Source organism: Pantoea ananatis LMG 2665, assembly GCF_000710035.2.
Classification (GTDB): Bacteria; Pseudomonadota; Gammaproteobacteria; order Enterobacterales; family Enterobacteriaceae; genus Pantoea; species Pantoea ananatis.
Genome location: NZ_JMJJ01000010.1, coordinates 115,343 through 346,028 on the forward strand (window position 1 = coordinate 115,343; position 230,686 = coordinate 346,028).

Annotated in this window: 199 protein-coding genes, 3 tRNA genes and 3 pseudogenes (2 of these 205 cut by a window edge); 111 read left to right on the plus strand and 94 right to left on the minus strand. The window is 55.1% G+C overall.

Annotated features, from left to right (window positions below):
• The 3 genes from murQ to EL29_RS19545 all read left to right on the plus strand — a co-directional run.
• Positions 1 to 513, plus strand: the 3' portion of a protein-coding gene (murQ, locus tag EL29_RS19535) for an N-acetylmuramic acid 6-phosphate etherase (protein WP_028715931.1). 399 nt of this gene lie to the left of the window's left edge; only the last 513 of its 912 coding nucleotides appear in the window; its start codon lies beyond the left edge, outside the window; it ends in the stop codon at positions 511 to 513.
• Positions 513 to 1,946 carry a PTS N-acetylmuramic acid transporter subunit IIBC gene (gene murP / locus EL29_RS19540; RefSeq protein WP_028715932.1) on the plus strand — a complete coding sequence of 478 codons (1,434 nt, stop codon included), beginning with the start codon at positions 513 to 515 and terminating at the stop codon, positions 1,944 to 1,946. The genes murQ and murP overlap by 1 nt, the downstream gene beginning before the upstream one ends.
• Positions 1,947 to 2,268: 322 nt before the next feature.
• A complete protein-coding gene (locus tag EL29_RS19545) occupies positions 2,269 to 3,813 on the plus strand; it encodes a methyl-accepting chemotaxis protein (RefSeq protein ID WP_028715933.1) in 1,545 nt (514 codons plus the stop codon).
• Here the strand turns inward: EL29_RS19545 and EL29_RS19550 are convergent.
• Positions 3,810 to 4,775, minus strand: a complete 966-nt coding sequence (locus tag EL29_RS19550) for an AraC family transcriptional regulator (protein WP_014595080.1) — start codon at positions 4,773 to 4,775, stop codon at positions 3,810 to 3,812. The two genes, EL29_RS19545 and EL29_RS19550, sit on opposite strands and share 4 nt — an antisense overlap.
• A gap of 104 nt (positions 4,776 to 4,879) precedes the next feature.
• Between EL29_RS19550 and EL29_RS19555 the strand changes: the two genes are divergently transcribed.
• Both EL29_RS19555 and EL29_RS19560 read left to right on the plus strand, forming a co-directional pair.
• Positions 4,880 to 6,067, plus strand: coding sequence for an MFS transporter (locus EL29_RS19555; RefSeq protein ID WP_013024197.1), 1,188 nt, complete (start codon positions 4,880 to 4,882; stop codon positions 6,065 to 6,067).
• Positions 6,068 to 6,281: 214 nt separating this feature from the next.
• Positions 6,282 to 6,491 (plus strand): YdgH/BhsA/McbA family protein, encoded by a 210-nt coding sequence (locus EL29_RS19560; RefSeq protein ID WP_014606922.1) that lies wholly within the window; start codon positions 6,282 to 6,284, stop codon positions 6,489 to 6,491.
• 541 nt (positions 6,492 to 7,032) lie between these two features.
• On the opposite strand, the gene sbmA is transcribed toward EL29_RS19560, so the two are convergent.
• A complete protein-coding gene (gene sbmA, locus EL29_RS19565; RefSeq protein ID WP_014595081.1) occupies positions 7,033 to 8,280 on the minus strand; it encodes a peptide antibiotic transporter SbmA in 1,248 nt (415 codons plus the stop codon).
• 273 nt (positions 8,281 to 8,553) lie between these two features.
• Between sbmA and EL29_RS19570 the strand changes: the two genes are divergently transcribed.
• The 3 genes from EL29_RS19570 to EL29_RS19580 are packed head-to-tail and all read left to right on the plus strand — an operon-like array spanning position 8,554 to position 12,388.
• Positions 8,554 to 9,279, plus strand: a complete 726-nt coding sequence (locus tag EL29_RS19570; protein WP_013024200.1) for a gluconate 2-dehydrogenase subunit 3 family protein — start codon at positions 8,554 to 8,556, stop codon at positions 9,277 to 9,279.
• 2 nt (positions 9,280 to 9,281) lie between these two features.
• Positions 9,282 to 11,066, plus strand: coding sequence for a GMC family oxidoreductase (locus tag EL29_RS19575; RefSeq protein ID WP_028715935.1), 1,785 nt, complete (start codon positions 9,282 to 9,284; stop codon positions 11,064 to 11,066).
• 11 nt (positions 11,067 to 11,077) lie between these two features.
• Positions 11,078 to 12,388 carry a c-type cytochrome gene (locus EL29_RS19580; protein WP_028715936.1) on the plus strand — a complete coding sequence of 437 codons (1,311 nt, stop codon included), beginning with the start codon at positions 11,078 to 11,080 and terminating at the stop codon, positions 12,386 to 12,388.
• A 43-nt stretch (positions 12,389 to 12,431) separates the two neighbouring features.
• On the opposite strand, the gene EL29_RS19585 is transcribed toward EL29_RS19580, so the two are convergent.
• A complete protein-coding gene (locus EL29_RS19585) occupies positions 12,432 to 13,841 on the minus strand; it encodes an MFS transporter (RefSeq protein ID WP_013024203.1) in 1,410 nt (469 codons plus the stop codon).
• Positions 13,842 to 14,196: 355 nt separating this feature from the next.
• Complete coding sequence (locus EL29_RS19590) at positions 14,197 to 15,741, minus strand: methyl-accepting chemotaxis protein (protein WP_019105647.1); 1,545 nt, start codon at positions 15,739 to 15,741, stop codon at positions 14,197 to 14,199.
• A gap of 571 nt (positions 15,742 to 16,312) precedes the next feature.
• Here EL29_RS19590 and yjdN point away from each other — a divergent pair.
• Positions 16,313 to 16,750 (plus strand): VOC family metalloprotein YjdN, encoded by a 438-nt coding sequence (yjdN, locus tag EL29_RS19595; RefSeq protein WP_013024205.1) that lies wholly within the window; start codon positions 16,313 to 16,315, stop codon positions 16,748 to 16,750.
• 86 nt (positions 16,751 to 16,836) lie between these two features.
• On the opposite strand, the gene tsx is transcribed toward yjdN, so the two are convergent.
• The 3 genes from tsx to EL29_RS19610 form a co-directional block, all read right to left on the minus strand.
• On the minus strand, positions 16,837 to 17,703 hold the full coding sequence (tsx, locus tag EL29_RS19600; RefSeq protein ID WP_014595086.1) for a nucleoside-specific channel-forming protein Tsx: 867 nt from the start codon (positions 17,701 to 17,703) through the stop codon (positions 16,837 to 16,839).
• A 274-nt stretch (positions 17,704 to 17,977) separates the two neighbouring features.
• Positions 17,978 to 19,327 carry a sensor histidine kinase gene (locus tag EL29_RS19605; protein ID WP_026020989.1) on the minus strand — a complete coding sequence of 450 codons (1,350 nt, stop codon included), beginning with the start codon at positions 19,325 to 19,327 and terminating at the stop codon, positions 17,978 to 17,980.
• On the minus strand, positions 19,324 to 19,983 hold the full coding sequence (locus EL29_RS19610; protein ID WP_014595088.1) for a response regulator: 660 nt from the start codon (positions 19,981 to 19,983) through the stop codon (positions 19,324 to 19,326). The genes EL29_RS19605 and EL29_RS19610 overlap by 4 nt, the downstream gene beginning before the upstream one ends.
• Before the next feature lie 224 nt (positions 19,984 to 20,207).
• Here EL29_RS19610 and EL29_RS19615 point away from each other — a divergent pair, with 224 nt between their 5' ends.
• The 3 genes from EL29_RS19615 (at position 20,208) to EL29_RS19625 (ending at position 22,991) form a co-directional block, all read left to right on the plus strand.
• Positions 20,208 to 20,576 (plus strand): helix-turn-helix domain-containing protein, encoded by a 369-nt coding sequence (locus EL29_RS19615; protein ID WP_014606915.1) that lies wholly within the window; start codon positions 20,208 to 20,210, stop codon positions 20,574 to 20,576.
• A gap of 185 nt (positions 20,577 to 20,761) precedes the next feature.
• Positions 20,762 to 21,658: a LysR family transcriptional regulator gene (locus EL29_RS19620; RefSeq protein ID WP_015701240.1), complete on the plus strand. Its 897-nt coding sequence runs from the start codon at positions 20,762 to 20,764 to the stop codon at positions 21,656 to 21,658.
• Between the two features lie 109 nt (positions 21,659 to 21,767).
• A complete protein-coding gene (locus EL29_RS19625) occupies positions 21,768 to 22,991 on the plus strand; it encodes an MFS transporter (protein ID WP_028715937.1) in 1,224 nt (407 codons plus the stop codon).
• Positions 22,992 to 23,039: 48 nt separating this feature from the next.
• On the opposite strand, the gene EL29_RS19630 is transcribed toward EL29_RS19625, so the two are convergent.
• The 3 genes from EL29_RS19630 to EL29_RS19640 form a co-directional block, all read right to left on the minus strand.
• The gene (locus tag EL29_RS19630) at positions 23,040 to 25,430 is read right to left on the minus strand and encodes a glucose/quinate/shikimate family membrane-bound PQQ-dependent dehydrogenase (RefSeq protein ID WP_014606912.1); all 2,391 of its coding nucleotides are present in this window, start codon (positions 25,428 to 25,430) and stop codon (positions 23,040 to 23,042) included.
• Positions 25,431 to 25,696: 266 nt separating this feature from the next.
• Positions 25,697 to 26,302: a hypothetical protein gene (locus tag EL29_RS19635; protein WP_028715938.1), complete on the minus strand. Its 606-nt coding sequence runs from the start codon at positions 26,300 to 26,302 to the stop codon at positions 25,697 to 25,699.
• Positions 26,303 to 26,861: 559 nt separating this feature from the next.
• A complete protein-coding gene (locus tag EL29_RS19640) occupies positions 26,862 to 28,022 on the minus strand; it encodes a Gfo/Idh/MocA family protein (protein WP_014595093.1) in 1,161 nt (386 codons plus the stop codon).
• Positions 28,023 to 28,296: 274 nt separating this feature from the next.
• On the opposite strand from EL29_RS19640, the gene EL29_RS19645 reads away from it, so the two are divergent.
• Together EL29_RS19645 and EL29_RS19650 are read left to right on the plus strand one after the other, a co-directional pair.
• Positions 28,297 to 29,172 (plus strand): glucosamine kinase nucleotide-binding domain-containing protein, encoded by an 876-nt coding sequence (locus EL29_RS19645; RefSeq protein ID WP_029571474.1) that lies wholly within the window; start codon positions 28,297 to 28,299, stop codon positions 29,170 to 29,172.
• The gene (locus tag EL29_RS19650) at positions 29,169 to 30,287 is read left to right on the plus strand and encodes an ROK family transcriptional regulator (RefSeq protein WP_013024216.1); all 1,119 of its coding nucleotides are present in this window, start codon (positions 29,169 to 29,171) and stop codon (positions 30,285 to 30,287) included. The genes EL29_RS19645 and EL29_RS19650 overlap by 4 nt, the downstream gene beginning before the upstream one ends.
• Positions 30,288 to 30,309: 22 nt before the next feature.
• Here EL29_RS19650 and EL29_RS19655 read toward each other — a convergent pair whose 3' ends face one another.
• Both EL29_RS19655 and EL29_RS19660 read right to left on the minus strand, forming a co-directional pair.
• A complete protein-coding gene (locus tag EL29_RS19655; RefSeq protein ID WP_014606908.1) occupies positions 30,310 to 31,401 on the minus strand; it encodes an ABC transporter ATP-binding protein in 1,092 nt (363 codons plus the stop codon).
• A gap of 12 nt (positions 31,402 to 31,413) precedes the next feature.
• Positions 31,414 to 32,013, minus strand: coding sequence for a GNAT family N-acetyltransferase (locus EL29_RS19660; RefSeq protein WP_028715939.1), 600 nt, complete (start codon positions 32,011 to 32,013; stop codon positions 31,414 to 31,416).
• 526 nt (positions 32,014 to 32,539) lie between these two features.
• Between EL29_RS19660 and EL29_RS19665 the strand changes: the two genes are divergently transcribed.
• The 4 genes from EL29_RS19665 to EL29_RS19680 all read left to right on the plus strand — a co-directional run bounded on the left by EL29_RS19665 (position 32,540) and on the right by EL29_RS19680 (position 36,991).
• Positions 32,540 to 33,871 (plus strand): extracellular solute-binding protein, encoded by a 1,332-nt coding sequence (locus EL29_RS19665; protein WP_033766291.1) that lies wholly within the window; start codon positions 32,540 to 32,542, stop codon positions 33,869 to 33,871.
• A gap of 63 nt (positions 33,872 to 33,934) precedes the next feature.
• Complete coding sequence (locus EL29_RS19670) at positions 33,935 to 34,807, plus strand: carbohydrate ABC transporter permease (protein WP_013024220.1); 873 nt, start codon at positions 33,935 to 33,937, stop codon at positions 34,805 to 34,807.
• Positions 34,807 to 35,622 (plus strand): carbohydrate ABC transporter permease, encoded by an 816-nt coding sequence (locus EL29_RS19675; RefSeq protein WP_014595099.1) that lies wholly within the window; start codon positions 34,807 to 34,809, stop codon positions 35,620 to 35,622. The genes EL29_RS19670 and EL29_RS19675 overlap by 1 nt, the downstream gene beginning before the upstream one ends.
• A 37-nt stretch (positions 35,623 to 35,659) precedes the next feature.
• The gene (locus tag EL29_RS19680) at positions 35,660 to 36,991 is read left to right on the plus strand and encodes a glycoside hydrolase family 28 protein (RefSeq protein WP_028715941.1); all 1,332 of its coding nucleotides are present in this window, start codon (positions 35,660 to 35,662) and stop codon (positions 36,989 to 36,991) included.
• Position 36,992: 1 nt separating this feature from the next.
• Here the strand turns inward: EL29_RS19680 and EL29_RS19685 are convergent, their stop codons facing one another.
• Entirely contained in the window at positions 36,993 to 38,063 is a 1,071-nt protein-coding gene (locus EL29_RS19685) for a tartrate dehydrogenase (protein ID WP_014606905.1), read from the minus strand.
• Positions 38,064 to 38,198: 135 nt separating this feature from the next.
• On the opposite strand from EL29_RS19685, the gene EL29_RS19690 reads away from it, so the two are divergent.
• The gene (locus EL29_RS19690) at positions 38,199 to 39,131 is read left to right on the plus strand and encodes a LysR family transcriptional regulator (protein ID WP_028715942.1); all 933 of its coding nucleotides are present in this window, start codon (positions 38,199 to 38,201) and stop codon (positions 39,129 to 39,131) included.
• 154 nt (positions 39,132 to 39,285) lie between these two features.
• Positions 39,286 to 40,722, plus strand: a complete 1,437-nt coding sequence (locus EL29_RS19695; RefSeq protein WP_013024227.1) for a methyl-accepting chemotaxis protein — start codon at positions 39,286 to 39,288, stop codon at positions 40,720 to 40,722.
• A 158-nt stretch (positions 40,723 to 40,880) separates the two neighbouring features.
• On the opposite strand, the gene EL29_RS19700 is transcribed toward EL29_RS19695, so the two are convergent.
• Entirely contained in the window at positions 40,881 to 41,171 is a 291-nt protein-coding gene (locus EL29_RS19700; RefSeq protein ID WP_013024228.1) for a DUF1330 domain-containing protein, read from the minus strand.
• 11 nt (positions 41,172 to 41,182) lie between these two features.
• On the minus strand, positions 41,183 to 42,046 hold the full coding sequence (gene yghU, locus EL29_RS19705; protein ID WP_013024229.1) for a glutathione-dependent disulfide-bond oxidoreductase: 864 nt from the start codon (positions 42,044 to 42,046) through the stop codon (positions 41,183 to 41,185).
• A 228-nt stretch (positions 42,047 to 42,274) separates the two neighbouring features.
• Between yghU and cscK the strand changes: the two genes are divergently transcribed.
• The 7 genes from cscK (at position 42,275) to EL29_RS19740 (ending at position 53,737) form a co-directional block, all read left to right on the plus strand.
• On the plus strand, positions 42,275 to 43,192 hold the full coding sequence (gene cscK, locus EL29_RS19710; RefSeq protein WP_013024230.1) for a fructokinase: 918 nt from the start codon (positions 42,275 to 42,277) through the stop codon (positions 43,190 to 43,192).
• A 504-nt stretch (positions 43,193 to 43,696) separates the two neighbouring features.
• Entirely contained in the window at positions 43,697 to 46,783 is a 3,087-nt protein-coding gene (locus EL29_RS19715) for a beta-galactosidase (RefSeq protein WP_029571475.1), read from the plus strand.
• A gap of 49 nt (positions 46,784 to 46,832) precedes the next feature.
• Positions 46,833 to 48,077 carry an MFS transporter gene (locus tag EL29_RS19720; RefSeq protein WP_028715944.1) on the plus strand — a complete coding sequence of 415 codons (1,245 nt, stop codon included), beginning with the start codon at positions 46,833 to 46,835 and terminating at the stop codon, positions 48,075 to 48,077.
• A 250-nt stretch (positions 48,078 to 48,327) separates the two neighbouring features.
• Positions 48,328 to 49,845 carry a carbohydrate porin gene (locus EL29_RS19725; protein WP_013024233.1) on the plus strand — a complete coding sequence of 506 codons (1,518 nt, stop codon included), beginning with the start codon at positions 48,328 to 48,330 and terminating at the stop codon, positions 49,843 to 49,845.
• 66 nt (positions 49,846 to 49,911) lie between these two features.
• Positions 49,912 to 51,282 (plus strand): sucrose-specific PTS transporter subunit IIBC, encoded by a 1,371-nt coding sequence (locus tag EL29_RS19730; RefSeq protein WP_013024234.1) that lies wholly within the window; start codon positions 49,912 to 49,914, stop codon positions 51,280 to 51,282.
• Positions 51,282 to 52,691, plus strand: a complete 1,410-nt coding sequence (locus EL29_RS19735; RefSeq protein ID WP_028715945.1) for a sucrose-6-phosphate hydrolase — start codon at positions 51,282 to 51,284, stop codon at positions 52,689 to 52,691. The genes EL29_RS19730 and EL29_RS19735 overlap by 1 nt, the downstream gene beginning before the upstream one ends.
• Before the next feature lie 29 nt (positions 52,692 to 52,720).
• A complete protein-coding gene (locus EL29_RS19740; RefSeq protein ID WP_028715946.1) occupies positions 52,721 to 53,737 on the plus strand; it encodes a substrate-binding domain-containing protein in 1,017 nt (338 codons plus the stop codon).
• A 6-nt stretch (positions 53,738 to 53,743) separates the two neighbouring features.
• On the opposite strand, the gene dsbG is transcribed toward EL29_RS19740, so the two are convergent.
• The 5 genes from dsbG to EL29_RS19765 are packed head-to-tail and all read right to left on the minus strand — an operon-like array spanning position 53,744 to position 57,514.
• Positions 53,744 to 54,496, minus strand: coding sequence for a thiol:disulfide interchange protein DsbG (gene dsbG / locus EL29_RS19745; protein ID WP_013024237.1), 753 nt, complete (start codon positions 54,494 to 54,496; stop codon positions 53,744 to 53,746).
• 13 nt (positions 54,497 to 54,509) lie between these two features.
• Entirely contained in the window at positions 54,510 to 54,944 is a 435-nt protein-coding gene (locus EL29_RS19750; RefSeq protein WP_013024238.1) for a DUF6691 family protein, read from the minus strand.
• A 15-nt stretch (positions 54,945 to 54,959) separates the two neighbouring features.
• The gene (locus EL29_RS19755) at positions 54,960 to 55,385 is read right to left on the minus strand and encodes a YeeE/YedE family protein (RefSeq protein WP_013024239.1); all 426 of its coding nucleotides are present in this window, start codon (positions 55,383 to 55,385) and stop codon (positions 54,960 to 54,962) included.
• A gap of 36 nt (positions 55,386 to 55,421) precedes the next feature.
• Positions 55,422 to 56,705: a bifunctional sulfur transferase/dioxygenase Blh gene (gene blh, locus EL29_RS19760; protein WP_028715947.1), complete on the minus strand. Its 1,284-nt coding sequence runs from the start codon at positions 56,703 to 56,705 to the stop codon at positions 55,422 to 55,424.
• A 17-nt stretch (positions 56,706 to 56,722) separates the two neighbouring features.
• Positions 56,723 to 57,514, minus strand: coding sequence for a sulfite exporter TauE/SafE family protein (locus EL29_RS19765; protein ID WP_028715948.1), 792 nt, complete (start codon positions 57,512 to 57,514; stop codon positions 56,723 to 56,725).
• A gap of 185 nt (positions 57,515 to 57,699) precedes the next feature.
• On the opposite strand from EL29_RS19765, the gene EL29_RS19770 reads away from it, so the two are divergent.
• Positions 57,700 to 58,935, plus strand: a complete 1,236-nt coding sequence (locus EL29_RS19770; protein ID WP_028715949.1) for an NAD(P)/FAD-dependent oxidoreductase — start codon at positions 57,700 to 57,702, stop codon at positions 58,933 to 58,935.
• 10 nt (positions 58,936 to 58,945) lie between these two features.
• On the opposite strand, the gene EL29_RS19775 is transcribed toward EL29_RS19770, so the two are convergent.
• Both EL29_RS19775 and EL29_RS19780 read right to left on the minus strand, forming a co-directional pair.
• Positions 58,946 to 59,266 carry a DsrE family protein gene (locus tag EL29_RS19775; RefSeq protein WP_014606892.1) on the minus strand — a complete coding sequence of 107 codons (321 nt, stop codon included), beginning with the start codon at positions 59,264 to 59,266 and terminating at the stop codon, positions 58,946 to 58,948.
• 205 nt (positions 59,267 to 59,471) lie between these two features.
• Positions 59,472 to 59,981, minus strand: coding sequence for a phenolic acid decarboxylase (locus tag EL29_RS19780; RefSeq protein ID WP_014606891.1), 510 nt, complete (start codon positions 59,979 to 59,981; stop codon positions 59,472 to 59,474).
• A gap of 98 nt (positions 59,982 to 60,079) precedes the next feature.
• On the opposite strand from EL29_RS19780, the gene EL29_RS19785 reads away from it, so the two are divergent.
• Positions 60,080 to 60,949: a LysR family transcriptional regulator gene (locus tag EL29_RS19785; RefSeq protein WP_019105635.1), complete on the plus strand. Its 870-nt coding sequence runs from the start codon at positions 60,080 to 60,082 to the stop codon at positions 60,947 to 60,949.
• A 35-nt stretch (positions 60,950 to 60,984) separates the two neighbouring features.
• Here the strand turns inward: EL29_RS19785 and EL29_RS19790 are convergent, their stop codons facing one another.
• The 3 genes from EL29_RS19790 to EL29_RS19800 are packed head-to-tail and all read right to left on the minus strand — an operon-like array spanning position 60,985 to position 63,571.
• Entirely contained in the window at positions 60,985 to 61,416 is a 432-nt protein-coding gene (locus tag EL29_RS19790; RefSeq protein ID WP_014606890.1) for a GFA family protein, read from the minus strand.
• A gap of 37 nt (positions 61,417 to 61,453) precedes the next feature.
• Positions 61,454 to 62,344 (minus strand): siderophore-interacting protein, encoded by an 891-nt coding sequence (locus tag EL29_RS19795; RefSeq protein WP_014606889.1) that lies wholly within the window; start codon positions 62,342 to 62,344, stop codon positions 61,454 to 61,456.
• 15 nt (positions 62,345 to 62,359) lie between these two features.
• Complete coding sequence (locus EL29_RS19800) at positions 62,360 to 63,571, minus strand: MFS transporter (protein WP_028715950.1); 1,212 nt, start codon at positions 63,569 to 63,571, stop codon at positions 62,360 to 62,362.
• Positions 63,572 to 63,703: 132 nt separating this feature from the next.
• Between EL29_RS19800 and iucA the strand changes: the two genes are divergently transcribed.
• From iucA to EL29_RS19830, 6 genes and pseudogenes are all read left to right on the plus strand, one after another.
• Positions 63,704 to 65,428, plus strand: coding sequence for an aerobactin synthase IucA (gene iucA / locus EL29_RS19805; RefSeq protein ID WP_028715951.1), 1,725 nt, complete (start codon positions 63,704 to 63,706; stop codon positions 65,426 to 65,428).
• On the plus strand, positions 65,429 to 66,376 hold the full coding sequence (gene iucB, locus EL29_RS19810; protein ID WP_022622148.1) for a GNAT family N-acetyltransferase: 948 nt from the start codon (positions 65,429 to 65,431) through the stop codon (positions 66,374 to 66,376).
• A pseudogene (iucC, locus tag EL29_RS19815) lies at positions 66,376 to 68,106 on the plus strand (aerobactin synthase IucC). Before iucB ends, iucC begins: the two are co-directional and overlap by 1 nt.
• Positions 68,107 to 68,109: 3 nt before the next feature.
• Complete coding sequence (gene iucD, locus EL29_RS19820) at positions 68,110 to 69,444, plus strand: NADPH-dependent L-lysine N(6)-monooxygenase (RefSeq protein ID WP_013024253.1); 1,335 nt, start codon at positions 68,110 to 68,112, stop codon at positions 69,442 to 69,444.
• A gap of 27 nt (positions 69,445 to 69,471) precedes the next feature.
• Complete coding sequence (locus EL29_RS19825) at positions 69,472 to 71,667, plus strand: TonB-dependent siderophore receptor (protein ID WP_014595119.1); 2,196 nt, start codon at positions 69,472 to 69,474, stop codon at positions 71,665 to 71,667.
• Between the two features lie 209 nt (positions 71,668 to 71,876).
• Complete coding sequence (locus EL29_RS19830) at positions 71,877 to 73,538, plus strand: methyl-accepting chemotaxis protein (protein ID WP_028715952.1); 1,662 nt, start codon at positions 71,877 to 71,879, stop codon at positions 73,536 to 73,538.
• A 43-nt stretch (positions 73,539 to 73,581) separates the two neighbouring features.
• Here the strand turns inward: EL29_RS19830 and EL29_RS19835 are convergent, their stop codons facing one another.
• The 13 genes from EL29_RS19835 to EL29_RS19895 all read right to left on the minus strand — a co-directional run bounded on the left by EL29_RS19835 (position 73,582) and on the right by EL29_RS19895 (position 86,791).
• Entirely contained in the window at positions 73,582 to 74,655 is a 1,074-nt protein-coding gene (locus EL29_RS19835) for an acyltransferase family protein (RefSeq protein WP_014606882.1), read from the minus strand.
• Between the two features lie 264 nt (positions 74,656 to 74,919).
• Complete coding sequence (locus EL29_RS19840; RefSeq protein WP_028715953.1) at positions 74,920 to 75,438, minus strand: YagU family protein; 519 nt, start codon at positions 75,436 to 75,438, stop codon at positions 74,920 to 74,922.
• Positions 75,439 to 75,476: 38 nt separating this feature from the next.
• On the minus strand, positions 75,477 to 76,175 hold the full coding sequence (gene araD, locus EL29_RS19845; RefSeq protein ID WP_028715954.1) for an L-ribulose-5-phosphate 4-epimerase: 699 nt from the start codon (positions 76,173 to 76,175) through the stop codon (positions 75,477 to 75,479).
• Positions 76,172 to 77,032: an L-ribulose-5-phosphate 3-epimerase gene (locus tag EL29_RS19850; protein ID WP_014595123.1), complete on the minus strand. Its 861-nt coding sequence runs from the start codon at positions 77,030 to 77,032 to the stop codon at positions 76,172 to 76,174. The genes araD and EL29_RS19850 overlap by 4 nt, the downstream gene beginning before the upstream one ends.
• Entirely contained in the window at positions 77,029 to 77,685 is a 657-nt protein-coding gene (gene ulaD, locus EL29_RS19855) for a 3-keto-L-gulonate-6-phosphate decarboxylase UlaD (RefSeq protein WP_013024260.1), read from the minus strand. Before ulaD ends, EL29_RS19850 begins: the two co-directional genes overlap by 4 nt.
• Positions 77,682 to 79,163, minus strand: a complete 1,482-nt coding sequence (locus EL29_RS19860) for an FGGY-family carbohydrate kinase (RefSeq protein ID WP_013024261.1) — start codon at positions 79,161 to 79,163, stop codon at positions 77,682 to 77,684. The genes ulaD and EL29_RS19860 overlap by 4 nt, the downstream gene beginning before the upstream one ends.
• Positions 79,160 to 80,455, minus strand: coding sequence for an MFS transporter (locus EL29_RS19865; RefSeq protein ID WP_028715955.1), 1,296 nt, complete (start codon positions 80,453 to 80,455; stop codon positions 79,160 to 79,162). Before EL29_RS19865 ends, EL29_RS19860 begins: the two co-directional genes overlap by 4 nt.
• 15 nt (positions 80,456 to 80,470) lie before the next feature.
• Entirely contained in the window at positions 80,471 to 80,938 is a 468-nt protein-coding gene (locus EL29_RS19870; protein ID WP_028715956.1) for a NanQ anomerase/TabA/YiaL family protein, read from the minus strand.
• A gap of 10 nt (positions 80,939 to 80,948) precedes the next feature.
• The gene (gene yiaK / locus EL29_RS19875; RefSeq protein ID WP_014595128.1) at positions 80,949 to 81,947 is read right to left on the minus strand and encodes a 3-dehydro-L-gulonate 2-dehydrogenase; all 999 of its coding nucleotides are present in this window, start codon (positions 81,945 to 81,947) and stop codon (positions 80,949 to 80,951) included.
• Positions 81,948 to 82,199: 252 nt separating this feature from the next.
• The gene (locus EL29_RS19880) at positions 82,200 to 83,030 is read right to left on the minus strand and encodes an SMP-30/gluconolactonase/LRE family protein (RefSeq protein ID WP_014595129.1); all 831 of its coding nucleotides are present in this window, start codon (positions 83,028 to 83,030) and stop codon (positions 82,200 to 82,202) included.
• Positions 83,031 to 83,044: 14 nt separating this feature from the next.
• Positions 83,045 to 84,145 carry an ABC transporter substrate-binding protein gene (locus EL29_RS19885; RefSeq protein ID WP_013024267.1) on the minus strand — a complete coding sequence of 367 codons (1,101 nt, stop codon included), beginning with the start codon at positions 84,143 to 84,145 and terminating at the stop codon, positions 83,045 to 83,047.
• Entirely contained in the window at positions 84,142 to 85,242 is a 1,101-nt protein-coding gene (locus EL29_RS19890; protein WP_028715957.1) for an ABC transporter permease, read from the minus strand. Before EL29_RS19890 ends, EL29_RS19885 begins: the two co-directional genes overlap by 4 nt.
• 22 nt (positions 85,243 to 85,264) lie before the next feature.
• Entirely contained in the window at positions 85,265 to 86,791 is a 1,527-nt protein-coding gene (locus EL29_RS19895) for a sugar ABC transporter ATP-binding protein (RefSeq protein WP_028715958.1), read from the minus strand.
• A gap of 318 nt (positions 86,792 to 87,109) precedes the next feature.
• On the opposite strand from EL29_RS19895, the gene EL29_RS19900 reads away from it, so the two are divergent.
• A complete protein-coding gene (locus EL29_RS19900; protein ID WP_014595130.1) occupies positions 87,110 to 87,922 on the plus strand; it encodes an IclR family transcriptional regulator in 813 nt (270 codons plus the stop codon).
• Between the two features lie 39 nt (positions 87,923 to 87,961).
• On the opposite strand, the gene EL29_RS19905 is transcribed toward EL29_RS19900, so the two are convergent.
• From EL29_RS19905 to EL29_RS19925, 5 genes are all read right to left on the minus strand, one after another.
• Positions 87,962 to 88,483, minus strand: a complete 522-nt coding sequence (locus EL29_RS19905) for a GNAT family N-acetyltransferase (protein ID WP_024471391.1) — start codon at positions 88,481 to 88,483, stop codon at positions 87,962 to 87,964.
• Positions 88,484 to 88,660: 177 nt separating this feature from the next.
• Positions 88,661 to 89,200: a P-loop NTPase family protein gene (locus EL29_RS19910; protein ID WP_013024272.1), complete on the minus strand. Its 540-nt coding sequence runs from the start codon at positions 89,198 to 89,200 to the stop codon at positions 88,661 to 88,663.
• 77 nt (positions 89,201 to 89,277) lie between these two features.
• Complete coding sequence (locus tag EL29_RS19915) at positions 89,278 to 89,589, minus strand: cupin domain-containing protein (protein WP_014606875.1); 312 nt, start codon at positions 89,587 to 89,589, stop codon at positions 89,278 to 89,280.
• Between the two features lie 212 nt (positions 89,590 to 89,801).
• On the minus strand, positions 89,802 to 91,142 hold the full coding sequence (locus EL29_RS19920; protein WP_013024274.1) for a carbohydrate porin: 1,341 nt from the start codon (positions 91,140 to 91,142) through the stop codon (positions 89,802 to 89,804).
• Positions 91,143 to 91,349: 207 nt separating this feature from the next.
• Positions 91,350 to 92,312, minus strand: a complete 963-nt coding sequence (locus EL29_RS19925; RefSeq protein ID WP_013024275.1) for an aldo/keto reductase — start codon at positions 92,310 to 92,312, stop codon at positions 91,350 to 91,352.
• Positions 92,313 to 92,700: 388 nt separating this feature from the next.
• Here EL29_RS19925 and EL29_RS19930 point away from each other — a divergent pair, with 388 nt between their 5' ends.
• A complete protein-coding gene (locus EL29_RS19930; protein ID WP_228225441.1) occupies positions 92,701 to 93,834 on the plus strand; it encodes an endo-1,4-beta-xylanase in 1,134 nt (377 codons plus the stop codon).
• Here EL29_RS19930 and EL29_RS19935 read toward each other — a convergent pair.
• Entirely contained in the window at positions 93,817 to 94,821 is a 1,005-nt protein-coding gene (locus EL29_RS19935; protein WP_013024277.1) for a GlxA family transcriptional regulator, read from the minus strand. The two genes, EL29_RS19930 and EL29_RS19935, sit on opposite strands and share 18 nt — an antisense overlap.
• A gap of 119 nt (positions 94,822 to 94,940) precedes the next feature.
• Here EL29_RS19935 and EL29_RS19940 point away from each other — a divergent pair, with 119 nt between their 5' ends.
• Genes EL29_RS19940 through EL29_RS19950 form a run of 3 tightly spaced genes read left to right on the plus strand, consistent with a single transcriptional unit; the run spans position 94,941 to position 96,713 of the window.
• Positions 94,941 to 95,720, plus strand: a complete 780-nt coding sequence (locus EL29_RS19940; protein ID WP_028715959.1) for an alpha/beta fold hydrolase — start codon at positions 94,941 to 94,943, stop codon at positions 95,718 to 95,720.
• Positions 95,721 to 95,744: 24 nt separating this feature from the next.
• A complete protein-coding gene (locus EL29_RS19945) occupies positions 95,745 to 96,371 on the plus strand; it encodes an FMN-dependent NADH-azoreductase (RefSeq protein WP_013024279.1) in 627 nt (208 codons plus the stop codon).
• Positions 96,372 to 96,389: 18 nt separating this feature from the next.
• Positions 96,390 to 96,713, plus strand: a complete 324-nt coding sequence (locus EL29_RS19950; protein WP_013024280.1) for a YciI family protein — start codon at positions 96,390 to 96,392, stop codon at positions 96,711 to 96,713.
• A 43-nt stretch (positions 96,714 to 96,756) separates the two neighbouring features.
• On the opposite strand, the gene EL29_RS19955 is transcribed toward EL29_RS19950, so the two are convergent.
• Together EL29_RS19955 and cspE are read right to left on the minus strand one after the other, a co-directional pair.
• Positions 96,757 to 98,427, minus strand: a complete 1,671-nt coding sequence (locus EL29_RS19955) for a methyl-accepting chemotaxis protein (protein WP_029571476.1) — start codon at positions 98,425 to 98,427, stop codon at positions 96,757 to 96,759.
• 562 nt (positions 98,428 to 98,989) lie between these two features.
• The gene (gene cspE / locus EL29_RS19960; RefSeq protein WP_014606872.1) at positions 98,990 to 99,202 is read right to left on the minus strand and encodes a transcription antiterminator/RNA stability regulator CspE; all 213 of its coding nucleotides are present in this window, start codon (positions 99,200 to 99,202) and stop codon (positions 98,990 to 98,992) included.
• A gap of 433 nt (positions 99,203 to 99,635) precedes the next feature.
• Here cspE and feoA point away from each other — a divergent pair, with 433 nt between their 5' ends.
• From feoA to EL29_RS20000, 8 genes and pseudogenes are all read left to right on the plus strand, one after another.
• The gene (gene feoA / locus EL29_RS19965) at positions 99,636 to 99,860 is read left to right on the plus strand and encodes a ferrous iron transporter A (protein WP_013024283.1); all 225 of its coding nucleotides are present in this window, start codon (positions 99,636 to 99,638) and stop codon (positions 99,858 to 99,860) included.
• Positions 99,860 to 102,181 carry a Fe(2+) transporter permease subunit FeoB gene (gene feoB / locus EL29_RS19970; protein ID WP_028715960.1) on the plus strand — a complete coding sequence of 774 codons (2,322 nt, stop codon included), beginning with the start codon at positions 99,860 to 99,862 and terminating at the stop codon, positions 102,179 to 102,181. Before feoA ends, feoB begins: the two co-directional genes overlap by 1 nt.
• Before the next feature lie 862 nt (positions 102,182 to 103,043).
• Positions 103,044 to 104,042, plus strand: coding sequence for a glycosyltransferase family 2 protein (locus EL29_RS19975; protein WP_015701205.1), 999 nt, complete (start codon positions 103,044 to 103,046; stop codon positions 104,040 to 104,042).
• The gene (locus tag EL29_RS19980; RefSeq protein WP_028715961.1) at positions 104,039 to 105,343 is read left to right on the plus strand and encodes an oligosaccharide flippase family protein; all 1,305 of its coding nucleotides are present in this window, start codon (positions 104,039 to 104,041) and stop codon (positions 105,341 to 105,343) included. Before EL29_RS19975 ends, EL29_RS19980 begins: the two co-directional genes overlap by 4 nt.
• 402 nt (positions 105,344 to 105,745) lie before the next feature.
• The gene (locus EL29_RS19985) at positions 105,746 to 106,741 is read left to right on the plus strand and encodes a glycosyltransferase family 2 protein (RefSeq protein ID WP_014595139.1); all 996 of its coding nucleotides are present in this window, start codon (positions 105,746 to 105,748) and stop codon (positions 106,739 to 106,741) included.
• A gap of 589 nt (positions 106,742 to 107,330) precedes the next feature.
• Positions 107,331 to 107,542 (plus strand): annotated as a pseudogene (locus tag EL29_RS19990) (transposase); the annotation flags it as partial.
• A 768-nt stretch (positions 107,543 to 108,310) separates the two neighbouring features.
• Positions 108,311 to 109,165 carry a hypothetical protein gene (locus EL29_RS19995; RefSeq protein WP_019105620.1) on the plus strand — a complete coding sequence of 285 codons (855 nt, stop codon included), beginning with the start codon at positions 108,311 to 108,313 and terminating at the stop codon, positions 109,163 to 109,165.
• Between the two features lie 59 nt (positions 109,166 to 109,224).
• Positions 109,225 to 109,644 carry a hypothetical protein gene (locus EL29_RS20000; RefSeq protein WP_019105619.1) on the plus strand — a complete coding sequence of 140 codons (420 nt, stop codon included), beginning with the start codon at positions 109,225 to 109,227 and terminating at the stop codon, positions 109,642 to 109,644.
• A 927-nt stretch (positions 109,645 to 110,571) separates the two neighbouring features.
• Here the strand turns inward: EL29_RS20000 and EL29_RS20005 are convergent.
• From EL29_RS20005 to aspA, 6 genes are all read right to left on the minus strand, one after another.
• Positions 110,572 to 110,647, minus strand: a tRNA-Phe gene (locus tag EL29_RS20005).
• 106 nt (positions 110,648 to 110,753) lie between these two features.
• Positions 110,754 to 111,332, minus strand: a complete 579-nt coding sequence (gene dicD, locus EL29_RS20010; RefSeq protein ID WP_014606765.1) for a division control transcriptional repressor DicD — start codon at positions 111,330 to 111,332, stop codon at positions 110,754 to 110,756.
• A gap of 64 nt (positions 111,333 to 111,396) precedes the next feature.
• Complete coding sequence (locus tag EL29_RS20015; protein ID WP_013024295.1) at positions 111,397 to 113,091, minus strand: protein-disulfide reductase DsbD; 1,695 nt, start codon at positions 113,089 to 113,091, stop codon at positions 111,397 to 111,399.
• On the minus strand, positions 113,067 to 113,390 hold the full coding sequence (gene cutA / locus EL29_RS20020) for a divalent cation tolerance protein CutA (protein WP_024472201.1): 324 nt from the start codon (positions 113,388 to 113,390) through the stop codon (positions 113,067 to 113,069). Before cutA ends, EL29_RS20015 begins: the two co-directional genes overlap by 25 nt.
• 48 nt (positions 113,391 to 113,438) lie before the next feature.
• On the minus strand, positions 113,439 to 114,740 hold the full coding sequence (locus EL29_RS20025) for an anaerobic C4-dicarboxylate transporter (RefSeq protein ID WP_014606763.1): 1,302 nt from the start codon (positions 114,738 to 114,740) through the stop codon (positions 113,439 to 113,441).
• Positions 114,741 to 114,854: 114 nt separating this feature from the next.
• A complete protein-coding gene (gene aspA, locus EL29_RS20030) occupies positions 114,855 to 116,291 on the minus strand; it encodes an aspartate ammonia-lyase (RefSeq protein ID WP_015701111.1) in 1,437 nt (478 codons plus the stop codon).
• A 322-nt stretch (positions 116,292 to 116,613) separates the two neighbouring features.
• Between aspA and EL29_RS20035 the strand changes: the two genes are divergently transcribed.
• The 4 genes from EL29_RS20035 (at position 116,614) to EL29_RS20050 (ending at position 119,842) form a co-directional block, all read left to right on the plus strand.
• The gene (locus EL29_RS20035) at positions 116,614 to 117,075 is read left to right on the plus strand and encodes an FxsA family protein (RefSeq protein WP_013024299.1); all 462 of its coding nucleotides are present in this window, start codon (positions 116,614 to 116,616) and stop codon (positions 117,073 to 117,075) included.
• Between the two features lie 232 nt (positions 117,076 to 117,307).
• The gene (locus EL29_RS20040; protein ID WP_014606761.1) at positions 117,308 to 117,601 is read left to right on the plus strand and encodes a co-chaperone GroES; all 294 of its coding nucleotides are present in this window, start codon (positions 117,308 to 117,310) and stop codon (positions 117,599 to 117,601) included.
• 48 nt (positions 117,602 to 117,649) lie between these two features.
• On the plus strand, positions 117,650 to 119,299 hold the full coding sequence (gene groL / locus EL29_RS20045; protein WP_013024301.1) for a chaperonin GroEL: 1,650 nt from the start codon (positions 117,650 to 117,652) through the stop codon (positions 119,297 to 119,299).
• 192 nt (positions 119,300 to 119,491) lie between these two features.
• Positions 119,492 to 119,842, plus strand: a complete 351-nt coding sequence (locus tag EL29_RS20050; protein ID WP_014606760.1) for a DUF4156 domain-containing protein — start codon at positions 119,492 to 119,494, stop codon at positions 119,840 to 119,842.
• A gap of 161 nt (positions 119,843 to 120,003) precedes the next feature.
• Here EL29_RS20050 and epmB read toward each other — a convergent pair whose 3' ends face one another.
• Positions 120,004 to 121,032 (minus strand): EF-P beta-lysylation protein EpmB, encoded by a 1,029-nt coding sequence (gene epmB, locus EL29_RS20055; RefSeq protein WP_013024303.1) that lies wholly within the window; start codon positions 121,030 to 121,032, stop codon positions 120,004 to 120,006.
• A gap of 40 nt (positions 121,033 to 121,072) precedes the next feature.
• Between epmB and efp the strand changes: the two genes are divergently transcribed.
• The 3 genes from efp to EL29_RS20070 all read left to right on the plus strand — a co-directional run bounded on the left by efp (position 121,073) and on the right by EL29_RS20070 (position 122,058).
• Positions 121,073 to 121,639 (plus strand): elongation factor P, encoded by a 567-nt coding sequence (gene efp / locus EL29_RS20060; protein WP_013024304.1) that lies wholly within the window; start codon positions 121,073 to 121,075, stop codon positions 121,637 to 121,639.
• 48 nt (positions 121,640 to 121,687) lie between these two features.
• A complete protein-coding gene (locus EL29_RS20065; protein WP_024472200.1) occupies positions 121,688 to 121,819 on the plus strand; it encodes an entericidin A/B family lipoprotein in 132 nt (43 codons plus the stop codon).
• A 104-nt stretch (positions 121,820 to 121,923) separates the two neighbouring features.
• Positions 121,924 to 122,058: an entericidin A/B family lipoprotein gene (locus EL29_RS20070; protein WP_014606758.1), complete on the plus strand. Its 135-nt coding sequence runs from the start codon at positions 121,924 to 121,926 to the stop codon at positions 122,056 to 122,058.
• A 40-nt stretch (positions 122,059 to 122,098) separates the two neighbouring features.
• Here the strand turns inward: EL29_RS20070 and EL29_RS20075 are convergent, their stop codons facing one another.
• Positions 122,099 to 122,623: a lipocalin family protein gene (locus tag EL29_RS20075; RefSeq protein WP_014595147.1), complete on the minus strand. Its 525-nt coding sequence runs from the start codon at positions 122,621 to 122,623 to the stop codon at positions 122,099 to 122,101.
• Positions 122,624 to 122,757: 134 nt separating this feature from the next.
• Between EL29_RS20075 and epmA the strand changes: the two genes are divergently transcribed.
• Positions 122,758 to 123,735, plus strand: a complete 978-nt coding sequence (gene epmA / locus EL29_RS20080) for an elongation factor P--(R)-beta-lysine ligase (protein WP_014595148.1) — start codon at positions 122,758 to 122,760, stop codon at positions 123,733 to 123,735.
• 84 nt (positions 123,736 to 123,819) lie between these two features.
• On the opposite strand, the gene degS is transcribed toward epmA, so the two are convergent.
• The 3 genes from degS to zapG all read right to left on the minus strand — a co-directional run bounded on the left by degS (position 123,820) and on the right by zapG (position 126,864).
• Entirely contained in the window at positions 123,820 to 124,881 is a 1,062-nt protein-coding gene (gene degS, locus EL29_RS20085) for an outer membrane-stress sensor serine endopeptidase DegS (protein ID WP_013024309.1), read from the minus strand.
• A gap of 89 nt (positions 124,882 to 124,970) precedes the next feature.
• Entirely contained in the window at positions 124,971 to 126,353 is a 1,383-nt protein-coding gene (gene degQ / locus EL29_RS20090; protein WP_014595149.1) for a serine endoprotease DegQ, read from the minus strand.
• Positions 126,354 to 126,462: 109 nt separating this feature from the next.
• Positions 126,463 to 126,864: a Z-ring associated protein ZapG gene (gene zapG, locus EL29_RS20095; RefSeq protein WP_006121720.1), complete on the minus strand. Its 402-nt coding sequence runs from the start codon at positions 126,862 to 126,864 to the stop codon at positions 126,463 to 126,465.
• A gap of 177 nt (positions 126,865 to 127,041) precedes the next feature.
• On the opposite strand from zapG, the gene zapE reads away from it, so the two are divergent.
• From zapE to sspB, 5 genes are all read left to right on the plus strand, one after another.
• Positions 127,042 to 128,169, plus strand: coding sequence for a cell division protein ZapE (gene zapE / locus EL29_RS20100; protein WP_014595150.1), 1,128 nt, complete (start codon positions 127,042 to 127,044; stop codon positions 128,167 to 128,169).
• A gap of 225 nt (positions 128,170 to 128,394) precedes the next feature.
• The gene (gene rplM, locus EL29_RS20105; protein ID WP_006121722.1) at positions 128,395 to 128,823 is read left to right on the plus strand and encodes a 50S ribosomal protein L13; all 429 of its coding nucleotides are present in this window, start codon (positions 128,395 to 128,397) and stop codon (positions 128,821 to 128,823) included.
• A gap of 15 nt (positions 128,824 to 128,838) precedes the next feature.
• Complete coding sequence (gene rpsI, locus EL29_RS20110; protein WP_006121723.1) at positions 128,839 to 129,231, plus strand: 30S ribosomal protein S9; 393 nt, start codon at positions 128,839 to 128,841, stop codon at positions 129,229 to 129,231.
• 316 nt (positions 129,232 to 129,547) lie between these two features.
• Positions 129,548 to 130,189: a stringent starvation protein SspA gene (gene sspA / locus EL29_RS20115; protein ID WP_013024313.1), complete on the plus strand. Its 642-nt coding sequence runs from the start codon at positions 129,548 to 129,550 to the stop codon at positions 130,187 to 130,189.
• Between the two features lie 3 nt (positions 130,190 to 130,192).
• Entirely contained in the window at positions 130,193 to 130,678 is a 486-nt protein-coding gene (gene sspB / locus EL29_RS20120; protein WP_013024314.1) for a ClpXP protease specificity-enhancing factor, read from the plus strand.
• A 113-nt stretch (positions 130,679 to 130,791) separates the two neighbouring features.
• On the opposite strand, the gene EL29_RS20125 is transcribed toward sspB, so the two are convergent.
• Both EL29_RS20125 and EL29_RS20130 read right to left on the minus strand, forming a co-directional pair.
• Positions 130,792 to 132,549 carry a sulfite reductase subunit alpha gene (locus tag EL29_RS20125; protein WP_013024315.1) on the minus strand — a complete coding sequence of 586 codons (1,758 nt, stop codon included), beginning with the start codon at positions 132,547 to 132,549 and terminating at the stop codon, positions 130,792 to 130,794.
• A gap of 177 nt (positions 132,550 to 132,726) precedes the next feature.
• Positions 132,727 to 138,258: a glutamate synthase-related protein gene (locus EL29_RS20130; protein ID WP_014606757.1), complete on the minus strand. Its 5,532-nt coding sequence runs from the start codon at positions 138,256 to 138,258 to the stop codon at positions 132,727 to 132,729.
• 890 nt (positions 138,259 to 139,148) lie between these two features.
• Between EL29_RS20130 and arcB the strand changes: the two are divergent.
• Positions 139,149 to 141,568: pseudogene (gene arcB / locus EL29_RS20135) on the plus strand (aerobic respiration two-component sensor histidine kinase ArcB).
• A gap of 796 nt (positions 141,569 to 142,364) precedes the next feature.
• On the plus strand, positions 142,365 to 143,084 hold the full coding sequence (mtgA, locus tag EL29_RS20140; RefSeq protein ID WP_013024318.1) for a monofunctional biosynthetic peptidoglycan transglycosylase: 720 nt from the start codon (positions 142,365 to 142,367) through the stop codon (positions 143,082 to 143,084).
• 2 nt (positions 143,085 to 143,086) lie between these two features.
• Here mtgA and npr read toward each other — a convergent pair whose 3' ends face one another.
• From npr to EL29_RS20195, 11 genes are all read right to left on the minus strand, one after another.
• Positions 143,087 to 143,359: a PTS phosphocarrier protein NPr gene (npr, locus tag EL29_RS20145; RefSeq protein WP_013024319.1), complete on the minus strand. Its 273-nt coding sequence runs from the start codon at positions 143,357 to 143,359 to the stop codon at positions 143,087 to 143,089.
• Complete coding sequence (rapZ, locus tag EL29_RS20150) at positions 143,356 to 144,210, minus strand: RNase adapter RapZ (RefSeq protein ID WP_013024320.1); 855 nt, start codon at positions 144,208 to 144,210, stop codon at positions 143,356 to 143,358. Before rapZ ends, npr begins: the two co-directional genes overlap by 4 nt.
• 49 nt (positions 144,211 to 144,259) lie before the next feature.
• Positions 144,260 to 144,739 (minus strand): PTS IIA-like nitrogen regulatory protein PtsN, encoded by a 480-nt coding sequence (gene ptsN / locus EL29_RS20155; protein WP_013024321.1) that lies wholly within the window; start codon positions 144,737 to 144,739, stop codon positions 144,260 to 144,262.
• A 152-nt stretch (positions 144,740 to 144,891) separates the two neighbouring features.
• Positions 144,892 to 145,179 (minus strand): ribosome hibernation promoting factor, encoded by a 288-nt coding sequence (hpf, locus tag EL29_RS20160; protein WP_013024322.1) that lies wholly within the window; start codon positions 145,177 to 145,179, stop codon positions 144,892 to 144,894.
• A 21-nt stretch (positions 145,180 to 145,200) separates the two neighbouring features.
• Entirely contained in the window at positions 145,201 to 146,637 is a 1,437-nt protein-coding gene (rpoN, locus tag EL29_RS20165) for an RNA polymerase factor sigma-54 (protein WP_013024323.1), read from the minus strand.
• 48 nt (positions 146,638 to 146,685) lie between these two features.
• Entirely contained in the window at positions 146,686 to 147,411 is a 726-nt protein-coding gene (gene lptB, locus EL29_RS20170; protein WP_028715963.1) for an LPS export ABC transporter ATP-binding protein, read from the minus strand.
• 5 nt (positions 147,412 to 147,416) lie between these two features.
• Positions 147,417 to 147,971, minus strand: coding sequence for a lipopolysaccharide ABC transporter substrate-binding protein LptA (lptA, locus tag EL29_RS20175; protein WP_019106702.1), 555 nt, complete (start codon positions 147,969 to 147,971; stop codon positions 147,417 to 147,419).
• On the minus strand, positions 147,940 to 148,521 hold the full coding sequence (gene lptC, locus EL29_RS20180; protein WP_019106703.1) for an LPS export ABC transporter periplasmic protein LptC: 582 nt from the start codon (positions 148,519 to 148,521) through the stop codon (positions 147,940 to 147,942). Before lptC ends, lptA begins: the two co-directional genes overlap by 32 nt.
• Entirely contained in the window at positions 148,518 to 149,084 is a 567-nt protein-coding gene (gene kdsC, locus EL29_RS20185) for a 3-deoxy-manno-octulosonate-8-phosphatase KdsC (RefSeq protein ID WP_013024327.1), read from the minus strand. The genes lptC and kdsC overlap by 4 nt, the downstream gene beginning before the upstream one ends.
• A 13-nt stretch (positions 149,085 to 149,097) precedes the next feature.
• Positions 149,098 to 150,084, minus strand: coding sequence for an arabinose-5-phosphate isomerase KdsD (kdsD, locus tag EL29_RS20190; RefSeq protein WP_013024328.1), 987 nt, complete (start codon positions 150,082 to 150,084; stop codon positions 149,098 to 149,100).
• Between the two features lie 16 nt (positions 150,085 to 150,100).
• Positions 150,101 to 151,081 carry a calcium/sodium antiporter gene (locus tag EL29_RS20195; protein WP_013024329.1) on the minus strand — a complete coding sequence of 327 codons (981 nt, stop codon included), beginning with the start codon at positions 151,079 to 151,081 and terminating at the stop codon, positions 150,101 to 150,103.
• A gap of 212 nt (positions 151,082 to 151,293) precedes the next feature.
• Here EL29_RS20195 and mlaF point away from each other — a divergent pair, with 212 nt between their 5' ends.
• From mlaF to murA, 7 genes are all read left to right on the plus strand, one after another.
• Positions 151,294 to 152,109, plus strand: a complete 816-nt coding sequence (mlaF, locus tag EL29_RS20200) for a phospholipid ABC transporter ATP-binding protein MlaF (protein WP_014595153.1) — start codon at positions 151,294 to 151,296, stop codon at positions 152,107 to 152,109.
• A 4-nt stretch (positions 152,110 to 152,113) separates the two neighbouring features.
• The gene (gene mlaE / locus EL29_RS20205; protein WP_013024331.1) at positions 152,114 to 152,896 is read left to right on the plus strand and encodes a lipid asymmetry maintenance ABC transporter permease subunit MlaE; all 783 of its coding nucleotides are present in this window, start codon (positions 152,114 to 152,116) and stop codon (positions 152,894 to 152,896) included.
• Positions 152,897 to 152,900: 4 nt separating this feature from the next.
• Positions 152,901 to 153,455 carry an outer membrane lipid asymmetry maintenance protein MlaD gene (mlaD, locus tag EL29_RS20210; protein WP_014595154.1) on the plus strand — a complete coding sequence of 185 codons (555 nt, stop codon included), beginning with the start codon at positions 152,901 to 152,903 and terminating at the stop codon, positions 153,453 to 153,455.
• Positions 153,456 to 153,471: 16 nt separating this feature from the next.
• Positions 153,472 to 154,104, plus strand: a complete 633-nt coding sequence (mlaC, locus tag EL29_RS20215; protein ID WP_024472197.1) for a phospholipid-binding protein MlaC — start codon at positions 153,472 to 153,474, stop codon at positions 154,102 to 154,104.
• Entirely contained in the window at positions 154,104 to 154,400 is a 297-nt protein-coding gene (gene mlaB, locus EL29_RS20220; protein WP_013024334.1) for a lipid asymmetry maintenance protein MlaB, read from the plus strand. Before mlaC ends, mlaB begins: the two co-directional genes overlap by 1 nt.
• 122 nt (positions 154,401 to 154,522) lie before the next feature.
• Positions 154,523 to 154,780, plus strand: coding sequence for a BolA family iron metabolism protein IbaG (gene ibaG, locus EL29_RS20225; RefSeq protein WP_010251880.1), 258 nt, complete (start codon positions 154,523 to 154,525; stop codon positions 154,778 to 154,780).
• A 64-nt stretch (positions 154,781 to 154,844) separates the two neighbouring features.
• A complete protein-coding gene (gene murA, locus EL29_RS20230; protein ID WP_014595155.1) occupies positions 154,845 to 156,104 on the plus strand; it encodes a UDP-N-acetylglucosamine 1-carboxyvinyltransferase in 1,260 nt (419 codons plus the stop codon).
• Positions 156,105 to 156,178: 74 nt separating this feature from the next.
• Here murA and EL29_RS20235 read toward each other — a convergent pair whose 3' ends face one another.
• A complete protein-coding gene (locus EL29_RS20235) occupies positions 156,179 to 156,460 on the minus strand; it encodes a helix-turn-helix domain-containing protein (protein ID WP_013024337.1) in 282 nt (93 codons plus the stop codon).
• A gap of 233 nt (positions 156,461 to 156,693) precedes the next feature.
• Entirely contained in the window at positions 156,694 to 157,665 is a 972-nt protein-coding gene (gene ispB / locus EL29_RS20240; protein ID WP_013024338.1) for an octaprenyl diphosphate synthase, read from the minus strand.
• Between the two features lie 255 nt (positions 157,666 to 157,920).
• Here ispB and rplU point away from each other — a divergent pair, with 255 nt between their 5' ends.
• The 3 genes from rplU to cgtA all read left to right on the plus strand — a co-directional run bounded on the left by rplU (position 157,921) and on the right by cgtA (position 159,919).
• Positions 157,921 to 158,232, plus strand: coding sequence for a 50S ribosomal protein L21 (rplU, locus tag EL29_RS20245; protein ID WP_013024339.1), 312 nt, complete (start codon positions 157,921 to 157,923; stop codon positions 158,230 to 158,232).
• A 15-nt stretch (positions 158,233 to 158,247) separates the two neighbouring features.
• The gene (gene rpmA / locus EL29_RS20250; protein WP_009092448.1) at positions 158,248 to 158,505 is read left to right on the plus strand and encodes a 50S ribosomal protein L27; all 258 of its coding nucleotides are present in this window, start codon (positions 158,248 to 158,250) and stop codon (positions 158,503 to 158,505) included.
• A 241-nt stretch (positions 158,506 to 158,746) separates the two neighbouring features.
• Complete coding sequence (gene cgtA / locus EL29_RS20255; RefSeq protein WP_013024341.1) at positions 158,747 to 159,919, plus strand: Obg family GTPase CgtA; 1,173 nt, start codon at positions 158,747 to 158,749, stop codon at positions 159,917 to 159,919.
• A gap of 47 nt (positions 159,920 to 159,966) precedes the next feature.
• Here cgtA and EL29_RS20260 read toward each other — a convergent pair whose 3' ends face one another.
• Both EL29_RS20260 and dacB read right to left on the minus strand, forming a co-directional pair.
• Positions 159,967 to 160,392 carry a hotdog fold thioesterase gene (locus tag EL29_RS20260; RefSeq protein ID WP_015701100.1) on the minus strand — a complete coding sequence of 142 codons (426 nt, stop codon included), beginning with the start codon at positions 160,390 to 160,392 and terminating at the stop codon, positions 159,967 to 159,969.
• Positions 160,393 to 160,868: 476 nt separating this feature from the next.
• On the minus strand, positions 160,869 to 162,302 hold the full coding sequence (gene dacB / locus EL29_RS20265) for a serine-type D-Ala-D-Ala carboxypeptidase (protein WP_014595158.1): 1,434 nt from the start codon (positions 162,300 to 162,302) through the stop codon (positions 160,869 to 160,871).
• 246 nt (positions 162,303 to 162,548) lie between these two features.
• Between dacB and greA the strand changes: the two genes are divergently transcribed.
• Entirely contained in the window at positions 162,549 to 163,025 is a 477-nt protein-coding gene (gene greA, locus EL29_RS20270) for a transcription elongation factor GreA (RefSeq protein WP_006121754.1), read from the plus strand.
• 106 nt (positions 163,026 to 163,131) lie between these two features.
• On the opposite strand, the gene yhbY is transcribed toward greA, so the two are convergent.
• Positions 163,132 to 163,425 (minus strand): ribosome assembly RNA-binding protein YhbY, encoded by a 294-nt coding sequence (yhbY, locus tag EL29_RS20275; RefSeq protein WP_013024345.1) that lies wholly within the window; start codon positions 163,423 to 163,425, stop codon positions 163,132 to 163,134.
• 126 nt (positions 163,426 to 163,551) lie between these two features.
• Here yhbY and rlmE point away from each other — a divergent pair, with 126 nt between their 5' ends.
• The 17 genes from rlmE (at position 163,552) to EL29_RS20360 (ending at position 181,522) form a co-directional block, all read left to right on the plus strand.
• On the plus strand, positions 163,552 to 164,181 hold the full coding sequence (gene rlmE, locus EL29_RS20280) for a 23S rRNA (uridine(2552)-2'-O)-methyltransferase RlmE (RefSeq protein ID WP_014595159.1): 630 nt from the start codon (positions 163,552 to 163,554) through the stop codon (positions 164,179 to 164,181).
• A 113-nt stretch (positions 164,182 to 164,294) separates the two neighbouring features.
• Positions 164,295 to 166,226: an ATP-dependent zinc metalloprotease FtsH gene (gene ftsH, locus EL29_RS20285; RefSeq protein ID WP_015701098.1), complete on the plus strand. Its 1,932-nt coding sequence runs from the start codon at positions 164,295 to 164,297 to the stop codon at positions 166,224 to 166,226.
• 80 nt (positions 166,227 to 166,306) lie between these two features.
• Positions 166,307 to 167,140 (plus strand): dihydropteroate synthase, encoded by an 834-nt coding sequence (gene folP, locus EL29_RS20290; RefSeq protein ID WP_014595161.1) that lies wholly within the window; start codon positions 166,307 to 166,309, stop codon positions 167,138 to 167,140.
• A 6-nt stretch (positions 167,141 to 167,146) separates the two neighbouring features.
• Positions 167,147 to 168,481 (plus strand): phosphoglucosamine mutase, encoded by a 1,335-nt coding sequence (gene glmM, locus EL29_RS20295; protein WP_013024349.1) that lies wholly within the window; start codon positions 167,147 to 167,149, stop codon positions 168,479 to 168,481.
• Positions 168,482 to 168,699: 218 nt separating this feature from the next.
• Entirely contained in the window at positions 168,700 to 169,035 is a 336-nt protein-coding gene (gene secG, locus EL29_RS20300) for a preprotein translocase subunit SecG (protein WP_014606749.1), read from the plus strand.
• A 56-nt stretch (positions 169,036 to 169,091) separates the two neighbouring features.
• A tRNA-Leu gene (locus tag EL29_RS20305) sits at positions 169,092 to 169,178 on the plus strand.
• 59 nt (positions 169,179 to 169,237) lie between these two features.
• A tRNA-Met gene (locus tag EL29_RS20310) sits at positions 169,238 to 169,314 on the plus strand.
• A gap of 211 nt (positions 169,315 to 169,525) precedes the next feature.
• Complete coding sequence (gene rimP, locus EL29_RS20315) at positions 169,526 to 169,978, plus strand: ribosome maturation factor RimP (protein WP_006121761.1); 453 nt, start codon at positions 169,526 to 169,528, stop codon at positions 169,976 to 169,978.
• A 24-nt stretch (positions 169,979 to 170,002) separates the two neighbouring features.
• Positions 170,003 to 171,490, plus strand: coding sequence for a transcription termination factor NusA (nusA, locus tag EL29_RS20320; RefSeq protein WP_014595162.1), 1,488 nt, complete (start codon positions 170,003 to 170,005; stop codon positions 171,488 to 171,490).
• Between the two features lie 17 nt (positions 171,491 to 171,507).
• Positions 171,508 to 174,192: a translation initiation factor IF-2 gene (gene infB, locus EL29_RS20325; protein ID WP_013024353.1), complete on the plus strand. Its 2,685-nt coding sequence runs from the start codon at positions 171,508 to 171,510 to the stop codon at positions 174,190 to 174,192.
• Positions 174,193 to 174,257: 65 nt separating this feature from the next.
• Positions 174,258 to 174,665 (plus strand): 30S ribosome-binding factor RbfA, encoded by a 408-nt coding sequence (gene rbfA, locus EL29_RS20330; protein WP_014606748.1) that lies wholly within the window; start codon positions 174,258 to 174,260, stop codon positions 174,663 to 174,665.
• Positions 174,665 to 175,609 (plus strand): tRNA pseudouridine(55) synthase TruB, encoded by a 945-nt coding sequence (truB, locus tag EL29_RS20335; protein ID WP_028715965.1) that lies wholly within the window; start codon positions 174,665 to 174,667, stop codon positions 175,607 to 175,609. The genes rbfA and truB overlap by 1 nt, the downstream gene beginning before the upstream one ends.
• Positions 175,610 to 175,732: 123 nt before the next feature.
• Positions 175,733 to 176,002, plus strand: a complete 270-nt coding sequence (gene rpsO / locus EL29_RS20340; RefSeq protein WP_006121766.1) for a 30S ribosomal protein S15 — start codon at positions 175,733 to 175,735, stop codon at positions 176,000 to 176,002.
• Positions 176,003 to 176,308: 306 nt separating this feature from the next.
• Entirely contained in the window at positions 176,309 to 178,438 is a 2,130-nt protein-coding gene (pnp, locus tag EL29_RS20345; RefSeq protein WP_014606747.1) for a polyribonucleotide nucleotidyltransferase, read from the plus strand.
• Positions 178,439 to 178,567: 129 nt separating this feature from the next.
• Positions 178,568 to 179,452 carry a protease adaptor lipoprotein NlpI gene (nlpI, locus tag EL29_RS20350; RefSeq protein ID WP_013024357.1) on the plus strand — a complete coding sequence of 295 codons (885 nt, stop codon included), beginning with the start codon at positions 178,568 to 178,570 and terminating at the stop codon, positions 179,450 to 179,452.
• Between the two features lie 110 nt (positions 179,453 to 179,562).
• Positions 179,563 to 179,637 (plus strand): protein YrbN, encoded by a 75-nt coding sequence (gene yrbN, locus EL29_RS23470; RefSeq protein WP_226374622.1) that lies wholly within the window; start codon positions 179,563 to 179,565, stop codon positions 179,635 to 179,637.
• Entirely contained in the window at positions 179,630 to 181,522 is a 1,893-nt protein-coding gene (locus tag EL29_RS20360) for a DEAD/DEAH family ATP-dependent RNA helicase (RefSeq protein WP_029571477.1), read from the plus strand. Before yrbN ends, EL29_RS20360 begins: the two co-directional genes overlap by 8 nt.
• Positions 181,523 to 181,613: 91 nt before the next feature.
• On the opposite strand, the gene EL29_RS20365 is transcribed toward EL29_RS20360, so the two are convergent.
• The 3 genes from EL29_RS20365 to ubiU all read right to left on the minus strand — a co-directional run bounded on the left by EL29_RS20365 (position 181,614) and on the right by ubiU (position 184,626).
• Positions 181,614 to 182,624 carry a luciferase-like monooxygenase gene (locus EL29_RS20365; protein WP_013024359.1) on the minus strand — a complete coding sequence of 337 codons (1,011 nt, stop codon included), beginning with the start codon at positions 182,622 to 182,624 and terminating at the stop codon, positions 181,614 to 181,616.
• 112 nt (positions 182,625 to 182,736) lie between these two features.
• Positions 182,737 to 183,621: a U32 family peptidase gene (locus EL29_RS20370; RefSeq protein WP_028715966.1), complete on the minus strand. Its 885-nt coding sequence runs from the start codon at positions 183,619 to 183,621 to the stop codon at positions 182,737 to 182,739.
• Positions 183,622 to 183,630: 9 nt separating this feature from the next.
• Positions 183,631 to 184,626, minus strand: a complete 996-nt coding sequence (ubiU, locus tag EL29_RS20375) for a ubiquinone anaerobic biosynthesis protein UbiU (protein ID WP_014595166.1) — start codon at positions 184,624 to 184,626, stop codon at positions 183,631 to 183,633.
• Between the two features lie 205 nt (positions 184,627 to 184,831).
• Here ubiU and ubiT point away from each other — a divergent pair, with 205 nt between their 5' ends.
• The gene (gene ubiT / locus EL29_RS20380; protein WP_033766292.1) at positions 184,832 to 185,356 is read left to right on the plus strand and encodes a ubiquinone anaerobic biosynthesis accessory factor UbiT; all 525 of its coding nucleotides are present in this window, start codon (positions 184,832 to 184,834) and stop codon (positions 185,354 to 185,356) included.
• The gene (locus EL29_RS20385) at positions 185,350 to 185,856 is read left to right on the plus strand and encodes a GNAT family N-acetyltransferase (RefSeq protein ID WP_013024363.1); all 507 of its coding nucleotides are present in this window, start codon (positions 185,350 to 185,352) and stop codon (positions 185,854 to 185,856) included. Before ubiT ends, EL29_RS20385 begins: the two co-directional genes overlap by 7 nt.
• Here the strand turns inward: EL29_RS20385 and EL29_RS20390 are convergent.
• Positions 185,840 to 186,127 carry a GIY-YIG nuclease family protein gene (locus EL29_RS20390; RefSeq protein ID WP_013024364.1) on the minus strand — a complete coding sequence of 96 codons (288 nt, stop codon included), beginning with the start codon at positions 186,125 to 186,127 and terminating at the stop codon, positions 185,840 to 185,842. The two genes, EL29_RS20385 and EL29_RS20390, sit on opposite strands and share 17 nt — an antisense overlap.
• An 82-nt stretch (positions 186,128 to 186,209) precedes the next feature.
• Between EL29_RS20390 and EL29_RS20395 the strand changes: the two genes are divergently transcribed.
• Entirely contained in the window at positions 186,210 to 186,638 is a 429-nt protein-coding gene (locus EL29_RS20395) for a YhbP family protein (RefSeq protein WP_014606741.1), read from the plus strand.
• A 39-nt stretch (positions 186,639 to 186,677) separates the two neighbouring features.
• Here the strand turns inward: EL29_RS20395 and EL29_RS20400 are convergent, their stop codons facing one another.
• A complete protein-coding gene (locus EL29_RS20400) occupies positions 186,678 to 187,199 on the minus strand; it encodes a type 1 glutamine amidotransferase domain-containing protein (protein ID WP_028715968.1) in 522 nt (173 codons plus the stop codon).
• A gap of 146 nt (positions 187,200 to 187,345) precedes the next feature.
• On the opposite strand from EL29_RS20400, the gene EL29_RS20405 reads away from it, so the two are divergent.
• Positions 187,346 to 187,981, plus strand: coding sequence for an NAD(P)H-binding protein (locus EL29_RS20405; protein WP_015701089.1), 636 nt, complete (start codon positions 187,346 to 187,348; stop codon positions 187,979 to 187,981).
• Here EL29_RS20405 and nrdG read toward each other — a convergent pair.
• Positions 187,973 to 188,440: an anaerobic ribonucleoside-triphosphate reductase-activating protein gene (gene nrdG, locus EL29_RS20410; RefSeq protein WP_028715969.1), complete on the minus strand. Its 468-nt coding sequence runs from the start codon at positions 188,438 to 188,440 to the stop codon at positions 187,973 to 187,975. The genes EL29_RS20405 and nrdG overlap by 9 nt on opposite strands.
• Positions 188,437 to 190,575: an anaerobic ribonucleoside-triphosphate reductase gene (gene nrdD / locus EL29_RS20415; RefSeq protein WP_014606738.1), complete on the minus strand. Its 2,139-nt coding sequence runs from the start codon at positions 190,573 to 190,575 to the stop codon at positions 188,437 to 188,439. Before nrdD ends, nrdG begins: the two co-directional genes overlap by 4 nt.
• 247 nt (positions 190,576 to 190,822) lie before the next feature.
• On the opposite strand from nrdD, the gene EL29_RS20420 reads away from it, so the two are divergent.
• Entirely contained in the window at positions 190,823 to 193,198 is a 2,376-nt protein-coding gene (locus EL29_RS20420; RefSeq protein ID WP_028715970.1) for a beta-N-acetylhexosaminidase, read from the plus strand.
• 362 nt (positions 193,199 to 193,560) lie between these two features.
• Here EL29_RS20420 and galR read toward each other — a convergent pair whose 3' ends face one another.
• Positions 193,561 to 194,571 carry an HTH-type transcriptional regulator GalR gene (gene galR / locus EL29_RS20425; protein ID WP_013024371.1) on the minus strand — a complete coding sequence of 337 codons (1,011 nt, stop codon included), beginning with the start codon at positions 194,569 to 194,571 and terminating at the stop codon, positions 193,561 to 193,563.
• Positions 194,572 to 194,758: 187 nt separating this feature from the next.
• Here galR and EL29_RS20430 point away from each other — a divergent pair, with 187 nt between their 5' ends.
• The 9 genes from EL29_RS20430 to EL29_RS20470 all read left to right on the plus strand — a co-directional run bounded on the left by EL29_RS20430 (position 194,759) and on the right by EL29_RS20470 (position 213,766).
• Positions 194,759 to 197,032: a molybdopterin guanine dinucleotide-containing S/N-oxide reductase gene (locus tag EL29_RS20430; RefSeq protein WP_028715972.1), complete on the plus strand. Its 2,274-nt coding sequence runs from the start codon at positions 194,759 to 194,761 to the stop codon at positions 197,030 to 197,032.
• A gap of 276 nt (positions 197,033 to 197,308) precedes the next feature.
• Entirely contained in the window at positions 197,309 to 199,048 is a 1,740-nt protein-coding gene (locus EL29_RS20435) for a penicillin-binding transpeptidase domain-containing protein (protein ID WP_014595174.1), read from the plus strand.
• Between the two features lie 405 nt (positions 199,049 to 199,453).
• Positions 199,454 to 200,677 (plus strand): MdtA/MuxA family multidrug efflux RND transporter periplasmic adaptor subunit, encoded by a 1,224-nt coding sequence (locus EL29_RS20440; protein ID WP_014606735.1) that lies wholly within the window; start codon positions 199,454 to 199,456, stop codon positions 200,675 to 200,677.
• A complete protein-coding gene (locus EL29_RS20445; protein ID WP_028715973.1) occupies positions 200,674 to 203,877 on the plus strand; it encodes an efflux RND transporter permease subunit in 3,204 nt (1,067 codons plus the stop codon). Before EL29_RS20440 ends, EL29_RS20445 begins: the two co-directional genes overlap by 4 nt.
• Complete coding sequence (locus tag EL29_RS20450) at positions 203,874 to 206,975, plus strand: efflux RND transporter permease subunit (protein ID WP_028715974.1); 3,102 nt, start codon at positions 203,874 to 203,876, stop codon at positions 206,973 to 206,975. The genes EL29_RS20445 and EL29_RS20450 overlap by 4 nt, the downstream gene beginning before the upstream one ends.
• Positions 206,976 to 206,978: 3 nt before the next feature.
• On the plus strand, positions 206,979 to 208,364 hold the full coding sequence (locus tag EL29_RS20455) for an efflux transporter outer membrane subunit (RefSeq protein ID WP_015701085.1): 1,386 nt from the start codon (positions 206,979 to 206,981) through the stop codon (positions 208,362 to 208,364).
• Between the two features lie 96 nt (positions 208,365 to 208,460).
• Positions 208,461 to 210,611 carry a bifunctional acyl-ACP--phospholipid O-acyltransferase/long-chain-fatty-acid--ACP ligase gene (gene aas, locus EL29_RS20460; protein ID WP_028715975.1) on the plus strand — a complete coding sequence of 717 codons (2,151 nt, stop codon included), beginning with the start codon at positions 208,461 to 208,463 and terminating at the stop codon, positions 210,609 to 210,611.
• A complete protein-coding gene (gene lplT / locus EL29_RS20465; protein WP_013024379.1) occupies positions 210,608 to 211,801 on the plus strand; it encodes a lysophospholipid transporter LplT in 1,194 nt (397 codons plus the stop codon). Before aas ends, lplT begins: the two co-directional genes overlap by 4 nt.
• A gap of 315 nt (positions 211,802 to 212,116) precedes the next feature.
• Positions 212,117 to 213,766, plus strand: coding sequence for a methyl-accepting chemotaxis protein (locus tag EL29_RS20470; RefSeq protein ID WP_019106715.1), 1,650 nt, complete (start codon positions 212,117 to 212,119; stop codon positions 213,764 to 213,766).
• 88 nt (positions 213,767 to 213,854) lie between these two features.
• On the opposite strand, the gene ridA is transcribed toward EL29_RS20470, so the two are convergent.
• From ridA to argF, 4 genes are all read right to left on the minus strand, one after another.
• Entirely contained in the window at positions 213,855 to 214,241 is a 387-nt protein-coding gene (ridA, locus tag EL29_RS20475; RefSeq protein WP_014606727.1) for a 2-iminobutanoate/2-iminopropanoate deaminase, read from the minus strand.
• Positions 214,242 to 214,323: 82 nt separating this feature from the next.
• A complete protein-coding gene (gene pyrI, locus EL29_RS20480; protein WP_013024382.1) occupies positions 214,324 to 214,788 on the minus strand; it encodes an aspartate carbamoyltransferase regulatory subunit in 465 nt (154 codons plus the stop codon).
• A gap of 11 nt (positions 214,789 to 214,799) precedes the next feature.
• Positions 214,800 to 215,735, minus strand: a complete 936-nt coding sequence (pyrB, locus tag EL29_RS20485) for an aspartate carbamoyltransferase (protein WP_013024383.1) — start codon at positions 215,733 to 215,735, stop codon at positions 214,800 to 214,802.
• A gap of 245 nt (positions 215,736 to 215,980) precedes the next feature.
• On the minus strand, positions 215,981 to 216,988 hold the full coding sequence (argF, locus tag EL29_RS20490) for an ornithine carbamoyltransferase (RefSeq protein ID WP_019106716.1): 1,008 nt from the start codon (positions 216,986 to 216,988) through the stop codon (positions 215,981 to 215,983).
• Between the two features lie 163 nt (positions 216,989 to 217,151).
• Between argF and rraB the strand changes: the two genes are divergently transcribed.
• Together rraB and miaE are read left to right on the plus strand one after the other, a co-directional pair.
• Entirely contained in the window at positions 217,152 to 217,574 is a 423-nt protein-coding gene (gene rraB, locus EL29_RS20495; RefSeq protein WP_028715976.1) for a ribonuclease E inhibitor RraB, read from the plus strand.
• A gap of 56 nt (positions 217,575 to 217,630) precedes the next feature.
• Positions 217,631 to 218,392 (plus strand): tRNA isopentenyl-2-thiomethyl-A-37 hydroxylase MiaE, encoded by a 762-nt coding sequence (miaE, locus tag EL29_RS20500; protein ID WP_028715977.1) that lies wholly within the window; start codon positions 217,631 to 217,633, stop codon positions 218,390 to 218,392.
• A gap of 5 nt (positions 218,393 to 218,397) precedes the next feature.
• Here the strand turns inward: miaE and EL29_RS20505 are convergent, their stop codons facing one another.
• On the minus strand, positions 218,398 to 218,934 hold the full coding sequence (locus EL29_RS20505; protein WP_033766275.1) for a GNAT family N-acetyltransferase: 537 nt from the start codon (positions 218,932 to 218,934) through the stop codon (positions 218,398 to 218,400).
• Between the two features lie 50 nt (positions 218,935 to 218,984).
• Between EL29_RS20505 and EL29_RS20510 the strand changes: the two genes are divergently transcribed.
• On the plus strand, positions 218,985 to 220,205 hold the full coding sequence (locus EL29_RS20510; protein ID WP_028715979.1) for a hypothetical protein: 1,221 nt from the start codon (positions 218,985 to 218,987) through the stop codon (positions 220,203 to 220,205).
• 48 nt (positions 220,206 to 220,253) lie between these two features.
• Here the strand turns inward: EL29_RS20510 and EL29_RS20515 are convergent, their stop codons facing one another.
• The 3 genes from EL29_RS20515 to pepA all read right to left on the minus strand — a co-directional run bounded on the left by EL29_RS20515 (position 220,254) and on the right by pepA (position 225,154).
• Positions 220,254 to 223,109 (minus strand): valine--tRNA ligase, encoded by a 2,856-nt coding sequence (locus EL29_RS20515; RefSeq protein ID WP_028715980.1) that lies wholly within the window; start codon positions 223,107 to 223,109, stop codon positions 220,254 to 220,256.
• Positions 223,110 to 223,114: 5 nt separating this feature from the next.
• Positions 223,115 to 223,573: a DNA polymerase III subunit chi gene (locus EL29_RS20520; protein ID WP_013024391.1), complete on the minus strand. Its 459-nt coding sequence runs from the start codon at positions 223,571 to 223,573 to the stop codon at positions 223,115 to 223,117.
• A 69-nt stretch (positions 223,574 to 223,642) separates the two neighbouring features.
• Positions 223,643 to 225,154 (minus strand): leucyl aminopeptidase, encoded by a 1,512-nt coding sequence (pepA, locus tag EL29_RS20525; RefSeq protein ID WP_013024392.1) that lies wholly within the window; start codon positions 225,152 to 225,154, stop codon positions 223,643 to 223,645.
• Positions 225,155 to 225,421: 267 nt separating this feature from the next.
• Between pepA and lptF the strand changes: the two genes are divergently transcribed.
• On the plus strand, positions 225,422 to 226,522 hold the full coding sequence (gene lptF, locus EL29_RS20530; protein ID WP_013024393.1) for an LPS export ABC transporter permease LptF: 1,101 nt from the start codon (positions 225,422 to 225,424) through the stop codon (positions 226,520 to 226,522).
• Entirely contained in the window at positions 226,522 to 227,598 is a 1,077-nt protein-coding gene (gene lptG / locus EL29_RS20535) for an LPS export ABC transporter permease LptG (RefSeq protein ID WP_014595186.1), read from the plus strand. The genes lptF and lptG overlap by 1 nt, the downstream gene beginning before the upstream one ends.
• Positions 227,599 to 227,727: 129 nt before the next feature.
• Here the strand turns inward: lptG and EL29_RS20540 are convergent, their stop codons facing one another.
• On the minus strand, positions 227,728 to 228,357 hold the full coding sequence (locus EL29_RS20540) for an NADPH-dependent F420 reductase (protein ID WP_019106719.1): 630 nt from the start codon (positions 228,355 to 228,357) through the stop codon (positions 227,728 to 227,730).
• A 103-nt stretch (positions 228,358 to 228,460) separates the two neighbouring features.
• On the opposite strand from EL29_RS20540, the gene EL29_RS20545 reads away from it, so the two are divergent.
• On the plus strand, positions 228,461 to 229,369 hold the full coding sequence (locus tag EL29_RS20545) for a LysR family transcriptional regulator (RefSeq protein ID WP_028715981.1): 909 nt from the start codon (positions 228,461 to 228,463) through the stop codon (positions 229,367 to 229,369).
• Positions 229,370 to 229,378: 9 nt separating this feature from the next.
• On the opposite strand, the gene EL29_RS20550 is transcribed toward EL29_RS20545, so the two are convergent.
• A complete protein-coding gene (locus EL29_RS20550) occupies positions 229,379 to 230,014 on the minus strand; it encodes a Vat family streptogramin A O-acetyltransferase (protein WP_028715982.1) in 636 nt (211 codons plus the stop codon).
• A gap of 120 nt (positions 230,015 to 230,134) precedes the next feature.
• Positions 230,135 to 230,686, minus strand: the 3' portion of a protein-coding gene (locus EL29_RS20555; RefSeq protein WP_019106721.1) for a M20 family metallopeptidase. 564 nt of this gene lie beyond the right edge of the window; the window shows 552 of its 1,116 coding nt (coding positions 565–1,116); its start codon lies beyond the right edge, outside the window; it ends in the stop codon at positions 230,135 to 230,137.

Sequence of the window (230,686 nt, forward strand, 5' to 3'; positions counted from 1 at the left end):
CACGACGTGCTGGTCGGCATCGCTGCCAGCGGACGGACGCCCTACGTATTGGGCGCGCTGGATTATGCCCGGCAGTGCGGTGCCTCCACGATAGCGCTGACCTGTAATCCACACAGCAAAATGTCTCAGGTCGCCGATATCGCCCTGACGCCAGTAGTGGGGCCTGAAGTGGTGACGGGATCATCACGCATGAAAGCCGGAACCGCACAGAAGCTGGTGCTGAATATGCTCACCACCGGAGCGATGATTCGTAGCGGTAAGGTTTACGGCAACCTGATGGTGGATGTTGAAGCCACTAACCAAAAGCTGGTGCAGCGGCAGGTTAACATTGTTATGCAGGCCACTGACTGTGATGAAGCCAGCGCCCGCTCGGCGCTGTCAGCCTGTGGCGGACACTGTAAAACCGCCATCCTCATGGTGTTGGCAGGATTAAATGCCGATGAGGCGATCGCGCTGCTCGCTAAGCACCAGGGCTTTATCCGCAAAGCATTACAGGATTCGGGAGCGCGCTAATGGCAAAAATGACCGATGCACTTCTGCACGATATCGTGCAGGCGGCGGGCGGCGCGGCGAATATCGTCGTATGCGGCAACTGTATGACGCGTTTACGACTGACGCTGAGACACAATCAGGCCGATATTGCCCGGCTGAAACGCCTGCCTGGCGTGCTGGGCGTCATCGACAGCGATGATCAGTTGCAGATAGTGCTCGGTCCTGGTAAGGCACAGACGGCGGCAGAACGGATGCAGGCCATCTTGGCGCAGGCGCAGGGCGATGCCGCGGTATTGCACCAGGTAGCGGCAGAACAGAAACAGCAGATAAAAGCCAGGCAGACTGGCGCGCTGCAGCAGTTCCTGGCACGCTTCGCCACCATTTTTACGCCGCTCATTCCGGGTTTTATTGCCGCAGGTTTACTGCTGGGGTTTGCCACCCTGATTGAGCAAAGCCTGCACCTGAGCACGCCTGGCGGTCATCCGGGCTGGCTGATTCAGGGCGTGGCCTATATGAAAGTGTTCGGCAAAGGGCTGTTTACCTTCCTCAGCATTCTGATTGGCTACAACGCGCAAAAAGCCTTCGGCGGCACGGGCGTAAACGGGGCCATCATCGCCTCGCTGTTTATTCTGGGCTACGTGCCGGATGCCAAAGTCGGCTATTACAGCGGTATGGACAGCTTTTTTGGTCTGGCTATCGATCCGCGCGGTAATATCATCGGGGTGCTGCTGGCGGCCATGTTTGGTGGCTGGCTGGAAAGGCAGCTGCGCACGATCATTCCAGACAATCTGGATATGATTCTCACCTCGCTGCTGACCTTATTGATCACGGGCGCGCTGACATACCTGCTGATTATGCCGGTCGGCGGCGAGCTGTTTAAGGGCATGTCATGGCTCTTTATCCACCTTAATAACAACCCGTTTGGCTGTGCGCTACTGGCCGGACTGTTCCTGATCGCCGTCATGTTTGGCATTCATCAGGGATTTATCCCGGTCTATTTTGCCCTGATGGAAACCCAGGGATTTAACTCACTGTTTCCGATTCTCGCCATGGCGGGTGCCGGTCAGGTCGGTGCCTCGCTGGCGCTCTGGTGCAAAGCGGAAAAGGGCGCGCTGCTGCGTGCCCAGATAAAAGGCGCTATCGTGCCAGGGTTACTGGGCGTGGGGGAACCGCTTATCTACGGAGTAACGCTGCCGCGCCTCAAACCTTTTATTACCGCCTGCTGTGGCGGTGCGGTCGGCGGGTTCTTTATTGGCTTAGTGGCATGGCTGGGGCTGCCGGTAGGCATGAATACCGTATTTGGTCCGTCTGGACTGGTCACGCTGCCGCTGATGACGTCGCATCAGGGGATTTTTGCCGGCATGGCTGTCTATCTGGGGGGATTGATCGTCGCCTGGGTTAGCGGCTTTTTACTGACGTGGTGGTTCGGCACCCGCAATGTCGACCTGCGCTGAATTGATAAATAAAACACGAAGAAAGCCTGTTAAGCAGGTCTGTAAAAAAATAAGGATGGGGAATCTGTTGCATCAAAACGTCCCTAACACTGTCTCGGGCTTACCAGTCTGCGTACTCAACCCGCTACGTTCGCAATGAATGATCGCGGTATAAATACCAAAAGCCGCCCTAAAGCGGCTTTTTAAATGCAACAAATTTGCGCGTAGCACTAAAGAGTCATTACGCAAGTGCCGAAAACATAAAAAAAGGTAATCTTTACCTTTTAACACTCACTCATTAACACTTCTGGTGTAAGTCTGACTGGTACGAGCAAGGACTCCTATGCGCAATAACCAACCTGTTTCCCAGCGTGAATATGTCTATGACGATCATGCCACACTGATGTCAACGACCGACCTGAATAGCTATATCACCTATGCCAACGACGCCTTTATTGAGGCCAGTGGTTTTACCTCTGATGAGGTAAAAGGGCAGCCGCACAATATGGTGCGCCATCCGGATATGCCACCAGAAGCCTTTGCAGATATGTGGGCCACCTTAAAACAGGGTGAACCCTGGACCGCGCTGGTTAAAAACCGGCGTAAAAACGGAGACCATTACTGGGTGCGGGCGAATGCCATTCCGGTGGTGCGTGACGGCAAGGTCCAGGGCTATATGTCCGTACGCACTAAGCCCTCAGCGCAGGAGGTTAAACAGTGTGAAGCGCTGTATCGCGATTTCCGCGAAGGACGCGCAAGGGGCCGCCAGTTTCACAAAGGGCTGATTATACGCAGCGGCTGGCGTCGTCTTGGATCGATATTAAAAACGTTGCCGCTCCGCTGGCGCATTCGCACTGCGTTACTGGCTGTCTTGCCGCTGTCGGTTGCGGGCGTCTGGGCATTGGGCATTGCGCCACTGGCGCTGGCGGGCTTTACGGCCGGTATGGCCTGCCTGCTGTTGCTGGCCAGCCTGTGGCTCGAACAGCAGATCTCGCGTCCCATCGAGCGCATGTGCAGACAGGCGCTGCGTGTGGCAACCGGTGCCAGCCATCAGGTTGAGCAGATGGATCGCATCGACGAGGTAGGACTGACGCTACGCGCCATTGGACAGCTGGGGCTGATGTTCCGCTGGTTAGTCGATGATGTCAGTGGCCAGGCCATTAATGTGCTGAGTGCCAGTGATGCGATTGCCCGTAGCAATAATGAACTGAGTCGTCGCACCGAGCAGGCGGCGGCCAACGTACAGCAAACGGCCGCGACCATGAACGAAATGACTGCAACGGTAAAAAGTAATACGCAGACCGCACAGGAAGTGAGTTCGCTCTCTGTTAACACCAGTGAAGCGGCAAGCAAGGGCGGCGAGGTCATGAAGGAGATGATGGGAATGATGGCAGAAATCGCTGACAGCTCACAGCGCATTGCCAGTATCACCAGCGTTATCGACAGCATTGCCTTCCAGACCAACATCCTGGCGCTGAACGCGGCGGTAGAGGCGGCCAGAGCGGGTGAACAGGGGAAAGGGTTCGCTGTGGTGGCCGGTGAGGTGCGGAGCCTGGCACAGCGCAGCGCAAAAGCCGCCAGCGAGATTAAAGCGCTGGTTGAAACCAGCGCCAGCCGGGTCAATTCGGGTAACGAGCATGCGGGTGCCGCAGGCCATACCATGCAGGACATTGTGCAGCAGGTCCAGAACGTGACGTCACTGATCGGCCAAATCAGCGCCGCGACAGCAGAACAGTCCACCGCGTTGAGTGAAGTGAGCACGGCGGTGGAAGATCTGGACGATATTACCCATCAAAACGCCGCCCGCGTTCAGGAAAGCGCAGAAGCCTCAGGGCGCATGACGCATCAGGCTAACCGGCTGGTTGAAGCGATCAGCGTGTTTCGCTAAGACGCGACCGCCTGCGTGCCTGTATAGCCGGCACGCAGTGCACCGGGTGACTGGCCGATTATTCTTTTAAAGGCCCGGCTAAAAGCGGCCAGTGAACCATAGCCCAAATCGAAAGCGACCGTTTCCAGCGCCTCACCATGGTCGGCGATGCGTTTAACCGCCAGTCGCATGCGCAATTCGGTCAGGTAGCGCAGCGGCGTCATACCGGTGGCATGAAGAAAGCGTTCGGCAAATACCGAGCGTGAGCTACCGGCTTCGCGCGCTAAACGTTCTACCGTCCAGTTCTCGCCCGGAGAACGGTGCATGGCGGCAATGGCCTCACTCAGGCGCGGATCGCGCATCGCTTGCACCAGCCCGCTACTTTGCCCACAGCCATTTTCTACCCAGCCACGCACCACCAGGGCCGCAACCACATCCGCCAGACGCGAAAGAATCCCGGCGTGACCCGCGTGTCGGGTACGTGATTCACGCTCCATCGCCTCCAGCATTGGGCGAATCTCCGGGTAGTGTGACAGCAGCGTACTGACCAGCATGACGTCCGGCATCGTGTTGATCAGCGGCTGCATGCCGCCCAGTTCAAATGCCATGCTGGCGCTGAATAACAGGACGCTGTGGTCATCTTCACAGGCATCAGCCGGTGCCGTAATGGCACAGATACTGTCACAGATCGGTTTGCTCGCCATCGCGTCAATGCACTGACAGTCGGCATCCTCACTGGAGAGCAGGCTGTGCGGCTTACCGTGAGGGATCAGCAGGGCATCGCCACTGTTCAGCGTGAAAAGCGCGCCGGATGCGCCACGCACCAGCAGCGTACCGCGCCCGACAAAATGAAACTGGGCCCGTCCCGGAGAATCATTAAAGCGCAGGCCAAAAGGGGCGCTGACGGCAATGCGCTGGTAGTTAACGCCATACAGGCGCATGCCCATTAGCAACTCACTGGTCAACTCATCGTAACGGCTCATCACAGAAATCCAGACGAATTATCAAAAATGACGGTGTAACCATCATAGATCGTCTTGCTCATCCCCTCTATGCTCAGCACTACTTTTTTTTCCGGAGAAGCAACATGAGTCTCAACACTGAAGTGGCTGATGAGGTTTCCATACCCACTCAGCCAGCGTGGGGCGCCGTCTTTGCGATGTCGTTTGGCGTATTTAGCCTGATTACCGCCGAGTTTTTACCTATTAGTTTGCTGACGCCGATAGCGCGCAGCCTGAACGTTTCGGAAGGTCTGGCGGGACAGACAGTGACCGTCACGGCCCTGATTGCGCTTCTCACCAGTCTGACGGTAGGCAGCCTGGTCCGACGCATCGATCGCCGGGTGGTGATGCTGGCCTTCTCATTACTGCTCATCGTTTCCGCATTGATGGTGGCACTGGCCGCCAATCTGACCGTCATTTTGCTGGCGCGCGTCCTGCTGGGGGTGGCCATTGGTGGCTTCTGGACGTTGTCTACCGCTATTACCATGCGGCTGGTGCCCGCCGATCAGGTCCCTCGCGCACTCTCCATCGTGTTTAGTGGTATCTCACTGGCGACCATTATTGCGACCCCGCTGGGCAGTTATCTGGGCGGGCTGGTAGGCTGGCGAGCGATCTTCCTGTTTACGGCGGGCCTGGGCGCGACTTCCCTGCTCTGGCAGTTTTTCACCCTTCCCGCCATGCCTGCCGAAGGCAACGCGCGCAGCGGCGGTGTGCTGGCGTTGTTACGGATAAATGTCATGCGCTGGGGAATGCTGGCGGTGATCATGATGTTTACTGCCCACTTTGCTTTTTTCACCTATCTGCGACCGTTTCTGGAAAGCGTGGCGCGGCTTGACCTCAGCCAGCTGTCTCTGGTGCTGCTGGCATTTGGCATCGCTAACTTTGTGGGTACGTATCTGGCCGGTTATCTGGTGACACGTAGCGTATCACTGACGCTGAGCGGAATGGCCCTGCTGATGGGCGCGACGGCCCTGATGCTGGTGAGTTTTGGCCATACTGGCTGGCTGGTTGCAGGCGGTGTCGCGATCTGGGGCCTGGCGTTTGGTTCGATGCCGACGGGCTGGTCTACGTGGATTTCACGTGCGGTGCCAGACGATGCTGAATCGGGCGGTGGGTTACTGGTGGCAACCATTCAGTTGGCGATTACGGTGGGCGCGGCGGCGGGAGGCTGGATGTTTGACTTACGCGGTGCAGGCGGCGTTTTCCTTGCCAGTAGCGCGCTGATGCTGGTGGCGGCAGTAACGATCTTTTCCCGCGTCAGGCATCACGGTTAATGAGACTCATGGCAGCGATATATGCTGCCTTTTTATTGCGGTCTGGTTTTTTAACCTTTTGTGTTTTAACAGGGCTAAACGTGCTTTTCAATTTCAGTTTTATTGAACAACTTAAGCAAAACCCTCTGCTTTTTTCTGATCAATATTCGGCCTATTATGTTTTCACACAAGGCAAAACGCCTTAAATAAACTGAAAATGACCGAGGAAATTATCATGAAAACTATCAAAACTTTTGCTGCTGTTATCGCCCTTGCCGTTCTTCCTGTTGCAGGCTTCGCGCAAACTGTGACAGCGACCGGTTCTACTCTGGACAGCACCGAAGCGAAAATTGCTGCGCAGGCGCAAGAAGCTGGTGCTTCCTATAAAATCACCGAAGCTAACACCAATAACGGCGTGCACATGACCGCTGAACTGCTGAAATAATGCTTGAAGTTGTGTGCTGACAGGACGCCTAAGGGCGTCCTGGCGGCGTTTGTGGATGCCCGCCGTTTCATCTTTTCCCTTCCAGGTTCCCCATCAGACTCCTTTGTTATTCGCCACTAAGCCTGTCAGCTGTGCAGACGCTTGCCTGATTTTTGGGCGCGATAACGTGCAGGCTTCTCCGCTGCGGCCGCGATTTCACGCGAAAGACGATTTGCTGCCATTAATAGCCAGGTGCAAGACAGGCTGGCCTCGGACGATCCCTGATGCAGCAAGACGGTAAGACCACGTAAGCCTGGTCGGACGACAGCCGATGGCAAAGTCCATCACGGGCTAAGGGAAGCAGAGCCTGGGCAGAAGGGGAAGACGTAAACCGCATCAGTAACCGGTTTACCGGTCTGCTGCGCTCAGCAAGTCGCCAGGTTCTGCTTGTCAGTCTGGATTGCGTGAAGCGCGGCCAACAATCCTGGCAGGCACCGACTCATGACTCTGGATTCGCGATAATTTGCCTGCGGCATGAGGCTGCCGCAGGCGAAGAGCCTGGTTATGACACGTCTTCAGAGGCGTCACGCATCATCTCACCGTGCGGCACGTCATCCAGAATCTGCTCAAAGCTGCGCAGACGTTTATAGATAGACATCAGCTCAACCAGCGTCGACCATGAGGTGATCAGGTACTGGAACGAGCTGCGGACCTGATCGAAAACGTTGGTTATCTGGTTAAGCAAACCCAGCGTTATCGTTCCGGCGACAATGGACGGGAACAACAGAAACAGTCCAAAGACGTTATCGACCTGAAGATAAAGAATGCGGCTGATGTTGAAGTAGAGATAGTGAAAATACAGACGGAAATAGTTAACCCGCACGTTGTTGAACAGCACTTTTACCGTGGGTGGTGTGGCACGGTCGGCGTTGTCTTCGCCGTAAACCAGCTCTTTACGATAAGCAGCTTCAACCCGTTGATTACGAAATTCGAGACCGGGGAGCTTAATCCCGACCAGCGCCAGCAGACCGGTACCGAACAGCGACCAGAGAACCGCAGCAATCACCAGCGCGTAAGGGAGATTCCCCAGAATCGGAATGTTTTCGACATGATGTGACAGGGCGATCAACACCGGCAGAAACGCCACCAGGGTCATAATGGCCTGGATAAAGTTCACGCCCCAGCTTTCCAGCGTTGTGGCAAAACGCATGGTATCTTCCTGCACACGCTGAGCCGCGCCTTCAACGTGGCGTAAGCGCTGCCAGTGGTGCATATAATAATTGTTCATTGCGGTACGCCAGCGGAATACCCAATGGCTGATGAAAAAAGCATTCATCACGCCAATAACGACCGCAATTAAGGCAATGCCCAAAAAGGCCATCACCTGAGCATAAAATTCGTTGATTTGAACCGAGCCGGCTTTCGTCAGCGCTTTTTGGATCAAATCATAAAAAGGGCCATACCAGGCGTTTACGGCAACGCCAACCTGCACACCAAACCAGGTGACAAAAATAATCAGTGCCGAACCCCATACCGACCAGCGTTGCCACGGATGGTTGTCAGTTAGTCGCCAGGCTATCGCGAAAATTGCCACCATCAGCCAGTAATAGGCATAAAACCACAACTCACCCGGCGCAATAAACCGCATTACCGTCGTGGGCAAGGGCTGCTTGATGGCGGCCTGAAAAGCAGGCCAAAAATGGGCCGGTAAATCGCTGGCAAAGCCAAACCAGCCAAAAATCGCCAGTAAACTCCAAAGGGCGGCCGAGCTGAAAAACAGTCCCGGTCGCGGGAAGAAAGACTTAAACATAGGTACTCCGCTGTTGTGTAATCGCTTTTATAACGTTTAAACGGCTATCTGTCTGTAGCCTGTTGTTTCTGAACATGACATCGACAAAATATATGTTAATGAAATTGTGCTTTTTTGTTTCCTTAAACTAAATGTTTATTGGCAATGGTGTTACACTTATATTCACTGTTACCGGTAACAGTTCGTTGTACCCGAAATCCGCAGATAAAAACCACTACAACGCACTCACTTCTCTTTTTCGTACCGCAGTTGATGCGGTGATGAGGCAATGTCATGTCAGACCAGAAAAAGGGTCATTCACGCAGGGATTTTTTGCTGAAGACCATCACCCTGGCGCCCGCAGTGGCGGTAGGCAGTAGCGCACTTGGTGCATTTTCTGCGCCCGTTCAGGCGGCAGCGCCCGCCGCACCCCAGTCTGCCCGAGATTATCAGCCTACCTGGTTTACCGCCGAGGAATTTGCCTTTATCAAGGCGGCCGTTGCGCGCCTGATTCCTGCTGATGAACGCGGCCCCGGCGCGCTGGAAGCAGGCGTGCCTGAGTTTATCGATCGTCAGATGAATACGCCTTACGCCACCGGAGCGAACTGGTATATGCAGGGGCCTTTCAATCCCGACGTCCCTAAAGAAATGGGCTATCAGCTGCCGCTGGTGCCGCAACAGATCTACCGTCTCGGTCTGGCTGATGCCGATCATTACAGTCAGCAGCAGCACGGTAAGGTGTTTGCCCAACTCGACGCCGGGCAGCAGGACGCATTATTACAGGACATGGAGAGCGGCAAAGCCGGTTTCCGTCAGCTGCCCGCCAACGTGTTTTTCTCATACTTACTGCAGAACACCCGCGAAGGCTTCTTTAGCGATCCCATCCACGGCGGCAATCAGGGCATGGTGGGCTGGAAGCTCATCAACTTCCCTGGCGCACGCGCCGACTTTATGGACTGGGTAGAGCGCGGTGAACGCTATCCGTTCCCGTCAGTGTCGATTCGTGGAGAGAGAAGCTGAGCATGGCAAATGAATTAAAGAAAGTGGATGCCGTGATTGTCGGCTTTGGCTGGGCGGGCGCCATTATGGCCAAAGAGCTGACCGAAGCAGGTCTGAACGTGCTGGCGCTGGAGCGCGGTCCACATCGTGATACCTATCCGGATGGTTCTTACCCGCAGTCGATTGATGAGCTGACCTACAACGTTCGCAAAAAGCTGTTTCAGGACCTGTCTAAGAGCACCGTCACCATTCGGCACGACGCCTCACAAACGGCCGTGCCTTACCGCCAACTGGCGGCCTTCCTGCCCGGTACCGGTACCGGCGGCGCCGGGCTGCACTGGTCGGGTGTCCATTTCCGGGTTGATCCCGTAGAGCTGAAGCTGCGTAGCCACTATGAGGCGCGCTACGGCAAAAACTTTATTCCTGAAGGCATGACCATTCAGGACTTTGGCGTGGACTACCAGGAGCTGGAGCCGTTTTTTGATAAAGCTGAAAAGGTGTTTGGCACCTCCGGTAGTGCCTGGAGTATTCAGGGCAAGGTCGTCGGCAAAGACAAAGGCGGTAACCCCTTTGCGCCCGATCGCTCTGACAACTTTCCACTGCCCGCGCAAAAGCGTACCTGGTCGGCTCAGCTGTTTGCCCAGGCCGCCGAGTCCGTAGGTTATCACCCTTACGATCTGCCGTCGGCGAACACCTCTGGTCCCTATACCAATACTTACGGCGCCCAGATGGGGCCGTGCAACTTCTGCGGCTACTGCAGCGGCTACGCCTGTTATATGTATTCCAAGGCATCGCCGAATGTGAATATTTTGCCTGCGCTGCGTCAGGAGCCAAAGTTTGAGCTGCGTAACAATTCTTACGTGCTGCGCGTCAACCTCACGGGTGATAAGCAGCGTGCGACCGGTGTCACCTATGTCGATGCGCAGGGCCGTGAGCAGGTGCAACCGGCGGATCTGGTCATTCTGTCTGCCTTTCAGTTCCATAACGTCCATTTGATGCTGTTGTCCGGCATTGGTAAACCTTACAACCCGATCACCAACGAAGGTACGGTAGGGCGCAACTTCGCCTATCAAAACCTGTCGACGTTGAAAGCGCTGTTCGATAAAAACACCACCACCAATCCCTTCATCGGTGCTGGCGGTGAAGGCGTCGCCGTGGATGATTTCAATGCCGACAATTTCGATCATGGTCCGCACGGCTTTGTTGGCGGGTCGCCGTTCTGGGTGAACCAGGCGGGCACCAAACCGATCTCGGGGCTCCCCACGCCGACCGGCACGCCAAACTGGGGCAGTCAGTGGAAAGCCGCCGTGGCGGACACCTACACGCACCACCTTTCCATGGATGCTCACGGTGCGCACCAGTCTTACCGCGCTAACTATCTGGACCTGGACCCGAACTACAAAGATGCCTACGGCCAGCCGTTGCTGCGCATGACGTTCGACTGGCAGGACAACGACATCAAAATGGCGCAGTTCATGGTGGGGAAAATGCATAAAATCGCCGAAGCCATGAATCCTAAAATGATCATTGGCGGGGCGAAGAAGCCTGGTACGCATTTTGACACGACCGTGTATCAGACAACCCACATCAGCGGCGGCGCGATTATGGGTGAAGATCCCAATACCAGTGCGGTGAACCGTTATCTGCAAAGCTGGGATGTGCCGAATGTCTTCGTTCCCGGCGCTTCAGCGTTTCCGCAGGGGCTGGGATATAACCCCACCGGCATGGTCGCCGCACTGACCTACTGGTCGGCGAAAGCGATTCGGGAACAGTACCTGAAGAACCCGGGTCCCCTGGTGCAGGCATAAGGAAGATGGTGATGAAAAACGGTATTTTAGCCCTGGTGTTGGGCAGCCTCGCCTTCGGCGCCCTGGCGGATGACAGCACGGCGGATCGGGTCAAACGCGGTGAATATCTGGCGCGCGCGGGCGACTGTGTAGCCTGCCACAGTAGTGAAGGCGGCAAGCCCTTTGCAGGGGGATTGCCGATGGCCACGCCGATTGGCACGATCTACTCCACCAATATCACGCCGGATAAATCGACCGGTATTGGTGACTACAGCTACGACGACTTTCAGAAAGCCGTGCGGCACGGTATCGCGAAAAACGGCGATACGCTCTATCCCGCTATGCCTTATCCGTCTTATGCCGTGGTCAGCGATGAAGACATGCAGGCGCTGTATGCCTACTTCATGCACGGAGTTGCCCCGGTCAGTCAGGCCAACAAAGAGAGTGATATTCCCTGGCCCCTGTCAATGCGCTGGCCGCTGGCGATCTGGCGCAACCTGTTTGCACCGGATGTAAAGGCGTTCCAGCCTGCAGAGCAGGAGGATGCGACGCTGGCGCGCGGCCGTTACCTGGTAGAAGGTCTGGGCCACTGCGGTGCCTGCCATACGCCGCGTAGTTTTACCCTGCAGGAAAAGGCGTTAACCAATGCCGGGGGAACGGATTATCTGGCGGGCAGCAGTGCGCCGGTTGACGGCTGGACCGCAAGCAATCTGCGCGGAGATAACCGCGATGGCCTGGGCCGCTGGAGTGAAGATGACCTGCGCCAGTTCCTGCGCTATGGGCGTAACGACCACACGGCGGCATTTGGCGGCATGGTGGACGTTGTCGACCACAGCCTGCAGCACCTGACGGATGAAGACATCACGGCCATCGCCCGCTATCTGAAGTCGCTGGGTGCCAAAGATCCGCATCAGGTGGCGTTTAGCGTGGATGACGCGACGGCCAAAGCCTTATGGAAGGGCGACGACAGTCAGACGGGCGCCGCGACCTATGTGGACAGCTGCGCAGCCTGCCATAAAACCGATGGCAGCGGCTATAAACGCTTCTATCCTGCGCTGCGGGGCAATCCTGTGGTGATGGCAGACGATCCGACCTCGCTGATTCACATCGTGCTGGTTGGTGGCGAACTGCGTGGAGTAAAAGGCGCGCCTTCAACCATCACTATGCCGGCATTTGGCTGGCGTCTGAACGATCAGCAGGTCGCGGACGTGGTGAACTTTATTCGTCGCAGCTGGGGCAACAATGCGGCGGATAACGTGACGGCGAAGCAGGTGGCTGCCCTGCGTGAAGAGTTCAAAGATCGTCAGGGCAATGCAGATATTAAGGTGTTAGAAGGGAAGTAAACCTCAGTGTTTCAGCCTTCCCCGCAGGGGGAAGGCTAAATGTTCAGATGTGTTCCAGCCTGATACCGCGCGTCTTAGGCCCGAAAACGCCCACCGACAGCATCACCATCAGCATACTCAGCACGATAAACGCGATAACGCCATGCGTGCCGGCGTACTGTAAAATCACACCGATCAAAAGACTGCTGAATGCGGTTGATAACCGGCTGAACGAGTAGCAGAAACCCACTGCCCGTGCGCGGATGTGCGTGGGGAAAATCTCGGTCTGATAGGCATGATAGCTGCAGGTCAGCCAGGCATTCGAGAAGGTGATCAGGAAACCGCAAATAATCAGCAGTACCGGGTTGGTTTGCAGGGCAAACAGCGTACCGAATACCACCGTCATGAGCGAAGAGAGAACGATTTGCCATTTGTTTTCGAGCTGGCTGGTAAAACTGCCACAAATCAGCGATCCAATCGGGTAGGCAAGCGTGATAAAAAACGCATACAGCAGGCTGTGGGTGATCGACGTTCCCTGACCGGACAGCAATGCCGGCAGCCAGTTACCAAAACCATAAAAACCAATCGCCTGAAAGAAGTTCATGACCACCAACATAAGCGTGCGCTTGCGATAGCGGGCTGACCAGATCTCCCGAAAGCGGCTCTTCTCCGGTTTCTTGTCTGAGACGGACGGCTTCGTCAACGGCAGGCCCGGGGCGATGCCGCACCGTTTTTCCATTTTCGCCATCACCTGATGGGCCTCATCGACGCGCCCCTGCTGCACCAGCCAGCGAGCGGACTCTGGCAGGTTTTTGCGCACAAACCAGATCACCAGTGAACAGACCGCACCGGCAATCACCACCCAGCGCCAGCCTTCCAGCCCAAGGATATTTTGCGGCATCAGCCACCACGACATGAGCGCGACGGCAGGCACCGACAGGAACTGGATAAAAAATGAAAAGGCAAAAGCCCGGTTACGCAGGTGAGTGGGCACCCATTCACTCAAATAAGTATCAATGGTGACCAATTCTACGCCCAGCCCAATCCCCACCAGAAAGCGGCACAGGATCACCATCTCCGCGCTGTGCTGAAAAGCCATGAGCAGTGAAAATACGCCGTACCAGGCCAGGGCACAGATAAAGGTCAGTCGACGACCAAAGCGGTCGGCAAGGGGCGTGAGCAGGCTGGCGCCAACAAACAGCCCCAGGAAGGTAGCGGAAGCAAACGCAGCCTGATCGGTAATGCCCAGTATCCCGGCACTGCCCGCGTGAAAGATACCGGCCGCCAGCAAGCCAGTGCTGATATACCCGGTTTCAAACAGATCGTAAAGCTCAAAGAACCCGCCCAGCGCCAGCAGCGAGATAAAGCGCCATAAACCGACAGAAGAAGGTAGCGCATCAATGCGCTCAGCTAAGCTGGTGTTGGCCGACGATGCCGCCGTCGGTGCTATCCCTGTGATGAAGGCTGGTGTCATGTAAGGTGAACCTCATGTCAGGATGATTGCCATTCCCGCTACAGGCCGTGATGTGTTTTGAAAGCGTTGCCCATTCGCGAGCCGTGAAGCAGCAGAATAATCAATTACCTGATTCTTGCCGACAGGAATAGTGATGAATTTTTAGCAACGCATATTGCAGTATTGACTGGGACGGTTTTTAGGGCAGAACGGCAGGCGGCCGAGGTAAAGGCACAAGAGCCGGTCAGGGCACAAAGGCGCGGTCAGCCGTCACCACGATTGGCGGGCCGGTAAAGGCCAGGCACTCACAGGCTGACGCCGCGCCGCACAGAGTCTGTTTCCCGCTCAGGCCTGATCACCCGAGCGGGAATCCGTTTTAGACGCCAGACAGGCGGAAAGCAGAAACGGAGTGGGTCAGGTGCTGAGCCTGCTCTTCCAGCGAAGCAGCCGCGGCGGCCGACTCCTGGACCAGCGCGGCGTTTTGCTGCGTCACACCATCCATCTCAGTGACCGCCTTTTCAATCTGGCTGATACCGTGATGCTGCTCATCGGACGCGGTTGAAATGTGGTCCATCAGCTCGTTCACCCGGCTCACCGAGGAAATAATCGCATTCATCGCCTCGCCCGTGCGGCTGACCTGATCAGAACCCACGCGAATCGTCGCGACCGATTCGGCAATCAGCCCTTCAATTTCTTTCGCCGCCACGGCGCTGCGTTGCGCGAGATTACGCACTTCACCGGCGACAACGGCAAAACCCCGGCCTTGCTCACCGGCGCGCGCCGCTTCGACGGCGGCGTTCAGCGCCAGAATATTGGTTTGAAAAGCAATGCTGTTAATAACGCTGGTAATATCCTCGATCTTCTTCGAACTTTCATTAATTTTGGCCATTGAAACGATAACCTGCTGAGAAACCTTCTCGCCGGTTTCTGCGTTCTGTACCGCTTCGTTAGCCAGACGGCAGGCTTCAAACACGTTGTCCGTGTTCTGTTTAACGGTTGCCCCTAACTGCTCCATGCTGGCCGCCGTTTCCGTTAGCGCCGCAGCTTGCTGCTCGGTACGGGACGCCAGATCGATATTACCGCTGGCAATTTCCTGTGAAGCACAGGACACCGCGTGGGTTGAGTGGCGCACCCGGATAATAATGTCCGTCAGAGACGTCCGCATTTGCTCCATCGAGCTCATCAGTTGCTGAATTTCGCTCTTCGAGCCGATTTTGACCGGCACCGGGTGATCGAGCACGCCTGCCGCAATCTCGCTGCAGTGCGCTTTTGCGTTATTGAGCGGCGATAAGATATAGCGTCTGACAAAGATCAGTATCGCAATGATGATGGCCAGGAATAACAAGCCAAACACGATGAGCAGCGTGATCCCGGATGAAAAGTTGCCCTGGGCGTCAGTATTCAGTTTCTTCGCATAAGCCTCGTGTTGGGCCAGCACCTGATCCAGCACGATTTCATACTGCCGGTCGAGGCGGACTACGTTGGCAATTTGATTTTTAAAGCGCTGCTGATCGCGGGCTTCGGCCGCTTCAATCAAGGGTTGAATTCCCCGATCGCGATAAGCCAGATAGGCCTGACGATAGCGGTCTGCATCGGCCTCTTCACCCGGAATGCGTGGCGCACTCAGATAAGCCTGAAAGGCAGCATCGGCTTTAGCCGCGACGCTTTTCACGCTGTCCAGAGAATAGCCGCCCTGCGGGCCGTCGTTCTCAATTTCTTTCATGTATTCCATCAGCCGGACGCGTAACGTTCGGCTGTGGTTGATAGGATCGATAACTGATAACACTACGCGGATTTCTTTATTAACCGCATTTAACGACGCGTTGCTCCGGGCCAGTAACCAGATGCTGACCGATATGCTGATAAGAAAAAGAATTAACAGGAACGACAAAACCAGTAGTGAAGATTTTTTTAACGACATTACGCAGTCCTGAATAGGGGATTATGGACTGATATATCGGCATCAGGAGGGTAAATATTTAGTGGGAACGTGCTGAAATTAATAAACAATAAGGTGGGTAAAAGATGAGCGAAATAATGAACCAGATGATTCAATATTATTACCTGATGATCTTTTCTGCCGGTTCGGTTATTTCGCCCTTTACGTTAGATAACCTGAGTTTTAGGGCCAGACAGATTTAACAAAGCCCGAACGATCGGCGCGTGCACAGGATGACTGCTGGCGATAAACAGCACGGCGCAAGAGGTGATGTATCGTAACGCGTTATAAACTGGCCTTTTATTTCATCATTCGACGGTCATGCTTTGTTATTATTGCCATGACAATAATATCTGACAGGAAATCACGCTTTTATTGTTGTCAGGTCTGGTCCTGTTTTATTTGTAAAATCAACAGAGAAAAGGCTGACCTACGTCAGGTAAATAATCCGAATGATGAATCTTTATCCGGTTATCGTCGTCAACCCTGACCTGTCGTCTACACTTATTACATCGTTATAAGGAAGTCTCTACTCACCGGTATCGAGGTAATAATGCAAGTATGTCCCTATTTGTTTCTCTATGGTCGCTGTGAAGAAGCGATAGAATTCTATTTGCAGGCAACGGGTGGAAAACTGCTGCAAAAAATGACGTTTGGCGATATGCCGGAGCAGGGTGAACAGGTGGGCGATCGGTCCGCTCCGCCGTTGCCCCCTGAGAAAATTATGCATGCGCACCTCCGCATTGGTCAGGGTGAGCTGATGATGAGTGATGGCAATCCCCATCAGCCTCCGGCCTCAGAACACGCGGGCTATGCCGTGAGTCTGGCAACCAATGATGCAGAGCAGGGTAAGGCATGGTTTGAAAAGCTGTCTGCAGGCGGGAAAGTCACTACGCCATGGCAGGAGACGTTCTGGTCTAACGGCTTCGCCATGTTTATCGATAAATTCAATATTCCATGGCGCATCAACGTGGTAAAACCCGACGCGTAATACGCTGCAGTCTGTAAAGACGCGAGGCCTTCCCCATGGGAAGGCCTCAACGTTTGCCGCCACCTCTTTTCGCGGTGCGACAGCAATCAGAAGTTATAGCCAGCGACCAGGTAGTAACCCCAGCCTGTGGACTTGATTTCAGACGCGCTTTCACCAAATCCTAACTCCTGACCCGCTCCCCACTGACCGCCGTTATGAAAATAACGGGCGACGGCCGAGAAGTGCCAGTGATCGTAACCCAGCGACAGGATATGGCTGGAGGCGATTGAATTGCTGGTGCGAATCGGGCCACTCTTTTCGCGTAAGTCTGAACCCCAGTCGAAGTTGGTAAAGCCTACGTAGCCAAGGTTACCGCCCCAAAGAGTGGTGATTGGCACAAAATATTTCACTTTGAAGCGATAGCCATCCCAGCTGTTTTCATTCGCTGCACCGTAGTTTTCCCACTGGTATTTGGCATAGACGTTAAGCGACAGACCGATATCGCTGTGCGTATCGATGTCGGTGCCCAGGCCCATATACCAGGTATTCTGACGGTTGGCGCTGTTGCGGCCCATATCGTAGATATAGTTGTTCGCGAAGTACCACTCTTTAAACGGACCAAAGGCCAGGCTGGTGCCGGTCAGTTTATCAATGGAGAAACGCGGCTCAATTTCCATGAACAGCGGCGAACCGTGGTCGAAAATGCCGTTAGCATTGCTGTTGCCCACGCCAAAGAAGTTCGGCAGATCAACGTAGCCGTAAAAATCAAACCAGTCTTTTTTCGCAAACGCTTCATATTCCAGATAGACGTCATTATTGAACTGCGGTCCGAAGCGAGTATGGTAACTGCCCACCACGTTTACGCTCTGATGCCACCAGTCGGAAACGTACTGGGGAGCATTGTCAGCAGCCTGCACTGCACCGTTTAAGGAACCTGCCAGCAGGGCGCCTGCCATTAACGTTTTAAATTTCATTATATTTTGACCACTGGTTTTTATGCGCAAGACAATCGTTTGCGCGCTGTTTGGAAATCAATCCCAAAGGTTGGGCAGTAATGTACTCAGGCCGCCTGTTTTAGTTAGCGTAGCGTGCCTGTAACAGAGAGATAGAAAATAGCTTTTGGTCACATTTGTCAAAATGTGTTGCATAACAATTCATCAATATTGTGATGTTTGTCACAATATTGTCTCAGGCGAACGGAACCAGGCAACCGTTTACGTTGTCTGGTTCCGAATCAAACAGCGAGGATCAGGGAAAAGTGACGCGGACCTGAAAACCGCAACGCACACCGTGCGGATTCAGGCAATTGGACAGGGCAACGCGGATATGATGTTTGTGTGCCACGCTTCGTACAATAGACAAGCCTAACCCGCTCCCCTGGGCTTTAACATCCGGGGCGCGGGCAAAGCGATCAAACGCGCGTTCAATAAACGACTCCGGCATGCCAGGGCCGTTATCGACGATATCTACCACGGTTTGCCCGTCAACACGGTGCAGCAGGACATCCACCAGGCTGCCTTCAGGCGTATGAAGCATGGCATTGCCAATCAGGTTATCAAACAGGCTTCGCAGCTCCGATCGTCCGGCCTGCAACTGGTAGTGCGTGGTGCCGCTAAAGCCAATGTCGATACCGCGTTTATCTGCCACCACCATGAGCTGCTCAATGCTCTCTTTCAGCACATCTTCCAGCGCGATAGTTTCGAGGCTGGCGACAACCGACTGATCTTCCCAGCGTGACATATTCAGCAATTGGGTCACCAGATGGCGGGTGCGGGTCACGCCCGATTCCAGTTGTGCAAACTGACGACTGGCCTCGCCAGGCTGAATATGCTGCCGCAGGTTCTCCAACTGCAACGTAACCGCCGTGACCGGCGTCCGCAATTCGTGCGCGGCATCTTCCATAAACTGGCGCTGTGAAGACCAGGCCGCACGAAGTTTATCCAGCAGCGAATTATAGGCGGCGACCAGCGGCTGAATTTCATCAGGCAGGCTTCCCGGTGAAACGCTGTGTGGGTGATGGGCATCCTGCGCGGCAATCTCCCGGGAGGCAACGCGCAAATCCCGGGTGATTTTGCGCACGACCAGCCAGATAACCAGTAATGACAGCGGCATCATTAAAATCAGCGGAATAATCGCCGACAGCGCCCGCCTCACCATCATTTCTTTCATGTAGCTGAGATTGAGCATCACCTGAATGGTCTTTATCTCGCTGCCGGGCTGGCCGGAGCGGGTATAAATTCGCCATTCGCAGTCGTGGCAGCCGCCGATCTGCACATCTTTGTAGCCGTTTTCGGCCTGTAACGGCGCGTGCAACTCAGGCCAGGAGCTGGAGCGTAGCTGACCTTTGGCATCCCATAGCTGAATGACGAAGGCGCTTTTGATCTTGTGCGCTGGCGCAATCAGCGGCATCAGCGGAGGGATTTCGCGATTCACTGACCAGGCATCGGCCAGCTTGGCGAGCTGCTCATCCTTGATGACGCCCACCATTTCACCGTAGCAGCTAAAGAAATACCAGGCCACGCCGCCAATCATCAGCAAATGAATGACCAGTAACGTACTGAGTAATTTATTCCGTAACGATCGCATAAAGATTTTCATATTGCCGGTACTCGCCAACCCAGTCCGCGCACGTTGCGGATCACATCATTATCCAGCTTGCGCCGCATGCCGTGGATTAATACGTCTACTGCATTGCTGCTGACTTCTTCGCCCCAGCCATAGATGCGGTTCTCTAACTGCTCGCGTGACAGGATGGCACCGGGCCGCTCCAGCAGCGCATAGAGCAGGGCATATTCCCGGGCGGTTAACTGTTCACGTTGCCCTTTGTACAGGACTTCGCGCGTCAGCATATCCAGTTGAACATCCCCGCTGCCCAGCACCGAATCGGCGGAACCGTGATGGCGCCGGGTAATCGCACGCATGCGGGCCATCACCTCCTGAAGATCAAAAGGCTTAAGCAGGTAGTCATCCGCACCATAATCCAGGCCCTGTACGCGCTGAGCGACCGTATCGCGGGCGGTAAGGATCAAGACCGGTGTGGCATCCCCGCGCCCGCGTGCCCGTCTCAGCACCTGCAATCCGTCGTCCCGGGGTAAGCCAAGATCAAGCAGGACGCAGCTGTAGCCGCCTTCGCTCCAGGCGTTTTGCGCATACACGCCATCGCGTACCCAGTCAACTGACCAGCCTGCCGCTTCCAGCGCCTGCTGCAAATTCGCGCCGATCATTTCATCATCTTCGACCAACAAAACGCGCATGGATGATGCCCTCCCGAAAAATGGCAACAGTGTAGCGCTGGATTATTAGCGCAGAATTATTGGGGCGCTCAGCCTGCTAAAAGGCCGGGGCGCGCCGGATGCCTGTACCTAAAGAGGCGATTTTACCGCTTTGCTAATTCTGCGCTAATTTTTCGCTAATTAAGGGATAAATTTAACGCGCTACAGTGTGTTCCCTGCACATCTGCTTTAACCAGGAGAACACCATGAATCAGCGCGAGTTTATTCGTAGTTTGCTGGAATGGATAGAAAGCAATTTAGGACACGATCTGCATCTGGACGAAGTTGCTCGCCGCGCGGGCTATTCCCGTTGGCACCTGCAACGGTTATTTCGCCAGCATACCGGCTTCTCACTGGCCGAGTATATCCGTCAGCGCCGTCTGACCGAGTCGGCCCTGACGCTGCTTAACAGCAACGAAGCGATTTTACAGGTGGCAATGAGCTATGGGTTTGATACCCAACAGGCCTACACACGAACGTTTAAAAACTATTTTATGGTCACGCCGGGTCAACTGCGCCGTCAGCGCCGGGTAGAGCCAGATCGTTTATTATTCCCTTATGCCATGGCAAGTTAGTCTCTGTATGGACATTCCCATCCGCGAACTTGTGGGAATGTCCATGCATCGCCAGGGCTGCCTCGCGTCCTTTTTCCTGCTCCCACGCTGTCCGCTTTCCTTCCGTTGCTTTATTCTGACTGCCTGAGGCACGGCGTCGTGGCTGTGCAATAACCTTCAGCAGGCCGATTTGTCCCAGGAATCCGATGACTAACAGCGATAACCTGATCGCCATGATGTTGTTTGCGCGCGTGGTGGAACTCAAAAGCTTTACGGAAGCCGCACGCGTACTCGGCGTGTCAAAGTCCCACATCAGCCGGGAAATTGCCGGGCTGGAACAGCGGCTGGGCATTCGGCTGCTCCAGCGTACGACTCGCCGGATGACGCTGACGGAACTCGGCCAGGCTTACTATCCCTTTTGCGTGCGTATGCTGGACGAAATGCACCGGGCCGAAGATTTTGTGCAGCAGGCTCACCAAAATCCTGCCGGTAATGTCCGCTTACAGGCGCCCGTCACCTATGGCTGCCAGTGCATCGTGCCGCTGCTGAATCGGTTTCTGCGCGGTCATCTGCACATCAATGTCGATCTCAGCCTTACGGATAACAACGATGAGACCCTTGGCGACGGGGTAGACATCGCGATAGTTATCCGTGCTCATGCGCCCCGCCAGGGCAACTTTCGTGTTTTGAGCGACATCCACTGGGGCCTGTACGCCGCGCCTGACTACCTGGCGCAGCATCCTGCCATTTCGCATCCGCGCCTGTTACCCCGCCATGATCTCTTGATGTTTCACGGTCCGGCGCACACGGCGGCACTGCCTTTTCGTCGCGATAAGCTGCGTCTGGCGGTAGACGTGCGTAGCCGCTTTCGGGCCAATAACAGTATGGCGCTGCTGAACGCTGCACTGGCGGGCAACGGCATCGCCTATCTGCCTTCCTATATGGTGCAGGAGGCGCTGACGCAGGGGCAAATTGTCCAGGTGCTGCCGGAGTGGCAGATGGATCGCTCACAGAGCTACCTGCTGAGGCATCAGGACATCGCATCGGCCTCTCCCATCAACCTGCTGTGCGATACGCTGATCGACCAACTGGGCGCGCACTGATTGTTGCAGTACAGCAACAAAACAGGCCAGTCAGCAAATATCGCGCGCCGACTGTTGTTGTCTCGTCACCATTGTTAGCCTGAGTCCCTAAACACGATGGGGATATCGCATGGAAATCACGTCTGAGGCACCTGTATTCCACCACTGGAAACGTAACTTATGGGTTTGCGTCTTTGGCTCGTTTACGACCCTGGTCGCCATGACCTTGCTGCTGCCTTTTTTACCCTTGTATGTTCAACAGCTGGGCGTACAGCACCCGGCGGCCATTGCGCGCTGGTCCGGCGTGGCCTATGGCGCAACCTTTCTCAGCGCCGCGTTAACCGCGCCGCTGTGGGGCAGGCTGGGCGATCGCTACGGCCGTAAGCTGATGTTGATCCGGGCGAGCCTGGGAATGGCCCTTGCCATGGCACTGATCGGCATGGCAACCGCTGTGTGGCAACTGGTGGCGCTGCGTTTACTGGCGGGATTACTCGGGGGCTATTCTTCCGGCTCCACCATTCTGATTGCTGCGCAAACCCCTAAAGCGCATACCGGATGGGCGTTAGGCGTGCTGGCATCCGGCATGATGGCCGGTAATGTTATAGGCCCCATACTGGGCGGTGTACTCCCGCCGCTGATCGGCATTCGGGCTACGTTCTGGCTGACGGGGGCGGTCATTTTTGTGGCATTCCTGGCGACCACCTTTTTGCTGAAGGAGCCAGCCGTGGCGCGTAAGAAGGTGCAGAGCGTTTGTCCTCAGCCGGGCGAGGCTGCTGCTCCCTTTGACCGGGCGATAGTCAGGCTGATGTGGTTAACGGCCATGCTGCTGGTGTTTGCCAATATGTCGATAGAGCCTGTCATCACGCTGTATATCGGCCAGTTTTTACATCAGGAGCATGCCATCACCCTGATGTCCGGCCTGGTGATGGCCGCAGCCGCGCTGGGCAGTATTCTTTCAGCACCCTTTGTCGGCAAGCTGGCCGACCGCGTGGGGCACTGGCGGGTCCTGAACGCTGGCCTGTTTGGCTGCGCGCTGTTACTGATCCCTCAGGCTTTTATTACCGATGCCTGGCAGCTGCTGCCGTTACGTTTCCTGATGGGCATGTCGCTGGGCGGTCTGATGCCCTGCATTACCGCCATTATCCGTCACCACGTTCCCGCCGTGCAGGTGGGGCGCATGCTCGGCTATTCGACGTCGGCGCAGTATATCGGCCAGGTCAGTGGTCCCCTTTTTGGTGGGGTGATTGGTGGCGCGTGGGGAATGCGGCCAGTATTTCTGGCCACCTGCATGGTCATGGGGCTGTGCGCCTGGTTAAGCTGGCGCTCCCCACGCACAAAAGCGCAGGGCAGATAGCAGGCATAAAAAAAGGCGGACCGGAGTCCGCCTCTGTTCAGGTGTTAATTACTTCTGGTCGGGCAGCGCATAGGCAATCACGTAATCGCCCAGCTTGGTGCCGAATGAACCATGGCCACCGGCAGCAATCACAACGTATTGCTTGCCGTTAACTTCATAGGTCATTGGCGTTGCCTGACCACCGGCTGGCAGGCGCGCCTGCCACAAGAGTTCACCGGTGTCGGTGCTGTAAGCGCGCAGGTAGTTATCAGCCGTTGCGCCAATAAAGAACACTTTGCCTGCGGTGGCAACCGGTCCGCCCAGCATTGGCATACCCATTTTAAAGGGCAGCGGTACAGGTGAGCTGTCACGAACGGTACCAATACGTTGTTTCCACACCACTTCGTTGGTTTTCAGGTCAACAGCAGAAACATAACCCCATGCAGGTTGTTTACACGGCAGACCAAAAGGTGACAGGAACGGATTCAGTTCAACGCCATACGGCACGCCGTACTGCGGCTGAATACCGGTTTCAGTACCTGAACCGCCCGTTGCGCCTTTTGGTGGCTCTTCCGGATTACCCGGACCGCGTGGGATCAGCTTAGACACGAACGGCAGCGCCATTGGGTTAGCAATCGCAATCTGACGATGCGGATCAACGGAAATGCCGCCCCATTCAAACATGCCCAGGTTGCCCGGGAAGACCAGGGTGCCCTGCTCAGAAGGTGGCGTGAACGGACCTTCGTAGCGCAGACGTTTGAAAATCACGCGGCACACCAGTTGGTCATACATCGTCGCGCCCCACATGTCCTTATCCGTCAGGTTCTGTTTCGGACGGAAGGTCAGTTCAGAGTAAGGCTGTGTAGCTGAGACATGGTCGCCCTTAGCTGCGCCCTGCGGAACAGGGGTTTCCGGGGCCGGAACCACAGTTTTACCTGTGCGGCGATCCAGAACAAAGATGTTCCCGGTTTTGGCAGGGGCATAGATAACCGGCACGGTATTACCGTCTTTATCGGTAATATCCGCCAGCGTCGGCTGCGAAGGCAGGTCCATATCCCACAGATCGTGATGCACAGTCTGATATGACCACACCAGCTTACCGGTCGTCGCGTTCAGCGCCAGCACGCTGCTGGCATAACGTTCCTGCTCAGGTGTGCGGTTGCCGCCCCAGATATCCGGCGTGGTCACCCCCATTGGCAGGTAAACGATATCCAGCTTCGGATCGTAAACCGCAGGTGCCCACGAGTTAGGCGAGTTCATGGTGAACGTGTGTTCATCCGCCGGAATCGCGTTAGGATCTTTCGCGCCCGGATCGAACACCCACAACAGTTTACCGGTGTTCACATCAAAGCCACGGATGGCGCCTGAAGGTTCACGGGTTGAAAAGTTATCGGTTACCGCGCCAGCCATCACAATGGTAGTGTCAGTAATCACCGGTGGCGAGGTTGGCTCATACATGCCTGGCGTTGTGACCGGCTGCTTGTGCTGCAGATCCAGCTCACCGTTGTTACCAAAGGCCGGGCAGCGTTCACCGGTTTCCGCATCCAGCGCGAACAAACGCCCGTCATTGACTGGCAGGTAGATACGACGCGAGCACAGCGCAGGCTGGGTATTGGACGCATCCTTCGCTGCAGGGAATTCGTGGTATGACACACCACGACAGGTCACGTGCTGGAAGGTTGGGTTGGTTTTCAGGCCGGGATCAAACTTCCACTTTTGCTTGCCGGTGGCCGCATCCAGAGCAAATAAAATCTGATGTGGCGTGCAAAGATACAGCGTGTCGCGAATCTTGATTGGCGTCACTTCATCGGTAATTTCGCCCGGATCGCTTGGGCGTTTCATATCACCGGTCTGGAATTGCCAGGCAACCTGCAGTTCTTTCACATTGTCGTGGTTGATCTGCTTGAGCGGCGAGAAGCGCGTCCCTTGCTGATCGCGCGCATAGGCCGGCCAGTCGCCATCAGCAATATTGCTCAACGGCTGTGCCTGAGGCGCATTATCCGCTGTTGCCGGTAATGCACCGTTAACCACTTGCGGATCATTAAAGACGGAATAGGTTAACACCGCTGCACTGGCAACCAGCGCTACGCCCATGGCACCCAGTGCGCCTTTACCCGGCTGGTATAAGCCGCGATAGACAAAGGGCAACACCAGCCAGACGCCAAAGATCACCAGTACGTCGGTACGCGGTGCCAGTGCCCAGAAGTCGGTGCCGACTTCCCAAACGCCCCAGGCCAGCGTAGCCAGCAGTAAGAGCGCATACACAACCAGGGCAGCGCTGTTACGTCGCCACAGCAGGAAAGCGGTAAGCAGCATGGCTGCACCGCCGATGATGTAGTACCAGGAACCACCGATCGTGGCCAGCCAGATACCACCAATTAACATGAACGCACCCGTTAGCACGGCGAACAGCACCGTTAAAAAACGGACCACGCTAAAGGATGAGGAGTTTTTCCCCATAATGTTGACCTCATTTCGTTGCCAGAAAACTCAGGAAAACAATCAGATAGATTGTTGTCAGTCATAAAGTACAAAAGATGAAAGGCATTCTTATTTCGCTCTTCCCTGAAGCGTGATGATCCATATCTGTTAAATGTTATAGCAAAATTGGTATGAGTTTTGATTTTTTTGGCTTAAAGCTCTTAACAACGCATCTAAGGCAATACTTTAGAGGGTGTTAATGGGGCTTGCCGATATGATTCAATAGTGCCAGGAGATAAGAAAGGTTAAAGCGTAAAGGGAATGAGATCGCCAGACGCGCGTTGTAATTGCCAGCCGCTAATGTTAAGTGCCGCGAGTTGCTCTGCTGATAACGTCGGTTCGTAACCGCGCACGATAATCTCGGCGCCTTTCCCTTTTAATGACTCAAGAAAAAAAGGAAATGTAAATTTCCGATAGTTGTCATTAAAGAATGAATAACTTAAGACAATGGCGGAAAAAGGAAAGGATTCGACTAAATGCCAGTCTGCGCCAGGCGGTGCAAAATCAAAAAGCCAGAAACGATACGCGTTAATTAATTCCAGTAATTTTTCCTGATGGGTCCTGAGGTTGCGATAATTAATACCAATACGCACCCGCGCATCCTGTAGGTGTAAATAACGTTCGGGATGCTGAATCCATTCTTTTAACTGTGCATCACACAGGGGGATAATGATTAATGCTTCTTCAGTTGCAAGATGGTTGTGCAATGAAATAATGTTGTCATCGTTAAGTATCCTTTTCGTCGGTTGTGTGCAGTCCGAATTCGGGAGGTGGTAACAAATACCGGCCACCTGACTCGTGACGTGATGAATAGGCTCAGTAATATAAGGGTTATATCCGCTATTTTTCATTATCTCATCGAAACTATTTAACGTTTGCTGTGAATTTTATTTTTTGCATAACGAGAGGGAAGTACGGCGATTAATATACGCGATTCTCCTGGCAACACACGTTTTTTATATATTAATCAGCACTTTTTTGTTATCCGTTATTTAAATTTATATGCACTCTAATGATAACGTTAAATGGTCTTTTCTGGCGTGACTACTCGTCGAAAGCGTTAATTCACCCTGCACGTTGTTTTGTAAAACGCGTAATAAACGTCATCTGATTATCAGCAGAAAGTGTCGTTCTGATGTCACAACGGCCGCTTCGTTTACTGCTTTATCTTATCCTGAGTTAAGTTATCAGCAGAGCAGGCGGTTTTTTTTAATAATCATCCGCACAGGTCAATCCTCATGGAAAACGCAGGCGGAAACGCCTGATGCCGCGCGACGCTTGCCCGCAGGGCAGGAGAAGTACAGGTGTGGAGGAATAAAAAAACCGGCCTGAGGCCGGTTTAAGTAGGGTACCAGTCGTCGAGCTATGTTTAACCTGATGGGCTCGGGGGAGTGAGCTATCAGGAGGGAACTAGTGCGTTCCCGTTTTTCCCAGGTTGGCGTCAAAACGTGTCCAGCTTTCGGTCAGATCGATGACGCTGCGGGTTTTGCGCGCTTCATCAATCTTAATGGCCGTCAGGCCGGCTTCCAGTGCGTCAACAACAGAAACTTTTAGCGGCGTTCCCTGCTTGACGTGCTTAACGATCTCTTCCGCCATTAAGGCATCGGCACCGTAATGACCGTCATAGGCGTTGCCGCTGTAGGCGGTTTCCACTTCTTTTTCGCCGGTGCGTGCGTTGTGCACGCGAAAATAGTTACGGACAAAATCGCCTTCAGCCATGCCGTCAGTGCCTATCACGCAGAACCGGCGGAATTCGTCCGGGACGTTGAGGTTAGCGTGAAAAGACAGCGTTGCGCCGCTGGCGTACTCAATCAGGGCGGTCTGGTAATCGACAATATCGGCATCGCTGCTAAACACCGCGTCGGTACTCGACCAGCCGCTGGGCTTAGTGTGATAAATCTCAGACTGCTCGGTGATCGCACCTTGTGGTGCATGCTGAGGCGTGAACGACTTGCGTCCGCCAAAGCTGGCTACCCGAAGGGGGCGCTCCTGCATTAATCCCTGGTAGAGATCGATGTCGTGACAGCATTTTTCCAGAATATAAGGACCGGCATACTTTTCGAGCCTGCGCCAGTCGCGCTGGAAGAACGCGCCATGATAAGGCTTGATATGTTCTGTCGCTTCAATAGAGGTGATTTCACCCAGGCGACGATCGTCACGTGCTGCCAGCAGATCGTGATAGAGCGGCGAGTAACGCAGCACCAGCCCTACCAGAATACGGTCTTCGCCATACTGCTGAACCAGTTTTGCCATCGCCATCGTTTGTTCTTCGTTAATCACGACAGGCTTTTCAGTAAACACAGTATAGCCTGCTGCCAGCGCCTGTGTGACATGCTCAAGATGCATAAAGTTAGGCGAGCCCACCAGCAGCAAATCAAAACCACCCTGTTGCAGCAGCGCCTCAACGGAATCGAACGCCTTGCCGGGATCGATGCCGAAACTGTGCAGATTCGGCAAACCGGCCGGTGCTGGATCGTAATAACCTACCAGCGAAAATTCGGTATCAGCCTTGTGAAACTCTTTAACGACATGAGAAAGACGAAAGCCGAGACCAATAATGCCTACTTTCATGGTAAACCCCTGATCCTGAATTCTGACAACGGTGAGTACGCCGCTGACGGGACGCAATGATGGAAAGACTGGCTACCAACTTATTACGACAGAAAAACTAATGTCAATAACGCGTTGTGTGATTTGCATACGTATTTTTAGGTATTTTATTGATTTTAAATAATAAATAGTTATTGTTTTTTGCCTATATTTATTTGTTATTGCGATTTAAGTTTTTTTCACCTATCGTTCGCAGATTACAGAATCGAGATGCGTTTACGGCGGGAGGAAGCGCGTGCAATCACACTATCTCCTTGGTATTGATGGCGGCGGTACGCAGTGTCGTGCGCGGTTGACCGACGCGAATGGCAACGTGCTGGCTCAGGCGGTGGGCGGCCCTGCCAACGTCTGGTCACAGTTTGATGCGGCTCTGAACTGCGTTGAGCAGCTCATGGCAGCCGTGCTGTCTCAGGCAGGGCTGACGCCAAAGGCGCTGGCGCAGACCTCGCTGGTGGCAGGATTAGCCGGTGCGAATGTGGCCTCGGTTAAGGCGCGCCTGACGCAATGGCAGCCTGCCTGCGCGACCGTGCAGGTGGTCAGCGATGTTGAGATTGCCTGCACCGGCGCCCATGCGGCGGCACCCGGTGCGGTTTTTATTATTGGCACCGGTAGCCAGGGCGCAGCCTGGGATGGCGAGCGGTTTACGCTGCTGGGCGGCTGGGGATTCGCGCTGTCCGATCACGGCTCCGGCGCTGAGCTGGGGCGACGCGCGCTGCGGCTGGCATTACTGGCCCATGAAGCCATCGTTGACAGCACAGACTTTACCCACGGCCTGATGGCACAGTTTAACCACAGCCCGGAAACCATGTTGATGTGGACGCGAGAAGCTATGCCCGCCGACTGGGCGCGCGTGGTGCCTGATATTTTTGCCGCCGCGCACGCGGACGATCGTCATGCCGTGGATCTCCTGCAGCAGACTGCAAGCGATATTGGCTTAATGGTCAGCCGTCTCTCTACCATCAGTCAGGGATGCGTCGCCCTCATGGGCGGGCTGGCCACACCGATTCAGCCCTGGCTGAGCGCGGAGAGTCAGGCCCGGCTGGTCGCTGCACAACACGATGCTCTGGACGGGGCATTAATGATGGCCCGGGCAAATCTGAGGACGCTATGATTGCTCCAAACGTTACCGCGCGCATTCTTAGACTGATCGTGGAACATGCGCCTGTCAGCCAGTCTGACCTCAAGGTCCGAAGCGGACTCAGCATGTCTACCGTCTCCCAGGCGACCAACCGACTGCTGGCGCAGGGCATCGTGCAGGAACTGGGGCTGCGCCGCGTATCAATGGGGCGGCCTAAAACCTTGCTGGGGCTGAATCCCGATCGCGCCAGCGTCATTGGCATTCAGCTTAACGCCGAACGTAACCTGATCGTAATGACCGACCTCAGCGGCAATCTGCTGGGGGAACAGCAGATGCCTTCCGGCGCCATCACGCCACGACAGCTGGGCGATGCGCTGGCTAAATTTCTACGCGGCGTGGAAGAAAAACAGGTTGGCGCGATTGGCCTGGCCTTATCCGGTTTAGTCGATGCCGAAAACGGCTACTGTATTCGTTCGAAAGTGCTCGACTGGGAGAATGTCCCTATCGCGCAGATGCTGGAAACACGCTTTTCCCTGCCGGTATTTATCGAAAACGATGCCAATGCGATGGCGATGGCCACCCTGGTGTTTGGCCAACTGGGCAACGCGCAGTCAGCGGTTATTGCGACTTACGGTAAAGGCATTGGCGCAGGCATTATTCTTAACCGCCGGCTGTATCGCGGGCGACATGGCAAAGCGGGCGAGATCGGTAACGGCCTGGTCGGCGATGGCTCGCTGCGTCTGCTCGAGGATGTGGCCTCGTCCCGGGCAATCCTGCAACGTGTCCAGCAGGATGAAGCGGGCGGTCCGCTAACGTTGCAGGCGCTCGATCAGCGGCCCACGGCCGAGGTGCTGAGCGCACTGGAAGAGGCGGGACGTGAACTGGGGATTTCCCTGGCCAATCTGTCGGTGGCGTACGATCCTGACGTCGTGTTCCTGGCGATGGAACCGCACATGGCTTCACGTATTCTGCTGGACCACATTACCCAGAGTTTTCAGGCCTATCGTCTGAAGCTGACGCCACAGATGACACCGCTGCAGTTTCTGACAGAATCAAACCGCATGTGGGCGCTGGGCGCGGCAGGCTTTGCCGTGAATATGCTGCTCGATCTGCTGGCTGCCCAGGCGGATGAAGAACCCGTGACCTGACGGCGCCGCAGCGCCATCCTGTTTAACGCAGACGCTGCCCCTGCTCATCAAACAGCAGGCAGTGGTCTGCCGATAAACCCAGCCTGACCTCCACGCCTAAATCACGCCGTTGCGCCTCGCGCGCCTCAACAACCAGCATCTGTTCAATGCCTAAATCAAGGTAAAGATAATTGGTGTGGCCGAGCATTTCGGCAAAGGAGAGCGTGCCGCTGAACTGACGTTCGGCTGGCGTTTCCGCGGCGGGCTGCATGTGCTCGGGACGAATGCCCAGGGTGACGCGCTGGCCCTCGCGGCAGGGCGCCGCAATCTTTAGCACCAGCTGCGTTATCTTCAAATCCGGCACGCGTAACTGCACCTCACCCTGACCCGTGGCGGTGACTTCGGCTTGGAGGAAATTCATCTTCGGCGAGCCGATAAAACCGGCCACAAACAGGTTGTCTGGGTCGCTGTATAACGCTAACGGCGCGCCAACCTGTTCAATCCGTCCTTTGCGCAGCACCACGATACGATCGGCAAGCGTCATCGCCTCTGACTGATCGTGGGTCACATAAATCATGGTGTTGCCCAGCGAGGCGTGCAGGCGGGCAATCTCGATGCGCATTTGCAGACGCAGCTCGGCATCCAGGTTGGAGAGCGGCTCATCAAACAGGAAGATGCGCGGATGGCGAATAATGGCGCGGCCAATGGCCACGCGCTGACGCTGGCCCCCGGAAAGCGCCCGTGGCAGGCGATCCAGCAGTTCGGTCAGGTGCAAGCGCGCGGCGGTTTGTTCAATTGCCTGGGCTATCTCGGCTTTCGGCTTTTTCATCACCTCAAGCGGATAGGCCAGATTACCGCGCACCGTCATGTTGGGATAAAGCGCATAAGACTGAAACACCATGGCGATGCCGCGTTCGGTTGCGGGCTGACGGGTCATGTCTTTATCGTCAATCAGCAATGTGCCGTCAGTAATTTCTTCCAGCCCGGCGATCATCCGTAGCAGGGTAGATTTACCGCAGCCGGATGGCCCAACGAACACCACAAATTCGCCGCTGTTTACTCTGAGATCGACGCCGTGAATCACATCGATATGGTCATAGGACTTCTTAACGTTCTGTAAGCGCAGGCTGGTCATAAACTCTCTCACTTAAAGTAACTGGCCCATATATATGGCGTTGCTGCGCAGGATGTGGCTGAATCCCATGCGTTCATAGAACGCGCACACCTGTTCATTTTGCAGGCTGACGCCAAGGTGAACGCCTTTCACACCGGCCTGGCGTAGCGCAGCCAGTTCCTGTGCAATCATTCTGCGGCCCCAGCCGCCTTGCTGCACCGGCGGCAGCAGATTGATATGTAAATGCGCGGGCCACTGTGTCACCAGCTGCGCATCGGCACGTTCAGGCTGACGGATGCTGTCGAGAATTTTGCTGTCATAGGGGGCGCTGGCCGTGCGGTCACGGTATTTTTCCTGAAGCTGAGGCCACCAGTGCTGCTCAAGCTGCGCTTCAAAGGCACGGGTATCGGGCGTAGCGACAACATAGCCCATCACTTCGCCTTCCAGGTCCAGCACAAAGGCAAAATCCGGTGCAAAGCGGGCGTAGGGCACCGCAAAGCGCTGTCCGGGATACTCGGGATCGGAATAGTGGTTACGGGCATCCTTACCGGCATTGGCGGTTTCCAGACAGATGCGGTAAAGCGCTGAATAGTCCGACTCGGTGGCCGGACGAATGACACCTTGATTCGCCATCGTCATCTCTCACAGGTCAGTAGTTGAACAACCTCACGGTAATGAAAGCTGACTTAGTTTTCAAGATGGAATAATTGCCCCACTATCCTGAACTCGCCTCCGCTCGGATCTTATTAGCTGACCAGGCCAGTCCCTGTGGGCTTCTGTCGCAGGCGGTGAACCGGCTGGCGGCAATCGTCAGAGGAAATAAAAAGTTAAAAATGTGAGCGTCATATGATTTTCATATTTTTTATCAGCAAGTTATTACGCCATTTTGAGGCTGGTTTATCGTGCTGGCCGGCGGCGAACGGACACCGATAACGCGCCAGATTTGTACGGATTTCTCTCCGCTTATGCTGAGCGTTGCCCTGTCAGCGTGTTTTTTTGCGCAGGCTCACAACCTGGCAATTCCCACGGTGGGATGTTTGACTTTATTTTTTTATTAAAGTAACTATGAGTGAGAAGGTGATTTATGCGGCGACAGTCTGCGGGATTGCAGACCCTGTGAAGAAAGGATGCCCATCCTGTATTGGAGAAAGTGAGCATGATGTCTGATTCCTCAGTTCGTTCGTTCCGTTTTCGCACTTCGGTTCGTAGCCTGTTGGCGGCGGGCTTGCTGATGGGCAGCGTTGCGCATGCCGACAGCACCGTTACCCTGAATGAATGGGATATCTACAGTTATCCTCAGCAAACGGCGGCCGTCGATGAAGGTATTAAAGACTTTTCCCAGCAAAACCCCGGTATCGTTATCAACCGGTCCGTGCACTCCTTTGAAGACACGCGCATTCCTCTTAAGTTGGCCCTGACCGCAGGTGAAGGTCCGCAGATTGCCCAGGTGAATCAGGGCGGCGGCGATATGGGATCGCTGGTCAAAGACAAACTGCTGCTGCCGCTGGATAGCTATGCGGCCGAATACGGCTGGACCCAAAAATTCCCGGACTCCATTCTCAAGCGTAACCGCTGGTCTGACAGCGGCCAGTTTGGCAGCGGCAAGCTGTACGGCGTGGCCAGCCTCGGTGAAATGGTTGGCCTCTATTACAACAAGGCGCTGCTGGATAAGGCCGGTATTGCGGTACCGAAAACCCTGAGCGAGCTTGACGCCGCAATGGCAAAACTCAAGCAGCAGGGCACGCCGCCAATGATGCTGGGTTTATTAGACGGCAACATGGGGCAGCAGTTACTCAGTACGCTGTGGGAAGCGCAAATTGAAAGCAGCGACCGCAAAAAACTGGATGATTTGATTTACGACGTGGGCGGCACGTTCAAAGATGACAAGCTGAAAAAAGCGGCCACCATGATGAAAGGCTGGGCGGACAAAGGTTATCTGTTCCCGGGCTATCAGGGCATTGGTCATGATGATGCCGCCACGTTATTCCAGAACGGTCAGTCTGCGTTCCTGGTGAGCGGAACCTGGTATCTGGGCCAGTTTAAAGACAACAAAGATATTCACTTCGCCGGTATGCCAGCCGGTGACGGCGTGAAGCAGCCGTTGATGGTCGGCGGAACCGATTTGGCCTTCTCGATGACCAGCATGGCGAAAACCAAAGCCCAGCAGGATGCCGCCGCCAAATTTATTAACTATATGGTGTCGGACAGCATGGCAAACCGCTGGCTGAACGTTGGCTTCCTGCCGGCCAGTACCAATAAAGACGCAAAAATCCCGGCGGATAATCCGCTGTTAGGCGAAGCCTGGCAGGTGTGGCTGAACCTGAATGCCTACGACGGTCTGGGCCATTATGTCGACTGGGCAACCCCGACCATGAACGCCGAACTGAATCAAAACGTTCAGCTGCTGCTGGCGGGCCGACAGACGGCTGAGCAGATGGTGATTAACTTCGATAACAACTATCAGCGTTACATGAAAACCCTGAAACACTAAGCCGGTTGCCCGGCAGCGAACCTGCCGGGCCTGAATGTCGCTCTGACTACGACGAGTACGGTTATGTTGAATCAAAGCAGTTGGCGTAATTTTCTCTATCTTCTTCCCGCAGTCCTGGTTTATGGCCTGTTTCTGCTGTTACCGCTGCTCGCGTCGTTGGGAATCAGCTTTACCGAGTGGGATGGCACCTCGCGGCCAGTTTTCGCGGGCATCAGTAACTACCTGCGTATGTTCAGCGATCCGGTCTTCTGGATTGCCCTTGGCAATAACGCCATTCTGATGCTGTTTTATACTCTCCTGCCGATTGGCGTGGGGCTGCTGCTGTGCAGCTTTCTGTATGAAACCCGAAACAACACCGAGCGCAGCGTACTGCGCATCCTGTTCTTTCTGCCTTATATCATGCCGATGGCGGTTCTCGGCGTAGTGTGGCGCTGGCTGTACAACCCGGCCTTTGGCCCCATCGATCAGGTCCTGCGCGCCATCGGATTGCCGCAGTTGGCGATGTCCTGGCTCGGGGATTTTACCTGGGCTCTGCCGGCCGTCGGCATGGTCGCCACCTGGTACTTTTTTGGTTTCTGTCTGGTGCTGTTTATGGCGGGACTGCAGAGAATGGATCCGTCCCTGCTTGAAGCGGCGGACCTGGATGGCTCCTCGCGCCGCCAGAAGTTTATGCGCATTACGCTGCCGGGACTGCGTCCGGAGCTGCGCATCGCGCTGTTGCTGACGGTCATCGCCAGTCTGAAGGCGTTCGATTTGGTGTACGTAATGACGCAGGGCGGCCCTGGCACCTCCACCATGGTGACCAATATCTTTATGTACAAGCAGGGCTTTGATCTGCATTACTTCGGCTATGCCTCATCGGTTGCCGTATTCAGTATGGTCATTGTGTTAGGGCTTAACTACCTGATCCATCTGGCATTGAAGGAACGTTACTGATGAAAAGCACACCGATCATTTCTCGTGCGCTGATCTGGATTGTGGCGCTGATGACCATCATGCCGTTTTTAATGGCGTTGATGACCTCGTTTAAAACGCAGATGGAGCTGTTTCAGGGCGTGTTTCATTTACCCGCCTCACTGAATGTCAAAAACTACATCACCGCCTGGCAGCAGGGACACTTTAACGTTTACTTTATGAACTCGGTGCTGGTGGTGTTTCCGGTGGTGCTGAGCAGTATTTTACTGGGTATTCTGGCCGGATTTGGCTTTGCCTTACTGAAAATTCCGGGCAAGAAAGTGGTGGCGGCCATGCTGGCGCTGGGCATGGTGCTGCCGAGTGAAGCCTTTATTATTCCGCTCTATCATGAACTGCACTGGATGGGGCTGACCAACACCTATCTGGCCCTGATTCTGCCGCAGGTTGCGCTGTCGCTGCCGTTTACTACCCTGATGATTGCCAGCGCTTTCCAGCAGGTGCCTAAAGAGTTAGTCGAGGCGGCGGTGATGGATGGCGCGCCTCGCATTAAAATCCTGTGGGGGATTTTAGTTCCGGCCATCTGGCCCACGATCTCCACGCTGGCCCTGCTGTTGTTTATCTGGACGTGGAACGAATTCCTTATTCCGTTGATTTTGGTCAACAAAGATGAGCTGCGAACCTTGCCCATTGGCATGATGTTTTTCCAGAATAAGAACACCATTGATATCCCGGTGCTGATGGCTGGCGCGATGATCGTTATCATGCCGCTTATCGTGGTTTTCCTGTTTTTCCAGCGCAAGTTTATCAGCGGCGTAACGGAAGGTGCGGTGAAGTAAGCGCACCGGTTCATCTCTCATTCACTAAGGCCGGACGATGCATCTTTCCCTTGGCGATTTTCATCCCGTCGCAGACGGCGAAACCCCTGATACACGCATCCTGCAACAGGCGATTGACCAGATTGCGGCGGCGGGCGGCGGGCGACTTACGCTGCCGCCGGGGCGTTATCGCAGCGGCTGCCTGAACCTTCCTTCCGATTTTGAGCTGCACCTTGAAGCCGGCGCAGTGCTGGTTGCCAGCCGACAACTGGCGGACTACCAACAGTGGAAAGCGCTGAGCTGTGCCGAGAAATCGCATAACGTCCTGCTGTATGCGCTGGGGCAGCGTAACCTGACAATTACTGGTCAGGGCCATATTGAGGGAGACGCCGAAGCGTGGTTTGCGGCGGAGCCTGACGAACAGGGCTACCGGGTCCCAAAAGCAGACAGGCCACGCATGATCGTGTTTGAGGATTGCGAGCAGGTCAGGTTGCAGGACATCAGCCTGATCCGCGCACCGATGTGGACGGTGCACCTTGTCAGCTGCCGCCATGTGCATATCGAACGTCTGACCATTGATAACGCCATGACGCTGCCCAACACCGACGCACTGGACATTGACAGCTGCGAGGCGGTTTTTATCAGCAACAGCTATTTCAGCGCGGCAGATGATGCGATTTGCATCAAAACCACCTTCAAGCCCGCTGGCCTGCGTCGTCCGGCGCGACGAATCGCGGTGAGCAACTGCCTGCTGCGCAGCGACAGCTGCGCCTTGAAGATCGGCACTGAAACCTGGGACGATATTGAAGACATTACTGTTTCAGGCTGCACCCTGTTTGATTCCAACCGCGGCATCGGCATTGTGTCACGGGATGGTGGGGCGATACGGCGCGTCCTCTTCAGCACGATCGCCTTTAGCTGCCATCATGTTGCCGCCTGCCACTGGGGCAAAGCCGATCCCATTTTTATCTCCGTACGGACCCGTGATCCGGCGGTGCTGCCGGGGATCGTGGAGCAAGTCCAGTTCAGTCAGCTCAGCGGTGTGGCAGAGGGCGCGATCAACCTGCATGCTGCCCAGCCAGGCTGGATCCGTGATATTTCACTCAATCAACTCCATCTGCGGCAAACTGTCGCGCAGGGCGTGCAGGGGCAGTACGATGTGCGGCCGCCCTGTAATCCCGATTCCCCCACCGGGATGGGGCTGGATAATGCTTACCGGCTGGATAAAACCACTGGCGAGGCTTACGGCGTTGAGCGCTATCCCGGTGGGCTGCCGGGACTGTTTGCGCGCGGCGTTGAGAACCTGCAATTGAACAACCTGACGATTCAGCGGCCTGAGCCGCTGCCGTCAGGCTGGCATCCGGACAGCGTTGTACTGCTGGCAGACTAAGTTACAGCGCCGCCGCGATAGCGGCACCCAACTGCTGCGTATCCGCGCTGCCGCCCAGGTCGCGGGTTAAATGTTCACCGGCGGCCAGGGTACGCTCAATGGCGTTCAGCACGGCATCACCGGCTTCCTTGTAGCCGAGATGCTCCAGCATCATGGCACCACACCAAATCTGGCCGATCGGGTTGGCGATATTTTTACCGGCGATATCGGGCGCCGAGCCGTGCACCGGTTCAAACAAGCTGGGGAATTTGCCTTCCGGATTGATATTGGCAGACGGCGCGATGCCAATGGTGCCGGTGCAGGCAGGGCCGAGATCCGACAGGATATCGCCAAACAAATTGCTGGCAACCACCACATCAAACCAGTCGGGATGCAACACAAAATTGGCGGTAAGAATATCAATATGATATTTATCCACCTTGATCTCGGGATAGTGCTCACCCATCGCCTGAACGCGGTTATCCCAGTAGGGCATGGTAATCGCGATACCGTTTGATTTAGTGGCAGAGGTCAGGTGTTTTTTGGGCCGACGCTGGGCCAGTTCGAAGGCAAACTTCAGAATGCGATCGACGCCCACGCGGGTCATGACCGTTTCCTGAATGACCACCTCCCGCTCGGTGCCGGGGAACATGGTGCCGCCCACGCTGGAATACTCGCCTTCGGTGTTTTCCCGCACCACGTAGAAATCGATATCGCCCGGCTTACGGTTGGCTAACGGTGCTTTCACGCCGGGCATCAGGCGTACCGGACGCAGGTTCACGTACTGATCAAACTCACGGCGAAACTGCAACAGCGATCCCCAGAGCGAAACATGATCCGGCACCACATCAGGCCAGCCAACCGCGCCAAAATAAATCGCATCGAACGTTTTAAGCTCAGCAAACCAGTCGTCCGGCAGCATTTTGCCATGCTGTTGCCAGTATTCTGCGCTGGCATAATCGAACCACTCCCAGCGCAATGGAATGTTGAACTTCTCTGCCGCCACGTTCATCACGCGCACGCCTTCTGGCATCACTTCTTTGCCAATGCCGTCGCCGGGAATCACGGCAATACGATGGATCTTCTCTGTCACTGGGCACCTCTGAGGTTGGTAGGGTGAGTCGGTCAGGTTTCCGTATGCTGTCTTGGTGCAGCTTGATTTATCACCGGGCGTTAGCGCAGTATAACTCTCCACCTGAGGTAAACAATTGGCCTTAAAGTTAATCCCATGTTGAATCAAAGTAGAGAATCTCGGACGTCAAGTGACGATCTGGCGTTTTTCCTGCGCGTGGCGTCATTGGGCAGCCTGACGTCGGCCGCGCGGGCGCTGGGGCTTTCTCTGGCGGCCGTCAGCAAACGCCTGAGCCTGCTGGAGCAGCGGCTGGGGGTTCAGTTGCTGCGCCGCACCACGCGCAAGCTGGAACTGACGCCCGAAGGTCGTCGATACCTGGAAGGGGCTCGCCCGTTGCTGGAGCAGTTGGTGGCGCTGGAAGACGCGGTGAGCGGGGAAACGGCCGAGCTGCGCGGCACGCTGAATATTAATGCCTCGTTTGGTTTTGGCCGCCGCCATATCGCGCCCTGCGTGTCTGCCTTTGCTGCCCTGCATCCTCATCTGGCGCTTTCCCTGCAGCTCAGCAGTCAGCCGCTGAATTTTCTTGATGCCCATGTGGACATCGACATTCGCGTCGGCGAACCGCCAGACTCACGGCTGGTCGCCCGGAAACTGGTGCACAACCCGCGTGTACTTTGCTGCTCGCCCGCCTACGCCGCCAAACACGGGTTGCCGGACAGCATCCGGGCGCTGGCGCAGCATAACTGCATTTTACTGAGGCAGCATGACAGCGATTTCGCCCTGTGGCGTTTTGTCGGCGATGCGGAGAGCCTGAGTCAGAAAGTCCGCGGGAACCTGGTCACGAACGATGGCGAGGTGGCGATGCGCATGGCGCTGGATGGTCATGGCATCCTGCTGCGCTCCTGGTGGGATGCAAAACACAGCATTGCAGCCGGGGAGCTGCGGCATGTGTTGCCCGAATGGCGGTCACCGGACGGCGATATCTTCGCAGTCTGGCAGGCGCAGCGACAGCAGCCCTCGCGCCTCATGGCGTTTGTGACCTTTCTACAGGAAAGGCTTCAAAGCGATAGCGCGTTAACTCATCTGTGATGTCCCACGCAACTTTTCTGTAAATCATTATCACTATTAAAGTATTTTCCGGCAGCGTCGATACCGATCTTATGTGTCTGCGCCCGTTGCGTAGATCGACTGTGAGCACGCCTCTGGTCTGAGGCGCGGTTTAACCTCTGGTGGATGCCTGGCGATGAATACAGATTTAACACGCTCCGGGGATGGCGTTTCCCCTCAACGTATTGCAAAACAGGCAGACAGGCTGATTGTCATGCTGTGTTGGATCATGGTGGTGATTTCAGCCATCGTCGGAAGCCTGTACCAGTCAACCTGGCTGGCGATAACGGTCGGCACCGGGCTGGCACTGGTCGCCACGCTGGTGGGATGGCTGGCAAACGGCACGTTATTTTCGCGCTTATGGCTGGCCTTCACGCTCATCGGCTTTGCGGGTTTGCTGATTCAACTGGGCCAGGGCGAAACCGAGTTCCACTTTTCGGTGTTTGTCTTGCTGTCGGTATTGCTGGTCTATCGCGACAGCCGACCCTTGCTGGTGGCCGCCGCGACAGGCGCCGTTCATCATCTCCTGTTTAACTATCTGCAGGAACACGATCTGTTTGGCATCGTGGTCTTTCACCATCCCGGTCTGGATATGGTGCTTTTCCACGCGCTGTTTGTGGTGGTACAGACCGCGATGCTGGTGCTTATCGCCCGGCAGATGGCCGCCGATCTCCGCGCTTCAAGTGAGGTCGCGCAACTGGCTGCCCGCATCAACCGTGAACCAGGTTGCCTGACGCTGTCGGTGGAAAATCAACAGAGTGAAACGCCATTCGCCAAAACCTTTAGCCAGACGCTGAGCACGATGCGCGGTACGTTGAACCAGGTCAGCCACGGCGTCGCTGAACTGCTGCAGGAGGCCGACAGCATGCTGTCGCGTAACGCCGCCCTGTCGCAGCGCACCGATGAACAGGCTCAGGCGCTGGAGGTGGCGACCACCGCGATGTCACAAATCAGCGTTGCCGCCAGTCAGGCGAAGGATAAGGCGCAAACGGCCTGCGATCTGGCTCATGAAACCCGCCAGGTAGCGAATAAAGGTCAACAGAATATTCAGCGGGCGATGGCCTCCATGGCGCAGATTAACGTGGAGTCTGGCCGGGTTAAAACCATTCTTGAACTGATTGACGGCATTGCTTTCCAGACGACGATTTTGTCCCTGAATGCCTCAGTAGAAGCCGCCCGCGCGGGTCAGGAAGGCCGGGGTTTTGCCGTGGTGGCCAACGAAGTGCGCAGCCTGGCATTGCGGTGTGAAAATGCCGCCCGTGAGATTCGCCAGCTCATGGATGTGTCCAGTTCCAGCGCCGAGCAGGGCACCGCGCAGGTTGATCAGGCCGCCCAGACCATGCAGGCGATTCACGTCAGTATCGACAGCCTGTCACAGCTGGTGAACGAGCTGTCGGAGATGAGCGTGCAGCAAAATCAGAGCATCGAACAGATTCAGCACAGCATTAACAGTATTGATGACAGCGTGAATCATAACGTCAAACACGTGACCGAAACGCTACAGGTGGCGCAGCACCAGCGTCAGCAGGCCAGCACGCTACAACAGGCTATCTCACTGTTTCGTTTTAGCTAGGCGAGGCAGGCAGAATCCGTTATGAGGCGGTTCTGGCGGAGAAAACACGGGCGTTATTGCCCGGGTCGCGAGGATACCGTATCAGCGGCGTCGATGGGCGCGAGTGCCCCGCAGGCCAGATGGACTGCGGGGCAATGGCGGGCATGCCCGCAAAGCGATTAATCGACGCCTTTTACCAACAATACGCGATAAGTCGCGCCCTTCAGGCGGTGCTGTTTCGCCTCCTGATATTCCGGGCTGTCATACCAGGCATGGGCGGCGTCGGTGCTCGGAAATTCAATAATCACCACACCTTCCGCCTCGGGGCCTTCCAGGGTTTCCAGATCGCCGTAAAAGGCTAATGGCTTGATGGGATGGTTGCCATGGGCTTTGCCGGCTTTATCGGCGTAAGTCACCATTTCATCCTGATCCAGGGTGTTGTCACGAATAAATACGACGTAAGCGCTCAACGTTTTTCTCCTCAGGCTTGCTTGTCTTGGGTTTGCGTATCAAAGTCCGATGCGTCATGGCGCTCGCGCAGCTGATCGGCGGGTTCGCCCATCACACGGTTCACCTTGCGGCCGCGCATAACGGCCGGACGCAGGGCGATCTCTTCGGCCCAGCGCACCACATTTTTGTAGGACTGAAGATCGAGGAATTCTGCCGCATTGTACTGGTTATACAGCACCATGCTGCCGTACCACGGCCAGGTGGCGATATCGGCGATGGTGTAATCGTCACCCGCCAGATAACGGTTATCGGCAAGCTGACGGTCCAGCACGTCAAACTGACGTTTGGCTTCCAGTGAGAAGCGGTTGATGGCGTATTCAATCTTTTCTGGCGCGTAATGATAGAAGTGACCAAAGCCGCCGCCAAGGTAAGGGGCAGAGCCTTGCAGCCAGAACAGCCAGTTCAGCGTTTCGGTGCGTTTGGCCGGATCTTTCGGCAGGAAATAACCGTATTTTTCCGCCAGATAGAGCAGGATGTTACCGGATTCAAATACGCGAATCGGTGGTGTGGCTGAATGATCGCACAGTGCCGGGATTTTGGAGTTGGGGTTGATCTCAACAAAACCGCTGCTGAACTGATCGCCTTCACCAATATTGATTAACCAGGCATCGTACTCTGCATCGTTCACGTTCAGCGCCAGCAACTCTTCCAGCAGAATAGTGACTTTCTGGCCGTTAGGCGTGCCCAGAGAGTAAAGCTGCAGCGGATGCTTACCAACCGGCAGGGCTTTTTCATGGGTTGGGCCAGCGGTAGGGCGGTTAGTTTTGGCACCATTACCTTTCGCTTCCGGGTCCCACTTCCAGACTTTAGCGGGCTGATAGTGTTGTTCAGACATGATGAGGTTCGCCTTTTTGTGTTTGGAGTTTTCACGAGTGTAGCAGTTGCCAGCGCGCTGGTTTAACCCTGGTGGCGGTGACTTTGTATCGCTTTACTACAGCGCTCAAGACAGCTTTACCGCCAGTGCGAAGAGATTTTCCCCACACAAATCACATTTATGACGCCTGAGCAATGCTAAGCTAAAACGGTTTAGTAAAATTTAGCTTTATCTGCGTAGGAGAGAGGTATGTCAGCACGAGTCTGGTGTCTGGGTGATGCCGTGGTGGACCTGCTTCCGGACGGGCCGGGGCATTTAATACAGTGTGCAGGCGGGGCGCCCGCCAATGTGGCGGTGGGCATTGCCCGCTTACAGGGCCGCAGCGGGTTTATTGGCCGGGTTGGGGACGATCCTTTTGGTCACTTTATGCAGCACACGCTGGCGACTGAACAGGTTGATACCCGCTATATGACGCTGGACAGCGCCCAGCGCACCTCAACGGTGGTGGTGGCGCTGGATCAGGAAGGTGAGCGGACTTTTACCTTTATGGTGCGCCCCAGTGCAGATCTGTTTCTGGAACAAGGCGATCTCCCCAGGTTTGAGCAAGGTGAATGGCTTCACTGCTGCTCAATTGCCCTGGCGGCAGAACCTTCGCGCTCCACCACCTTTTCTGCCATGCAGCAGATCAGCGATGCCGGTGGCTTTGTGAGCTTTGATCCCAATATTCGTCACGATCTGTGGCACGACGATGCCCAACTGCGGGACTGTGTGAACCGGGCGTTACAGCTGGCCGATGTGGTCAAGCTGTCTGAGGAAGAGCTGGCTTTTCTGACTCCGGGGGCGCAACACGCTGACAGCATGCAGGCGCTGGCGGAACGCTTTGCGATTAGCCTGCTGATGGTCACCCAGGGCAAGGCCGGAGTGAAAGTCTGGCATCAGGGTAAACATTATCACTATCCCACGCTGCCTGTGGTGAGCGTGGACACCACCGGCGCAGGGGATGCGTTTGTCGCCGGGCTGCTATGGGGGCTGGCGGAAAAGGGGATGCCCGCTAATGAGGCCGAGCTGGCGGCACGACTCAGCAGCGCACAGCAGTGTGGGGCGCTGGCGACGACGGCAAAAGGGGCGATGACCGCGTTGCCTTATCGCCACCAAATTGAAGGATAATATCCCGATAACGCCACGACGCACTGACCGGCAACCCTCGCCTGTGTCCGGTCAGTCAGCGGGTGCAGCGCCGAACGGGGTCGGCCGCTCATCCAGCGGGCCTGTCATCACTAAAGGGGACAGCGCCCGTTACCTCAGATCGGGCAGAGCGATCAGCCCCTGTCCACGCTGATGACCCGGCCGCTCAGGGTGAACCGCCTGCCGGCATAAAGCGTGGTCGGGCTTTGTCTGTCACCGCAACGCAAGCTTTACTGTTGCCCCATCATGCCGAGCCTTTTCGCGCATTGATCTGTTCCCGCGGCCATCTGCCCGTTGTCAGCGCTCCCCGTTCGCGCATCCTGACCGGGGCCGGCAAGACAGCGACCCCGCTCATAAATCTCACTGCCGATCCCGCTTTGCTGTGAGGCAGTTCACTCATTCGCCCTTCGTTGCTTTACATCCCCATTCCGGCCTCGTAATGTCATCTCAATGTGAGCGGATAACAATTTTATGCAGGAGACTGCCATGACCCTGGACAGAGATTCATTAGCGGCCGTACTCGCCCGGCGCGACTGGGAAAACCCCGGCGTCAGCGAACATAACCGGCTGGAAGCCCATCCGCCGTTTTACAGCTGGCGCAGCGCTGAGGCGGCCCATAACAACGCGCCATCGGCGCAGCGAAAAAGCCTGAGCGGCGAATGGACGTTTGCCTTTTTCCCTGCGCCCGAGGCGGTGCCGGATAGCTGGCGCACCCAGGATTTGCAGGCGGCAGCGACGATTACCGTGCCGTCAGTCTGGCAAATGCAGGGCTATGATGTTCCGATTTACACCAATGTTACCTATCCCATTCCGGTTGATCCCCCGCGCGTTCCGGCTGAAAATCCTACGGGATGTTATTCGCTCACATTTAATGTGGATGCAGACTGGCTGCAACATGGACAAACCCGAATTATTTTTGACGGCGTGAATTCAGCCTTCTATCTCTGGTGCAACGGACGCTGGGTGGGCTACGGGCAGGACAGCCGCTTGCCGTCTGAATTTGATCTGAGCGAATTTCTGCGCGAAGGTGAAAATCGCCTGGCGGTGATGGTGTTGCGCTGGAGCGATGGCAGCTATCTGGAAGATCAGGATATGTGGCGCATGAGTGGTATTTTCCGCGATGTTTCCCTGCTGCATAAGCCTGCCAGCCATCTTCGCGATCTGCGCATTCGTACGCATTTCAATGACGATTTCAGTCGTGCGCGGCTGGAAGCTGAGGTGCGGGTTGCCGGAGCACTGGATGACGATTTACGGGTCAGCGTGCAGCTCTTCGCGGGTGACACGCTAACCGGAGAAGCGACGTCGCCCTTGGGCAGCGCGATTATTGACGAGCGCGGCGCGTGGAGCGATCGGACAACGCTATGCATCAACGTTGCTAACCCTGCGCTGTGGAGTGCGGAAACGCCGCATCTCTACCGGGCGGTTGTGCAGTTACACCGGACGGACGGTACGCTGATTGAGGCGGAGGCCTGCGACGTGGGATTCCGGCACGTCAGCATCGAAAATGGCCTGCTGCTGCTCAACGGTCAGCCACTGCTCATCCGCGGCACCAACCGCCACGAGCATCATCCTGAACGCGGTCAGGTGATGGATCGTGACACTATGGTGCAGGATATTTTGCTGATGAAGCAGAATAACTTCAACGCGGTGCGCTGCTCCCATTACCCTAACGATCCCCTGTGGTATAGCCTGTGTGACCACTACGGCTTGTACGTCGTGGATGAAGCCAACATCGAAACGCACGGCATGGTGCCGATGAATCGCCTGAGCGACGATCCCGTCTGGCTTCCCGCCATGAGCCAGCGCGTCACGCGCATGGTGCAGCGCGATCGTAATCACCCCTGCATTATTATCTGGTCACTGGGTAACGAATCGGGCCACGGTGCTAACCATGATGCGCTCTACCGCTGGCTGAAAAGTGAAGATCCTTCCCGCCCGGTCCAGTACGAAGGTGGCGGGGCCAATACCGCAGCGACCGATATTATCTGTCCGATGTATGCGCGGGTCGATGAGGATCAACCTTTCCCGGCCGTGCCGAAATGGTCCATTAAAAAATGGCTGTCTATTCCAGGCGAGCAGCGTCCGCTTATTCTCTGTGAATATGCTCATGCCATGGGAAACAGCCTTGGTGGCTACGCAAAATACTGGCAGGCATTTCGTCAGTATCCTCGCCTGCAGGGCGGTTTTGTCTGGGACTGGGTCGATCAGTCGCTCATAAAATATGACGATAACGGCGAACCCTGGGCTGCCTACGGTGGCGACTTTGGTGATACGCCTAATGATCGCCAGTTCTGCATGAACGGGCTGGTCTTTGCCGACCGGACGCCCCATCCCTCGCTCTACGAAGCCCGCCATGCGCAGCAGTTCTTCCAGTTCAGGCTGCTACCGGGCAGCGAGCGCACGCTGGAAGTGACCAGCGAATACCTGTTCCGCCACAGTGATAATGAAATCCTGCACTGGTCGGTGGCTCAGGATGGCAACCTGCTGGCCGCCGGTGAAGTCACGCTGGATATCGCGCCACAGGGCCGCCAGCAGATCGCACTCCCGGAGGTGCCGCTGCCTCAATCTTCAGGCCAGCTCTGGCTGACGGTGCGGGTGGAACAGCCTCAGCCGACGGCCTGGTCAGAAGCCGGTCATATCAGCGCCTGGCAGCAGTGGCCACTGGAGGCGATCCTGAATGTGGCCCTGCCGCCTCAGGCGGCGAGTGCGCCACAGCTCAGCCGCGGCGAAGACACCTTCAGCGTGGCGGTGAACAACCAGCGCTGGGCATTCAGCCGTCAGCAGGGCGTGCTCACGCAGTACTGGATCGACGATCAGCCGCAGCTCCTGTCGCCGCTGCGCGATCAGTTTACCCGTGCGCCGCTGGATAACGATATCGGCGTCAGCGAAGTCACGCGCATCGACCCTAATGCCTGGGTCGAGCGCTGGAAAGCGGCGGGGCACTATCAGTCTGAGGTCACTACCCTGCAGTGCACCGCCGAAGCGCTCTCCGACGCCGTCGTGATCAACACCGTCCATGCCTGGCAGTTCCAAGGCAAAACGCTGTTTATTAGCCGTAAAGTGTACCGTATTGATGGATTTGGCGAGATGGCGGTGACGGTCAACGTGGAGATTGCGAGCGGCACGCCTTATCCGGCACGCATCGGTATGAGCTGTCAGCTCACCCAGATCGTCGAGCGAGTGAACTGGTTAGGCCTGGGGCCGCATGAAAATTACCCGGATCGCCTGACCTCTGCCTGCTTCGACCGCTGGGATTTACCGCTGAGTGAAATGTACACTCCGTATGTTTTCCCCACTGAAAACGGCCTGCGCTGCGGCACGCGTGAACTCAACTATGGTGCGCACCAGTGGCGTGGCGATTTCCAGTTCAACATCAGTCGCTACAGCCAGACACAGCTGATGGAAACCTGCCATCGCCACCTGTTACGGCCTGAGGCGGGCACGTGGCTCAATATTGATGGCTTCCACATGGGCGTCGGCGGTGACGATTCCTGGAGCCCGTCGGTATCACCGGAATTCCTGCTCAGTGCAGGACGTTACAGCTACCAGTTTATCTGGGGGCAACAAAAATAATGAGCGGGCAGGCTCGCGCCTGCCTGACTCTCGCGTAAGGACGTCCAATATGTACTATTTAAAAAACACGAATTTTTGGCTGTTTGGTTTTTTCTTCTTCTTTTACTTTTTCATCATGGGTGCCTATTTCCCGTTCTTCCCCATCTGGTTGCATGATATTAACCATATCAGCAAAGGGGATACCGGCATTATTTTTGCCAGTATTTCGTTGTTTTCTCTGCTGTTTCAGCCGCTGTTTGGCCTGTTGTCCGATAAGCTCGGCCTGCGCAAACACCTGCTGTGGGTTATCACCGGTATGCTGGTGATGTTCGCACCTTTCTTTATTTACGTTTTTGGGCCGCTATTACAGGTGAATATTCTGGCGGGCTCGATTGTTGGCGGTATTTACCTGGGTTTTATCTACAACGCCGGGGCACCCGCGATTGAAGCGTACATTGAGAAAGTCAGCCGCCGCAGCAATTTTGAATTTGGCCGGGCGCGCATGTTTGGCTGTGTAGGATGGGCCTTGTGCGCCTCCATCGTCGGGATCATGTTCACCATCAATAACCAGTTTGTGTTCTGGCTGGGGTCGGGCTGTGCCGTGATTCTGGCGCTGCTGCTGTTCTTCTCCCGTACCAGCACATCGTCATCCGCGACGGTTGCGCAGGCGGTGGGAGCGAATCACTCGGCGTTCAGCCTGAAGCTGGCGCTGGAGTTGTTCAGGCAGCCAAAACTGTGGTTTTTATCCCTGTATGTCGTCGGCGTGTCCTGTACCTATGACGTGTTCGACCAGCAGTTTGCTAACTTCTTTACCTCATTCTTTGCCACAGGCGAACAGGGTACGCGGGTATTTGGCTATGTAACCACCCTGGGTGAATTACTGAACGCGTCCATCATGTTTTTTGCTCCGCTGATCGTTAACCGCATTGGCGGCAAGAACGCCCTGCTGCTGGCAGGCATGATCATGTCCGTGCGTATTATCGGTTCCTCCTTTGCCACCACGGCAGTGGAAGTGGTGATTCTTAAAACGCTGCACATGTTTGAAATCCCTTTCCTGATTGTCGGCTGCTTTAAATACATCACCAGCCAGTTTGAAGTGCGCTTCTCCGCCACCATTTATCTGGTGTGCTTCTGCTTCTTCAAACAGTTAGCGATGATATTCATGTCAGTTCTGGCGGGTAACATGTATGAAAGTATTGGCTTCCATGGCGCCTATCTGGTGCTGGGCTCTATTGCGATGGCCTTTACGTTGATCTCCGTTTTCACCCTGAGCGGGCCGGGACCGCTGACGCTGTTACGTCGTCATGCTGCCTGATCCCTTCCTCAAGACAACCGGACAGGCGTCATGACGCATCCGGTTGTCTGCTTGCCGACCGCGTTTTTTTCATCATGTCATTCCTCTTTTTCGCCTCGTCGCCGCTTCGTTTTGCGAACTGTCTCACATTCATAAAATCGGTTTAGCAAATTACTTTGCCTGAAAATACATCGATGAATATCATCCGAAAACTAAACCGGTTTAGCAAAAGACAGCATCACTACCCTTACCTTTTCTGGGATGTAAAACGATGAATAAAAAGGCACTTGCCATAACCGTTGGGCTGCTACTGAGCGCGGGGCCGGTTCTGGCAGCAGAACCAAGCATGAGCAGTATTGAAGCACGGCTGGCGGCACTGGAGCAGCGGTTACAGGCCGCGGAGCAGCGGGCGAATGCGGCAGAGAATCGCGCAGAAGCCGCAGAAAAACAGGCGCAGCAGCTTGCCCGCGCACAGCAGAAAAGCCAGGCCACCGCGACGCAGGTTGAACAGCGCACGGCGAAGCTGGAGCAGAAAGCGAGCAGTGAAGACGGCTTCGAATTTCACGGCTATGCCCGTTCCGGGCTACTGATGAACAGCTCGGCGACCAAAACTCAGGGCGGCCCGACCGTGACGCCTGCCGGGGAAACCGGCGGGCATGTCGGCCGCTTAGGTAACGAACCTGATACCTATGTAGAGCTGAATCTGGAACATAAACAAACGCTGGAAAACGGCGCAACGACCCGCTTCAAGGCGATGCTGGCCGACGGCCAGCGCACCTATAACGACTGGACGGCATCCAGCAGCGACCTCAATCTGCGTCAGGCTTTTGTCGAGCTGGGCCAGCTCCCGACCTTTACCGGCGCGTTCAAAGACACGACCGTCTGGGCGGGTAAACGCTTTGACCGGGATAATTTCGATATCCACTGGATCGACTCCGATGTGGTATTTCTCGCCGGTACCGGAGCAGGTATTTACGACATGAAGTGGAGCGATCAGGCTCACAGCAATCTGTCGCTTTACGGACGAACCTTTGGCGATATCGAGAACAACGACAACACCGCACAGAACTATATTCTCACGGCTAACAACTTCTACGGCCCATTCCAACTGATGCTGAGCGGCATGCGGGCGAAAGATAACGACGACCGGCTGGATGTGAACGGCCTGAAGGTGAAGGGCGATGCCGCGAACACCGGGTTACATGCGCTGGTGGGGCTGCATAACGACAGCTTCTATGGCCTGCGCGAGGGTTCAGCGAAAACGGCCGTGCTGTACGGTCACGGCTTAGGTGCAGAGGTAAAAGCTATCGGTTCAGACGGGGCACTGTTACCGGATGCCGATACCTGGCGGCTGGCCAGCTACGGGATTACCCCGCTGGGCGGCGGCTGGCATATCGCCCCAGCGGTGCTGGCGCAAAGCAGTAAGGATCGTTACGTCAAGGGCGACAGCTATCAGTGGGCCACCGCCAACATGCGCCTGATTCAGGGGCTGACCGAGAACTTTGAAATGCAGTACGAAGCTACCTATCAGTATATGGATCTGCGACCAGAGGGCTTTAATCAGCGCAGTGCGGTCAACGGTAATTTCTACAAACTGACCGTTGCGCCTACGCTGAAGGCCAGCAACGTGGGTGAATTCCTCAAACGTCCGGAAATTCGCCTTTTTGCCACCTGGATGGACTGGGACCACCGACTGGATAACTACGCGCGCGGCGATGCCTTTGGCAGCAGCGGCTTTGAAGCGGGCGGTGAGTGGAACTTCGGCGTACAAATGGAAACCTGGTTCTGATCAGTCGGCCCTGCGGGGCTGTTTCAGCCGGGCCGACACTATCACACGATAAAACAGAGGTTTTTTATGGATTTCGTACAAATCTCCCGTGCATTACTGCCGTTGCTGGGGGGCAAAGAGAATATTGCCAGCGCGGCGCACTGCGCGACCCGGCTCAGGCTGGTGCTGGTCGATGACGCCAAAGCGGATACCAGCGCGATCGGAAAAATCGACGGGGTAAAAGGCTGTTTCCGTAATGCCGGACAGCTGCAGGTGATTTTTGGCACCGGGGTGGTCAACAAAGTCTACGCCGCCTTTGTCGCCGAAGCCGGGATCAGTGAATCGAGTAAATCTGAAGCCGCCGATATCGCGGCCCGCAAGCTCAATCCTTTCCAGCGCATCGCCCGTTTGCTCTCGAATATTTTCGTGCCAATTATTCCGGCCATTGTCGCGTCCGGCCTGCTCATGGGCCTGCTGGGCATGGTCAAAACTTATGGCTGGGTGAACCCGGAAAATGCCCTGTATATCATGCTGGATATGTGCAGTTCGGCGGCGTTTATTATTCTGCCGATCCTGATCGGCTTTACGGCAGCACGTGAGTTTGGCGGTAACCCGTTTTTGGGGGCTACGCTGGGCGGCATCCTGACCCATCCGGCGCTGACCAATGCCTGGGGCGTGGCGTCCGGGTTCCACACCATGAACTTCTTTGGGATTGAAGTCGCGATGATCGGCTACCAGGGCACGGTGTTTCCGGTGTTGCTGGCCGTGTGGTTTATGAGCCTGCTGGAAAAACAGTTACGGCGCATCATCCCTGACGCGCTCGACCTGATTCTGACGCCGTTCCTGACCGTAATTATTTCTGGCTTTGTGGCGCTGCTGATTATTGGTCCGGCGGGGCGTGCCTTGGGTGACGGCATCTCCTTCGTGCTCAGCACGTTGATTGCTCATGCTGGCTGGCTGGCCGGATTACTGTTTGGCGGGTTGTACTCCGTTATCGTGATTACTGGCGTGCATCACAGTTTCCACGCCATTGAAGCGGGCTTGCTGGGTAATCCTTCAATCGGCGTCAATTTCCTGTTGCCGATTTGGGCGATGGCCAACGTGGCGCAGGGCGGTGCCTGTCTGGCGGTGTGGTTTAAAACCAAGGATCCTAAAATCAAAGCCATTACCTTGCCTTCAGCCTTTTCGGCCCTGCTGGGCATTACCGAAGCCGCCATCTTTGGTATCAACCTGCGCTTTATGAAGCCGTTTATTGCCGGACTGATCGGTGGTGCCATCGGCGGTGCCTGGGTGGTTTCCGTTAAGGTCTATATGACCGCAGTGGGGCTGACTGGCTTACCCGGCATGGCCATTGTTCAGGCCAGTTCGCTGCTGAATTATATTATTGGTATGGTGATCGCCTTTAGTGTCGCCTTTGTCATCGCTTTCCTGCTCAAGTACAAAACGGATTCTGAATAATGGCCCTGAAAAACCTGCTCCCCGCCATGCTTAAGGCGGTAATGAAAGGCCAGCCCAGGGCGCGGGAGGACAGCCACTATCCGGGCTGGCACCTGGCGCCAGTTACCGGGCTGCTTAACGATCCCAATGGCTTTATCCACTTCAACGGACAGTACCATCTGTTCTATCAGTGGAATGCCCTGGCCTGCGAGCACAAGCACAAATGCTGGGGCCACTGGCGTTCAGCGGATTTACTGCACTGGGAACACGAACCGGTCGCGCTGTTGCCCGATGAAGAGTATGACCGCAGCGGATGCTATTCCGGCAGTGCGGTGGACAACAATGGCGAGCTAACCCTGTGTTACACGGGGAATGTTAAATTTGAGGACGGCTCACGTACCGCCTGGCAGTGCCTGGCCGTGCAGAACGGTGAGGGCGGATTCGACAAGCTGGGGCCGGTTATCCCGCTGCCTGAAGGCTACACCGGTCATGTCCGTGACCCCAAAGTCTGGCGGCATGGCGGGTACTGGTACATGGTGCTGGGCGCGCAGGACGCGCAGTTACAGGGCAAAGTCCTGTTACTGCGCGCCAGCGATCTGCGCCACTGGGAGAACCTGGGCGAAATAGCGGGAAGTGGCCTGGGCGGATTAGGCGCGGCGGGCTATATGTGGGAATGCCCTGACATGTTTACCCTGGGAGCCTCGACGTTTCTGATCTGCTGCCCGCAGGGCATTCCCCGGGAAGAGAAGCGCTATCTGAATACCCATCCCTGCGCATGGCTCAGCGGTACGCTCGACTATGAGAACGCGCATTACTCGCACGGTGCCTTTAATGAACTGGATGCCGGCTTTGAGTTTTATGCCCCGCAAACCACGTTAACCCAGGACGGGCGCAGGCTGCTGGTGGGCTGGATGGGCGTGCCGGACGGCGAAGAAATGCGCCAGCCCACCGTGGCGTTTGGCTGGATTCATCAGATGACCTGTATACGTGAGCTGACCGAGCGGGACGGGCGGCTTTATCAGCAGCCGGTGGCCGAGCTGCAGGCGCTGCGGCTGGACGAGCAACGCTATCGCGGGCCTGCGGATGGCGCACCGGAGATGGCGGCCCGACGTCTTGAGCTGGTGCTGACGTCCGGCGGCGATATCACGCTGGACTTTGCCGATACGCTTCGGCTGAGCTGGCATCAGGAGACGCTTTGTCTGGCACGCCGCAGTCTGGAAAACGGCGAATGGCTTTATCGTCACTGGTGCGGCAGCGCGCGCAAACTGCATATTCTGTGCGATCACTCCAGCGTCGAGATTTTTATCAATGACGGCGAAGGCGTGATGAGTAGCCGCTACTTCCCGCAGCATCCTGCCCGTTTACGCCTGAGCGGCAGCGCAGAAGTCACTGCCTGCTACTGGTCGTTACGATCCTGCATGGTAGAATAAGCCCTTGTTTCCTTAAACGAAGCACCGACGTGAAAAAAACAAAGCGCGTGACCATCAGTGATATCGCTACGCTGGCCGGGGTGTCAAAAGCCACGGCCAGCCTGGTGCTCAACGGGCGCGGTAAAGAGCTGCGCGTGGCAGAAGAGACGCGCGAACGCGTGATGTCTCTTGCGCAACAGCACCACTATCTGCCCAGTATCCATGCCCGTCTGCTGCGCGAAAACCGCAGCCATACGTTAGGGCTGGTGGTGCCGGAGATCACCAACTACGGTTTCGCCGTTTTCTCTCACGCGCTAGAGAACCTTTGCCGTGAAGCCGGGCTACAGCTGCTGATCTCCTGTACCGATGAAAATGCCAGCCAGGAAACGCTGGTGGTTAACAACCTGGTCTCGCGTCAGGTTGATGGCCTGATCGTCGCCTCAAGTCAGCAGAGCGACAGCGACTATCTGAAGCTGAGTGAACAGCTGCCGGTCGTGCTGTTTGACCGCCACGTGAATAACAGCAGTTTGCCGCTGGTGATCACCGATTCGATTACGCCGACCGCCGAGCTGGTAGAGCGCCTGGCGCGTGCTCATCCCGATGAGGTCTATTTCCTGGGCGGGCAGCCACGACTGTCGCCGACCAAAGATCGTCTGGCCGGCTTTATGCAGGGGCTGGAGCGGGCGGGGGTAAGTCCCCGGCCGGAATGGATTATTCAGGGCAACTACCATCCCAGCAGCGGCTATGAAATGTTTGCGGCCCTGTGTGCCCGTCTTGGCAGGCCACCTAAGGCGCTGTTTACCGCCGCCTGCGGTTTGCTGGAAGGGGTGCTGCGCTATATGAGCCAGCACCATCTGCTGGAGAGTGATATTCACATAGCCAGTTTCGACGATCACTACCTGTATGATTCGCTGTCACTGCATATCGATACCGTAGAACAGAACGTACCGCGCCTGGCGCAGGAGTGCTTTTCCGTGATTAGCCAAATGATCCAGGGGCATGAACCGGCGGACAGACAGATTATCTTGCCCGCCAGGCTGCGCTACCGTTCATCTCTGGCGCGTTAACGCCGCTTACCGACAGGCGGCCAGATCGGCCATCTGCTGTTTATCAGGCAGGCCAACAATCTGTTGCAGCTTTTGTTCATGATTCAGGTAGTAGATAGCGGGCGTGCCGTTGGCCCCTAACGCCTGCATCTGCGCCTGGTTATGCTGAATCTGATCAAACAGCGCGCGCGGCGTGCTGTCCGGGAAGGCCGGCTTATTTTTACCCTGCGAGCGTTCGAAATCCTGCCAGGCTTGAGCAGGATCGGCCGCCGCGAGAATGGCAGACGCGTAGCGTCCGCTCTCGGGCTTAAGAATGCCGACAAGCTGGGTTTTGATGCTGAGCGAGTTATTTTGTACCAGCGGCTGCACCTGCTGCCAGAAGGTCCGGCAGTAGGGGCAGAACGGATCGGCAAAGACCACGACCTGACAGCGGGCTTCAGCGCTTCCCTCCTTGATGCCCGGCATGGCCTGCAGTTGCTTCCACATGGCGCGTCCGGCGGGCAAATAAATTTCATCATTGATGATTTTTTCGCTGAGGTTATTGCCCTGCGCGTCATACATATAGCCCGAAATCGCATGCTGACCATCTGGCGTCAGGTAAATGGTGACGCCGGTTCCCTGATATTGACCCAGCCAGCCCTGAACCCCGCCGGGTGCCTTAAAGGGTTTGATGATTTCCACGCCCTGCTTTTCAATTTGCTGGACGGGGGCGGGCAGCGTAGCCGCCTGGGTCGTGCTGCTCAACAGCAGTGCGGAAAGCAGTATCCTGAACGTTTTCATTAATCCCTGTCTCTTAACGTCGTGATGAAAGTGAGGCGGTGCGGCTGTCGAGCCACTCAAAGAGCAGCATGCCTGCCAGCATGGCGATCAGGAACACTGCGCCCTTAAGCACTCCGCCGCCGAGCAGCACCAGCGCCGGACCGGGGCAGATGCCAGCCAGCCCCCAGCCAATCCCGAACAGCATAGCCCCTGCGATCAGTTTTTTATCCAGCGCGCGCTGGCCGGGCAGATGAAAGGTTTCGCCAAAGACCGGACGCTCACGTCGGGAGGCCAGCCAGAAGGCCACCAGCCCGACGGTAATCGCGCCGCCCATCACCAGCGCCAGAGAGGGATCCCAGGCGCGGGTAATGTTCAGAAAACCCAGAACCTTGGCCGGGTTCGCCATGCCGCTGACGATTAAGCCCGTGCCAAATAACAGCCCACTAAGCAGAGAAAATAAAACGGCCATTGTTCCTCCTGATATTCACCCGTGGCCCATCACGCCAACGGTCAGCATGGCGGTTAACATAAAGACCAGCGTCGCCACCAGTGAGCGCAGTGACAGCCGCGATAATCCACATACGCCGTGACCGCTGGTGCAGCCCGAGCCCAGGCGAACACCCAATCCCACCAGCACGCCGGCGAGTACCAGACGTCCCCATGACGCTTCAGTTTCAATGGCGGGCAGGGCGCTGAACAGCTGGAACACCAGCGGCGACAGGACCAGGCCCGCAATAAAGGCCAGCCGCCAGGGCTTGTCTGATGAGCGGCGTTTAAGCAGACCGCCCAGAATGCCGCTGATACCGGCTATGCGGCCACAAAGCAGCACCAGTATGCCCGCCGCCGCGCCAATCAGCAGCCCACCCACCAGGCTTTGCAGCGGCGTAAAATGAACCAGGTCAATATGCATTATCCACCCTTCCCAGTGCAGTGCTTACGTCTTGCGTTAAAAGCGGTTTAGCGGGATTTTCAGATAGCGCTCGCCGTCGCTCTCGGGTTCAGGTAATCGCCCGCCGTGAATATTCACCTGCAGGGCCATTAGCATGAGTTCTGGCAGCGGGAGCGTGGCATCACGCTGCTGCCGCCGGGCAATAAAATCCTGTTGGTGTTGTTCAACCACCCACGGATTGTTTTCCCGCTGCTCACGTACCGTGCTTTCAAACTGCACGTCGCGCCCGTCAGGGCGATAATCATGACCGGTAAATAAACGTGTGTCGTCAGGTAACTGCAGAATGCGTTGCAGGCTGTCCCATAATACGGCAGCGCTGCCGCCGGGGAAATCAGCCCGCGCTGTGCCGCTGTCGGGCATAAAAAACGTGTCGTGGATAAAAGCACAGTCGGCGATGTGATAGGTCACCGACGCCAGCGTGTGGCCGGGAGATAAAATGACTTCACCCCGCAGATTGCCGATGTAAAACACCTCGCCGTCCCTGAATAAGGTGTCCCAGATTTTCTCAGCTGGCGTCAGACCGGGCAGGTTATAGAGAGTTTGCCACAGCCTTTGCACCTCAGTGACCTTTTCACCGATGCCGGTAGGCGCACCGGTTTTCCCGGCCAGCCAGGCGGCGGCAGAGAAGTGGTCGGCATGAGGATGGGTATCCAGAACCCACGCAACCTGCCAGTTTTTTTGCTGAATAAAATCCAGTATGCGTTGGGCCTGCTGACAGGATACCGCTCCCGAGCGGCGATCAAAGTCCAGCACCGGATCGATGATGGCGCAGCGCCGGGTTTGTCCGTCAGCAATCACATATTGCAGGCTTCCGCTCTCGGGTTCATAGAAATGGTACACCTCTGCCTGAGGCGGATGGCACAGCCTGTTTGCATACCAGGCCAGGGGCTTATCGGCATCGGCACCAAACTGTTGGCAGGTAGCCCGAAATTCGGCCTCGTCTATCCGGCCTTCGCGTAACTCATGCAGTAAAAACAGGCTAAGCGATCGCGCACCACTCCGACAGTGTGCAAAGATTTTTGCACCGCGTTTAACCCGACGATGAAAAGCCTCAACGTCTTCCCAGCTCAGCGTGTCAAAGGTGAAGGGCATATAGACGTAGTCCATGCCCAGTTGCTCAGCCAGCGCCTTTTCCTGCTGATGAGGCAGAAAGGGGCCTTCTTCCTCATCAGGCCGATTATTAACCACAACGTCAAAGCCCAACTGGTGCAACTGGCTGAAATCCTCTGCAAGTGGTGCATCGGAAAACGCGACTTGCGCATTAAAATGGCGGATATTCATAACCTGTTCCCGTTTATTCAGAGATTTTTAAGCAACATGTAGCAGGCCATCACGATCAACATGGCTGAAAAGACGGCATTGATCGCGCGCGCATTGTGTTTCAGCCGGCTGGCCACCGCGACACCGACTAAGCCGCCCAGCAGGCCGCCAGCAATGAGGTAGATTGTCATCACCACAGAGACTTTGCCCGCCAGGGCATAGCTTGCGCTGGTCGAGATCCCCATGGCGAACACCACCATCAGCGAGGTTGCTATCGCCTCCACCATGGGTAAGCGGAACAACCAGACAAGCGCGGGCACCACTAAAAATCCTCCTCCGATGCCCATAAATCCGGCCAGTATTCCCAGCAGCAGTACGCTTCCCCAGACGATAGCGGGGGCAAAGTGCCTGTCTGGCGCGGAGGCACCGGGCAAAGGAGACTGTTTTCCTAGCATCATCAGCGCCACGCTGAACATCAAAAGGGAAAACGGCAGTAGCAGGTATTGTCCACTGACGATTTTTCCCAGTTCGGCTCCGAGCAGTGCGCCGCAGACCGCCACAAGAGAAATTCTCGCACCCGTTGCCCATCTGACATTGCCTTTACGACTATGGGCAAACAGATTGATCAGGGCGCTGACCGCCACCGCAATGGCGCTGGTGCCGATGACCCGATGCGTGTCGGGTACCTTCACCAGATACAGCAGCAGCGGCACGCACATGACCGATCCGCCGCCGCCGGTCAGCGCCAGAAAAAAGCCTACGGCGATGCCTGTTACAATTAACAGGCTCACCGTGAGGGCTGAAAAATGGGTGAATTCCTGAATGATCATTTTCATTCCTGGCGTTATTTTTACGCTATTAAAGAGGTCGTAAAAATGACTGTCAACTCATTATTTCTTTTTGCTATATCATATAGCTAAATGTTATAAGAGGTTTTTTTTATAACTTTAAAGTCTATTGATTTGCTTTATATCTGTGCTGCTATCCACTACGGTTAAATGAAAGGGAGGCCTGCATGAATGATAAAAATAATCCCCATCACCCGCATCTTGTTGTTATTGGTGGTGGCTCAGCTGGAATTGGCGTCATCGCAAGTATTAAGAAACGCATTAAAAACATCAAAATAACGCTAATTGAGCCAAAGGAAGAACATGATTATCAACCTGCCTGGACACTGGTGGGTGCCGGATTATTTTCCGCTGAAAAAACCCGAAAACGCATGAGTGACGTTATTCCGTCGGGCGTGAACTGGATTCAAGATGCCGTGACGCATGTTTCACCTGATCTGAAATATATTGAAACAGCGACAGCCCAAAAAATAGGTTACGACTATCTTATTATCGCCAGCGGTCTGATGCTGCGTTGGGATAAAATCAGGGGCCTGAGTGAAACCCTGGGCCGCAACGGCGTAACGTCAAACTACCGATACGATTTGGCGCGCTATACATGGGAACTGGTGCAAAACCTGAAGCAGGGAAAAGCCATTTTTACCCAGCCAGGGATGCCGATAAAGTGCGCGGGTGCGCCGCAGAAGGCGCTCTATCTCTCCGCCGATTACTGGCTGCGACGGGACCGTCTGGCACAGATCAACATTCAGTTCTGCCTGGCAGGTCAGGTCGTTTTTGGCGTGCCCGAATTTGTTCCGCCGCTGGAGGCCTATCTGGAGAAATACCAGGCGCAGGTCAATTTTGGACATACGCTTACTGCCGTTGATGGAATCAATAAGCAGGCGACGTTTACTCTCACCGATCCCGACGGCAGCACGCGTGACGTCACCCTGCCGTTCGATATGCTCCATGTTGTCCCGCCTCAGGCTGCGCCAGACTTTATTGCCGAAAGCGGTCTGGCGGATGCTGCTGGCTGGTGTGATGTCGATAAAGAAACACTGCAGCACAGCCGCTGGCCCGATATTTTTGCTTTGGGCGATTGCTGCTCAACGCCGAACGCCAAGACGGCCGCAGCGGCGCGTAAACAGATCGTGGTCGTGGCCGAAAACCTGAGGCAGGTCGTTAACGGGGCGATCCCGCAAACGCGTTACGATGGCTACGGTTCGTGTCCGCTCACCGTGGAGAAAGGCAAAGTCGTGCTGGCTGAGTTTGGTTATGGCAACCGCCTGCTGCCGACCTTTCCGCTCCATTCAGCCCGTCCCAGCCGCGCAGCATGGTGGCTAAAGGCCTGGTTTTTACCGCGCTTTTATTGGGCTGGTATGCTGCGCGGTATTGAGTGGTTGGCCAAAAGTAAACCCCTGTAGTGAAGGCCGTTCAGGGGCGAACGTATAAAGCGCCCCGCGACTGCTGTTCAATAATGTAGGTTATGGCGGCGGGCACGACGCGAAAGTGGGATGGCAGCATGCTGACGTCAATATTTTGTGCCCGGAGGGCGTTATTGCAGAGTAACAGCGTCACGCTCGGCGCTTTCTTAAGGGCATCTGAAATCGTCCTGCCAGTCACATCACCTGCCGCGTCGCCATTAAAAACGATGGCGATATCCCCGTCAAAATCCTCTTCTTTAAGCAGATTGCCAGCATTAGCCAGGGCGTGAGCAATGCGATTTTTATCAGGTACATGCAAAATGATTTTCATTCTGGGCCTCAGGTTGTTATCGCGACGGGCGAAAAACGAATGGCTCAGAATAAAACAGCGTGAGGATCGGATAAATGTGATGAGTGAAAGAAAATATGTCGTCGACGATGATTTCTAAAAAAAGAAAAATAGCGGCTCTGATAAATTCGAAATTGCTGTGTGCGTCTTTTTTTAAAAAAAGGGGAGTTACCCCTTTAATAGCTAATTATTTTTTCAGATTTTCAGGGAAATTGGCAGGTAATTCACTCGCCGCGCAGGCTATCACGTCATCGTTATTTTTTCCCGCATCGTGGACAAAGGTGATAGTCGCGAACTCATCAATGACTTCTATTGGATAAGTCGGGCCGGCATCGCGGTACTGCGCCATTTCGTCCAGATGATCGTTCTGGAAGCAGACGGTGCGTTCAGGATTATTCATGACCCAGCGCGGGAAGAAGATGGTGCCATGAAACAGCTTGTCGCCCAGGTTGGCAATCAGGCTGACACTGGTGCCGGTCGGTTCAGTCCAGGACACTTTATAGATGTCTTCACCGACGCAGACAATATAGACATGCTGGTCTTTCACCCAGCGGTTGCCCACCATGCCGCTATGAATACGGTAATCGACGGTGTCTTCGTTTTTAATATACAGCTCGTAATTCCAGCCATTGTCATAGGTATAAACCAGATGTTTACCGATGAAACCGTCAAGATTGTGTTTGTTGAATTTGCTCATTATTTGTTCTCCTCTGTGGTTGAAACCAGCTTACCCATTCACTTTGTGAATTAAAAACGCTAATTTATGATGAAATTGATTCAAAAATTGGATGGGTTATGCATAAAACCACACTGGAGCAGTGGAGCCTGTTGGACAAGGTGGTGCGAGAGGGCAGTTTTGCCAGAGCGGCGAGTCTGACCAACCGCAGTCAGTCATCCGTCAGCTATAACCTTGCTATGTTGCAGCAGCGCATAGGGATTACGCTGTTACATGCAGAGGGGCGCAAGGCGGTGCTGACGCCCGCAGGCGAGTTGCTGCTGGCGCAGGTGCGCCCGCTACTGAAAGCTTTTCATTCACTGGAGGCGTTTGCGGGATCAATACGCAGCGGCGTCAGAACAAAGCTGGATCTGGTGGTTGACAGCATCTTTCCGCGTCGACAACTGTTTTCCGTCCTTAAGGCTTTTCAGCAATGCCATCCTCATACTCAGATCAACCTGACCGAGGTGCTGGAAACCAACACCGATTACGCCGAGGCCGACGTGATGGTGGTGACCCAGCGCCAGGATATGGCCGGGCGGGGAGAGTGGTTGATGAATGTGGATTTCGTCGCCGTGGCGCACTGCGACCATCCCTTGCATCAGCATGGCGGCATCCTGGATGAAGAACGGTTGGCACAGTATCCGCTGATTCGCATTGCCGACCGGGAACATTTCACCGTGCAGGATGAGAGCAGCAATGGCGATTACTGGTCGTTTTCGACTATTGAGGCAGCGGTAGAGGCGGTGGTGCACCAGGTGGGTTATGGCTGGATCCCCTTCGAGCGCATCGAACATGAACTGGCGCAGGGAACACTAAAAATATTGCCCTTACAGCACGGCGTTCGTCGTGCCACCCCGCTGCACTTAATGATTAAGAAAGACATCCTGACGCTGGATCCACAAATTGTTACCCTGCTCGATCTGCTGAAAAACGCCACCCGTTCGTGACAGAGGGATCGCGATGAGGAACGCGTCTTCAGGGGCTATTTGTCACCGTTCAACGCAAGGAGCAGGGCATCCAGCGAATCTGGCGCGTGCGGATATCCGTTTTTTACCTCGTGAACGTCCCAGGACATTGCATCCTCAAGGCAGAAATCGCCTGCGCACTGCAACGCGAGGTCTTCATCTAACAGCCCAATCGGTAGCCAGATCAGGGGGCGGCCGCGCAACAGGTTCGGCACCGTCGAGCCACAGTGCCTGCAGAAGTCATTACGGTATCCCTGCGGGCGACGCCAACTGCTAATATCGGCTTCACCGGCCAGCCAGCTAAACTGATCGGCATGCACCAGCGTGGCCAGGTTATGGCCGGTACCGGTCTGACGGCGGCACAGCGAACAGTGACAGCGGTAAAAATGGCTGGGTTGTTGAGCCAGCTTAAAAACGACCGTTCCGCATAAACAACGTCCAGAAATCATCCTTTTTTCCCTGAATGCGCCAACCCTAAGGCGGTGTTTAGTGTGCCCGCTTTTTGGCCCAGTAAGCCATAAAGTTAATCGCGTCGCGATCGACGCCGCGCTCCCCTATCAGGTGGCGGCGTAATAGCTTCACCACGGTCGATTCGGCCGCTACCCAACCGTAAAATTCCGTGTTGCGGCCCTGAGCACGGTCCCACAGCAATTCGCCTTCTGCCTCTTCCTGCACGTCCTGCTGGTGGCCGCCATCGGGAACGTTAACCCGGGATTTTATTGCCTCAACCAGGCATTCCCCGTGTGAAGCAAATGCAGGTTTTCGCGGCAACCAGACGATGTCGGCAAAGGTATAGGCGTGCAGATCGACGCAATCTTCCGCATCCGGGACTTCAAAAAAGGCCTGAACCCGAGGCGGGTTTTCCTGTCGGGACAGTCTTTCCAGAATGCCTTTCGCCGCGGGTAATGCGGTTTCATCGGCAATCAGTAACGCATTACGCAGCGCATCCGGCGGCGTCCATTCATATCCGCCGCTGTCAGATTCACAGGCCGCATTGGGCGCAACGATCACCAGGCTGTCACCCGGTTCAGCATTGATCGCCCAGGCCGATGCCGGGCCTTCCGTACCGTGGCTGACAAACTCAATCGTCAACTCCTGGCGCTCAGGATCGAGATGACGCAGCGTATAGGTGCGCAACAGCGGACGCTTCTCTTTTGGCAGCGACAGAATGGTCTGGTACCACTCGCCATCATTGGGAAGCGCAGGCATGCTGCCATCTTCCGCCGGCAGCAAAATTTTGATCCGCTGATCGGGCGCGTCAGACTTCATCTGCGCCACGTCAGGCCCGTTGAACACCAGGCTCAGCATTGAGGGAGAAAGATGACGCTTGCGTGCCAGTTTTACGTCAAACAGGCGGTAGCTATGGGCTTCAGCCATCGTCGTTCCTTTTGGTTAATGAGCCGATAAGGTTGAGCGGCGACGTGCACGCCAGATCACACCTGACATCGCCACGAACAGCAGGGCAGCGCTGAATGCGGCAGCGATCAGCGCCGTTGCGCCCTGTGACTGCGACACCAGGGGAACCAGCAGCGCGCACAATCCGTAGCCTAAGGTATGGCTGGTGGCTATCCAGCCGGCACCGGCACCGTCTGCCAGCCTGTCATTTAGCAGCAGCTGATAAGCCGGCGTACCCAGTGCAGCACCAAACGAAAGCAGGGCACAGCCGGTGTAAAACAGCCAGAGCGGTGTGCTCAGCATCATCGCCAGACCCAGAGACATCAACAGCCCTGCGCTCAGCAACAGCGCAAGCGGCGTCAGTAACTGGGGTCGCAGTACCATAAACTGGGCGCCCAGTGAGGAGATGGCCGCCACGCTCAGCAGCCAGGCAACCTGATGGCTGATTGCGGCGGTATCACCGCTAAACTGTCTGGCCAGTGCCGGGGATAAGCCCAACTGCATCAGGCTCACCGTGGCCGCCAGCAGCAGAGCGCACAGCAGATAGGGCAGACAATCGATGCGCAGGCGGGCATTCCTGCGCGCCACCGCAGGCTGTGGCTCGGTTCCGCGCAACGGCAACAACATAGCCAGCGCCAGCAACGGCGCAACGACCAGTAACACCAGCGGTGCCATCGGGTGAATGACTAACATTCCGGCAGCGCACAGCGGGCCAAACAGCCTGCCGCAGCTCAGACCGGAGCTGATGGTCGCCAGCGCCGTCATGCGCTTGCCTTCACCGGCACGGTTTAGCGCCCATACCTGGCACGCCGGAACCATCGCCGACACCATCAGGCCATAAATCACCCTGGCAATAATTAATATACCTAATCCAATCGGAGCACTGACCGCCCGCGTGGAAAGAAGTGCGCAGCCCATAGCGAGTAGCAAAAAACTTGCGCCATAACCGGCCAGTGACCACAGCACGACCGGTTTGCTGCCGAGACGCGCAATCTGTTTTCCCCACCACGGCGATGAGGGCAAAAACAGCATAGAGCCGAGCGTTAACAATCCCGCCCAGACCGAAAGACTTAAACTGGTCTGTGCAACCAGCATCGGGATAGCCACCAGCAAACCATTCTGTCCGACGCCCAGCAGTCCGGCGCTTAATGCTAAAGGCCAGTTAGGTAAGGCTTTTTGTGGCGTAGCGGTCAGTTCAAGAGATGTCACAATGTTGCTAACCCGTATCTTTGTTGTATGTATTTGTAAAATTTATTCCGCCAATTCTAACAATTGTCGTTGATAATGAGAACTGTTATCGGCAGAATTCGCATTATCATAACGCCTGGAAATTGTTTGATAATGATTCAATCGACGCACAATGGATCCTGGGATGTGGCCGCACAGTGCTTCCTGAATTCCCTGATCCGTGAAACCAAGGACTGGCGACTCAGCCAGGGTGAACCCGCCGAGTTAGTGATTCCGTTGGCGGAAGAGAAGGCCCTACACTTTAAGGTGGCTTACTTTTCTCCTACCCAGCATCACCGTTTTGCCTTCCCGGCCCGGCTGGTCACTCACCGTGGCAGCGAGACGGTGACGTTCGCCACCGTTGCCAGACTGATTGTCGATAAACTGCAACATCAGCAACAGCTGCCCGCTCCCGGCTGTGAGGCGTTTTATCAGCGCGTGATGGAAAGCCATGCGCATACCGCTGAGGCAACGGCTGCCCGCCACGACTGGCGAGGCCTGCGTGAGAAAGCCCTGAACTTTGCCGAAGCAGAGCAGGCCCTGCTGGTCGGGCACGCCTTCCATCCGGCACCCAAATCACATGAACCTTTTACGCAGCAGCAGGCCGAACGTTACCTGCCTGATTTTGCGCCACATTTTCCGTTACGCTGGTTTGCGGTGGATAAAGACCAGTTGGCGGGTGACAGCCTGCAGCTGACGTTGCAGCAGCGCCTGACGCGCTTTGCGGCAGAAAACGCGCCGCAGTTACTGCATGCGCTAACCGATCGGCAGTGGCTGTTCCCGCTCCATCCCTGGCAGGCGGACTATCTGCTCCAGCAGACCTGGTGTCAGCAACTGGTGGAAAAAGGCCTGGTTACTGACCTGGGTGAAGCCGGTGCGCCCTGGCTGCCCACCACCTCATCGCGTTCGCTGTACTGCGCGACCAGCCGCGACATGATCAAGTTTTCCCTGAGCGTGCGGCTGACAAACTCCGTCCGCACCCTGTCGGTCAAAGAGGTCAAACGCGGCATGCGGTTGGCGCGTCTGGCGCAGACCGACCGCTGGCAGGACATGCAGGCACGCTTCCCGGCGTTTCGCGTGATGCAGGAAGATGGCTGGGCCGGACTGCGCGATGCGCAGGGCACGATTATGGAAGAGAGCCTGTTCGCACTGCGTGAAAACCTGATTGTCGACAGGCCGCAGAGCCAGACCAACGTGCTGGTTTCCCTGACGCAGTCCGCGCCGGACGGCGGCGACTCACTGCTGTCTGCCGCAGTAAAGCGCCTGAGCCAGCGCCTGCACATCAGCGAAAAACAGGCTGCGCATGCCTGGGTCGACGCCTACTGTCAGCAGGTGCTGAAGCCCCTGTTTACCGCCGAAGCCGATTACGGCCTGGTGCTGTTAGCCCATCAGCAAAATATCCTGGTGGAAATGGAGCAGGACCTGCCGGTTGGCCTGATTTATCGCGACTGCCAGGGCAGCGCCTTTATGCCTCACGCCGCAGGCTGGCTGGACATGATTGGCGAAGCGCAGGCGGAAAACGTCTTTAGTCGCGAGCAGCTGCTGCGCTACTTCCCCTATTACCTGTTAGTGAATTCTACCTTTGCCGTCACGGCGGCACTGGGCGCGGCGGGCATGGACAGTGAAACCCATTTGATGGCGCGGGTACGCGATGCGTTAAGTGCGCTACGTAACGAGGTCACGCACAAGGGCTGCCTGGATTACGTGCTGGAAAGCCCGCACTGGAACGTCAAGGGCAACTTCTTCTGTTACCTGCACGATCACAATGAAAACACCATCGTCGATCCGTCGGTGATCTACTTCGACTTCATCAACCCACTGCTGTCTCAGGAGCGCTAAATGTCTCAGGCAACGATTGTTCACAGCGGCCACGGCCTGCGTTGCGAAAAGTCAGGAAAAACCCTGAATCTGGGTTGGGGACAGGACAACAGTGCGGTGCTGCATTTTGCCGGTCCACTGCCCGAAGGCTGGCTGCGTGACGCGCTGGATCAGATGTTTATCGCTGCCCCGCAGCTTTCTGCCGTGGTGCTGCCCTTCGCAGAGTGGCGTGAAGAGCCTCAGGCGCTGGCGCTGTTTGCGGCCCTGAAAAGCGATATCGTCCACCGCGAGACGTTCTGGCAACTGCCGCTGTGGTTGTCTGCGCCTCGTCAGCAGGCCTCCGGCGAGATGGTATTTGATGCCGAACGTGAGATCTATTTTCCCCAGCGCCCAGCGCGACCTGATGGCGAAGTGTATCGCCGTTACGATCCGCGCGTACGGCGCACGCTGAGCTTCCGCGTGGCCGATCCTGCCCGGGATGCCGAAGCGTTTACCCGCTGGATGAACGATCCGCGCGTGGATTACTTCTGGGAGCAGAGCGGATCGCTGGCCACTCAGACCGCCTATCTTGAACGCCAGCTCGGCAGCAGCTATGCCTTTCCGCTGATTGGCTGTTTTGATGACGAGCCCTTCAGCTACTTTGAAATTTACTGGGCGGCGGAAGATCGTATCGGGCGGCACTACAGCTGGCAGCCGTACGATCGCGGTTTGCATCTGCTGGTGGGGGAGCCGCAGTGGCGCGGGCCGCACTTTGTGCAGAGCTGGCTGCGCGGCATCAGCCACTATCTGCTGCTGGATAATCCGCAAACTCAGCGCCTGGTGCTGGAACCACGGGCGGATAATCAGCGCCTGTTTCGTCACCTTGAACCCGCGGGCTATACCACCATGAAAGAGTTCGACTTTCCGCACAAGCGCTCTCGCCTGGTGATGACCCAGCGCGCCCGTTTCTTCAGCGAGGTGGGCCTGTGATGAATTCGCACGCATGGGAAACCGTTAACCGTCAGCTGGTGGCAAAAATGCTGGCCGAGCTGGAGTACGAGCAGGTCTTTCAGGCTCAGCCGCAGGGCGACAACCGTTACTGCATCAGTCTGCCGGGTGCCGAATGGCAGTTCACCGCCGAGCGGGGCATCTGGGGCTGGTTATGGATAGATGCACAAAGCCTGCGCTGTGCGGATGAGCCGGTACTGGCCCAGACGCTGCTGTGCCAGCTACAGCCGGTGCTGTCGATGAGCGATGCCACGGTGGCGGAACATATGCAGGATCTCTATGCCACGCTGCGCGGCGATCTTCAGCTTATGCAGGCACGCCAGGGCATGAGTGCCGATGCGCTGATTGATATGGATGCCGACCGCCTGCAGTGCCTGCTCAGCGGGCACCCTAAGTTTGCCTTTAATAAAGGCCGTCGCGGATGGGGACAAGAGGCGCTGGCGCGCTACGCACCCGAATATATGAATACCTTCCGCCTGCACTGGCTGGCGGTAAAGCGTGATCATATGGTCTGGCGCTGCGACAGCGAGCTGGACATCCAGCAGTTGTTGCAGGCTGCGATGGACAGCGCCGAATATACGCGTTTCACCGAGGCCTGGCAGGCGCAGGGGCTGGACGACAGCTGGCTGCCTTTGCCGGTGCATCCCTGGCAGTGGCAGCAAAAAATCGCGCTCGATTTTGTCGCGGATCTGGCCACGGGCAATATGCTGTCGCTGGGTGAATTCGGCGATCGCTGGCTGGCGCAACAGTCACTGCGCACCTTGACCAACGCCAGCCGTCAGGGCGGGCTGGATATCAAACTGCCGCTTACCATTTACAACACCTCCTGCTATCGCGGTATTCCGGGCAAATATATCGCGGCGGGCCCGCTGGCCTCCCGCTGGCTACAAAACGTCTTTGCCACCGACACGACGCTGCAGCAGAGCGGGGCGGTGATCCTAGCGGGGCGGTGATCCTATGTTTCCCATCGCGGCTACGGCGCGTTGCCCGAAGCCCCCTATCGCTACCAGGAAATGCTGGGCGTGATCTGGCGTGAAAATCCGTCGCGCTGGCTGCACGCGGACGAAACGCCAATTCTGATGGCCACGCTGATGGAGTGCGATGAAAACAACCAGCCGCTTATCGGCGCCTACATTGCCCGCTCGGGCCTGAGCGCCGAGGCCTGGTTAAGTCAGATGTTCCGCGTGGCCGTGGTGCCGCTGTATCACCTGCTGTGCCGTTATGGCGTGGCGCTGATCGCACACGGGCAAAATATTACGCTGGCGATGAAAGACGGCGTACCCCAGCGCGTATTGCTGAAAGATTTTCAGGGCGATATGCGTCTGGTAAAGGACGATTTTCCGGAGATGGACTCTCTGCCTCAGGACGTCCGCGATGTGACGGCACGCCTGAGTGCTGACTATTTGATTCATGATTTGCAGACTGGCCATTTTGTCACGGTCCTGCGTTTTATTTCGCCGTTAATGGCGCGCCTTGGCGTTCCGGAACGACGTTTTTACCAACTGCTTGCCGCAGTGTTGAGCGACTATATGCAGGACCATCCGCAACTGTCGGCGCGTTTTGCGCTTTTCTCACTCTTCAAGCCACAAATCATTCGTGTCGTGCTGAACCCGGTAAAACTCACCTGGCCCGATCAGGACGGCGGAAGCCGTATGTTGCCCAATTACCTGGAAAATCTGCAAAACCCGCTGTGGCTGGTTACCAAGGACTGAATCATGACAAACACTGTTGATTTTATTGGCGTTGGCATTGGCCCGTTTAACCTGAGTATCGCGGCGCTGGCACACGAAGCTGAAGGCTTTACCAGCCAGTTTTTAGACAGTCGCCCAGATTTTGCCTGGCATCCCGGTATGCTGGTGCCTGACTGCCATATGCAGACCTCGTTTTTAAAAGATCTGGTCTCCGCGGTCGCGCCCACCAGCCCGTTCAGCTTTGTGAACTATCTGGTGAAGCGTAAAAAGTTTTACCGCTTTATGACCACCGAGTTACGTACCGTCTCGCGCGATGAGTTTTCCGACTATCTGCGTTGGGCTGCCGAGGGCATGAACAACCTGCGCTTTAATCACACGGTGGAACGCATCGATTTTGATGAGGCCAATAAACGCTTTGTGATTCACAGCAACGGTGGGGAAAGCTATGCCCGCAACATCTGTCTGGGCATTGGCAAGCAGCCCTACCTGCCGCCCTGCGTAAACCGCATCAGCGCCACCTGTTTCCACGCCAGCGAAATGAGCCTGCGTAAACCCGACCTGCGCGGCAAGCGTGTGGCGGTGATTGGCGGCGGTCAGAGTGGTGCCGATCTGTTCCTCAACGCCTTCCGGGGTGAATGGGGCGAACCGGCTGAGGTCAGTTGGGTGTCGCGCCGCAACAATTTTAACGCCCTGGATGAGGCCGCTTTTGCCAACGAGTACTTCACGCCAGAATACGTTTCCAGCTTTGTCGGTCTGAACGAGGCTGCCCGACAGAAAATGCTGGCTGAACAGAAGATGACCTCGGACGGCATCACGGCAGATTCCCTGCTGACGATTTATCGCGAGCTGTATCATCGCTTTGAAGTGCAGCGTCAGCCGCGCAATGCGCACCTGCTGCCGAGCCGCTCGGTCATTGAACTCAACAGTCATCACCAGGGCTGGCAGCTTCAGTTGCAGCATCAGCTTGACCAGGGCTACGACCTTATCGAATGCGATGTGGTGATTTTCGCCACCGGCTACCGGCCTGCGCTGCCAGAACTGCTCTCCCCCCTGATGAGCCGCCTGACCATGAAAGATGAGTGCACGTTCAGCGTGCGTGAGGACTTCACGCTTGAGTGGAACGGGCCAAAAGAAAATAACATCTTTGCGGTGAACGCCAGTATGCAAACCCACGGTATCGCGGAGCCTCAGCTCAGCCTGATGGCATGGCGATCCGCCCGTATTCTGAATCGCGCACTGGGGCGCGATTTGTTCGATCTCAGCACGCCGCCCGCCCTGATCCAGTGGCGCAGCGTCAGCCGGGAAAAACCGCAGCACGGCGCTGCGTCCACTAAAAACTATACCGAGTCCTTGGGGTAAGCCTTAACCTCGCACGCAGGAACGATAATGAAGACTAAAAACAAGAATATCTGGCTGCTTAATCCGCTGCTGTTAGCCATGATGGCGCCCGCGGTCGCACAGCAAACCAGTGAAAATGACATGGTGGTTTCGGCCAGCCGTACGCACCGTACGGTGGCAGAAATGGCTCAAACCACCTGGGTGATTGAGGGGGCCGAACTGGAGCAACAAGTCCAGGGCGGCAAAGAGTTTAAAGATGCGCTGGCGCAGCTGGTGCCGGGCCTGGACGTCAGTAGCCAGGGCCGAACCAACTACGGCATGAACATGCGCGGCCGCGCGATTGTGGTGCTGGTGGACGGCGTTCGCCTGAATTCTTCGCGCACAGACAGCCGCCAGCTGGATTCGATCGATCCCTTTAACATCGATCACATCGAGGTGATCTCCGGTTCAACCTCGCTGTACGGCGGGGGCAGCACCGGTGGCCTGATCAATATCGTCACCAAAAAAGGCCAGCCGGGCACCCAGTTTGAGTTTGAAACCGGCACCAAAACCGGGTTTAACAACAGTAAAGATCACGATGAGCGCGTGGCGGGCGCGATTTCTGGGGGGAACGATCGCGCGTCCGGACGGTTGTCGGTGGCCTACCAGAAGTTTGGCGGCTGGTATGACGGCAACGGCGATTCTGTTCTGCTCGATAACACCCAGACGGGCCTGCAATACTCCGATCGTCTGGATGTGATGGGCACCGGCACGCTTGAGATTGACGATCACCAGCAGTTGCAGCTGGTGACGCAATACTACAAGAGCCAGGGCGATGACGATTATGGCCTCTATCTTGGCCGAAACTTTTCGGCGGTAACCGGTAACGGTAACGCCTACACCAGTAAAGGACTGAACTCAGACCGTATTCCCGGCACCGAGCGCCACCTGGTCAGTCTGCAGTACTCTAATACCGATTTCCTGGGTCAGGAGCTGGTGGGTCAGGTCTACTATCGTGATGAATCTCTGGCGTTTTATCCCTTCCCAACGGTGTCCGGCGGGCGGGTGACCAGCCTCTCTTCCTCTAAACAGGATACTGACCAGTACGGCGGCAAGCTGGCAATCACCAGTAAACCGCTCGACAACCTGCAGCTGACCTACGGTGTTGATGCCGATCATGAACGTTTTAGTTCCAATCAGATGTTCTTTGATCTGGCACAGTCGGCCGCCTCGGGTGGCCTGAACAACCAGAGCATTTACACCACCGGACGCTATCCGGGTTATGACATTACTAACCTGGCGGCTTTCCTGCAGTCCAGCTACGACATCAACGATACCTTCACCTTGAGTGGCGGCGTACGTTATCAGTACACCGAAAACAAGGTGGACGACTTTGTCGGCTATGCCCAGCAGCAGGCGATTGCTAATGGCACGGCGCGTTCGGCCGATGCGATTCCAGGCGGCTCAACGGATTATGACAACGTCCTGTACAACGCCGGTATCCTGATGCATATCACCGAGCGGCAGCAGGCATGGTTCAACTTCTCGCAAGGCGTTGAACTGCCGGATCCGGGCAAGTATTACGGCAACGGCACCTATCGTCTGCAAAACGGCAACTACCAGTTGTTGAACAGCGTTAATGTCGATCAGTCGAAGCTTCAGGGCATCAAAGTCGATTCTTACGAGCTGGGCTGGCGTTACACCGGTAATGACCTGCGCACGCAGTTAGCAGCCTACTATTCGCTGTCAGACAAATCGATTTCGGTCAACCGCAGCGATATGACCATTAACGTGGACGATGACAAGCGCCGTATTTATGGCGTGGAAGGTGCGGTGGATTACTTTATCCCCGATACCAACTGGAGCACCGGCGTCAACTTCAACCTGGTCAAGTCTGAAACCAAAAAAGATGGCGGCTGGAAGAAGTGGGATGTCATTTATGCCAGTCCATCGAAAGCCACCGCCTATGTTGGCTGGTCGCCGGATCCCTGGAGCCTGCGCCTGCAAAGCACGCAGTCGTTTGACCTGACCGATAACGGCGGCAACAAAATTGACGGTTATACCACCGTTGATTTTATCGGCAGCTACCAGTTGCCGGTGGGCAAGCTGAGCTTTAGCGTCGAGAACCTGCTGGATCGCGACTACACCACGGTGTGGGGACAGCGTGCGCCGCTGTTCTACAGCCCGACCTATGGCTCGCCGTCGCTGTATCAGTACAAAGGCCGGGGTCGCACCTTTGGGCTGAACTATTCGGTACTGTTTTAAGTCTTCATTCTTGCCCGGTGTGACGCCGGGCAAGCCTCACTCAATCTCACTTTTTCCTCCTGTCGCCGCTAAACACGCTGTGCCGTTACATAATGTAAACAATACCTAAACGAATACGCTCAGTTTTGTCAGGTACATGCCGATAGTCTTTATGTACGTACATTTAATGCACAAAGCATTTTCGTTTTAACGACCAGGCGGAACAAAAAATGACCATTACACAGCGACTTTTCCTGACCTTCTCCCTCCTTGCCGCCTCACTGGCTGTTCTGGCTATGGTGGCGATCACGGTGGTAACAGGATTTCAATCACGCTTCGATTACGTGCAGAGAAATACAATTCCTTCTATTACCGATCTTAATAAGCTTGTCGATAGCAGCAATGCCCTGACACTGCTGCTTTATCGCCATCAAAGTGCGACCGATCAACGCAAGCAGGCCCAGTTTGAGAAAGATATCGCTGGCGTGATTGCGGATCTGAAAAAGCAAAACCAGTATTACTTTGATCACGACCTTTCCAGTGCTGAAGACAAGGCCCTGAGCGAAAAAGCCTTTGCGGAGATAAAAGAAGCGGAAGCCAGGCTGCCGACCTTTTTTGCCGGGTCACGGGCACAAAATGATGCCATCGCGTTGGGCGCGATCCAGGGAGACAGTGGTGTGGGCCAGTCTGTTCGCGATCTGATAGCGGGGTTAAAGCGACAGCTGCAGCTGAATGTGGACATTGGCAAAACCTACAGCCAGCAAAACAATCAGGTTTATCAACAAACCTTGTGGGGCATGTCCGGCGGTTCGCTGCTGATTATCCTGCTGCTTGGCGCGTTTTCGGTGAAAACCATCTTCAGCATCCGTCGTCAGCTCAACGCGATTCGTGCCACCATGGAAAGCGCCAGCGAACGCCTCGATCTGACGCTGCGCGCAGATGAGTCGCGTCGCGACGAAATTGGCTTAACGGCCAGCGCTTATAATGACCTGGTCAGCAATGTGGCGCAGTCGTTGTCGTCCGTTGAACAGGCATCCCACTCTGTCGGCTCTGCCTCATCCCAGATTTCAGCCGGCAACGACGATCTCTCGGCGCGTACCGAAGAGCAGGCAGCGTCGCTGGAGGAAACGGCGGCCAGTATGTCTGAACTGAGCGAAACCGTGCGTCAGACGGCTGAAAATACCCGCCTCGCCAGCCAGCTGTCCAAAAATGCGCGTGAAATCTCGGAAGACAGCTCGGGCAAAGTCAAAACCATGCTGAGCACCATGTCCGATATCAAAAGCAGTTCAGCGAAAATCAACGACATTATTGCATTGATTGAAGGCGTTGCCTTCCAGACCAACATCCTGGCGCTGAATGCGGCCGTTGAAGCCGCCCGTGCCGGTGAGCAGGGACGCGGTTTTGCCGTGGTCGCCGGAGAGGTGCGTAATCTGGCACAGCGCTCTTCTTCTTCTGCCCGTGAGATCAAAGCACTGATCGAGTCCTCCATGCGCTACGTTGAAACCGGTGCCGCTCAGGCTGAAGAAGTCGGACAAAATATGGGCCGGATGAACGATGCCGTGCGTCAGGTAAACGATCTGGTCGATGAGATTGCGGTGGCGGCAAGCGAACAGTCGCAGGGCATTGGTCAGGTACATGAAGCGGTCAATCAGATGGACAGCGTAACCCAACAAAACGCCGCACTGGTGGAGCAGGCTTCTGCCGCTGCGCGTTCGTTAACGGAGCAGTCCACCACGCTGCAACAGCTGGTGGCCGCCTTTACCATCCGTTCAGCTCAGGTTGTCGCCGCTAAGCCGCCTTTAGCCGCCGTGACGGCCGCGCCCGTGCTGAAGCGTCCACAGCTTGCGGCGGCAGGTGCAGGTGCGCAGGAAGATAACTGGCAGAGTTTCTGATCGTGGCGAAGCAGTGGCCCGGGCGGCCGCTGCTTTTAAAGGGTTACGAACTTCTGTGCAGCGTCAACGGCGTTGATAACCAGCGGGCAACGCGTTTGCCTGCCTTAATGGCGGGTTTTTCAATCCAGAAAAACATCACGGAGGCCAGCGCCACACTGATGCTAATGGAGAGGATGAAAATCATCAGATTGTCCGTCCAGGCTTTATCCGCCAGGCTGTTCATCAGCAATATCATCATCGGATAGTGGATGAGATAGAGCGAATACGAGATATCGCCAAAGAAGATCAGCGTGCGGTTATGACCACTTTCCGTGCGGTAACCCAGCATCACCGTGATGCTCATAATGGCCGCCGCCAGCCAGAAACCGCCATGCAGGCCAAACGGCTGCGGCCCAATCATCAGCGCTGTCGCAAACGCCAGTACCAGCCCCACCTGCAGTATTCTGCGCATCTGAGGATTCAGCTCAGGGAGCTTTTGTCTGACGATTAATTCAGCCAGCATCATCCCTAAGATAAACTCCATGCAGATGGTATTGCTGATAAGTTTGATCCACGCCTGCCACCAGTGCGTTACCGCCATATCAGGCGAAACCTGAGAGGAAAAGGTAAAACTGCCGTTGTAATACAGCTGAAAGCCCACGCTGGAGGCGAGGAAAATCAGTGCACACAGGAAGCTACGGTAGCGATAGTTTATGCACATCGCCACGGTGAACACGGCGTAGAACAGGATCTCATAGGAAAGCGTCCACGGCGGACCTAATGCGCTGAATCCAAAGGTCGGCCCGGGGCTGCTGTAATCCTGCAGGCAGAAGTAGAGCGCACAGGACATATCCTGAAGCGAACGGTCGTGATAAACCACCACGAACGAGAGCAGCCAAACCACAAAGAAGACCGGCCAGATGCGGAAAAAGCGTTTCACCATGAACGACGTCGGCGCTTCGTTAAACTGATGCGTAATAAAAGTCATGATGAAGCCGCTGATAATAAAGAATACGTCCACGCCCAGCGCGCCGGGGATGTGCCGGGTCCAGTGACTTTCTAACAGCGATGAGTTGTGCGCCAGCACCACAAGTAGCGCAGCCAGGCCGCGCAGATACTGGATTGAGACGATTTTCATGAGCGTTACAGGCCTGTAAGTTTACTCAATCACGGCGTTCGCCTGAACGAGCCGGTTAGGGTTAAGCGTAGGCCGTATTGTAAAAATGCCTTAACGATTATCAACCGCCATTTAGCAGCAAGGAAAAAAGGATTTTGCCTGATAGCCTAATTTTGCAGAAAAAATGGCGACGATCGACGGAGTTAGGCGCACAGGAACAGAAGTGCGCCATTGGGATTTCAGAGGGTTCTTAAACAAATATGATGACTTGAGGGAATACAGGCACTATGCGGACGCGCGCGGAAAGACGCTCCCGCCCATGGCGCGCCGGAAGATCTCGATCGTCCACATCCACAGAATATGCCCTAACGTCTCCGAGGCGATTTCCGCTAACGGCAGGTGCCACAAGGGCGGTGCCCAGCCGTTCATCGGCAAGATCACGCCGTGAAAGCCCAGGGTAATGAGCAGGGCAAACGCTACGCCCTGGCCCAGCGTAACGACCGGGAGGATCTCGGCCAGGGCGCAGTAGAGCAGGGCGAAGATGATTGAGAACAGGTGGTGAACCCCGGCAACGCCCCAGTTCACCACGTGACCGGAATAATGATAGACCAGGTTGCTGACGTTGATCCCCATATCCTGCAGCATCTCAGCAGGGGGAATCGCCCTGTCAGGCGTTCTGGGCGGAAACGGATTCTCCGTTCCCCATTTTACGAAGCTGGCAACGTTGCCGCCCCAAAACCCTGCCCAAAGCGCCGGACCATAATGCCGGTCGGCAGGGGACGTCAGACGAAACGACCTGTTCATAGTTAACCGCTCCTGCTGAGTAAGATAACCACTGTGGATTACTGCCCGTAATAGGCACTTGCTCCATGCTTTCTGAGAAAGTGCTTGTCCAGTAAGGGCTGTTGCATGTGGGTAATACCGGGCGTCAGCTGGCGGGAGAAAATGCCCATATAGGCGATCTCTTCCAGCACCACCGCATTGTGGACCGCGTTATCGGCGTCTTTTCCCCAGGCAAAGGGCCCGTGCGCGTTAACCAGCACGGCAGGAATAGCGGTCGGGCTGATGCCGCGCGTGCGGAAGGTTTCAATAATCACTTCGCCGGTATTGTGTTCATAGTGGTGGGCTATTTCGGCCTCCGTCATCAGCCGGGTGCAGGGAATGGCCCCGTAAAAGTAGTCGGCATGGGTTGTGCCCCAGGCGGGCAGGTCCTGACCGGCCTGCGCCCAGATGGTGGCGTGGCGCGAATGGGTATGCACAATGCCGCCAATATCCGCAAAGGCGCGGTAGAGCGCCAGGTGCGTCGCGGTATCCGACGAGGGTTTTTTACTGCTTTCCACCACCCGTCCGCTTTCCAGTTCCACGACCACGATGTCGTCCACCGTCATGCCGTCGTACGCCACGCCGGAGGGTTTGATGGCCATCAGCCCCTGCGCGCGATCGACGGCGCTGACGTTGCCCCAGGTAAAGGTCACCAGATGATGGCGCGGCAGCGCCAGGTTGGCGGCCAGCACCTGCTCTTTCATGGCGGCTATGCTCATACTAAACCTCCTTCCTGCATTTTCTGTTCAATCCAGCGCCGGGCCTGCACGATCTCGGCAACCGGCTCCTCGGCTTTTTCCGTCCACATTTCAATCAGGAACGATCCGCGATAGTTCAGCGCCTTAAGCGTGCGGAATACGCCGACAAAGTCCACGCAGCCCTGACCAAAGGGGACGTCCCGAAACTGGCCCGGCGAGCTTGCGGTCACGGGTTGGGTATCCTTCAAATGAATCGCGGCGATGCGATCAATACCCAGGGTCAGTTCGGCGGTGACATCATTGCCCCAGGCGCTGAGATTGCCCACGTCCGGATAAACGGAAAACCATGGAGAAGCCTGCTGCTGCTCCCAGACTTTCCACTTGCTGATAGCGTTCATAAACTCGGTATCCATGATCTCAACCGCCAGCATCACCTGCGCCGCGGCGGCGCGTTGCACCGCACGTGACAAGCCTTCGGCAAAGCGCGCTACGGTGCCATCATCGTGAGGTTCGTAATAGACGTCGTAACCGGCAAGCTGAATCGTGCGGATCCCCACGTCCTTTGCCAGTTGGATGGCGCGATCGATCAGATCGTCTGCCCGCTGGCGGATCGCCGGATCGTGACTGCCAAACGGAAAGCGGCGATGCGCCGACAGGCACATGGAGGGAATGGTCACGCCGGTTTCAATCATGGCGTTGACCAGCGACAGGCGCTGCTCTTTGCTCCAGGTCAGGCGCTCCAGCCGCACGTCGGTTTCGTCTACCGACATTTCCACAAAATCAAAGCCACAGGCTTTTGCCAGCGCCAGTCGTTCAGGCCAGGTGAGGTTAGCGGGCAGGGCTTTCTCGTAAATACCTAACGGATGCTGGCGTTTCATACTGTTCCCCAAATGCTGGCAATGGCCTGATGGAATTCCGCTGCGCGTTGAATGCCGCTGGCGGGATCGCTGAGGGCGCGCCCGGCGATAAACGCTTTCACGTCAACGTCTTTAAATTGCGCAAGATCCTGAGGCGTAATGCCGCCCGTGATGGAGAGCGCAAAACCCAAATCCGACAGGGCTTTCATGGTATCCAGGTCATGCTGATTCCATTGCTGCCCGCTGGCCTGGGCATCCCGCCCCCGATGGTAAATGGCCTGTTTCAGCCCCAGTTGCCGCCAGCGGCGGGCATCGTCCAGCGTCCAGTGACCAAACAGTTCGATTTGAATATCGCCCTGGTGCTGCTGTGCCACGTCCAGCGCGCTGGCAAACGTCGCCAACGGTGCGGCACAGATGACCGTCATCCAGCTTGCGCCCGCCGTGAAGGCCATGTCTGCCAGCGTGCCGCCGGCATCCGCCACTTTATAGTCGGCCACCAGGGTCTTTTGCGGATGCTGCTGGCGCAGACGGCGCACGGCTTCGACTCCGCAGCTCAGGCACAGCAACGTACCGGCTTCGATGATATCGACATGCTGATGCAGCTGCTGTGCGGTCTCCAGCGCCGCATCCAGCGCGGTATGATCCAGCGCCAGCTGGAGTAAAGGCAGGCTCATAAGGGGGCTCCTTGTGCGTCACTCAGGACGCGGATCAGATGCTGATAACGCTGATACTTCTGCTGATAACGGGCATGCCGTGTGCTGTCCGGTAGCCAGGTGACGATATCCGGCGCCAGGGCCTGCTGGGCCTGCTGCAGCGAGGTGTAAGCACCGGTGCCGGTCAACGCCACCAGCGCCGCGCCCAGACAGCCGCTTTCGCTGATCTGCGGCACTTCAACGCGCAGGCCGCTGGCATCGGCAAACATCTGCATCCAGGGCGCGGAGCGCGTAGGGCCGCCGCTCAGACGCAGGGCAGTGACCTGAGGAAAGCGTTGCAGAATGCGGTTGAGATGCGTCAGGTGGGAGAACACCACGCCTTCGTAGATGGCCTGCACCAGGTGGGCACGCGTGTGGCCCGCCTGCAGACCAAAGAAACTGCCGTGCAGGTCGGCCCCGGCGTTGGTGCCGTACAGAAAAGGCAGAAACAGCAGCGCGCTGCTGGCAGGTTCCAGCTCCTCGACCCACTGATTTAATTGTTGGTAGTCGCGGATGCCCCACTGTTCACAGAACCACTCCAGGTTTGCCGCCGATGTCGGGCTGGCTTCGTGGATAAGATACTGGCCTTCAATGGCATAGCGACCGTAAACGTAGGGATAGTCTGCTTCATCGCTAATGCAGTCGGTAATGCCGCTGGTCACCGACCAGGTGCCCATCACCGCGTTCAGGCGCGTTGCGTCATTCAGTCCCGCACACAGCGCGGTGGACATCACGTCAAACAGGCCCCCGACCACAGGCGTGCCGGGCAGCAAACCGCATGCGGCGGCAGCCTGCGCGGTTACATAGCCGGCAATCTGCGTTGATGCCACAATCGGGGGCAACGCCGGCACGATCTCGCTGATATCCAGCATCTCAGCCAGCGCGGGCGACCAGTCTGCCGCCTGCATGTCGTACAGATTGGATTCAGAGATGTTAGTTTCTTCACAGGCCAGCTCGCCGGTCAGACAGAAACGCAGGTAGTCGTGGGCCATCAGTACGCTGCCGATTGCGGCGTAGCGCTGCGGCTGATGCTGCTTTAGCCAGCGCAGGAGCGACACCGGATGGCCGGTCCAGAGCGTCTGCCGGGTGAGAGGATAGAGTTTTTGCGGCATGCCTTCCCGCTGCCACTGTTGCACCAGGCTCAGGGCGCGACGATCGGAGGATAAGATGCCATTTCCCAGCGGATTGCGATCTTTATCCAGCAGAAACAGCCCTTTACCCTGAGCAGAGATGCCTAATCCAGCGACGTCGGCGGCATCCTGACCGCTGCGGGTCAGTACTTCGCGAATGACCGCTGCCGCCTGCTGCCAGAGCAGCGTCATATCGCGTTCGGCATAACCCGGCTCTGGTACCTGTACCGGCAGGTTTTGCCGCGCAACGGCCAGCTCGCGGCCCTGCCTGTCGTAGAGTCCGGCTTTAATAAAGGTGCCGCCGCAGTCCAGTCCCAGCCAGCGTTTCATAATGCCTCCCGTTTCGCAGAATCACAGCGGGCAGGCAGGGTCATTGCCAGCAGCGCAGCCAGCGCCAGCGAAATGGCAAGGCTGTAAACCCCGGCATCTTTGCTGTAGAACGCAATCAGCACGCCGACCATGTAAGGCCCACAGAAGCCGCCAAGGTTGCCCAGTGCGTTGATCAGGCCGCGTGCCCCGCCCGCGACCTCGGCATTGAACAGGCGCGGCGGAATACTCCAGAACACGCCCGCGGCAGACTGAATAAACACGCCACAGCCCACCAGCGCCGCGTAGGACCACCAGATATGCGCTTTTAGCAACACCGACAGCGCCATGCATAGCGCAAAACCTGCCAGTGGCAGCGCCACAAACAGCTTGCGCCGCCCGGTTGCATCCGAAAGAACAGAAAACAGAAACATGCCGAAGATCGCCCCGACGTAGGGCAGTATGGCCAGCATACCAACCTGCTCGACATTGCCGTGGGTCAGCTCTTTAAGAATGGTGGGCAACCACAGGGTGTAGCCGTAAATGCCGGTCTGATAAAAGAAATTGACCAGAATCAGCCGCCACATCACGGGCTCGTGCATGACCTTAAGCAGAGAAGCGTTGCGCACGTTCTGCTCTTTGATCATCAGTTGCTCGTTGTGCAGGGTCGTAATCAGATACTGCTTTTCAGCCGGAGAAATCCACTTCGCCTCCTGCGGCCGGTTGCTGATGGTGAAATGCCACAGGGCCATGACGACCAGCGATAACGCGCCTTCCACGTAAAACAGCATGCGCCAGTCCCAGCCGGTAATGATCCAGCCGGAGAGCGGCGCGGTAATGATCCCGGCGATCGGGACAAACATGATCACAATCGCATTGGCGCGGCCGCGCTCGGCATCCGGGAACCAGTTGCCGATCATCGTCAGCACCACCGGCAGCATGCCGCCTTCGGCGATCCCTAACGCAAAGCGCAGTGCCAGCAGCTGGTACTGACTGGTTGCCATGCCGGTCAGTATCGAAATGACTGCCCAGGCCAGCAGCGACCAGCCAATAAAGCGTTTGCCGTTACCGTAGACGGCCAGCTTGCCGCCTGGCACCTGCAAAAACAGGTAACCAATGAAGAAAATACCGCCCGCCAGACCGGCCATTGAGGCGCTGATGCCCAGTTCGGCGTCCATTCCGCCCGGCATGGCAAAGGCAATATTAACCCGATCCATATAGGAAATGATGCAGGTGATCAGGACAGGCGGAATGATCCGTAACCAGCGCAGGGCAGGGATCTTTTCACGGTTAACGGCAGTTGATGTCAGACTCATGGCCTTTCTCCTTGCTTACGCCAGATCGCAGGTGGGAATCTTGACCACCACTTTGCGAATCGGTCCTGGCGTGCTCACCGCGCAATTAGGCCGGTGGATATCCTGCGGAAAAAACACGGCAAAGGTGCCCGGCAGCATGCGCACCTGGGTCTCATGCGGCACGTGCTGGTAAAAAATAATGTCGCGCTCCGGGTCGTAAGGCTGATGCACCGCGAAATCCACAGGCTGCGTTGCGACGCCGATGACTTCTTCGCCCGTAACCAGGTACTGCACATCAATGTGCAGGCGGTGTGCTTCCGGGTAGTTCTCCTCGGCCGGAACGGTGTGCAGATCCAGTACCTGCATAACCCAGCCGGTTTCACTGTCCTGATAACGTCCCGCCGCCAGGGTGAGCAGGTCGTAGCGGGTCAGGCAGGCGATCGCTTTGGCGATCGCCGGAGGATAGTGACGCGGGTCGGTATTCGCGATGTGTCCGGTGATCATGATTCCCTCCTTACAGCGCCTGGATACGCGCCCAGACGCGCTCATCTACCGGAATGCCAAGTCGCTGATTTTCAGCCCGCAGCGGCGGAAACTTATCGCCGGGCAGGCGAATGGCCTGCGCGCTGTCGGCCCGTTCAGCGTTGATAATCGATGCCCGGATGCGGTCGAGCTTGTGCTGGCGGGTTTCACCGTCGATAAGGCGGTCAACATCAATCGCGATAAAGACCTGCGAGATGCCGAATTCATCGCCGTTGTCGTGTGTCACTTCGGTGACGGAGGCACCGTTGGAGAGCAGGGTGGCCAGCATGTCCAGCACCACCGACAGCGCGGAGCCTTTCCAGTAACCCATGGGTAAGATGCGACGGTTCTGCTCAAGAGTGGCCGGATCGCGCGTGTAATTGCCTTCATCATCAAATCCGCCATCGACCGGCAGGCTCTTACCGGCCAGACGGTTCACTTCCAGCATGCCGTAGGAGAACATCGACATCGACATATCCACCATGGTGATTGGCTCGCCTGGTACGGCGATGATCAGCGGGTTGGTGCCGATAGCGCCGCTTTTCGCGCCCCAGGGCGGCATCACGGCAATGGAGTTCGTCCAGCAAATGCCCACAAAGCCCTTTTCCGCTGCCTGCCAGCCATAACTGCCGCCGCGCATCCAGTGATTGGCATTACGCAGTGCCACCAGCCCAATACCGTGATCCGATGCCAGGGCCATAGCACGATCCATCATCCCGTGCGCGGTGATGTTGCCGATGGCGCGCTGCGCATCCCACTGCTCGATCGCGCCCAGCGACAGGACTTTTTGTGGTTCCGCCTCGGGCACGATATGGCCAGCATCCAGCTGCTGAATAAACCGCGGGAAGCGGTTTACGCCGTGGGAATACACGCCGTTGAGACTGGTTTCGGTAAACATGCGCGCGCAGGCTTCGGCTTTATCCTGAGGCACGTTACGACCTGTAAGTACGCGGAGAAACTCCTCATACAACTGCTGATAGCTGATTCTCATACGACTGATACTCCCAGCGTTACCGCTTTATTTCATAATGTGGAATGTCATTTCAACTAAATGCTATGGGGAAAAGCCGGGCCAGTCAAAGAAATGACCGAAAAATTAATCAATAAAAATCAGTATCTTATATTTATTGTCGGCTTTTGTGATCTCTGGCTTATTCGCCAGATTTTGCCCACAGGCGGGCCGGTCAGCCCAAGAGAGGCTGACCTGATTGACGCGTGCGGCATCCCTGCCTGAGCAGACGGCTTAGGGCAGCCTTACCCGGTAGAGCGACGTGTTTGCGGTGATATAGAGTTCATTATTATCCGGCCCACCCAATGTGCAGTTGGATACCGTTTCAGGGATCGGAATTTTGCCTTTGCGCTCTCCGTCAGGGTTAAAAATAATCACGCCGTCTGCGCAGCTACAGTAAATGTCGCCGTGAGAATCGACACAGAATCCGTCCGGGAAGCCCGGCGTGACATCGGCAAAAAACTGGCCGGGCGACAGCTCGCGTCCTTTAACCTGATAGACCCGGAGCTGGTGGCGCCCCAGAGTTGGAAAGTCCACCACCGACATATCGGCAACATACAGCAGGCTCTCGTCGGGCGAAAACGCCAGCCCGTTAGGCCGTTGCAGATCGCTGGCCGCAATACTGAGCTGCCCGGAGGCGGGATCGAAGCAGTAGAGATAGCAGCCAATCACCTGACTCGGGGCCAGATAGCCTTCGTGATCGTTAACGATCCCGTAAGGCGGATCGGTAAACCAGATGGTGCCATCGGCGCGGATCGCCAGATCGTTGGGCGAGTTAAAGCGCTTGCCCTCTACTTTGTCGATCAACACGTTGACCGTGCCATCCAGTTCGGTCCGGCTGATAGCCCGGCGGCCGTGTTCGCAGCTGACTACGCGTCCCTGCCCATCCCGGGCATTGCCGTTGGCATAGTTAGCGTGATGACGCCAGATGCTGAGCTCACCGTTGCGCTGCCAGCAGTACATGCGGTTGCCTTTGACATCGCTGAATACCACCGCATCGTGCTGCGGCAGCCATACCGGGCCTTCGGCCCAGATGGCAGGGGAACACAGTTTTTCTACCTGCATGCTGCTGGCCTCCGTTACTTCACGCCCCAAATGGTTTTATAGTGCTGCTGATAACCGTTTTCGGGGTCGTAGTTATTTTGCGGTCCGCCATCCCGGCTAATATTTTCCTGAGTAATTAAGTGCGCAGGCGTGACATAGCCGGAAGGCGGCTGGCCAGCGAAGGCGCGGTTGAACTCATCCAGCAACTGCCAGCCGTGCAGTTTTAACGGTTCTGCCACGGTTGCCGACTGGCTTTCACCATTGCGAATACGCTGGAAGGCCGAGACAGACCCGTCGCCCGCAGAGATATTGTATGGCGCGTTTTTGCCCCCCTTGCCTGCGGTTTTCAGCGCCGGTGCCATGAAGTCAAAATAGAGATCGTTAATCGCCAGCGAGTACTGCCAGCGGTCGCCGTACTTCTGTAACAAGCTGAAGGTGAGCGACGGCATACGGTTAGAGGTATCGGCCAGCGGCGTGTCAATAAAGTCGATGACCTTACACTCGCTGCACTTTTCAATTTCCTGCTTCATCGCATTGGCTTTATCCAGCGCGATTTTGTACAGCGAGTCGGTAAAGATGATGACCTGAGCTTTACCGCCTGATTTCACCACCGCGTACTGTGCCGCCAGACGGGCAACCTCATTTGAGTCAGAAGTAATGTTATCCGTAATGCCGTACTGCTTAATCGGGCCTGGCTGTGGCTCCGCATGCCAGGCCATCAGCACTATCTTTTGCTGGACCGCTTTTTTGAGCGGCATTTTGGCGACGTTGGGGTTCCAGCCGCCAATAATGATGCCGTCAGGGCGCTGGGCAATAGCCTGATTCAGCGCGGCAAGCTGATCTTTCACCGACCCCGCACCGTCCAGCGTATCCAGCTTCCAGCCCGCCACTTTCGCCGCCTCGCTCAGCCCCTGCTGAACCCCCTGTACGCCGCCATTTTTCATATCTGAGGCGATAAAAATCAGTTTCTTGTTCGCCTGGAGTTTCGGCCCCGTGGTAGGGCCATCCCAGGTGGTGGCGCTGGACGTGGCTTTGGCGACGGCCGCGGTGGCCTGTTCCAGGTAGCTGTCTGCATGAGCGGGCAGAGAGGCGACCAGCATGGCAACGAGAGAAAGACCAAATACCGGATTTTTCATAATGAGTTCCCTGGTGTGATGGTTTTTTGCTGTGGGTCAGGTGTTGTTGCTGGCGTGCTCTGACTGCGCACGACAGCTTTTTGGTTCAACATACGGCGACGCTGGGCGTAGCCGGCAAGCGTAATCGACAGCAACAGCGTGGCACCGTTAAATAAGGGTTCAACCCAGAAGGCGCCACCAAACTGCTGAATACCGGCGATACCAATAGCCAGAATGGCGATGCCCACTACGGTGCCCCAAACGTTAACCCGTCCCGGACGAATGGTGGTGCTGCCCAGAAAGGCGCCCACTAAGGCAGGCAGCAGGTAATCCATCCCGACGCTGGCCTGGCCGACGCCCTGTTCTGCGGCAATCAGCACGCCGCTGAAGCCGGTAATGACGCTGGAGGCGATAAAGGATCCAATGACGTACTTATTAACGGCGATGCCGTTGAGGCGTGCCGCGACGGGATTACCGCCCACGGCATACATGCATCTTCCCAGCGGCGTATGCTCGGTGATCAGCCATAACGCCAGCGCCAGGCCCAGCACATAGAATGCGCCAATCGGAATGCCAAGGATTTCCGTGCTGTGCAGCGCGCTGAACGCATCCGGTAAATCGCCCACAATTTGTCGGCCGCCGGAGTGCCACAGCGCAATGGCATACAGCACCGTCCCGGAGCCCAGCGTGGCGACGAAGCTGTCAATGTCTGCCAGCGCGACCAGGATGCCGTTAAGCAGGCCATACAGGGCCGACAACACCAGCACCGTCAGCACCGCCATCTGCCAGGAAAAGCCATATTCCACCTGCAGCGTAATGGCCAGGATGTGCCACAGCACGATGCCAAAACCGACATTGAGGTCGATTTTGCCAACGATCATTGGCAATGTGGCCGCCAGCGCCAGCAGCGCAATTTTTGCCTTACTGGACAGAATCGCCTGTACGGTCAACATCGAAGCGAAGGTGGGGGACAGAACTGAAAACAGTAACGCTAACAGCACACATAACAGCAGTAGCCCGTAGCGGGTGAGGATCTGCATCGACCACGGCGCAAAGCCATGCTGAGCAAGGCTGACCCGTTGTTCGAGCGCGGTGGACTTCACCGAGGTTTTAGACATTTCGTTTCTCCTGACTGCCTGTTCAGACGGTAGCTAATGGAGCAGCAGAACTGGCCGAGGCCAGCTCCAGTAAACCTGCAAACGTAACCTGTTCATTTCTCAGCTCACCCACCACCTGGCCCCGGTTAAACACCAGCGCGCGGTTGCAGATATGAGCAATTTCTTCAAGGTCATTGGAAATCACCAGCACCGCCACGCCTTCGGCGAGGGCTTTATTGAGCAGGTGATAAATCTCTTCGCGTGCGCCGACATCCACGCCAGCGGTAGGATCTTCAAGAATCAGTAGCGGCGCGTTGAGGTGCATCCAGCGGGCCATGACCACTTTCTGCTGGTTGCCGCCGGACAGGGCGCTGATATCCAGGTTGACGTCTTTGGGACGCACGTCGAACAGCTGGACTTTCCACCAGCTGGCGCCTACCTCGGCGCGGCGACCATAGTGCGATATCAGCCGATGACCGCTGGCGCAGGGATTAATAAACAGGTTTTCACGCACGCTCATCGACATCACCAGACTTTCGCCCGTGCGGTCGCCTGCAACCAGTGAGATGCCCGCTGCCATCGCCTCACGGGGAGAGCGTGGGTGGCAGGGGGTGTCGCGAAAAATAACCTGTCCGCTGGTGGCCTGCTTCAGGCCAAACAGCATTCGGCCTATTTCTTCCTGACCGGCTCCGCGCAGTCCTGCCAGCGCCAGCATCTCGCCTGGCTGCAGGCTAAAAGAAACCGGCCCGACTTCGTCAATGCACAGCTGATTCAGCGACAGCACCGGCGGCCGCGCCTCGGGCAGCGCAAGTCGCTGGTTACTCTCCAGCGCCTCGCCCACAATCATTTCCACCAGATCGTGAAGCTTGTAATCTGCCGTAACGCCTTCCGCAACGCGTTTACCGTCACGCATCACGCAAATACGGTCGGCAATTTCGATCACCTCATCCAGGCGATGTGTCACGTAAATCATGCCGACGTTGCGGCTTTTCAGTCGTTCAATCACGCCAAACAGGTGGCGCACGTCGTTGGCGGGCAGCGAGGCGGTGGGCTCATCCAGCACCAGCACTTCGGCGTTGACCGCGACGGCACGGGCGATGGCCAGCAGCGATTTCTCTGTCCGCGACAGTTCAAACACGCGGGCATCGGGGTCCAGCTGAATACCGACTTCCTCCAGCGCCGAACGCGCCCGCTCACGCACCGCCCGCCAGTTGATCAGGCCAAAGCGGCGGTTGAATCCCATCACCAGTGCCATATTTTCCGCCACGGTCATCCACTCAATCAGCCCCAGGTCCTGGTGAATAAACGCGATGGGCTGGCTGGTTGCCGTTTTCAACGCGGCGGCGGATGCCGTGACGTTTCCCTGAAAGGTAATCTGGCCCTCATCGCTGGTATACACGCCAGCCAGCACTTTGATCAGGGTGGATTTACCTGCGCCGTTTTCCCCCAGTAGCGCCACCACCTCGCCGGGGAAGACGTCCAGACTCACATCATTAACCGCGGGGTTGCCGCCAAAGCGTTTGGTGATATGGCTGAGTGTAAGAACCGGTTTATCCGGATGAGGTTGCATTTCTGCCTCCCGTGACGCCTGGTGAGTATCGGCAGCAAGAGCGGCGACCGCTCGTTGCTAATTTCAATATGTGAAATACTATTCCAAAAAATAGTATTCCTGACGCCGGGGAAAAGCAAAGAAGGAGGGTGGATATTTATCTATAAGAAACAGTAAGTTAAAATATTGTTTTGAATTTGTGATGAACAGCGCACTTCTGTCACGACGAGAAGCGTGCGCCCGACCACACTAAAAAGCTAAAGATTCCCTGTCGGTAAGCCTTGAGTTAACATCATGCGTTAGCGCGTTCAGGAAGTGAGAAATGGAGAGGGTCGGTGGATGGCGGTGAAAGTGGATAAAGCAAAGGAAACGAAGAGCGATAAACCCTTAGGGACACAAAGCCTGTTTCGTGGCCTGCAGTTAATAGAATTGTTAAGTAATTATCCTAACGGTTGCCCGCTAGCCCATCTTGCTGAACTGTCTGGAATGAACAAAAGCACCGTACATCGCCTGTTGCAGGGGCTGCACAGCAGCGGTTACGTGACCCAGGCACCTTCGCCCGGGAGTTACCGCTTAACCACCAAGTTTATTTCAGTCGGTCAGAAGGCGCTGTCGTCGCTCAATATTATTCACGTTGCAGGGCCACATCTGGAAAAACTCAACCTAGACGTGGGTGAAACCGTGAACTTCTCCAGCCGCGAAGACGATCACGTTGTCTTGATCAACAAGTTAGAACCTACTACGGGCATGATGCGCACCCGCGCCTACATCGGTCAGCATATGCCGCTCTACTGTTCAGCCATGGGCAAAATTTTTCTGGCCTGGGGCAGCGAAGAGTACCTGCTGCAATACTGGCAAAACCATCAGGACAGCATTGAGCAACTGACGAAAAATACCATTACCACGCTGCCCGAGATGCAGCAGGAACTCAACGATATTCTTCAGCAGCGCACCGCGATGGATCGCGAAGAAAATGAACTGGGCGTCACCTGCATTGCGGCACCGGTGTTCGATATTCAGCAGCGTGTCCCTTATGCGGTTTCGGTATCCCTGCCGACGGCCAAGCTGCAGCAGATTGGCGCGAAGCATCTGATGGCGAAGGTGGTTGCCACGGCGCAGGCCATTTCAGAAGAGCTGGGCTTCACCGCCTGAAAACGCCCTTTTCGGTACAGCAGGCCTGCCGAGCCAGGCTTAGTTTTCAGGTAGCGTGCTGTCTCCGTCACCGAGCGTGCGCTGCATCAGCACCGTATCCAGCCAGCGGCCATGCTTGAACCCCACCGACGTTAATGTGCCGGTCACGGTAAAACCGGCGGCACGGTGCAGGGCGATAGAGGCCACATTGGCACTGTCACCTACGTTTCCCACCATCTGGCGAAAGCCGCGGGACTCAGCCCAGTGAATAGCATGGGCCAGCAGGCGTTTGCCAATGCCTTTTCCCTGGAACGCGGGCGCAATATACAGGGAATCCTCCAGGGTGAAACGATAGGCATAACGGGGCCGGTAAAAGCTCAGATAACAGTAGCCACAAACCTGTCCTTCACTGAGGGCGACGAACCAGGGCAGCCCGGCGGCGCGAAGTTTTTCCAGCCGGCTGGCTATCTCTGCCTCGTCGGGCGGGACGATTTCAAAACTGCCCGTGCCCTGTAATACGTGATGGGCGTAAATCTGTTGTATTGCCGGAACGTGGCTGTCTTCTGCCAGTATTATTTCCATTTCACTGTCTCCCTGCCTGTTAGCGTCGCGAAAGGGCATTGTCATCAGAATAAAAACGACCGGACATCGCGCTTCACCGGCAGAGGCCAGGTTGGCTGCACCGGACGCGGTAAGGCGCAACGCCTCCCACCATACAACCGGGCCAGACACGACCGATCCCGGACAAGAATACGCGGATTACACAGCCAAATTCCAGCGCCTGTAAGCCTCATCAATCGCCTTTGTGCCCTGCAAAAAGCATTTGGGCAGATCGATGTGCGGGTAGCGCGTTTTATAGCGCCTGCGGTTTCCCGGCGTTATCAACGCGATGTGCTTTATCATCGCCCAGTTCACCTTATCCACACTGCCCTCAAGTGCGCCCGGCCGGTTGGCACTGGCGTAACAGCGTCTGACGTAACGCAGCAAGCTGGCGGGCATTGGGACATCAAGCAGAATATAGCCGGTTGCTCGCGCCAGTCGTTCGTTAAGACAGGCTGTGTAGTTGCCGTCCATTACCCAACAATCCCGGTGAATAGCCTGATGATGTAAATGCAAAAACTCAGCCTTCTCTCTTGGCTGCCAGTGGGTATTGGGCAGGTGATAAAGTTGGTCAAGATGAATGGCAGGCAGGGCGGTGTGATGTGAGATCGCGGTCGCAAGCGTTGATTTTCCGCTGTTAGACGGCCCCATAATGCAGATGCGTGGCCCCAGATCCTCAAGACTGATTAACGCATTCATGGCGACGGTCCTGTAGACGGTGTGGTGGATTGCCCTCAGCCCGACGGGCAGAAGGGCAGAAGGGCAATCCAGCAGAATTAGACTGAACCTTCTTTTTCGATCACCAGCACTCGCGCTTCACCCTGGGGATGGGCGACATGCTCGGTACCGATACTGGCATAGAAAATATCGCCCGTTTCGAGACGAATTGTCTTCGTTTCTCCCGCTTCCTTGTAATGCATGTCAACGCAACCATCCATAACGGCAAACACTTCCTGGCCATCATTGATATGCCATTTGTAAGGCCTGTCTGTCCAGTGAAGGCGCACGGTTGTGCCTTCAAAATTAGCAATGTCGAGGGCGCCCCAGGCCTTTTCGGCTGAGAAAGCTTTGCTGACGTAGGTTTTCATTTTTTTCCTGACAGTCTGAACGCGTGTGATACGGTTATATCGCATCACATGAGGCATGATTTGCAAAATATTGCGCATATTGCTGGCAGAGGAAGGGGAGGTCACTCGCACGGGGCCAGGTGAGCCAGCGCGGCACGCCGGGGCGCTGCCACGTGCACGATAAAACCAGCCAGCCGGATGCGGTCACCTGCCCGGCTGGCATGAAGGCGGAATCAGAAGTTCACGTTAGCGCTGATTCCACCCACAAAGGCATCTTTCACCTCACTGACGGCGCCCGGCGCAACAACGTATTGCAGGTTAGGACGCAACTGCAGCCACCTGGTCAACTGGGCGTTGTAGTAAATCTCATAATTGTATTCCGACCCCTCCTGGATGGGCAGGTAGGTTGGACTCGTAAAGTCAGTCTGGCCGCTGGCATCGTTCTGCGCACGCAGCGAGCGGGTATAGGCGCTGTTAACGTGAATACGCGCGGCCCCCACACCAATCTCATCCTGCGGACGGGCATCAAACGGCCCTTTCCAGGTGAAGCTGATGGACTGGTAGTTATCTGTTTTAGAGGTTTTATGATCGTTCATGACCGCCTGAAGGCTGACGCCCAGGCCACGGCTGGCATCACCGCCTTGTGCCGTAAGCTGCTGCTGTAACAGCACATAGCCGCCGTAGGCATGGTCTTTGCTCTGATAGGCGCCATCACGCCAGCTGCCGTAGTTATCGCCATTTGCCGACGAGTAGTAGTAGCCGATGCGATAATTACCCGGCAGCTTCTCCGGTCCGAAAGTCGGTTTCCAGCCCAGTTCGACCGGCACCAGATTGCCTTCAGAATTGCTGGTATCAAGACGGAAGCCGTCGCCCCGGTCGTAGTTCGCGCGGTTCTGATTATAGAAACCAACCTGGAAAAAGACCTCAGGGGTAAAGTTAACCTTCACCCGTCCGCCCCACTGGGATACCGGCCAGTTAAACCAGCGATCGCCGCGCCAGTTACCGGCCTGACCGCTGCCGAATGCCAGGTTCTGAAACTTGCTGTCGAAATTATCGAAGTCTTCTCCGACGGTAACGCGGCCGGCTTTAACATTCACTGTGTTATCGAAAAGGCCTTTGCTTAACCAGAACTGCGTCAGTCGCCAGGTCTGGCCGCGGCCGTAGACTTCCTGTGTCGAAGAGAGCATCCCGGTGCGACGGTCGGCAACCTGATCGGAGATGTTGCGACCATTACGATCGGTGATGGTCACCTGGAACTGAGTATCCTGCCAGTCGAGGAGTTTTTGCAGGTCAAAATTGGCCCCGAAAGCCCACTGATCGCTGTAACGCATTGAGGTATGGGTATCGGCGCCGCCGCCCAGATTAGCGGCGCTTTCCATGGTGTAATTAACGTCTAATTTAATGCCGTCTTGTTCCAGCTGTGTTCGCGAACCGTTCCAGTCACCAAACAGATAAGGTGAATCGTAGCTGAAGGCATCGGCGGCCAGCGCGGAGGCGCTTAGCATCGTAAACATCAGGGTGCCCGCGGCCAGGCGAGGCATAAACTGCACTGCTTTTTGCATATTCATAATCATTATTCTTGTGTGAATGACAGTAATTGACAGGGCAGAGAATAATGCTGACTAAATGTCAATTTTTGCAAATCCGTGCGTATATAACGTCAAGATAATAAGTAATTAACGCAAGTGTGACAGCTCTCTCTGAACGAATATGTTTTTAACAGAAAAGGCATTTATTGCGAGGCAGCGTAAAAAAAGGGATGCCGGAGCATCCCTTTCGCCTCAGGCTTTGCTGGCGCGGGAGAGTTCTTCAATCTCCTGCTTACTTAAGGCCAGTTCCGTTGCCTTTACCAGTTCATCAAGCTGTTGCAGGGAGGTGGCGCTGACGATCGGTGCCGTAATACCCGGACGGGCAATCAGCCAGGCCAGTGCAACCTGAGTAGCCGAAGCATCATGCGAGGCGGCGACATCTTCGAGCGCCTCAACAATCCGCAAGCCGCGTTCGTTCAGGTATTTATCCACAATGCCCTGGCCGCGCTGACTTTTCGCGGCATCCTGAGGTTTCTTGTATTTACCGCTCAGAAAGCCGCTGGCCAGCGCATAGTAATTGATCACGCCAAGGTGGTTGTCGCGTGCGACCTGCTCCAGTTCACTTTCATAACCTTCACGGTCGTAAAGGTTGTATTCCGGCTGCAGGGTTTCATAGCGCGCCAGCCCCTGCTGCTTGCTGATATCCAGCGCCGCCTGCAACCGCTGCGCGCTGTAATTGGATGCACCCAGCGCCCGCACTTTTCCTTCTTTCACCAGTGCGTCGAAAGTGCCCAGCGTATCGGCCAGCGGCGTGGATTCGTCGTCACGATGTGCCTGATAGAGGTCGATAACATCCGTTTGCAGGCGGCGCAGGGAATCCTCCACGGCCTGGCGAATATAGGCGGGTTTCAGCCCTTTTTTCTCTGGCGACATCTCTATACCGACTTTTGTCGCCAGCACGATCTTGTCGCGTTTGCCGCTTTTCTTCAGCCATTTGCCGATGATGGTTTCTGACTCGCCACCCTGATTGCCTGGTGCCCAGCGGGAATAGACGTCTGCGGTATCAATAAAGAACAGACCTTTTTCAACCAGCGCATCAAGTAGGGAAAACGAGGTTTTCTCGTCTACCGTCCAGCCAAACACATTGCCGCCAAAAGTCAGAAGCGGCACGTTGATACCACTGTTGCCGAGCTGGCGGGTTTTAAGCTGCGTCATAGCATTCTCCTTGGTTAAACGAATAAGGTATATCTTTCAGCTTAGCAAAGGAAAATCCTCGTTATTTAATTCGGCTTATCAACCCGTGCGCCAGGCGAATGCAATGTGCCGAGACGGATGAGAAGGGTGAGATGAATTTAGCCCGTATAGGGCAGATGAAAGGGAACGTATTTTCATCTGTTTTGCCCGCCATCAGGCGCCGGCGATGCCAGCTGATAAGGCCATCTTTTCCCGGCACGGAACCTGACCTTGCATTTTTTACAGTCTGAAACCCATCTTAACCAGAATGCAAAGAATCGCGGCAGACGGCGAGGTCGTTTGGCGCTATAAAAAAGCAGGGGCCGGGCCAACGTGGCCGGAATATTGCCCACTGGAATCCGGAGGCATCGTGGCGCTACGTCTTACCGATACCGTCTTTACCTCAACCTCGCCATGCCGACGCCGGTTTCTGAAAAGCAGCGCGGCGCTGATGCTGGCGGGCGCGCTGCCGTTGCCAGTTCTGGCATCCATCCCACCTTTTCCCGCCCTTAAAACTGTTGCGGCGCAAAGTCATCGGCTGTTTGGCTTTGCCGTCAGGCCCGACAGTCTGCAATCCGATGCGCACTATCGGCAGTTTGTGGCGAGTCAGGCGAGCATTATCGTGCCGGAAAATGCGCTGAAATGGATGGCCGTCCATCCCGCGCGCGATCGCTACGATTTCGCCGGGCCCGATGCGATCGCCGCCTTTGCCCGCGAGCAGGGGATAAGGCTTCGCGGGCATACGTTTTGCTGGCACCGCGCCCTGCCGGACTGGGTACAGGCTATTGCTGATGAGGCTGAGCTGGAGAAGGTTTTGAGGCAGCATATAGCGACCGTTGCGGGCCGCTACCGCGGGCAGATTCACAGTTGGGACGTGGCTAACGAAATCATCAATCTCGCCGACGGACAACCTGGTGGATGGCGCAACAGTTTCTGGTATCAGCGGCTTGGTACGCGTTATATGGATATTGCCTGCGAGGCGCTGCACCAGGCCGATCCCCATGCGGTCATCTGTTACAACGATTACGGGCTGGAAAGTGACGATGTGAGTGGGCAAAGGAAACGGGCGGCGGTACTGGCTATGCTGCGCGACTTGCAGTCCAGACATATTCCGATTGGCGCGCTCGGCATCCAGTCTCATCTCAAAGCCGGTCCCCATCCCGCTTTTGGGCCGGGGCTGGCGGCATTTATTCACGACGTGAAATCGCTTGGCCTGAAGGTGTACATCACCGAACTGGACGTGGATGACAGCAGCGTGCCGATGGAGAGCCGGCCGATGGCGGTTGCCGCGCTGTATAAACGCTATCTTTCACTGGTTCTGGAGGCGGGCGTTGCCGCCATTTTAACGTGGGGCGTTTGGGATACGCCGCACCGCACGGCTGCGACACCGAAGGCGGGGGACGCGCTGGCGACCGGGCCGCTGCTGTTTGGTAAAGACGGCAGCATTAAAGAGGCCAGTTGGGCGGCGCTGCACGCGCTCCGCTCATCACCGGATCTCAGATGACGCGCGTGCAGCTATCCACTGGCGATAACGCAGCGGCGTCATCTCCATCATCTGGCTAAATGCTTTACGAAAACTCGTCTCATCCGAATAACCGCAGTCGGCCGCTACTTTGCGAATGCTCACGGCGGGGTTTTCCAACTGAATACAGGCACCTTCAATTCTTACCCGGGTGATGAAGGTCTTGGGGCTTTCCCCGGTCAGCGATTTCATTTTGCGGTGAAGCGTGCGTTCGCTGGTATGCAGGGCGGATGCCAACTGTTCTGCCGTAATGCCGGGGTTTTGATAACGAATAATCTCTTCAGCCCGCATGAGCAAGGGGTGCTGGGTATTGATAAAGCCGGGCGGTGCGTAGAGACGTTGCGACAAGGGTTGGGCATCAGCCACCGTCATATCGGCAATCTGTCTGGTAATGTCAGCCCCCAGCATCGTCTGGAGCAGGTGCAACGTGAGGGCGGTCCAGGAAAGCGGGCCGCCTGTGGTAATAATGTTGTCCTGCTGTTCCAGCGTTTTTCCCCAGACAGGACGGGCGTGAGGGTAACGCTCCCGCAGTGTAGGAAAAAGCCACCAGGTGGTGGTACAACGTCGGCGATCGAGCAATCCCGCCTCGCCCAGCACTAAACCCCCAGCGCAGGCGGCACCTACCGTTGCGCCCTGCTGATGCATTTTTTTTATCCACTGCGCCGCATGCGTGACCGCACCGGCATGAAGCGGAAACCTGTCGCTGCCGAGCGCCATTCCACCTACCAGTACGATGTCGGCCTGAGCGGCCTGGGCAAAATCCCCATCGACATGAAGCCATCGGCCTTGCGCATCCCGAACCGGTTGACCATCTGCGCTGACAATTTGCGTTTCTAACAGCGTGCTGGCAACGCGTTCAGCATAGTCGGGGCGGGAAGCGATAACCTGGCGAGCAATCCATAAGGTGTCACAAAACCCGTTAATCGCTGAAGACAGGCTGCCTTCCAGCGCCACAATCGCAATGCGCATATGCGTTTTCCTCTTAATGGCGAGTTTTGCATGTTAATTGTCCAGTTCGCCATCTTACAAGGTGTTTTTTACAGGGTTACGATGGTCTGCATGATAACGGCTAATGGGTGGAAAGACGGATGTGGGGAAAAACAGGAAAAGCGATACGTTTAAAACTCGCCGTTCTGCTGGGCCTGACGTTACTCAGCACGCAAATCATGGCGGAGGCAGCAGCCATCAAAAACATTGTGTTAGTTCACGGCGCTTTTACCGATGGCTCAAGCTGGAAAGCCGTGATTACCCAGCTTCAGCATAAAGGCTATCACGTTACTGCCGTACAGAATCCGCTGACCTCGCTGCAGGATGATGTCAATGCCACTGAGCATGTCATTGCGCGTCAACAGGGGCCGGTGCTGCTGGTGGGGCATTCCTGGGGCGGGGTGGTGGTTGCCGACGCGGCAAATGATCCAAAGGTCAAAGGGATGGTGTTTCTCTCTGCGCTGGTGCCTAACAGCGGTGAATCTGCCGCCGATCTGTTGCAGCGACTTCATGCCCCGATGACAGGGATGTTGGCTGACAGTCATGGACTGATCTGGCTCGATAGTGCAGACCATTTCGCTGAGATCATGGCCGGTGACGTGCCTGAAGCACTGGTGCGTGAACTGACTGCGGTCCAGCAGCCCATAGCGGCGCGGGCGTTTGATGACAAGGTGAAACGGGCCGCATGGAAAAGCAAACCCTCATGGTATTTGCTGACCACAGATGACAAGGCGCTACCGCCTGCCGTCCAGACGCGCATTGCTGCCTCCATCGGAGCCAGCATTGAGCGCATCGCCTCCAGTCATATGTCTCTTGTTTCACATCCTGAACAGGTTGCGGCTTTGATAGATCGCGCCGCCAGGACCCTTACCACTCCGTAGCGTTAACTTTACCAGGGGAATGACATGATCCGATTACTTCATATCGACGCCAGTATTCTTCAAGCGCAATCCGTTACTCGTCAATTGACGGCAGATATCGCTAGCAGACTGACTGAAAAATACCCGGATACTCACGTGGTTTACCGCGACGTGGTAGCGGATGAGATCAGCCACCTTACAGGACCCATTGCAGCAGGATTCAGATCGCTGGACGGAGACGTGTTCGATGAGCGCGTTATCCAGCAGCATCGATTATCTGAAAGCCTGGTGGCGGAATTCCTTGCCAGTGACGTCATCCTGGTAGGTGCACCTATGTATAACTTCTCGGTGCCAACTCAGCTTAAAGCCTGGCTGGATCGGCTCGCTCAGGCAGGCAAGACCTTCAAATACACCGAGAACGGTCCGGTAGGATTATCCGGTGGGCGAACCGTGATTATTGCTTCAGCACGAGGCGGCTTTTACCACGGTGGTCAGTTTGAAGATATGGATTTTCAGGAGCGCTATCTCTCTGCCTTTTTTGGATTTCTAGGCATCAAGAACATTCATTTTGTTCGTGCAGAAGGGGCGTCAAAAGGCGAAGCAATTCTGCTGCGCGAAATGGATAACGCTCGCCATGCTGCCGCGACGCTTATTCAGTCCCTAAATCTGTAATAAATCGGAGGATAGCTCATGCTTTACGTTATCACGCTCATTTATCGTCGTTCTGAAGCGGAACGAGAAAAATACAATCCAGGTCATAAAGCATGGCTGGCTGACAATATCAAAGCAGGCAAGGTGATATTTGCCGGCCCCCTGGAGCATCAGCGCGGCGGACTGGTATTAGCGGCGGCACCCGATGAGCATGCCGTCAGGACTATGCTGGATGACGATCCTTTTGTTGCATCAGCGTTAGTCGATGTGGTGGTGACAGGCGTGCATCCGGCGCTGGTCTCGTCAGCATTTTTATCTGGTTGGGGCAAGGATACGAAGGTCATTGACGTTTCTGGTCACTAAAACGCGATGCTGCGGGGCAGGCACTTGCCCCGCAGCAATGCAATCAGAAGGACTGCCAGTTTTCCGCTGACAGGCCAGCGCTAGTGCTCTCCGCTAAAGGCTTCTTCAGCGATGGTTTACGCAGCACATTCTGACCTGCGGCCGGGGTTCTGCCTGTGTTAAACACCGCTACCGACTGGCGTAACTGCGTTGCCTGATCCTCCAGCGATGCAGCGGCACTGGCCGACTCTTCAACCAGCGCGGCGTTTTGCTGCGTGACGCCGTCCATTTCAGATACCGCTTTACTCACCTGCTCAATGCCGCGCGTCTGCTCGGCCGAGGCTGAGGCAATCTCTGCCATCAACTGCGTCACGCTGTTAACGGAATTCACAATGCTGCCCATCACATCGCCTGCTTCTGAGGCGTGCGTCGAACCACTGTTTACGCGTTGGGTGGACTGGTCAATCAGCGTGCGTATTTCCTGGGCCGCGCTGGCGCTGCGACCGGCCAGAGACCGCACTTCACCGGCCACCACAGCAAAACCACGTCCCTGCTCGCCCGCACGCGCGGCTTCCACTGCGGCGTTAAGCGCCAGGATATTGGTCTGGAAGGCGATGCTGTCATTGGTCTGGAAGGCGATGCTGTCGCTGGCGATCTGTTTTGAGCTTTCACTTATCTGTTCAATGTTGGCGATCACCTTCGCGACGATTTGCCCACCCTGCGAGGCCATCACGGAGGCATCTTTCGCCATGGTGGTTGCCTGCTGAGCATTTTCCGCGTTCAGTTTTACCGTTGAGGTGAGCTGCTCCATGCTGGCTGCGGTTTCCTCAAGGGCTGCGGCCTGTTGTTCGGTGCGCGAGGAGAGATCGGTACTGCCGGCAGAAACTTCTGCCGCGCCGGTAAAAATTGACTGCGTGGCATCATCCACAGAGCGGATGGTGACAACCAGCGCACTGCGCATCTCTTCGAGCTGGCGAAGCAGTCTGCCGGTTTCATTTTGACTCTCACTGGCGATCTCCTGAGTCAGATCACCGGCAGAGATAGCACGCATGTAATCCGTCGCCATGCTCAGCGGTTTCAGCAGCAGGGTTCTCAGACCGGCCCAAACAGTGGCAACGGTGACAAGGGCAATGATCGCGATAATCAGCAACGTCCACAGCATATTACTGTAGTTGCTATCGTTTTCAGCGGCTATCTGCTTCATTAACTGGTAGTTCGCACTGCGCCATGTCTGATAAGCCTTATCCAGATTATCCTGAGCTTCCTGCGCATCAAGATTCCCGTAACCCTGATAGTTATTATTTTTCAGGAAGTCTACTGAGGCGAGCATTGTTTCGTGCATCTTGTTGTAAGCCGCCTCGACATTTTTTGTCACCTCAGCATGCTGACCCGGTAATGCGGGTGCGGTCTTATAAGCCTGGAAATACTCATCAGCTTTATCGGCGGATTGTTTTGCCACCTCCAGCAGTTTGGCAATAGACGCCAGTGACGCCGGATCTTTCTGGTTTTTAAGGAAGCGAATCGCCACGCGGCTGATCGTCACGCGGGTTTTAATCAGCGTTTGTACACTGTCGCTCAACTGTTGTTGCTGCAGCGTAAGTTGTTCAGTATGCGAGAAATTGCGCCCGGCCTGACTGACAGAGGAATAAAAAAGAAAGCCCGTAATGGTCAATAGCGCACTAAAAAGAAATAACACGGCAACAATACCCGTCGTGATTTTAAGGTTTTTAAGCATTGCAGTAATCCCGGTAAAAGGTGATACAGGTTTATCGGTATTAAAATGATTAGCTTAATAGTGACGCGATAAATAATGTGATCTATGACAATAACTAAGAAATAAAAGCGGCTTTTCTGAAGAGAGAAAATGTTAGCGAGCCCTTGGGGAACATCGTCTCAATGATAAAAGGCAGCGCGGCTAAAATGTACCATCAGATACATTATTGTGATCTGAGAATAATAAAAAGGTCCACGGTTTGCGCCCATGCGTCGTTATTTTGCACACCCGATGCCTGTATTTTCACGTGAATATAATAACGCTTTGAAATAATAATGAAAACCTGATGCCCGGCGCTTTTCTCCCACTGGCGTTATTCGTGCAAGCGATGCAGAGGTTAGCGGATGTCAGGCGTGCTGGCGCAATGGAGGGCGAACAATATTCTGGAAGGCTGCAGCAAGGGCGAATGCAGTTTATGACAGGCATAAAAAAACCCGCACAAGGCGGGTTCTTTTCACAACGACTTAACTGCTCAGGCTGTTGCCATCATCGCTATCGTAAGCGGTCGTGAGGGCATCAGCTGTTACAGAGCAACAACATTGCCAGCTGAAGGACCTTTAGGGCCGTTCTCGATTGAGAACTCCACTTTCTGGCCTTCATCTAATGTTTTGAAATCGCTGCTCTGAATAGCAGAGAAATGTACGAATACATCTTTGCTGCCGTCCTGAGGAGAAATAAAGCCGAAGCCTTTATCAGCGTTAAACCATTTTACTAAACCAGTCATTTTAGTTGACATAGATGTGTCCTTTTCATTTTGAGCCACGCAAGGTGACGAAGATGGCCTGTTTTGCAGATTTTACTTATTGGGCACTTAGGAGGAGGCTCATGAAGAAGGGCATCTGGGAATGACGCTTGAACTGAGGACTGCTTTACTAAAACTGCTTTCATAAGGTCTGTGTTCCAAACCGATGTCGCTACACTATAGAGGTTGAACATATTAAGCAAGGTTTAATTTTATTTAAGTCAGACAGGCAGGCGGCCATGTAGCAAACCCGGCCAGCGCACGGCCTTGCGCTGGCCACGGCCCGTTGTTGAACAGGCCCGCTTATCCCGATCGCCACCACCCCATTCATTTCTGCTTTCCTGGGGTTCTGCCCATCCAGATCAATAAACAAGAATAGTTATCATTTGTATAATCCCTTTCTGCTGTTACCGGAACGGATAAGGCCATGCAAATTACACCAGGTACAACCTATCGCATCAGGGGATACCAACATTCTATTCATCCCGCCTGGCGGCAAAAATTATTAACTATGGGCATGTTACCCGGCACGCTGATTGAGGTCGTTCGGATCGCACCGCTGGGCGATCCCGTGCAGGTCCGCACGCGTCGCGTGAGCCTTGCGGTCAGGCAGCAGGACCTGGCGTCCGTCATGCTGGAAGAAATACGCTGATGAAAACATTGACTCTTGGCCTGATTGGCAACCCAAATACCGGCAAAACCACGCTGTTTAACCAGCTTACTGGCGCACGTCAGCGCGTCGGCAACTGGGCTGGCGTCACTGTCGAACGTAAAGAAGGGCAGTTTTTTACCGCCACAACGGATGTGCGACTGGTGGATTTGCCAGGCACCCGCTCGCTCACCACCTGTTCGGCGGACGGCTCTGTTGATGAAAGCATCGCCTGCCGATACCTGTTTGACGATCACGCCGACCTGATTGTGAACGTGATCGACAGTTCAAACCTGGAGAGCCATCTTTTCCTGACGTTTCAGTTACTGGAACTGGGGGTTCCCTGCATTGTGGCGCTGACTATGCAGGACATTGCGGCCAGCCATAACATTCGCATTGATATCGCTGCACTCTCAGCCCGTCTGGGCTGTCCGGTTGTCACCCTGACTTCTACCCGTGCTGACGGCATCGCTAAGCTGAAAGACGCCATTGATAGCTGGCAAAAAGAGATCGCGCCGCCGCCGGTGGTGTACCCGTCCGGGATCGAAGCAGCGATTTCCCGGCTCCGCGCTATGATGCCCGGCGAGATCAGCGCGCAAAAACAGCGCTGGCTGGCGTTACAGCTACTGGAAGGCGATGTTCACAGCCGTGAGGTTTGTCCTGCGGCCGTAGCGCATTTGCCCGAGATTGTTGAGGAGGCTGGCGGCGATCCGGCGATGGTGATCGCCGACAGCCGTTATCAGGCCATTGCGACGCTCTGTGCCGCCGTCAGTAATATTCAGCAGTCGGCGCCGGGCACGCTGACTGAAGGACTGGACAGCATCGTGCTCAACCGGTGGGCAGGTATTCCAGTTTTTCTGGGTGTGATGTACCTGATGTTTGTTCTGTCGATCAATATTGGTGCCGCCCTCCAGCCACTATTCGATAGCGGTTCGGTGGCGCTGTTTATTCATGGCACGCAATGGCTGGGTTTTCACTTTGACTTTCCCGACTGGGTGACGGTGTTTCTGGCACAGGGAATCGGTGCCGGAATCAATACCGTGCTACCGATTCTGCCGCAGATTGGCCTAATGTATCTGTTTCTCTCTTTTCTGGAAGATTCCGGTTACATGGCGCGTGCAGCATTTGTTATCGATCGCCTGATGCAGTCGCTGGGCCTGCCCGGTAAATCCTTTGTTCCCTTAATCGTCGGCTTTGGCTGCAATGTGCCATCCGTTATGGGCGCCCGCACGCTCGACACACCCCGTGAGCGCTTACTTACGGTGCTGATTGCGCCCTTCATGTCCTGCGGCGCTCGTCTGGCCATTTTTGCTGTATTTGCCGCCACGTTTTTTGGGGCTTACAGCGCCAGCCTGGTCTTTTCCCTTTACGTGCTGGGCATTGCTGTGGCGATTATCACCGGGTTGATCCTGAAACATACGCTGCTGCGTGGAGAAGCGTCTCCGTTTGTGATGGAGCTGCCCGTCTATCATCGTCCCCATCTCAAGAGCCTGCTGATCCAGACCTGGCAGCGCCTGAAAATGTTTATCATCCGTGCCGGACGGGTCATCATTTTAGTGAGCATGGTTATCGGTCTGCTCAGCAGCTTTTCGTTTAACGGATCGACGGTGGACAATATCAACCAGTCCGCCCTGGCCTCAGCCAGCAAAGTCGTCACGCCAGCACTGCGGCCAATCGGGATCACTCCGGATAACTGGCAGGCCACTGTGGGCCTGGTCACCGGCATTATGGCAAAGGAAGTGGTGGTTGGAACGCTGAACAGCCTCTATGTCGGAGAAGATGTGCAAAGCGGTGCCTTTGATCCGCAGCACTTTGATCTGTTAGGTGAGCTGGGCGACGCACTCACAGAAACCGGCAACAGTCTGCAAGCGGCGTTTCGCCTGAGCGCGCTGGCAAATCCTATCGAGGCCAGCAAAGGAGACAGTGAAATAAATGCCAGGCAGATGGGCGTGATGAGTGCGAAGTTTGGCAACGGCTTTGCCGCTTACAGCTACTTAATTTTTGTGCTGCTTTACGTGCCCTGCGTCTCGGTTATGGGGGCGATTGCCCGCGAGGCTGGAAGAAACTGGATGCTGTTTTCATTCTTTTGGGGTTTAAACGTCGCCTATTCCGTCGCCACGCTGTTTTATCAGAGCGTCAGCTTCCGCAGCCACCCTGGCGTGAGTGCGCTTTGCCTGATCGGTGTCGTAATGGTCAACGCTGTGGTGTTTGTTCTGCTGCGGCGATTCAGCACGCGCGTGAAGGTGACGCCTTTTTCCAGCGTGGCAACCTCAGTGGGTTGTGGGGGCTGCCAGGGATGCGCCAAACATCAGCATACAGGTTAGGGCGTTTGCCGTGCGACGAATCAGCGCCCGGAACTCGCCTCTGTTGCTGTTGGCGTGATGGGCGCAATGGTACTGATGGTCCGACGCCAGGGCGTTGTCAGTTGCCCCGATCCTGAAAACCACTGTGCCCGCTGACAACAGCCTTAATCACGCGGCAGTTGATTGGCCCTCAGCCTGTTTCGATTTAGGTACAATACATAGTGCGTGCTCATAGGCCCGTGTGAGCATGACGGCTACCGGCCAAAATGTGATGTTTAAAAAAACAGGCCGTTTAAGCAAAAAAGAGTATTCGATATATCAGCCGCGTGAATATTTAGCGTGGCGATATATCTTCAATACACCGATGCATGAAGTTAAACGTTAATTAAACACGATGGCGTCTTCTGCTTTATATATTTATTTAGTTGTGGACTTTGCTGTTTTTTTAGTTATGCCGCCTTTAGCATTTTGATGGCTATTATAAGGATATTCTTATTCCTGAGACAGAATCCTCACTTCCTCCCCGTAAGACTACGATTAAGAGAGTCCTGATTTCGCATTGTGGGGCGGTTTGTAGAGCCGGCTTATTGCGAAAACGATCCGCATTTGTGTAAAGTGGAATATACCATCCTTTGTGCATTTCAGACGGTATTCCAGGTCCTTTATAAATTACAGAATACTCCTAATTTATCTGTTATTGTTTTGTTTTTTTTGGTTTTTTTTATCACTGGAGTTCTTTAAAACATTTTGATACAAAAATTGACGATGTGCCTACATACGACTGATTTAGAGTAGCCAAAAATTGTTCAAATAAAAAATAGTTGGGACTAACTGGCCATCTCTCTGCATTTCATTTTAATAAATTTGTCACACCAGAGGTTATATGATTAATAATCAGCAGGGCCCTTTAGTGTCATTTATTGTGCCCGTTTACAATGGCGCCGAATTTATTGCGCGCTGCGTTAAGAGTATTCTTAAGCAGCCACAGGCTGAGCGCTGTGAACTGATTCTGGTGAATGATGGATCCAGCGATAATTCACTTGAACTGTTGAATGAATACCAGAATTATCCTGGTGTATTGATCATCGATAAGCCTAATGGCGGGGTTTCTTCAGCGCGTAACTGTGGGCTGGACGCCGCAAAGGGTACCTTTATTTCTTTCGTTGATGTTGACGATTTCCTGCCCCCACGTGTACTTGATACCTGGCTGATGCTCATGAAGGACGATGCAATTTTAGCCGTAGGCGAATCGCGTACGTTTTCTCATGATGGGGAACCTCTGTCAGAGGTAACAGAAAACGACACACAGCGCTGTATGAGTGCGGATAAGGCGATAAGTGAACTGCTGTATCACACGCCCAGGCACGGTCTTTGCGATAAGTTTTTCCGCCGAGACATCGTGCAGCAGCAGCAGTTGCGCTTCCGTGAAGATATCTTTAACTTTGAAGATCTGTTGTTTGTCATCAGTTATTTGTCTGCTGCGCGCCACGGGCAGGTCGTGTTTAGCCGTCGTGTGGTTTATCACTATGTCGAATCAAGAAACTCTGCCACGCGTTCGGATCTTAAAGAAAAACACTTCACCTATGTCCGGGCGTTTGCAGGAATTAAAATGCTGCTGCTGCGCCCCCATGAACGCTTTTACTACTTTTTGTTCCTGAAGGTGACCGCTTCGCACATTTACAAAGCACTGCACAGTAGGGAGTTCAACGCTGCGTTTGTTAAGCAATATATCGATCTCTACCGTCAAAATTACCGTGCTTATTGCGCCGCCGGTGTCATTCCGGATGCATGGAGCCTGTACTTCACCTTTTTCTTTCTGTCTCCGCGGCTGGTATCGGGGCTGCGTCACTTCGCACAGAATGTGCTGAGGGCACGGTCGTGAAACAGAAGCTACAAAACTCCCTGTGGATGATTATTGAGAAGCTGGTTGCCGTCTTTGGGCTGATGTTCGTCACCTCTTTTGTGGCGAAATACGTGGGGCCTGTGACGTTCGGCGTCATCGCGATTTCGATGCTGATATTCCAGTTTATCCAGTCGGTTGCCATGATGGGCTGCGACGTCATTCTGCTCAAACGCATTGCGCAGAACCACCGCTCTGGCATCCGGCTTATGGTGCCCGCCGTCATGCTGGTCTTTGCCATCTACTGCGTGTTGTCTGTGATTGGCATCATCGTGATGCGTGAGGAGATGAGTGCTCAGGCTTTTGTCTTTATCTGCGCCGCCGCGCTGGCCTGCCTGTTTTCTGCTATCGACCTGATTAACATCTATAACGAAGCGGTGTTGAATGCCAGGCTGAATGTCATGGCGAATCTGACCGGTCTGCTCATCAGTCTGGGCATTCGCTATGGAATTTCGTACTACCAGCTCGAACCTGAGTTGCTGGCGATTCCGATTGTACTGGCGACTTTTATTCCTTTCGTCATTAAAATTTGCGTGTTTGGCTGGTACCACAGGCATTCTCAGGTACGAGCGCCGCTTCCCAGGCTGAGCCATATTCGCCGTTACAGCCGCTATATCCTTCAGGCCGGGCGTTCGCTGGTGATGTCGGTTATCGCGATTACCATTTACACCCGACTGAATCAGCTCAGCGTCTCTTGGTTTTTAGGCCTGAAAGAGGCGGGTATTTTTTCGGTCGCGATGACGTTGTCAGTGGCGTGGGTGTTTTTGCCTAATGCGCTGCTGGCTTCTTTCTATCCGGCTCTGTTTGCCGAACGCGATCCTGACGTGGCCGTGGTGCGGGCCCAAAAACTGCAGTTGCTGGTCATTGCCGTTTCACTTGGTGTGATCCTTGGCATCATCCTTGTCGGCCCGTGGTTTATTGCGCATTTCTATGGCGCGGCCTACACCGAAGCAATTGCGCCCATGGTGCTGTTAAGCGTTGGTGCCATGTTCGGTGTGCTGAGCAGCGTAATGGACAGATTCATCATCAAGTACAACGGTTATCGTTATCTGATCAAAAAAACGTTTTGTGTGTTGGCCGTGTGTCTGGCAACGACGGTAACGTTGGTGCCGCTGTTTGGCATCACCGGAGCGGCGATAAGCGTTGTCATTACCGAGTTTATGGCTTTCACCGTTCTTAATTATTTTTTCCGTGGTCAGCCGATGATGAATATTCATAAAATATTCATCCAGCCGGGTAAATTATGGTTCCTGATTAACCGTACCCTGTTTTCTGGCCGGTAAGTTAAGCTTTTATGAAAGGTATTATTATTTTTGAGAAATAATACCTTTCATCATATTGAAATACATTCTTTGAGATTTAATTTCCTCGTCGATTATCTGTAGGCTTCAGATAAATATTATTTTTATAATCCTGCAAACCTGCGGGAGGCGTACGTATGCCTTTATTATTTCATTCATTATTTTATCTACAGTATTTGATTAAGGTTAATTACTGATCTTCGATGCCGGAATTATACCTGTTTACAGTCAGTTTAATTTAGCGCTTTTATACTGTGATCGTGGATTTATAAATAATTAAAAAGCTCATTTTCTCCAGGGAGATAAGGAATGAAGGCGGCTAAACAGCGCCAGTTTTCCTCTGCCCGATAGTGCCATGACGTATGCTGGTTACGAGGTTTTAAAATGAATGATAAATATTTATTCAGTATAATAATACCGGTTTATAATGCCGAGAAAACGGTGATGCGTACGCTGCAAAGCCTTCTTCTCCAGACATTTAAAAATTATGAAATCATTCTGGTCAATGATGGCAGTAAAGATAACTGCGCTGCGATCCTTGAGGAGTTCAAACAGTACAATAATTTTAAAGTCATTACTCAGGATAATGCCGGGGTTAGCGTCGCCCGCAATACTGGACTGGAAGCGGCATCGGGTGACTATGTTATCTTTATCGATTCCGACGACTGGGTTGACAGTGATTTTCTTGCTGTATTTCATCAGCACCTTTACTCAGGCATTCCACAACCTGTTGATCTGATGGTAGGGAACCTCAAGTGTGATCGCGTAGGCGACCTTTCGACTTACGGTTATTTTACGCAACCCGAGATTCCGGCCGTCCTGGGCGAGATAGAGCTCAGCGATAATATTGGTTATCTTCATAACAAGTGTTACAGAAAAAAAATTATCGATGATTTTAGTATTCGCTTCACTAAAGGCATTTCGATGAGTGAAGATCTCCTGTTTAATCTTAACTATTTCTACTACATCGATAACCTGTTTGTTTTCGACAGTGCCTCCTATCACTATGATGATGTAGAGAACTCGCTTTCAAAGAAACGCGTACTGTATGAAGAGCTGCTGGATCGTAAACATTACCTCAACGACTTATATCAAAGGCTGCTGGTTAAGTATAAAAACGGCGATATGGCCCGCTTTTCTACTGGAATAACCAAACGTAAGCTGACGCTGGATATGCAGATCGTGACCGCGATGTACTACACCACGCTGAATATTAATGAGGTGCGTAACAGCATCAAGCGTATTAAAGAGAAGCGTTATCCTGAGAATGTCCTGGGGCTGTTAAACAGAAGCGAGAAAGTGAAGTATCATGTCATGAACGTCAATGCCAGAGCGGCCTATCTGGTGCTGTATATGCTCTACAGATTGCGTTTTTTTTAAGATTCAAACTGTCGCCTGTTTTCATTATTCACTACTAGCCTTCTGGTGCAGGGCGGGGCATGTTGTTGTTTTAACTTTACCTGGTTTTGCGATTTCCGGATCGCCAGCATCAGGCGCTGTTTTTCAAGCGTCAGTTTGTTGAGGCATGCATAAGAGCGCGGGCTGTTGAATGCCGTCAGCCAACGCTCTGTGATTTTCCCAAATTCAGTCAGTGTCCTTGAGCGATATAACAACCCGTCTGGCAGGTCGTCACGTCCAGTTGAAACGCGGAATAAGAGCACGCTGGGTGGGTTTTATCGCTTTGATCAATGCCAGCATCGGGCAACGACCCCATGAGATTGATGGATTATGATACACAAGAGTGATTTATCCCCTCTTCAATAAGAGAAAAAACGTCATCAAGAACATCATAATAAGTGGCTTCAGACTCGCGTTCTTTCCAGATGTCGTAAGCTGAACTGTAGACGAATTCCAAAATAGCCGCGATAGTGTGTGGCCTGATGTCTTTTAAAGGATCGACACCCATTTTCAGTCAATCGCCACGGGTTTAACCGCCCTCTCAGCGTCAGTAGAAATGACTTAATGAGAGGTGTCCATGAGCGGTAAGCGTTATCCCGAAGCGTTTAAAATCGAAACAGTGAAACAGGTCGTTGATCGCGGCCATTCTGTTTCCAGTCTCGCACTACGCCTCGATATCCCCACCCACCGCTTCACGCAGGGATAAAGACGTCAGGTCCGGATTCTTTCTGTAATAATGAACAGTCAGAATATAAATTAATAATTCTGAATCGAATGCATGAAACGCATTTTGCCGAATTGGAAAGAGATGCAAAAGTATCAAACGATTCATTAAAATATTACGAAATATAAAATATAAAAAAAACAATGGGTAACGATATCGGCAATCATTCCGATTTGAATTAATAGCAGCCTATGTAATTTTTTGTAAGTTTTGCGCTTGCATTAACCGTAAAAAAAGCATAGAAAGGTTACAATTTAGCAACATTTAATAAAGTTTTACACTGACACACCTGATAGCTTTCACTTCTGTCTGGAGAGGGAAATGAAAAGACTTTCTGCGTTGTTAACCCTAAAATCTCTAAATAGATGTGCAGGATTGCCCCTGAGTAATTTAATGATGAATCAACGATACCAGACAAGTTCGAATATCGCTGCATCACAGGTTGGGGAATCGGCAGATGACCTTGTTATGTCATGGAGGCCGCCAAAAAAAAGCGGAATCCTGAGTAAGGGTTGCACCATACTGGCTTACCAGTACAGGTGGCAAATAAATGGCAGCGACTCAACCACATGGCACTCTATTCCTCAATATGCCACCTGCTTTCAGCGTTTTCGTGTTGAAAATGGCCTAATAACCAGAGGGTATTCTTCTGGCGTTTGTCCGAAAAGACCTGAAGGTGCGAAGTTGATTCCCAATACACCGGTATCAAAATCAACGCGTTAAAGCTACCTGGTCATAATATTGATATCAAATAAATCTGTCATGCCAGATTTACTTGATATTAACTTTCATTGAAGCTTTATAGTAAAAATTACTTGAAGGTAAAAATGAAAAAAAACAAAAAAAACATTCCATTATGCTTCGTAAAAAAGACACGCAACGCTGTTTTTAACAGAAGCATAGCGGCGCTCTTTTCAGCGCTTATCGCTTTTATTTTTTGTTTTTTTTCTGGCGGTGGTGCTTATGCCCAGTCTGCTGGAATATTATCTGCCACAGATAATCAAGACGACTATAAAGAAAACAGTGACAAAGCCTCTCATTCAGAGGGTAGTGCCCTGGCGCTCCCGACAATGCATGTGGTACTTGAATGGGAGTGGTTGCCAAATGGTGAAAACCTTGCACGCAAGAATTATCAAGTGAAACTTGATGCCTGCAAGGGTTCCGGTATGCCTTTCAAAGCGCTTTCAGCACAAGATGAGGCCAGGCTGGGTAAGGGAGAGGTAGAGATATCTATTGATGGACATCATCAGGTTGCTAAGGAAGTCAGCTGGACGATGGGCGCTGAGGGTGAGGATGCTCAGCATGCCTGTATGATTACACTCGAAGAACACACAGACCAAAACGAAGTTAAAGATGCTGCAGAGGAAGGAATGTATCAGGCTATCGACAGCGACAGTCGCATTCAAAATCATCAGAATGCCCAGTCTGTCGGCTGGAAAATAACGGGAGAAAAGCAATATAAAGGTATTCCCTGTACTGCCTGGAGTAATGGTAAACAAGAGGTCTGTATGTGGTCAGGTGGATTAAAATGGGGTTTTGATGATTCAGCAATGGATACCGCGGGATGTTCTGTAAGTACTGCCGGTGATTTTCTCACGTCTATACCTGTTGACGCGAAGCCTTTAAAAGGGGCAAGCGGGTGTTTATTCAAACTCAAGACATTCAATATTAATAAAAGCTAACTCACCTTTTTTATCGATTCCATAAAGCGGTCAGTCGTTCACAACTCATGGAGAAAAAAATGAAAAGCATCATGGTTCTTTTCACAATAATGTTCGTATTAACAGGATGTAGCACATCGGGTGGGGAGGATAAATTTAGCCGCACTTATGTTTCATCCCATATCATAGCCAACAAAACCACACAGGCTGAAGTCAAAGCGCTTTATGGCGTGCCTGACGATCAAAGTTCATCCTCAAACGGTTCGGTCACCTGGCGTTACTACAAGGGTGGAAACTTAAGCACTGCATCAAGCGTCCTGGGATATATTCCGGGTGCCAGTGCTCTCTCCAGCGCCGTTGGCATGGCTTCGGGTGCGCAAGATGCCTCTAATTCAATGACAAAAGCATCCGGTAAACTGACTGGCAATACAGAACAACATAGTAATTATTTATCGGTGATTTTTGATACAAACAATATTGTAACTGATTGGTATTTATAAAATCCCTGGTTAAGGAGGATGAGATTCAATCTCATCCTCCTTTTTAAACTTTCCTTACCGATGCTTTACGACTGACTTTCGTTTTTTATGAATAATTGATGTAGAACGGATTTCGCCGTTAGCGCTCTGGCACCGCGCCGCCTCAATCAGATTTAACCTTATCATTATATCCTAACGTCTAATCCTGACCCCGAGTTTAATCCAGTTATAATCAGGGCTAGCCAGTTTCGGTCTGGCTGCATTAAATGTATCTGGCAGGGAATTAAATACCCTGTACGCCCGTCCATCTTCAGTAATGCGTCGGGCACACATTGAAAGAAATGTCAGGTTCTGTTCTCAGGTGATTGACACTACGCTTTAAGACGTGTCGGTTGTGCACAAATTTATCTAAACAGCGATGAATATCCTTTCCTGCCAGAAAAAACAGATCTTGAAATCAGCGACTCGCAGCACGCCGTGACGGATTCCTGTCTGCTAATCAACGGACAGGCCGCGATCACATTATTCCCTCATAGGGTTTTGCAGGGCGGATCCGATATCAGCGTCACGCCTCGCTAAACCGCATAAAACTGTTTGCGGGCCTTTACCGATCGCCATTTCGCCCCCACATCTGCAAAATCAGCTGCCGGGATTGTCACGCCGAAATATAACCCTACTGGCGACGCGTGTCGTGCTTGCATGGATTGCCAGAGCATAGCGCTGTTCGTTGAATGATGTTGCTGCAGCTTGTCAGGTTCATTGAGCAGCGTGGCAGTGCGGATGGCGTATTGATGGGGGGGCCAGCGTTTATCGAACCCACGAGCTTGCAGTTATGCCCCAAAATCCAGATATAAAAAAACCCGTTGATATTCAGTGATATCATCGGGTTTATTTAACGTACTGATTTTTATGTCTCCGGACTGACTAAGCTATCCCAAGACAATAATATGGTGCCCGAACCCGGAATCGAACCAGGGACACGGGGATTTTCAATCCCCTGCTCTACCGACTGAGCTATTCGGGCAACGGGGCGCATTAAACCGTAAAGGCCGCAGGCCGTCAACGGCTTTGATAAAAAAACCACGCAAAACGTGACTGATTGCCTGAATTTCAGTCAAAGACGATGAAACTCAGGCCAGTGCGCCGTTTTTACGGCAGAGGGCGATACTCAATACGTCTTCCGCCAGGCGTTTCGCCACATCAACGTCCTGCACGTTGCGTTTAACCAGCAGTTTGCTCAGGCAGCCTTCCAGTATCAGTTCCATTTGATCGGCAACCATACTGGGGTTATCCAGACCAAGCGAGGTTAAGATGGTATGCGTAAATTGCCATGAGGCGCGCTTCTGCTTTTCTGCCAACTGATGGATGGGCTGATCGGGCTGGGGATAAAAACTGCAGGCGGCGATAAACAGGCAACCGGGAAAGCGGCCCTTGTTGACCTGCTCGTTTAATCCTTCATAGCGTGCCATCAGCTTCTGATCAGGACGCAGAGCGTCGTTCTGCAGAATGTCATGGCGCCACTGTTCGATCTGCTGGGCGTGAAACTGCAGTGCATCGTAGAGCAGCGCGTCACGATCGGGCCAAAACTGTTCAAGCTGTGTCAGGCTGAGCTGCATATCATCGGCCAGGATTGCCAGCGATGAGGTCGCCGCCAGACCGTTTTGTTCCAGTACGTTTAACGCATGGTCAAGTATCTGTTCACGTTGCAAATCGTTCTCCTCTGGTGTGCAAGCCTGTTTTGTTCAGCAGACTGTGTCCTGGTTCCAGTGTTGTTTACTCATGCAATTTCTGCAAATGCGCGCGAAAATCATTCGCCTTCAGGAAGCCGGTAATACGCGATTCCGGGATCTCTTTTCCTGTCGCATCAAAGAACAAAATCGTGGGTAACCCGAGCACGTGCAAATGCTGCAACAGCGCATTATCGGTGGCGGTGTTCGCCGTGACGTTAGCCTGCAACAGCTGCACATTGTTCAGGTTGTCACGTACCGCGCTGTCGCTAAAAGTATATTTTTCAAACTCTTTACAGGCCACGCACCAGTCCGCATAGAGATCCACCATGGTGATACGGCCCTGAGCCTGCTGCAGGGCCTGGTCTACCTGTTCAAGGGTTTGAACAGGCTGAAAGGGAAGGTGCGCGATGTTTTGCTGCGGCGCGCCGCTGCCAAAGGCCCAGTCCTGCAACGGGCGGGCGCTGATCAGGGCGGCGACCAGCATCATAATTTGCATCACGCGCCATTTGCCGCCGCTGGCGCGTAAGCTCGCGCTGAATGCCCAGGCAAAGAATGCCACGGCCAAAAGGCTCCACAAACGCATGCCCCACAGATCGCCCAGTATCCGCTCCAGCAGGAAGACCGGCAGCGCGAGAATAACAAAACCAAATCCTTCTTTGACGGTCTGCATCCAGGGGCCGCTTTTAGGGAGAAAGCGGTTGCCAAACAGGGTAACGGCAATCAACGGCAATCCCATCCCGACGGCATACAGCCACAGCGTACCGGCACCGGCCAGCAGGTTTCCGCTCTGCGCGATATAAAGCAGAATCGCGCTGAGTGGCGCAGTGGTGCAGGGCGAGCAGATTAGGCCTGCCAGCGCGCCCATCAGGAAAACGCCCGGCAGTGAGCCGCCTTGCTGACGATTGCTCCACAGTGCCAGACGCGTTTGCACGCTGGCGGGAAGCTGTAGCGAAAACAGGCCAAACATCGACAGGGCTAACAGGGTAAACAGCGCCGATAAGCCAATAAGCACATAAGGATGCTGCAACGCCGCCTGAAAGCGCAGGCCCGCCGCCGCCACAATCACGCCCAGTAAGGTATAAGTGAGCGCCATTCCCTGCACATAGACCATGGCCAGCGCAAACAGCCTGCCCAGTGAATAGTTACGCTTACCGCCAAGGATAATGCCAGAGATCAGCGGATACATCGGCAATACACATGGCGTGAAGGCCACGCCGATGCCAATCAGCAGCGCCCACAACGGCGAAAAGGGCAGAGGGTTGGCGCTGGCAGGCGCAACGGCTGGCGGGGACATTGTGGCGGCTACCGGGGAAAGGGGGATGCTGCGGGTTTCCGGTGGATAACAGAAGCCGGCGGCGGCACAGCCTTGATAACTTACGCTAAGGGTCGCTCCTTTCGCGGCCTGCTGCAGCATGATGGGCACGTTGAGATCCTGCGGGTAAATCTCGCTTTTACCAAAAAATTCATCTTCATGCGGCTGGCCCGCAGGCAGGGCTAACGGCGCAATACGTGCATCATGGGGCACGACCTTAATCTGTTGGCGGTAAAGGTAATAGCCCTCTTTGACTTTCCAGTGCAGGTTAAGCTGCGAGCCTTGCTGATCGAAATCAAAGGCAAAAGCCTGATCAACGGGCAAAAAGCGGCTGGTGGTTTTGGGGGAAAATAAGGCAGCCTGCGCCTGCAGGCAGATAAACAGCGCCAGTACCAGTGTGATTAAGCGAGAGATGCGTGCAGCCATGACAAGTATTCACTGTCTCCATGTTGAACCGGAAGTACCAGCAGTTCTGGTACATCGTAAGGATGCGCGAGCTTAAGCAGTTCGATCAAGGCCTGCTGATGGGCTGTGTCGCATTTGAGTAACATCTGAACTTCGCTGGACTGCGCCAGTTGGCCCTGCCAGACATAATATGACGTTGCACCCGGCAAGAGGGTGACACAGGCGGCCAGCCTGGCCTGCAGCGCCTGTGTGGCAAGCTGTTGCGCACAGGCCTGGTCTGGCGCAGTACAGAGGATGATAACGGCGTTCATCGTAACGATCCTGTTGAAAATAACGCCGATAGTAGCACGTTCCCTGCCCGGCTGGAGTTACAGTAACAGCCCACCAAAAATAAAGCCGAACATGACAGACAAGGTGATAGCAAGGACGCCAGGAATAATAAAGGCATGGTTGAAGACAAACTTACCGATTCGGGTCGAACCCGTATCGTCCATCTCCACGGCGGCTAACAGGGTGGGATAGGTCGGTAACACAAACAGCGCAGACACGGCGGCAAATGAAGCGATGGCTGTCAGTGGCGTTACGCCAAGCGCTAACGCGGCAGGCAGCAGGGCTTTGGCGGTGGCGGCCTGGGAATAAAGCAGCATGGAAGAGAAGAACAGCACCAGCGCCAGCATCCACGGATAGGTTTTTAAGGTATCGCCCGCCAGCATCTGGATATCAGCCAGATGGGCTTTTACAAAGGTGTCGCCCAGCCAGGCCACGCCCATCACACAGATGCAGGCGCTCATGCCAGACTTGAATGTGCTGGCGCTGAGGATAGCACCGGTATCAATTTTGCAGGTCAGACTGATCAGCGTGGCAATAGTGAGCATAAACACGACGATCGCCTCATTGCGCGGCAGCGGTGGGTTAGCGATCAGGTTGACGCTTTCGCTGGTGACGGTAGCGTAAATCACCACGGCGGCAATACCGGCCAGGAACAGCAGTACCGATTTTTTAGCGCCGGGTTGAGTCTGATAAACCGTCTCGCCGCGTAGCGTCACTTCACCTTTCGCCAGCCTTGCCTGGTAAACCTCATCATCTTTTAGCTCTTTACCCAGAAAATTGGTCACCAGGGCGGCAAGAAACAGCCCCACCATGGTGGCCGGAATGGCAATCGCCAGCAGCATGATATAGCTCACCCCGCGCGGTTCCAGCAGCGTGGCAAAGAACACCACCGCTGCCGAAATGGGAGAGGCGGTAATGGCGACCTGAGAGGCGACAACCGCAATCGATAACGGGCGGGAAGGCCGGACGCCTTGCTCTTTCGCCACTTCAGCAATGACCGGCAAGGTGGAGAAGGCGGTGTGGCCGGTACCCGCCAGCAGGGTCATCATGTAGGTCACCAGCGGCGCAAGGAAAGTGACATAACGTGGATGACGACGCAGCAAACGTTCGGCAAGGCTGACCAGATAATCCATGCCGCCCGCCACCTGCATGGCGGCAATCGCGGCGATCACGGCCATGATGATTTCGATCACATCAAAAGGGATCGCACCGGGCTTCATGCCAAAGCCCAGCGTCAGGATCAGGACGCCTGTGCCGCCTGCGAAACCTATGCCGATGCCGCCCAGGCGTGCGCCCAGCCAGATCGCCATCAACACGATAAACAGCTCAATCAGGAACATCTGTCACTTCCTCAAACAGGATTAGCCGGTAAGCAAACTCATCCTTTTAACAAACAAAAAGGCACATCGTTTTGATTACGATGTGCCTTTTACATCAGTAAGTACAATTAAGCCTTACTGTTCGTTTTCGTCGGTGTAACGTTTGGCTTTATAAACCGGATACATCAGATTTTGCACAGAGAAAATATCGTCCAGCTCGCTTTCGGTGAGCAGGCCGCGCTCAAGCACCACTTCGCGAACGCTTTTACCTGTTTCGGCACAAATTTTACCGACGATATCGCCATTATGGTGCCCAATGTAGGGGTTCAGGTAAGTGACGATGCCAATGGAGTTAAACACATAAGCTTCACAGACCGCTTTGTTGGCTGTGATGCCGTTAACGCATTTTTCCAGCAGGTTGTAGCAAGCGTTAGTCAGGATGCTGACCGACTCAAACAGCGCCTGGCCAATCACCGGTTCCATAACGTTAAGCTGCAGCTGCCCGGCCTCGGACGCCATGGTGACCGTGGTATCGTTGCCAATCACTTTGAAGCACACCTGGTTTACCACCTCAGGCACTACCGGATTCACTTTGGCAGGCATGATTGAGGAGCCGGCCTGCAATTCTGGCAGGTTAATTTCGTTCAGGCCGGCACGCGGACCCGACGAGAGCAGGCGAAGGTCGTTACAAATTTTAGAAAGCTTCACGGCCAGACGCTTCAGCGAAGAGTGCACCATAACGTAGGCGCCGCAGTCGGAGGTGGCCTCGATCAGATCTTCGGCTGGCACCACCGCCAGGTTACTGACTTCTGCCAGTTTCTGAACGGCTAAGTGTTGGTAGCCATCCGGCGTATTCAGGCGAGTACCAATAGCGGTCGCGCCCAGGTTAACCTCCAGCAGCAGTTCGCCGGTGCGCAAAATGCTTTTCGTCTCTTCATTGAGCAGCACGCTAAACGCATGGAATTCCTGACCCAGCGTCATCGGCACCGCATCCTGTAGCTGAGTACGGCCCATTTTTAAAATCGTCTGGAATTCGTCAGCTTTACGCTGGAAACCTTCGGCTAACTGGCTGATGCCGTCGAGCAGTTTCAACAGCGAGCTGTAAACGGCGATGCGAAAGCCGGTCGGGTAAGCATCGTTGGTGGACTGGCATTTATTCACGTGGTCGTTGGGATTCAGATACTGGTATTCGCCTTTCTGATGCCCCATCAGCTCCAGACCAATATTGGCCAGCACCTCATTGGTATTCATGTTGACCGAGGTGCCCGCGCCGCCTTGATACACATCGACCGGGAACTGATCCATGCAGCGACCTTTGTTCAGCACTTCATCGCAGGCCTGAATAATGGTATTGGCGATGTCACGCGGCAACGTCTGCAGCTCTTTATTGGCCATCGCCGCCGCTTTTTTTACCATCACCATGCCGCGCACAAACTCAGGAATATCACTGATTTTGCTGTTGCTGATGTAAAAGTTTTCAATCGCACGCAAAGTATGAACGCCATAATAAGCATCCGCCGGAACTTCGCGCATGCCTAACAGGTCTTCTTCGATACGAATGTTGTTCGCCATGATAACCTTCTTGTTGTCACTGCTAACCATCGCAGATGATGTGTTTGTTTTGTGGGGAAGCGCCAGAGCCGCTATTTTATCCGTATTCAGGCGGGTGAGCACGATCCTATTCTGACCCAGCCCTAAAGCGCGAACAGAGATCACCTTACTGGCCTTATGACGTTAACAATATGTGAAATTGCTCACAAATTTAACCCTGCAGCAAAAATTTGCCTGGCACGGTTGAAATGGGCGGCCTGAATGACCATCTCTGTATCTTGTTATCATTATTTTTTACGCTGCCGGGTCATCAGCCGGGCAGCCTGACTCACAGGAGAATCCGGTGCGCTGGTTACCGTTAGTGATCTTTTTCGTACTGGCCTGGATTGAGATCTCGCTTTTCATTCAGGTTGCACACGTCCTTGGCGTGCTGCTCACCATGCTGCTGGTGGTTTTCACCTCCTGCATCGGCGTGTCTTTGGTAAAAAATCAGGGCATGAAAAACTTTATACTGATGCAGGAGAAGCTGGCTCGTAACGAAAGTCCGGCGCAGGAAATGGTGAAAAGCGTTTCGCTGATCATTGCCGGTTTCCTGCTGCTGCTGCCAGGTTTCTTTACCGACATGCTGGGCCTGCTGCTCTTACTGCCACCGGTGCAAAAACACCTGACCTTAAAACTGATGCCGCATCTGCGCGTCTGGCGGGGGCCGGGTGCAGGCCCGGACAGCGGTTATACAATGGATGGCGAGTTCGAACGCAAAGACAGCGATCGCCTTGAACATCATGACGATCCAAAAGATCGTTAATCTCATCCTCTTAGCGCGACATCAGGTCGCGCTTTTTGTTTGTCTTCTGACCCGTCCGCGCGGTTTGTCTAAAAAGTCATCAGTTGCATCATCAGACTAAAAAAATTTGTGGGTTGCCCCCTTGAAAGTGTCAGGTCGCGGCCCTATCTCTCTGGTCACGAGGCCGGAAGCCACACAGCCCGGTATTCAACCCAAAAATGAATGATTGGACTTCTCAAAGGAGAGCTATCAAATGAAAATTCGTCCATTACACGATCGTGTCATCGTGAAGCGTAAAGAAGTTGAAGCTAAGTCAGCGGGTGGCATTGTGCTGACCGGTTCTGCAGCAGGCAAATCCACGCGTGGTGAAGTCCTGGCTGTGGGCAAAGGCCGTATCCTTGAGAGTGGCGAAGTGAAGCCGCTGGACGTACAAGTTGGTGACGTCGTGATCTTCAGCGAAGGCTACGGTGCCAAAACTGAAAAAATCGACAACGAAGAAGTCCTGATCATCTCTGAAAGCGACATTCTGGCGATTGTTGAAGCGTAAGTTTTACGCGTAATTCACTGAACGAAACGAATTTAAGGGAAATTTGAAATGGCAGCTAAAGACGTAAAATTCGGTAATGACGCACGCGTAAAAATGTTGCGTGGCGTGAACGTACTGGCAGATGCAGTAAAAGTTACCCTGGGCCCGAAAGGCCGTAACGTGGTTCTGGATAAATCTTTTGGTGCACCGACCATCACTAAAGATGGTGTTTCTGTTGCGCGTGAAATCGAGCTGGAAGACAAGTTCGAAAACATGGGCGCACAGATGGTGAAAGAAGTTGCCTCTAAAGCGAACGACGCAGCAGGCGACGGTACCACCACGGCAACCGTGCTGGCGCAGTCCATCATCACCGAAGGCCTGAAAGCCGTTGCAGCGGGCATGAACCCGATGGATCTGAAGCGCGGTATCGACCAGGCGGTCATCGCTGCGGTTGAAGAGCTGAAAAAACTGTCTGTTCCTTGCTCAGACTCTAAAGCTATCGCTCAGGTAGGGACTATCTCTGCTAACTCTGATGAAACCGTCGGTACCCTGATCGCTCAGGCGATGGAAAAAGTGGGCAAAGAAGGCGTCATCACCGTTGAAGAAGGCACCGGCCTGCAGGACGAGCTGGACGTGGTTGAAGGTATGCAGTTCGACCGTGGCTACCTGTCTCCGTACTTCATCAACAAGCCAGAAACAGGTGCCGTTGAGCTGGAAACCCCTTTCATCCTGCTGGCTGACAAGAAGATTTCTAACATCCGTGAAATGCTGCCAGTGCTGGAAGCCGTTGCGAAAGCAGGCAAACCACTGCTGATCATCGCGGAAGACGTAGAAGGCGAAGCGCTGGCGACGCTGGTGGTGAACACCATGCGCGGCATCGTGAAAGTGGCTGCGGTTAAAGCACCGGGCTTCGGCGACCGCCGTAAAGCCATGCTGCAGGATATCGCTATCCTGACCGGCGGTACCGTGATCTCTGAAGAGATCGGTATGGAGCTGGAAAAAGCAGCACTGGAAGATCTGGGCCAGGCGAAGCGTGTCGTGATCAATAAAGACACCACCACCATCATTGATGGCGTGGGTGAAGAAACCACTATTCAGGGTCGTGTCACTCAGATTCGTCAGCAGATTGAAGAAGCCACCTCTGACTACGACAAAGAAAAACTGCAGGAGCGCGTAGCGAAACTGGCAGGCGGCGTTGCCGTTCTGAAAGTGGGCGCAGCAACTGAAGTTGAAATGAAAGAGAAAAAAGCACGCGTTGAAGATGCCCTGCACGCAACCCGTGCTGCGGTTGAAGAAGGCGTGGTTGCAGGTGGTGGTGTGGCGCTGGTTCGCGTTGCAGCACAGCTGACCGAACTGCGTGGTCAGAACGAAGACCAGAACGTGGGTATCAAAGTTGCGCTGCGCGCAATGGAATCTCCACTGCGTCAGATCGTTTCTAACGCCGGCGAAGAGCCTTCTGTTGTGGCGAACAACGTGAAAGCAGGCGACGGTAACTACGGTTACAACGCGCAGACTGAAGAATACGGCAACATGATCGACTTCGGTATTCTGGACCCAACCAAAGTGACCCGTTCTGCTCTGCAGTACGCGGCATCGGTTGCTGGCCTGATGATCACCACCGAATGTATGGTCACTGACCTGCCGAAAGGCGATGCGCCAGACTTAGGTGCAGGCGCTGGCGGTATGGGTGGCATGGGCGGTATGGGCGGCATGATGTAATCGCCCCTGACGCTTGCGTCATAAGAACCCCCGATCGGAAACGGTCGGGGGTTTTTCTTTTGCAGAGGAAAGGGTATAAGTAGGGGCGCAACGGTTACGTTGGCACGGATTAGGGCAATGAATGTTCAGAAAAAATGCGTGTTTTTCTGCTACGCTGCCATCCGACACTGATGATAATAAATGGGGATTATAATGCGTATTAACCTCTTGCTCGGTCTTACGGCTGGTGCGTTATTGCTTGCAGGCTGCAGCAGCTCAACCGACCTGACTTCTGCTGGACAGCGCGTCACCTTTACCGATCAGCAGCCTGGCAAACAATGTCAGCTTCTGGGCAGCCTGACCGGCTCGCAAAGTAACTGGTTAAGCGGAGCCGGTGGCGAAACCAGCGCGCTGCGCGGTGCAGCTAACGACCTGCGGAACCGTGCTGCCGAAATGGGCGGAAACGTCATTTATGGCGCAACCAGTCCTACACAAAACCTGCTTTCAGCCTTTGCACCACTCGACAGCAAGATGACCGGCCAGGTCTATAAATGCCCTAACTGATCCTGCGCTGAACAGGCAACATTTTTTGAGACGACCGGCCAATGTGCCGGTCGTTTTTTTAGCGTTTATCAATGGCTTTTAGCCGCCAGTGCAACGGGTTGGCAGCCCGCTGCTCGGCGGAAATGAGGCTTGCGGCTACCGGGCTGTGTGCCGCCCGTGATTTATTCCTGCCGAAGTTGCAGATCCAGCGGGGTTTTACTGGGTTCCCCGCCGATCTCACGTGCCAGCTTCGGCACCAGATAACCGGACACCCGCGGCAGCAGGCTACGCATCAACGCCCGGGCTTCTTCATCAGAAACGAAGAAATGCGCTGCGCCCTGCACTTTGTCCAGCACATGCAGGTAGTAGGGCAGAATGCCGGCATCAAACAGCGCATTGCTCAGCGCCGCCAGGGTTTGTGCATCATCATTCACGCCGCGCAGCAGTACGCTCTGATTAAGCAGCGTCACGTCAGCACGTTTCAGGCGCAGCATGGCATCACAGAGCGCCTCATCAATCTCACGGGCGTGGTTGATGTGGGTGACCATCAAGACCTGAAGCCGCGTTTCCGCCAGCGTCTGACACAGCGCCTCGGTAATGCGATCCGGAATCACGACCGGCAGTCGACTGTGAATACGTAGCCGTTTCAGATGCGGGATAGCGCCCAGCGCGTCAATGAGCCAGGCCAGCTCATGATCTTTTGCCATTAACGGATCGCCACCCGAAAAGATGATCTCATCCAGTTCAGGATGGGCGGTAATATAATCCAGCGCGGCCTGCCAGTTACGCTTGTTGCCCTGATTATCCTGATAGGGAAAATGACGGCGGAAGCAGTAGCGGCAGTTCACCGCGCAGCCGCCTTTGACCAGCAGCAATGCACGGTTTTTATATTTATGCAGTAATCCCGGCACGACGCTATTTTGTTCGTCCAGCGGATCGGTGCTATAACCTGGCGCGTCGACAAACTCCTGACGGCTGGTCAGGACCTGGAGTAGAAGGGGATCCTGCGCATCGCCTTTTTTCATTCGCCGGATAAAGGCGCGCGGCACGCGCAGGGCAAAAAGTCGGCGTGCGTCGCCGCCAGCAGCCAGATCCGGATGATGGTCGAGCGCTAAAAGTTGCAGTAATTCATGAGGATCAGTGACAACATCAGCAAGTTGCTGCAACCAATCTTCTCTGGAAGGGGAATTTAGGGTTACAATGTGTGCCATTTTTTTGGCTATTACCAGTTAATATCTACAGAGGGCCTTTATGGCGACTTATCTTAGCAACGATTTCCGTCCCGGTCTTAAAATCATGTTCGAAGGCGAACCTTATGCCATCGAATCAAGCGAGTTCGTTAAGCCGGGTAAAGGTCAGGCGTTTGCACGTGTAAAAATGCGTCGTCTGCTGACCGGTTCACGCGTTGAGAAAACCTTCAAATCAACTGATTCTGCCGAAGGCGCAGACGTGAAGGATATGACGCTGCAGTACTCTTACAACGACGGCGATTTCTACTACTTCATGCACCCGGAATCTTTTGAGCAATACCAGGTTGAAGCAAAAGTGCTGGATGAAGTGCAGAAGTGGTTGCAGGACAACGCGGAGTGTATCGTAACCTTGTGGAACGATAAACCGATTGCGGTTCAGCCACCAAACTTTGTTGAAGCGGAAGTCATTGAAACTGACCCAGGCCTGAAAGGTGATACTGCCGGTACGGGCGGTAAGCCAGCAACGCTGTCTACGGGTGCAGTCATTAAAGTGCCATTGTTCGTGCAGATTGGCGAGGTGGTGAAGGTTGATACCCGCTCTGGCGAATACGTGTCACGCGTAAAATAACCCTGAAAGGCGCATCCTGTGATGCGCCTTTTTTTGAGTGAGTTCACCATGAAAAAACGAGCAAAACTTATCGCCTTGGCGTTGCTGGTGGCTTCTGGACTAAGCGGCTGTAACACCTTCCACGGTTTTGGCGAAGACGTATCTCACCTGGGCGGCGCAATCTCGCGCGCGGCTAAATAAGTTATTCCTGCCTTCCTTTTTTCGGCGGCTCAGGCTCGCGACGTTGCATAATCAGTCTATGCTTTAAAAGCTGTACCTATAATGCAACCAAAAAGGATATGGATATGTTGAAGAAAAGTATTGTTGCGATTTTCTCTGTGATGATGTTCTCTGCACTGCTTTCTGGCTGCAACACCACGCGCGGCGTCGGCGAAGACGTTGAAGCGGGCGGCCATGCAATCCAGCGTAGCGCGCAGTAACGGTAAAACCGGTACGAACGTTTTTCGTACCGGCCTTTCTCTAGCCCTGTTTCACCCAAATCAGCTCATCTACCGGGAAACCGGCCTGGCGTGCCTGCTGCACCAGCTTTTGTTTCACACCTTCATCCAACTGCGGCGTCCGTGACAGTATCCACAGATAGTGGCGGTTAGGCCCGCATACCAGTGCGTAACGGTAGTCAGGATCCAGCGCTATCACGTTATAGCCACCATAGAAGGGCCCAAAGAACGAGACCTTGAGTGCCGCACGCTGTTTATCGCCGGTGAAGTAGGCTTTACCCACGCTCTCCTGCCAGCGCTGCTTTTTAACGTTATAGCCGCGATTAACGACTTTCAGGCCGCCATCCTCACGTGGGCTGTAATTTGCCGTAACCTGTTCGAGGCCGCGTTCAAAGCCATGATCCAGCCGGGCTATCTCGTACCACTGACCGAGGTAACGCTGACTGTCGAAGTTTTCAACGACGGTAACGTTTTTTGGCGGTGTGGTCGTGCAGGCGACGGACAGGAAGGCACTCAGGCTGGCAACCAATGTTTTCCATGGAGACATAAAAAGATTCCTTTGTTATTTAACCTGTTAATTATAGAAGCCGGTCAGTTTATTGGACAGGCTTGCGCCACGATTGTTTGCCACTGACATTACGAGTAGACTTCCCTCCCTTATTTGTATCAGGAGCCGTCACCATGAGTGAAACGACAAGCTGGCAACCTGGCGCTTCGATTGCCAGTTTAATTAAACGCGCAGCCATTATTGCTGAAGTACGTCGTTTCTTCGCCGATCGTGGCGTACTGGAAGTCGACACGCCCGCGATGAGTCAGGCCACGATTACCGACATTCATCTGGTGCCATTCCAGACGCGCTTTGTCGGCCCTGGCCTGTCTGAAGGCCGCGATCTCTGGCTGATGACCAGCCCGGAATACCACATGAAACGCCTGCTGGCGGCCGGAAGTGGCCCTATCTATCAAATGGGCCGCAGCTTTCGCAACGAAGAGGCCGGGCGCTACCACAACCCTGAATTCACCATGCTGGAGTGGTATCGCCCCCATTACGATATGTACCGCCTGATGAATGAGGTCGACGATCTGCTGCAGCAGGTGCTGGAGTGCGACAGCGCGGAGTCGCTCTCTTATCAGCAGGCCTTTATTCGTCATCTTGAGCTGGACCCGCTTTCTGCCGACAAAGCGCAGTTGCGTGAGGCGGCGGAAAAGCTGGGTGAGGGCGAGCTGGCCAGTCGGGAAGAGGATCGCGATACCTTGCTGATGCTGCTGTTTATGCTGGGCGTGGAACCGAAGATTGGTCAGGACAAGCCGTGTTTTATCTACCACTTTCCGGCCAGCCAGGCGGCATTAGCGGAGATCAGTACGGAAGATCATCGGGTGGCAGAGCGGTTTGAGGTGTATTACAAGGGCATTGAGCTGGCGAATGGCTTCCGCGAACTCACCGACAGCCGTGAACAGCGCCAACGCTTTGAGCAGGATAATCGTCGGCGTGCGGCGCGAGGGTTGCCGCAACATCCGATTGATCACTACCTGCTGGCCGCGCTGGAGCACGGCATGCCGGCCTGTTCGGGCGTTGCACTGGGCGTGGACAGGTTGATTATGCTGGCGCTGAAGGCAGAGTCGCTGTCGGAGGTGATTGCGTTTCCGGTAGACCGCTGCTGACCCTTAACGCCGTGCTGACAGAATGGCGCAGCGCCGTTTAAGCGGATAAACAAGGCCTCAAGTGGGCCTTGTTTGTGTTCACCGCTACTGACTGCTGTCCGGAAACTCCTGAATCGTCACCGGGAAGGTCAGCTTCTTGTCATTACGCAGCACCTGCACATTCACCACCGAGCCGGGCCGAATTTCCGCAACCTGGTCCATGGTTTCCTGTGCGGAGAGCGCCGGTTTACCGTCTACGCTCAGCAGCACATCATTGGCCTGGATACCGGCTTTCTCAGCCGGGCCGCCCGGCGTCACCACGCTGACGATAATGCCCTGAACCCGATCGAGACTGTTGCCCTGGCCGTGAAGCGGCGGCACTTCGCGGGCGGTAATGCCGATATAGCCGCGAATGACCCGACCATCACGGATGAGCTTATCCATAATTTTGGTTGCCAGCGCGGTGGGGATAGCAAAACCAATGCCTTCGGGCGTTTCGCCATCGCTGCTCTTATCGAACGTCAGGGTATTGATGCCCATGAGTTCGCCCAGCGAGTTAATCAGTGCGCCACCGGAGTTCCCCTGATTGATTGATGCATCCGTTTGCAGGAAGTTCTGGCGGCCTGACGAGCTGAGTCCGACGCGGCCCGTGGCGCTGATAATGCCCTGTGTGACCGTTTGTCCCAGGTTATAGGGGTTGCCGATGGCCATCACCACATCGCCAATGTGTGCGACGCGTTTGGGATTAATCGGGATAACCGGCAGGTTTGACGCGGTAATTTTTAGCACGGCCAAATCGGTCATGGCATCTGAACCCACCAGCGTGGCTTCAAAAAAACGGCCATCCTGTAGAGCGACGATGATCTGATCGGCATTATTGATAACGTGCTTGTTGGTCAGGATATAACCCCGGTTATTCATAATCACGCCAGAGCCCAGCGTGGTAATACCGCGGTTGTTGTTCCCATGCGCGCTGCGGTTGTAAACATTCACAACGGCAGGCACGGCACGCCTCACCCCTTGATTAAAGCCAAAGGGCGTTTCATCGTTACTGTCATTTTGACTATACAGGGCAGCACCGCCCAAACGCAGTGCGGGCAGCGCTGCGAGCAAGATGCCCGCAACAATCAGTCCCAACACCACTGAACGCAAGAGTTTAAGAAACATGGTGTTAAATCACGTCAGGGGAGAACGTTGGGGAGAATAACATGAGAGCGGCGGACACACACGTGCTTGTGTCCGCCATCGTGCGGGGTTTATCTCAATAACAGATAGATACTTTCCTCACCACGAACCACATTCAGCGCCATCACCGGCGGTTTGGCTTCCAGCACCTTGCGCATTTCGGCAATATTCTGAATTCGCGTGCGGTTGACGCCAATGATCACGTCATCTTTTTGCAGGCCGACCTGTTCAGCCGGAGTGCCTTTTTCGATGGCATCAATCTTCACGCCTTTATCACCGGTTTTGGTCTGACCATCGCTCAGAGTCGCGCCCTGCAGGGCTGGAGAAAGCAGCTGTGCGCTGGCCGTCGTCTGGGCGCTTTGCTCAAGGGTGACATCAACACTCACCGGTTTACCTTCACGTAGCAGGCCAAGCTTCACTTTCTCACCTGGTGCCGTCGTGCCGATCTTCACCCGCAGTTCTGCGAAGCTGGTAATCGGTTTATCGTTGACCGAAACAATGATATCGCCTGACTTGATACCGGCTTTTTGCGCCGCAGACTGGGGCAGCACTTCAGAAACGAACGCGCCGCGCTGTGCGTCAACGTTAAACGCTTTTGCGATGTCCGCGGTCATCTCGGTACCTTTGATACCCAACTGACCCCGTTTGACTTCGCCGTACTTAATCAACTGCTCGGCCAGGTTCATGGCCATATCGCTCGGAATCGCAAAGCCAATGCCGATATTGCCGCCACTGGAGGCCAGAATGGCGGTATTAATGCCGATCAGCTCGCCGTTCAGATTAACCAGCGCACCGCCCGAGTTACCCCGGTTAATGGCGGCATCGGTCTGGATAAAGTTTTCCAGCCCTTCGAGATTCAGGCCGCTGCGGCCCAGTGCCGAAATAATTCCGGAGGTCGCTGTCTGACCAAGGCCAAAAGGATTGCCGATGGCCACGGCAAAATCACCGACTTTCAGCTGATCCGAATCGGCGACTTTTATCTGCGTCAGGTTTTTCGCGCCCTGAATCTGGATCAGAGCAATGTCGGTCTGCTCATCGTGACCAATCAGTTTGGCATCATATTCGCTGCCATCGCCGAGCTGGACGTTGATCTTATCCGCGCCGTTGACCACGTGGTTATTGGTCAGAACATAGCCTTTGGCGGCATCAATGATGACACCGGACCCCAGCCCCTCAAAGGGTTGAGGCTGGCTTGGGGCGCCACCGGGCAACTGGCCAAAGAAACGCTTAAGCGGCTCGGGAATATCCTGTGTCTGGGCCTGGGCATCAGACTGGGTGCCTTCAACGTGCACGCTGACCACAGCAGGTAACACTTTTTCCAGCATCGGTGCCAGGCTGGGAAGCGGCTGGCTCTGAATCTGTGCAGGTAGCGTCGCCATCGCGCCGGGCGCAGCGGCAAGACTCATTCCAATACTCAAGGCTAATGCGCTTAACAGTCGTGCTTGTTTTTTCATTGCTACAACGCTCTCGCTGCAAAAATGGGGGGAGTAAATCAATGAGACAGCCGTTTGCGGCCGGGGTTCGCAAAAACAGCGGGCACAGCGTCACTGTGCCCGATCATGCTTAGTCGCGGACGGCGCGTTCACCACGCAGTAAGCCAGAGGCGCCTTCAGAGTAGTCACGCGGCATTTGCACCGGTGCCTGATCGTTATCCGCTTCGGCTTCGGTCAGTTGCCATGCAAAGGGGTTTTTGTCCCCGGGCATGTTCGGCAGTAGGTCGTTGGACCCTTTCGCCATGTGCTGATAGAGCTGACGGTAATCACGCGCCATGTTATCCAGCAGCTCTGCGCTCTGCGCAAAGTGGTTGGTCAGCTCTTCGCGATAATCTGCCAGCTCGGCTTTCGTCTTATCCAGTTCGTACTGCATGCTGCGCTGCTCACGCAGCTTCCGGTTGCCAAAACGCATTGCGACTGCGCCGACAATAATACCTACCACTAAACCAATTAGCCCGTATTCCCAGGTCATAATGACTCCCGTGTTATTTCCGTTGTTCCGTAGGGCGTTGCACCACTTAATAATAGTCACTATACCCGTTAATCTTATGGATGTGGAACTCTGGAGCGCCATGCCTTAGTGTAGAGCGGCCTTTTTTTCGACAAACGACGTTTGAATAAGACAAAATTCAGGGACACTGAGCGAACCATGCAAACCTCATCTCCGCTTGCCCGCTATGAGCAAGCGCTATCACAGGGCGATTTCAAGCCCGACGACGTACAGCGTGAAGCGATTACCCGCTTAGATGCTATCCAGCAAGGGCTGATCGCGCGTCAGCACACCACCGAACTTCCCTCGCAGGGGCTGTTAGGTCGTCTGTCGAAGCTGATGGGAAAAGAAAAGTCGCAGCCCAAAGCGCCCGTCCGTGGCTTGTATATGTGGGGCGGTGTTGGCCGGGGGAAAACCTGGGTAATGGATCTGTTTTTTCAGTCTATTCCTGGCGACCGCAAACTGCGCTTACACTTTCACCGTTTCATGCTGCGCGTGCATGAAGAGCTGACCGAACTGCAGGGGCACAGCGATCCGTTACTGATCATCGCCGACCGCTTTAAAGCAGAAACCGATATTCTCTGTTTTGATGAGTTTTTTGTGTCTGACATCACGGATGCCATGCTGCTGGGAACGCTGATGGAAGCCCTGTTTGCGCGCGGCATCAGCCTGGTTGCGACCTCGAATATTCCGCCTGATAACTTGTACAAAAACGGCCTGCAGCGTGCCCGTTTTCTGCCCGCCATCGAGCAGATTAAGCAGCATTGTGAGGTAATGAATGTCGATGCGGGCATTGATTACCGTCTGCGTACGCTGACGTCCGCGCATTTGTGGACGTTTCCTCTGGGGCCGGAAACCTACGCCGAGATGGACCGCATGTTCCAGGCATTGTCAGGCGAAAAACGCGACAGCGCACCGGTGCTGGAGATCAATCACCGTAAAATGCCGACCCTGGGCGTGGCAGAAGGGGTGATTGCGATTGATTTTAAAACCCTGTGTGGAGAAGGGCGCAGCCAGCATGATTATATTGAGCTGTCACGCCGCTTTCACAGCGTCCTGCTGTTTGATGTACCGGTCATGATCTACAAGACGGAAGATCAGGCGCGGCGTTTTCTGGCGTTGGTGGATGAGTTTTACGAGCGCCATGTCAAACTGGTTGTCGCTGCAGAAACCTCCTTGTTCGAAATTTATCAGGGCACGCGCCTGAAATTTGAATATCAGCGCTGTCTGTCCCGTTTGCAGGAAATGCAGAGCGAAGAGTACCTGCGGCTGGCGCATTTACCCTGAGATTCCAGGTAATAAATGAAAATAGGGTTCGATTTTTGTAATCGACTTCTCTATAATCTTGCGACCCCACGTTACAGCACAGGATTTTTTTCCCAAATCCTCTGCGTTCCGGTAACGCTATCCGAAGGGGTGGCTTGCTGGTCAAAATGGTCGTGTGAGCCTCATTCGTTTACTTAAGCGTTTGGGATTTCACCAACGTGTAACTTAATTTGGGTAAGCTTTTCGATGAAAACTTTTACAGCTAAACCAGAAACCGTCCAACGTGACTGGTATGTTGTTGACGCAACTGGCAAAACCTTGGGTCGCCTGGCGACTGAACTGGCGCGCCGTCTGCGTGGTAAGCATAAAGCGGAATACACTCCGCACGTTGATACTGGTGATTACATCATCGTTCTGAACGCTGAGAAAGTTGCTGTAACCGGCAACAAGCGTTCTGACAAGATTTACTATCACCACACTGGTCACATCGGTGGTATCAAACAGGCGACCTTTGAAGAGATGATTGCTCGCCGTCCTGAGCGCGTGATTGAGATCGCGGTTAAAGGCATGCTGCCGAAGGGCCCGCTGGGTCGTGCTATGTACCGTAAACTGAAAGTTTACGCAGGTAACGAGCACAACCATGCGGCACAGCAACCGCAAGTTCTTGACATTTAATCGGGATTAAAGGCAATGGCTGAAACTCAAAACTACGGCACTGGTCGCCGCAAAAGCTCATCCGCACGCGTCTTCATCAAGCCGGGTAGCGGTAACATCGTAATCAACCAACGCTCTCTGGAGCAGTATTTCGGTCGCGAGACTGCACGCATGGTCGTGCGTCAGCCTCTGGAACTGGTTGATATGGTTGGTAAACTGGACCTGTACATCACCGTTAAAGGTGGTGGTATCTCTGGTCAGGCAGGCGCGATCCGTCATGGTATCACCCGCGCTCTGATGGAGTATGATGAGTCACTGCGTGGCGAACTGCGTAAAGCAGGCTTCGTTACCCGTGATGCTCGTCAGGTTGAACGTAAGAAAGTCGGCCTGCGTAAAGCACGTCGTCGTCCTCAGTTCTCCAAGCGTTAATTGTTGCTGCTTCGGCAGACACAGTTGGCACAAAAAACCCGCTCCGGCGGGTTTTTTATTTTTATTCTCAGGTCATCCTGTCGTATAAAACCACAATACTGTTCGCATTTTACCCGCAAAAATGCATTCCCCCACCCACAAGCTGCCTAAAATCTGGTAAACTCTGTGTCACTTTGCGCCCGCAAGCTGGCGCGTTATGCGCCTCGCATTAGTCGGGGGTGGTTAGCGCGGATTGCGAGCGAGTTCTATGAGCAGGTGAGTCGCCGTGTGGTTGGCCATTCGCAGTAACTTTTTGTGAACAAACTGGGAGGTTTTCATGGCTGTCGCTGCCAACAAACGTTCGGTAATGACGCTGTTTTCTGGTCCTACTGACATTTTTAGCCATCAGGTACGTATCGTGCTTGCCGAGAAAGGTGTCAGCGTAGAGATCGAGCAGGTCGAAATGGATAACCTGCCGCAGGATCTGATTGACCTCAATCCGTACCGCACTGTGCCGACGCTGGTAGATCGCGAACTGACGCTGTACGAATCACGCATCATCATGGAATATCTGGATGAGCGTTTTCCCCACCCACCATTGATGCCTGTCTATCCGGTTGCACGTGGCGAAAGCCGTTTAATGATGCACCGTATTGAGCAAGACTGGTACAGCCTGATGAGAAAGGTTGAGAACAGTAGCGGTCAGGAAGCTGAAGCGGCGCGTAAGCAGCTGCGTGAAGAGCTGCTGGCTATTGCTCCTCTGTTTGGGCGTACGCCATTCTTTATGAGCGACGAGTTCAGCCTGGTAGACTGCTATCTGGCTCCGCTGTTGTGGCGTTTACCGTCAATGGGTATCGATCTGCTCGGGTCGGGCTCTAAAGAGCTGAAAGGCTACATGAACCGCGTATTTGAGCGTGACTCCTTCCTTGCTTCACTGACTGAAGCTGAACGTGAAATGCGCCTGCAAGCCCGGGGCTAACGTATGGAAATGTCACAACTCACAGCCCGCCGACCTTATTTGCTGCGTGCTTTTTATGACTGGTTACTGGATAACCAGCTCACACCGCATCTGGTCGTCGACATCAACCTGCCTGGCGTTCAGGTTCCACTCGAATATGCCCGCGATGGTCAGATCGTACTGAACATTGCGCCGCGTGCCGTGGGTAACCTTGATCTGGGCAATGACGAAGTCTCGTTTAACGCACGTTTTGGTGGCGTTCCACGTCAGGTGAATGTCCCAATGGCGGCCATACTCGCCATCTATGCGCGTGAAAACGGCGCAGGCACGATGTTTGAACCTGAACCGGCCTATGAAGGCGGCACACAGGAATTTGCTGAGAATCAGGAAGAGACGGTCATGTCAGTGATTGACGGCGACCGCCCTGATGATGCCAGCGATGACGATAATTCACCGGATGACGATCCCCCGCCACGTGGTGGCCGTCCCGCACTGCGCGTGGTGAAATAACACAGAATACCCGCCACCTGACGGGTATTTTTTTGCCTGTCTGCCAGCAGGTCACAGGCATAAAAAAATCCGGGAACACAGGTTGCCCGGATTTTTGCTTTCTGCCGCAGCGATCAGTAAACGTCGCGCAGGTAGCGTTTCTCTTTCTTCAGCTGATCGATGTAGTCAGCGGCCCGTTCACTGGAGAGCCCGCCAAACTGACGTACGATTTCATACAGCGCGCTATCCACGTCTTTCGCCATGCGTGATGCATCGCCACACACGTAAAAGTGACCGCCTTCCTGCAGCCAGGCATAGAGCTCTGCACCCTGTTCCAGCATCCGGTTTTGCACGTAGATTTTCTTGTCCTGATCGCGTGAGAACGCCAGATCGAGACGCGTGAGCAGACCGCTTTCCTGCCAGGCCGTCAGTTCTTCGCGATAAATGAAGTCGTGTTCCTGATGCTGATCGCCAAAGAACAACCAGTTTTTACCCTGAGCACCTGTTACCTGACGCTCCTGCAAAAAGGCGCGGAACGGGGCGATACCGGTGCCGGGGCCGACCATAATCAGCGGGGCGTTGCCGTTAGCCGGAACGCGAAAGGCTTTGTTGGGTGAGATGAAGATCGCGGGCTTTTCACCACGGCGTACACGCTCAGCCAGATAGGTAGAGCACACGCCGCTGCGGTTGCGGCCACCGCTGTGATAGCGCACTGAGGCGATGGTCAGGTGAACCTGATTCGGATGCGCTTTTGAGCTGGACGAGATGGAGTAGGCGCGATGCTGCAACGGGCGCAGCAGGGCTACGAACTCGGGTACGCTCAGGCTACGCGTCAGTTCGAGCTGGAGCAGATCCAGCGTATCTTTGCCCCATAGCCAGACACCGAGCGCATCTTTGTCGTCGTGCTGAAGCACGTGACGCAGCTCCTGGTTGGTGGTGTTTTGGCCCACCCACTCGATCAGCTTGCGTGAAGGCTCTGAAATTTCAAACTGGTAGGTCAGCAGGTCGCCCAGGCTCCTGTCGAATCCCGGCACCGGCGTCTGGTAATCGGCGTTCAACTGGGTAAGCAGCAGGCTGACCAGCGACGGCTCGTTGACCGGAATCACGCCAAGTGCGTCACCGGCTTCATACTTCAGGCCGCTGTCGGTGAGATCAAACTCGACGTGGCGAATATCTTTTGCCGATTGCTCACTCGACAGGCGTTTATTGGTGATCAGGGCTGCCGCATACGGATTCGATTTGTTGCTGCCAGGAATAACCGGCGCTTCCGGAGCGCTCTCCAGCACCGTGCCGCTGCTGCCTGCGCTGCTGGCAAACTGGGGCATCGTGCTGTTAATCCACTCATTTGACGGCTCTTCGTAATCGATATCGCAGTCAATGCGGTCAACAACGCGCTTTGCCCCAAGCTGTTCCAGGCGCATATCCAGGAACTTACCTGCCTGACAGAATCCGTCATAGCCGGTATCGCCAATGGCCAGCACGGCGAAGTGCATCTGCTCCAGACGTGGCGCGGTGCTGGCGGAAATCGCGTCCCAAAACAGCTGGGCGTTGTCGGGCATTTCACCTTCACCATAGGTCGAAGTGACAATCAGCACGTGTCGCATGGTGGCGAACACGTCGAGATCCACATCGCCTAATGCCTGAACGACCGGCACCAGACCTTTGGCACGGGCTGACTTCGCCGCTGACTGGGCCAGCGCCTCAGCATTACCGGTCTGAGAACCATAAAGGATGTGCAGTTGGGTGGTCGCGGCAGCGCTGCTGCCCGCAGCCGGCTGCTGTTTGTCTTCCAGCACCAACAAACGGGAGTGCAGGCCGGCCAGGAAGCCCGCCAGCCAGTATTTCTGATCACCATTGAAAGGTGCATCTTCAGGAATATATGGAATTTTCATGGATACCTTTACTCAATCCCGCTCTTAACCGTCATGCTTCGCTGTGCCGAAGGCGGGCGGTTCCTGTGCTCTCAGCAACAGCCTGCTGCTGAGAGGATAAGGATGCCGCTGCGCCCGGCACGTCGAACAAATCAGGGTCATCATCATTAAACACAGTTCTGTTCACTGAGCCTGCTGTCAGGCCAGTTTACCCACGGCCGCTGCAATTTCAGGTAACGCCGCACGCGCAAACAACTCTTCAAAATCAGGCAGGCGACCGAGAATGTCACGGTTGCAGGCATCCTGATACATGATCCAGCCGTAAGTGGCCAGGCTGTCCATTGAGCGGATATTACGTTGCGTCAGTGCCGCTTTGTAATCGGACATGCGTTTTGAACCGATCAGGCTGGCCAACTCGCTGTCGCTATAGCTTTCAATCGCTGCTCGCGCATGGCGTTGCAGCTTACTCACCAGTGAAAAGTCTTCGGTCATCAGCAGATTCCGCACGGCTTTTTCCACGGCGGCGTCTTCAACCGGCGTGCCTTTCGGCAGCTTGCTGAGTGCCAACTGCTGGGCAAAGCTCAGTACGGTGTAGTTATTCAGTAAAACAAACATTTCCTGCGTATCTGTCGCGCCATAAGCCGGAACCGCGCCGTCGGCAATGGTCTTGCCTTCGCGCCAGGCGGCTTTAAACTTGGCAACCTGATGGCCTGCCAGCGCCGTTGACAGCTCTTCCAGCAGATCCTTGCGGGACTTGGCCTTCAGAATTTCACCGCCATCCTGGTAAAGCAGCAGGGAACGCGGCATAACGTAGACAAAGTGCTGACATTCGGTTTCCCAGTGCTCCAGCAGCCAGGCGGCACGCGGAGACTGCGTGGCCTCCAGATGCCAGTTCAGCATGGTGAGAACCGCCTGCTTATGAATCTGTGCCAGCTCATCCGGGTCAGCGATTGAGCCAAACAGAACGGAGTCGCCCGCCGCATGGCTCGCCAGTGAACCATAGGGATCGTACTGATAAGCAAAGCCGCCGCTCATGCCGTTACCGAAGCCTTTACCAAAGGTGCCCAGGTTTAACACTGCGCCGTTGGTCATGTATTCGCAGCAAAAGTCACCGACGCCTTCCACCACCGCAGTGGCACCGGAGTTACGCACCGCGAAGCGATCGCCGGCCTGGCCCTGAACGAACAGACGGCCGCCGGTGGCGCCAAACAGAGCGAAGTTACCGATCAGAACGTTGCCATCGCTGTCCTGCGCGCCGCCGCCCGGTGAGAGCACGACCAGTTCGCCGCCGCACTGACCTTTGCCGACGCCATCGTTACAGGTTCCACGATGTTTCATCAGCATGCCGTCATTGCAGAAGGCCCCGAAGGACTGACCGGCAGAGCCGGTCGTGGTGATTTCTACGCTGGCAGGTGCCAGATAGCGACGACCGCGATCGTCACGTAGCACGGCCGGCATTGCCTGAATCTGTGCAGCCGTCAGGGTGTGATTCAGCATGCGCTCAATATCGATAGCTAACTGGCCGCCCACGCTTTTATTGCGGTTGTTGAGTACAACATCCTTACCCAGTTGCAGAGAGGTTTTACCCTGATCGACCAGTTGCTGGCTCAGTTCTTCAACCCAGCGGTCATCCAGTTCAAAATCTTTCTCCAGATAAACTGGCTTAGCAATCTTCAGCTCGGGCACCACGGTCAGCATGGCACGCAGGTCCAGCTTACCGACTTCCAACGGGTGATCCATCAGATGGAGCAGATCGGCGCGGCCACGGGCTTCACGCAGGGAGCGCAGGCCCATACGCGCCAGAATCTCACGCACTTCATGCGCCACGTTCAGGAAGTACTGTGCCAGCTGGCGTGGATCGCCATCAAAGGCTTCGGCGTTAGTGGTTAATCCCGCCGGGCATTTAACGTTACAGTTCTTCGCCATCACGCACTTCAGCATCATCAGCGCGGTGGTACCAAACTCAAAGCTGTCGCCGCCCAGCAGAGCGGATTTCACCACGTCGCTGCCGGTTTGCTGTGCGCCTGAGCAACGCAGCAGAACTTTGTCGCGCAGGCCGTTTGCACACAGGGCCTGGTGAACTTCGGCGATACCGATTTCGGCAACGCGACCGGTATATTTCAGGCTGGTCACCGAGGCGGCGCCCGTACCACCCGTGTTACCGGCAACGTTAATCACGTCAGCACCGGCTTTCGCCACGCCCACGGCGATGGTGCCAATACCTTCAGATGACACCAGCTTCACAATGACGCGCACGCGGGCCGCTTTACAGTCGTGAATCAGCTGCGCCAGATCTTCGATAGAGTAGGTATCGTGGTGCGGCGGCGGAGAAACCAGCTCAACGCCTGGCGTGCCGCCGCGTGCGGCGGCGATCTCTACGGTAACTTTTGCCGCCGGAAGCTGACCGCCTTCACCGGGCTTGGCGCCCTGGCCGATTTTGATCTCAAGCTCTTCCAGCATCGGATCGGCCAGGTAGGCCGCCCAGACGCCAAAGCGGCCTGACGCCAGCTGTTTGATACGTGAAGCGCGAATGGTGCCGTGACGGGAGTAGTGCTCACCGCCTTCTCCACAGTTACTCATGCCCCCGACCATGTTGGTGCCATGCGCAACGGCTTCATGCGCCGGTGCGACCAGCGCACCGTGACTCATCGCACCAGACGCGAAAGTGCGGGTAATTTCGCTCGCGGGCTGAATATCGCTCAACGGCAGCGACGGCAGCGCCGTGAAAATGCGTGACAGGTAGTCCGCCGCTTTGCCGCTGGCGGTGACTTTCAGGCCGCCTGCAACCACTTCTGCGGTTTCAATCTCGTCGTTGAAACGGGCTTTCAGCGCACGTGACAGGTTGAGCAGGCGTTCACTTTCTGGTTTCAGTCCGGCAATGGCATCGGTCAGACGCAGCATAAAGGCATTCTGGCTGCCCTCAATGGCGTCACAGACCAGGCCGCGGGTGGCAAAACCATTGTTAGTCAGCGAGTAGCGACCCAGCTTACGCCGGAATTCGGCCTCACTGTCGATGTGGGTAAGATCTGCCGGGAAGGCCAGAATATCGCGCAGCGCGGCTGGGCGGCGTTTGCGCTCTTCGTACATCAGGCTGGAGAACTGACGATAATCGGCCGTAATGGCAAAATCATTCATCACCTCATCCGGGATGCGCTCAAAGCTGCTGTCTTTAAACGTCTCCGGCTTGATGCCAAAGGCATTGTCCAGACGGGCCAGCGTCATCAGACGAATAAAGTTATCCTCTTCACGCGCTTTGTCCGCGAAGCGAATCGGCTCTTCCGTCATATCAATAAAGGTGCGTACGGCAATGGTGCCGTAAGAGTGGCCTGCGCCCTCTGCACGTTCTTTAAACAGGCCTAACAGCGGCACTTCGGACTCGCCCTGAATTTTCAGTGCGCTCTGATGCCAGTCCACCGCCATCTGAGCGATGGTTGCGAAGCCCGCGCCGCCCACAGGCGTTTTGATGTTTGGAAAATACTTTCTCAGTACCGGGTCATCGGTATTCAGGAAGTTAGGCTCGAAGAACTCGCCGCTGCTGTAGCTCTCAACGGTACACAGCCCCACTTTACCCATGGTTTTCATCAGGGCTTTTTCGGCCGCTTTAGCGTAGCGTTTAAAGGCTTTGTTGCCTTCTTCGCCTTCACCAAATTTTTCCTCAGCACGCATTTGCACGCCGAGCGGATAAACGGCTGACGCGCCAAAGCCCAGCGTAGCCGCAATATGGTGAGAAGAGATGATCTGTCCGCTCTCCACCACCAGCGACACATCCAGGCGTAAACCTTCCTGTACCAGACGCTGGTTAACGGCAGAAATGACCAGCAGCATGGGCAATGCGGCCTGGGTAGAAGAGATATGGCGATCGGTCAGTACGGCAATGCCGCCCTCTGAGCGGGCAAAATCCACCACCTGCTGTGCCAGATCGTCAATCGCTTTTTCCAGCGCGCTGGCGTTCGCTGTGCGGCTCAGCAGATCTTTGCCGGTGACCGGCTCGTAAAGCATTTCGAAGCGAGCGTAAGGGGCCACGTTCTGCTCGCGCAGCTGCAGCATGTCCAGATGGGTCAGAATCGGGGTTGGCACAATGATCTGCCGACCTTTACTGCGGCCCAGATGCGGTTTAGCGCCCAGCGCCACGCGCAGCGTCATGCCATCCGCTTCGCGAATGGAGTCCAGTGGTGGATTGGTCACCTGGGCAAAGCGCTGCGAGAAGTAGTGCGCCATGCCGCCTTCATGATCGGAGAGGCCGTTAATCGCATTGCCGTAACCCATCGCAGAGATTTTCTCGGCGCCGGTGTTCAGCATCGGATCCATCATGAACTTAAAGCTTTCCTGGTTGTAGTAGTACGCCACGAAGCGCTGATAGGTTTTCAGATCGCCGCGATAGCGCAGGGGAGAACCCTGTTGTTCAGCAGGAATAACCGGCAGCTCTCGTAAATCGACACGCGACTTGCCGAGCAATGCCGCATAGTCTTTTTCAGCAGCCAGCTTCTCCAGCGCCTGGTGCGTGGTGTAACTGCGCTTTTCGCGATGGTCAAAATACAGCATGCCGCCGGCTTCAATACGGCCACGGCGTAGCACGCTTTCAGGGGGAAAGGCAATTTGTCCCGCTTCGGACATGGCACCGATGTATTCCGCCGTTTCGATTGAACGCAGCGGGCGCAGCCCCAGGCGATCAAGACGCGCACCGATTACCTCGCCGTTACCAAAAATTAAGGCGGCCGGGCCATCGTTTTTCTCTTCATAGAGCGAAAAGTATTCCAGCATGTCACGCACGGCAGGGGAGAGCGCGGTATCGTTTTCCCAGGCAGGCGGCATCATCGACACCACCGCGGTGATCAGGTCCAGATCGTCTTCCATCAGGCGGCTGTGAATGCTCTGATCCAGTCGCGAACTGTCTGACTGGCCTTTCGGACGCACAATAGTTTTGCCACGGGCGGAAGCCAACGCAGATTCGGCGATGCGGTTTTTACGATCGGTATTCAGCTCACCGTTGTGGGCCATCAACCGGAAAGGCTGTGCCATGGTGGTGTGCGGATCGGTATTCGTTGAGAAGCGAGTATGGAAAAACAGTCCGCGTACGTGATGATCGGGATCGGTCAGATCTTTGAAGTAAGGGATCACTTCATTCGAATTCAGGCGCGCTTTAAAGACCTGGGTGCGCGACGACAATGACAGTGGATATAACCCGCCAAATTCGGTTTGGGTAAAGGCTTGTGCCTCGATCGTCAGCAGGGCGCGATAAATCAGTTTTTCGAAATCGATCTGATTGCTGATGTCCTGAGGTGCGGCAAAAATCCACTGCACAATGGGAAGCTGAAACTGCATGGCAGCCGGGCGCGTGACGCTGTTATCCAGCGGCATTTCACGCTTCAGGATAACCGGCAGATTAAAGCGATTTAGCGTCTCTTCGACTAAACGTTCGGCATTGGCGCGCAGTTCCGTGTCTTTCGGCACGAAGAAGTTACCTACACCAAAGCGTCCGGCCTCAAGCGCCTGACCGGTAATTTTACGGAAAAAATGCAGGGAAAGATCGACGTTAACCCCGGCACCATCGCCCACGCCTTCGGCGGACATACCGCCACGGTGCGGAACCGTACAGAGTGCGCTGTGCGCCATGCGCAGAATTTCATGAGTCTGCTCGCCGTCCTTACGGGTAATGAAACCTACACCACAGCTGTCACTTCCTGCTGCTGGGTCATATAAGCCATAGGAATCAGGTTTTTTACTGGACATTGAGGGTCTCCTTAAAACTGCTTTAGACATTACCTGCATTGTTTCAGGCACTGAGTTCAACTGCACACTTCCCAGCGCAAATTCTTTCATTTCCGCGCCTGACAGCCTGCGCGATTGGGTTTTACGCACTTTTCATCGCCAGGAGAAAGGTCCCTTGAGGCGTTGCGCTTGATTTTTCCGTTCTCGAAAGGAGATGACTCAAACCATGTGGGCGTCATGTTGCATAGATATGCCGTGACACGTATCCATCATGAAAGCTTTCAGCGGAATTCCAACTTATCGGGAAAGCGAATCGAGGTCAAATAGTGATACTGACACAGTTTAATCCCGTCTTTGTATCCTTAACTGAATGAATTTATTATTTTTTTATGTCTAAAATGTGTCAGTTTACCATTCAGGTATAGGGGATGAAATGTGAACTGTATCACTGTGCAGAAGGCGTGAAATCACTGAAGTATGCTGGCGATTAGGGACTAAACAGCATCAAATGCTGCTGCGGGCAGTGTAAGCACAGGATGTATCTGTTTTTCTTATAGCACCAAATTTGAATGAATAAGGGCATCATGATTAGCAAAATTAATCACGTCAGGTTGCTTAAAACTGCAATTTATATGAATGAGTATGCATGAAAAGCAGGGCGTCGCGATAACAGGAGGTTATTTGGCGAAAAAGCAGAGGCAGGAATAGCCCGCCTTGCAAAAAGGCGGCCTTACAGATTCATTGAGTTAGCACAATTAGTCAAGGGTTTTAGCATTCAGGGGCTGAACGTCGGCGAAGAGACCGGCTTTTGCACCATATAAGTGCATCCGCGCGGCGATCTTACCTTATGCACTGCGACGACAGCGAAATAAATACGCTATCATGTGGCTGTTCTCATCCAGGGAGTGTTTATGAAACAGATTCGCCTGCTGGCGCAATATTATGTTGATTTAATGGTCAAGCTTGGCCTGGTACGTTTCTCGCTGCTGCTGGCCTCCGCGCTGGTCGTGCTGGCGATGATTGTGCAGATGGCGGTCACCATGGTACTGCGTGGCCACGTCGAAAGTATCGATATGGTGCGTTCGGTCTTTTTTGGCCTCTTAATCACGCCCTGGGCGGTCTACTTCCTTTCTGTGGTGGTTGACCAGCTGGAAGAGTCTCGTCAGCGTCTGGCAAGGCTGGTGGATAAGCTGGAAGAGATGCGCACGCGCGATCTCGAACTAAATCAACAGATGAAAGAGACCATCTCACAGCTTAATAATGAAATCGCCGATCGTAAAAAAGCTGAGGAAGCACGTGAGCAGGTGATGGCGAAGCTGCGTGAAGAGGTGGCGCGCCGCGAGCAGGCGCAAATTGAGCTGGAGCAACAGTCTTCCTTTCTGCGTTCGTTCCTGGATGCCTCACCGGATCTGGTCTTTTACCGCAATATCGATAAACAGTTTTCGGGCTGTAACCGGGCCATGGAGCTGTTAACCGGCAAAAGCGAAAAACAGCTTATTGGTCTGACGCCTCGCGACATCTATGACAACGATACGGCCACCAAGGTGCTGGAGACAGACGAAAAAGTCTTCCGGCATAACGTCTCGCTGACCTATGAGCAGTGGCTGCAGTATCCCGATGGCCGTAAAGCCTGTTTTGAGATCCGCAAAGTGCCCTATTATGACCGCGTGGGTAAGCGCAGTGGGCTGATGGGCTTCGGACGCGATATTACCGAGCGTAAACGCTATCAGGACGCGCTGGAGAGTGCCAGCCGCGAGAAGACCACCTTTATCTCAACGATCAGCCACGAGCTTCGTACGCCGCTTAACGGCATTGTCGGGCTCAGTCGCATCTTGCTAGATACCGATCTGAACCAGGAGCAGCTTAAGTACCTGAAAACGATCCACGTTTCCGCGATTACGTTGGGCAACATTTTCAATGACGTCATTGAAGTCGATAAGATCGAACGCCGCAAGGTTCAGCTGGATAACCAGCCGGTCGACTTCACCAGTTTCCTGGCCGATCTGGAAAACCTCTCAGGCCTGCTGGCACAGCCTAAAGGGTTGAAGTTTGTCATGGCGCCACAACTCCCGCTGCCGCATAAGATCTCAACTGATGGCACGCGCCTGCGGCAGATTCTGTGGAATCTGATTGGTAACGCGGTGAAATTCACCCAGCAGGGAGAGATCGTCGTACGCGTCGCGTACGAGCAGGATGACACGCTGCGCTTTGAGGTTCAGGACTCAGGGCAGGGGATTCGGCAGGAAGAGCAGGATAAAATTTTTGCGATGTATTATCAGGTTACCGATCAACACGGCGGGAAGCCGGCGACCGGAACCGGTATTGGTCTGGCAGTGTCACGCCGCCTGGCACAGGCCATGGGCGGGGATATCAGCGTAAACAGCGCACCGGGGCAGGGCTCCTGCTTTACCGTTGTGATAAAAGCGCCACGCATTGCAGAAGAAGTGGAAGATGAAGGCGTGGACGACCCGCTTCCGCTCCCTGCTTTGCACGTCCTGCTGGTGGAAGATATTGAGCTGAATGTCGTTGTTGCACGCTCGGTACTGGAAAAACTCGGATGCAGCGTAGAAGTGGCGATGACTGGCAAGGCGGCACTGGAGATGTTTGATCCGCTTGAGTTTGATCTGGTGCTGTTAGATATCCAGCTGCCGGACATGACCGGGATGGATGTGTCACGCGCCATCCGTCAGCAACATCCAGACGCAAACCTGCCGCCGTTGGTGGCGTTAACGGCCAACGTGCTGAAAGACAAAAAAGAGTACTTCGACGCTGGCATGGACGACGTGCTCAGTAAGCCCCTTGCCGTGCCCGCGTTAACGGCCATCATTAAAAAGTTTTGGGACTATCAGTCTGAGAGCGATGCGCAGCCGGCCAGGTTCGTGAATAACAGTAAAACCGATGCAATACTGGATGTTCCTATGCTCGAACAATATCTGGATCTGGTGGGGCCAAAGCTGATTACGCAAAGCCTGACTATGTTTGAACAGATGATGCCGGGTTATCTTGAGGTGCTGGATTCCAACATGATGGCGCGTGACCAAAAAGGCATTGCGGAGGAAGGACATAAAATCAAGGGTGCAGCAGGCTCGGTTGGGTTACAGCATCTTCAGCAGGTGGCAAAGCAGATTCAAAGCCCTGAACTACCGGCATGGTGGGACAACGTGGGCGAATGGGTCGAAGAACTGAAGCGTGAATGGCAACACGATGTGCAGGTACTGCGCGAGTGGGTTGCTGAAAAACAGCGTTGATACAAAAAAATGACCCCAGCCGAAGCCGGGGTGCGCTAATACTGCGCCAACACCAGGGAAAAAGACGCTGCTGCTATGCTTAATGTTATTCATGCAACAGCGGGGTATTGGTTAACACTTGCAACACCTTAGCAAATTCAAATTACTTTGTGACAAGATTCATTAAAATTTGTGATGTTGAACCGCGTTTAAATACAGGAAACATTAATTCGACAACATAGTCAAGCAATGAATCAATTTTACCGTCGCATTGGTTGTTTTTTAATCAAACCTACTGTTTTTTGTACGGGCTTAAGCCAAATTTGTTAACAAAACCTGTGTTGCGCGCGGTAACCAAAATTTTTTGCCGTAGCTTGCGAGTAAAATAGATATAAACTTATGATAATAAAGAATAATGAAGAAAACAGGTCGATCGGACCCAAAACGTTTCGGGTCACCGGATCTTATCTCATCATCAAAAGGTTTTGCCGATAGAAAGTCTTTTATAATTCGGCAAAAACATAGAGTTAAAATAACGCTGTGTGACAAATAAATCCCTTAGCAAGGTCACTGAGTGAACATTTTATCAGCAGGTGCCGTGAGGGCTTTTTACAGTCCGCAGAATTATATATAAGTTTTGTGAAACATTGAGGTATGGGATTGTCACAAAATGGTATCATCTTTTTAGAAAGGTGAGCGCATTACAAAAAAGATGGAACCGATTCCTTACGCGTGGAAGTAATTGAACTCATTCAAACTATTGTTGCATTCAGAATGCATTTTCATTGTTTTGTTATAAACGTTGCACAATGTAGCAGCGCATTTGTCAGTAAAAAAGTGTACGCCGGGCAGTGGTCACGCCTGAAATTAATTAACGCATAAAAATCTTGAGACGAGCGCATGAGTAAGCATAAAGGGAACCTGTGGCGGCGCGTGAAGCCTGTAGTGATGCGCATTGTGTTTATTTGGCTGGGGCTGTGGCTGGCGGGCATTCTGCTCTTTTCGTTCATTCCTGTCCCCTTTTCAGCCGTGATGGCAGAACGTCAGGTAGGTGCCTGGTTCAGGGGCGATTTTGGCTACGTCTCTCATTCGGACTGGGTAGGAGCAGATGAAATTTCACCCTGGATGAAACTGGCCGTCATCGCTTCTGAAGATCAACACTTCCCCGACCATTGGGGGTTTGACGTAGCGGCAATCCGGTCCGTACTGGACGACAGTGACAGCCGGATGCGTGGAGCATCCACGCTGTCACAGCAAACGGCAAAAAATCTGTTTTTGTGGGATGGCCGGAGTTGGGTGCGTAAAGGACTGGAGGCGGGATTAACCGTCGGGCTGGAAACCGTATGGACCAAACGGAGGATCCTGACGGTTTATCTGAATATCGCGGAGTTTGGCAAAGGCACGTTCGGGGTAGAGGCGGCTTCACGCCGCTTCTTTCATAAACCTGCCAGCCGATTAACCCTGTCCGAAGCGGCGCTGCTGGCTGCTGTCTTGCCTAATCCGCTGCGCTTCCGCGCAGACGCACCTTCAGGCTATGTCCGTCAACGCCAGCAGTGGATCCTGCGCCAGATGCGTCAGCTGGGTGGCGAAGGCTTCCTGCAGCGCAATCACCTGAACTGACGTTAGTCTTCGTCGAATCCGGCTTCAAACAGTTCAATGACGGCGGCCAGGGCTTCCGTTTCCTGTGGACCGCTGGCTTCGATCTCAATATGACCGCCTTTGGCCGAATCCAGCATCAGCAACGCGATAACGCTGCTGGCTTCGGCCTCTGTTCCGCTCTCGTTACGCAACAGCACTTCGGCATCGAAACTCTGCACCAGTTCAAACAGCTTCATAGCAGGACGTGCATGCATGCCGAGCTTATTTCTGATTTCCACGGTTTGCTTAACGGTCATGATTTACGTTTTTCCAGCGTGCGATGACGAGACTGTACATTTTTACCCCGGGAGCGGAAATAGTCAGCCAGCTGTTCGGCAATATACACGGAGCGATGTTTGCCGCCAGTACAGCCAATTGCCACGGTAAGATAGCTACGGTTGTTGGTTTCCAGCATCGGCAACCAGAGTTCCAGATAGCTACGCGTCTGATATATGAAGTTATGGACTTCAGTATGGCGATCGAGGAACGCGGCCACGGGCCTGTCCAGACCGGTCATGGGACGTAATTTAGGATCCCAGTGCGGGTTAGGCAAAAAGCGCACGTCGAAAACGTAATCTGCATCAATGGGAATGCCGTGCTTGAAGCCAAACGATTCGAACACCATTGTCAGCTCACGCTCACGTTTACCCAGCAAGCGGGTACGCAACATCTCCGCCAGTTCGTGTACCGACATCTCTGAAGTATCAATAATCAGATCGGCACGGGAACGCAGCGGCTCAAGCAGGTCGCTCTCTTCGTCAATCGCGCTTTCCAGCGACAGATTCTTGCTGGATAAGGGATGCAGACGGCGCGTATCACTGTAACGGCGGATCAACGTGTTGCGATCGGCATCAAGAAACAGCAACTGCGGTGAGAATGCTGAAGGCAAACTGCTGAGCGCCGTCTCAAAAATCTCAGGAGATTCGGGCATATTGCGTACGTCAATACTCACGGCCGCAGAGATATTGCGCTCGACCAGTGATTCAGCCAGTTGAGGCAACAGCACCACTGGCAGGTTATCAACGCAGTAAAAACCCATGTCTTCCAGCGCGCGAAGCGCCACTGACTTTCCCGAGCCTGACCGACCGCTGACGATCATCAGCACCATGACCTTCTCTCCCGTTTTAAAGCCGGCTTACGCCGGTAAATCACGCGCTTTATTGCTCTGTTTGTGCTTCGGTAATAATCGCATACAGTTCTTCATCGCTCTGCGCGGCACGCAGGCGGCGGCAAACCGTTTTATCCGCCAGTCGTTTTGCCACTAACGACAGCGTATGTAAATGGGTTTTACACTGGTCAGCCGGCACCAGTAGCGCAAAAAGCAGATCGACAGGCTGGTTATCCACGGCATCAAAAGCGATGGGTTGCTCCAGGCTGATAAAGACGCCTACGGCCCGTAAAGTATCTTCCTCCAGCTTGCCGTGAGGGATCGCGATACCGTTACCGATACCGGTGCTCCCCATGCGCTCACGGGTTAGGATCGCTTCAAACAGCGTTTGATGCGGCAGGTTGAGCTGCTTAGCGGCCAGTTCGCTGATAATCTCCAGCGCCCGTTTTTTGCTTTGGCAGTGTACGCTACTGCGGGTGCAGTCTGGCGAAAGCACCGTGCTCAGTTCCAGTGTTAAATCATTGTTCATTGTCGTTTCACTTGCGAGTTCACATAGCCATCAACCCGGTACGTAAACATCACGTCGCGGAATAATGGCGCTGGCACAGATGACAAAACGGGGCGGTTAATCCGCCCCATCCTTTCAGCTTTGCGCGCCGGGCGCGCCTGCCAGCGTGAAGGTTAGTGTTTTTTTAGCTTGTCTTTATATTTGGTCAGTTGACGGGTCAACTTGTCAATCAATCCGTCAATTGCCGCATACATATCTTCCGCTTCAGATGTGGCGTGCAGCTCGCCACCGTTGACGTGCAGGGTTGCATCAGCAATCTGCGTCACCTTCTCAACTTTCAGGACAACATACACCTGATTGATATGATCAAAGTAATGTTCCAGTTTGGCAAATTTCGTTGTCACGAACTCACGCAGGGGTTCGGTGATTTCAACATTTTGCCCGGTAAGGTTCAGCTGCATAGGTCTTCCTTCTCATTTCTGTCAAACCAGCTGTTTACGCTGATTTGAAGGCGGTATGGACAAAGACTCGCGGTACTTAGCGACGGTTCGACGTGCCACTATTATCCCTTGATCAGATAACATGGAGGTCAGTTTACTGTCACTCAAGGGCTTGGCGGGGTTTTCCGCCGAGATTAATTTTTTCACCAGCGCACGAATAGCGGTAGATGACGCTTCTCCGCCACCTTCAGTATTAACATGACTGGAGAAAAAATACTTCAGTTCAAAAATGCCTCGTGGGCTGTGAAGGTATTTTTGCGTGGTCACGCGGGAAATCGTCGATTCATGCATGTCCACCGCCTGGGCAATATCGGCCAGCACCATAGGACGCATAAACTCTTCACCCTGGTCAAAAAAGGCCTGCTGCTGTTCCACAATACAGCGGGAGACTTTTAACAATGTCTCGTTACGGCTTTCAAGGCTTTTAATCAGCCAGCGGGCTTCCTGCAAATTACTGCGGATAAACTGACTGTCGCTGTCGTTGCGTCCGGCTCCGCCCATGGCGGCATATTGCTGGTTGATCTTCAACCTGGGCAGGCTGTCGGTATTCAGTTCGACCGTCCAGCGCGTCGTCACTTTACGTACCAGCACATCGGGAATCACGTATTCGGGTTCACCGGTGTTAATCGACTGACCCGGGCGCGGATCGAGCGACTGAATCAGCAGCATCGCCTCTTTCAGTACGTCTTCTTTCAGACGCGTTACGCGCATCAGGCTGCGGAAATCGTGGTTCGCCAGCAAATCGAGATGGCTGCTGACGATCAATTTTGCTTCCGCCAGCATCGGCGTTTCAGGCGCATACTGCGACAGCTGCACCAGCAGGCAGTCGCGCAAATCACGCGCGCCGACGCCGACAGGATCGAAACGCTGAACGCGCTTTAACACGGCTTCGACTTCGTCGATTTCCAGTTCGTCGTTACCGATACTGTCGAGAATCTCTTCAAGTGAAACGGTAAGATAACCGGTGTCATCAATGGCATCGACGATAGAGGTCGCAATGGCACGGTCGTTATCGCTGAAGGGCGTTAACTCGACCTGCCACATAAGATAGTCCTGCAGTGACTGTGTGGTTTCGCCCTGATAAATCGGCAGCTCGTCATCCTGATAATCGGTACCGGTTCCTGAAGGCGTGCCTGCGGTGTAAATCTCGTCCCACGTGGCGTCAAGCGGCAGCTCTTCAGGCATATCCTTTTGTTCCAGCGCTTCTCGGGTATCCAGTCCCGCTTCGCCTTCCTGATACTCTTTCGCGTCTATTTCATCGTGCAGATCGGTTTGCTCAAGCAGGGGATTGCTTTCCAGCGCCAGCTGTAACTCTTGCTGGAGTTCGAGCGTAGAGAGCTGCAGCAGACGTATCGCCTGCTGCAGTTGTGGGGTCATCGCCAGTTGTTGGCTGAGCCTGAGTTGCAAACCTTGCTTCATAGACAGGATGGATATTCCCGGGTAAACATCAGTATTAACGACACCTTATCAGAGTCTGAACTCTTCACCCAAATAAACCCGTTTAACTTGCTCATCTGCAAGGACTTCATTCGGCGTACCGTGCGCAATCAGATTTCCCTGACTGACGATATAGGCGCGTTCACAGACCGCCAGCGTTTCTCGCACGTTGTGGTCGGTGATGAGAACACCAAGGCCACTGTCACGCAGGTGTTCAATGATTTTTTTAATGTCGATAACGGAAATCGGGTCGACCCCGGCAAAGGGTTCATCCAGCAGGATAAATTTCGGATTCGCTGCCAGCGCACGCGCAATTTCTACGCGACGGCGCTCACCGCCCGACAGCGATTGCCCCATATTGTCGCGGAGATGAGCAATATGAAACTCTTCCATTAGCTCGTTAGCCCGATCCTGTCGCTGCTCTTCGGTTAAGTCATCACGAATTTGCAGGACCGCCATCAGGTTGTCGTAAACGCTCAGGCGACGAAAGATTGAGGCTTCCTGCGGCAGATAGCCAATGCCGCGGCGCGCACGCGCATGAAGCGGCAGGATGCTGATATCTTCGTCATCAATAATGATGCGTCCCGCATCGCGCGGAACAATGCCCACCACCATGTAAAAGGTGGTCGTTTTACCCGCACCGTTTGGACCCAGCAGCCCGACGATTTCACCGGACTTTACCTGCAGGCTGACGTCTTCAACCACGCGGCGGCCTTTATAAGCCTTTGCCAGGTTTTCTGCGATTAATATGGCCATAGTGATCAGTTACTCTTTTTTTCGCTGTTGGTTGACGCGGGCTTATCCTGCAACTGCGACGGCACCAGCACGGTCGTTACGCGCTTGCTCTGGCCCTGGCTGTAAGCCTGCATTTTTTGCTCTTTTACCAGATAGGTGATGCGGTCGCCTTTGATGTTGCTGTCCAGTTGCTCAATGTAGGCGTTGCCGGTCAGCTCAACAAAGTCATTGGCAAGCTCATAATGCAGTTTGGACGCATGGCCCTGAACCGGTTTGCCGTTGTCCTGCATCTGGTAAAAGGTGGCAGGATTACCGTAAGCATCAACTATGGTCTTTTTGCTGTCGCCGCCCGGACGCGTGACCACCACTTTATCCGCGGTGATTTTGATCGATCCCTGGGTGACAATAACGTTACCGGTGAAGGTCGCGACATTGCCTTGCAGATCCAGAGACTGATTCTCAGAGTCAATATTCACGGGTTTGTCCGAGTCACCGGTCAGCGCCAGAGCAGGCAGGCTGGCTGCAAGCAGCAGGCTGGCCAGTAAAAACTTAATGTTGTTTTTGTTCATTTTGAATTTCATAAGAAGTTTTGACCTTTTCGATTAACTCGGCGTTCTTTGTCCGTAAATTACCGCGCATTTTCATACCGGTGGAGTTAAAACTGCGGCCATATAACGTCACCTGGTCGTCAGAGGCGACGTCCTGAGTGACAAGATTGACCTGAGCGTTATCCGTTTTAATACGCTCAAGCTGGGAGTCCTGAGCCAGAGCATTCAGCTCAACATGGCCATAAAGATACAGCATCCGATCTTTGGTAAGCTTTGCTTTATCTGCGCGTATCGTCCAGGTCGGCATTTTATTTTCGTCATAGGTGGTCATCACCGGATTATCAAACCAGCTTATTCCGCTGTCTTCGAAATAGGTGACTTTATCCGATACCAGCTTGTAAGCCAGTCCACCTTGCGGGTTGTAGACTACGGTATGGGAGTTAGCACTGGTGTAGGTTGGCGTTTGATTATTATTCGCTACCGGCGCGCTGTTGTCGCCATCCCGGTTAGTGAAATTCCAGCCAATAAGCACCAGCGCAATCAAGGCCAGACCCAACGTTATCCAACGCCTGCTTTTACTCATACTGATTGCCCTTTGGCATCCTCGAATTTATTTTGCGCCATTAAGATGAGATCGCACAGCTCCCGCACCGCACCGCGCCCACCGGCAATACGGGTAACGTAGTTCGCGCGCGTCAATAGCAATGGATGGGCATCGGCGACAGCCACGCTTAGCCCGACTTTCGCCATCACTGGCCAGTCAATCAGGTCGTCGCCAATATAGGCGACCTGATCGTCAGAGAGCGACAGTGTATCCAGAAGTTCACCATAGGCCAAAAGCTTATCTGATTGCCCCTGATAAAGGTGGCGAATCCCGAGCGTTTTACAGCGGTCTTCCAGTAATTTGGCCGTGCGGCCGGTAATAATAGCCACTTCGACGTCAGAGGTCAGCAGGCAGCGAACGCCATAGCCATCGCGCACGTTAAAGGTTTTCAGCTCTTCGCCGCTGTTCCCCATATAAATCAGACCATCCGACATCACACCGTCAACGTCGCAGATCAGCAGGCGAATTTTACTGGCGCGCGTCATGACATCTGAACTGACCGGGCCGTAGCACGTTTCTAAAGTGGCATTTTCCGACTGCATTATGTCTTCCTGTTTACACTACGCCAGCGCGCAGCATGTCATGCATATGTACCACACCCAACAGACGGTCGTCATCGGCCACCAGCAGGGAAGTAATGTTTTTGGTTTGCATCAAATTCAGCGCATCCACCGCCAGCACGTTAGGCCGCACGCGAATGCCACCCCGGGTCATGACTTCAGCGATAGTGGCGTGTTGAAAATCAATGCCCATATCAAAGATGCGGCGCAGGTCACCATCGGTAAAGATGCCCTCGATCTTCATCAGATCGTCCACGATAACCGTCAGGCCGAGATTTTTACGGGTGATTTCCAGCAGGGCATCACGCAGGGAAGCATCGCGAGTGACGTGCGGGAGTTCATCCCCGCTGTGCATAATGTCGCTGACGTGTAGCAGCAGCTTCCGGCCCAGCGCACCGCCCGGATGGGACAATGCAAAGTCTTCTGGCGTAAAGCCGCGGGCTTCCAGCAGGGAAACGGCCAGCGCATCGCCCATGACCAGCGTTGCGGTTGTGCTGGTGGTGGGGGCCAGGCCGAGCGGACAGGCCTCCTGTGGGACTTTCACGCACAGGTGGATATCTGCGGCGCGGGCCATGGCGCTTTCAGGACGGCTTGTCATACAGATCAACGGAATCTTTTGGCGTTTCATTACCGGTATCAGCGCCAAAATCTCACTGGATTCGCCACTGTTAGATATCGCGATGACGACATCGTCTTTACCTACCATGCCAAGATCGCCATGGCTGGCTTCAGCGGGATGCACAAAGAACGCCGGCGTGCCGGTGCTGGCAAAGGTGGCCGCCATTTTTTTCCCGATATGGCCCGACTTGCCCATCCCCATGACCACAACTTTTCCCTGACAGGCATAAATCAGTGCGCAGGCGTCGGCGAAAGCCTCATTAATATATTGATCAAGCTGCTCCAGGCCTTCGCGCTCGATGCGTAATACCGTTTTACCGGCTTTCTGAAAATCAAAATTTACCGTTGGTTGCTGATATGACATGGCGAATCTGTCCTTTTTAGCCGTCCATAAACGCCGGCTGTAGCCACAGCAGCGTTACCCAGACGAAGAAACCACAGAGTAAAAGCGAGCCCGCCGTACGGCCAACCCGGCGGCGACGCAGCAGACAAAGCATGGCGAACAGCACGCTGACACCCAGCATTATCCAGTAATCGCGCGCAAATGCGTGATAGTCTACGCTGCCGGGATGAATCAGGGCCGGCAGACCCAGAACGATAGCCAGATTATAAATATTGGCACCAATCAGATTGCCGATAGCGATATCATCTTCACCTTTCAGCGCGCCCGCGATGACCGTTGCCAGCTCTGGCAGACTGGTGCCGACCGCGATGAGCGTCAGCCCCATGACCAACTCGCTGACGCCAAAGTAATCCGCAAATACGGTCGCGTTATCGATCACCATGTGCGTCGACATGGGCAGGATAATCAGTGCGACGGCCAGCCAGAGAAAGGCGACGGTATTTCCGCTCTCTTCACGCGGCAGTTCGGCTAATTGTTCGCGCGTTAACGTATCGTTATTGTCCTTCTCTGCTTTGCGCGCGATGCGGATGGTCACTATCAGATAAATCGCGGCGATAGCAATCAGTGCAAGGCCATCCAGGCGACTAAGATAGTTATCAAATAACATGATGCCGCTAAGAAGTGAGACCAGCACCATCAGCGGCAGTTCACGGCGTATTAAATTGGAATGGATGCTCAGGGGATGCAGCAAGGCCGCGCCACCGAGAATCAAAAGAATGTTGGTGATGTTTGAGCCAAGCGCGGTGCCCACCGCCAGATCCATCTGTCCGTACTGCGCTGCCGAGAAAGAGAGAATGATCTCCGGGAGCGAGGTGCCGATACTGACGACGGTCATGCCGATTATCAGGGGCGGGATGCCAAAGGATCGACAAAGTATTGCAGCACTAAACACCAGACGATCGGCACCATAAGCCAGTAAAAGCAGTCCGATAATCAGCAGTGCGGTAGCGACGAACATGGAAAATCCTTGCTTAAAACCCCTGTCGGCTCGCCTTCAGGTTCTTTGTGACAAAACAGGCGCTGATTTTGACCTTCTGAGCGGCAAAAGTAAATTTTATGACCGTTTTCGCCAAATCTTTGTATTAAGTTTCTGTAAAGCTATCGTGCGTTTAGCCTTAACAGGCTACCATCGTACCCTATGTTGACGCCCGATCCGTAATAGAGGTGATAATGATCCAACAAAAAACGAACCTGGTTGAGGTTCGTGGCGTGAGTTTTTCACGTGGCGATCGCAAAATTTTCGACGATATTTCGCTGACGGTGCCAAAAGGTAAAGTGACGGCGATTATGGGGCCGTCGGGGATCGGGAAAACAACGCTGCTACGCTTAATTGGCGGGCAACTGCAACCTGACAGCGGTGAGATCTGGTTTCGGGATGAGAACATTCCGACATTGTCGCGCACAAAGTTGTATGAAGCGCGTAAAAAGATGAGCATGTTGTTTCAGTCAGGCGCGCTGTTTACCGACTTAACGGTATACGAAAATGTGGCCTGGCCGCTGCGTGAACATACCCGGCTGCCCGCGCCGATTTTACACAGTACCGTATTGATGAAGCTGGAAGCCGTGGGTTTACGCGGTGCTGCGCAGCTGAAGCCTGCGGAGCTGTCAGGTGGGATGGCCCGCAGGGTTGCGCTGGCGCGCGCGATTGCGCTTGAGCCTGAACTCATTATGTTCGATGAGCCCTTTGTAGGGCAGGATCCCATTACCATGGGCGTGCTGGTTAAGCTTATTGATGAACTGAATCATGCGCTGGGCCTGACCTGCATCGTGGTTTCCCACGACGTGCCCGAAGTGTTGAGTATTGCTGATTACGCCTACATTGTGGCAGGACAAAAAATTATTGCGCACGGCACGACGCCAGACCTGCGTGCTAACAACGATCCCCGTGTGCGCCAGTTTATTGACGGCATTGCGGATGGGCCAGTGCCGTTTCGTTTTCCGGCGGGCGACTATTTGGCCGACTTAACCGGCTCAGGGAGAATCTAAGCTGATGTTGTTGAAAGCACTGGCGTCATTAGGACGCCGGGGAATAGGAACCTGCGCCAGCTTTGGGCGTGCCGGTTTAATGCTTTTTCATGCGCTGGTCGGTAAGCCCGCGTTCCGTAAACACTTTCCGCTGCTGATCAAACAGCTTTACAGCATCGGCGTACTGTCTCTGGTCATCATTGTCGTCTCCGGTCTGTTTATTGGCATGGTGCTGGGCCTCCAGGGCTATCTGGTGTTAACCACCTATGGCGCTGAAACCAGTCTGGGCATGCTGGTGGCGCTGTCGCTGCTGCGTGAACTGGGTCCGGTTGTGACGGCGCTGCTGTTTGCAGGGCGCGCAGGATCGGCCTTAACGGCAGAGATCGGGCTGATGAAAGCCACGGAGCAACTCTCCAGTATGGAGATGATGGCGGTCGATCCCCTGCGCCGTGTCGTTTCGCCGCGTTTTTGGGCGGGTTTTATCAGCATGCCGCTGCTGGCGTTAATCTTTACTGCTGTAGGGATTACGGGCGGAGCGCTGGTAGGCGTGAGCTGGAAAGGGATTGACCCTGGCTTCTTCTGGTCGGCGATGCAAAACGCCGTCGATTTTCGTAGCGATGTGGTCAACTGCATTATTAAAAGCGCTGTGTTTGCCGTCACTGTCACCTGGATTGCATTGTTCAACGGTTACGATGCCATCCCGACCTCTGAAGGGATTAGCCGCGCCACGACGCGCACCGTGGTGCATGCATCACTGGCGGTGCTCGGTTTAGATTTTGTGCTGACAGCACTGATGTTTGGGAATTGATGCGATGCAAAGCAAAAAAAGCGAAATTTGGGTTGGCGTGTTTATGATCATGGCAATGATTGCCGTGTTGTTTCTCTGCCTGCGCGTGGCAGATCTCAAATCTTTAGGTACGGAGCCCACCTGGAAACTGTATGCCACCTTCGATAACATCGGCGGCCTGAAAGCCAGTTCGCCAGTGAAAATTGGCGGCGTGGTGATTGGGCGCGTAACGGACATTTCTCTTGAACCTAAAACGTTACTGCCGCGCGTCACAATGGATATCAGTGATAAATATGCCAATCAGATTCCGGATACCAGTTCGCTGGCGATCCGCACTCAGGGGTTACTGGGCGAGCAGTTTCTGTCGTTAAATATCGGCTTTGACGATCCTGAGCTAGGATCGTCAATGCTGAATGACGGCGGGACGATTCGCGATACCAAGTCGGCGATGGTGCTGGAAGATTTGATTGGCCAGTTCCTGTATAAAAGCGGCGACAATAAAGGCAATAAGCAAACCAGTGACAGTAAGGACGCGCAGGGCGGCGAGATGGCCGCACCGGCAGCAGCGGCTCAACCTTAAATAGAGGGATAACATGATGTTTAAACGTTTTCTGATGATCGCCATGCTGGTGGTCACGCCACTGGCAGCCACCGCGGCCGATCAAAGCAATCCTTATAAACTGATGAACGAAGCGGCTAACAAAACGTTCACCCGTCTCAAGAACGAACAGCCGAAAATTAAGCAGGATCCAAACTATCTGCGTGAGATCGTTCGTCAGGAGCTCCTGCCTTACGTGCAAATCAAATATGCCGGTGCATTAGTGCTGGGCCGTTTCTACCGCGATGCCACACCGGCACAGCGTGAAGCTTACTTCAAAGCGTTTGGCGACTATCTGGCTCAGGCTTATGGCCAGGCGCTGGCCCTGTATCACGGTCAGACTTATCAGATTGAACCTGAGAAGCCGATTGGCAACACCAATATTGTGGCTATCCGCGTGACCATTATCGATCCTCAGGGCCGTCCGCCTGTACGCCTCGACTTCCAGTGGCGTAAGAACAGCCAGACCGGCAACTGGCAGGCTTTCGATATGATCGCGGAAGGCGTGAGCATGATCACCACCAAACAGAATGAGTGGGGCGATCTGCTGCGTACCAAGGGGATCGATGCGCTGACCGCTCAGCTGGAAGCCTCAGCGAAACAGCCTATCACCCTGGATCAAAACAAATAATGCAGGCATCACTGCACTGGTCACGCGAGGCAAACACGCTGCGGCTGGAAGGCGAGCTGGATCGTGACACGCTGCTGAGTCTGTGGGAGCAGCGTGAAGCGCTGGTTAACGCGGTCGAACTGATCGATGTTTCCGCCCTGCAAAGGGTGGATTCATCGGGACTTGCGCTGCTGGTTCACCTGCGGGAGATTACCTCGCAGCAGGGAGGCTCGCTGCGCTTTGTGGGAATCGGCGACAAATTGCAGTCGTTGATCACCCTTTACAACCTGCAACAAATTATTGTTTCTGCGGATTAAAGCGCCTGAACTGGCCTTTCTCGTCAAAGCCCCGGTCCCGTACAGGGGCTTTTGCGTATTTAAGAATCAGGCACTTTCCTCTACTATGTCAGCCTTATTATTATTAAGTGAAGTTAAGAGCAATGGAAAACAGTGAGATTCAGGCCGTGCTGATGGCAGCGCTGCCCTTAGATGAAGTTCATGTCATGAGCAATGATGGCAGCCATTTCCAGGTTATCGCCGTGGGTGAGCTGTTTGGTGAGTTAAGCCGCGTGAAGAAGCAGCAGGCTGTCTATGCGCCGCTGATGGAATTTATTGCGGACAACCGTATTCATGCCGTCTCCATCAAAACTTACACGCCTGCAGAGTGGGCGCGTGACCGTAAACTCAACGGTTTTTGATTCCCTCCGGGGCTGCTCGCCTGAGCGTGACCGTTTTATAGCCAGTTAATTGAGAACCGTGTTAATGGATAAATTTCGTGTGCAAGGCCCCACCCGCTTAAGTGGTGAAGTCACCATTTCCGGCGCGAAAAACGCCGCGCTACCCATTCTGTTTGCTGCTTTGCTGGCTGAAGAGCCGGTAGAGATCACGAATGTGCCAAAGCTGCGTGACATCGACACCACCATGAAGCTGTTGACGCAACTGGGTGCAAAGGTTGAGCGCAACGGTTCTGTACACGTTGATGCCAGCGGTGTAGACGTTTTTTGTGCGCCTTACGAACTGGTGAAAACCATGCGTGCCTCAATTTGGGCGCTGGGTCCGCTGGTGGCGCGTTTTGGCCAGGGCGAAGTGTCACTGCCGGGCGGCTGCGCCATCGGTGCGCGTCCGGTTGACCTGCATATTACGGGCCTTGAGCAGTTAGGTGCAGAGATCAAGCTGGAAGAAGGTTATGTCAAAGCATCCGTTAACGGACGCCTGAAGGGCGCGCTGATCGTGATGGACAAAGTCAGCGTGGGCGCGACCGTCACCATCATGAGCGCAGCGACGCTGGCAACCGGCACTACCGTGATTGAGAATGCGGCGCGTGAACCTGAAATCGTTGATACCGCAAACTTCCTCAACACGCTGGGCGCCAAAATCAGCGGTGCCGGTACCGATAAAATTACTATCGAAGGCGTCGAGCGTCTGGGCGGCGGCGTTTACCGTGTACTGCCCGATCGCATTGAAACCGGCACCTTCCTGGTTGCGGCAGCCATCTCCGGCGGTAAAGTCATCTGCCGCAATGCACAGCCCGATACGCTGGATGCCGTGCTGGCGAAGCTGCGCGATGCAGGGGCAGACATCGAAACCGGTGAAGACTGGATCAGCCTGGATATGCACGGCAAGCGACCTAAAGCGGTTAACGTGCGTACGGCTCCGCATCCGGGATTCCCGACCGATATGCAGGCACAGTTTACCTTGCTGAATCTGGTGGCAGAAGGAACGGGTTTGATTACCGAAACCATCTTCGAAAACCGCTTTATGCATATCCCTGAGCTGATTCGTATGGGCGCGCATGCAGAAATTGAGAGCAATACTGCAATCTGTCACGGTGTAGAAACCTTGTCAGGTGCGCAGGTGATGGCAACGGATCTTCGTGCCTCGGCCAGTCTGGTCTTGGCAGGCTGTATTGCGGAAGGAACAACGCTGGTCGATCGTATTTACCATATAGACCGTGGCTACGAGCATATCGAAGATAAGCTCAAAGCGATGGGGGCGAATATTGAGCGCATCAGCGGCGAATAATCTCGCGGCGTCATGCTAATGAAACCAGCCTTATCACAAGGCTGGTTTTTTTTTCGGCTACCGATCGCGTTACGCTAGCTTTTGGTCTCGTTGTGAGTCGGTCGCACACGCTTTTTGCGATCCAGGAGACAATGGGTTTCGGGATCGTAATAACGACTTGGCCATATCTCTGACGGATGAACATTGATCGCATCGGCAATCAGCCATTCGCCTTTGGGCCAGGGGCGCGAGAGCGCGTTGGCCAGGGTTGATGAACTTAATCCCGACTGACGTGAAAGCGCCGCCAGCGTGGTGCCACGTTTACGTAGTGCGGCAATGATATCGGCGGGATGCCAGTCCTCTGTCCTGCTCTGCATAACCTTTTCTCCTTGTCCTTGTCAGTGCGTAACGCGCGAGTGATGCTGACTTGTCTACATCCTATCTGGAAAGTTGCTGAATTTTATATCAGAAAATTTCCATAAGATTCCAGTAATATTTAGGCAAGCAGACAGAACTGAGCGGCCTGACGCAAAAGGAGTGTAACGCGTGAAAGAAGAAGGAGGAGTGGGAGAAGGTCACGGAGCCGTGGTGGCTCCGTCATGAACAGAAATCAGAAATCGCGTTGGACTGACATGTGCGCCAGCGCTTCCAGGGCGGAGCGCCACGGGGTTTCTGGCAGAATCTGCAAGGCTGCAATGGCTTTATCGGCCTCTTGCTCCGCACGCTGACGCGTCCATTCCAGTGAGCCACACTGGTTCATCGCTTCCAGAACGGGCGCCAGTAAATGGCGACCGTTACCCTGTTCGATCGCATCGCGGATCATTTTCGCCTGCTCAGGCGAACCATGGTTCATGGCGTGAAGCAGTGGCAGGGTAGGTTTACCTTCGCTGAGGTCGTCACCGGTATTTTTACCCAGGGTTTCCCCATCGGCACTGTAGTCAAGTAAATCGTCAATTAACTGGAAAGCGGTTCCCAGATAGCGCCCATAATCCTGTAGGGCTTTTTCCTGCGCTGGCGTTGCCTCCGCTAAAATCGCCGAGGCCTGAGAGGCGGCTTCGAATAAGCGAGCTGTTTTGCTGTAGATCACCCGCATATAGCTCTCTTCTGTGATGTCAGGATCGTTGACGTTCATCAGCTGAAGCACTTCCCCTTCCGCGATAACGTTCACCGCTTCAGACATCAGCGCCAGGATACGTAGCGATCCCATGCTGGTCATCATCTGGAAGGCGCGAGTATAAATAAAATCACCGACCAGCACGCTGGCTGCATTACCAAATGCAGCGTTCGCGGTGGCCTTGCCACGGCGCATATCGGATTCATCCACGACATCGTCATGCAATAGCGTGGCGGTGTGGATAAATTCGATCAGCGCCGCGTTGGTGACGTGGAGATCGCCCTGATAACCCATGGCGCGCGCCGACAGCACGGCAATCATGGGGCGAATGCGTTTACCGCCGCCACTGATGATGTAATAACCCAGCTGGTTGATGAGCGAGACATCTGAATTCAGCTGGTCGAGTATGGTCTGGTTAACGGCAGCCATGTCCTGTGCGGTTAATTCGTTAATCTGTTCTAAGTTCATTCGTCTTTTCAGCTATGACTCGTTTCTTTGCCATGGTAAGCGGTTTTACCCAGCCAGCGTTCAGTAATCTGTTACTGATTGTACTTGAATTTTCAGGTTGAGAAACGTTTGCATTGAGCCTGTGTTTTTTTTCTGCAAGAGTGTGCAAAGTGCTCTTGTCTTCTGTTTGAGTTTTGCGTAGAATTCGCGCCCTATTGTGAATATTTAGCGCGCCGCCTGATGAACTGAAAGGCAAGCGCAGAAGCGGAGTTTTATATGTACGCGGTTTTCCAAAGTGGTGGTAAACAACACCGAGTAAGCGAAGGTCAGACCGTTCGCCTGGAAAAGCTGGACATCGCAACCGGTGAAACCATTGAGTTTGACCAGGTTCTGATGATTGCAAATGGCGAAGACGTGAAAATCGGCGCGCCACTGGTTTCAGGCGGTGTGATCAAGGCAGAAGTTGTTGCTCATGGTCGTGGCGAGAAAATTAAGATCGTTAAGTTTCGTCGTCGTAAGCACTACCGTAAGCAAGCTGGCCATCGCCAGTGGTTCACTGATGTGAAAATCACTGGTATCACGGCGTAAGAGGAGATCTGACAAATGGCACATAAAAAGGCTGGTGGTTCGACTCGAAATGGTCGTGACTCCAATGCAAAACGTCTGGGCGTAAAACGTTTCGGTGGCGAATCTGTTCTGGCAGGTAGCATCATCGTTCGTCAGCGTGGCACCAAATTCCACGCAGGTAGCAACGTTGGTTGTGGTCGTGACCACACCCTGTTTGCTACTGCAGACGGCAAAGTAAAATTCGAAGTTAAAGGTCCGAACAACCGTAAATACATCAGCATCGTTGCTGAGTAAGGTTGTCGTGACGCAGACGGTTAACGTCTGAACGCACGAATTGAAGGCCCCGCAACTGTTGCGGGGCTTTTTACATTCTGCGACCCCTTGCCCGACAGGCGACATCGCCTGAATGTTTGCTGTACACTTTATGTACACGCTGGCGTCAGCCAGTTTTGATTTATCCGCCGCTGGTCGCGCAGAAGACCCTGGCGGACCCGTCTGCAGCGTATTGCAGACGATTGTGTGACGGAGAAAGAAAATGAAGTTTGTAGATGAAGCGACAATTTTGGTCGTCGCAGGTGATGGCGGTAATGGTTGTGTCAGTTTCCGCCGTGAAAAATATATCCCGAAAGGCGGCCCGGACGGCGGTGATGGCGGTGACGGCGGCGACGTATTCTTAGTGGCTGACGAAAACCTTAACACCCTGATTGATTATCGTTTCGAAAAGTCGTTCCGCGCCGAGCGGGGACAGAATGGTCAGAGTCGCGACTGTACCGGTAAGCGTGGTAAAGATATCACCGTTAAAGTGCCGGTAGGAACCCGTGTTATCGACCAGGGAACGGGCGAAACGCTGGGCGATATGACGCGTCACCAGCAGACCCTGATGGTGGCAAAAGGCGGCTGGCACGGTCTGGGAAATACCCGCTTTAAATCATCGGTAAACCGCAGTCCGCGTCAAAAAACCATGGGTACGCCCGGTGAGAAACGCGACCTGCAGCTGGAGCTGATGCTGTTGGCTGACGTAGGCATGTTGGGTTTACCTAACGCCGGGAAATCGACCTTTATCCGTGCGGTTTCTGCTGCTAAACCAAAAGTGGCGGACTATCCCTTTACTACGCTGGTGCCAAGCCTGGGCGTGGTGCGTATGGATAGCGAGCAGAGCTTTGTGGTGGCCGATATCCCCGGCCTGATTGAAGGCGCAGCCGAGGGCGCAGGTTTAGGTATTCGCTTCCTGAAGCACCTGGAACGCTGCCGCGTGCTGCTGCACCTGATCGACATTGCGCCCATTGACGAGAGCGATCCGGTTGAGAACGCCCGTATTATTTTGGGCGAGCTGGAGAAATACAGCGATAAGCTGTTTAACAAGCCGCGCTGGCTGGTATTCAACAAAGTCGATCTGATTGATGAAGAAGAAGCTCAGGCGCGTGCAAAAGCCATTGCCGAGGCGCTGGGTTGGGAAGATAAATACTATCTTATCTCTGCCGCCAGCCGTCAGGGCGTTACGGACCTGTGCTGGGACGTCATGAGCTTTATCAACGCCAATCCGAAAGAAGCTGACGTTGAAGAAAAACAGCCGGAGAAAGTGGAGTTCATGTGGGACGATTACCACAAAGAAGCCATTGAAACCGCGGCGGTTGAAGAAGATGAAGAGTGGGATGACGACTGGGATGAGGATGACGACGAAGGCGTCGAAATCATCTACCAGCGCTAGACCGCTTACGACTGCCCCCTTTCCACCGGAACGGGGGCAGATTTCTTTCAGGGCTGCGCCAGCACCGCAACGGTAAGCCGTGCGCTACAGCATAATTTATCCTGCTCGTGACGAATCTCAATCTGCCACGTCTGATTCCGCTTCCCCACATGCAGCGGACGACAGATACCGCGCACCAGACCACCTGAAACGGCCCGATGATGGCTGGCATTCACTTCGATGCCGACCACGCGGCTGCCATCCTCTGATGCCAGATAGCCCGCCACAGAACCCAGCGTTTCGGCTAACACCACTGAGGCGCCGCCGTGCAGCAGGCCAAAGGGCTGCTGCGTGCGGCTGTCTACTGGCATGGTGGCTTCAAGATAGTCATCACCCACTGCGGTGAAAATGATGCCCACATGCGCCACCAGCGTATGAGTGCTCTGCGCATTGAGCGCATCCAGACAAACTACGCGTTTCCAGATCGTTGCCATTGTCAGGCTCCCAGGGTTGCGCCATCGTCTTCCACGCTGCGATGTCACATGACGTAACACAGAGGCGAAAGAATTAGCGTAGTGATAACCGCCTGCGGCTGTCCAGTTTTACATCAGCATTGCATCTCAAGGGTAACAGAAGGGCGTTTACTGGGCCGGGCGACAGGGCGGTGCAGCCTCTGCCTGCGATCCCCGTTACCGTCCCTGAACCCGGGTGGATTCGGTTAAGAAAATTTATGCGATTACCCAGGGTGCCAGCGTGAGGCGGGGCGCAGATAACCCGCAAAACAGGTACCGATTCTGTAAGATCCTGGCATAAGAAAAGCCTGGCGGCTGGGAGTGATGCGGCCTGGCGCGCAGGCGAAGGTATCCTGAACAGACTGTTGCGCGCCTGAAGCCGAGGCGTTATCCCTGACTTTTTGGCGATGATAAAAAAAACGCAGCAGGTGGTCGCCCGCTGCGTTTCCTAACATAAATCAGTAATTCTTATTGATATCGCGATAGAGCCGGCTTTCAAAGCGCACCAGCGGAATACGGCGTGTGCGCTGATCCTGCGGCGGAACCGCATAGCCAGAAAGGAACTGCACAAACGCCACGCGTGCCCCGCTAGAGGTGGTGATAAAGCCTGCAAGGTTATATACGCCCTGCAGTGAGCCGGTTTTAGCCGAGACCTTGCCATCCAGACCGGCTTCGTGCAGTCCGCCACGGTACTGCAGCGTGCCATCGTGTCCGGCCAGCGGTAGCATCGAAATATAATCCAGTTTGCTGTCGTTCTGCGCAATATATTGCAGCACCTGCATCATGGTGGCGGGCGAGATCAGATCGTGACGTGACAGGCCCGAACCATCCACCTGGATGCTGTTACCCAAATCAATATTGGCTTTTTCACGCAGGATGCGACGAACCGCATCTGATCCTGCGCGGAAGGTACCCGGTACGTTGAAGTAATGATGGCCAATGGTGCGGAACACCGTGTCGGCAATCATATTGTCGGACTTCTTCAGCATCATATGCAGCAGCGTATGCAGCGGCGCTGACTGCGTTGATGCCAGCACGGTGCCCGGCTCGGTCACCTGCGTCTGACGTAGCAGATGGCCGCTGTAATCAATACCGGCGGAACGCAGTTCTGCTTTCAGGATTTCGCCTGCCCAGGCCGCGCCATCCTGAACCGCAAAGGCTAAAGGAAGCGGATCGCTACGCTGACGCATACAGCCGGTTAAGGTGTAGCGGTTCAGCTCGCCAGGCACCACGTCCAGCTCGCAGTATTGTCCGTCACCGCTGTTGCGCCCAATCGTCCGCACCTGGCTTAACATGTGAGCCGGGTAGTAGGACGCAATGCGGATAAAGGCATTTTCGCCCGGTTTGTCGGCACTGTAGAGTGAAACCGAGAAGCAGTTTTTATCCACAATAGCCGCCGCCGGCGGTGCGCTAAAGCACTGGGTCATGTCATTCCACGGCCAGCCAGGCGCCGCATCATGGCTGGCAAACACCGAGGTATCGATGACCAGATTACCTTTGATGTGTGTGATGCCTTGTTTTTTTAACGCCGCGACCATATTCCGCAGATCCTGACGACCCAACGTGGGATCGCCAGCAAACCGGGCTACTAAATCACCATTAAGCGTGCCATCGACCAGCGCGCCTTTGGTTTCAAAGGTGGTTTGAAAACGGTAATCACCGCCCAGTTCCAGCAATGCCGCCAGGGCGGTGATCACTTTCATGGTACTGGCGGGAAGTGCCATCTGTTTCCCGTGGTAATCGATAATTGGCGTGGATGCGCCCACTTTTTGCACCAGCAAAGCCAGATTGGCACCATCTGGCAGATATTGCATGTATTCATCAACTGGCGCTGCTTGTGCCTGCAGCATAAAAGCACAGGTTAATCCGGTAACAAGTCGTGAAAATCGCATAATCTCGCGGCAACTGACAGGTGAAGGCGACAATACTACGTCCCTGGACGGTGGAAAGTAAACGATGACCCGCAGGGAACTCTGGGTTAAAATACGTATCAAATTGCAAAACCTTTTCTGGCCTGGAACACTTTCCGGGTCAGTCTTCTTTTATTTGCAAAACGAGGTCTTGCGCCGCAGAACGCTTTTTTCTGCAGTCACCGGTCAGGATGCACCGTGAAACAGGAATGATGACGAGGAGCTAAAATGAACCAGATTCCGATGACGTTAAGAGGCGCTGAAAGGCTGCGCGAAGAGCTGCATGAGCTGAAAACGGTGAAGCGCCCGCGCATTATTGCCTCCATCGCGGAGGCCCGCGAGCACGGCGATTTGAAAGAGAACGCCGAATACCACGCCGCGCGTGAAGAACAGGGGTTCTGTGAGGGACGCATTCAGGAGATTGAAGCCAAACTCTCTAATGCGCAGGTCATTGACGTCACACAGATGCCGAAAACCGGCCGCGTGATTTTTGGCGCAACGGTAACCGTGTTGAACGTGGACACGGATGAAGAGTTTACCTATCGCATCGTGGGTGATGATGAGGCAGACTTTAAGCAGAATTTGATTTCTGTTAACTCGCCGATGGCCCGTGGCCTGGTAGGGAAAGAAGCCGATGACGTGGCGATTATCAAAACGCCAGGCGGCGATGTCGAGTACGAAATCCTGAAGGTGGAGTACATCTGACAGGGTGCAATTGTCTGAAAAGCATTGCCGTACAGTGTAAAGAAAGGAAAAAGGCCGCGCTGCGGCCTTTTATCCCATGTAAGAGCATGGCACTTTCTTTGCCCACCTAGCGTGGCAGAGAAATTTTGCTCTCTTTAGCGGGGCGATACAGCACCAGCGTTTTGCCAATGACCTGAACGTTGCTGGCACGGGTTTCACGTACGATAGCTTCAACGATCAGCTGCCTGGTTTCACGTTCTTCAGAGGCAATTTTCACCTTGATCAATTCGTGATGTTCCAGCGCGTGTTCAATCTCAGCCAGTACACCTTCGGTCAGGCCATTGCCTCCGAGCATGACGACTGGCTTGAGCGGATGGGCGAGGCCTTTGAGGTGCTGTTTTTGTTTGGTACTTAGATTCATCGTATTATTTACTTACTCGGGGATTGAAAACGGTTCATTCTACCGCCATCTCGGGTATATCGCCAAATCGACGCAGCCTATCGCGTGCAGATTTATCGCTACGATGACGATTTAGTTGGAAATTTTATGACCGGTAAAAAGCGTTCAGCCAGCTCCAGCCGCTGGCTACAGGAACACTTTAGCGATAAATACGTGCTCCAGGCACAGAAAAAAGGGTTGCGTTCGCGCGCCTGGTTTAAACTTGATGAAATCCAACAGGGTGACAAGCTTTTCAAACCCGGGATGACCGTGGTAGATCTGGGTGCTGCACCCGGTGGCTGGTCGCAATATGTGGTACAGCAAATTGGGTCCAAAGGTCGCGTTATCGCTTGTGATATTCTGCCGATGGATCCTATTGTTGGTGTCGATTTCCTTCAAGGTGATTTTCGTGAAGAATCGGTGATCAAAGCATTACTTGAACGTGTGGGCGAGCAGAAGGTCCAGGTCGTCATGTCGGATATGGCACCGAATATGAGTGGTACACCTGCCGTAGATATTCCCCGGTCGATGTATTTGGTTGAGCTGGCGTTGGATATGTGCCGTGATATTTTGGCTCCCGGCGGCAGTTTTGTTGTGAAAGTGTTCCAGGGAGATGGCTTTGATGAATACCTGCGGGAAATTCGCTCCCTGTTTACGAAAGTGAAAATACGTAAGCCTGACGCTTCACGTTCACGTTCACGTGAAGTTTATATTGTGGCGACTGGGCGCAAACTGTAACCGACGTGATGGATAACCCGGCATTCCTGCTGCGATTCCATGTACGAAGGATCTATAGTACCCTACGCTATCTGTTAACACCGTTGTAATATGAGGTTAATCCCTTGAGTGACATGGCGAAAAACCTGATTCTCTGGCTAGTCATCGCGGTCGTGCTGATGTCGGTCTTCCAGAGCTTTGGGCCCAGCGAGTCGAATGGCCGTAGGGTTGATTATTCAACCTTCCTGTCGGAAGTGAACCAGGATCAGGTCCGCGAGGCACGTATTAACGGGCGTGAAATTAACGTTATCAAAAAAGACAGCAATAAATACACCACTTACATTCCTGTCAATGACCCCAAGTTACTCGATAACCTGTTGACCAAGAACGTCAAAGTGGTTGGTGAACCACCTGAAGAGCCGAGCCTGCTGGCATCTATCTTCATTTCATGGTTCCCAATGTTACTGCTGATTGGTGTGTGGATTTTCTTCATGCGTCAAATGCAGGGCGGCGGTGGCAAAGGCGCGATGTCCTTTGGTAAAAGCAAAGCCCGTATGTTGACGGAAGATCAGATTAAAACCACTTTTGCTGACGTTGCAGGCTGCGACGAAGCGAAAGAGGAAGTCGGTGAGCTGGTTGAATACCTGCGTGAGCCGAGCCGCTTCCAGAAGCTCGGGGGTAAAATTCCGAAAGGCGTGCTGATGGTTGGCCCGCCGGGTACCGGTAAAACCTTGCTGGCAAAAGCGATTGCCGGCGAAGCGAAAGTGCCTTTCTTTACCATTTCGGGCTCTGACTTTGTTGAAATGTTCGTCGGTGTCGGTGCATCTCGTGTGCGCGATATGTTTGAACAGGCCAAGAAGGCGGCACCGTGCATTATCTTTATCGATGAAATCGATGCGGTCGGTCGTCAGCGTGGTGCCGGTTTAGGTGGCGGTCACGATGAACGTGAACAAACCCTGAACCAGATGCTGGTTGAGATGGACGGTTTTGAAGGCAACGAAGGCATCATCGTGATTGCCGCAACCAACCGTCCAGACGTGCTTGACCCCGCGTTGCTGCGTCCGGGCCGCTTTGACCGTCAGGTTGTTGTTGGCTTGCCAGACGTGCGTGGCCGTGAGCAGATCCTGAAAGTGCACATGCGCCGCGTGCCATTAGCAACGGATATTGACGCGGCGATCATCGCGCGCGGTACGCCGGGCTTCTCAGGTGCCGATCTGGCTAACCTGGTAAACGAAGCCGCGCTGTTTGCTGCCCGCAGCAACAAGCGTGTTGTATCGATGGTGGAATTCGAAAAAGCCAAAGACAAGATCATGATGGGTGCAGAGCGCCGCTCCATGGTGATGACGGAGGCGCAGAAAGAGTCAACCGCTTATCACGAAGCCGGTCACGCCATTATTGGTCGCCTGGTGCCGGAACACGATCCGGTGCATAAAGTCACCATTATCCCGCGTGGTCGTGCATTAGGTGTGACCTTCTTCCTGCCTGAAGGCGATGCGATTAGCGCCAGCCGTCAGAAACTGGAAAGCCAGATTTCGACCCTGTACGGTGGTCGTCTGGCAGAAGAAATCATCTACGGTGTTGAGCATGTCTCAACCGGCGCATCAAACGACATCAAAGTGGCGACCAACCTGGCACGTAACATGGTAACCCAGTGGGGCTTCTCTGAAAAACTCGGTCCGTTACTGTATGCAGAAGAAGACGGTGAAGTGTTCCTCGGCCGTTCTGTGGCGAAAGCCAAGCATATGTCAGATGAAACCGCGCGTATTATCGATCAGGAAGTTAAACACCTGATTGATACGAACTACCAGCGTGCGCGTCAGATTCTGGGTGAAAACATGGACATCCTTCATGCGATGAAAGATGCGCTGATGAAGTATGAAACCATTGATGCACCGCAGATTGACGACCTGATGGCTCGCCGTGAAGTGCGTCCGCCTGCGGGCTGGGAAGATCCCGGCACCAGCAGCAATTCTGATAATAATGGCACGCCAAAGGCACCGCGTCCGGTCGATGAGCCGCGTACGCCAAATCCAGGCAACACCATGTCAGAACAGTTCGACAAATAAGACTTCACGTCTTTTAATAAAACCCCGGCTGGTCCGGGGTTTTTTACATCTATACATTGCGCTACAAGGAGTACATCACCATGAAATTGTTCGCCCGTGATTCCCATCTTGATTTGTCGTTTCCACATGTGATGGGCATTCTTAACGTCACGCCGGACTCTTTTTCGGATGGTGGTAAACACAATGCGTTGGTGGATGCACTCACGCATACCAATGAAATGGTGAATGCCGGCGCAACCATCATCGACGTGGGCGGCGAGTCTACGCGTCCCGGCGCGGATGAGGTCAGCGTTGAGGAAGAACTTGAGCGGGTCATCCCCGTGGTGGCAGCAATCGCTCAGCGCTTTGAAGTCTGGATCTCCGTGGATACCTCTAAGGCTGAGGTCATCAGGGAAGCGGCGAGCGTGGGGGCGCACATCATCAATGACGTGCGCTCTCTGTCTGAACCAGGAGCGCTGGCCGCCGCCGCCGCGACTGGCCTGCCGGTATGCCTGATGCATATGAAGGGCGAGCCGCGCACCATGCAGCAGGCACCGGCCTATCAAGATATCTTCAGCGAAGTGGATGCTTACTTCGTTGAGCAACTGGCCCGCTGCGAGGCGGCCGGAATAAAAAAAGAGAATCTGCTGCTCGACCCGGGCTTCGGTTTCGGTAAGAATCTCAGCCACAATTATGAACTGTTGGCTCGACTCGGCGAATTTCACCATTTTGGTCTGCCCCTGCTGGTTGGCATGTCACGAAAATCAATGATTGGTCAGCTTCTGAATGTCGGGCCTGGCCAGCGTCTGACCGGCAGCCTGGCCTGCGCGGTGATCGCCGCCATGCAGGGAGCACACATTATTCGCGTTCATGATGTAAAAGAAACGGTCGAGGCGATGCGGGTGGTCGAGGCGACACAAAGAGCTAAAGGATGACAGAGCATGAGTAATCGTAAATATTTTGGTACAGATGGCATTCGCGGCAAAGTGGGAGAGTCTCCGATTACCCCGGATTTTGTTTTAAAACTCGGCTGGGCTGCGGGCAAAGTGCTGGCGCGCCACGGTTCAAAAAAAATCATTATCGGCAAAGACACTCGCATTTCGGGCTATATGCTGGAATCTGCACTGGAGGCAGGACTGGCCGCCGCAGGGCTGTCAGCGGCATTTACCGGCCCAATGCCGACGCCTGCTATTGCCTATCTGACCCGCACGTTTCGCGCTGAGGCCGGTATTGTTATCTCCGCCTCCCATAACCCGTTTGACGACAACGGCATTAAGTTCTTCTCAGCCGAAGGCACCAAGCTACCTGACGAAGTAGAAGAAGCGATTGAACTGGAAATGGAAAAGCCGCTGACCTGTGTGGAATCATCCCTGTTGGGTCGCGCCAGCCGAATTGTGGATGCCGCCGGACGTTACATTGAGTTCTGTAAGGGCACCTTCCCCAGTGAGCTGAGCCTGAGTGGCCTGAAAATTGTGGTGGACTGTGCTAACGGTGCCACCTACCACATCGCGCCGAATGTCCTGCGTGAGTTGGGCGCAACGGTGATTGCCGTTGGTGTACAGCCTGATGGCATGAACATCAACAAAGAGTGCGGTGCGACCGATCTGAAAATGCTGCAGCAGCGCGTTCTGGCCGAGAAGGCGGACATCGGCCTGGCCTATGATGGCGATGGCGATCGCATCATGATGGTGGACCACTTGGGCGAGAAGGTCGATGGCGATCAGATTCTGTATATCATCGCCCGTGAAGGCCTGCGCCAGGGGCAACTGCGCGGCGGCGTTGTCGGCACGCTGATGAGTAATATGGGGCTGGAGCTGGCGCTGAAGCAGTTAGGCATTCCTTTTGTGCGGGCCAAAGTGGGTGACCGCTATGTGCTCGAAAAATTACAGGAAAAAGGCTGGCGGCTCGGCGCTGAAAACTCAGGCCACGTGATTCTGCTGGATAAAATCGCTACCGGTGATGGGATCGTAGCAAGTTTGCAAGTGCTTACTGCGATGGTGCGCAATCACATGAGCCTGCATGACCTGTGCACTGGGATGAAGATGCTGCCTCAGGTGCTGGTCAACGTGCGCTTTACGGGTGAACACGATCCTCTGGAAAGCGAAACGGTGAAAACCGTGGCGCAGGACGTGGAGAAAACCCTTGCCGGCCGTGGGCGCGTGTTGCTGCGTAAATCCGGTACGGAGCCGTTAATCCGCGTGATGGTAGAAGGCGAGGATGCAGCCCAGGTGACGGCGCTGGCTAACCAGATTGCGGATGCGGTGAAAGCGGTCTGACGCAGGTGACAGGCCGGGACAGCGTGCTGTTCCTGCCTGTAAAATCATCGCGCTGGCGCTTTTTTCTGCAATCAGCCTGCCACAGCTAAATTGCACTTGCAGAGGTATGCGCCATTGGTTAGTATTCACACCCGCTTCTGATGGGTGATGAACATACTCCCCGTCATATTGGTTGAAGCTTTAACTGTGCGGATTACGCGCAAGGAAACAGGTTGATTATGTACGAAGCTCTGTTAGTTGTTTTCCTTATTGTAGCGATTGGCCTCGTGGGTCTTATTATGCTGCAGCAAGGCAAAGGCGCTGATATGGGAGCATCATTTGGTGCAGGCGCGTCTGGCACGCTGTTTGGTTCGAACGGGTCGGGTAACTTTATGACTCGCATGACCGCAGTGTTGGCTACGCTGTTTTTCGTGATCAGCCTGATTCTGGGTAACCTGAACAGTAACAAGACGTCCAAAGGAAGCGAATGGGAAAACCTCACTGCGCCAGCTCAGTCTCAACAGCAGACTCAGCCAGCTAAACCGGCTACGCCGGGCAATGATATCCCGCACTAATAGCAGCAATATAGCGTCAGGAAAAAGCGGCAGAACAGCGTCGCAGTCAGTGCAGTACCGAGGTGGTGAAATTGGTAGACACGCTACCTTGAGGTGGTAGTGCTCGAAAGGGCTTACGGGTTCAAGTCCCGTCCTCGGTACCAAATCTTAGTATTACTTGCATTTTATGCATGTTCGGCGTAATATTCGCCACGTTTTCGGACGCGGGGTGGAGCAGCCTGGTAGCTCGTCGGGCTCATAACCCGAAGGTCGTCGGTTCAAATCCGGCCCCCGCAACCACTTTCCCTTAGAGTTCTTTTTCAAATATACTGTGTGCATCGACGGGCGCATAAGCAGCGAATTTTGAAAAAAATTCTTTTGGATGGGCGTCCGGGCCGCAGTGCGGCATACAGGGTCCAGTGATAAAAAGCCCCGAATATTCGGGGTTTTTTGTTATTAGCGAATCGTAATACTGGGCTATAGGCCCTTTTTTTATGTCTTGGGGGTGGGCTTGTCCACATTAGAGCAAAAATTGACAGAGTTGGTATCTGCTCCGGTAGAAGCGCTCGGCTACGAACTGGTCGGAATTGAATTCGTTCGTGGTCGCACATCAACCCTGCGCATCTATATTGATAGTGAAGATGGCATCAATGTTGACGATTGCGCGGACGTCAGCCACCAGGTGAGTGCGGTGATGGATGTGGAAGATCCCATCACGGTGCCTTACCACCTTGAAGTGTCCTCACCGGGGCTCGATCGTCCTCTGTTCACTGCAGAACATTATGCACGCTTTACCGGCGATGAGGTGAGCCTGGTGCTGCGTATGGCCGTTCAAAACCGCCGTAAATGGCAGGGAATCATCAAGTCTGTTGAGGGCGAGATGATAACGGTAAACGTTGAGGGTAACGACGAGGTGTTCGCGCTGAGTAATATTCAGAAAGCGAACCTGGTCCCCCACTTTTAAAAGTCCGGATTGAGGCTAACCAGGATGAACAAAGAGATCTTAGCTGTTGTAGAAGCCGTTTCTAACGAAAAAGCCCTGCCGCGTGAGAAAATCTTCGAAGCGCTGGAGAGCGCGCTGGCGACTGCGACCAAGAAAAAGTACGAGCAGGAAATTGACGTACGCGTCAGCATCGACCGTAAGAGCGGCGATTTCGACACGTTCCGTCGTTGGGAAATCGTAGAGCAGGTTACGCAGCCTACGCGCGAAATTACGCTGGATGCAGCGCGCTACGAAGACGAGTCTCTCAATCTGGGCGAATATGTAGAAGACCAGATTGAATCTGTTACGTTTGACCGTATCACGACGCAGACGGCGAAACAGGTTATCGTACAAAAAGTGCGCGAAGCCGAACGTGCGATGGTGGTGGATCAGTTCCGCGAGCAGGAAGGCGAAATCATCACCGGTGTGGTGAAAAAAGTTAACCGCGACAACATCTCGCTGGACCTGGGCAACAATGCTGAAGCCGTGATCCTGCGTGAAGACATGCTGCCACGTGAAAACTTCCGCCCGGGCGACCGTATCCGCGGCGTTTTGTATGCCGTGCGTCCTGAAGCACGCGGCGCGCAGCTGTTTGTGACGCGTTCTAAACCTGAAATGCTGATCGAACTGTTCCGCATTGAGGTGCCAGAAATTGGCGAAGAAGTCCTTGAAATTAAAGCCGCTGCCCGCGATCCGGGTTCGCGTGCCAAAATTGCAGTAAAAACCAATGACAAACGTATCGATCCCGTTGGTGCCTGTGTGGGTATGCGCGGTGCGCGTGTTCAGGCAGTGTCTAGTGAGCTGGGCGGCGAGCGAATCGATATCGTGCTGTGGGACGACAACCCGGCACAGTTTGTGATTAACGCCATGGCTCCGGCCGATGTGGCGTCAATCGTGGTTGATGAAGATAACCACACGATGGATATCGCTGTTGAGGCTGGCAATCTGGCCCAGGCGATCGGCCGTAATGGCCAAAACGTGCGTCTGGCTTCACAGCTGAGTGGCTGGGAGCTGAACGTGATGACCGTCGATGATCTGCAGGCCAAGCATCAGGCTGAAGCACATGCGGCGATCGATATGTTCACTAAACATCTCGACATCGACGAAGAGTTCGCCACCATTCTGGTGGAAGAGGGCTTCTCAACGTTGGAAGAAATGGCCTATGTGCCAATCAACGAGCTGTTGGAAATTGACGGCCTCGACGAAGAGACCATTGAAGCCCTGCGTGAACGAGCAAAAAATGCGTTAACCACCCTGGCACTGGCAAAAGAAGAGAGCCTGGGTAATCAGGAACCTGCAGAAGACCTCCTGAATCTCGAAGGTCTGGATCGTGCACTGGCTTTCCGTCTGGCATCGAAAGGCGTTTGCACGCTGGAAGATCTCGCCGAGCAAGGTGTTGACGACCTGACGGATATTGAAGGGCTGACTGATGAGCAAGCTGGCGCGCTAATTATGGCCGCACGCAATATCTGCTGGTTCGGCGATGACGCGTAATAACAGGAAGGAACAGCATGACAGATGTAACCGTAAAATCGCTGGCAGCAGAAATTCAGACTTCGGTCGATCGCCTGGTACAGCAGTTTGCTGATGCGGGGATCCCAAAGTCTGAAAATGATGCGGTGACCCAGCACGAGAAAGAAACCTTACTGTCTCACCTGAAGCATGGTCAGGCCGGTTCAGGCAAACTGACATTGCAGCGCAAAACGCGTAGCACCTTGAATATTCCTGGCACCGGGGGTAAAAGTAAGTCGGTGCAAATCGAAGTCCGCAAAAAGCGTACGTACGTGAAAGGTGATGCAGAGTCTGAGCAAGCTCAGGCAGAAGCGGAAGCTGAGGCACAGCGTGAAGCGGAAGAGCAGGCGCAACGCGAGGCCGCTGAACAAGCGCGTCGTGAAGCGGAACAGAAAGCGCAACGTGAAGCCGAAGAGAAAGCCAGGCGCGAAGCCGCTGAAAAGGCCAAGCGTGCAGCAGCGGAAAATGAGAAAGTGACTAATCAACCTACCGACGAAGTGACCAAGGCCGCGCAGTCCGATAAAGCACGTCGTGAAGCGGAAGCCGCCGAACTGAAGCGTAAAGCGGAAGAAGAAGCGCGCCGTAAGCTGGAAGAGGCTGCCCGCCTCGCTGCGGAAGAAGCCCGCCGTTTAGCCGTAGAAAAAGCGGCTGAATGGGAAAAGCCTGAAGAAGAGGATAAGGGCGACTATCACGTCACCACCTCTACGCATGCCCGCCAGGCCGAAGACGAGAACGATCGTCAGGTTGAAGCAGGCCGTGCCCGTACCCGCAGTGCGAAAGCTGCCCGTCCGGTGAAAAAAGGCAACAAGCATTCAGAAGCCAAAACTGACCGCGAAGAAGCGCGTGCGCAGGTTCGTGGCGGTAAAGGCGGTAAACATCGCAAACCAAGCGCACTGCAGCAGGGCTTTAACAAGCCAGCGCAGGCGGTTAACCGTGATGTCATCATTGGCGAAACCATTACCGTTGCCGAACTGGCTAACAAAATGGCCGTCAAAGGTTCACTGGTCATTAAAGCGATGATGAAAATGGGCGCCATGGCGACCATCAATCAGGTCATCGACCAGGAAACCGCACAGCTGGTTGCCGAAGAAATGGGCCACAAAGTGACCCTTCGTCGTGAGAACGAGCTGGAAGAAGCGGTAATGGACGATCGTGATACCGATGCCGCACAGGAATCCCGTGCGCCGGTCGTGACCATCATGGGCCACGTTGACCACGGTAAAACCTCCCTGCTGGACTATATCCGCTCAACCAAAATCGCCTCTGGCGAAGCGGGCGGTATTACGCAGCACATCGGTGCGTATCACGTAGAAACTGAAAACGGCATGGTAACCTTCCTGGATACCCCGGGCCACGCCGCGTTTACCGCGATGCGTGCACGTGGTGCGCAGGCAACGGATATCGTTATCCTGGTCGTCGCGGCGGATGATGGCGTGATGCCACAGACCGTTGAAGCTATCCAGCACGCCAAAGCGGCGAAAGTGCCGGTAGTGGTTGCGGTGAACAAGTGCGATAAGCCAGAAGCCGATCCGGATCGTGTTAAAAACGAGCTGACGCAGTACGGGATCATCCCGGAAGAGTGGGGCGGCGAAAACATGTTCGTTAACGTCTCTGCGAAAGCGGGTACCGGTATCGATGACCTGTTAAATGCTATCCTGCTGCAGGCTGAAGTTCTTGAGCTGACCGCTATCCGTGAAGGTATGGCGAGCGGCGTGGTGATTGAATCGTTCCTCGACAAAGGTCGTGGTCCGGTTGCCACAGTGCTGGTACGCGAAGGTACGCTGAACAAGGGCGACATCGTTCTGTGCGGCTTCGAATACGGCCGTGTCCGTGCGATGCGTGACGAGCTGGGCCGCGAAGTGATGGAAGCGGGTCCTTCAATCCCGGTTGAGATCCTCGGCCTGTCCGGTGTACCGGCAGCGGGTGATGAAGCGACCGTGGTTCGTGACGAGAAGAAAGCGCGTGAAGTGGCACTGTATCGTCAGGGCAAATTCCGCGAAGTGAAACTGGCGCGTCAGCAGAAATCTAAGCTGGAAAACATGTTTGCGAACATGACCGAAGGCGAAGTGTCCGAACTGAACATCGTGCTCAAAGCTGACGTACAGGGTTCTGTGGAAGCGATCTCCGACTCCTTGCTGAAACTCTCCACCGACGAAGTGAAGGTGAAGATTGTCGGTTCAGGCGTAGGTGGGATCACCGAAACCGACGCCACGCTGGCAGCGGCATCCAACGCTATCCTGCTGGGCTTCAACGTTCGTGCTGACGCGTCCGCGCGCCGCGTGATCGATGCTGAAAGCCTGGATCTGCGTTACTACTCCGTCATCTATAACCTGATTGACGAAGTGAAAGCCGCGATGAGCGGTATGCTGGCTCCAGAGTACAAACAGCAGATTATCGGTCTGGCTGAAGTGCGTGACGTGTTCAAATCACCGAAATTTGGTGCAGTGGCAGGTTGTATGGTGACGGAAGGCAATATCAAACGTCACAACCCAATCCGCGTACTGCGCGATAACGTGGTGATCTACGAAGGCGAACTGGAATCACTGCGTCGCTTTAAAGATGACGTGAACGAAGTGCGTAACGGCATGGAGTGCGGTATCGGCGTGAAGAACTATAATGACGTTCGTGTCGGCGATATGATCGAAGTCTTCGAAGTGATTGAAGTTAAACGCACTATCGCTTAAGTCTTAGCGTTAATGATGCAATTTGGGAGGCCGCTGGCCTCCCGAATTATTTGGGAGAAATAAAAATGGCGAAAGAATTTGGCCGTCCGCAGCGTGTTTCGCAGGAGCTGCAAAAAGAGATAGCCATGATCCTGCAGCGTGAAATTAAAGATCCGCGCCTGGGCATGATGGTGACCGTTTCTGGCGTTGAGGTATCCCGTGACCTCGCTTACGCCAAAGTGTTTGTTACCTTCCTCAATGATAAAGATGAAGAAGCCGTACAAAATGGCCTGAAAGCGTTAAAAGAAGCCTCGGGTTATATTCGCACGCTGCTGGGTAAAGCCATGCGCCTGCGTATCGTGCCGGAACTAACCTTCTTCTACGACAACTCGTTGATCGAAGGGATGCGCATGTCTAACCTCGTCACCAACGTGGTGAAAAAAGACGTTGAGCGTCGTGGTCCTGAGGCCACGGACGATGACGAGGAGGCGTAATGAGTCGTCCTCGTCGTCGCGGTCGCGACGTCCATGGCGTCTTATTGCTGGATAAACCACAAGGGATGTCATCCAACGATGTCCTGCAAAAGGTCAAGCGTATTTTCAACGCTAACCGTGCAGGACATACCGGCGCGCTCGATCCTCTGGCCACCGGCATGTTGCCGATTTGCCTGGGTGAAGCCACCAAGTTTTCTCAGTATCTGCTGGACTCCGATAAGCGCTATCGTGTGATTGCCCGCCTGGGTGAACGCACCGATACCTCCGATGCGGACGGCAATCTGGTGCAGACCCGTCCTGTGACCTTCACTCAGTCAGAACTCGACACGGCGCTGGACAGTTTTCGTGGCGATATCATGCAGGTGCCTTCCATGTTTTCTGCATTGAAACATCAGGGCAGAAAACTGTATGAGTACGCACGTGAAGGCATCACCATCGAACGTGAACCCCGCCCGATTACCGTTTATGCGCTGCAGTTTATTCGCTGGCAGGGCAATGAGCTGGAGCTGGACGTCCACTGTTCCAAAGGCACCTACATTCGCACCATTATTGACGATCTGGGCGAGAAGCTTGGCTGCGGTGCGCACGTCATCATGCTGCGCCGGGTACAGGTTGCCCGTTATCCGTTTGAGAAGATGGTCACACTGGAGCAGCTCCAGGCACTGCAGCATCGCGCCAGTGAGGCAGGTGAAGATCTGGCGCAGCACCTTGATCCGCTGCTTCTGCCAATGGACAGCCCGGCGTCCAATTATCCGGCGGTTAACGTTTCATCCGATGTCGCCGCCTACTTTAAGCAGGGCCAACCGGTTCACGCCAGTCAGGCGCCAGCCCAGGGCTTAGTACGCGTCACCGAAGGTGAAGAGGGCAAATTTATCGGCATGGCTGAAATTGCCGAGGATGGCCGAATTGCTCCCCGCCGTTTAGTGGTGGAGTATCAGAATTAAGTTGTGCGCTTTCCGCGTTGGGCATTTGCGTTGCCCTCTGGCGAAGAGTAGAATGGCGCGGCTTTAAAGCGGGATGCTGAATTAGAGATCGGCGCCCATACATTCATTTAACTGGAGTTTATTATGTCTCTAAGCGTAGAAGCTAAAGCAGAGATCGTTGCTAAATATGGTCGTGGTGCTAACGACAGCGGTTCAACCGAAGTTCAGGTTGCACTGTTGACCGCGCAGATCAGCCATCTGCAGGGCCACTTCTCTGAGCACAAGAAAGACCACCACAGCCGCCGCGGTCTGCTGCGCATGGTATCTCAGCGTCGTAAGCTGCTGGACTACCTGAAGCGTAAAGACGTTGCACGCTACAGCAGCCTGATCGAAAGTCTCGGTCTGCGTCGCTAAGTCTTAAAATCGGGTCGTCAGGGATGCCACTTAAGTGCGCTAAAACCCGACTGGCGATCTGATTTGTGCGAGTTTCATGAAAAGGGGGCCTTTATGGCCCCTTTTTTCGAGCAATGCGCAGCAATCCTGAGCAAACTCATGTATTGTTGTTGGGTGTGATCTTTGTTTGCAGAGGTTCGCGCGGCTAATGAGAGGCTTTTACCGCAGGGGCGGTTAAGGGTTGTCATTAGTCGCGAGGATGCAACGAGGATCGGTAATCAATGGCAGGCTCAATATAGCACTGCCCCGATGTTAAGGACTTTGATTTTGCTTAATCCGATCGTACGCAAATTCCAATATGGTCAACATACCGTCACGCTGGAAACCGGCATGATGGCTCGCCAGGCGACTGCCGCCGTGATGGTGAGCATGGACGATACCGCAGTATTTGTCACCGTTGTTGGTCAGAAAAAAACCAAGCCAGGTCAGGACTTTTTCCCACTGACCGTTAACTATCAGGAGCGTACTTATGCTGCTGGTCGTATCCCAGGTAGCTTCTTCCGTCGTGAAGGTCGCCCAAGCGAAGGCGAAACCCTGATTTCACGTCTGATTGACCGTCCGGTGCGTCCGCTGTTCCCGGAAGGTTTCGTCAACGAAGTGCAGGTTATTGCGACCGTTGTTTCAGTTAACCCACAGGTTCACCCGGACATCGTTGCCATGATCGGTGCTTCTGCAGCCCTGGCGCTGTCAGGTCTGCCTTTCAACGGCCCTATCGGTGCGGCACGCGTAGGTTATATCAATGACCAGTATGTACTGAACCCAACGGCTGATGAGCTGAAAACATCCCGTCTGGACCTGGTTGTTGCCGGTACACAGAACGCCGTTCTGATGGTGGAATCTGAAGCGGAAATCCTGTCTGAAGAGCAGATGCTGGGTGCGGTGGTGTTTGGCCACGATCAGCAGCAGATCGTGATTGAAAACATCAACTCCCTGGTTGCCGAAGCGGGCAAACCGCGTTGGGACTGGCAGCCAGAGCAGGCAAATACTGCACTGATTTCACGCGTTGCGGCGCTGGCCGAAACCCGTATCAGCGATGCATACCGCATTACCGATAAGCAAGAGCGTTACACCCAGGTTGGCGTCATTAAAGACGAAACCATTGCTGCGCTTCTGGCAGAAGATGAATCACTCGATGCGGCCGAAATCGGCGATATCGTTCACAGCCTGGAAAAGAATGTGGTTCGTACCCGCATTCTGAACGGCGAGCCACGTATTGATGGCCGTGAAAAAGACATGATCCGTGGTCTGGACGTGCGCACGGGCGTTCTGCCACGTACACACGGTTCCGCACTGTTCACCCGTGGTGAAACACAGGCGCTGGTGACCGCGACGCTGGGCACCACCCGCGATGCGCAGAACCTGGATGAACTGATGGGCGAACGCACTGACAGCTTCCTGTTCCACTATAACTTCCCTCCGTACTCCGTTGGTGAGACCGGTATGGTGGGCTCGCCTAAGCGTCGTGAAATCGGTCACGGTCGTCTGGCGAAGCGCGGCGTGCTGGCCGTGATGCCTAAAGCTGAAGATTTCCCGTATACCGTGCGTGTGGTTTCTGAAATCACCGAATCTAACGGTTCCTCTTCTATGGCCTCGGTCTGTGGTGCCTCTCTGGCACTGATGGATGCCGGTGTGCCAATCAAGGCCTCTGTTGCGGGTATCGCAATGGGCCTGGTGAAAGAAGACGACAAGTTTGTTGTCCTGTCCGACATCCTGGGTGATGAAGATCATCTGGGCGATATGGACTTTAAAGTCGCCGGTAGCCGTGAAGGTATCACTGCGCTGCAGATGGACATTAAAATCGAAGGTATCACCCGCGAGATCATGCAGGTTGCGCTGAACCAAGCCAAAGGTGCGCGTCTGCACATTCTGGGCGTAATGGAACAGGCTATCAGCACGCCGCGTCAGGAAATCTCTGAGTTCGCACCGCGCATTTACACCATCAAGATCAATTCAGACAAGATCAAAGATGTGATTGGTAAAGGCGGTTCTGTGATCCGTGCGCTGACCGAAGAAACCGGTACAACCATCGAAATCGAAGATGACGGTACCGTGAAAATCGCAGCAACCGATGGTCTGAAAGCGAAAGAAGCGATTCGTCGTATCGAAGAGATCACCGCAGAAATCGAAGTGGGCCGTATCTACAGCGGTAAAGTCACACGTATCGTAGACTTTGGTGCCTTCGTCGCTATCGGCGGTGGTAAAGAAGGTCTGGTGCATATTTCTCAAATCGCCGATAAGCGCGTTGAGAAAGTGACTGACTATCTGCAGATGGGTCAGGAAGTCCCGGTGAAGGTGATGGAAGTCGATCGCCAGGGCCGCGTACGTCTGAGCATCAAAGAAGCGACAGAAACCAAGCCTGAAGCTGTTGCAGCTGAGAGCGCACCTGACGCTGAATAAGTCTTTCCTGATTTGCCTCTCCTTGCCTGGCAGGGAGAGGCTTTTGTGTCATCGCGAGGGCGGGAATCCTTGTGCACAGCAGGCGGATAACAGGATGGTTGTCCCAATGTTTGTATTCGGGAGTGGGAAATGAAGCCTTTTTTGCGCTGGTGTTTTGTTGCGACAGCTTTGACGCTGGCAGGATGCAGCAACTCCAATTGGCGTAAGAACGAAGTTCTTGCAGTACCTTTACAGCCCACACTGCAACAGGAAGTGATTCTGGCTCGCATGGAACAAATTCTTGCCAGTCGAGCCCTTACCGATGATGAACGCGCACAGCTGTTATATGAGCGCGGAGTGTTGTATGATAGTTTGGGTCTGAGGGCATTAGCGCGGAACGATTTTTCGCAAGCGCTGTCTATAAGACCAGATATGCCAGAAGTGTTTAACTATCTTGGTATATACTTAACGCAGGCGGGCAACTTTGATGCCGCCTATGAAGCGTTTGATTCTGTACTTGAGCTTGATCCAACTTACAACTATGCGCATTTAAATCGTGGTATCGCCCTCTATTACGGCGGTCGATACAAGTTAGCGCAAGATGATCTGCTGGCGTTTTATCAAGACGATCCTAACGATCCTTTCCGCAGCTTGTGGCTCTACCTGGTTGAAAGCAGGATGGATGCCGACAAAGCAAAAGTGGCGCTTAAGCAGCGTTACGACAAAGCGGTCAAGGACCAATGGGGATGGAATATTGTCGAGTTCTACCTGGGCGACATCAGCGAAGCAACACTGATGGAACGTCTCAAGGCGGACGCAACGGATAACACCTCGCTCGCTGAACATCTCAGTGAAACCAACTTCTATTTAGGTAAGTATTACCTAAGTCTGGGGGAGAAGGACAACGCAGAAGCGTTGTTCAAACTGGCGGTTGCCAACAACGTGAATAACTTTGTTGAACACCGATACGCATTGTTGGAACTGGCGCAACTCGGCCAGGCACAAGACGATTTATCAGAATCTGACCAGCAATAGCTGACGAACTTTTTTGCCTGTAAAACCTGTCAAGTCATCATCTTCAGGGATGAGGGCTTTTCTGTTCGTCAAAACTTCTAATTTGAGCCGGTTCACACTTTTTGATGAAAATGACTGAAAGTTTTCACGACGAGTTATGTAGACTGGCCGCCGCAATCAACGAGGCACGTGTACTACATGACTGATATTCAAACCACTTTTGCAGAACTTGGCCTGAACGCCGAACTCCTTGAATCACTGAACGGCATGGGCTATGTCAAGCCATCCCCAATCCAGGCTGAGTGTATTCCTCACCTGCTGGCGGGCCGTGACGTATTAGGTATGGCGCAGACCGGGAGTGGTAAAACTGCAGCGTTCTCGCTGCCGCTGTTACACAACATCGATCCAACTGTTAAAGCACCGCAAATTTTGGTGCTGGCACCGACCCGCGAACTGGCGGTGCAGGTAGCTGAAGCTGTTACCGAATTCTCTAAACATATGCGCGGTCTGAACGTGGTTGCCCTTTACGGCGGCCAGCGTTATGACGTGCAGCTGCGCGCCCTGCGCCAGGGACCACAGGTTGTCGTAGGTACTCCAGGCCGTCTGCTGGATCACCTGAAACGTGGCACGTTAGATCTGTCTAACCTGCGTGGTCTGGTGCTGGACGAAGCCGATGAAATGTTACGCATGGGCTTCATCGAAGACGTTGAAACTATCATGGCGCAGATCCCAGAAGGTCATCAGACCGCACTGTTCTCTGCCACCATGCCAGAAGCGATTCGTCGTATTACCAAGCGTTTTATGAAAGATCCGCAGGAAGTGCGCATTCAGTCAAGCATGACTACGCGCCCAGACATCAGCCAGAGTTACTGGACGGCTTACGGCCGTAAAACTGACGCGCTGGTTCGCTTCCTTGAAGCAGAAGACTTCGATGCTGCGATCATTTTCGTGCGCACTAAAAACGCAACGCTGGAAGTGGCTGAAGCGCTGGAGCGCAGCGGTTACAACAGTGCGGCACTGAACGGCGATATGAACCAGGCACTGCGTGAGCAGACGCTGGAGCGCCTGAAAGATGGTCGTCTGGATATCCTGATTGCTACCGACGTTGCGGCCCGTGGCCTGGACGTTGAGCGTATCAGCCTGGTTGTTAACTACGATATTCCGATGGACGCAGAATCTTACGTTCACCGTATCGGCCGTACCGGTCGTGCTGGTCGTGCAGGTCGCGCACTGCTGTTCGTAGAGAACCGCGAGCGTCGTCTGCTGCGTAACATCGAACGCACCATGAAGCTGACCATTCCAGAAGTTGAGCTGCCAAATGCAGAACTGCTGGGTCAGCGTCGTCTGGCTAAGTTCGCGGCAAAAGTTCAGCAGCAGCTGGAAAGCAGCGATCTGGAACAGTACCGTGCGCTGCTGGCGAAGATGCAGCCTGAAGAAGAGCTGGATATCGAAACGCTGGCTGCTGCGCTGCTGAAAATGGCACAGGGTGAGCGTCCGCTGATCGTTCCTGCTGATGCACCACGTCCAGCGCGTCGTGAATTCCGTGAGCGTGACGATCGTCGTGAGAGCCGTGATGCACGTGGTCCACGCGAAAGCCGTGATGGCGACCGCCCACGTCGCGAACGTCGTGACGTTGGCGATATGCAACTGTACCGCATTGAAGTGGGCCGTGACGACGGTGTTGAAGTGCGTCACATCGTGGGCGCAATTGCCAACGAAGGCGATATCAGCAGCCGTTACATCGGTAACATCAAACTGTTTGGTACGCACTCCACCATCGAGCTGCCGAAAGGCATGCCAGGTGATGTGCTGCAGCACTTTACCCGTACGCGTATTCTGAAAAAGCCAATGAATATGCAGCTGCTGGGTGATGCTCAGCCGCACGAAGGTGGCCGTGGCGAGCGTCGTCCTGGCGCTGGTGCTGGCGAACGTCGTGGCGGCGGTGCACGTCCTGAAGGTCAGGGCCCGCGTCGTTTCTCTTCTGAGCGCCGTGAAGGTGGTCGTGAAGGCGGACGCAGCTTCAACCGCGAAGGCGGTCGTGGTCCACGTCGTGAAGACGGTGCGGCTGCACCACGTCGTCGTGACGCGTAAGCGAGCTAAATCGTCGTAATAAAAAGGGAAGCCTGCGGGCTTCCCTTTTTTTGTCCTGATTCTGGCTTATCCCAGAAGGGCTGCTGCTGATTTACAGGCTGCGTGCAGCGTCCATCGCCAGCTTAAACGAGTGCAGACGGGCTTGCGTATCGTAAATCTGACCGTTAACCATAATCTCATCCGCCTGGGTTTCACGCAGCAGTGAAGCCAGTCCGTGACGCACTTTCTCGACATCCCCTACCAGCGACATGCTCAGCGCCTGCTGAACGCCATACTGTTCTGACGGCGACCACAGGCTGTCCATGTTCTGGACCGGGGCAGGCAGCGGGCCCGGCTTGCCGCGGCGCAGATTAATAAACTGCTGCTGCATTGAAGTGAACAGGAAACGCGCGTCGCTTTCGCTGTCAGCGGCAACCACGTTAATGCACACCGTAGCGTACGGCTCGGCGAGACGGGCTGAAGGCGTAAAGTTCTCGCGATAGACATGCAGAGCCTGGAACAGCTGGTCCGGGGCAAAGTGCGAGGCAAAGGCAAACGGCAGTCCCATTTTGGCCGACAGCTGTGCGCTGTAAAGGCTGGAACCCAGCAGCCACACCGGAATTTTCAGGCCTAAGCCGGGCACCGGCTGAACAGGTGGTTGCGCGCCGGCTTCCGCATCAAACCAGTCGATCAACTCAGCGACATCGTCCGGGAAGGTATCGGCCTGAATGCCCGACAGGTTGCGGCGCAGGGCCAGCATGGTGCGCTGATCCGAGCCGGGGGCGCGGCCTAATCCCAGATCGATACGGTCGGGATAAAGCGAGGCCAGAGTGCCGAACTGTTCTGCAATCACCAGCGGCGCGTGATTCGGCAACATAATGCCGCCCGAACCCAGACGCAGCGTTGTGGTGTTCGCGGCCAGATAGCCAATCAGCACAGACGTGGCGGCACTGGCAATGCCGGTCATATTATGGTGTTCAGCCAGCCAGTAACGTTCGAATCCCAGGGCTTCAGCCTGACGCGCCAGCGCGAGTGAATGGTGAAACGCATCACGAGGCGTGGCGCCCTGAGGAACAGGGGCAAGATCGAGTACGGAGAGGCGAACGCTTTTTTTCTCAGACATGAGTACTCCAGAGTGTATAGCGCAGGTGTCATACCCTGCGCCATCAAGTATTGCGTAACATCCGCCATATTAAAACTTTTTACACTCGCCGTATGTTGCCTGTATGTGCCTTTCAGTCTCCAGCCTGCAAAACCATGCCCGGCAGCTTGCGCCAGTAGCCATTACAGTCCCGATTTTTCGCCAGATCCAGGGGGGCCTGCCTCTCTTCATTTGCGCGGAAACGGTCAATAAGGCTTAAGGTTTCCTCATCCTGAGGTGACAACCGCACGATATCTACATAGTTGTGCATACCAACCAGATCGTTCCCCAGGTTATAGCAGTAACCGCTCAGAGTCTGGATACCGTTCAGGACGAAAACCTGTTGCGATTCCTGTGAGAGGACCCGGCGTCCATGGGGATAATGAATACAGCAGGTTTCGCAGGCATCTTTGGCGCGATTCTCCGAACGTGCTGTAAAGCAGCGGGCTGACAGGGCCAGCGGCAAATGACCATAACCCAGCACCTCCACCTCGAACTGCTGGCGGATGCCTCTTGTCTCACACTGCTGGAGCAGCTCCACTAGCCAGTCGCGCGGCATTTCAACGGGCAAGCACCAGCGCGTCATGCCCTCTTTGACTAAAAGCTGCAGCGTATCGGCGTTATAAACATTGAGCGTGGGTCCCGCAACGAAGGGCAGCTTGCGCTCTGCCGCCATATTCACGGTGCCCAGGTCGTTGGCCTCAATAATAAACTCGCCGTTCTCTACATAGCGCTGTAGCTCTTTGAGCTCAGAAGGGGATTGCAGCAAAGCCAGCGTGCTAATGACCACCTGCTTCCCACGGGCTGACAGCATTCGTGCTAAATCCATCCAGGCGGCAAAAGGCGTGGCGCGTCGCTTGCTGCAGACGGCTTCCCCAAGACAAACAATGTCAGCGCTGCTGTCAGCAGTGAGGTGATAAAAATGTTCCAGCGTGGCGGTGGGCCAGTACCAGAGCACGGGGCCGAGAGAGTATTTCATGGTTTTTCCTCACTGCCAGTCACGATGATAGGCGCCTAAGGTGGTCTGCGTGCCTTCTGACAGGGCCCCCAGCGTTTTCGTCCACTGTTGTGCCACTTCAAAGTTATCCGGCTGAGCTTGACAGCGATCGATAGCCTGACGCCAGACGCGGGCGACATCGGATACGTAGGCAGGGCTGCGCTGACGGCCTTCGATTTTTACGGAGGCAATGCCTGCCCGCATCAGCTCTGGCAACAGTTCAAGCGTATTCAGGCTGGTGGGCTCTTCCAGCACGTGATAGCGCTGGTCGTCAACCTGATAACGGCCTTTGCACAGCGTGGGATAGCCGGCGCTTTCCTCTGCGCGATAGCGATCGATCAGCACGTCATTAAGGCGTACCTCCATGCCGGCCGGCGTTTGTTGCCAGCGAACAAACTTCGCGGGGGAGCAGGCGCCTTTACTGTTTGGCGATTCACCGGTTAGCCAGGAAGAGAGGTAGCAGCGGCCCTCGGCCATGATGCACAGGCTGCCAAAGGCAAAGACCTCCAGCGGAACAGGTGTACTGCGCGCCAGCTGTTTTACCTGATGAATCGACAGTACGCGCGGCAGTACCACTCGGTGCAAATTGAAATGGCGATGATAAAAACGAATGGCCTCAAGGTTGGTGGCGGAAGCCTGCACTGACAGATGACGTTCGATGTGAGGATAGCGCGCGGTGGCATATTCCAGCGTTGCAATATCCGCCAGGATCAGCGCATCAGCACCGCTGTCTGCCGCCACATCGATAGCCCGCTGCCAGCGCTGCATGCCGTCAGGATGTGCAAAGGTATTGATCGCCACGTGCAGCTTACGGCGATGCTGATGAAGGTAGTACGCCGCTTCGTGCAGTTTCTTATCTGTAAAATTCAATCCTGCAAAGTGACGCGCGTTGGTGTCATCTTTCAGTCCGACATAAACCGCATCGGCACCATTTTCGACCGCGCTTCGTATCGCAGGCAGGTTTCCGGCCGGACACAGCAGCTCCATACTCAATCCTCTCGTGATGCAGATGGGGCACGAGTCTAGTCATGGCGCTTTGGGCAAATGTTGATTTAGGGCAGTGAAACGGTCATTGATGAGATAGCCTGGCTTTTTTTTAACCCGCTTACGATAGGTTTTATTGATCTCAAAGGAGGCGGGAATGGCACTCTATGGCAATATAGCTAAAATTTTTGTGACAGGAGTGCAAAACGTGTTCCAGCGGTTATCTGCCAGTTTAGTCAAAAACGGCCATAAAATCCTTAGCTTACCTGCAACACTTGCTCCCTTCATATTGAAGAAGCAGCTCTTGCAACAACTCTTAAACTGGCAATTTCGTCATGTTTTAGCCGAAGGTGAGTTAGACTTTCTTCAGGGACGCTTTTTGGGGATTGAGATTAGCGATATTAATCTCACGTGGATCACCACGCTGGAAGGCGGCCAACTGAGGGTGTTGCAGCATGCCGAAGCAGATGTCTGGTTCCGGGGCAACGCCAATGATTTGTTGCTGGTAGCAGCACGCAAAGCGGATCCTGATATGCTTTTCTTTCAGCGCCGACTGCTGATCGAAGGGGATACGGAACTGGGACTGGAGGTTAAGAACGTAATGGATGCAATTGAACTCAACACCATGCCCAAGGGGTTACGTACCGCCATTCAACAGATGGCCGCAATCGTGGAGACAACAATGCAACAGGACGCGAAAGCCGCACAGGCACGCGCGGGTGTCTCATGTTAATACGCACAGAAATTGGCGTGGATGCCGCCGGTATCGATGCATTACTGCGACGCTGTTTTCCCACCTCAGCCGAAGCCGAGCTGACTCAGGCCCTGCGTGAAGACGGGCTGCTAACGCTGGGCGTCGTCGCCACAGACGATGAAGGGCAGGTGCTGGGCTATGCCGCCTTCAGCCCGGTTACCCTGCAGGGGGAAGATCGCAACTGGGTCGGACTGGCTCCGCTGGCCGTGGATGAAAGCCTGCGTGGTCAGGGCATAGCGAAACAGTTGGTCTACGAAGGTCTGGATACGCTGAATGAGTTTGGCTACAGCGCCGTTGTGGTAAGGGGCGATCCCGCATTGTATAGCCACCTGGGTTTCGAGCCCGCAGCACGGCATGGATTGCACTGCCGCTGGCCGGATAGCGAAGCCTCTTTCCTGGTGTACCCTCTGGCAGACAACGCGTTTGACGGGGCCGAAGGGCGCATTGAGTATTCCGCGCCTTTTAATCCACTGCGCTGAGCCAGGCGGTAAGGCTTACGGGTTGCTCGGCAACCAACTGTAGTTTTCGTTGACGGGTCAGTTGCTTAACCTGGTACTCCAGCGCGGAAGCCTGCGACCGGTCGCCCGCCGCGCAGGCATAGACCAGCGCCAATGGGCCCTTACCGCGCAGGGCCCGGGCCCCGCGCCCACAGGCATGTTGTCCAAGGCGGCGCGCAACGTCGGTTGTGATGCCGGTATACAGCATGCCTGCGGCCGTTTGTATCAGGTAAAGTTGCCAGTGCTGACTCATAATGTGTTCCAGAAATGCCCGCCCGGCAGTGTAGCGCGCTTCTTTGCGCCGTGCTATCCGTCGCCCTTACCCGGAGTTGATTGTGTCTGACCTTGCCCATCTTGTTCGCTACCTGAAAAAGCAGCATGTGCTGTCCCTGTGCTGCTGTGCTGACGATGATCTGTGGTGTGCAAACTGCTACTACGTGTTTGATGAATTACGCATGGCTTTCTGGCTCATGACGGAGTCGGATACGCGCCATGGCCTGTTAGCAATGAAAAATAACCGCGTGGCGGGGACAATCAATGGACAGCCGAAGACGGTACTGCTGATAAAAGGCGTGCAGTATCGGGGTCATATCCGGCCGCTCAGCGAAGAAGACGCGTCTGAGGCGCGCACCGCGTACCAACGTCGCTTCCCGGTTTCGCGCAAGGTTTCTGCGCCCCTGTGGGAAATTACGCTTGATGAGCTGAAAATGACCGACAATGCGCTGGGTTTCGGCAAAAAAATTGTCTGGCAACGCGAGGCGTAAATGAAGCGCCCCCTTCCTGGCGGAAAAGGGCGTGGGCCGTTACAGTGCCTGCAGAATACGCAGGGACTCACGGTTAAAGGCAGGCAGATCCGCCGGCGTACGGCTGGTGACCAGCTTGTCACCGTCAACCACCACTTCCTCATCACGGAAGTCGGCACCCGCATTGATCAGGTCGATCGCAATGGCCTTCACGCTGGTCATTTTACGACCGCGAACGCCGTTGGCGCTGATCAGCAGTTGTGGCCCGTGGCAGATAGCAAAGATGGGTTTGCCGCTGGCCACAAAGTCTTTGGTAAAGGCAACAAAGCGGTCGTCACCGCGCAGCGCATCCGGCGAGTGTCCACCCGGTAGCAGCAGTGCGTCGAATTCCGCCGGGCTAACGTCGTCGATGCTGCGATCGATGGCGACTTCAGCATCGCCCTGTTTGCCCTTCACGGTTTTACCCGCCTGTTCCTCAATGGTAACCACCTCATAGCCTGCACGTTTGTAGACTTCGGCTGGCGAGGTAAACTCAGAGTCTTCAAATTCATCGGTGATCAGAACCGCAATTCTGGTGCTCATCTATACTCTCCTTTAGGCATGTCAGGCGCATACTGCGCTATCCTGATGACCTGTTAAGCCTGGTTGTCGATTCTGAGAACGCAAGCCAGGCGGCTCACATTGGCCAGATTTTGCACGGCTGGCAGCGAAACAGGGAATATTCTGAGATGAATCGTGTATTACTGACGGGCGCAACCGGCTTAGTGGGATCCTGTCTGCTGCGTTTACTGATCGACGATCCGCGCGTGGATGAAATTATTGCGCCCAGCCGTCGTGCGCTTCCCGCAATGAACAAGGTCGTCAACCCTGTTGAAGCCGATCTCACGGATGTCCTGCGCCCGCTGGAGGCACCGCTGACGACGGTATTTTGCTGTCTTGGCACCACGCGTAAGCAGGCGGGCAGTAAAGAGGCCTTTATTCACGTGGATTACACGCTGGTGGTGGACACCGCCCTGAACGCGTTACGTCTGGGGGCCAGAAAGATGCTGGTGGTCAGTGCGCACGGTGCTAACCGTCACTCCCCCTTTTTATACAATCGCGTGAAAGGTGAGATGGAAAATGCGCTGCGCCATCAGGCGTGGCCGAGCCTGACGGTGGTCCGGCCTTCGCTGTTGCTGGGTGAACGAAAAGATAAACGTCGGGGAGAAAGCCTGATGGCTCCGCTGTTCGCCTGGTTGCCAGGCAACTGGCGTGCCGTGTCGGCTCAGGACGTGGCTCGCTGCCTGCATCACCAGGCGTTTGCCGAAGAAAATACGGGGTTCACGCTGATCGAGTCCGGCGCGATCCCCCGTGTTTCAGCATAGATACCAGATTTTCTGATTTCGGCTGCCGCGCCACAGGAGCGTGGCATCGCGTTCTGCCTCTTCAAACCGCCCGTCAATCACCACGTCTATCCAGGGCAGGATCGCGCGCTGTGCCGGGCTGAGTGCCTGCATGTCATAGCCGGTCCACAACCAGATATCTTTGCCTGCGCACGTCTGTTTTACCCGTTTCACTAACCGACGAACATGCGGCACGTTATGAGGATGCAGCGGATCGCCGCCGCTCAGCGATAAACCCTGACGCGGGATACGCGTATCCTGTAAATCCGCTAACAGCTGCTCCTCCATTTCCAGCGTAAACGGCACGCCGGAATCCAGCCGCCAGGTGCTCTGGTTGTAACAGCCGCGACACTGGTGCTCGCAGCCTGAGACAAACAGCGTACAGCGCGTGCCGGGCCCGTTCACGATATCCACATCGTAGTAACGATGGATGCGCATCATCCCAGCTGTCCGCTATCCAGGTGCTTCACCCGACGCTGCACTTCCTGCTGTTTACCGGCGTTAAACGGACGCGCATCCGGGCTGCCGAGATAGCCACATACGCGGCGCGTAACCGAAACCCGGGCAGGATCGTGATTGCCGCAGTTGGGGCAGGTAAAGCCGCGACTGGTGCAGGTGAATTCCCCGTTGAACCCGCATTCGTAGCACTCGTCAATCGGCGTGTTGGTGCCGTAGTAGGGCACGCGGTCATAGCTGTAATCCCACACGTCTTCCAGCGCCTTGAGGTTGTGCTGCACGTTGGGATATTCGCCGTAACAGATAAACCCGCCGTTAGCCAACGACGGATAGGGCGCTTCAAAATCGATCTTATCGTAGGGATTCACCTTCTTCTCAACGTCCAGATGGAAGCTGTTGGTGTAGTAGCCTTTATCGGTTACCCCCTTTACCACGCCAAACTGCGCGGCATCCAGACGACAGAAGCGGTCGCACAGGTTCTCACTGGGCGTGCTGTAGAGACTAAAGCCGTAGCCGGTTTCGTCTTTCCAGGCATCGGTAGCCGCACGCATATGGGCCACGATGGCAACGCCTTTAGCGCGCAGCGCCGCATCATCGAAAGGATGGTGTTGCGCGCCACTCAGGGCATTCAGGGTTTCATGCAGACCGATATAGCCCAGTGACAGCGAGGCGCGGCCATTGCGGAAAATGGGGCCAATCTCATCATCGGCATTAAGCCGCACGCCGCAGGCGCCTTCCATGTACAGGATAGGCGCAACGCGGGCTTTGGTTTTTTCGAGTCGGGCAACGCGCGTCATGAGCGCCCGCTTCGCCAGCGCCAGCCGCGCATCCAGCAAGGTCCAGAAACGGGTTTCGTCTCCGTCTGCTTCCAGCGCAATGCGCGGTAAATTAAGGCTGATGACGCCGATATTATTCCGGCCTTCATGAATCTGCTCACCGTTTTCCTCGTAAACGCCCAGAAAACTGCGGCAGCCCATGGGAGTTTTAAAGGAGCCAGTGACCTGGACCACCTGATCATAATTCAGAATGTCGGGATACATCCGCTTACTGGCACAGGTCAGCGCCAGTTGCTTAATGTCGTAGTTAACCTCTCCCGCACGGCGGTTCACGCCTTCCCGAATCGTAAAGACCAGCTTTGGGAACACGGCGGTTTTGTGATTTTTACCCAGCCCCGCCAGGCGGTTACGCAAAATGGAGGTCTGAACCAGCCGTGCCGCCCAACTCGTGCCCAGGCCAAAACCAAAGGTCACGAACGGGGTTTGCCCGTTTGCCGTGTGTAACGTATTTACCTCGTATTCCAGCGACTGGAAGGCGTCATAGCACTCTTTTTCGGTACGTTCGCGAGCATAGGCGTCCGCCTGAGGAATGTGCCAGTCCTGCGCCACGGCAAGGTGTTTTGCGAAGCTCTTTTCCACATAGGGTGCCAGCACTTCATCAATGCGGTTCAGCGTGGTTCCACCGTAAATATGGCTGGCGACCTGCGCAATGATCTGCGCCGTGACGGCCGTTGCGGTGGCGATGGATTTTGGCGGCTCGATCTCGGCATTACCCATCTTGAAGCCGTTGGTCAGCATCCCTTTCAGGTCGATCAGCATGCAGTTGAACATGGGGAAGAAGGGGGAATAATCGAGATCGTGATAGTGGATCTCGCCGCGTTCATGCGCCTGAACGACGTCCCGGGGGAGGATCTGCTGCTGCGCATAGTGCTTCGCGACGATCCCGGCCAGCAGATCGCGCTGGGTGGGGATCACTTTGCTGTCTTTATTGGCATTTTCATGCAGCAGGGCGGCGTTGGTCTGATCCACCAGACCACGAATGGCGTGATGCAGATGGCTGCGGCGCTCGCGCTCCACGTCGCGATCGTGACGATACTCAATATAGGTGCGTGCCAGCTGCGGGTAAGGCCCGGCCATGAGCGTTTCTTCCACCGCATACTGGATGTCACCGATATCCACTTCCTGACGATGGGCCAGTTGAGTGCTGACCCGATCGGCCACCGTGTCGCACCACCGTGCATCTTCCACGTTTGCCGCCCGTGCCGCAGCCTTCACTGCTGCGGCGATACGCTGTGAATCAAAGCCTACGCGGCATCCGTCGCGCTTCACCACCACCGTTGCCATTTTTTCTCCGTTAACTACATATGGGTGTGTTTTTGGATTTTAGACTCAACATGTAGTAATTGCAGTGAATTAATCGGCTTGTTTTTGACCTGAAGCAAAGAAGCCTTGAACAAGAAGATAAAATCGACACTGAAAAAAAACAGACCCGAGATCGCCTTTTCCGGCGGGCGAATTTGCTTAGCGGAGCAAAATGACTTAACTCTGTTTATCGTTCTTTTTAGCCATTGACCCGCAGGGAGCCGTGCCAATGCCGTTACGTCGAAATGTGCTGATCTGTTGTTGTGCGCTGACCTTTTCCGCCGCCGCCGATACGCTGCCGCTCATGCCGTGGCCACAGCAGGTTGAGCAACCTGCCCACGCAGGCTGGCTGACGCTCACCCCACAGCTGACGCTACAGATTGTCGGGGACACGCTGCCCGGCGCCGAAACACGCTGGCTGTCGCGCATCGCTCGCCAAACCGGCTGGCCGCTGTTACCCGCCGATCAGCCGGTTGAGCATCCCACAATTCGTATTGCCATCGCGCAGGCGGTCAACCCTGTCCCTCAGCCTGACAGCGACGAAAGTTACCAACTGGACGTCAACCGCGACGGCGTGCTGCTGAAAGCCAACAGCCGCTTTGGCGCGATGCGCGGCATGGAAACGTTACTGCAGCTGATAGAAAACAGTGCCGAAGGTACCCGCATTCCCTGGATAACGATTCACGATAAACCGCGCTTTGCCTGGCGCGGCATCCTTATCGACAGCGCCCGCCACTTTATGCCGGTCAGAACGCTGAAACGCCAGATCGATGGGATCGCGGCGGCGCGAATGAACGTGCTGCACTGGCATCTCACCGACGATCAGGGCTGGCGCTTTGCCTCCCTCCGCTATCCGCAACTGCAGCAGAAAGCCAGCGACGGGCTTTTCTATACTCAGGCGGAGATGCGTGAGGTGGTGCAGTATGCGGCTGAGCGTGGCGTGCGCGTGGTGCCGGAGATGGATATACCCGGCCATGCCTCCGCGCTGGCGGTGGCGATGCCGGAACTGATCAGCGCGCCGGGTCCGTATCAGATGGAACGCGGGTGGGGCGTTTTCAAACCCTTGCTGGATCCCAGCAACGAACAGGTTTATCAGGTTATTGACGCGCTGGTGGGGGAAATGGCGACGATCTTCCCCGATCCCTACCTGCATATCGGCGGCGATGAGGTGGATCCCAGCCAGTGGCAGGCATCCGCCGCTGTTCAGCAGTTTATGCGCGATCGTGGATTAGCCGATCCCCATGCGCTGCAGGCCTGGTTCAATCAGCGCGTTGAGAAAATCCTCGAAAAACACCAGCGGCGCATGGTGGGCTGGGATGAAATTGCCCATCCCGATCTGCCGCACAGCATTCTGATTCAGTCCTGGCAGGGACAGGATGCACTGGGCACGGTAGCGAAAAACGGCTATCGCGGCATTCTGTCCACGGGTTTTTATCTCGATCAGCCTCAGCCGGCCAGCTATCACTATCGCAACGAAATCTATCCTCAGGGCCTTAACGGCAAAGATGTGGTGCAGTCGGGCGAACAGGCTCAGAGCTGGTCCTTTACCATGCCGCGGTTAAAAGGCAGCCCGGTAACGGGGAGTTTCACCCTGATTAAAGGCAGCAACGGCTGGCGCGGTTTTATCGACTTTGCCGGAAAATCGCGTCGTCTGGTGAACGCCATCGACTGGCTTTCGGCGAACCGGCTGACGTTCACGGTGGATACCTGGATGGGACCGTTCAAACCGGTCGTCACCCTGGCGAACAATCAACTGAGCGGATACATGCTGGTGGGTAACGTCCGTTACGCGGCCGAAGGGCAGCGGCTCGACGCGGTGCCCAGGGGGATTCAGCCTGTGCTGCCGGATGCGCGCCAGATGCAGCAAAACCTGCTGGGCGGTGAGGCCGCGCTGTGGGCCGAAAACGTCAACAGCGCGATTATTGATACCAAACTCTGGCCGCGTGCGTTTGTGGTGGCGGAGCGGTTATGGTCAGCCCAGGATGTCACCGATCCCGACAGCATGTACCAGCGGCTGGCGGCAATGGACCGCTGGACGACCGTATCGGTGGGGCTGCAGCAGCATTATCAGGCAGACCGACAGATGACGCGGCTTGCAAACAGCACGGATATTCAGCCGCTGCGCGTGCTGGCTCAGGCGCTGGAACCGGCCCAGTATTACACTCGACAGCATCTCAAGTTTCAGGCCGGGCATTACAACTACTTTGAGCCGCTGAACCGGCTGGCCGATGTTTTACCGGCAGAAAGCGACGCCGTCAGAACACTGGATAAGCAGGTGGTCGCGCTGGTTGAAGACAGAAGCAACGTGGCGGCTGCCGCAGCTATTCGCTCTCAACTCCAACGCTGGCACGATAACGCTGCTCAGGTTGCGCCATTACTCAACGGCAGCGCGCCACTTAAGGCGCTGGAAAGCAGCGCGAAACAGGTGGATGAGCTGAGCGTCATGGGCATCAACATGGTGAATGCCTATGTCCGTAACCAGGCGTTTGGGGCCAGCGAAATGGCGCAGATGCATGCGAAGCTGGATGCGGCGGCACAGGTGCAGGACGAAACCGTCATCGCCCTTGTCAGGCCTCTTGAGGCCCTCCTCCGCGCCTTCAAATGAATAAGCGGGTGTCCTTCGCGCCGCAGGTGTCCTTGGCCGCAGCTCATCACCCCAGCCAATAAGCGGGCGTCCTTCGCGCCGCAGGTGACCTTTGCCGCTGCTCATCACCCCAGCCAATAAGCTGGCGTCCTTCGCGCCGCAGGTGCGTTGGCCGCGGCTCATCACCCCGGTCACTTACTGCAGTAAGCTCCCGGGGATGACTCACCTTGCCGCCTTCCTGCAACACGAATGCCACCGGCTTATTCCGCAGAAGATGAGGGATGGAAAAGACATACGGAACAATGGCCTGAAGCTGATTCGGCGGATGGGTTTCCAGGGGGAGATTATGCCGCGCTGTGCGTCGCGGCAAGGCAAGGATCAACTCAGGATGAGGTCGCCGGGCCGCCGACTGAATGACGGCGGACCAGCGTGGGACTGAACATATTGGTCACTTCCGGCAGCGGCTGTTGATGTGCCAGCGCCAGAGCCAGTTCAGCGGCCTGCTGCGCCATGGTGACAATCGGGTAACGCACCGTGGTTAAGCGAGGCCGAACGTAGCGGGAAACCAGCACGTCATCAAAGCCGATGAGTGACATCTCTTCAGGTACCTGCACGCCGTTGTCGCTCAGCACCGCCAGGGCACCAGCGGCCATGGAGTCGTTGTAGCAGGCCACGGCGCTGAAGTTTTTACCGCGCCCCAGCAACTCCGTCATCGCCTGCTCGCCGCCGACTTCGTCCGGCTCGCCCCAGGCGACCAGCCGATCGTTGCAGGGCAGGCCGTGCTCCTGTAGCGCGTCGTAATAACCCTGCAGGCGATCCTCCGCATCGGAAATCGTGTGAGTGGAGCAGATAAACGCAATATTCTGATGGCCCAGTTGAATCAGATGGCGCGTCGCCAGCCAGGCGCCGTAGCGGTCGTCCAGCGCGATGCAGCGCTTTTCAAAACCCTTCAGCAGACGGTTCAGTAAGACCATGCCCGGCATCTGCTTCATCAACACTTCCAGCTCGCTGTCGGGGATTTTCTTGGCGTGCACCACCAGCGCCGCGCAGCGATGGCGCATCAGCTGCTCAATAGCCTGCCGCTCTTTTTGCTCATTATGGTAACCGTTACCAATCAGCAGAAAGTTGCCTGTCTGGCCCGCTACTTCATCAACGGCTTTCACCATCGCGCCAAAAAACGGATCGGAAACATCCCCGACCACCAGCCCCAGCGTTTCAGTGGACTGCTGCGCCAGCGCCCGTGCATTGGCGTTTGGATGATACTGCAGCGACTCCATCGCCTGGCTGACCGCCTGGCGTGAACTGTCACTGGCTTTAGGCGAATTGTTGATGACGCGGGAAACCGTGGCGACGGAAACTCCCGCCAACCGGGCAACATCCTTAATGGTGGCCATGCGATTACCTGATTTTGGGGAAACGTTTACACATCGCACCAGTGTTACGGAAAAGCGGGCGCACATCAAGACAACAGAATGCCAGCGCTGTCGCAAACAGGGTAAAATCAGACGGTTGGTGATGCCTTCTGTTCAGGTTGCGGCCCATGCTATGCTGCTGATCCCAACACCTGCCATAGCGATGACCATGAAAATTAAAGTGCCACATCTGGCGCACTGGGGCGCCTTTACCGCGGTAAGCGAAAACGATCGTCTTATCGGCTGCGAACCTTTTTTTGCCGACGCCGATCCCTCGCCGATGCTCAACACCATCCCGGAACTGGTTTACTCAGACAAACGTATTCGCCAGCCCATGGTGCGCCGCTCATGGCTGAAATCGCGCGAAAACAGTGACCGCACGCTGCGCGGACGCGAAGATTTTGTTGCCGTTGACTGGGAGACGGCGCTGGATCTGGTGGCCGAGGAAAATCGCCGTATTCGCGAACGCTACGGTGCATCCGGCATTTTTAATGGCTCTTACGGCTGGTCATCGGCAGGGCGCGTCAACCATGCGCGTACCCTGGTGCGCCGCTTCTATTTCCAGGGCGGCGGTGGCGTCGATCAGCAAGGCAACTACAGCTGGGGCGCCGCGCAGTTTTTCCTGCCTTACGTGATGGGCACCTACATGCCGCTGACCGGGCGCGTCACCGACTGGCCGCAGGTGGTGGAACATGCGGAGGTGTTTGTCGCCTTCGGTGGGCTGGCGTTAAAAAATGCCCAGGTGGCATCCGGCGGCGCAGGCCAGCACAGCCTGAAACCGGCGCTGGAGCAGCTGGCGGCAAAAGGCACGCCGGTGATTAACATCAGCCCGATGCGCGATGACTGCCCAGAGTTTGTTAACGCGGAGTGGATCCCGATCCGGCCGAATACCGACGTGGCGCTGATGCTGGCGCTCGGTTACGAAATTTGTCAGCGTGGTGCGACCGACGAGGCGTTTCTGGCCCGTCACTGCACCGGTTGGCCACAGCTACGTGCCTATCTGCTGGGTGAAAGCGACGGCATCGCCAAAACGCCCGGCTGGGCCAGCAAGATCACCGATATCCCGGCGGATCGCATTGTACATCTGGCCCGACAGCTGATCGGCAAACGCAGTTTTATCACCTGCTCCTATTCGGTCCAGCGCGCCCACCGTGGCGAACAGCCTTACTGGATGATGATCGCGCTCTCTTCCATGCTCGGGCAGCCGGGCTTGCCGGGTGCGGGCTTCTCGTTTGGACACGGCTCGATGAACAGCGTGGGCAATCCGCGTCAGGAAGGCCCCGCGCCGATGATGAGCACCGGACCGAACCCTTCAGGCCTGTCCATTCCGGTTGCCCGCATCAGTGACATGCTGCTCAATCCCGGCCAGCCTTATGGTTTCCAGGGCGAAACTCTGCACTATCCGGACATTCATATGGTGCACTGGGCGGGCGGCAATCCGTTTCACCATCACCAGCAGCTTAACCGGCTGGTGGAAGGCTGGCAGAAGCCGGATACCGTGGTGGTCCAGGATATCGTCTGGACACCTGCGGCGCAGATGGCCGATATCGTGCTGCCCGCCACCAGCACGCTGGAGCGTAATGACATCGGCGGTTCATCACGTGACCGTTTTGTACTGGCAATGCACCAGGCGATTAAGCCGCAACATCAGGCACGGAACGATTTTGATATTTTTGCCGATCTCGCCGAGCGCTTAGGCTATCGCGATACCTTCACCGAAGGGCGCAACGAGATGCAGTGGATAGAACATCTCTACCAGCAATGTGCGGTGGCGCATGGCCGTCGTGGCATTCCTTTCCCTGAGTTCGGTGAGTTCTGGCAGCGTGGCTTTGTGGAGATCCCCGAAGGCGGTAAGCCTTATATCTTTATGGAAGACTTCCGCGCCGATCCCGAGGCCAACCCGATACAGACTGCCAGCGGTAAGATTGAGCTGTTCTGCCAGACCATCGCCGACTACCACCTGGAGGATATGGCCGGGCATCCGGAATGGCGTGAGCCTCAGGAATGGCTGGGCGCGGCAGCCAGCCGTGATTATCCGCTACACATGATCTCCATTCAGCCATCGGACCGGTTACACAGCCAGTTAGATGCGACGGCTACCGTTCAGGGTAACAAAACCGCCGGGCATGAAACCCTGTATATGCATCCGCAGGATGCGGCGGTGCGGGATATCGGAGACGGTGACGAAATTGAGGTCAGCAATGCGCGCGGCAGAATACTGGCCGGCGTGCGTCTGACCGAGGGGCTGAAGCAGGGCGTGGTGATCATTTCCACCGGCGCCTGGTTTGATCCCGGTTTTGGCAAAGCGTGGCAGCCGTTTGACCGGGCGGGCAACCCCAATGTGTTAACCCTGGATATCGGCACGTCATCCCTGACGCAGGGACCCAACGCCATGAGTTGCCTGGTTGACATTAAAAAACATGTCGTTTGCACAAAAGCCTAAGGTTCACACGGCTGGTTACATTTTGCAGGCATCTGTTGCGTTTCAGTCGTGGCGAAAAAGCCGTTTCGCTTGCTACATTCAGGATCCCAGAGGTATTGATGGGTGAACATCAACTGATTTTTTCTTGATTACACCGACCTGCGTAGATACGCAGGTTTTTTTTGCCCGAAATAAACTGAACGATAACGAACTGATACACAGTTTTCCTGTGTTTTTACCCGTGCTTTGATTATAACTGCGGGATTGACCTCTTTTTTTTAAGCGCAGCGGATTGCCATGCCCCGGATTAAAAAATTACTGGGTAAAGACCAGATAAAAGCCCCGTTTAACCCTTTCCGTTTTCGCCTGATCTGCCTGGGCGTATTTACCTGCATGGCTGTTCTGCTGGTGCGCGTCGCCGATTTGCAGTTTCTTAATCAGCCCATGCTGGAACACGAGGCCGATCAGCGCTCGCTGCGTACCGTTACGCTTCCCACCAGCCGTGGCACCTTACTGGATCGCAACGGCGAAGCGCTGGCGCTCAGCGTACCGTCGCGGGATGTCATCGCCGATCCGCAGCGCGTGCTGGAGAGCAACCCTGATTTTACCAGCGCCAAGTGGGCCTATCTGGCGGCGGCATTAAGTATGCGACCAGAAGAGGTCGCGGCGCAGATCACCGCTAACCCCAAACGTCGTTTTCTCTATCTCGGGCGCAAAGTCGAACTGGGGATCGCCAAAGATATTAAAGATCTGAAGCTTAAAGGCATCAGTGAAGTCTACGACGACAGTCGCTTTTATCCGATGAGCGAAGCCTCCGCGCCGCTGATTGGTATTGTGGGGGCCGATAACACCGGCCTCAACGGACTGGAAAAGGGCTTTGATAAAGTCCTGCAGGGCCAGCCGGGCAAAGAAGTCTACCGGCAGGATGCGGCAGGGAATATTATCGCGATGATTAGCTATCAGCCGCCCACTCAGCCGCCGACGGTGCAGCTCAGCATTGATAAATTCAGCCAGTACACGCTCTACAGTAAGCTGCGCGATGGCGTACTGTTAAACAAGGCGGATTCGGGCGCGGCGGTGCTGGTTAAAATTGATACGGGCGAGATTCTGGCGATGGCCTCTTATCCCTCGTTCAACCCCAACAACTATCAGGGGGCAACCCCGGCGCAGATGCGCAATACCGCCATTAATGACAGCTACGAGCCGGGTTCAACGGTAAAACCCCTTGTGGTGATGGAAGGGCTGGAACGTCACCTCGTCCGGCCGGATTCCGTGCTGGATACCACGCCTTACCGGGTTAACGGCCACCTGATCCGCGACGTCGGTCACTGGCCGCGCCTGACCATGACCGGCATTCTGCAAAAATCGAGCGACATCGGCGTTTCTCATATCGCCCTGGCGATGCCGGCGGAAGCCCTGGTGAACACCTACTACGCATTTGGCCTGGGTAAACCCACCGGGCTGGGGCTGACCGGCGAAAGCGTGGGGTATTTCCCGCTGCACCGCACGCGCTGGGCCGATATCGAACGCGCGACCTTCTCCTTCGGCTACGGTTTGCGCGTCACGCCGCTGCAAATTGCCCGTGAATACGCCACGCTGGGTTCCTATGGCGTTTATCGTCCGCTGTCGATCACCAAAGTGACGCCGCCGGTGCTGGGCAAGCAGGTCGCTAACCCGGAAACGGTCAAGGAAGTGGTGCACATGCTGGAAAGTGACGTCCTGCCGGGCGGTACCGGACTGAAAGCGGCGGTACCGGGCTATCGACTGGCCACCAAAACCGGTACGGCTGAAAAGATGGGCAGCAGCGGGAAGTATGACGGCGGTTATGTGAACTACACCGCAGGTATTGCCCCGGCCAGCCATCCTGAGGTGGCGCTGGTGGTAATGATTAACCATCCTACCGCGGGCGATCACTTCGGTGGCTCCGTAGCCGCGCCGGTGTTCGGTAACATCATGGGGCCGGTGCTCAAGCACATGAATATTGCCCCGGATGCCATCTACAGCAAGCCTGTGGATAGCGGTTCAGATAAATCCTAACCAAATCAAACTGTAAGTGAGGTGTGGATGTTTTTACACCTCGTTTCATTTCGCCGAATTCATTTTCCTTTTTCACCTGTCACTGACTCCTGCAGGGTGAGAGTATGGACATCCCAGAGGTATTGATGGGTGTGAAAACGGGCACTGCTCCGGCAAGGCCAATCGTTATTACACCAACCCACGCAGATGCGTGGGTTTTTTTTGCCCACTATTCCGGCCGCCAGCCCCTGTTATCCGTGCGGGTCCACCCCGTGGACAGGGGACTGGTAAGGTTTCTTAACGCAACCCTTACGGTTTGGCGATGGAAAGTCGTAACACAAGTAGCCGATAATCTTTGCAGATGCCGTTTCGACGATGCCTCCCATCCGGAGGATTTCTTTTATCCCTGTTTACCTGAAGAGTTCGATGACTACTCACGCTCCCCGTACCCGTGGTTCCCGCTGGCTGAAATGGCTGCTTCTGCTCATTGCGCTGTTAATCGTTGCCGCCGTGGCATGGCGACTGATGGGCCATAAAGGCGCAGGTGGCACCCTGCCCGCGCGCGGTCATGCCGGACGCCATGGCGGCCCTGGTATGCTGAAAGGCGGCACGACGCTGGTTCACAGCGGCACCGCCAGCACCGCCGATGTGCCGGTCTATCTCTACGCGCTGGGTACGGTGATCCCCAATGCCAGCGTAACGGTCACCAGCCGGGTAGACGGTCAACTGGAGAAGGTTTACTTCACCGAAGGGCAGAAGGTTGAAGCGGGCCAGCTGCTGGCGCAGATCGATCCCCGCAGCTACGAGGCCACGCTGAATCAGTATCAGGGGGAGCTCAGCGAAAATATGGCGTTGCTGAAAAGTGCCGAACTGACGCTGGCACGCTACCGTAAACTGGCGGCCCAGGACTCGCTGTCCCGCCAGGATTTAGATACGCAAATCGCGACCGTGGGACAGTATCGCGGCGCAGTGGCTGCCGATCAGGCCCAGATTGCCAGCGCCAGGCTGAATATTGGCTATGCGCGCATCACCGCACCCGTCAGTGGTCGGGTAGGGCTGCGTCAGGTCGATCCGGGCAATATGATTCAGAGTGCCTCCACGACCGGGCTGGTGACCATTACCCAGATGCAGCCTGCCGCCGTTACCTTTAGCGTGCCCCAAAGTCATATCCCGACGCTGGTAAAAGCCCTTCATCACGATCGGACATTGCCCGCCACCGCCTTCGATCAGGATAACCAGCATGCCCTGAGTCAGGGGCAGGTGAAATTTATCAGCAACGAGATCGACACGGCGACCGGCACCATTACGCTGAAAGCCATGTTCGCTAACGACGACGAGGCGCTGTACGCCAACCAGTTTGTGAACCTACGCCTGCAAACCAGCGTGCTGAAAGGCGCCACCATTATTCCGGCGCAGGCGTTACAGTTGAGCAGCGACGGCAGCTTTGTTTTTATCATCAATAAAGACAACACCGTGACGCGCCAGCCGGTTACGGCAGGTCCGGCTTACGGTGAGACGTGGCAGGCTATTCTGCAGGGCGTGAAGCCTGGCGACCGTCTGGTCACGGAAGGGATCGATCGCCTGACCAACGGCAGTAAAGTTTCGGTCGCGGACAGCACCCAACCGACTCCACCGGCTGAGGCACAATGAACCCGTCACGCCTCTTTATTCTGCGTCCGGTCGCCACCATCCTGCTGATGGCGGGCGTGCTGATCGCTGGCCTGTTTGCTTACCGGTTTCTCTCAACGTCGGCGCTGCCGCAGGTCGATTACCCAACCATTCAGGTGACAACGCTCTATCCCGGTGCCAGCCCGGACGTAATGGCATCGACGATAACTTCACCGCTGGAGCGCCAGCTGGGGCAGATGTCAGGCCTGAGCCAGATGAGCTCGACCAGCTCAGGCGGATCGTCGATCATCACCCTGACGTTCAGCCTGGATCTGTCGCTGGATGTGGCCGAGCAGGAGGTGCAGGCCGCCATCAACGCCGCCAATAATTTGCTGCCGACCGATCTGCCCACGCCGCCCACCTATAAAAAGGTCAATCCGGCCGACAGTGCGGTCATCACCTTAGCTGCCAGCTCGGATACTCTGCCGCTGACGCAGGTTCAGGACCTGGTGAATACCCGCGTTGCGCTCAAGCTCTCGCAAATTTCCGGCGTGGGCATGGTAACGCTCGCGGGCGGTCACCAACCGGCAATTCGCGTGCAGATGAACCCTCAGGCGCTGGCGGCCCATGGCCTGACGCTGGAAGACGTGAATACGCTTATCGGCAACAGCAACGTCAAAGGCTCCAAGGGCGGATTTGATGGCCGCTATCACTCCGTCACCATTGACGCCAACGACCAGCTGCGCACCGCCGCCGAATACGGCAACCTGATTCTGACCTACCAGAACGGCGCCGCCCTGAGGCTGAAGGACATCGCCCATATTGAGCAGGGACCGGAAAACAGCTTTCAGTCTGCCTGGGCCAACAACCACCCGGCCATCGTGATCGGCGTGCAGCGCCAGCCGGGGGCGAATGTCATCCAGGTGGTGGACAGCATCAAGGCGCAGTTGCCCACGCTGCAGGCCGCGCTGCCCGACGGCGTGAAAATGACCATCCTGTCCGATCGTACCCAAACCATTCGCGCCTCCATCCGCGATGTCCAGTTTGAGCTGATGCTTTCCATTGCGCTGGTGGTGATGGTGACCTTTCTGTTCCTGCGTAACGTGGCGGCCACGCTGATCCCCAGCGTGGCGGTACCGCTTTCGCTGGTGGGAACCTTTGGCGTGATGTATCTCGCCGGCTTCAGCCTCAATAACCTGTCGTTGATGGCGCTGACGATTGCCACCGGTTTTGTGATCGACGACGCGATCGTGGTGGTCGAGAATATTTCCCGGCGGCTGGAAGCAGGGGAGCCACCGCTGGAGGCGGCGTTAAAGGGATCGCAGCAGATTGGCTTTACCATCATCTCTCTGACCTTTTCCCTGATTGCGGTGCTGATTCCGCTGTTGTTTATGGGCGATGTGGTGGGGCGCCTGTTTCGCGAGTTTGCCATCACGCTGGCGGTATCCATTCTGGTTTCAATGCTGGTCTCGCTGACCTTAACGCCGATGCTATGTGCTTACCTGCTGCACTTTGTTCCGCCCGAGAAGCAGTCCCGTTTCGCGCGCAAAGGCGGCGAGGTTTTTGATTGGCTGATTCGCGGATACGATCGCCTGCTGACCCGGGTGCTGGATCATCAGAAACTGACGCTGCTGGCGGCGCTGGCGACCTTTGCTCTCACCGCGCTGCTGTATATCCTTGTCCCCAAAGGCTTCTTCCCAACTCAGGATACCGGGTTGATTCAGGGCGTGACCGTGGCCACGCAGGACGTCTCTTTTACCGAGATGGCGAAGCGCCAGCAGGCGCTGTCTGCGGTGATCATGCAAAATCCGGCGGTTGAGAGCGTCTCTTCGACCATCGGTATTGACGGCAACAACACCAGCCTGAACAGCGGTCGGTTGCAGATCAACCTGAAGCCCTTTGGTCAACGCGACGACAAAGCCGGTGCAATCATCAAACAGCTGCAGCAGGCGGCAACGCGCGTGGTCGGCATTCAGCTTTATCTGCAACCAGCACAGGATCTGACGGTTAACGATCAGGTCACGCCGAGCCAGTATCAGTTCACCCTTGACGATGCCAACAGCGAAGACCTGGTGACCTGGTCGCCGAAACTGGTGGCGGCCTTGCAGAAACGGCCAGAGTTCAACGGCGTGGTAAGTAACCTACAGGATCAGGGCCAGGTGGCTTATGTCGAGCTGAACCGGGACAAAGCCGCGCGGTTGGGCGTGACCGCAGCGGACGTTGATACCGCGCTCTACAGCGCGTTTGGACAGCGGCTGGTCTCGACGATCTTTACCCAGTCGAATCAGTATCGCGTGGTGCTGGAAGTCGCTCCGCAATACCAGCAAAGCCCGGCCGCTTTCGACGATGTGTATCTGAAACCCTCTGCCGGCACGTCCAGCACCGCATCAGACAGCACCTCTGCCAGCAGCAGCCCGGATACCTCATCAGCCTCAACCGCCACCAGCACGGCCACAACCACCAGCAGCGGCATGGTCAGGCTGACCGCCATCGCCACGATCCACCAGCGGACCGGGTCGCTGATGCACATGCGGCTGAATCAGTTTCCGGCGGTGATGATCTCCTTCAATCTCAATGACGGCTATTCGCTGGAAGATGCGCAGAACGCCATTACCAAAGTGACTGCGCAGCTGCAGCTGCCCTCGGCGATTACGCTGCGCTATCAGGGAGAAACCTCGGCGTTTCAGAGCGCCACAGGTAACACGCTGTGGCTGATACTGGCGGCCCTGCTGACGATGTATGTGGTATTGGGCATTCTGTATGAAAGCTTTATCCATCCGGTGACGATCCTCTCGACACTGCCCTCCGCGGCGGTCGGGGCGCTGTTAACCCTGTTGCTGGCGAATACGGCGTTCAGCCTGATTGCGCTGATCGGGGTGATTCTGCTCATCGGCATCGTGAAGAAGAACGCCATCATGATGATCGATTTTGCGCTGGAGGCCGAAAACAAGCAGCATCTCTCCCCCCGGGAAGCCATTCATCAGGCCTGTCTGCTGCGTTTCCGCCCGATACTGATGACCACCATGGCGGCGCTGCTGGGCGCACTGCCGCTGATGCTCGCGTCCGGATCGGGCGCCGAGTTGCGGCAGCCGCTGGGGCTGGTGATTGTCGGCGGATTGATCGTCAGCCAGGTACTGACGCTGTTCTCCACGCCGGTGATCTATCTGTGGTTTGATGGGATTGCCCAGCGCGGCAATGCCTGGGTGAAACGCCGTCAGCAACAGGCGCGGAGCGGGCAATGAACCTGACCCGGCTGTTTATCTTCCGCCCGGTCGCCACGCTGCTGCTGACGATGGCGATTCTGCTGCTTGGCGTGCTGGGCTACCGCCTGTTGCCGGTGGCCCCGCTGCCGCAGGTGGATTTCCCGACTATTATGGTTAATGCCAGCCTGGCCGGTGCCAGCCCGGAAACCATGGCGGCAACGGTTGCCACGCCGCTGGAACGCTCGCTGGGGCAGATTGCCGGTATCACCGAGATGACCTCAAACAGCTCGCAGGGCTCCAGCACCATCATTTTACAATTCGAACTTAACCGGGATATCAACGGCGCGGCACGCGACGTGCAGGCGGCGATCAACGCGGCACGCAGCCTGCTGCCAAGCGCGATGGCATCGCTGCCGACCTACCACAAAGCCAACCCCTCGGATGCGCCGATTGTCATGCTGGCGCTGACCTCCGCCACCCGCTCGCCGGGTGAGCTCTACGATCTGGCCGAAAGTAAAATCGAACAGGCGATGGGGCAGATCAAGGGCGTGGGCGACGTGTCATTAATGGGAAGCTCGCTGCCTGCGGTCCGCATCGATCTGCAGCCGCTTAAGCTCATCCATGCGGGTATTTCGCTGGATACGGTGCGCAGCGCGGTGGCCAACAGCACCACCACGCTGCCTAAAGGCTCGCTGCAGGGCAGCAGCCAGTCGTGGATGGTGGACGGCAATGGCCAACTGGACAAAGCCGCCAGCTATCGCAACCTGATTATCAGCAACAAAGACGGCAATGTCGTGCGCCTGGGCGACGTCGCCAGCGTGTACGATTCAGTGGAGGATCGCTATCAGGCCGGCTTCCTCAATGCCCAACCGGCGGTCATGGTGGGCATCAAGCGCCAGGCGGGCGCCAACATGCTGGACACGATCGATGCCATCAAAGCCCGCCTGCCTGCCCTGGAAAAAGATCTGCCTGCCGATACTCAGCTTAAGGTGGTGGTGGACCGTTCGCCCGGCGTGCGCGCCTCGCTATACGATACCGAAGAAACGCTGCTGATTGCGGTGCTGCTGGTGATTGCGGTGGTGTTTGTCTTTTTACGCAACCTGCAGGCGGTGATTATTCCGGCCCTGGCGCTACCGGTCTCGCTGATCGGAACCTGTGCGGTAATGTACCTGCTGGGTTACAGCCTGGATAACCTGTCGCTGATGGCGCTGATCATCGCCACGGGATTCGTGGTCGATGACGCCATCGTGGTGCTGGAAAATATCACCCGCCATATTGAAGCCGGCCAGCGCCCGCTGCGTGCGGCCATCCGCGGTGCGCGGGAGGTCAGCTTTACCGTGCTGTCGATGACGGTCTCGCTGATTGCCGTGTTTATTCCCATCCTGCTGATGGGCAGCCTGCTGGGGCGGCTGTTTCGCGAGTTTGCGATCACGCTAACCGTTTCCCTGGTGATTTCGATGTTTGTCTCGCTGAGCCTGACGCCGATGCTCTGCGCGCGGCTGCTGAAACCGAAACCCAACGTGAGCAAGCGCCCGCATCCGCTCTATCAGTGGATTGAAAATCAGTTAAACCACGCGCTTGCGGCCTACTCGCGCGGTCTCAACTGGGTCATGCGCCATCAGAAACTGACCCTGTTCAGCCTGCTGCTCACCGTGCTGCTTAACCTGTTTCTCTATACGGTGGTGCAGAAAGGCTTTTTCCCCGAACAGGATACGGGCCTGCTGATGGGGGCCTTACGGGCGGATCAGAATATTTCGTTTCAGGCGATGAAGCCGAAGATGCTGCAGTTCACCAACATCATTCGGTCCGATCCTGCCGTTGAAAGCGTGATGTCATCCATGGGCAGCGGGATGTTTGGCTCGCGCAATAACGCCGACTTTTTTGTCCGGCTTAAAGCTTTTGACAAGCGTGATGCCACGGCCAGCCAGGTGGCTAACCGCTTAAGCCAGAAAACCAGTAAGATCCCCGGCGCGCAGCTGTTTCTGATGGCGGCGCAGGATCTGCACATCGGCGGGCGCAGTGCCAATGCCACCTATCAGTACAGCCTGCAGGCGGACGATCTGGCCCTGCTGCGCGAGTGGACGCCTAAAGTCCAGGCGGCACTGGCGGCGATTCCGCAGCTCAACAGCGTTGATTCCGATGCGCAAACCGGCGGTCAGGAAGTGATGCTGACGATCGACCGCGACCAGGCCACCCGGCTGGGGGTGAATGTGAAGATGCTGGACACGATGCTGAATAACGCGTTCAGCCAGCGCCAGATTGCCACGCTGTACCATACGCTCAATCAGTATCACGTGGTGATGTCGCTGCAGGACAGCGATACCCGCGATCCGGCGATATTGCAGCAGCTGTACGTCATTAACGACAGCGGCGACCGCATTCCGCTGTCGGCCTTTGTCAGCTTCACGGGCGGCAATGCCCCGCTGACGGTGACGCATCAGGGGCAGTCAGCTACCAGCACCGTGGCCTTTAACCTGAATGACGGCGTCTCGCTGGAGCAGGCAGAGGCGCTGATCAAACAGGCGATGGCCCAGATTGGCTTGCCCTCAACCATTCAGGCGGGCTATGCCGGCACAGCGGCCGAATTTAATCAACTGACCGCCACGATGCCGTGGCTGATTGTGGCGGCGCTGGTGGCGGTCTATATCGTTCTTGGCGTGCTGTATGAGAGCTATATTCATCCGCTGACGATTCTGTCGACATTGCCCTCGGCGGGCGTGGGCGCGCTGCTGCTGCTGTTACTGACCAATACGCAGCTCACGGTGATCGCGCTGATCGGCATTATCCTGTTGATCGGTATCGTAAAAAAGAACGCGATTATGATGATCGACTTTGCCATTGATGCCGAGCGGCGGCTTGGCCTGTCACCGCAGCAGGCGATTACCCAGGCCTGCCTGATGCGTTTTCGCCCCATTATGATGACCACGCTGGCCGCGTTCTTCGGGGCGCTGCCGCTGGCGTTGGGCAGCGGCGGTGATGCCGACTTACGCAGCCCGCTCGGCATTGCCATCGCCGGGGGGTTAGCGCTGAGCCAGCTGCTGACGCTGTTTACCACACCGGTTATTTATCTGTGGCTCGATCGCCTGAGCCGTGCCACCCAACGTCAATGGCGTCGTCTGCGCCATGCGGGAACCTGAATCATGAAATCACGTCTTCCGGCCGTGCTGGTGCTGCTGTTGAGCGGCTGTACTGTTGGCCCCGATTACCAACGCCCTTTGATGGCGATGCCGGTTCACTACAAAGAGGCCAGAGGCTGGCAGCAGGCGACGCCCCAGGACGATCGGCACAAGGGCGAATGGTGGTCGGTGTACCAGGATGCCACGCTAAACAGCCTGCTCAGTCAGGTCAGCCTCTCTAACCAGAATGTGGCTGAATACGCGGCGCAGTATCGCCAGGCGCAGGCGCTGGTGGCGCAGTCCCGGGCGGCGCTGTTTCCCACCCTGGATTATGACGCCAGTACGACGCGGAGCGGCAGCCACACTGACAGCACGCGCACCACCAGCAGCAGCCATCAGGCGGCGCTGAATGCCAGTTGGGAGCTGGATTTATGGGGCAAACTGCGTCGGACACGGGAAGAGGATCAGGCCAGCGCGCAGGCCAGCGCAGCGGAACTCGCCAATATCACCCTGAGCGCCCAGACCGAGCTGGCGGAAGACTACTTCCAGTTGCGCATCATGGACGAAAAAATTGGTTTGTATCAGCAGAGCATCGCCGCCTATCAGCGCTATCTGAGCGTGATACAGAACCAGTATCAGGCGGGAACGGAATCCCGTGCCACGGTGGCACAGGCGCAGCAACAGCTGGAGAGCGCCAGCGCCTCGGCCCAGGATTATCAGTGGCAGCGCGCCCAGATGGAACATGCGATCGCCCTGCTGGTGGGCAAAGCGCCTGCGGATTTCAGCCTGCCTGCCGCAACCCTGACGGCAACCTTACCGGCGATCCCCGGCGGCTTACCGGCCGAACTGCTGCAGCGCCGTCCCGATATCGCCATGGCCGAGCGTAAAATGGCGGCAGCCAACGCGGCGATCGGGGTTGCCACCGCCGGGTACTATCCCGATCTCACCCTCAGCGCCAGCGGCGGCGTGAGCGCCTCTGCGCTGCATAACCTGTTCGCGTTACCTAACCGTGTCTGGTCGCTGGGACCCGAGCTGAGCGGCTCGCTGCTGGACTTTGGCGCCACCTCGGCCAGTGTGGATCAGGCCCGCGCTGCCTACGATGCCAGCGTGGCGAACTATCGACAGACGGTGCTGACGGCGATGCAGGATGTCGAAGACCGCCTGGTGGAACTGAACACGCTGCAGGGCGAAATCGCCGCACAGCAGCGCGCCACCGCCGCCGCGCAGACTTCGGCGCAGGTCACACGCAATCAGTATGAGGCCGGGATGATTGACTATCTGGATGTGGCGACAACCGAAAACAGCAGCCTGAGCGCGCAACAAAGTTTACTGACGCTGAAAAGCACACAGTGGGTCAGTAGCGTGGCGCTGATCGCGGCGCTGGGCGGCGGCTGGCATACCGCACCATGAAGGCGGCATAGCGCTGAAATCTGCCAATAATCAGTTGTCGATTACGGCTAAATCCTGCATCGTGAGTGGCTATTTTTAAGATGCTAAGGAGCCGGCATGTTATTCACCTTTTTCCGCCTGGTATTCCGCCTGCTGTGGCGGGTTGAACTCCGGGGCGATCTCGCTGAACTGCATAAGCAGAAGGTGCTGATTACCCCGAATCACACCTCGTTTCTGGATGGGGCGCTGCTGGCGCTGTTTCTGCCCATCAAACCGGTTTTTGCGATTTACTCATCGATCAGCGAGCACTGGTTTTTACGTCTCATCAAGCCGTACGTGGATTTTGTTCCGCTCGATCCCACTAAACCTTTGGGGCTGAAGCAGCTGGTGCGGCTGATCGACAGCGGGCGTCCGGTGGTCATTTTCCCGGAAGGCCGGATTACCGTCACCGGATCGCTGATGAAAATTTACAGCGGGGCCGGATTTGTCGCGGCAAAATCTGGTGCCACCGTGGTGCCGATGCGCATTGAAGGCGCCGAGTTTACGCCGTTTGGTCGCCTGGCGGGCGTCTTTAAGCGTCGTTTGTTTCCGCGCATCACACTCAGCATTTTACCCGGCACCCATATTCCGATGCCTGAAGCGAAACGCGCCCGTGATCGTCGCGTGCTGGCCGGTGAACACCTGCATCACATTATGATGGAAGCACGCATGGCCGTGCGCCCACGGGAAACCCTGTTTGAGGCTTTCCTCAATGCCCGCCAGCGCTACGGCGCGTTTAAACGCTGCATTGAAGATGTGAATTTCAAACCGGACAGCTATACCGGTTTACTGAAAAAAGCGTTGGGCGTCGGACGGATTCTGGAGCGTTACAGTCAGCCCAACGAGTACGTAGGGCTGCTGCTGCCTAACGCCACGGTCACCGCGGCGGCTATCCTGGGCGCTTCCCTGCGTGGGCGCGTGCCTGCGATGCTGAACTATACCGCTGGCGTAAGCGGCATGCGCGCGGCGCTGACCGCATCAAAAGTGAAAACCGTGTTTACGTCCCGCCAGTTTCTGGACAAGGGCAACCTGTGGCACCTGCCGCAGGGCCTGACAGAGGTACAGTGGATCTACCTGGAAGATCTGAAGGATACCGTCACGCTCAAAGACAAGCTCTGGATACTGGCGCATCTGATCGCGCCGCGCCAGGCCCAGGTGGCGCAGCAGCCGGAAGAGGCCGCGATGGTGCTGTTTACGTCGGGATCGGAAGGCCATCCCAAAGGCGTTGTGCACTCGCACAAAAGCCTGCTGGCCAACGTTGAACAGATCCGTACCGTGGCAGACTTTACGCCGCGCGACCGTTTTATGTCGGCCCTGCCGCTGTTTCATGCTTTTGGCCTGACCGTGGGGCTGTTTACACCGCTGATGACCGGGGCGCAGGTCTTTCTCTATCCCAGCCCGCTGCACTACCGGATCGTGCCGGAGCTGGTTTACGACCGTAACTGCACCGTTCTGTTTGGGACCTCCACCTTCCTGGGCAACTATGCCCGCTTTGCCCAGCCCTATGACTTTGCGCGACTGCGCTACGTGGTGGCCGGGGCAGAGAAGTTGCAGGAAACCACGCGCCAGCTGTATATGGACAAGTACGGCATTCGTATTCTGGAAGGCTATGGCGTCACCGAATGCGCGCCGGTGGTGGCGATCAACGTGCCGATGGCCGCGAAAGCGCATACCGTGGGCCGTATCCTGCCGGGAATGGATTCTCGCCTGATGTCGGTGCCGGGCATCGAAAACGGCGGGCAGCTACAGCTGCGTGGCCCTAACATCATGAAGGGCTATCTGCGGGTCGAGAACCCCGGCGTGCTGGAAACCCCGGCCGCTGATAACGGCGAAGGCCAGAGTGAAGCGGGCTGGTACGATACCGGCGATATCGTCAGCTTTGATGAGGGCGGCTTCTGCCAGATTCAGGGGCGAGCCAAACGCTTTGCCAAAATAGCCGGTGAGATGGTGTCACTGGAGGTGGTCGAGCAGATTGCCCTGAAGGCCTCTTCGGATAAACAGCATGCGGCCTCGCTGCGCCCTGACGGTAATCGAGGTGAAGCATTGGTGCTGTTTACTACCGACAGCGAACTGGCACGCGAGAGCCTGCAAAAAGCCGCGCGTGAGCTGGGGGCTGCCGAGCTGGCCGTACCACGCGACATTCGCGTGGTAAAAACGTTGCCCCTTCTGGGCAGTGGTAAACCTGACTATGTCACGCTGAAAAACATGGCGGAAGAGGAACAGGCATGATCGTAGAACGTGATGCGCCGTTATTGTCGCGCGGCATGATAGCGGTAATGGTGGCGCAGTTTTTCTCCGCGTTCGGCGATAATGCCCTGCTGTTTGCCACCCTGGCATTATTAAAAAACCAGTTCTATCCCGACTGGAGCCAGCCGATCCTGCAGATGCTGTTTGTGGCAACCTATATCCTGCTGGCCCCGTTTGTGGGGCAGATGGCGGACAGCTTTGCCAAAGGGCGGGTCATGATGTTCGCCAACAGCCTGAAGCTACTGGGTGCGATGATCATCTGCTTTGGCTTCAATCCCTTCCTGGGTTACACCCTGGTGGGGATCGGCGCGGCGGCGTATTCGCCCGCCAAATACGGCATTCTTGTGGAAATCGCCCATGACGAGAAGCTGGTCAAAGCCAACGGGCTGATGGAAGCTTCCACCATTGCGGCGATCTTACTGGGCTCGGTGGCGGGCGGCATCCTGGCTGACTGGAACCTGGTTGCCGCGCTGGCGGTCTGTGCCTTGACCTATGCCGTGGCGGTAACGGCGAACCTGTTTATCCCCAAACTGCACGCCGCGCGTCCCGGCCAGAGCTGGAACTTCGCGGCCATGCTGCGCAGCTTTATTGCCGCAACGCGCGTACTGTGGAACAACGCTGAAACGCGTTTCTCCCTGCTCGGGACCAGCATGTTCTGGGGTGCAGGCGTCACGCTGCGTTTTCTGCTGGTGTTGTGGGTGCCGGTAGCGTTGGGGATCCAGGATAACAAAACCCCGACCACGCTGAATGCCATGGTGGCGGTCGGTATCGTCGTGGGCGCGGCGCTGGCGGCCAGGCTGGTTACGCTGGAGACTGTGCGCCGCTGTATGCCTGCCGGTGTGCTGATTGGGATCGTGGTGGTAATTTTCTCGCTGCAACATACGCTGCTGAATGCTTACCTGCTGCTGTTAGTGATTGGCGTACTCGGCGGTTTCTTCGTGGTTCCGCTTAACGCGCTGCTGCAGGAGCGGGGCAAACAGAGCGTGGGATCCGGTAATGCCATCGCGGTACAGAACCTCGTTGAAAACACCGCCATGCTGGTGATGCTTGGGCTGTATACCTTAGCCATTCGGGCTGGCGCGCCCGCGGTGGCGACCGGCATGGGCTTCGGCGCACTGTTTGCACTGGCGATTGCCGTGCTGTGGCTGTGGCGGCCGTCCTCCCGCCCTTGATGTCACCACGGCGGGGCGCGCTGGCCCCGCCGTTTGGCTTTTCCTTCCTGCCTCGAAATCAACGTCTCTCCCTCTGTCACAATCCTTTAATTACCGATGCAGTATATTCAAAATAATATAGTTTGTTTGGTGATTGTTTTTGTTTGTTATTTTATTTTATTTTATTCACGATAATTTTTTACGATGCATAATTAATTTAAACTTGAAATCGAATTCAACGTTAAAAAATTTGAAATAAATATTTATTTAATATTGCCGATTAATTTCTGGCTTCCTTCGGGAATTAGCTCGGAGGAAAGAAAGGAGCTCGGTTTAATGAATATGACGCAAAGACTCTCTCTGGCTTTTTCGCTTTTAGCAGGTTCGTTAATTATTCTAGGGATCGTAACTATCTCACTTCTCGCGGGTTTTCAGGCGCGATTTGAATATGTGCAGGTCAACACGATTGATTCGCTCAAGGTGCTGAACCGGTTGGTGGACGAAAGTAATCGCCTCTCCGTGGCGTTATATCGTCATCAGACCGAAGACGAGATCGGTAAACTGGCCAGCCTTGAAGCTGTGATCCAAAAACGCATTGAGGATATTTCGACATTAACAAAATATTATGTCGATAATGATATTACTAATGACGAGGATCGGGCGATGACGGATAAGTCACTCCAGCTGATCGCGGCGGTAAAACAAAACCTTCCGGCGTTTCTTAACGCCTCCCGATCGCATCAGAACGCACTCAGCCTGGCGCTGTTAAGTGATGATGAAGGCATCGGCGGCGCCATCACCCAACTCAAAAGCAGTTATCGCAATCAGTTTGACTTTAACAGCAAAATTGGCGAAGCGTTGCGCCTGCAAAACCAACATATCTACCTGCAGACCAAATGGGGCATGGCCGCCGGTATTGCCCTGACGATTATCGGGCTGGGCATGCTGACGATCTTCACCATCCTGCGCGTCCGCCGCAGCCTGAAGGCCATCGGTGATGTGATGGAGCGCGCCAGCACCCGTCTTGATCTCTCCCTAAAGGCGGATGACAGTCGCCGCGATGAAGTCGGCATCATGGCGCGGTCGTATAATCGCCTGATGGAAAGCATCTCTTCTGCCCTGCACGCGGTCAGCAGCGCCTCACAGTCGGTCAGCAGTGCATCGGCACAGATTGCGGCAGGCAATGAAGATTTGTCGGCCCGCACGGAAGAGCAGGCGGCCTCGCTGGAGCAAACCGCGGCCAGCATGACCCAAATCAGCGAAACCGTCAGGCAGACCGCAGACAACACGCGCCAGGCAAGTCACCTTGCAGAAAACACGCGCAATCTCTCTGACACCAGTTCTGCGGCACTCAATACCATGCTGAATACCATGGCCTCGATTCGCGACAGTTCGGGCAAGGTGGGCGACATCATCACCCTGATTGAAGGCATTGCGTTTCAGACCAACATTCTGGCGCTCAATGCGGCGGTTGAAGCGGCACGTGCCGGCGAACATGGGCGCGGCTTTGCCGTCGTAGCAGGCGAAGTGCGCAACCTGTCGCAGCGTTCCACCACCGCTGCCCGTGAAATCAAAGGGCTGATTCAGTCGTCGAACGCGTTGATCGAATCGGGAACCTCCCAGGCGGATAACGTGAACCACAATATGGAGACGATGCGCGGTGCGGTCAGTCAGGTCACCGATCTGGTTAACGAAATCGCTGCGGCGGCCACCGAGCAGAGTCAGGGAATTTCGCAGGTCCATCAGGCGGTCAATCAGATGGACGATGTGACTCAGCAGAATGCGGCCCTGGTCGAAGAAGCCTCAGCCGCGTCGCTCTCTCTACAGGAACAGGCCGATACGCTTGCTGCGCTGGTGCGGAAGTTTACGCTTGCCGGTCCGTCGGCCTCAGGGGAGACGCCACAGCGCAACCCTGCAGCCGTCAGGGCACCTAAACCGGTGCTGGCACTGGCGACAAGTGGGCAGGATAACTGGCAGCGTTTTTAAGCGGACGGTTTGAAAATATAACGAAAGGTCGGCGGTCAGTTACGCCAGACTGAAAGCCGCGTGCGCACGCAGTGCGCACGCTTTTTTATCAGCGACGCAGCGCGATCGCTTCAATCTCAATCTTCACATCTTTGGGCAGACGGGCCACTTCCACGCAGGAGCGCGCCGGGAAGGGCGCATTGTGCTCGGTAAAGAAGGCTTCGTAGGTGGCGTTTACGGTCGCAAAGTCATTTAAATCTTTCACGAATACCGTGGTTTTCACGATATCGGCAACCTTCAGGCCCGCCGCTTCGACGATCGCCTTCACGTTTTCCAGCGACTGGCGCGCCTGTGCCGATACGTCTTCAGCAACGTCGCCCGTGGCCGGGTTCACCGGAATCTGACCCGAGGTGATGATCATGCTGCCGAGATCAACGCCCTGCACGTAGGGGCCGATAGCCGCTGGGGCTTTTTCCGTACTGATTTCACGAGACATCATTTCTCCTTAGAGTAAGGCCGGGGCAGCAAAGGCGCTGCCCGCCATAAAACGCGGTTCATTATAAGCGCGGCAGGGCCGATTAAAAGTGACCCAATACCACATGACGGGCGAACTCTTTCTCACAGTATTTACACTTGAGGTGTACCTCATCGGCGCGGTGCTTAACGGCGAAGCTGGAGAACACCGGTTCGCTGCGGCTGATGCAGTTGCTGTTCGGGCAGGTCAGCACCCGATCGATGCGATCCGGTAGCGCAGGGGCGATCTTGGCCACCACTTCATAGTCATCAATGCGGTTGACGGTGGCGTGCGGCGCATAAAACGCCAGCTGATTGATCTGATCTTCCGTGAGATAGGTGTTCTCGATCTTAATCAAATCTTTGCGGCCCATCTCCCCCGACGGCAGATTCAGGCCGATGGTGATGCGCTGGTCGGTTTCGGTCAGGCGAAACAGCGACAGGAGCTTAAAGCCTACCTGCGCAGGGATGTGATCGATAACCGTGCCGTTTTTGATGGCTTCGACCTGCAGTTTGTTATCCTGGCTCATACTGTCACTCCTTACAGGGCGGTGTCGCTGTTTAAAACCAGTGCCAGTAAAGCCTGGCGTGCGTAGATGCCGTTACCGGCCTGCTGGAAGTACCAGGCGTACGGCGTGCTGTCCACGTCGGTGGTGATTTCATCGATGCGCGGCAGCGGGTGCAGCACCTTCATGTTGTCGCGCGCACCGTTCAGGTCTGCGGCGCGTAAAATAAACTGCGCTTTGACGTTGGCATATTCTGAAGGGTCAAGCCGCTCTTTTTGCACCCGGGTCATGTAGAGAATATCCAGATCCGGCATTACCTCTTCAAAGCTGTCGTGACGTGACCAGGTGATATTCTGCTCGTCCAGCATATCGGTAATATACGCCGGCATCGCCAGCGCATCCGGGGCGATAAAGAAGAAGCGGTTGCCGTCAAACTTCGCCAGCGCCTGGGTCAGAGAGTGCACGGTGCGCCCATATTTCAGGTCACCCACCATCGCCACGTTCAGGTTGCTGAGGCGCCCCTGGGTTTCACGAATGGTGAACAGGTCCAGCAGCGTTTGCGTTGGGTGCTGATTTGCGCCGTCTCCGGCATTCAGAATCGGGATGCCGTTGGAAAACTCAGTGGCCAGCCGCGCGGCGCCCTCCTGCGGATGACGCATCACGATGGCATCCACGTAGGTGCTGATAACCGAAATGGTATCGGCCAGGGTTTCCCCTTTTTTACCCAGTGACGTATTGCTGCCATCGGCGAAGCCCACCGCAGAGGCGCCCAGGCGATGGATGGCGGTTTCAAACGACAGCCGGGTGCGGGTCGAGGCCTCAAAGAAGCAGCTGGCGATCACATTATGTTTCAGCAGTTCCGGCTGGGGATGTGCTTTAAGCTGCGCAGCGGTGTGCAGGACCAGCTCCAGCTCGTCGCGGCTGAGATCGTTAATTGAAATGATATGCTTGCGATATAGCGGGTTAGCCATAGCTCTCTCCTCTGCGGCGCGGCCGGATTGCGGACAAAAAAAAGCCCCTTAGAAAGGGGCTTTTTTAAGATCGGTTCGATGACGGAAAGAAACAGCGGTGCCGCCTGCGTTGAGGCGAGGTAGCGCGTCACATTGTGCACGATGCTGTTGCATGTTTCCTCCGGCAAATTGTGGCGCATTATACGCCATCAGGCATGCGCATCAAGGAAAAATCGCGCCACAGGTAAACGTTTGCGGCAGCCCGATTAGCGCTGTCCCAGCGTGGCCACCATCACCGCTTTAATGGTGTGCATCCGGTTTTCCGCCTGATCGAATACGATGCTGTGCGCCGACTCAAAGACGTCATTGCTGACCTCCATGCCATCCTGCAGGCCGTACTGTTCCGCCATCTGACGGCCCAGCGTGGTCTGATCGTCATGGAAGGCCGGTAAGCAGTGCAGGAATTTCACCTGCGGATTGCCGGTCAGCGCGAGCATCGCGTGATTGACCTGATAGCCGCGCAGCAGGGCAATACGTTCTTCCCACACCGCTTTGGCTTCACCCATGGAAACCCAGACGTCGGTATAGATGAAATCGGCGCCTTTCACGCCCTCGGCAATATCTGCCGTCAGGGTGATTTTGCCGCCGGTCTGTTCGGCAACCTGACGGCACTGAGCCACCAGGTCGGCTTCCGGCCAGCAGCTTTGCGGCGCGACCATACGCAGATCTAAGCCAACCTGTGCCGCCGCTTCCAGCATGCTGTTACCCATATTGTTGCGAGCATCGCCCACGTACACCAGGGTCATCTCACTGAGCGGCTTGCCTGGCAGATGCTCCTGCATGGTCAGCAGATCGGCCAGCAGTTGCGTTGGGTGGAACTCGGTGGTCAGGCCGTTCCATACCGGCACGCCAGCATGTTCCGCCAGGGTTTCGACCAGTGCCTGACCGTAACCCCGATACTGAATACCGTCATACATGCGGCCTAACACGCGCGCGGTGTCTTTCATCGACTCTTTATGGCCGATCTGGCTGCCGCTTGGGCCGAGGTAAGTGACGTTTGCCCCCTGATCGTAAGCGGCAACTTCGAAAGAGCATCGGGTACGGGTCGAGTCTTTTTCGAAGATGAGCGCGATGTTTTTGCCTTTCAGGTACTGGGTTTCACTGGCGGTTTTTTTTGCGCGTTTTAATTCGGCGGACAGGGTAAGCAAGTAGTCAATCTCAGCCGGGGTAAAATCCAGCAGCCTGAGGAAATGACGTTGATACAACTGACTCATACAGCACTCCGGTACGGGGTTTATAATGAATTAAAATTCAATTTAACCGTATGAATATGCATTTTCAACCCTGGCGAGAATAATCTTTTCTGTTTTGTGTAGTGGCGCGACAGGCAGTATGGGAAAATAATCACTTATTGCCGAACTCAGAGAGGATATCGCCATGGCATTTGAAGCATTGTTGGAAGAGCAGCGTGAAGAGACGCGGCTGATCATCGAAGAACTGTTAGAGGATGGCAGCGATCCCGATGCGCTCTATACCATTGAGCACCATCTCTCCTGTAACAACTTCGACTCGCTGGAAAAAGCGGCGGTGGACGCCTTTAAACTGGGCTATGAAGTCACCGAGCCAGAAGAGCTGGAGCTGGAAGACGGCACTACCGTGATGTGTGTGGACATCCTCAGCGAAGGCGCGCTGAAAGCGGAGCTGATTGATGCCCAGGTGGAGCAGCTGGTGAACCTGGTAGCTAAATACAACGTCGACTATGACGGCTGGGGTACCTACTTCGAAGACCCGAACGCCCAGGATGACGACGAAGACGACGGCGAGACTATCGACGAAGACGACAACGGCATTCGTCACTAATCAACACCGGCGGAGCCTGCTCCGCCTTTTCTGTTCTCCGGCCCTGTCTGACATCCATGAATTACGCACCTTTACTTGAACCGATACATCAGTTTTTGCTCTGCCGCACGCCTCAGTCCTGGATCCTTGAGGCGCGTAAACCAGAAAACCTGATCCTGCTGCTCACCGACCATCTGGTATGCGAACTGAAAGCGGCCCAGACCGCCGTGTGGCTGATCCGCAAATACGTTGCCGACAAACCCAGCGGTGACCGGATTCTGGCGTGGCTGAAGCCTTACGAGAATTTTATCTTCCGCGAGGACGGCGACAGCGATTTTATCAACGCCCATAAAAATCTGACCAAAGCCATTATTGTGCGTAACGAGCTTCCCTGGGCGGACGATCTGGTTGAGAAAATGGTGCTGCTGATTAAAGAAGAGCTGCATCACTTTTATCAGGTGTGGGAAATTATGCAGGCGCGCGGGCTGGTCTATCAGAAAATCACCTCAAGCCGTTACGCCAAAGGCCTGCTGCGTGAAGTGACCACCCACGAACCCGATACGCTGGTGGATAAGCTGATTTGCGGTGCCTATATTGAGGCGCGTTCCTGCGAACGCTTTGCCAGCCTGGCGCCTTATCTGGATAGCGAATTAGAGAAGTTTTATATCTCGCTGCTGCGTTCAGAAGCCCGGCATTACCAGGATTACCTGGCGCTGGCCGCGCAGATCTCACCGAAAGACATTTCGGCGCGCGTGCGGGCGATTGGGGAAGCGGAGGCCAGGCTAATCAGTGAACCGGACACGGAGCTGCGCTTTCACAGCGGTGTTCCGGCGTTTTAAGCGCATTACAGCGTTTTCAGCATCCTGAACTCGCAGTCACCATGTCCGGTACAGCCCAGCGCATGGTCGATGCGGGCAAAACCCAGCGATTCATAGAGCTTAATGGCGCGGGTTAAGCTGCCGGTGGTTTCCAGATAGCAGCGGCGAAAGCCCCGCTGACGCGCGTGCGCCATGGCTAAAAGCGCCAGTTCACGCGCCACGCCGAGGCCACGGATGCCCGGCAGGAAATACATCTTTTGCAGCTCACAGATATCCGGCGAGCTGCAGGCGAGGGGGGCAATGCCGCCGCCGCCCATCACTTTTCCCTGATGTTCCACAATCCAGTAGGCGCTGTGCCCGGCGCTGTAAAGTTCATAAAGCTGGTCCAGGTTGGGATCGGCCACGGTATAGCCTTTGTCAGCCGTCAGGCCAAATTCCGCAGAAACGTCGCGGATCACCCGGGCGATATGAGGATTGTCGTCGGCGACGATAGGACGCAGCAAGGGTTGCGGCTGAGTATCAGGGATCATAACGGGGTAGCGTGACGGAATCAGGTTAGACATGCGTCAGAAATAGCATTATCGTCGGGCAAAAGCAATAATGTTCACCGTGCATGGAGGCGTATAACGTGTTTTCCCGTTTCAGTTTTAAAACCATTAAAGACCTTTTCCCTTTCTTTATTATTGTCGGCTTTATCAACGTCTGGGCATATTTTCAATGGATTGGCAGGCCGGATGTTTTTCCGCTGATAATAAATAATGTGACTGGCGTTATTGCTATTCTTATCACCTCGATACTGTTTTTCAGCGTATTTTCGGTCACGTTACTTATTCCCTCCGGGTTCTGTTCAATATCCTCCGCGCAAAAGGGCAAAAAAGCTCGCCCGATGCGGCGCTATAACGAAGGCTGCTGCGCGATCACCACCTTTAGCGCCTTCCTGACTATTTTCACATGGCTTTATTTTGGCAGCACTACACGCGCCTGGCTGATTCTCCCCGCGGCATTCGTTGTGGCTTTGTGCGTACACAGCCTGGTGAATCACCGGATTAATCGCCACCGGCAACAGCGCCAGCGCCAGCTGCTTGCCAGGCTCAAGCGCATTCGGTCGGCTGAGAACGGACTAACTGCAAAATGTAAAAGGCGTTTTTTGCTGGCAGAAATAAGCCTGAATGTCATTAGCATCAATCTCTCTTACACGCTTTTCTCTGTTGCTGTCTCTGTTCTCTCTTTTTTTCCTCTGTTGTTTCTATTGCCAGGTGATATCTATTTCTCAGCGAAAAATACCCTGCCGCAGTATTTTATTATTACCGGTTTATATCTGCTGCTCTTTATGCCGGCGCTGTTCTCACTCTTGACCAATAAAATAAAAGCGCATCATGGCTTCAAACCCATTTTGGCGTTTTCACCTGGTCTGGTCATCGGCGTGTTTACGCTGTTTTCTGTTCAGCTGGTGCAGATTAATCAGCGTGCGATTGAAATCGTCGGCATGGCGTCCTGGCACGAAAAGGTGTTTTCCGTGCCCTCGAAAGACTTCCCGGCCTATTACTTTCCCGCGTCGGTCTGGGGGCCCAGTAAAGCGACGGGCGATGCACGTTTGATTACAGGCATCGAGGCATTTACCAACGGCGAAACCCACCTGATCTGCCCGGCACGTTTAAAGGCGCTCAGGCAAAGGGCGCTGAAAAGGAATGCCTTCCTATGGCAGGCAGATGAGAAAGCCAAAGCGGACCTGGTTGGCATGAGCCAGAACTGTCTCTTGATTAAGGGCGATAAGGTGACGACGGCGGCGGTCTTGAACGCGCTACTCCCCAATGCGCCGCAAATGAAGCCATAAAAAAGCCCACGTCGGCGCGTGGGCTTTAGCGAAAGCAAACCAGAACGATTACAGCGCGGCAATCACCGCCTGCTGTTCAATCAGTTTTGCTTTTGACTGTTCCATCTCGGCGACGCGCTCGCGCTCTTTGGCAACGACCGCTTCCGGGGCACGGGACACAAAGCCTTCGTTAGCCAGCTTGGTCTGGATCTTCTCGATTTCCACATCCAGCTTCAGCAGCTCTTTGGCCAGGCGCTCCAGCTCGGCGGTTTTATCCACCAGATCCGCCATCGGGATCAGCAGCTCGGCGCCTTCCACGATTTTGGTCACCGACACCGGGCCTTTCTCGCCCGCAGGCAGAATGGTCAGGCTTTCCAGTCGCGCCAGGCGTGACAGGAAGTTACGGTTGGCCTCAACGCGGCGCTGGGCCGCCTGGGAGCAGTCGCGCAGCAGCACATCCAGCAGCTTGCTGGGCGCGATGTTCATCTCCGCACGGATATTACGGACCGCGATGATCGCCTGCTTCATCCACTCGATGTCGGCTTTGGCTTCGGCATCTTCTTTCGCCGTATCAAACTGCGGGAACGGCTGCAGCATGATGGTGTCATCGCTGATGTTTTTCAGGCCTTTCACGCGCTGCCAGATAGTTTCCGTGATAAACGGAATGATCGGGTGCGCCAGGCGCAGCAGCGCTTCCAGTACGTGAACCAGCGTATGGCGCGTGCCGCGCAGCTCGGATTCACTGCCGCTGTTCATGACCGGCTTAGTCAGCTCCAGGTACCAGTCGCAGAACTGGTTCCAGGTGAAGTCATACAGGATGTTGGCAGCGATATCGAAACGATAGCTGTCCAGCGCCTCACGGTAGGCTTTTACCGTGTGGTTGAACTCGGTCAGAATCCAGCGATCCGCCAGCGACAGCGTCATCTCGCCGCCGTTCTGACCGCAGTCCTGGTCTTCGGTGTTCATCAGCACAAAGCGGCTGGCGTTCCACAGCTTGTTACAGAAGTTGCGATAACCTTCCAGGCGCTTCATGTCCCAGTTGATATCACGGCCGGTTGAGGCCAGCGCCGCCAGCGTAAAGCGCAGGGCATCGGTACCTGATGGCTCAATGCCGTTCGGGAACTGCTTCTCGGTACGCTTGCGGATTTTTTCCGCCAGCTGCGGCTGCATCATGTTGCCGGTGCGTTTTTCCAGCAGATCTTCCAGCGAAATGCCGTCAACCATATCCAGCGGGTCAATCACGTTACCCTTGGATTTCGACATCTTCTGGCCTTCTTCGTCGCGGATCAAACCGGTCATGTAGACGGTTTTAAACGGCACCTGCGGCTTGCCGTTTTCATCTTTGATGAAGTGCATGGTCAGCATGATCATGCGGGCAATCCAGAAGAAGATGATGTCGAAGCCACTCACCAGCACGCTGGTGGGGTGGAAGGTGCGCAGGGCTTCGGTATTTTCCGGCCAGCCCAGCGTCGAGAAGGTCCACAGGCCTGATGAGAACCAGGTGTCCAGCACGTCATCGTCCTGGCGCAGCGCCACATCGGCGCCCAGGTTGTTCTCAGCGCGAACCTCGTCTTCGGTACGACCCACATAAACGTTGCCGTCGTTGTCATACCAGGCCGGAATACGGTGGCCCCACCACAGCTGACGGGAAATACACCAGTCCTGAATATCACGCATCCAGGAGAAGTACATGTTCTCATACTGCTTCGGTACAAACTGAATATCGCCATTCTCAACCGCTTCAACCGCGACTTTTGCCAGCGGTGCCGTACGCACGTACCACTGATCGGTCAGCATCGGCTCGATAACCACGCCGCCACGGTCGCCGTAAGGCACGGTGAGATCATGCGGTTTGATCTCTTCCAGCAGACCCAGCTCGTCTACTGCAGCCACGATGGCCTTACGGGCGGCAAAACGCTCCATCTTCTGGAAAGCAGCAGGAATCGCGTCGCTGTAAGCGGTGCTGGCTTCGCCGTTGGTGTCATAAACCTGGGCGCTTTCACGGATATCGCCGTCGAAGGTCAGGATGTTAATCATCGGCAGCTTATGACGACGGCCCACTTCGTAGTCGTTGAAGTCATGCGCCGGGGTGATTTTCACGCAGCCGGTGCCTTTTTCCATATCGGCGTGCTCATCGCCCACCACAGGAATCAGGCGGTTAACCAGCGGCAGCATGATAAATTTACCGATCAGATCTTTGTAACGCGGATCTTCCGGGTTTACCGCCACGCCGGTATCACCCAACAGGGTTTCCGGACGGGTGGTCGCGACGACCAGATAATCTTTACCGTCGGCAGTTTTCGCGCCATCGGCCAGCGGATAACGGATGTGCCACATCGAGCCTTTGCTCTCGCGGTTTTCCACTTCCAGGTCAGAGATTGCCGTACGCAGCTTCGGATCCCAGTTCACCAGGCGCTTGCCACGGTAAATCAGGTTTTCTTTGTACAGGCGCACAAACACTTCTTTCACCGCATTAGACAGGCCATCGTCCATGGTGAAACGCTCGCGCTCCCAGTCAACCGAGTTGCCCAGGCGGCGCATCTGGCGGGTAATGGTGCCGCCCGATTCAGCTTTCCACTGCCAGATTTTGTCGATGAACGCATCGCGACCGTAATCCTGACGGGTTTTGCCTTCTTCTGCGGCGATCTTGCGCTCAACCACCATCTGGGTGGCGATGCCTGCGTGATCGGTACCGGCCTGCCACAGGGTATTTTTGCCCTGCATGCGCTGGTAGCGGATCATGGTGTCCATGATGGTTTGCTGGAAGGCGTGACCCATGTGCAAGCTACCGGTGACGTTCGGCGGCGGGATCATGATGCAAAAGCTTTCCTGGCTGGTGTCGCCATTCGGTTTGAAGTAGCCCTGCTTTTCCCAATGCTCGTAAAGCGGCTGCTCGATATCTTGCGGGTTATATGTCTTATCCATTTCTGCTATGTCGTTTGCGGCTGTGGCGGCGTTGCCGTATTCAATTGGAAGCCAACGCTGCGATACGCTTTGTAGCGATCGCGCGCCAGCTGTTTGAGAGCGTCTTCGTAAGGAACGAAGTCTATCACTTCATGGAAAGCAGTAGCAAAATCTGCGAACTGCGGCAGCAGGCTGATCAGCAGGTCGCGTGGCGAATTGCCCCGACGCTGCGGCCATGCCAGCTCAACCGGTGCGCCGTAGCGCGGACCTTCCCCGGCGAGATTGTGCGGCACAAAGGCGTTGGCGGGGCGCTGCCACAGCGCCTCATCAAGCCGAATGGCTTGCTGCTCATCTTCACAGGCGATGAGCACCCGCTTACCGGCCCGCCAGCGTGTTTCCGCCAGATCGCACACCAGCGCTTCAACGGCGCTTAAGCCATCGCTGGATGCATCGGTTTCCAACACGTAGAAGGTTGCGTTTTTCATCGAATTGCCTGTTTAAAGAAAAGAAGGGCGGAGTAAGCTCCGCCCCGATGGGTTCGGTGGTCCGTACGATCAATCGTCGCCGTTCAGGCCAGCACGATTCAACAGGAACTGCGACAGCATCGGCACCGGACGACCGGTGGCGCCTTTGGCCTTGCCTGAACGCCAGGCGGTACCGGCGATGTCCAGATGCGCCCAGTTATATTTGCGCGCAAAACGGGCCAGGAAGCAAGCGGCGGTAATCGCCCCACCCGGACGGCCGCCAATGTTCGCCATATCGGCGAAATTGGATTCCAGCTGTTCCTGATACTCATCGGCCATCGGTAAACGCCAGGCGCGGTCGCCAGACTGCTCCGAGGCACCAATCAGTTCATGCGCCAGCGGATTGTGGTTCGACAAGAGTCCGCTGACGTGATGACCCAGGGCAATAACGCAGGCGCCTGTCAGTGTGGCAACGTCAATCACCACTTCCGGATCGAAGCGTTCCACGTAGGTCAGCGCATCACACAGCACCAGGCGGCCTTCAGCATCGGTATTTAACACTTCAACCGTCTGACCGGACATGGTGGTCAGCACGTCGCCTGGACGCATGGATTTGCCGTCCGGCATGTTCTCGCAGCCGACCAGCACGCCCACCACGTTCAGCGGCAGATTCAGTTCGGCGACCATGCGCATCACGCCATAAACCGAGGCCGCGCCGCACATGTCGTACTTCATCTCATCCATGCTGTCCGCAGGCTTGATGGAGATACCGCCGGAGTCAAACGTCAGCCCTTTGCCAACCAGCACAATCGGGCGCGCGTCGGTATCCGGGTTGCCTTTGTACTCAATGACCGACATCAGGGATTCATTATGCGATCCCGCGCCCACCGCGAGGTAGGCGTTCATGCCCAGCTCTTTCATCTGCTGCTCGCCAATCACGCGGGTCGTGATGTTCTTGCTGTAGGCATCCGCCAGCTGGCGCGCCTGAGATGCCAGGTACGCAGGATTACAAATGTTAGGTGGCATGTTGCCCAAATCTTTTGCCGCTTTCACACCGGCGGCCACCGCCAGCCCGTGCTGAATGGCGCGCTCACCGCTGGTGAGTTCACGGCGCGTCGGCACGTTAAACACCAGCTTACGCAGGGGACGACGAGGCTCCGCTTTGTTGCTCTTCAACTGGTCGAAGTTATACAGCGCCTCTTTCGAGGTTTCGACGGCCTGACGCACTTTCCAGTAGGTATTACGCCCTTTGACGTGCAGTTCGGTCAGGAAGCACACGGCCTCCATCGAGCCGGTGTCATTCAGCGTGTTGATGGTTTTTTGGATCACCTGCTTGTACTGGCGCTCGTCCAGCTCACGCTCTTTACCGCAGCCAATCAGCAGAATACGCTCTGACAGGATATTCGGCACATGATGCAGCAGCAGCGTCTGGCCCACTTTGCCTTCCAGTTCACCGCGGCGCAGCAGGGCGCTGATATAGCCGTCGCTGATCTTATCCAGTTGCTCGGCAATCGGTGACAGACGACGCGGTTCGAAAACACCAACTACAATGCATGCACTGCGCTGTTTTTCCGGACTACCGCTTTTTACACTGAACTCCATGCACTCTCCTGAATCTTAAAGACAACGGCCGCTGCTGCCGCTAGAATGTAGCGCATTCGTGACCCATTTATTAAGCGAAGCATTAAGACACATGCTGCTGGAGGTCATAATGGATCAGGGTGACAAGATGTTGTTTTTTCATCACCCAAACGCGATTACCATACATTTCTAGCGTCGACGACGGCCATTTATGAAGAAAAATGGCTAATAAGCGTTGAAATTAGCGATTTTCCTGCAAAAAGACAAGTTTTCACAGGCGTATTAAGCGTGATCATTATTAGATATCTGGTTCGGGAAACGCTCAAAAGCCAGCTGGCTATCCTGTTTATCCTGCTGTTGATCTTCTTCTGTCAGAAGTTGGTGAGGATTTTAGGGGCTGCGGTGGATGGCGAAGTGCCGACAAACCTTGTTCTGACGTTGTTAGGACTCGGCGTGCCTGAAATGGCACAACTTATTTTGCCCCTAAGCCTGTTTCTGGCGATTTTAATGACGCTCGGGCGGCTGTATACGGAAAGTGAAATTACCGTTATGCATGCCTGCGGCCTGAGTAAGGCGGTGCTGGTCAAAGCGGCGATGGTGCTGATGCTGTTCACCTCGGTGGTGGCTGCGGTTAACGTCATCTGGCTTGGCCCCTGGTCGTCGCGCTATCAGGAACAGGTCACTCAAAACGCTAAAGCGAACCCTGGTGCGGCTGCTCTGGCTGCGGGACAGTTCCAGACCTCCAGCGACGGTAGCGCCGTGCTGTTCCTTGAGAACGTCAAAGGCAATCAGTTTGGTCACGTCTTCCTGGCCCAACTGCGGCCAAAAGGGAATGCGCGGCCTTCCGTGGTGCTGGCCGACAGCGGGCACATGGAACAGAAGAAAGACGGCTCACAGATTGTGACCCTGGATAAAGGGACCCGATTTGAGGGAACGGCGTTGCTGCGTGATTTCCGCATCACCGACTTCACTAACTACCAGGCTTACGTAGGTTATAAGCAGGCTACGCTGGATCCTAACGATGTAGACCAGGCCACGTTTGCTACGCTGTTATCGAACAAAACGCCTGAATTCAGGGCTGAGCTTCACTGGCGTATTACGCTGGTCTTTGCCGTGCTGGTCATGGCCTTGATGGTGGTGCCGCTCAGCGTGGTCAACCCGCGTCAGGGACGCGTGCTCTCGATGCTGCCCGCGATGCTGCTGTACCTGATTTTCTTCCTGCTGCAGAGTTCGCTGCGCTCAAGCGGGGCGAAAGGCCGCCTCGATCCGGCTATCTGGATGTGGGTGGTGAATATTAGTTATCTGGCGTTAGCGATCGTGCTTAACCTGTGGGATACCGTGCCGATGCGTCGAATTCGTGCGCGCTTTACACGCGGAGGATCGGTCTGATGTTTCGCGTTCTCGATCGTTATATCGGTAAAACGATATTTAATACCATCCTGATGACGCTGTTTATGCTGGTCTCGCTGTCCGGCATTATCAAGTTCGTCGATCAGCTGCGTAAAACCGGACAGGGTGCCTACAGCGCGCTGGATGCAGGTTATTACACCTTGCTGAGTGTGCCAAAAGACATCGAAATCTTCTTCCCAATGGCGGCCCTGTTAGGTGCATTGCTGGGGCTGGGAACGCTGGCGCAGCGTAGTGAACTGGTGGTCATGCAGGCGGCGGGCTTTACCCGCATGCAGGTGGCCCTGTCGGTGATGAAAACGGCGATTCCGCTGGTGCTGCTGACCATGGCTATCGGCGAGTTTGTCGCCCCTCAGGGCGAGCAGATGGCGCGTAACTTCCGTGCGCAGCAGCTCTATGGTGGCGCGCTGGTGTCGACGCAGAGCGGTTTGTGGGCCAAAGACGGCAACAATTTCATCTACATTGAACGTGTTAAAGGCGACGATGAAATTGACGGCGTCAGCATTTACAACTTCACTGACGATCGCCGTTTACAGAGCGTCCGCTATGCTGCAACGGCGAAATGGAATAAAGACAAGAAGTTGTGGGTGCTGTCTCAGGTGGACGAATCGAATCTGACCGATCCGAAACAAATCACCGGCTCACAAAGCCTGACTGGCGAGTGGAAAACCAGCCTGACCCCAGACAAACTGGGCGTGGTGGCGCTGGATCCGGATGCGTTGTCGATTACCGGCCTCTACGATTACAGCAAATACCTGAAGCAGAGTGGTCAGGAGTCTGGCCGTTACCGGCTGAACATGTGGAGCAAAATCTTCCAGCCGCTGTCCGTAGCGGTCATGATGCTGATGGCGCTGTCGTTTATCTTTGGTCCGCTGCGTAGCGTATCCATGGGCGTGCGCGTGGTCACCGGGATCAGCTTCGGCTTCCTGTTCTACGTACTGGATCAGATTTTTGGCCCGCTCAGCCTGGTTTATGGTCTGCCGCCGATTTTCGGCGCGATACTGCCCAGCTTTGCCTTCTTTGCCATCAGTCTGTTTATGCTGATAAAACGGCGATAGATGCTGACAGTCAGAAAGGCCGCGCGATGCGGCCTTTTTTTATGGGCGGGCAGACAATAAAACGTTATTTCAGGCTAAGGATGTCTGTCACAGACATAAGGTGCGGTGCCCTGTCGCCCTCAACCTGTTTTAGCGACGGGAAGTGCCTGCCAGCGCGGCCTTCAGTTGAGCGCGTGTCATGCGTACGCAATATACTGGCGTCCCGCGTTCGAAACGCCAGCCTTCAGCTAACGGCCCCACATCGACCGGATCGAAGCCAAACGTGTCGTATAATGTAGCGACACGCTTTTTAGCCTGCTCATCATCCCCTGCCAACGGCAGTGCACGTCGGTTCGAATCGCCTGCAGGCAGCCCCTGAACCTCCAGGTCGGTCATCTGAATGGCATTAAACGCTTTTACGACGGTCGCGTCAGGGAACTGCTGGGCCAGTCTTTCGCTAGTGGTTAGCGTACCGTTATCCAGTTCTGCAATCTGTCCATCGCGCTCGGGATAGTAGTTTACCGCATCAATTATTAGCTTATTTTTTAGTCGTGATGATGGAAGCTGTGCCACAGCGTTAAGTGGCACGGCAATCACCACCATGTCGCTAAAGTCCGCCGCTTCCTCTACGGTGCCAGCTTCGCAGCCAATCATAGGTTTCAGGCTAAATAACGTCTGCGGTCCGCGAGAGTTACTTAACATTACCTGATGGCCCGCCTGGGTTGCCAGTCTGGCGACCGCTCGTCCAACAAACCCTGCACCAATAATGCCGATTTTCATTATGTCGTCCTCCAGTATTGTCGATAACAATCACGTTAATTAAAAATATTTGGTTGATAAATACGCAGTTAAGAGCAAGATAAACAACAAAAAGGAGGGAATGATGGACAGGCTTACCAGCATGAATGTTTTTGTCAAAGCCGCAGAGGTTGGCTCCTTTGCTGCGGCAGCCGAGCAGCTTCGACTCTCACCTCAAATGGTGGCAAAACATATCGCCAGCCTGGAAACGCGACTGGGCACGGTGCTGCTGAACCGCACGACGCGGCGGCAAAGTCTGACGGATGTTGGCCGTAATTACTACGAACGCTGCAAGGTTGTTCTGGCAGAGGCGGAAGAGGCCGACGCGATTGCCATGGAGATGAAAAGCACACCTTCAGGCATACTAAAGGTGAGCGCGCCCCTGACCTTCGGTGCGTTCACTCTGGCACCTTTTATTACTCGTTATCTGGCACGCTATACGGAAATTCAGGTTGACCTGGAACTTAGCGACCGCTTAGTTGAGCCGTTTGAAGAAGGGTACGAAGTAGTGATTCGTATTGGTGAATTAACGGACAGTTCATTAGTTGCGTATCCGCTTAAGCCTTATCGGTTGATTGCCTGCGCTTCGCCCACCTATCTGGCACGAATGGGCATGCCCGCAACGCCCGCAGACCTGATGGATCACGTGTGTTTGGTGTATGGCATCTGGTCACCGTCCATGCCTTGTCGTTGGCATTTTCAACGCGCTGGCAGGGTTGAGGAAGTAAAACCACAGGGCCGCTTCCGTTCTAATGACTGGAAGGCGCTGTTGCACGCAGCACTGGAAGGACATGGTGTGACGCTCGGGCCGGCCGATGTGCTGAATGAAGAGATCGAAAAAGGCCGGCTTATACAGATTTTGCCGGAATACGATGGACCTGCGCGGCCAATGAATATGTTAATCCCCACAGGTCGACGTCAGACGGTGAAAATTCGCAGTTTTGTTGATGCCATTAATCAGACATTTGGTCTGCACCGCAGCACAACGGACTGATTCCCGAGGCTACTTCTGGCACGCCAGCAGCGCCTCCACGTCTCCCGACACAATCTGCCCAAGGTGCGCAGTAATCCATGCCGGTGATTGGTCCCACCACGCCAGCGACTCCAGTTGGGCCACTACCTCTGGGGCAAAGCGGGCACGGACGGGCTTCGCGGGATTACCGCCGACGACCGTGTAGGCTGGCACGTCCGAGGTGACGACGGAACGGGAAGCGATAATCGCGCCGTTACCTACCTTAACGCCGGGCATGATCAGGGCCTCATAGCCTATCCACACATCGTTACCGATCACCGTGTCGCCCTTGTAGGGCAGATCGCCTTCGCCCGGCATCACCTTTTCCCAGCCATTGCCAAAGATTTGAAACGGGTAGGTCGAGATGCCGGACATTTTGTGATTGGCGCCGTTCATAATAAACTGCGCCCCTGTCGCAATGGCACAAAACTTACCAATAATCAGCTTATCGCCGATGAAGGGATAATGGTAAAGCACGTTACGCTCGAAGTTTTCCGCGTCCAGCGGGTCATCATAATAGGTGTAATCACCCACGATAATATTGGGATTGCGGACGGTGTTCTTGATAAAACATACCTGCGGAAAGCCAGCCAGAGGATGGGGAGCGGTGGGATCGGGTCCGTTCATAATGGCGCCTTTTATCTGATATCAGGATGGGCGGCAGTGCGATGCCACGCCGATGCGCTTACCTCTGCCGCAGCGGCGCAATGAGCATACCATCCTTTCAGAAGAGCATCCGATCGTAGGTCATCGCACCCCGTCACAAATCAACGCACCATAAAGCGTCTCCGCCTCGGCTAACCTACTCAGCAGGCAATATTCATCGGTCTGATGCGCCATCGACGGCTCGCCGGGGCCCAGAATTATGCAGGGCGGATTGCCCAGCGCGGGCAACAGCAGTGAAGCATCGGTGAAGTAGGGCACAATGCGCGGCACCAGGGGCGCATCATGTAATGGCTGGCATCGTTGATAAACCGCCTGAATCCATGCGTGATCGCCTTCACTGAGTACCGCGGGCAGGTCCACCAGCGTAGATATCGTCACACCTTCGCCCAGTAAGGTGCTGAGCTGCTGACGGATGGTGGCGTGCTGAAGATTGGGCGCGCTACGAATATCCACGTCAAACTGCGTGCGGTCAGGCACGGAGTTAATGTTCAGGCCGCCTGTGATGCGCCCGACGTTGATCGTGGGCTGTTTCATCAGCGGATGCGGCGCGCCGGGGGAGAAATGCTGAATTTTACCCAGCGCATCGGCGGCCAGGTAGATCGCATTGATGCCCAGCTCCGGCATCGCGCCGTG

Coding starts and splice junctions, on each gene's coding strand:
- murP (WP_028715932.1), top strand. CDS start 513: ATGGCAAAAATGACCGATGCACTTCTGCACGATATCGTGCAGGCGGCG.
- EL29_RS19545 (WP_028715933.1), top strand. CDS start 2,269: ATGCGCAATAACCAACCTGTTTCCCAGCGTGAATATGTCTATGACGAT.
- EL29_RS19550 (WP_014595080.1), bottom strand. CDS start 4,775: ATGAGCCGTTACGATGAGTTGACCAGTGAGTTGCTAATGGGCATGCGC.
- EL29_RS19555 (WP_013024197.1), top strand. CDS start 4,880: ATGAGTCTCAACACTGAAGTGGCTGATGAGGTTTCCATACCCACTCAG.
- EL29_RS19560 (WP_014606922.1), top strand. CDS start 6,282: ATGAAAACTATCAAAACTTTTGCTGCTGTTATCGCCCTTGCCGTTCTT.
- sbmA (WP_014595081.1), bottom strand. CDS start 8,280: ATGTTTAAGTCTTTCTTCCCGCGACCGGGACTGTTTTTCAGCTCGGCC.
- EL29_RS19570 (WP_013024200.1), top strand. CDS start 8,554: ATGTCAGACCAGAAAAAGGGTCATTCACGCAGGGATTTTTTGCTGAAG.
- EL29_RS19575 (WP_028715935.1), top strand. CDS start 9,282: ATGGCAAATGAATTAAAGAAAGTGGATGCCGTGATTGTCGGCTTTGGC.
- EL29_RS19580 (WP_028715936.1), top strand. CDS start 11,078: ATGAAAAACGGTATTTTAGCCCTGGTGTTGGGCAGCCTCGCCTTCGGC.
- EL29_RS19585 (WP_013024203.1), bottom strand. CDS start 13,841: ATGACACCAGCCTTCATCACAGGGATAGCACCGACGGCGGCATCGTCG.
- EL29_RS19590 (WP_019105647.1), bottom strand. CDS start 15,741: ATGTCGTTAAAAAAATCTTCACTACTGGTTTTGTCGTTCCTGTTAATT.
- yjdN (WP_013024205.1), top strand. CDS start 16,313: ATGCAAGTATGTCCCTATTTGTTTCTCTATGGTCGCTGTGAAGAAGCG.
- tsx (WP_014595086.1), bottom strand. CDS start 17,703: ATGAAATTTAAAACGTTAATGGCAGGCGCCCTGCTGGCAGGTTCCTTA.
- EL29_RS19605 (WP_026020989.1), bottom strand. CDS start 19,327: ATGAAAATCTTTATGCGATCGTTACGGAATAAATTACTCAGTACGTTA.
- EL29_RS19610 (WP_014595088.1), bottom strand. CDS start 19,983: ATGCGCGTTTTGTTGGTCGAAGATGATGAAATGATCGGCGCGAATTTG.
- EL29_RS19615 (WP_014606915.1), top strand. CDS start 20,208: ATGAATCAGCGCGAGTTTATTCGTAGTTTGCTGGAATGGATAGAAAGC.
- EL29_RS19620 (WP_015701240.1), top strand. CDS start 20,762: ATGACTAACAGCGATAACCTGATCGCCATGATGTTGTTTGCGCGCGTG.
- EL29_RS19625 (WP_028715937.1), top strand. CDS start 21,768: ATGGAAATCACGTCTGAGGCACCTGTATTCCACCACTGGAAACGTAAC.
- EL29_RS19630 (WP_014606912.1), bottom strand. CDS start 25,430: ATGGGGAAAAACTCCTCATCCTTTAGCGTGGTCCGTTTTTTAACGGTG.
- EL29_RS19635 (WP_028715938.1), bottom strand. CDS start 26,302: ATGAAAAATAGCGGATATAACCCTTATATTACTGAGCCTATTCATCAC.
- EL29_RS19640 (WP_014595093.1), bottom strand. CDS start 28,022: ATGAAAGTAGGCATTATTGGTCTCGGCTTTCGTCTTTCTCATGTCGTT.
- EL29_RS19650 (WP_013024216.1), top strand. CDS start 29,169: ATGATTGCTCCAAACGTTACCGCGCGCATTCTTAGACTGATCGTGGAA.
- EL29_RS19655 (WP_014606908.1), bottom strand. CDS start 31,401: ATGACCAGCCTGCGCTTACAGAACGTTAAGAAGTCCTATGACCATATC.
- EL29_RS19660 (WP_028715939.1), bottom strand. CDS start 32,013: ATGGCGAATCAAGGTGTCATTCGTCCGGCCACCGAGTCGGACTATTCA.
- EL29_RS19665 (WP_033766291.1), top strand. CDS start 32,540: ATGTCTGATTCCTCAGTTCGTTCGTTCCGTTTTCGCACTTCGGTTCGT.
- EL29_RS19670 (WP_013024220.1), top strand. CDS start 33,935: ATGTTGAATCAAAGCAGTTGGCGTAATTTTCTCTATCTTCTTCCCGCA.
- EL29_RS19675 (WP_014595099.1), top strand. CDS start 34,807: ATGAAAAGCACACCGATCATTTCTCGTGCGCTGATCTGGATTGTGGCG.
- EL29_RS19680 (WP_028715941.1), top strand. CDS start 35,660: ATGCATCTTTCCCTTGGCGATTTTCATCCCGTCGCAGACGGCGAAACC.
- EL29_RS19690 (WP_028715942.1), top strand. CDS start 38,199: ATGTTGAATCAAAGTAGAGAATCTCGGACGTCAAGTGACGATCTGGCG.
- EL29_RS19695 (WP_013024227.1), top strand. CDS start 39,286: ATGAATACAGATTTAACACGCTCCGGGGATGGCGTTTCCCCTCAACGT.
- yghU (WP_013024229.1), bottom strand. CDS start 42,046: ATGTCTGAACAACACTATCAGCCCGCTAAAGTCTGGAAGTGGGACCCG.
- cscK (WP_013024230.1), top strand. CDS start 42,275: ATGTCAGCACGAGTCTGGTGTCTGGGTGATGCCGTGGTGGACCTGCTT.
- EL29_RS19715 (WP_029571475.1), top strand. CDS start 43,697: ATGACCCTGGACAGAGATTCATTAGCGGCCGTACTCGCCCGGCGCGAC.
- EL29_RS19720 (WP_028715944.1), top strand. CDS start 46,833: ATGTACTATTTAAAAAACACGAATTTTTGGCTGTTTGGTTTTTTCTTC.
- EL29_RS19725 (WP_013024233.1), top strand. CDS start 48,328: ATGAATAAAAAGGCACTTGCCATAACCGTTGGGCTGCTACTGAGCGCG.
- EL29_RS19730 (WP_013024234.1), top strand. CDS start 49,912: ATGGATTTCGTACAAATCTCCCGTGCATTACTGCCGTTGCTGGGGGGC.
- EL29_RS19735 (WP_028715945.1), top strand. CDS start 51,282: ATGGCCCTGAAAAACCTGCTCCCCGCCATGCTTAAGGCGGTAATGAAA.
- dsbG (WP_013024237.1), bottom strand. CDS start 54,496: ATGAAAACGTTCAGGATACTGCTTTCCGCACTGCTGTTGAGCAGCACG.
- EL29_RS19750 (WP_013024238.1), bottom strand. CDS start 54,944: ATGGCCGTTTTATTTTCTCTGCTTAGTGGGCTGTTATTTGGCACGGGC.
- EL29_RS19755 (WP_013024239.1), bottom strand. CDS start 55,385: ATGCATATTGACCTGGTTCATTTTACGCCGCTGCAAAGCCTGGTGGGT.
- blh (WP_028715947.1), bottom strand. CDS start 56,705: ATGAATATCCGCCATTTTAATGCGCAAGTCGCGTTTTCCGATGCACCA.
- EL29_RS19765 (WP_028715948.1), bottom strand. CDS start 57,514: ATGATCATTCAGGAATTCACCCATTTTTCAGCCCTCACGGTGAGCCTG.
- EL29_RS19770 (WP_028715949.1), top strand. CDS start 57,700: ATGAATGATAAAAATAATCCCCATCACCCGCATCTTGTTGTTATTGGT.
- EL29_RS19775 (WP_014606892.1), bottom strand. CDS start 59,266: ATGAAAATCATTTTGCATGTACCTGATAAAAATCGCATTGCTCACGCC.
- EL29_RS19780 (WP_014606891.1), bottom strand. CDS start 59,981: ATGAGCAAATTCAACAAACACAATCTTGACGGTTTCATCGGTAAACAT.
- EL29_RS19785 (WP_019105635.1), top strand. CDS start 60,080: ATGCATAAAACCACACTGGAGCAGTGGAGCCTGTTGGACAAGGTGGTG.
- EL29_RS19790 (WP_014606890.1), bottom strand. CDS start 61,416: ATGATTTCTGGACGTTGTTTATGCGGAACGGTCGTTTTTAAGCTGGCT.
- EL29_RS19795 (WP_014606889.1), bottom strand. CDS start 62,344: ATGGCTGAAGCCCATAGCTACCGCCTGTTTGACGTAAAACTGGCACGC.
- iucA (WP_028715951.1), top strand. CDS start 63,704: ATGATTCAATCGACGCACAATGGATCCTGGGATGTGGCCGCACAGTGC.
- iucB (WP_022622148.1), top strand. CDS start 65,429: ATGTCTCAGGCAACGATTGTTCACAGCGGCCACGGCCTGCGTTGCGAA.
- iucD (WP_013024253.1), top strand. CDS start 68,110: ATGACAAACACTGTTGATTTTATTGGCGTTGGCATTGGCCCGTTTAAC.
- EL29_RS19825 (WP_014595119.1), top strand. CDS start 69,472: ATGAAGACTAAAAACAAGAATATCTGGCTGCTTAATCCGCTGCTGTTA.
- EL29_RS19830 (WP_028715952.1), top strand. CDS start 71,877: ATGACCATTACACAGCGACTTTTCCTGACCTTCTCCCTCCTTGCCGCC.
- EL29_RS19835 (WP_014606882.1), bottom strand. CDS start 74,655: ATGAAAATCGTCTCAATCCAGTATCTGCGCGGCCTGGCTGCGCTACTT.
- EL29_RS19840 (WP_028715953.1), bottom strand. CDS start 75,438: ATGAACAGGTCGTTTCGTCTGACGTCCCCTGCCGACCGGCATTATGGT.
- araD (WP_028715954.1), bottom strand. CDS start 76,175: ATGAGCATAGCCGCCATGAAAGAGCAGGTGCTGGCCGCCAACCTGGCG.
- EL29_RS19850 (WP_014595123.1), bottom strand. CDS start 77,032: ATGAAACGCCAGCATCCGTTAGGTATTTACGAGAAAGCCCTGCCCGCT.
- ulaD (WP_013024260.1), bottom strand. CDS start 77,685: ATGAGCCTGCCTTTACTCCAGCTGGCGCTGGATCATACCGCGCTGGAT.
- EL29_RS19860 (WP_013024261.1), bottom strand. CDS start 79,163: ATGAAACGCTGGCTGGGACTGGACTGCGGCGGCACCTTTATTAAAGCC.
- EL29_RS19865 (WP_028715955.1), bottom strand. CDS start 80,455: ATGAGTCTGACATCAACTGCCGTTAACCGTGAAAAGATCCCTGCCCTG.
- EL29_RS19870 (WP_028715956.1), bottom strand. CDS start 80,938: ATGATCACCGGACACATCGCGAATACCGACCCGCGTCACTATCCTCCG.
- yiaK (WP_014595128.1), bottom strand. CDS start 81,947: ATGAGAATCAGCTATCAGCAGTTGTATGAGGAGTTTCTCCGCGTACTT.
- EL29_RS19880 (WP_014595129.1), bottom strand. CDS start 83,030: ATGCAGGTAGAAAAACTGTGTTCCCCTGCCATCTGGGCCGAAGGCCCG.
- EL29_RS19885 (WP_013024267.1), bottom strand. CDS start 84,145: ATGAAAAATCCGGTATTTGGTCTTTCTCTCGTTGCCATGCTGGTCGCC.
- EL29_RS19890 (WP_028715957.1), bottom strand. CDS start 85,242: ATGTCTAAAACCTCGGTGAAGTCCACCGCGCTCGAACAACGGGTCAGC.
- EL29_RS19895 (WP_028715958.1), bottom strand. CDS start 86,791: ATGCAACCTCATCCGGATAAACCGGTTCTTACACTCAGCCATATCACC.
- EL29_RS19900 (WP_014595130.1), top strand. CDS start 87,110: ATGGCGGTGAAAGTGGATAAAGCAAAGGAAACGAAGAGCGATAAACCC.
- EL29_RS19905 (WP_024471391.1), bottom strand. CDS start 88,483: ATGGAAATAATACTGGCAGAAGACAGCCACGTTCCGGCAATACAACAG.
- EL29_RS19910 (WP_013024272.1), bottom strand. CDS start 89,200: ATGAATGCGTTAATCAGTCTTGAGGATCTGGGGCCACGCATCTGCATT.
- EL29_RS19915 (WP_014606875.1), bottom strand. CDS start 89,589: ATGAAAACCTACGTCAGCAAAGCTTTCTCAGCCGAAAAGGCCTGGGGC.
- EL29_RS19920 (WP_013024274.1), bottom strand. CDS start 91,142: ATGATTATGAATATGCAAAAAGCAGTGCAGTTTATGCCTCGCCTGGCC.
- EL29_RS19925 (WP_013024275.1), bottom strand. CDS start 92,312: ATGACGCAGCTTAAAACCCGCCAGCTCGGCAACAGTGGTATCAACGTG.
- EL29_RS19935 (WP_013024277.1), bottom strand. CDS start 94,821: ATGCGCATTGCGATTGTGGCGCTGGAAGGCAGCCTGTCTTCAGCGATT.
- EL29_RS19940 (WP_028715959.1), top strand. CDS start 94,941: ATGTGGGGAAAAACAGGAAAAGCGATACGTTTAAAACTCGCCGTTCTG.
- EL29_RS19945 (WP_013024279.1), top strand. CDS start 95,745: ATGATCCGATTACTTCATATCGACGCCAGTATTCTTCAAGCGCAATCC.
- EL29_RS19950 (WP_013024280.1), top strand. CDS start 96,390: ATGCTTTACGTTATCACGCTCATTTATCGTCGTTCTGAAGCGGAACGA.
- EL29_RS19955 (WP_029571476.1), bottom strand. CDS start 98,427: ATGCTTAAAAACCTTAAAATCACGACGGGTATTGTTGCCGTGTTATTT.
- cspE (WP_014606872.1), bottom strand. CDS start 99,202: ATGTCAACTAAAATGACTGGTTTAGTAAAATGGTTTAACGCTGATAAA.
- feoA (WP_013024283.1), top strand. CDS start 99,636: ATGCAAATTACACCAGGTACAACCTATCGCATCAGGGGATACCAACAT.
- feoB (WP_028715960.1), top strand. CDS start 99,860: ATGAAAACATTGACTCTTGGCCTGATTGGCAACCCAAATACCGGCAAA.
- EL29_RS19975 (WP_015701205.1), top strand. CDS start 103,044: ATGATTAATAATCAGCAGGGCCCTTTAGTGTCATTTATTGTGCCCGTT.
- EL29_RS19985 (WP_014595139.1), top strand. CDS start 105,746: ATGAATGATAAATATTTATTCAGTATAATAATACCGGTTTATAATGCC.
- EL29_RS19995 (WP_019105620.1), top strand. CDS start 108,311: ATGAAAAAAAACAAAAAAAACATTCCATTATGCTTCGTAAAAAAGACA.
- EL29_RS20000 (WP_019105619.1), top strand. CDS start 109,225: ATGAAAAGCATCATGGTTCTTTTCACAATAATGTTCGTATTAACAGGA.
- EL29_RS20015 (WP_013024295.1), bottom strand. CDS start 113,091: ATGGCTGCACGCATCTCTCGCTTAATCACACTGGTACTGGCGCTGTTT.
- EL29_RS20025 (WP_014606763.1), bottom strand. CDS start 114,740: ATGTTCCTGATTGAGCTGTTTATCGTGTTGATGGCGATCTGGCTGGGC.
- aspA (WP_015701111.1), bottom strand. CDS start 116,291: ATGGCGAACAACATTCGTATCGAAGAAGACCTGTTAGGCATGCGCGAA.
- EL29_RS20040 (WP_014606761.1), top strand. CDS start 117,308: ATGAAAATTCGTCCATTACACGATCGTGTCATCGTGAAGCGTAAAGAA.
- groL (WP_013024301.1), top strand. CDS start 117,650: ATGGCAGCTAAAGACGTAAAATTCGGTAATGACGCACGCGTAAAAATG.
- EL29_RS20050 (WP_014606760.1), top strand. CDS start 119,492: ATGCGTATTAACCTCTTGCTCGGTCTTACGGCTGGTGCGTTATTGCTT.
- epmB (WP_013024303.1), bottom strand. CDS start 121,032: ATGGCACACATTGTAACCCTAAATTCCCCTTCCAGAGAAGATTGGTTG.
- efp (WP_013024304.1), top strand. CDS start 121,073: ATGGCGACTTATCTTAGCAACGATTTCCGTCCCGGTCTTAAAATCATG.
- EL29_RS20065 (WP_024472200.1), top strand. CDS start 121,688: ATGAAAAAACGAGCAAAACTTATCGCCTTGGCGTTGCTGGTGGCTTCT.
- EL29_RS20070 (WP_014606758.1), top strand. CDS start 121,924: ATGTTGAAGAAAAGTATTGTTGCGATTTTCTCTGTGATGATGTTCTCT.
- EL29_RS20075 (WP_014595147.1), bottom strand. CDS start 122,623: ATGTCTCCATGGAAAACATTGGTTGCCAGCCTGAGTGCCTTCCTGTCC.
- epmA (WP_014595148.1), top strand. CDS start 122,758: ATGAGTGAAACGACAAGCTGGCAACCTGGCGCTTCGATTGCCAGTTTA.
- degS (WP_013024309.1), bottom strand. CDS start 124,881: ATGTTTCTTAAACTCTTGCGTTCAGTGGTGTTGGGACTGATTGTTGCG.
- degQ (WP_014595149.1), bottom strand. CDS start 126,353: ATGAAAAAACAAGCACGACTGTTAAGCGCATTAGCCTTGAGTATTGGA.
- zapG (WP_006121720.1), bottom strand. CDS start 126,864: ATGACCTGGGAATACGGGCTAATTGGTTTAGTGGTAGGTATTATTGTC.
- zapE (WP_014595150.1), top strand. CDS start 127,042: ATGCAAACCTCATCTCCGCTTGCCCGCTATGAGCAAGCGCTATCACAG.
- rplM (WP_006121722.1), top strand. CDS start 128,395: ATGAAAACTTTTACAGCTAAACCAGAAACCGTCCAACGTGACTGGTAT.
- rpsI (WP_006121723.1), top strand. CDS start 128,839: ATGGCTGAAACTCAAAACTACGGCACTGGTCGCCGCAAAAGCTCATCC.
- sspA (WP_013024313.1), top strand. CDS start 129,548: ATGGCTGTCGCTGCCAACAAACGTTCGGTAATGACGCTGTTTTCTGGT.
- sspB (WP_013024314.1), top strand. CDS start 130,193: ATGGAAATGTCACAACTCACAGCCCGCCGACCTTATTTGCTGCGTGCT.
- EL29_RS20125 (WP_013024315.1), bottom strand. CDS start 132,549: ATGAAAATTCCATATATTCCTGAAGATGCACCTTTCAATGGTGATCAG.
- EL29_RS20130 (WP_014606757.1), bottom strand. CDS start 138,258: ATGTCCAGTAAAAAACCTGATTCCTATGGCTTATATGACCCAGCAGCA.
- mtgA (WP_013024318.1), top strand. CDS start 142,365: ATGAGTAAGCATAAAGGGAACCTGTGGCGGCGCGTGAAGCCTGTAGTG.
- npr (WP_013024319.1), bottom strand. CDS start 143,359: ATGACCGTTAAGCAAACCGTGGAAATCAGAAATAAGCTCGGCATGCAT.
- rapZ (WP_013024320.1), bottom strand. CDS start 144,210: ATGGTGCTGATGATCGTCAGCGGTCGGTCAGGCTCGGGAAAGTCAGTG.
- ptsN (WP_013024321.1), bottom strand. CDS start 144,739: ATGAACAATGATTTAACACTGGAACTGAGCACGGTGCTTTCGCCAGAC.
- hpf (WP_013024322.1), bottom strand. CDS start 145,179: ATGCAGCTGAACCTTACCGGGCAAAATGTTGAAATCACCGAACCCCTG.
- rpoN (WP_013024323.1), bottom strand. CDS start 146,637: ATGAAGCAAGGTTTGCAACTCAGGCTCAGCCAACAACTGGCGATGACC.
- lptB (WP_028715963.1), bottom strand. CDS start 147,411: ATGGCCATATTAATCGCAGAAAACCTGGCAAAGGCTTATAAAGGCCGC.
- lptA (WP_019106702.1), bottom strand. CDS start 147,971: ATGAAATTCAAAATGAACAAAAACAACATTAAGTTTTTACTGGCCAGC.
- lptC (WP_019106703.1), bottom strand. CDS start 148,521: ATGAGTAAAAGCAGGCGTTGGATAACGTTGGGTCTGGCCTTGATTGCG.
- kdsC (WP_013024327.1), bottom strand. CDS start 149,084: ATGCAGTCGGAAAATGCCACTTTAGAAACGTGCTACGGCCCGGTCAGT.
- kdsD (WP_013024328.1), bottom strand. CDS start 150,084: ATGTCATATCAGCAACCAACGGTAAATTTTGATTTTCAGAAAGCCGGT.
- EL29_RS20195 (WP_013024329.1), bottom strand. CDS start 151,081: ATGTTCGTCGCTACCGCACTGCTGATTATCGGACTGCTTTTACTGGCT.
- mlaF (WP_014595153.1), top strand. CDS start 151,294: ATGATCCAACAAAAAACGAACCTGGTTGAGGTTCGTGGCGTGAGTTTT.
- mlaE (WP_013024331.1), top strand. CDS start 152,114: ATGTTGTTGAAAGCACTGGCGTCATTAGGACGCCGGGGAATAGGAACC.
- mlaD (WP_014595154.1), top strand. CDS start 152,901: ATGCAAAGCAAAAAAAGCGAAATTTGGGTTGGCGTGTTTATGATCATG.
- mlaC (WP_024472197.1), top strand. CDS start 153,472: ATGTTTAAACGTTTTCTGATGATCGCCATGCTGGTGGTCACGCCACTG.
- mlaB (WP_013024334.1), top strand. CDS start 154,104: ATGCAGGCATCACTGCACTGGTCACGCGAGGCAAACACGCTGCGGCTG.
- ibaG (WP_010251880.1), top strand. CDS start 154,523: ATGGAAAACAGTGAGATTCAGGCCGTGCTGATGGCAGCGCTGCCCTTA.
- murA (WP_014595155.1), top strand. CDS start 154,845: ATGGATAAATTTCGTGTGCAAGGCCCCACCCGCTTAAGTGGTGAAGTC.
- EL29_RS20235 (WP_013024337.1), bottom strand. CDS start 156,460: ATGCAGAGCAGGACAGAGGACTGGCATCCCGCCGATATCATTGCCGCA.
- ispB (WP_013024338.1), bottom strand. CDS start 157,665: ATGAACTTAGAACAGATTAACGAATTAACCGCACAGGACATGGCTGCC.
- rplU (WP_013024339.1), top strand. CDS start 157,921: ATGTACGCGGTTTTCCAAAGTGGTGGTAAACAACACCGAGTAAGCGAA.
- rpmA (WP_009092448.1), top strand. CDS start 158,248: ATGGCACATAAAAAGGCTGGTGGTTCGACTCGAAATGGTCGTGACTCC.
- cgtA (WP_013024341.1), top strand. CDS start 158,747: ATGAAGTTTGTAGATGAAGCGACAATTTTGGTCGTCGCAGGTGATGGC.
- EL29_RS20260 (WP_015701100.1), bottom strand. CDS start 160,392: ATGGCAACGATCTGGAAACGCGTAGTTTGTCTGGATGCGCTCAATGCG.
- dacB (WP_014595158.1), bottom strand. CDS start 162,302: ATGCGATTTTCACGACTTGTTACCGGATTAACCTGTGCTTTTATGCTG.
- greA (WP_006121754.1), top strand. CDS start 162,549: ATGAACCAGATTCCGATGACGTTAAGAGGCGCTGAAAGGCTGCGCGAA.
- yhbY (WP_013024345.1), bottom strand. CDS start 163,425: ATGAATCTAAGTACCAAACAAAAACAGCACCTCAAAGGCCTCGCCCAT.
- rlmE (WP_014595159.1), top strand. CDS start 163,552: ATGACCGGTAAAAAGCGTTCAGCCAGCTCCAGCCGCTGGCTACAGGAA.
- ftsH (WP_015701098.1), top strand. CDS start 164,295: ATGGCGAAAAACCTGATTCTCTGGCTAGTCATCGCGGTCGTGCTGATG.
- folP (WP_014595161.1), top strand. CDS start 166,307: ATGAAATTGTTCGCCCGTGATTCCCATCTTGATTTGTCGTTTCCACAT.
- glmM (WP_013024349.1), top strand. CDS start 167,147: ATGAGTAATCGTAAATATTTTGGTACAGATGGCATTCGCGGCAAAGTG.
- secG (WP_014606749.1), top strand. CDS start 168,700: ATGTACGAAGCTCTGTTAGTTGTTTTCCTTATTGTAGCGATTGGCCTC.
- nusA (WP_014595162.1), top strand. CDS start 170,003: ATGAACAAAGAGATCTTAGCTGTTGTAGAAGCCGTTTCTAACGAAAAA.
- infB (WP_013024353.1), top strand. CDS start 171,508: ATGACAGATGTAACCGTAAAATCGCTGGCAGCAGAAATTCAGACTTCG.
- rbfA (WP_014606748.1), top strand. CDS start 174,258: ATGGCGAAAGAATTTGGCCGTCCGCAGCGTGTTTCGCAGGAGCTGCAA.
- truB (WP_028715965.1), top strand. CDS start 174,665: ATGAGTCGTCCTCGTCGTCGCGGTCGCGACGTCCATGGCGTCTTATTG.
- rpsO (WP_006121766.1), top strand. CDS start 175,733: ATGTCTCTAAGCGTAGAAGCTAAAGCAGAGATCGTTGCTAAATATGGT.
- nlpI (WP_013024357.1), top strand. CDS start 178,568: ATGAAGCCTTTTTTGCGCTGGTGTTTTGTTGCGACAGCTTTGACGCTG.
- EL29_RS20360 (WP_029571477.1), top strand. CDS start 179,630: ATGACTGATATTCAAACCACTTTTGCAGAACTTGGCCTGAACGCCGAA.
- EL29_RS20365 (WP_013024359.1), bottom strand. CDS start 182,624: ATGTCTGAGAAAAAAAGCGTTCGCCTCTCCGTACTCGATCTTGCCCCT.
- EL29_RS20370 (WP_028715966.1), bottom strand. CDS start 183,621: ATGAAATACTCTCTCGGCCCCGTGCTCTGGTACTGGCCCACCGCCACG.
- ubiU (WP_014595166.1), bottom strand. CDS start 184,626: ATGGAGCTGCTGTGTCCGGCCGGAAACCTGCCTGCGATACGAAGCGCG.
- EL29_RS20385 (WP_013024363.1), top strand. CDS start 185,350: ATGTTAATACGCACAGAAATTGGCGTGGATGCCGCCGGTATCGATGCA.
- EL29_RS20390 (WP_013024364.1), bottom strand. CDS start 186,127: ATGAGTCAGCACTGGCAACTTTACCTGATACAAACGGCCGCAGGCATG.
- EL29_RS20400 (WP_028715968.1), bottom strand. CDS start 187,199: ATGAGCACCAGAATTGCGGTTCTGATCACCGATGAATTTGAAGACTCT.
- EL29_RS20405 (WP_015701089.1), top strand. CDS start 187,346: ATGAATCGTGTATTACTGACGGGCGCAACCGGCTTAGTGGGATCCTGT.
- nrdG (WP_028715969.1), bottom strand. CDS start 188,440: ATGATGCGCATCCATCGTTACTACGATGTGGATATCGTGAACGGGCCC.
- nrdD (WP_014606738.1), bottom strand. CDS start 190,575: ATGGCAACGGTGGTGGTGAAGCGCGACGGATGCCGCGTAGGCTTTGAT.
- EL29_RS20420 (WP_028715970.1), top strand. CDS start 190,823: ATGCCGTTACGTCGAAATGTGCTGATCTGTTGTTGTGCGCTGACCTTT.
- galR (WP_013024371.1), bottom strand. CDS start 194,571: ATGGCCACCATTAAGGATGTTGCCCGGTTGGCGGGAGTTTCCGTCGCC.
- EL29_RS20430 (WP_028715972.1), top strand. CDS start 194,759: ATGAAAATTAAAGTGCCACATCTGGCGCACTGGGGCGCCTTTACCGCG.
- EL29_RS20435 (WP_014595174.1), top strand. CDS start 197,309: ATGCCCCGGATTAAAAAATTACTGGGTAAAGACCAGATAAAAGCCCCG.
- EL29_RS20440 (WP_014606735.1), top strand. CDS start 199,454: ATGACTACTCACGCTCCCCGTACCCGTGGTTCCCGCTGGCTGAAATGG.
- EL29_RS20445 (WP_028715973.1), top strand. CDS start 200,674: ATGAACCCGTCACGCCTCTTTATTCTGCGTCCGGTCGCCACCATCCTG.
- EL29_RS20450 (WP_028715974.1), top strand. CDS start 203,874: ATGAACCTGACCCGGCTGTTTATCTTCCGCCCGGTCGCCACGCTGCTG.
- EL29_RS20455 (WP_015701085.1), top strand. CDS start 206,979: ATGAAATCACGTCTTCCGGCCGTGCTGGTGCTGCTGTTGAGCGGCTGT.
- aas (WP_028715975.1), top strand. CDS start 208,461: ATGTTATTCACCTTTTTCCGCCTGGTATTCCGCCTGCTGTGGCGGGTT.
- lplT (WP_013024379.1), top strand. CDS start 210,608: ATGATCGTAGAACGTGATGCGCCGTTATTGTCGCGCGGCATGATAGCG.
- EL29_RS20470 (WP_019106715.1), top strand. CDS start 212,117: ATGAATATGACGCAAAGACTCTCTCTGGCTTTTTCGCTTTTAGCAGGT.
- ridA (WP_014606727.1), bottom strand. CDS start 214,241: ATGTCTCGTGAAATCAGTACGGAAAAAGCCCCAGCGGCTATCGGCCCC.
- pyrI (WP_013024382.1), bottom strand. CDS start 214,788: ATGAGCCAGGATAACAAACTGCAGGTCGAAGCCATCAAAAACGGCACG.
- pyrB (WP_013024383.1), bottom strand. CDS start 215,735: ATGGCTAACCCGCTATATCGCAAGCATATCATTTCAATTAACGATCTC.
- argF (WP_019106716.1), bottom strand. CDS start 216,988: ATGAGTCAGTTGTATCAACGTCATTTCCTCAGGCTGCTGGATTTTACC.
- rraB (WP_028715976.1), top strand. CDS start 217,152: ATGGCATTTGAAGCATTGTTGGAAGAGCAGCGTGAAGAGACGCGGCTG.
- miaE (WP_028715977.1), top strand. CDS start 217,631: ATGAATTACGCACCTTTACTTGAACCGATACATCAGTTTTTGCTCTGC.
- EL29_RS20505 (WP_033766275.1), bottom strand. CDS start 218,934: ATGTCTAACCTGATTCCGTCACGCTACCCCGTTATGATCCCTGATACT.
- EL29_RS20510 (WP_028715979.1), top strand. CDS start 218,985: ATGGAGGCGTATAACGTGTTTTCCCGTTTCAGTTTTAAAACCATTAAA.
- EL29_RS20515 (WP_028715980.1), bottom strand. CDS start 223,109: ATGGATAAGACATATAACCCGCAAGATATCGAGCAGCCGCTTTACGAG.
- EL29_RS20520 (WP_013024391.1), bottom strand. CDS start 223,573: ATGAAAAACGCAACCTTCTACGTGTTGGAAACCGATGCATCCAGCGAT.
- pepA (WP_013024392.1), bottom strand. CDS start 225,154: ATGGAGTTCAGTGTAAAAAGCGGTAGTCCGGAAAAACAGCGCAGTGCA.
- lptG (WP_014595186.1), top strand. CDS start 226,522: ATGTTTCGCGTTCTCGATCGTTATATCGGTAAAACGATATTTAATACC.
- EL29_RS20540 (WP_019106719.1), bottom strand. CDS start 228,357: ATGAAAATCGGCATTATTGGTGCAGGGTTTGTTGGACGAGCGGTCGCC.
- EL29_RS20545 (WP_028715981.1), top strand. CDS start 228,461: ATGGACAGGCTTACCAGCATGAATGTTTTTGTCAAAGCCGCAGAGGTT.
- EL29_RS20550 (WP_028715982.1), bottom strand. CDS start 230,014: ATGAACGGACCCGATCCCACCGCTCCCCATCCTCTGGCTGGCTTTCCG.